Origin of the sequence: Lysobacter defluvii IMMIB APB-9 = DSM 18482 (assembly GCF_000423325.1) — a bacterium.
Taxonomy (GTDB): Bacteria; Pseudomonadota; Gammaproteobacteria; order Xanthomonadales; family Xanthomonadaceae; genus Novilysobacter; species Novilysobacter defluvii.
Genome location: NZ_AUHT01000005.1, coordinates 1 through 226,975, shown reverse-complemented (window position 1 = coordinate 226,975; position 226,975 = coordinate 1). Strand labels below are relative to the sequence as shown.

The 226,975-nt window shown below is 71.2% G+C and carries 198 protein-coding genes, 7 tRNA genes and 2 pseudogenes (1 of these 207 cut by a window edge); 103 read left to right on the top strand and 104 right to left on the bottom strand.

Going from position 1 to position 226,975, the window contains the following annotated elements:
* The 3 genes in view from mutY to ftsY are tightly spaced (at most 15 nt apart) and all read right to left on the bottom strand, a layout consistent with a single transcriptional unit that may run on beyond the window.
* Positions 1-123: the 5' portion of an A/G-specific adenine glycosylase gene (mutY, locus tag G545_RS0103295; protein WP_027069143.1), read on the bottom strand. 918 nt of this gene lie to the left of the window's left edge; only the first 123 of its 1,041 coding nucleotides appear in the window; it begins with the start codon at positions 121-123; its stop codon lies beyond the left edge, outside the window.
* Positions 120-1,394, bottom strand: a complete 1,275-nt coding sequence (locus tag G545_RS0103290) for an AsmA family protein (RefSeq protein WP_027069142.1) — start codon at positions 1,392-1,394, stop codon at positions 120-122. The genes mutY and G545_RS0103290 overlap by 4 nt, the downstream gene beginning before the upstream one ends.
* 15 nt (positions 1,395-1,409) lie before the next feature.
* Positions 1,410-2,801: a signal recognition particle-docking protein FtsY gene (gene ftsY / locus G545_RS0103285; RefSeq protein WP_027069141.1), complete on the bottom strand. Its 1,392-nt coding sequence runs from the start codon at positions 2,799-2,801 to the stop codon at positions 1,410-1,412.
* A 66-nt stretch (positions 2,802-2,867) separates the two neighbouring features.
* Between ftsY and rsmD the strand changes: the two genes are divergently transcribed.
* The 7 genes from rsmD (at position 2,868) to G545_RS0103250 (ending at position 8,357) form a co-directional block, all read left to right on the top strand.
* On the top strand, positions 2,868-3,542 hold the full coding sequence (gene rsmD / locus G545_RS13370; RefSeq protein WP_052347252.1) for a 16S rRNA (guanine(966)-N(2))-methyltransferase RsmD: 675 nt from the start codon (positions 2,868-2,870) through the stop codon (positions 3,540-3,542).
* Positions 3,539-4,042: a pantetheine-phosphate adenylyltransferase gene (coaD, locus tag G545_RS0103275; protein WP_027069140.1), complete on the top strand. Its 504-nt coding sequence runs from the start codon at positions 3,539-3,541 to the stop codon at positions 4,040-4,042. Before rsmD ends, coaD begins: the two co-directional genes overlap by 4 nt.
* A gap of 83 nt (positions 4,043-4,125) precedes the next feature.
* On the top strand, positions 4,126-4,629 hold the full coding sequence (locus tag G545_RS0103270) for a hypothetical protein (protein WP_027069139.1): 504 nt from the start codon (positions 4,126-4,128) through the stop codon (positions 4,627-4,629).
* A 70-nt stretch (positions 4,630-4,699) separates the two neighbouring features.
* Positions 4,700-4,951: a YfhL family 4Fe-4S dicluster ferredoxin gene (locus G545_RS0103265; RefSeq protein WP_027069138.1), complete on the top strand. Its 252-nt coding sequence runs from the start codon at positions 4,700-4,702 to the stop codon at positions 4,949-4,951.
* Between the two features lie 15 nt (positions 4,952-4,966).
* A complete protein-coding gene (ggt, locus tag G545_RS13365; protein WP_036136625.1) occupies positions 4,967-6,751 on the top strand; it encodes a gamma-glutamyltransferase in 1,785 nt (594 codons plus the stop codon).
* A complete protein-coding gene (locus G545_RS0103255; RefSeq protein ID WP_027069137.1) occupies positions 6,748-7,638 on the top strand; it encodes an MBL fold metallo-hydrolase in 891 nt (296 codons plus the stop codon). Before ggt ends, G545_RS0103255 begins: the two co-directional genes overlap by 4 nt.
* Positions 7,635-8,357: a TMEM43 family protein gene (locus G545_RS0103250; RefSeq protein WP_027069136.1), complete on the top strand. Its 723-nt coding sequence runs from the start codon at positions 7,635-7,637 to the stop codon at positions 8,355-8,357. The genes G545_RS0103255 and G545_RS0103250 overlap by 4 nt, the downstream gene beginning before the upstream one ends.
* Before the next feature lie 48 nt (positions 8,358-8,405).
* On the opposite strand, the gene G545_RS0103245 is transcribed toward G545_RS0103250, so the two are convergent.
* The gene (locus G545_RS0103245) at positions 8,406-9,905 is read right to left on the bottom strand and encodes an aminotransferase class III-fold pyridoxal phosphate-dependent enzyme (RefSeq protein WP_027069135.1); all 1,500 of its coding nucleotides are present in this window, start codon (positions 9,903-9,905) and stop codon (positions 8,406-8,408) included.
* A gap of 219 nt (positions 9,906-10,124) precedes the next feature.
* Between G545_RS0103245 and queA the strand changes: the two genes are divergently transcribed.
* The 5 genes from queA (at position 10,125) to secF (ending at position 15,671) form a co-directional block, all read left to right on the top strand.
* On the top strand, positions 10,125-11,177 hold the full coding sequence (queA, locus tag G545_RS0103240) for a tRNA preQ1(34) S-adenosylmethionine ribosyltransferase-isomerase QueA (protein WP_027069134.1): 1,053 nt from the start codon (positions 10,125-10,127) through the stop codon (positions 11,175-11,177).
* A gap of 5 nt (positions 11,178-11,182) precedes the next feature.
* On the top strand, positions 11,183-12,301 hold the full coding sequence (gene tgt, locus G545_RS0103235) for a tRNA guanosine(34) transglycosylase Tgt (protein WP_407059623.1): 1,119 nt from the start codon (positions 11,183-11,185) through the stop codon (positions 12,299-12,301).
* Positions 12,302-12,360: 59 nt separating this feature from the next.
* A complete protein-coding gene (gene yajC, locus G545_RS0103230; RefSeq protein ID WP_027069132.1) occupies positions 12,361-12,696 on the top strand; it encodes a preprotein translocase subunit YajC in 336 nt (111 codons plus the stop codon).
* A 100-nt stretch (positions 12,697-12,796) separates the two neighbouring features.
* A complete protein-coding gene (secD, locus tag G545_RS0103225) occupies positions 12,797-14,665 on the top strand; it encodes a protein translocase subunit SecD (protein ID WP_027069131.1) in 1,869 nt (622 codons plus the stop codon).
* A 16-nt stretch (positions 14,666-14,681) separates the two neighbouring features.
* The gene (secF, locus tag G545_RS0103220) at positions 14,682-15,671 is read left to right on the top strand and encodes a protein translocase subunit SecF (RefSeq protein ID WP_027069130.1); all 990 of its coding nucleotides are present in this window, start codon (positions 14,682-14,684) and stop codon (positions 15,669-15,671) included.
* Between the two features lie 79 nt (positions 15,672-15,750).
* Here the strand turns inward: secF and G545_RS0103215 are convergent, their stop codons facing one another.
* On the bottom strand, positions 15,751-16,581 hold the full coding sequence (locus tag G545_RS0103215; protein WP_027069129.1) for an inositol monophosphatase family protein: 831 nt from the start codon (positions 16,579-16,581) through the stop codon (positions 15,751-15,753).
* Between the two features lie 108 nt (positions 16,582-16,689).
* Here G545_RS0103215 and G545_RS0103210 point away from each other — a divergent pair, with 108 nt between their 5' ends.
* Positions 16,690-17,451 carry an RNA methyltransferase gene (locus G545_RS0103210; RefSeq protein WP_027069128.1) on the top strand — a complete coding sequence of 254 codons (762 nt, stop codon included), beginning with the start codon at positions 16,690-16,692 and terminating at the stop codon, positions 17,449-17,451.
* A 9-nt stretch (positions 17,452-17,460) separates the two neighbouring features.
* On the opposite strand, the gene G545_RS0103205 is transcribed toward G545_RS0103210, so the two are convergent.
* Complete coding sequence (locus G545_RS0103205; protein ID WP_027069127.1) at positions 17,461-18,096, bottom strand: exopolysaccharide biosynthesis protein; 636 nt, start codon at positions 18,094-18,096, stop codon at positions 17,461-17,463.
* Positions 18,080-19,417 carry a hemolysin family protein gene (locus tag G545_RS0103200; protein ID WP_027069126.1) on the bottom strand — a complete coding sequence of 446 codons (1,338 nt, stop codon included), beginning with the start codon at positions 19,415-19,417 and terminating at the stop codon, positions 18,080-18,082. The genes G545_RS0103205 and G545_RS0103200 overlap by 17 nt, the downstream gene beginning before the upstream one ends.
* Before the next feature lie 275 nt (positions 19,418-19,692).
* On the opposite strand from G545_RS0103200, the gene G545_RS0103195 reads away from it, so the two are divergent.
* The 4 genes from G545_RS0103195 (at position 19,693) to G545_RS0103180 (ending at position 22,512) form a co-directional block, all read left to right on the top strand.
* Positions 19,693-20,319, top strand: coding sequence for a DUF47 domain-containing protein (locus G545_RS0103195; RefSeq protein ID WP_027069125.1), 627 nt, complete (start codon positions 19,693-19,695; stop codon positions 20,317-20,319).
* A 10-nt stretch (positions 20,320-20,329) separates the two neighbouring features.
* On the top strand, positions 20,330-21,457 hold the full coding sequence (locus G545_RS0103190) for an inorganic phosphate transporter (protein WP_027069124.1): 1,128 nt from the start codon (positions 20,330-20,332) through the stop codon (positions 21,455-21,457).
* Between the two features lie 3 nt (positions 21,458-21,460).
* Positions 21,461-21,787, top strand: a complete 327-nt coding sequence (locus tag G545_RS0103185) for an MGMT family protein (RefSeq protein WP_081677693.1) — start codon at positions 21,461-21,463, stop codon at positions 21,785-21,787.
* Positions 21,788-21,852: 65 nt separating this feature from the next.
* Entirely contained in the window at positions 21,853-22,512 is a 660-nt protein-coding gene (locus G545_RS0103180; RefSeq protein ID WP_027069122.1) for a rhomboid family intramembrane serine protease, read from the top strand.
* Positions 22,513-22,527: 15 nt separating this feature from the next.
* Here G545_RS0103180 and G545_RS0103175 read toward each other — a convergent pair whose 3' ends face one another.
* Together G545_RS0103175 and G545_RS0103170 are read right to left on the bottom strand one after the other, a co-directional pair.
* Positions 22,528-24,507, bottom strand: coding sequence for a M13 family metallopeptidase (locus G545_RS0103175; protein WP_036137762.1), 1,980 nt, complete (start codon positions 24,505-24,507; stop codon positions 22,528-22,530).
* Positions 24,508-24,632: 125 nt separating this feature from the next.
* Positions 24,633-26,717: a M13 family metallopeptidase gene (locus G545_RS0103170; protein WP_027069120.1), complete on the bottom strand. Its 2,085-nt coding sequence runs from the start codon at positions 26,715-26,717 to the stop codon at positions 24,633-24,635.
* Positions 26,718-27,199: 482 nt separating this feature from the next.
* Between G545_RS0103170 and G545_RS13360 the strand changes: the two genes are divergently transcribed.
* Positions 27,200-28,528 (top strand): DEAD/DEAH box helicase, encoded by a 1,329-nt coding sequence (locus tag G545_RS13360; RefSeq protein WP_052347251.1) that lies wholly within the window; start codon positions 27,200-27,202, stop codon positions 28,526-28,528.
* Between the two features lie 34 nt (positions 28,529-28,562).
* On the opposite strand, the gene G545_RS0103160 is transcribed toward G545_RS13360, so the two are convergent.
* The 6 genes from G545_RS0103160 to G545_RS0103135 form a co-directional block, all read right to left on the bottom strand.
* The gene (locus G545_RS0103160; RefSeq protein ID WP_027069119.1) at positions 28,563-30,077 is read right to left on the bottom strand and encodes an acetyl-CoA hydrolase/transferase family protein; all 1,515 of its coding nucleotides are present in this window, start codon (positions 30,075-30,077) and stop codon (positions 28,563-28,565) included.
* Positions 30,078-30,247: 170 nt separating this feature from the next.
* Entirely contained in the window at positions 30,248-32,068 is a 1,821-nt protein-coding gene (locus tag G545_RS0103155) for a DUF885 domain-containing protein (protein ID WP_027069118.1), read from the bottom strand.
* Positions 32,069-32,168: 100 nt separating this feature from the next.
* Positions 32,169-34,169: a bifunctional serine/threonine-protein kinase/formylglycine-generating enzyme family protein gene (locus G545_RS0103150; protein WP_027069117.1), complete on the bottom strand. Its 2,001-nt coding sequence runs from the start codon at positions 34,167-34,169 to the stop codon at positions 32,169-32,171.
* A gap of 104 nt (positions 34,170-34,273) precedes the next feature.
* Entirely contained in the window at positions 34,274-34,729 is a 456-nt protein-coding gene (locus G545_RS0103145) for a DUF4442 domain-containing protein (protein ID WP_027069116.1), read from the bottom strand.
* A 65-nt stretch (positions 34,730-34,794) separates the two neighbouring features.
* Positions 34,795-35,673: a thioredoxin gene (gene trxA, locus G545_RS0103140; protein ID WP_027069115.1), complete on the bottom strand. Its 879-nt coding sequence runs from the start codon at positions 35,671-35,673 to the stop codon at positions 34,795-34,797.
* Positions 35,674-35,733: 60 nt separating this feature from the next.
* Positions 35,734-37,413, bottom strand: coding sequence for a sensor domain-containing diguanylate cyclase (locus tag G545_RS0103135; RefSeq protein ID WP_052106809.1), 1,680 nt, complete (start codon positions 37,411-37,413; stop codon positions 35,734-35,736).
* 113 nt (positions 37,414-37,526) lie between these two features.
* Here G545_RS0103135 and leuS point away from each other — a divergent pair, with 113 nt between their 5' ends.
* From leuS to rlmH, 6 genes and pseudogenes are all read left to right on the top strand, one after another.
* Positions 37,527-40,289 carry a leucine--tRNA ligase gene (gene leuS, locus G545_RS0103130; protein ID WP_052106810.1) on the top strand — a complete coding sequence of 921 codons (2,763 nt, stop codon included), beginning with the start codon at positions 37,527-37,529 and terminating at the stop codon, positions 40,287-40,289.
* Positions 40,290-40,337: 48 nt separating this feature from the next.
* Positions 40,338-41,033: an LPS-assembly lipoprotein LptE gene (locus G545_RS13355; RefSeq protein WP_081677691.1), complete on the top strand. Its 696-nt coding sequence runs from the start codon at positions 40,338-40,340 to the stop codon at positions 41,031-41,033.
* A 1-nt stretch (position 41,034) separates the two neighbouring features.
* Entirely contained in the window at positions 41,035-42,075 is a 1,041-nt protein-coding gene (gene holA, locus G545_RS0103120; RefSeq protein WP_027069112.1) for a DNA polymerase III subunit delta, read from the top strand.
* Positions 42,038-42,736, top strand: a pseudogene (gene nadD / locus G545_RS0103115) (nicotinate-nucleotide adenylyltransferase); the annotation flags it as partial. The gene holA and the pseudogene nadD, both read left to right, overlap by 38 nt.
* A 41-nt stretch (positions 42,737-42,777) precedes the next feature.
* On the top strand, positions 42,778-43,266 hold the full coding sequence (gene rsfS / locus G545_RS13350) for a ribosome silencing factor (protein WP_081677690.1): 489 nt from the start codon (positions 42,778-42,780) through the stop codon (positions 43,264-43,266).
* A 6-nt stretch (positions 43,267-43,272) separates the two neighbouring features.
* The gene (gene rlmH / locus G545_RS0103105) at positions 43,273-43,743 is read left to right on the top strand and encodes a 23S rRNA (pseudouridine(1915)-N(3))-methyltransferase RlmH (protein WP_027069110.1); all 471 of its coding nucleotides are present in this window, start codon (positions 43,273-43,275) and stop codon (positions 43,741-43,743) included.
* Between the two features lie 15 nt (positions 43,744-43,758).
* On the opposite strand, the gene G545_RS0103100 is transcribed toward rlmH, so the two are convergent.
* Together G545_RS0103100 and G545_RS0103095 are read right to left on the bottom strand one after the other, a co-directional pair.
* The gene (locus G545_RS0103100) at positions 43,759-43,956 is read right to left on the bottom strand and encodes a hypothetical protein (protein ID WP_027069109.1); all 198 of its coding nucleotides are present in this window, start codon (positions 43,954-43,956) and stop codon (positions 43,759-43,761) included.
* A gap of 1 nt (position 43,957) precedes the next feature.
* Complete coding sequence (locus tag G545_RS0103095; protein WP_027069108.1) at positions 43,958-44,707, bottom strand: SIMPL domain-containing protein; 750 nt, start codon at positions 44,705-44,707, stop codon at positions 43,958-43,960.
* A gap of 145 nt (positions 44,708-44,852) precedes the next feature.
* On the opposite strand from G545_RS0103095, the gene G545_RS0103090 reads away from it, so the two are divergent.
* Genes G545_RS0103090 through tldD form a run of 4 tightly spaced genes read left to right on the top strand, consistent with a single transcriptional unit; the run spans position 44,853 to position 52,373 of the window.
* Positions 44,853-45,455, top strand: a complete 603-nt coding sequence (locus G545_RS0103090) for a Maf family protein (RefSeq protein ID WP_027069107.1) — start codon at positions 44,853-44,855, stop codon at positions 45,453-45,455.
* Positions 45,452-46,960 carry a ribonuclease G gene (gene rng, locus G545_RS0103085; protein ID WP_027069106.1) on the top strand — a complete coding sequence of 503 codons (1,509 nt, stop codon included), beginning with the start codon at positions 45,452-45,454 and terminating at the stop codon, positions 46,958-46,960. Before G545_RS0103090 ends, rng begins: the two co-directional genes overlap by 4 nt.
* A gap of 33 nt (positions 46,961-46,993) precedes the next feature.
* On the top strand, positions 46,994-50,878 hold the full coding sequence (locus G545_RS0103080) for a YhdP family protein (protein WP_027069105.1): 3,885 nt from the start codon (positions 46,994-46,996) through the stop codon (positions 50,876-50,878).
* 52 nt (positions 50,879-50,930) lie between these two features.
* Positions 50,931-52,373, top strand: a complete 1,443-nt coding sequence (tldD, locus tag G545_RS0103075; RefSeq protein ID WP_036137673.1) for a metalloprotease TldD — start codon at positions 50,931-50,933, stop codon at positions 52,371-52,373.
* Between the two features lie 202 nt (positions 52,374-52,575).
* Here the strand turns inward: tldD and yjgA are convergent, their stop codons facing one another.
* Positions 52,576-53,100 carry a ribosome biogenesis factor YjgA gene (yjgA, locus tag G545_RS13345; RefSeq protein WP_052106832.1) on the bottom strand — a complete coding sequence of 175 codons (525 nt, stop codon included), beginning with the start codon at positions 53,098-53,100 and terminating at the stop codon, positions 52,576-52,578.
* Between the two features lie 75 nt (positions 53,101-53,175).
* On the opposite strand from yjgA, the gene pmbA reads away from it, so the two are divergent.
* Together pmbA and G545_RS0103060 are read left to right on the top strand one after the other, a co-directional pair.
* Positions 53,176-54,558 carry a metalloprotease PmbA gene (gene pmbA / locus G545_RS0103065; protein ID WP_027069103.1) on the top strand — a complete coding sequence of 461 codons (1,383 nt, stop codon included), beginning with the start codon at positions 53,176-53,178 and terminating at the stop codon, positions 54,556-54,558.
* 123 nt (positions 54,559-54,681) lie between these two features.
* Positions 54,682-55,068, top strand: coding sequence for a DUF4870 domain-containing protein (locus G545_RS0103060; RefSeq protein WP_052106833.1), 387 nt, complete (start codon positions 54,682-54,684; stop codon positions 55,066-55,068).
* A 3-nt stretch (positions 55,069-55,071) separates the two neighbouring features.
* Here the strand turns inward: G545_RS0103060 and G545_RS0103055 are convergent, their stop codons facing one another.
* The 3 genes from G545_RS0103055 to tilS are packed head-to-tail and all read right to left on the bottom strand — an operon-like array spanning position 55,072 to position 57,555.
* Positions 55,072-55,953: a polyprenyl synthetase family protein gene (locus G545_RS0103055; protein WP_027069101.1), complete on the bottom strand. Its 882-nt coding sequence runs from the start codon at positions 55,951-55,953 to the stop codon at positions 55,072-55,074.
* Positions 55,946-56,209 (bottom strand): exodeoxyribonuclease VII small subunit, encoded by a 264-nt coding sequence (locus G545_RS0103050; protein WP_027069100.1) that lies wholly within the window; start codon positions 56,207-56,209, stop codon positions 55,946-55,948. The genes G545_RS0103055 and G545_RS0103050 overlap by 8 nt, the downstream gene beginning before the upstream one ends.
* A gap of 32 nt (positions 56,210-56,241) precedes the next feature.
* Positions 56,242-57,555: a tRNA lysidine(34) synthetase TilS gene (tilS, locus tag G545_RS13340; RefSeq protein ID WP_052347250.1), complete on the bottom strand. Its 1,314-nt coding sequence runs from the start codon at positions 57,553-57,555 to the stop codon at positions 56,242-56,244.
* A gap of 114 nt (positions 57,556-57,669) precedes the next feature.
* Between tilS and G545_RS0103040 the strand changes: the two genes are divergently transcribed.
* Entirely contained in the window at positions 57,670-58,734 is a 1,065-nt protein-coding gene (locus G545_RS0103040; RefSeq protein ID WP_027069099.1) for an NADH:flavin oxidoreductase/NADH oxidase, read from the top strand.
* Positions 58,735-58,749: 15 nt separating this feature from the next.
* On the opposite strand, the gene G545_RS0103035 is transcribed toward G545_RS0103040, so the two are convergent.
* The 16 genes from G545_RS0103035 to pyrH all read right to left on the bottom strand — a co-directional run bounded on the left by G545_RS0103035 (position 58,750) and on the right by pyrH (position 77,070).
* On the bottom strand, positions 58,750-59,709 hold the full coding sequence (locus tag G545_RS0103035) for an acetyl-CoA carboxylase carboxyltransferase subunit alpha (protein ID WP_027069098.1): 960 nt from the start codon (positions 59,707-59,709) through the stop codon (positions 58,750-58,752).
* A 108-nt stretch (positions 59,710-59,817) separates the two neighbouring features.
* The gene (locus tag G545_RS0103030) at positions 59,818-60,639 is read right to left on the bottom strand and encodes a hypothetical protein (protein ID WP_027069097.1); all 822 of its coding nucleotides are present in this window, start codon (positions 60,637-60,639) and stop codon (positions 59,818-59,820) included.
* Positions 60,640-60,724: 85 nt separating this feature from the next.
* Complete coding sequence (locus tag G545_RS0103025; RefSeq protein WP_027069096.1) at positions 60,725-61,078, bottom strand: DMT family protein; 354 nt, start codon at positions 61,076-61,078, stop codon at positions 60,725-60,727.
* An 83-nt stretch (positions 61,079-61,161) separates the two neighbouring features.
* Positions 61,162-64,734, bottom strand: a complete 3,573-nt coding sequence (gene dnaE / locus G545_RS0103020; RefSeq protein WP_027069095.1) for a DNA polymerase III subunit alpha — start codon at positions 64,732-64,734, stop codon at positions 61,162-61,164.
* Between the two features lie 73 nt (positions 64,735-64,807).
* The gene (locus tag G545_RS13335) at positions 64,808-65,419 is read right to left on the bottom strand and encodes a ribonuclease HII (RefSeq protein ID WP_052106778.1); all 612 of its coding nucleotides are present in this window, start codon (positions 65,417-65,419) and stop codon (positions 64,808-64,810) included.
* Between the two features lie 10 nt (positions 65,420-65,429).
* Positions 65,430-66,596 carry a lipid-A-disaccharide synthase gene (lpxB, locus tag G545_RS13330; RefSeq protein WP_043711312.1) on the bottom strand — a complete coding sequence of 389 codons (1,167 nt, stop codon included), beginning with the start codon at positions 66,594-66,596 and terminating at the stop codon, positions 65,430-65,432.
* Positions 66,593-67,378: an acyl-ACP--UDP-N-acetylglucosamine O-acyltransferase gene (gene lpxA / locus G545_RS0103005; RefSeq protein WP_036137834.1), complete on the bottom strand. Its 786-nt coding sequence runs from the start codon at positions 67,376-67,378 to the stop codon at positions 66,593-66,595. The genes lpxB and lpxA overlap by 4 nt, the downstream gene beginning before the upstream one ends.
* Positions 67,375-67,836, bottom strand: a complete 462-nt coding sequence (gene fabZ / locus G545_RS0103000; RefSeq protein WP_027069093.1) for a 3-hydroxyacyl-ACP dehydratase FabZ — start codon at positions 67,834-67,836, stop codon at positions 67,375-67,377. The genes lpxA and fabZ overlap by 4 nt, the downstream gene beginning before the upstream one ends.
* Positions 67,833-68,882 carry a UDP-3-O-(3-hydroxymyristoyl)glucosamine N-acyltransferase gene (lpxD, locus tag G545_RS0102995; RefSeq protein ID WP_052106844.1) on the bottom strand — a complete coding sequence of 350 codons (1,050 nt, stop codon included), beginning with the start codon at positions 68,880-68,882 and terminating at the stop codon, positions 67,833-67,835. The genes fabZ and lpxD overlap by 4 nt, the downstream gene beginning before the upstream one ends.
* A 10-nt stretch (positions 68,883-68,892) precedes the next feature.
* Entirely contained in the window at positions 68,893-71,379 is a 2,487-nt protein-coding gene (gene bamA, locus G545_RS0102990; RefSeq protein ID WP_027069091.1) for an outer membrane protein assembly factor BamA, read from the bottom strand.
* 97 nt (positions 71,380-71,476) lie between these two features.
* Entirely contained in the window at positions 71,477-72,838 is a 1,362-nt protein-coding gene (gene rseP / locus G545_RS0102985; RefSeq protein WP_027069090.1) for an RIP metalloprotease RseP, read from the bottom strand.
* A 24-nt stretch (positions 72,839-72,862) separates the two neighbouring features.
* Complete coding sequence (locus tag G545_RS0102980; protein ID WP_027069089.1) at positions 72,863-74,098, bottom strand: 1-deoxy-D-xylulose-5-phosphate reductoisomerase; 1,236 nt, start codon at positions 74,096-74,098, stop codon at positions 72,863-72,865.
* Entirely contained in the window at positions 74,095-74,931 is an 837-nt protein-coding gene (locus G545_RS0102975) for a phosphatidate cytidylyltransferase (RefSeq protein WP_027069088.1), read from the bottom strand. The genes G545_RS0102980 and G545_RS0102975 overlap by 4 nt, the downstream gene beginning before the upstream one ends.
* Positions 74,928-75,692 (bottom strand): polyprenyl diphosphate synthase, encoded by a 765-nt coding sequence (gene uppS, locus G545_RS0102970; RefSeq protein ID WP_027069087.1) that lies wholly within the window; start codon positions 75,690-75,692, stop codon positions 74,928-74,930. Before uppS ends, G545_RS0102975 begins: the two co-directional genes overlap by 4 nt.
* Positions 75,693-75,714: 22 nt before the next feature.
* On the bottom strand, positions 75,715-76,272 hold the full coding sequence (gene frr / locus G545_RS0102965) for a ribosome recycling factor (protein WP_027069086.1): 558 nt from the start codon (positions 76,270-76,272) through the stop codon (positions 75,715-75,717).
* 72 nt (positions 76,273-76,344) lie between these two features.
* The gene (gene pyrH / locus G545_RS0102960) at positions 76,345-77,070 is read right to left on the bottom strand and encodes a UMP kinase (protein WP_027069085.1); all 726 of its coding nucleotides are present in this window, start codon (positions 77,068-77,070) and stop codon (positions 76,345-76,347) included.
* A gap of 179 nt (positions 77,071-77,249) precedes the next feature.
* Here pyrH and G545_RS0102955 point away from each other — a divergent pair, with 179 nt between their 5' ends.
* On the top strand, positions 77,250-80,282 hold the full coding sequence (locus G545_RS0102955) for a TonB-dependent receptor (RefSeq protein WP_027069084.1): 3,033 nt from the start codon (positions 77,250-77,252) through the stop codon (positions 80,280-80,282).
* A 173-nt stretch (positions 80,283-80,455) separates the two neighbouring features.
* On the opposite strand, the gene tsf is transcribed toward G545_RS0102955, so the two are convergent.
* Together tsf and rpsB are read right to left on the bottom strand one after the other, a co-directional pair.
* Positions 80,456-81,325 carry a translation elongation factor Ts gene (gene tsf, locus G545_RS0102950; protein ID WP_027069083.1) on the bottom strand — a complete coding sequence of 290 codons (870 nt, stop codon included), beginning with the start codon at positions 81,323-81,325 and terminating at the stop codon, positions 80,456-80,458.
* Between the two features lie 63 nt (positions 81,326-81,388).
* The gene (gene rpsB / locus G545_RS0102945; RefSeq protein ID WP_027069082.1) at positions 81,389-82,246 is read right to left on the bottom strand and encodes a 30S ribosomal protein S2; all 858 of its coding nucleotides are present in this window, start codon (positions 82,244-82,246) and stop codon (positions 81,389-81,391) included.
* A gap of 269 nt (positions 82,247-82,515) precedes the next feature.
* Here rpsB and map point away from each other — a divergent pair, with 269 nt between their 5' ends.
* From map to dapE, 5 genes are read left to right on the top strand one after another with little or no spacing between them, the layout of a single operon-like run.
* Entirely contained in the window at positions 82,516-83,292 is a 777-nt protein-coding gene (map, locus tag G545_RS0102940) for a type I methionyl aminopeptidase (RefSeq protein WP_027069081.1), read from the top strand.
* Positions 83,289-85,964: a [protein-PII] uridylyltransferase gene (glnD, locus tag G545_RS13325; RefSeq protein WP_081677688.1), complete on the top strand. Its 2,676-nt coding sequence runs from the start codon at positions 83,289-83,291 to the stop codon at positions 85,962-85,964. Before map ends, glnD begins: the two co-directional genes overlap by 4 nt.
* Positions 85,961-86,824, top strand: coding sequence for a 2,3,4,5-tetrahydropyridine-2,6-dicarboxylate N-succinyltransferase (gene dapD, locus G545_RS0102930; protein ID WP_027069080.1), 864 nt, complete (start codon positions 85,961-85,963; stop codon positions 86,822-86,824). Before glnD ends, dapD begins: the two co-directional genes overlap by 4 nt.
* Complete coding sequence (locus tag G545_RS0102925; protein ID WP_027069079.1) at positions 86,821-87,180, top strand: Spx/MgsR family RNA polymerase-binding regulatory protein; 360 nt, start codon at positions 86,821-86,823, stop codon at positions 87,178-87,180. The genes dapD and G545_RS0102925 overlap by 4 nt, the downstream gene beginning before the upstream one ends.
* Positions 87,180-88,322, top strand: a complete 1,143-nt coding sequence (gene dapE, locus G545_RS0102920; protein WP_027069078.1) for a succinyl-diaminopimelate desuccinylase — start codon at positions 87,180-87,182, stop codon at positions 88,320-88,322. The genes G545_RS0102925 and dapE overlap by 1 nt, the downstream gene beginning before the upstream one ends.
* On the opposite strand, the gene G545_RS13320 is transcribed toward dapE, so the two are convergent.
* Complete coding sequence (locus G545_RS13320) at positions 88,315-90,573, bottom strand: M28 family peptidase (protein ID WP_052347249.1); 2,259 nt, start codon at positions 90,571-90,573, stop codon at positions 88,315-88,317. The two genes, dapE and G545_RS13320, sit on opposite strands and share 8 nt — an antisense overlap.
* 393 nt (positions 90,574-90,966) lie before the next feature.
* Between G545_RS13320 and asnB the strand changes: the two genes are divergently transcribed.
* A complete protein-coding gene (asnB, locus tag G545_RS0102910) occupies positions 90,967-92,685 on the top strand; it encodes an asparagine synthase B (RefSeq protein WP_027069077.1) in 1,719 nt (572 codons plus the stop codon).
* A gap of 65 nt (positions 92,686-92,750) precedes the next feature.
* On the opposite strand, the gene parC is transcribed toward asnB, so the two are convergent.
* The 3 genes from parC to G545_RS0102895 form a co-directional block, all read right to left on the bottom strand.
* On the bottom strand, positions 92,751-94,994 hold the full coding sequence (parC, locus tag G545_RS0102905) for a DNA topoisomerase IV subunit A (RefSeq protein WP_027069076.1): 2,244 nt from the start codon (positions 94,992-94,994) through the stop codon (positions 92,751-92,753).
* Positions 94,995-95,041: 47 nt separating this feature from the next.
* Complete coding sequence (rnk, locus tag G545_RS0102900) at positions 95,042-95,425, bottom strand: nucleoside diphosphate kinase regulator (protein ID WP_027069075.1); 384 nt, start codon at positions 95,423-95,425, stop codon at positions 95,042-95,044.
* 164 nt (positions 95,426-95,589) lie between these two features.
* Positions 95,590-95,674 (bottom strand) — tRNA-Leu (locus G545_RS0102895).
* 145 nt (positions 95,675-95,819) lie between these two features.
* Here G545_RS0102895 and rnr point away from each other — a divergent pair.
* On the top strand, positions 95,820-98,342 hold the full coding sequence (rnr, locus tag G545_RS13315) for a ribonuclease R (RefSeq protein WP_052106661.1): 2,523 nt from the start codon (positions 95,820-95,822) through the stop codon (positions 98,340-98,342).
* A 54-nt stretch (positions 98,343-98,396) separates the two neighbouring features.
* A complete protein-coding gene (rlmB, locus tag G545_RS0102885; RefSeq protein ID WP_027069074.1) occupies positions 98,397-99,155 on the top strand; it encodes a 23S rRNA (guanosine(2251)-2'-O)-methyltransferase RlmB in 759 nt (252 codons plus the stop codon).
* Positions 99,156-99,497: 342 nt separating this feature from the next.
* On the opposite strand, the gene rnt is transcribed toward rlmB, so the two are convergent.
* The 20 genes from rnt to G545_RS0102785 form a co-directional block, all read right to left on the bottom strand.
* Positions 99,498-100,157 (bottom strand): ribonuclease T, encoded by a 660-nt coding sequence (rnt, locus tag G545_RS13310; RefSeq protein ID WP_052106659.1) that lies wholly within the window; start codon positions 100,155-100,157, stop codon positions 99,498-99,500.
* Between the two features lie 66 nt (positions 100,158-100,223).
* Complete coding sequence (gene phoU / locus G545_RS0102875; protein ID WP_027069073.1) at positions 100,224-100,928, bottom strand: phosphate signaling complex protein PhoU; 705 nt, start codon at positions 100,926-100,928, stop codon at positions 100,224-100,226.
* Positions 100,928-101,716 (bottom strand): phosphate ABC transporter ATP-binding protein PstB, encoded by a 789-nt coding sequence (gene pstB / locus G545_RS0102870; RefSeq protein ID WP_027069072.1) that lies wholly within the window; start codon positions 101,714-101,716, stop codon positions 100,928-100,930. The genes phoU and pstB overlap by 1 nt, the downstream gene beginning before the upstream one ends.
* A gap of 85 nt (positions 101,717-101,801) precedes the next feature.
* Positions 101,802-102,677, bottom strand: a complete 876-nt coding sequence (pstA, locus tag G545_RS0102865; protein ID WP_027069071.1) for a phosphate ABC transporter permease PstA — start codon at positions 102,675-102,677, stop codon at positions 101,802-101,804.
* Complete coding sequence (gene pstC / locus G545_RS0102860; RefSeq protein WP_027069070.1) at positions 102,677-103,633, bottom strand: phosphate ABC transporter permease subunit PstC; 957 nt, start codon at positions 103,631-103,633, stop codon at positions 102,677-102,679. The genes pstA and pstC overlap by 1 nt, the downstream gene beginning before the upstream one ends.
* 123 nt (positions 103,634-103,756) lie before the next feature.
* On the bottom strand, positions 103,757-104,830 hold the full coding sequence (pstS, locus tag G545_RS0102855) for a phosphate ABC transporter substrate-binding protein PstS (RefSeq protein WP_027069069.1): 1,074 nt from the start codon (positions 104,828-104,830) through the stop codon (positions 103,757-103,759).
* A 215-nt stretch (positions 104,831-105,045) separates the two neighbouring features.
* Complete coding sequence (locus G545_RS0102850; protein ID WP_027069068.1) at positions 105,046-106,173, bottom strand: OprO/OprP family phosphate-selective porin; 1,128 nt, start codon at positions 106,171-106,173, stop codon at positions 105,046-105,048.
* Positions 106,174-106,277: 104 nt separating this feature from the next.
* Complete coding sequence (gene gspM, locus G545_RS15720; RefSeq protein ID WP_081980997.1) at positions 106,278-106,787, bottom strand: type II secretion system protein GspM; 510 nt, start codon at positions 106,785-106,787, stop codon at positions 106,278-106,280.
* Complete coding sequence (gspL, locus tag G545_RS15715; RefSeq protein WP_161625764.1) at positions 106,784-107,959, bottom strand: type II secretion system protein GspL; 1,176 nt, start codon at positions 107,957-107,959, stop codon at positions 106,784-106,786. The genes gspM and gspL overlap by 4 nt, the downstream gene beginning before the upstream one ends.
* On the bottom strand, positions 107,956-108,942 hold the full coding sequence (gene gspK, locus G545_RS0102835; protein WP_027069065.1) for a type II secretion system minor pseudopilin GspK: 987 nt from the start codon (positions 108,940-108,942) through the stop codon (positions 107,956-107,958). Before gspK ends, gspL begins: the two co-directional genes overlap by 4 nt.
* Positions 108,942-109,574 carry a type II secretion system minor pseudopilin GspJ gene (gene gspJ / locus G545_RS0102830; protein WP_052347248.1) on the bottom strand — a complete coding sequence of 211 codons (633 nt, stop codon included), beginning with the start codon at positions 109,572-109,574 and terminating at the stop codon, positions 108,942-108,944. Before gspJ ends, gspK begins: the two co-directional genes overlap by 1 nt.
* Positions 109,571-109,930 carry a type II secretion system minor pseudopilin GspI gene (gspI, locus tag G545_RS0102825; RefSeq protein ID WP_027069063.1) on the bottom strand — a complete coding sequence of 120 codons (360 nt, stop codon included), beginning with the start codon at positions 109,928-109,930 and terminating at the stop codon, positions 109,571-109,573. The genes gspJ and gspI overlap by 4 nt, the downstream gene beginning before the upstream one ends.
* On the bottom strand, positions 109,927-110,382 hold the full coding sequence (locus G545_RS0102820) for a GspH/FimT family protein (protein ID WP_081677687.1): 456 nt from the start codon (positions 110,380-110,382) through the stop codon (positions 109,927-109,929). Before G545_RS0102820 ends, gspI begins: the two co-directional genes overlap by 4 nt.
* On the bottom strand, positions 110,379-110,840 hold the full coding sequence (gspG, locus tag G545_RS0102815) for a type II secretion system major pseudopilin GspG (protein WP_027069061.1): 462 nt from the start codon (positions 110,838-110,840) through the stop codon (positions 110,379-110,381). The genes G545_RS0102820 and gspG overlap by 4 nt, the downstream gene beginning before the upstream one ends.
* A gap of 10 nt (positions 110,841-110,850) precedes the next feature.
* On the bottom strand, positions 110,851-112,053 hold the full coding sequence (gene gspF, locus G545_RS0102810; protein ID WP_027069060.1) for a type II secretion system inner membrane protein GspF: 1,203 nt from the start codon (positions 112,051-112,053) through the stop codon (positions 110,851-110,853).
* On the bottom strand, positions 112,040-113,542 hold the full coding sequence (locus G545_RS13305) for a GspE/PulE family protein (protein WP_081677686.1): 1,503 nt from the start codon (positions 113,540-113,542) through the stop codon (positions 112,040-112,042). Before G545_RS13305 ends, gspF begins: the two co-directional genes overlap by 14 nt.
* Complete coding sequence (gene gspD / locus G545_RS13300; RefSeq protein WP_036137132.1) at positions 113,539-115,623, bottom strand: type II secretion system secretin GspD; 2,085 nt, start codon at positions 115,621-115,623, stop codon at positions 113,539-113,541. Before gspD ends, G545_RS13305 begins: the two co-directional genes overlap by 4 nt.
* 8 nt (positions 115,624-115,631) lie before the next feature.
* Complete coding sequence (locus tag G545_RS0102795) at positions 115,632-116,441, bottom strand: PDZ domain-containing protein (RefSeq protein ID WP_027069059.1); 810 nt, start codon at positions 116,439-116,441, stop codon at positions 115,632-115,634.
* Positions 116,442-116,569: 128 nt separating this feature from the next.
* On the bottom strand, positions 116,570-119,200 hold the full coding sequence (locus G545_RS0102790; protein ID WP_036137128.1) for a TonB-dependent receptor domain-containing protein: 2,631 nt from the start codon (positions 119,198-119,200) through the stop codon (positions 116,570-116,572).
* A gap of 122 nt (positions 119,201-119,322) precedes the next feature.
* The gene (locus G545_RS0102785; RefSeq protein WP_027069057.1) at positions 119,323-120,801 is read right to left on the bottom strand and encodes a hypothetical protein; all 1,479 of its coding nucleotides are present in this window, start codon (positions 120,799-120,801) and stop codon (positions 119,323-119,325) included.
* A gap of 202 nt (positions 120,802-121,003) precedes the next feature.
* Between G545_RS0102785 and G545_RS0102780 the strand changes: the two genes are divergently transcribed.
* The gene (locus G545_RS0102780) at positions 121,004-121,858 is read left to right on the top strand and encodes a 2OG-Fe(II) oxygenase (RefSeq protein ID WP_027069056.1); all 855 of its coding nucleotides are present in this window, start codon (positions 121,004-121,006) and stop codon (positions 121,856-121,858) included.
* A 67-nt stretch (positions 121,859-121,925) separates the two neighbouring features.
* On the opposite strand, the gene nth is transcribed toward G545_RS0102780, so the two are convergent.
* The 3 genes from nth to G545_RS0102765 all read right to left on the bottom strand — a co-directional run bounded on the left by nth (position 121,926) and on the right by G545_RS0102765 (position 123,855).
* The gene (nth, locus tag G545_RS0102775) at positions 121,926-122,615 is read right to left on the bottom strand and encodes an endonuclease III (protein ID WP_027069055.1); all 690 of its coding nucleotides are present in this window, start codon (positions 122,613-122,615) and stop codon (positions 121,926-121,928) included.
* A gap of 63 nt (positions 122,616-122,678) precedes the next feature.
* Positions 122,679-123,020 (bottom strand): hypothetical protein, encoded by a 342-nt coding sequence (locus G545_RS0102770; protein ID WP_052347247.1) that lies wholly within the window; start codon positions 123,018-123,020, stop codon positions 122,679-122,681.
* Positions 123,021-123,057: 37 nt separating this feature from the next.
* On the bottom strand, positions 123,058-123,855 hold the full coding sequence (locus tag G545_RS0102765) for an enoyl-CoA hydratase/isomerase family protein (RefSeq protein WP_027069053.1): 798 nt from the start codon (positions 123,853-123,855) through the stop codon (positions 123,058-123,060).
* 203 nt (positions 123,856-124,058) lie between these two features.
* Between G545_RS0102765 and G545_RS0102760 the strand changes: the two genes are divergently transcribed.
* Positions 124,059-124,748 carry an FKBP-type peptidyl-prolyl cis-trans isomerase N-terminal domain-containing protein gene (locus G545_RS0102760; protein WP_027069052.1) on the top strand — a complete coding sequence of 230 codons (690 nt, stop codon included), beginning with the start codon at positions 124,059-124,061 and terminating at the stop codon, positions 124,746-124,748.
* Between the two features lie 209 nt (positions 124,749-124,957).
* Here the strand turns inward: G545_RS0102760 and G545_RS0102755 are convergent, their stop codons facing one another.
* From G545_RS0102755 to G545_RS0102740, 4 genes are all read right to left on the bottom strand, one after another.
* Positions 124,958-125,830 (bottom strand): sulfurtransferase, encoded by an 873-nt coding sequence (locus G545_RS0102755; protein WP_027069051.1) that lies wholly within the window; start codon positions 125,828-125,830, stop codon positions 124,958-124,960.
* A 61-nt stretch (positions 125,831-125,891) separates the two neighbouring features.
* Positions 125,892-126,068, bottom strand: coding sequence for a DUF1289 domain-containing protein (locus G545_RS15195; protein ID WP_269429835.1), 177 nt, complete (start codon positions 126,066-126,068; stop codon positions 125,892-125,894).
* 2 nt (positions 126,069-126,070) lie between these two features.
* Positions 126,071-126,829 (bottom strand): enoyl-CoA hydratase/isomerase family protein, encoded by a 759-nt coding sequence (locus G545_RS0102745; RefSeq protein WP_027069050.1) that lies wholly within the window; start codon positions 126,827-126,829, stop codon positions 126,071-126,073.
* Positions 126,826-128,385, bottom strand: coding sequence for a DUF4139 domain-containing protein (locus G545_RS0102740; RefSeq protein WP_161625763.1), 1,560 nt, complete (start codon positions 128,383-128,385; stop codon positions 126,826-126,828). Before G545_RS0102740 ends, G545_RS0102745 begins: the two co-directional genes overlap by 4 nt.
* A gap of 37 nt (positions 128,386-128,422) precedes the next feature.
* Between G545_RS0102740 and G545_RS0102735 the strand changes: the two genes are divergently transcribed.
* Positions 128,423-128,860, top strand: a complete 438-nt coding sequence (locus G545_RS0102735; RefSeq protein WP_052106827.1) for a copper chaperone PCu(A)C — start codon at positions 128,423-128,425, stop codon at positions 128,858-128,860.
* A gap of 96 nt (positions 128,861-128,956) precedes the next feature.
* Here the strand turns inward: G545_RS0102735 and G545_RS0102730 are convergent, their stop codons facing one another.
* Both G545_RS0102730 and uvrA read right to left on the bottom strand, forming a co-directional pair.
* Positions 128,957-129,334 carry an acyl-CoA thioesterase gene (locus G545_RS0102730; protein ID WP_052106828.1) on the bottom strand — a complete coding sequence of 126 codons (378 nt, stop codon included), beginning with the start codon at positions 129,332-129,334 and terminating at the stop codon, positions 128,957-128,959.
* 608 nt (positions 129,335-129,942) lie between these two features.
* Positions 129,943-132,840, bottom strand: coding sequence for an excinuclease ABC subunit UvrA (uvrA, locus tag G545_RS13295; RefSeq protein WP_081677684.1), 2,898 nt, complete (start codon positions 132,838-132,840; stop codon positions 129,943-129,945).
* Between the two features lie 282 nt (positions 132,841-133,122).
* Between uvrA and rplU the strand changes: the two genes are divergently transcribed.
* The 3 genes from rplU (at position 133,123) to cgtA (ending at position 134,992) form a co-directional block, all read left to right on the top strand.
* Positions 133,123-133,443, top strand: a complete 321-nt coding sequence (rplU, locus tag G545_RS0102720; RefSeq protein WP_027069047.1) for a 50S ribosomal protein L21 — start codon at positions 133,123-133,125, stop codon at positions 133,441-133,443.
* Positions 133,444-133,455: 12 nt separating this feature from the next.
* Positions 133,456-133,713 carry a 50S ribosomal protein L27 gene (gene rpmA / locus G545_RS0102715; RefSeq protein ID WP_027069046.1) on the top strand — a complete coding sequence of 86 codons (258 nt, stop codon included), beginning with the start codon at positions 133,456-133,458 and terminating at the stop codon, positions 133,711-133,713.
* A 238-nt stretch (positions 133,714-133,951) separates the two neighbouring features.
* On the top strand, positions 133,952-134,992 hold the full coding sequence (gene cgtA / locus G545_RS0102710; RefSeq protein WP_027069045.1) for an Obg family GTPase CgtA: 1,041 nt from the start codon (positions 133,952-133,954) through the stop codon (positions 134,990-134,992).
* Between the two features lie 239 nt (positions 134,993-135,231).
* Here the strand turns inward: cgtA and rpsT are convergent, their stop codons facing one another.
* The gene (gene rpsT, locus G545_RS0102705) at positions 135,232-135,504 is read right to left on the bottom strand and encodes a 30S ribosomal protein S20 (RefSeq protein WP_027069044.1); all 273 of its coding nucleotides are present in this window, start codon (positions 135,502-135,504) and stop codon (positions 135,232-135,234) included.
* A 140-nt stretch (positions 135,505-135,644) separates the two neighbouring features.
* Here rpsT and murJ point away from each other — a divergent pair, with 140 nt between their 5' ends.
* The 17 genes from murJ (at position 135,645) to G545_RS0102620 (ending at position 153,743) form a co-directional block, all read left to right on the top strand.
* Positions 135,645-137,252, top strand: a complete 1,608-nt coding sequence (gene murJ, locus G545_RS0102700) for a murein biosynthesis integral membrane protein MurJ (RefSeq protein WP_231553211.1) — start codon at positions 135,645-135,647, stop codon at positions 137,250-137,252.
* 92 nt (positions 137,253-137,344) lie between these two features.
* Complete coding sequence (locus G545_RS0102695) at positions 137,345-138,334, top strand: bifunctional riboflavin kinase/FAD synthetase (RefSeq protein ID WP_027069042.1); 990 nt, start codon at positions 137,345-137,347, stop codon at positions 138,332-138,334.
* A 59-nt stretch (positions 138,335-138,393) separates the two neighbouring features.
* Positions 138,394-141,222 carry an isoleucine--tRNA ligase gene (gene ileS, locus G545_RS0102690; protein ID WP_052106841.1) on the top strand — a complete coding sequence of 943 codons (2,829 nt, stop codon included), beginning with the start codon at positions 138,394-138,396 and terminating at the stop codon, positions 141,220-141,222.
* A gap of 165 nt (positions 141,223-141,387) precedes the next feature.
* On the top strand, positions 141,388-141,888 hold the full coding sequence (gene lspA, locus G545_RS0102685) for a signal peptidase II (RefSeq protein WP_027069040.1): 501 nt from the start codon (positions 141,388-141,390) through the stop codon (positions 141,886-141,888).
* 45 nt (positions 141,889-141,933) lie between these two features.
* On the top strand, positions 141,934-142,884 hold the full coding sequence (ispH, locus tag G545_RS0102680) for a 4-hydroxy-3-methylbut-2-enyl diphosphate reductase (protein WP_027069039.1): 951 nt from the start codon (positions 141,934-141,936) through the stop codon (positions 142,882-142,884).
* Positions 142,885-142,921: 37 nt separating this feature from the next.
* Positions 142,922-142,997: transfer RNA gene (locus tag G545_RS0102675), tRNA-Thr, on the top strand.
* Between the two features lie 118 nt (positions 142,998-143,115).
* Positions 143,116-144,393 carry a nucleotide sugar dehydrogenase gene (locus tag G545_RS0102670; protein WP_027069038.1) on the top strand — a complete coding sequence of 426 codons (1,278 nt, stop codon included), beginning with the start codon at positions 143,116-143,118 and terminating at the stop codon, positions 144,391-144,393.
* A 64-nt stretch (positions 144,394-144,457) separates the two neighbouring features.
* Positions 144,458-145,372 (top strand): DUF808 domain-containing protein, encoded by a 915-nt coding sequence (locus G545_RS0102665; protein WP_027069037.1) that lies wholly within the window; start codon positions 144,458-144,460, stop codon positions 145,370-145,372.
* Between the two features lie 127 nt (positions 145,373-145,499).
* Positions 145,500-146,912, top strand: coding sequence for a DNA repair protein RadA (gene radA, locus G545_RS0102660; RefSeq protein ID WP_027069036.1), 1,413 nt, complete (start codon positions 145,500-145,502; stop codon positions 146,910-146,912).
* A 252-nt stretch (positions 146,913-147,164) separates the two neighbouring features.
* Complete coding sequence (locus tag G545_RS0102655; RefSeq protein ID WP_027069035.1) at positions 147,165-147,950, top strand: cytochrome C assembly family protein; 786 nt, start codon at positions 147,165-147,167, stop codon at positions 147,948-147,950.
* A gap of 265 nt (positions 147,951-148,215) precedes the next feature.
* The gene (gene ffh, locus G545_RS0102650; protein ID WP_027069034.1) at positions 148,216-149,586 is read left to right on the top strand and encodes a signal recognition particle protein; all 1,371 of its coding nucleotides are present in this window, start codon (positions 148,216-148,218) and stop codon (positions 149,584-149,586) included.
* Between the two features lie 65 nt (positions 149,587-149,651).
* Positions 149,652-149,927, top strand: a complete 276-nt coding sequence (gene rpsP / locus G545_RS0102645; RefSeq protein WP_027069033.1) for a 30S ribosomal protein S16 — start codon at positions 149,652-149,654, stop codon at positions 149,925-149,927.
* A 37-nt stretch (positions 149,928-149,964) separates the two neighbouring features.
* Complete coding sequence (rimM, locus tag G545_RS0102640) at positions 149,965-150,486, top strand: ribosome maturation factor RimM (RefSeq protein WP_027069032.1); 522 nt, start codon at positions 149,965-149,967, stop codon at positions 150,484-150,486.
* Positions 150,487-150,625: 139 nt separating this feature from the next.
* Positions 150,626-151,366, top strand: a complete 741-nt coding sequence (gene trmD, locus G545_RS0102635) for a tRNA (guanosine(37)-N1)-methyltransferase TrmD (RefSeq protein ID WP_027069031.1) — start codon at positions 150,626-150,628, stop codon at positions 151,364-151,366.
* 198 nt (positions 151,367-151,564) lie between these two features.
* Positions 151,565-152,038, top strand: a complete 474-nt coding sequence (gene rplS, locus G545_RS13290) for a 50S ribosomal protein L19 (protein WP_052106505.1) — start codon at positions 151,565-151,567, stop codon at positions 152,036-152,038.
* A 97-nt stretch (positions 152,039-152,135) separates the two neighbouring features.
* Positions 152,136-152,540 carry an RNA-binding S4 domain-containing protein gene (locus tag G545_RS0102625; RefSeq protein WP_027069030.1) on the top strand — a complete coding sequence of 135 codons (405 nt, stop codon included), beginning with the start codon at positions 152,136-152,138 and terminating at the stop codon, positions 152,538-152,540.
* A 42-nt stretch (positions 152,541-152,582) separates the two neighbouring features.
* Positions 152,583-153,743 carry a trans-sulfuration enzyme family protein gene (locus G545_RS0102620; protein WP_027069029.1) on the top strand — a complete coding sequence of 387 codons (1,161 nt, stop codon included), beginning with the start codon at positions 152,583-152,585 and terminating at the stop codon, positions 153,741-153,743.
* A gap of 177 nt (positions 153,744-153,920) precedes the next feature.
* Here G545_RS0102620 and G545_RS13285 read toward each other — a convergent pair whose 3' ends face one another.
* The 3 genes from G545_RS13285 to G545_RS0102600 form a co-directional block, all read right to left on the bottom strand.
* Complete coding sequence (locus tag G545_RS13285) at positions 153,921-155,450, bottom strand: catalase (RefSeq protein ID WP_052106504.1); 1,530 nt, start codon at positions 155,448-155,450, stop codon at positions 153,921-153,923.
* A gap of 291 nt (positions 155,451-155,741) precedes the next feature.
* The gene (gene mutS, locus G545_RS0102605) at positions 155,742-158,330 is read right to left on the bottom strand and encodes a DNA mismatch repair protein MutS (protein WP_027069028.1); all 2,589 of its coding nucleotides are present in this window, start codon (positions 158,328-158,330) and stop codon (positions 155,742-155,744) included.
* Between the two features lie 48 nt (positions 158,331-158,378).
* Complete coding sequence (locus G545_RS0102600) at positions 158,379-159,821, bottom strand: diguanylate cyclase (RefSeq protein ID WP_027069027.1); 1,443 nt, start codon at positions 159,819-159,821, stop codon at positions 158,379-158,381.
* Positions 159,822-159,902: 81 nt separating this feature from the next.
* Between G545_RS0102600 and G545_RS0102595 the strand changes: the two genes are divergently transcribed.
* The 8 genes from G545_RS0102595 (at position 159,903) to G545_RS0102560 (ending at position 166,346) form a co-directional block, all read left to right on the top strand.
* Positions 159,903-160,403: a CinA family protein gene (locus G545_RS0102595; protein WP_027069026.1), complete on the top strand. Its 501-nt coding sequence runs from the start codon at positions 159,903-159,905 to the stop codon at positions 160,401-160,403.
* A gap of 192 nt (positions 160,404-160,595) precedes the next feature.
* A complete protein-coding gene (lexA, locus tag G545_RS0102590; protein ID WP_027069025.1) occupies positions 160,596-161,234 on the top strand; it encodes a transcriptional repressor LexA in 639 nt (212 codons plus the stop codon).
* 159 nt (positions 161,235-161,393) lie between these two features.
* Positions 161,394-162,428, top strand: coding sequence for a recombinase RecA (recA, locus tag G545_RS0102585; RefSeq protein WP_027069024.1), 1,035 nt, complete (start codon positions 161,394-161,396; stop codon positions 162,426-162,428).
* Positions 162,425-162,895: a recombination regulator RecX gene (gene recX / locus G545_RS0102580; protein ID WP_027069023.1), complete on the top strand. Its 471-nt coding sequence runs from the start codon at positions 162,425-162,427 to the stop codon at positions 162,893-162,895. Before recA ends, recX begins: the two co-directional genes overlap by 4 nt.
* A gap of 150 nt (positions 162,896-163,045) precedes the next feature.
* Positions 163,046-165,700 (top strand): alanine--tRNA ligase, encoded by a 2,655-nt coding sequence (gene alaS / locus G545_RS0102575; RefSeq protein ID WP_027069022.1) that lies wholly within the window; start codon positions 163,046-163,048, stop codon positions 165,698-165,700.
* A gap of 133 nt (positions 165,701-165,833) precedes the next feature.
* The gene (csrA, locus tag G545_RS0102570) at positions 165,834-166,037 is read left to right on the top strand and encodes a carbon storage regulator CsrA (RefSeq protein WP_027069021.1); all 204 of its coding nucleotides are present in this window, start codon (positions 165,834-165,836) and stop codon (positions 166,035-166,037) included.
* A gap of 56 nt (positions 166,038-166,093) precedes the next feature.
* Positions 166,094-166,186, top strand: a tRNA-Ser gene (locus G545_RS0102565).
* 83 nt (positions 166,187-166,269) lie between these two features.
* Positions 166,270-166,346: transfer RNA gene (locus G545_RS0102560), tRNA-Arg, on the top strand.
* 53 nt (positions 166,347-166,399) lie between these two features.
* Here the strand turns inward: G545_RS0102560 and G545_RS0102555 are convergent.
* Positions 166,400-167,233, bottom strand: a complete 834-nt coding sequence (locus tag G545_RS0102555; RefSeq protein WP_052106503.1) for an alpha/beta hydrolase family protein — start codon at positions 167,231-167,233, stop codon at positions 166,400-166,402.
* Positions 167,233-168,048 (bottom strand): bifunctional hydroxymethylpyrimidine kinase/phosphomethylpyrimidine kinase, encoded by an 816-nt coding sequence (gene thiD, locus G545_RS0102550; protein WP_027069019.1) that lies wholly within the window; start codon positions 168,046-168,048, stop codon positions 167,233-167,235. The genes G545_RS0102555 and thiD overlap by 1 nt, the downstream gene beginning before the upstream one ends.
* A gap of 46 nt (positions 168,049-168,094) precedes the next feature.
* Here thiD and G545_RS0102545 point away from each other — a divergent pair, with 46 nt between their 5' ends.
* Entirely contained in the window at positions 168,095-169,759 is a 1,665-nt protein-coding gene (locus tag G545_RS0102545) for a SulP family inorganic anion transporter (RefSeq protein ID WP_027069018.1), read from the top strand.
* A gap of 97 nt (positions 169,760-169,856) precedes the next feature.
* On the opposite strand, the gene G545_RS0102540 is transcribed toward G545_RS0102545, so the two are convergent.
* From G545_RS0102540 to G545_RS0102530, 3 genes are read right to left on the bottom strand one after another with little or no spacing between them, the layout of a single operon-like run.
* Positions 169,857-171,251 (bottom strand): PhoH family protein, encoded by a 1,395-nt coding sequence (locus G545_RS0102540; RefSeq protein ID WP_027069017.1) that lies wholly within the window; start codon positions 171,249-171,251, stop codon positions 169,857-169,859.
* Positions 171,252-171,265: 14 nt separating this feature from the next.
* Complete coding sequence (locus G545_RS0102535; protein WP_027069016.1) at positions 171,266-171,754, bottom strand: peroxiredoxin; 489 nt, start codon at positions 171,752-171,754, stop codon at positions 171,266-171,268.
* An 8-nt stretch (positions 171,755-171,762) separates the two neighbouring features.
* A complete protein-coding gene (locus G545_RS0102530; RefSeq protein ID WP_027069015.1) occupies positions 171,763-172,323 on the bottom strand; it encodes a glycine cleavage system protein R in 561 nt (186 codons plus the stop codon).
* Between the two features lie 154 nt (positions 172,324-172,477).
* Between G545_RS0102530 and dapA the strand changes: the two genes are divergently transcribed.
* Together dapA and G545_RS0102520 are read left to right on the top strand one after the other, a co-directional pair.
* On the top strand, positions 172,478-173,380 hold the full coding sequence (gene dapA / locus G545_RS0102525) for a 4-hydroxy-tetrahydrodipicolinate synthase (RefSeq protein ID WP_027069014.1): 903 nt from the start codon (positions 172,478-172,480) through the stop codon (positions 173,378-173,380).
* 13 nt (positions 173,381-173,393) lie between these two features.
* Entirely contained in the window at positions 173,394-173,915 is a 522-nt protein-coding gene (locus G545_RS0102520; RefSeq protein ID WP_027069013.1) for a hypothetical protein, read from the top strand.
* Between the two features lie 109 nt (positions 173,916-174,024).
* Here the strand turns inward: G545_RS0102520 and fdxA are convergent, their stop codons facing one another.
* Both fdxA and G545_RS0102510 read right to left on the bottom strand, forming a co-directional pair.
* A complete protein-coding gene (fdxA, locus tag G545_RS0102515) occupies positions 174,025-174,348 on the bottom strand; it encodes a ferredoxin FdxA (protein WP_027069012.1) in 324 nt (107 codons plus the stop codon).
* Between the two features lie 109 nt (positions 174,349-174,457).
* A tRNA-Glu gene (locus G545_RS0102510) sits at positions 174,458-174,533 on the bottom strand.
* Between the two features lie 46 nt (positions 174,534-174,579).
* Between G545_RS0102510 and pcnB the strand changes: the two genes are divergently transcribed.
* From pcnB to pgi, 6 genes are all read left to right on the top strand, one after another.
* On the top strand, positions 174,580-176,019 hold the full coding sequence (gene pcnB, locus G545_RS0102505) for a polynucleotide adenylyltransferase PcnB (RefSeq protein ID WP_407059618.1): 1,440 nt from the start codon (positions 174,580-174,582) through the stop codon (positions 176,017-176,019).
* 11 nt (positions 176,020-176,030) lie between these two features.
* Positions 176,031-176,570 carry a 2-amino-4-hydroxy-6-hydroxymethyldihydropteridine diphosphokinase gene (gene folK / locus G545_RS13280; RefSeq protein WP_052106502.1) on the top strand — a complete coding sequence of 180 codons (540 nt, stop codon included), beginning with the start codon at positions 176,031-176,033 and terminating at the stop codon, positions 176,568-176,570.
* Positions 176,571-176,573: 3 nt separating this feature from the next.
* Positions 176,574-177,422 carry a 3-methyl-2-oxobutanoate hydroxymethyltransferase gene (gene panB, locus G545_RS0102495; protein WP_052106501.1) on the top strand — a complete coding sequence of 283 codons (849 nt, stop codon included), beginning with the start codon at positions 176,574-176,576 and terminating at the stop codon, positions 177,420-177,422.
* Between the two features lie 64 nt (positions 177,423-177,486).
* Positions 177,487-178,341 carry a pantoate--beta-alanine ligase gene (panC, locus tag G545_RS0102490; RefSeq protein ID WP_027069009.1) on the top strand — a complete coding sequence of 285 codons (855 nt, stop codon included), beginning with the start codon at positions 177,487-177,489 and terminating at the stop codon, positions 178,339-178,341.
* A 94-nt stretch (positions 178,342-178,435) separates the two neighbouring features.
* Positions 178,436-178,816 carry an aspartate 1-decarboxylase gene (gene panD, locus G545_RS0102485; protein ID WP_027069008.1) on the top strand — a complete coding sequence of 127 codons (381 nt, stop codon included), beginning with the start codon at positions 178,436-178,438 and terminating at the stop codon, positions 178,814-178,816.
* A gap of 1 nt (position 178,817) precedes the next feature.
* The gene (pgi, locus tag G545_RS0102480) at positions 178,818-180,362 is read left to right on the top strand and encodes a glucose-6-phosphate isomerase (RefSeq protein ID WP_043711305.1); all 1,545 of its coding nucleotides are present in this window, start codon (positions 178,818-178,820) and stop codon (positions 180,360-180,362) included.
* Positions 180,363-180,443: 81 nt separating this feature from the next.
* On the opposite strand, the gene queG is transcribed toward pgi, so the two are convergent.
* Positions 180,444-181,583 carry a tRNA epoxyqueuosine(34) reductase QueG gene (queG, locus tag G545_RS0102475; protein WP_081677683.1) on the bottom strand — a complete coding sequence of 380 codons (1,140 nt, stop codon included), beginning with the start codon at positions 181,581-181,583 and terminating at the stop codon, positions 180,444-180,446.
* On the opposite strand from queG, the gene G545_RS0102470 reads away from it, so the two are divergent.
* The 6 genes from G545_RS0102470 to G545_RS13275 all read left to right on the top strand — a co-directional run bounded on the left by G545_RS0102470 (position 181,582) and on the right by G545_RS13275 (position 189,080).
* A complete protein-coding gene (locus G545_RS0102470; protein WP_027069005.1) occupies positions 181,582-183,054 on the top strand; it encodes an NAD(P)H-hydrate dehydratase in 1,473 nt (490 codons plus the stop codon). The genes queG and G545_RS0102470 overlap by 2 nt on opposite strands.
* Positions 183,051-183,539: a tRNA (adenosine(37)-N6)-threonylcarbamoyltransferase complex ATPase subunit type 1 TsaE gene (gene tsaE / locus G545_RS0102465; protein ID WP_027069004.1), complete on the top strand. Its 489-nt coding sequence runs from the start codon at positions 183,051-183,053 to the stop codon at positions 183,537-183,539. Before G545_RS0102470 ends, tsaE begins: the two co-directional genes overlap by 4 nt.
* 88 nt (positions 183,540-183,627) lie before the next feature.
* Entirely contained in the window at positions 183,628-185,100 is a 1,473-nt protein-coding gene (locus G545_RS0102460) for an N-acetylmuramoyl-L-alanine amidase (RefSeq protein ID WP_027069003.1), read from the top strand.
* A gap of 42 nt (positions 185,101-185,142) precedes the next feature.
* Entirely contained in the window at positions 185,143-187,020 is a 1,878-nt protein-coding gene (mutL, locus tag G545_RS0102455; protein WP_407059617.1) for a DNA mismatch repair endonuclease MutL, read from the top strand.
* Between the two features lie 31 nt (positions 187,021-187,051).
* Positions 187,052-187,972, top strand: a complete 921-nt coding sequence (locus tag G545_RS0102450) for a DUF1684 domain-containing protein (RefSeq protein WP_052106784.1) — start codon at positions 187,052-187,054, stop codon at positions 187,970-187,972.
* 1 nt (position 187,973) lies between these two features.
* Positions 187,974-189,080: a TraB/GumN family protein gene (locus tag G545_RS13275; protein ID WP_052106783.1), complete on the top strand. Its 1,107-nt coding sequence runs from the start codon at positions 187,974-187,976 to the stop codon at positions 189,078-189,080.
* On the opposite strand, the gene rnfB is transcribed toward G545_RS13275, so the two are convergent.
* The 3 genes from rnfB to xseA form a co-directional block, all read right to left on the bottom strand.
* On the bottom strand, positions 189,077-189,496 hold the full coding sequence (gene rnfB, locus G545_RS13270) for an Rnf electron transport complex subunit RnfB (protein WP_052106782.1): 420 nt from the start codon (positions 189,494-189,496) through the stop codon (positions 189,077-189,079). The two genes, G545_RS13275 and rnfB, sit on opposite strands and share 4 nt — an antisense overlap.
* A gap of 3 nt (positions 189,497-189,499) precedes the next feature.
* Positions 189,500-191,581, bottom strand: coding sequence for a methionine--tRNA ligase (gene metG / locus G545_RS0102435; RefSeq protein WP_027069000.1), 2,082 nt, complete (start codon positions 191,579-191,581; stop codon positions 189,500-189,502).
* A 137-nt stretch (positions 191,582-191,718) separates the two neighbouring features.
* Entirely contained in the window at positions 191,719-193,068 is a 1,350-nt protein-coding gene (xseA, locus tag G545_RS0102430) for an exodeoxyribonuclease VII large subunit (protein ID WP_027068999.1), read from the bottom strand.
* Positions 193,069-193,167: 99 nt separating this feature from the next.
* Here xseA and ispG point away from each other — a divergent pair, with 99 nt between their 5' ends.
* Together ispG and G545_RS0102420 are read left to right on the top strand one after the other, a co-directional pair.
* Entirely contained in the window at positions 193,168-194,433 is a 1,266-nt protein-coding gene (ispG, locus tag G545_RS0102425) for a flavodoxin-dependent (E)-4-hydroxy-3-methylbut-2-enyl-diphosphate synthase (protein WP_052106867.1), read from the top strand.
* Positions 194,414-195,115: a phosphatase PAP2 family protein gene (locus G545_RS0102420; RefSeq protein WP_027068997.1), complete on the top strand. Its 702-nt coding sequence runs from the start codon at positions 194,414-194,416 to the stop codon at positions 195,113-195,115. The genes ispG and G545_RS0102420 overlap by 20 nt, the downstream gene beginning before the upstream one ends.
* Here G545_RS0102420 and G545_RS0102415 read toward each other — a convergent pair.
* The 8 genes from G545_RS0102415 to rnd form a co-directional block, all read right to left on the bottom strand.
* Positions 195,105-195,995, bottom strand: a complete 891-nt coding sequence (locus tag G545_RS0102415) for a DMT family transporter (protein ID WP_027068996.1) — start codon at positions 195,993-195,995, stop codon at positions 195,105-195,107. The genes G545_RS0102420 and G545_RS0102415 overlap by 11 nt on opposite strands.
* Positions 195,996-196,009: 14 nt before the next feature.
* Positions 196,010-197,038: a UDP-N-acetylmuramate dehydrogenase gene (gene murB, locus G545_RS0102410; protein WP_027068995.1), complete on the bottom strand. Its 1,029-nt coding sequence runs from the start codon at positions 197,036-197,038 to the stop codon at positions 196,010-196,012.
* Positions 197,035-198,093: a quinone-dependent dihydroorotate dehydrogenase gene (locus G545_RS0102405; protein ID WP_027068994.1), complete on the bottom strand. Its 1,059-nt coding sequence runs from the start codon at positions 198,091-198,093 to the stop codon at positions 197,035-197,037. The genes murB and G545_RS0102405 overlap by 4 nt, the downstream gene beginning before the upstream one ends.
* Position 198,094: 1 nt before the next feature.
* Positions 198,095-198,400 (bottom strand): DUF4190 domain-containing protein, encoded by a 306-nt coding sequence (locus G545_RS0102400; RefSeq protein ID WP_027068993.1) that lies wholly within the window; start codon positions 198,398-198,400, stop codon positions 198,095-198,097.
* Positions 198,400-199,932 carry an L-piperidine-6-carboxylate dehydrogenase gene (gene amaB, locus G545_RS0102395; RefSeq protein ID WP_027068992.1) on the bottom strand — a complete coding sequence of 511 codons (1,533 nt, stop codon included), beginning with the start codon at positions 199,930-199,932 and terminating at the stop codon, positions 198,400-198,402. Before amaB ends, G545_RS0102400 begins: the two co-directional genes overlap by 1 nt.
* Before the next feature lie 26 nt (positions 199,933-199,958).
* Positions 199,959-200,035 (bottom strand) — tRNA-Arg (locus tag G545_RS0102390).
* A 130-nt stretch (positions 200,036-200,165) separates the two neighbouring features.
* Positions 200,166-200,241 (bottom strand) — tRNA-Ala (locus G545_RS0102385).
* Between the two features lie 39 nt (positions 200,242-200,280).
* Entirely contained in the window at positions 200,281-201,450 is a 1,170-nt protein-coding gene (gene rnd, locus G545_RS13265) for a ribonuclease D (protein ID WP_052347246.1), read from the bottom strand.
* Positions 201,451-201,614: 164 nt separating this feature from the next.
* Here rnd and G545_RS15820 point away from each other — a divergent pair, with 164 nt between their 5' ends.
* A complete protein-coding gene (locus G545_RS15820; RefSeq protein ID WP_027068991.1) occupies positions 201,615-203,456 on the top strand; it encodes a formylglycine-generating enzyme family protein in 1,842 nt (613 codons plus the stop codon).
* 34 nt (positions 203,457-203,490) lie between these two features.
* The gene (locus tag G545_RS0102370) at positions 203,491-204,411 is read left to right on the top strand and encodes a M48 family metallopeptidase (RefSeq protein ID WP_407059622.1); all 921 of its coding nucleotides are present in this window, start codon (positions 203,491-203,493) and stop codon (positions 204,409-204,411) included.
* Between the two features lie 3 nt (positions 204,412-204,414).
* Here the strand turns inward: G545_RS0102370 and phaR are convergent, their stop codons facing one another.
* Together phaR and gluQRS are read right to left on the bottom strand one after the other, a co-directional pair.
* On the bottom strand, positions 204,415-204,861 hold the full coding sequence (gene phaR / locus G545_RS14890) for a polyhydroxyalkanoate synthesis repressor PhaR (RefSeq protein WP_081677681.1): 447 nt from the start codon (positions 204,859-204,861) through the stop codon (positions 204,415-204,417).
* 78 nt (positions 204,862-204,939) lie between these two features.
* Complete coding sequence (gene gluQRS / locus G545_RS0102360) at positions 204,940-205,815, bottom strand: tRNA glutamyl-Q(34) synthetase GluQRS (protein ID WP_027068989.1); 876 nt, start codon at positions 205,813-205,815, stop codon at positions 204,940-204,942.
* Positions 205,816-205,945: 130 nt separating this feature from the next.
* Here gluQRS and htpX point away from each other — a divergent pair, with 130 nt between their 5' ends.
* On the top strand, positions 205,946-206,845 hold the full coding sequence (gene htpX / locus G545_RS0102355; RefSeq protein ID WP_027068988.1) for a protease HtpX: 900 nt from the start codon (positions 205,946-205,948) through the stop codon (positions 206,843-206,845).
* An 11-nt stretch (positions 206,846-206,856) separates the two neighbouring features.
* Here the strand turns inward: htpX and G545_RS0102350 are convergent, their stop codons facing one another.
* Both G545_RS0102350 and epmB read right to left on the bottom strand, forming a co-directional pair.
* The gene (locus G545_RS0102350; RefSeq protein ID WP_027068987.1) at positions 206,857-208,932 is read right to left on the bottom strand and encodes an EAL domain-containing protein; all 2,076 of its coding nucleotides are present in this window, start codon (positions 208,930-208,932) and stop codon (positions 206,857-206,859) included.
* A 97-nt stretch (positions 208,933-209,029) separates the two neighbouring features.
* Positions 209,030-210,019: an EF-P beta-lysylation protein EpmB gene (gene epmB / locus G545_RS0102345; RefSeq protein ID WP_407059616.1), complete on the bottom strand. Its 990-nt coding sequence runs from the start codon at positions 210,017-210,019 to the stop codon at positions 209,030-209,032.
* Positions 210,020-210,121: 102 nt separating this feature from the next.
* Between epmB and efp the strand changes: the two genes are divergently transcribed.
* From efp to G545_RS0102315, 6 genes are all read left to right on the top strand, one after another.
* Positions 210,122-210,688, top strand: a complete 567-nt coding sequence (efp, locus tag G545_RS0102340) for an elongation factor P (protein ID WP_027068985.1) — start codon at positions 210,122-210,124, stop codon at positions 210,686-210,688.
* Positions 210,688-212,034: a TRZ/ATZ family hydrolase gene (locus G545_RS0102335; protein WP_027068984.1), complete on the top strand. Its 1,347-nt coding sequence runs from the start codon at positions 210,688-210,690 to the stop codon at positions 212,032-212,034. Before efp ends, G545_RS0102335 begins: the two co-directional genes overlap by 1 nt.
* The gene (gene ubiG / locus G545_RS0102330; RefSeq protein WP_027068983.1) at positions 212,031-212,753 is read left to right on the top strand and encodes a bifunctional 2-polyprenyl-6-hydroxyphenol methylase/3-demethylubiquinol 3-O-methyltransferase UbiG; all 723 of its coding nucleotides are present in this window, start codon (positions 212,031-212,033) and stop codon (positions 212,751-212,753) included. The genes G545_RS0102335 and ubiG overlap by 4 nt, the downstream gene beginning before the upstream one ends.
* Positions 212,750-213,424, top strand: coding sequence for a phosphoglycolate phosphatase (gene gph, locus G545_RS0102325; protein ID WP_027069336.1), 675 nt, complete (start codon positions 212,750-212,752; stop codon positions 213,422-213,424). The genes ubiG and gph overlap by 4 nt, the downstream gene beginning before the upstream one ends.
* Positions 213,421-214,173: a phytoene/squalene synthase family protein gene (locus G545_RS0102320; protein WP_154656498.1), complete on the top strand. Its 753-nt coding sequence runs from the start codon at positions 213,421-213,423 to the stop codon at positions 214,171-214,173. The genes gph and G545_RS0102320 overlap by 4 nt, the downstream gene beginning before the upstream one ends.
* 81 nt (positions 214,174-214,254) lie before the next feature.
* Positions 214,255-216,003 carry a GGDEF domain-containing protein gene (locus G545_RS0102315; protein WP_027068981.1) on the top strand — a complete coding sequence of 583 codons (1,749 nt, stop codon included), beginning with the start codon at positions 214,255-214,257 and terminating at the stop codon, positions 216,001-216,003.
* On the opposite strand, the gene G545_RS0102310 is transcribed toward G545_RS0102315, so the two are convergent.
* Genes G545_RS0102310 through yidD form a run of 3 tightly spaced genes read right to left on the bottom strand, consistent with a single transcriptional unit; the run spans position 215,966 to position 218,431 of the window.
* Positions 215,966-216,802 carry a M23 family metallopeptidase gene (locus tag G545_RS0102310; protein ID WP_231553213.1) on the bottom strand — a complete coding sequence of 279 codons (837 nt, stop codon included), beginning with the start codon at positions 216,800-216,802 and terminating at the stop codon, positions 215,966-215,968. The two genes, G545_RS0102315 and G545_RS0102310, sit on opposite strands and share 38 nt — an antisense overlap.
* A 23-nt stretch (positions 216,803-216,825) precedes the next feature.
* The gene (locus tag G545_RS0102305; protein ID WP_027068979.1) at positions 216,826-218,190 is read right to left on the bottom strand and encodes a dihydroorotase; all 1,365 of its coding nucleotides are present in this window, start codon (positions 218,188-218,190) and stop codon (positions 216,826-216,828) included.
* Between the two features lie 19 nt (positions 218,191-218,209).
* Positions 218,210-218,431: a membrane protein insertion efficiency factor YidD gene (gene yidD / locus G545_RS0102300; RefSeq protein WP_027068978.1), complete on the bottom strand. Its 222-nt coding sequence runs from the start codon at positions 218,429-218,431 to the stop codon at positions 218,210-218,212.
* A 221-nt stretch (positions 218,432-218,652) separates the two neighbouring features.
* Here yidD and dksA point away from each other — a divergent pair.
* Positions 218,653-219,411 (top strand): annotated as a pseudogene (gene dksA, locus G545_RS13255) (RNA polymerase-binding protein DksA); the annotation flags it as partial.
* Positions 219,412-219,509: 98 nt separating this feature from the next.
* On the opposite strand, the gene G545_RS0102290 reads toward dksA, so the two are convergent.
* Both G545_RS0102290 and cysS read right to left on the bottom strand, forming a co-directional pair.
* Entirely contained in the window at positions 219,510-219,956 is a 447-nt protein-coding gene (locus G545_RS0102290; RefSeq protein WP_027068977.1) for a SufE family protein, read from the bottom strand.
* Between the two features lie 14 nt (positions 219,957-219,970).
* Entirely contained in the window at positions 219,971-221,344 is a 1,374-nt protein-coding gene (cysS, locus tag G545_RS0102285) for a cysteine--tRNA ligase (RefSeq protein ID WP_027068976.1), read from the bottom strand.
* Between the two features lie 135 nt (positions 221,345-221,479).
* Between cysS and G545_RS0102280 the strand changes: the two genes are divergently transcribed.
* The 5 genes from G545_RS0102280 to G545_RS0102255 all read left to right on the top strand — a co-directional run.
* A complete protein-coding gene (locus G545_RS0102280) occupies positions 221,480-221,938 on the top strand; it encodes a hypothetical protein (protein ID WP_027068975.1) in 459 nt (152 codons plus the stop codon).
* Positions 221,939-222,197: 259 nt separating this feature from the next.
* Positions 222,198-223,205 carry an N-acetylornithine carbamoyltransferase gene (locus tag G545_RS0102270; protein ID WP_027068974.1) on the top strand — a complete coding sequence of 336 codons (1,008 nt, stop codon included), beginning with the start codon at positions 222,198-222,200 and terminating at the stop codon, positions 223,203-223,205.
* Positions 223,206-223,357: 152 nt separating this feature from the next.
* Positions 223,358-224,599: an argininosuccinate synthase gene (locus G545_RS13250; protein WP_052106763.1), complete on the top strand. Its 1,242-nt coding sequence runs from the start codon at positions 223,358-223,360 to the stop codon at positions 224,597-224,599.
* Positions 224,592-225,695: an acetylornithine deacetylase gene (locus G545_RS0102260; protein WP_027068973.1), complete on the top strand. Its 1,104-nt coding sequence runs from the start codon at positions 224,592-224,594 to the stop codon at positions 225,693-225,695. Before G545_RS13250 ends, G545_RS0102260 begins: the two co-directional genes overlap by 8 nt.
* The coding region (locus G545_RS0102255; RefSeq protein WP_027068972.1) for an acetylglutamate kinase at positions 225,692-226,975 on the top strand (1,284 nt) is incomplete at its 3' end. The genes G545_RS0102260 and G545_RS0102255, both read left to right, overlap by 4 nt.

The window sequence follows — 226,975 nt, the reverse complement described above, 5'->3', positions numbered from 1 at the left end:
CTGCTGCAGCATGATCTCCGACAGCCACACGCGATACGGGCTGCGGGGATGCTGCCAGGGCAGGTCGTGGCGGCCGGCGTGGTCGAACCAGGCCAGCAGGCGGGCGGCGAATGCGTCGCTCATGGCGCGTCCGGTTCCGGCGACATCTCCACCTCGACCCCATGCAGCGTCGCGCCGGCCAGTTCCAGGCGCGGCATGGCCAGTCGCCCCTGCAACGGCGGCAGCGGCGTGCCACGGGGCTGGTGGTCCAGCCAGTCCAGGACCTCGGGCAGGCGCAGGCCCGCGTCGAGCCGGGCGGGGCCGTGCTCGAGACGCAGCCTGGCGGGTCCGGACAGGTCCGCCGGCCCGGTGTAGGCGAGCGCGAACGGCAACGGCGTGGAGACGCCGGCGAGCGGTTCCGGGAGCGCGGGCCAGGCCCGTGGCCATTGCTGGAGGGCGCCTTCAAGATCCAGCGCGGCGTCGCCCTTCCAGGCGAACCCGCCACGCGCGCGCAGGTCCGGGACGGTGCCGTCGCCCCGCACGACGAGGGCTGCGGGCGTCACCGCCAGTCGGCCGTCCCGGTAGCGCAGCGGCGCGGCCAGGCCGGCGGTGAAGCGCAGGGCGTCGCGCTCCGGCGCCACGTGGCGGCCGCGCATTCCTAGGCGCATGTCGTCCAGCCCCAGCCCGTCGGTGCCGGCGTGCAGCCGCGCCGACAACACCGGCTGCATCTCCAGGCTCCAGGAGTCCGTCACCAGGGTGGCGTTGCCGGCGAGGCCCACCGCTGCGTCCCGCGCCGGCGCGGCCAGGGTGAGGTGGACATGGAACGGCAGCCGGGTCGTGCCCATCGCCAGCTCGCCAAAGACCCGGCCGCGGACCGGCCGGCCAGGCGCGAGGAAGGGCACGTCGACGCCGATCCGGTCCACGCGCCAGTCGCCTCCCTCTACCGCGCCGCCGGTGACGCGCACCCCGCCGGTAAGCGTCGGGACGCGTGGACCGTCGCCCGGAGGGCGGGTGGCCAGCCAAGCCTGCAGTTCGGCGAGGTCCAGCACGGGCGCGTCCAGCTCGACACGCTCCACGGTGAGGTCGGCCCCGCGGGACCGGAGGGTCGACCACGGCAGCGCGAGGAAGGCCCTGCGCGCCGTGAGCAGGGCGGCATCGGAGCCGGGCCGGCGCACGTCCAGGCCACGGACCATCAGGTGCGGGACTCCGCGCAGCCGGTATTCGGCCGCGCCATCGAAGCCGATCTCCAGCCCCAGCGCAGCACCGGCCTGCCGGAGCACCAGGCCGGCGACCTGCGCAGGCCGCGACAGCCAGGCGGCCAGGGCCACGAGCAGCACGACCAGGAGCAGCAGCGCCGCCCAGGGCCGTGTGCGGCCCCGGCGCGGCGAACGGTCCGGACCGGGCCGGGCGTCCACGACGATCCGGCCGCGTCAGCCGCCCAGCTTCTGCGGCAGCAGGGCGTCGACGAAGGCCTCCGCGTCGAAGACCCGCAGGTCAGCGGGCTGCTCGCCGATGCCGGCGAAGCGGATCGGGATCCCGAACTCGCGCGCCAGCGCGAACACCACGCCGCCCTTGGCGCTGCCATCGAGCTTGGTCACCACCAGTCCGGTGACGCCCACGGCGGCATGGAACTGGCGCAGCTGGCTGAGCGCGTTCTGCCCGGTGGTGCCGTCGATCACCATCAGCACCTCGTGCGGGGCCTCGGGGTCGATCTTGCCCAGCACGCGGCGGATCTTGCCGAGCTCGGCCATCAATCCGGACTGGGTGTGCAGCCGGCCGGCGGTGTCGGCGATGAGCACCTCCGTCCCGCGGGCCCTGGCGGCCTGCAGCGCATCGAAGGCGACCGAGGCCGGATCGGCGTCCTGGCCCTGCGCGATCACGGTGACGCCGTTGCGCTCGCCCCAGGCCTGCAGCTGCGCGACCGCCGCGGCGCGGAAGGTATCGCCGGCGGCGAGCATCAGTGAACGCCCCTCGCCGCGGAACCGGTGCGCGAGCTTGCCGATGGTCGTGGTCTTGCCGACGCCGTTGACGCCCACCGTCAGCAGCACGAAGGGCCGCTTGCCCGGCTCGATGACCAGCGGTTTGGCCACGGGCTCGAGCAGCGCGAGCAGCTCGGCGCGCAACGCGGCCAGCAGCGCGCCGGAGTCGGCGAACTCGCGGGCCTTCATGCGCTTGCGCAGCGAGTCGACCAGCTCGGTGGTGGCGGTCATCCCGACATCGGCGGTGATCAGCGCGGTCTCGATGTCGTCCAGCAGGGAGTCGTCGAGCTTGGGATTGGCATAGAACAGCCCGCTGAAGCCGCGGGCGAACGCGCTTCCACGCAGGCGCTCGCGCCAGCCGGGCTTGCCCGCTGGCGCGGCGGGCGCCGTCGGGGCCGCGCCCGGGATGTCGGCGGGCGCCGGGGCAGGACTGGCAGCCGGGGGTGCGGCTGGAGCCGGCGCGGGGGGCTCGGGCCGCGTCTCGGAGACGGGGGTCGCGGCTGGTACAGGAGCCGGTTCCGCGGCGGGCGTGGGGGTGGCTGCGGGCGCGGGGGGCGTCGCGGGATCACGCCCGCGCCTGGACTCCGGCTCCGGCTTCGGCTCTGCCGCCGGTTCGGGCTCGGGCGCAGCCTCAGGCTCCGCCGGCGCCACTTCCGGTGCGACCGCCTTGGCCTCAGGCCCCGGTGCACCCCGGAGCGGGGCCGGCACGGATTCCGCATCGGCCTCTGCCGGCGCGTCTTCGGCCGGCTTCGCGTCGGGGAAGGCAGCCGCGAGTTCCTCGATGCTGAAACGGCGGCCGCCGGACGCGTCATCCGGCTTTTTTCGGCGGAACAGGCTGGCCATCGACAGGAGCTTTCATGAATGCGCGAGAATGCCGGACATGCTAGCACCGGCAGTGGACCAGACCCGATGAAAAGGCGCCCGCACGGCCCTGCGCGGAAGGCGTCCGCGCCCGCGGCGGGACAGGTGCGCGTGATCGGCGGCCGCTGGCGCGGGACGCGACTGCCGGTACCCGGCGTCGAGGGGCTGCGGCCGACCCCCGACCGGGTCCGCGAGACCCTCTTCAACTGGCTCGCCCCGGTGCTCCCGGGCGCGCGGGTAGTGGACCTGTTCGCCGGCAGCGGCGCGCTAGGGCTGGAGGCGTTGTCGCGTGGGGCGGCCGCGGCGACCCTGGTAGAGCGCGACCCGGGTGCGGTGGCCGGCCTGCGGTCCCTGGTGCAGCGGCTCCAGGGGGGCGAAGCGGCCGGCGTGGTGCAGGCGGACGCGATCCAGTGGCTGCGCGGCGCGGCACCGAGGGCGTTCGACATCGCCTTCGTCGACCCTCCGTTCGCCTCCGGCCTGCTGCAGCCGGCGCTGGATGGAGTGCTGCCGCTGGTGGCGCCCGACGGCTGGCTCTACGTCGAGGGGCCGCCGGAGGCCTCGCTGGACCTGCCCGCGGGCTGGCACCTGCACCGGGAGGGGCGCACCCGGGAAACACGCTTCCTGCTCTACCGCCGCGACGCCGGCGGCGGGATGCCAGGGGCGCCGGTTGCTACACTCCCGGCAGGCCCCGAAGCCACTCCGGCAGCCGATACCGAGACATGACCAAGGCACGCGACCGCATCGCCGTCTACCCCGGCACCTTCGACCCGATCACCTGCGGCCACATCGACCTGGTGGACCGGGCGGCGCCGCTGTTCGACCGCATGGTGGTCGGCGTCGCGGCCAGCCCCAACAAGAAGCCGGCGCTGTCGCTCGAACTGCGCGTCGAGCTCGCCCGGGAGGCGCTGGCGCACCATCCCCACGTGGAGGTGCGGGGGTTCGACTCGCTGCTGGCGCATTTCGTTTCCGAAGTCGGTGGCGGCGTGCTGCTGCGGGGGCTGCGGGCGGTGTCGGACTTCGAGTACGAGTTCCAGCTGGCGAGCATGAACCGCCACCTGATTCCGGACGTCGAGACCCTGTTCCTGACGCCTTCGGAGCAATACAGCTTCATCTCGTCCTCCCTGGTGCGCGAGATCTCGCGGCTGGGCGGGGACGTGTCCAGCTTCGTCACCCCCGCCGTCGCGCAGGCACTGCAGTCGCAGTGGCAGCGCGGGGCGGGCTGACCGGCCGGCGCCCCGGCGGCGCCATCCACCTCACCGCGGCTTCGGCCGGGACACCACAAACAGGACCACAACGGGGAAATCCTATGAACACGACCACACGCCTGATGCTCCTCGCCTGCCTTTCGCTGCCGGTGCTGGCCGCCTGCCAGGACGAGGGCGCCGCCGAACAGGAGCAGGAGACCGTCGAGCAGGCTCCGCTCACCGCGCCGACCACCAACGACGACAACGAGTGGGCCGCCTACCTGTCCGACGTGGTCCGCCGCAACATGGGCGACATCACCAACAGCCCGTACGTCTACTACCTGCCGGGCTCGGAGAGCGAGGGCTACGAGGGCCAGCGCGAGCGCCTGGCCGAAGAGGTCGACCTGGCCATGCAGCGCGGCGTGCTGGAGGGCAACCTCATCGCCTTCGCCTCGCCGGAGTCCGCCGCGATGGCCGACATCGTCGTCGCCGCCTTCGAGAAGGTGGACGAGGGCGCGATGAAGGGCGTCAAGGTGATCTTCATCGGTGCCGCCGAGGACAACGAGCGCGTCCGCGCCGCGGTCGAGCCGGCCGGCGTCAACTACCAGTTCGTCGAGGCCCGCTGAGGCCGTCCCGGTCCGCGCCGCGTGGCGGCGCGGACCACCGCCGGCGCCCGTCGCCGGTTGCAGGTCCCCCATGTCACTGAAGATCAACGAGCTCTGCATCAACTGCGACGTATGCGAGCCGGCATGTCCCAACGAGGCCATCACGCAGGGTGAGGCGATCTACGTCATCGACCCCGCGCGCTGCACCCGGTGCGTCGGCCATTTCGACGAACCGCAGTGCGTCGAGGTGTGCCCCGTCGAGTGCATCGATCCCGACCCGGCCTACCCGGAAACCCACGAGCAGCTGCTGGCCAAGCTCGTAGCACTGGGTGGCGCGGGCTGATACAGGAGCAAGCCCGTGCGTCCACTTTCCCGATCCCTTTTCCTTTCCGTCCTGCTGGCGGGGCTGACCGCCTGCGCCGGACTGGGCGCGCCGGCCACGACCGCTGCACCCGCGCCGGCCGATGCCAAGGCGGGCATCGCGGCGGAGCAGGCACCACCAGGCGCGGCCATTGCCAGCGCCCATTCGCTGGCCACCGACGCCGGCATGGAGGTCCTGGCGGCCGGCGGCAACGCGTTCGATGCCGCGGTCGCGGTGTCGGCGGCGCTGTCCGTGGTGGAGCCGATCAGCTCCGGCATCGGCGGGGGTGGCTTCTTCCTGCTCCATGACGCGGCCACGGGGCGCGACGTGTTCGTCGATGCACGCGAGACCGCCCCGGCGGCGGCCACCCCGGAGGTGTACCTGGACGACGCCGGCGAACTCGACCGCGACACCGCGACCAACGGCCCCTGGGCCGCCGGCATCCCGGGCCTGCCCGCCGCGCTGGTGCACGTCTCGGAGGAGTACGGGCGCCTGCCGCTGGCCACCGCGCTGGCACCTGCGATCCGGCTGGCGCGCGACGGCTTCGAGGTCTACCCGCGGCTGGAGCGCGGATACGCCGCGCGGGCCAAAGTGATGGAGCGCTATCCCGGCACTCGCGAGGTGTTCCTCGCCGACGGCGACCCGCCGAAGGCCGGCGAGATCCTGCGCCAGCCCGACCTGGCGCGTACCCTGGAGCTGCTTGCCGAGCGCGGCCACGACGGCTTCTACCGCGGCGAGGTGGCGGAGAAGCTCGTCGCCGGCGTGGCCGCCGAGGGCGGGCGCTGGGATCCGGCCGAGCTGGCCGCCTACCAGGTGCGCGAGCGCGAGCCGATCGTCTTCGACTACCGCGGCTGGACCATCACCACCGCGCCGCCGCCCTCGTCGGGTGGCGTCGCGCTGGCGCAGATGCTGCAGATCCTGTCGGGCTGGAACCTCGACGAACTGGAAGCCGCGGATCGCATCCACCTGACCGCCGAGGCGATGCGCCGCGCCTACCGCGACCGCACCTTCTACCTGGGCGATCCGGATTTCGTCGACGTGCCGGTCGACATCCTCACCGACCCCGATTACGCACGCGGCCTGCGGGCAACGATCCATCCGGGGAAGGCCACCCCCAGCGAGCTGCTTTCCGGCCAGCCGACCCCGCTGGAGGACGAGGAGACCACGCACTTCTCGATCATCGATGCGGAGGGCAACCGCGCCGCGGTCACCCAGACCGTCAACCTGCTGTTCGGCTCCGGCCTGGTTGCCCCCGGCACCGGGGTGCTGCTCAACAACGAGATGGACGACTTCGCGCTCAAGCCCGGCACGCCGAACGCGTTCGGGGTGATGGGCTTCGAGGCCAATGCGGTGGAGCCGGGCAAGCGCATGCTCAGCTCGATGACCCCGACCTTCATGGAGTCGGGTGAGCGGGTGGCGGTGCTGGGCACCCCCGGAGGCAGCCGCATCATCACCATGGTGCTGCTCGGCATCCTCGGCTACGCCGACGGGCTGGGCGCGCAGGAGGTGGCGGCCCTGCCACGCTTCCACCACCAGTGGATGCCCGACCGCATCCAGGCCGAGCCGGGCGCGGTGCCGGCCGAGGCAGCCAGGAAGCTGGAGGCGATGGGACACGCGCTGGACCTGCCGCCCGACGAGGTCCAGGCCGGCGCTTCCAGTCATTCCTGGGGCAACCTGCAGACGGTGCTGTGGGACCGTGCGAGGGGTACGCTGGAAGGGGGCGCCGACCCCCGCAACCCGGTCGGCAGTGCCGAGGTCCGGCTGGAGGAGGCAACCCGATGAAACTCTGGTCCCTGCAGGGCAACAGCCAGAAGCTCGACGGTGGGGCGATGTTCGGCAACGCACCGCGGGCGCTGTGGAGCCGCTGGCTGCAACCCGACGAGCACAACCGCGTCGACCTGGCCTGCCGCGCCCTCCTGGCCACGCCACTGGCCGGCAAGACCGTGCTGTTCGAAACCGGCATCGGCAGCTTCTTCGAGCCGAAGCTGCGCGAGCGCTACGGCGTGGTGGAGGATCGCCACATCCTGCTGGACTCGCTGGCCGAGGCCGGCTTCGCGCCGGAGGACATCGACGTCATCGTCCTGTCCCACCTGCACTTCGACCATGCCGGCGGGTTGCTGGCCCCCTACGCCGAGGGCGAGCCGCCGCGGCTGGTGTTCCCCAACGCGTCCTACATCGTCGGGCGCGAGCACTGGGAGCGTGCACGCAACCCGCATCCGCGCGACCGCGCCAGCTTCATCCCCGAGCTCCCCGGGCTGCTCGAGGGCACCGGGCGGCTGGAGCTGGTCGACGGCCCGTACTCGGAGCTGCTCGGCAAGTCGGTCCGGTTCCACTACAGCGACGGCCACACCCCGGGGCTGATGCTCGCCGAGATCAGTGGCCCGCTGCGGGAAGACGGCGAGCCGCGCGGCGGCGTGGTGTTCTGCGCCGACCTGGTGCCGGGCCGCCCCTGGGTGCACGTGCCGATCACCATGGGCTACGACCGCAACGCCGAGCTGCTGATCGACGAGAAGAAGGCCTTCCTGGAAGACATGCTCGAGCGGGACGTGCACCTGTTCTTTACCCATGACGCCGGGTGCGCGATGGCGCGCGTGGTGCGCGACGAGCGCGGTCGCTTCGCCACCGACAACGAGGTCGCGTCGCTGCAGGCGAGGGCGCTGGCGGCATGAGCCGCCTGCCGGCGTTGCTGGCCGGGCTGTTGCTGGCCGGGAGCGCGTTGGCCCAGGCCGGGCCGGAGCCGGTGGTGCCGGAGGGCCCCCCGCGTCCCGGCGAGGTGCTGGAGGATCCCGATTTCGGGGTGCGCACCGGACAGTTCGGCCTGGAGCGGACGGTCGAGATGTACCAGTGGTACCGCGATGCGAACGGGGACTTCCAGCGCGTCTGGAAGGCCGGCCTGGTCGATTCCAGTGGCTATCCCGCGACCCACCGCAACCCGGACGCCATGCCGGTGGAGCCGCAGCGCTGGTGGGCGGCCGCGCCGACCCTCGACGGCTACCCGCTGGATCCGTCGGTGCTGCGCGCGCTGGGCAGGTGGGAAACCTTCCGGCCCGCGTTCACGCGGCTGGCCGCCAACCTGGCCGCGACCTTCCAACCGGAGGGGGACGGCCTGTCGAGCGCCGACAACCCGCTCGACCCGCAGGTCGGCGACCTGCGCCTGCGTTGGCGGGAGCTGCAGTTGCCCGAACTCGCAGGGCGGGTGGAACTTGTGGACGGGCGCTGGCAACTGTCGCCGGGCACCGCCAGTGCCGCGCTCAACGCGCGCCCGCTGCCGCCGGTGGACGTGCCCGAGGCCGACGACGAGCCGGATGACCGCCGCCGCTGGTGGCCGCTGCTGGCCGGACTGCTGGTGCTGGCGGGCGGAATGGCCTGGTGGCGCCGCCGCAAATGAAGAAGGCCGGGCAGTGCCCGGCCTTCCCCTGATCCACTCCGCAGGCGGTCAGCCCTGCTTGCGCGGACCCTCGCGCAGGGCGCGGCCGACCATCTCCACCAGCAGGTCGAGCTCTTCGCTGGTCATGGTGAAGGTCGGGGTGAAGCGCAGCGAATTGGTGCCGCCGTGGATCACGCCGATGCCGTGGCGGCGCAGCCACTCCTCGGTGGAGTCGGCGCCGAAGCACTTGAACTGCGGGGCCAGCTCGCAGGAGAACAACAGGCCGGTGCCCTGCACCTTGGTGATCAGCCCGCCCAGCTCGTCCTTCAGCTTCTCCAGCTTCTCGATCGCCTCGCGGCCGCGGGCGCGGATGTTCTCGCGGACCTCGTCGGTGACCAGCGCCAGCACCGCGGAGGCCGTGTCCAGGCCGCGCGGGTTGGCGGTCATGGTGTTGCCGTACAGGCCCTTGCGGTAGCAGCCCGCGGCACGCTCGTTGACCGCCAGCACCGACAGCGGGAACTGGCCGGCGTTGAGCGCCTTGGAGAAGGTCTCCATGTCCGGCGCCTCGACGCCATCGAAGCCGGGGTAGTCCACGATCGACAGGTGGCCGGTCGCGCGCAGGCCGGCCTGGATCGAATCCACCAGCAGCAGCGAGCCGTGCTCGGCGGTCAGCCTGCGGGCCAGCTTGTAGAACTCCACCGGCACGCTGCGGCCCGGGTCGCCCTCGCCCATGACCGGCTCCAGGAACATCGCCTCGATGAACCACTTGTTGGCCTTCGCGTCATCGAAGACCTTCTGCAGCGCGGCCTGGTCGTACGGCTCGATGGCGATGACGCTGTCCTCGCCACGGTAGCTGGCCAGGTACTGCAGGTAGGTCTTGCGGGTCGAGTCCGAGTACAGCGCGGGACGGTCGGTACGGCCGTGGAAACCGCCCTTGACCACGACGCGCTTGATGGTGGAGCCGGCGTGGCGGCCGCCTTCGTCGGTCATGGCCTTGGCATTGGCGTCGGCGATGCGCGCGGCCAGGGTCACCGACTCGGAGCCAGAGTTCAGGCACAGGAAGTTGCTGTACGGGCACTCGCGCCCGATCCCGATCGCCTTGCGGATCGCACGCTCGAAGCGCAGCTGCGACACGCTCGGGGTCATGATGTTGGCCAGCGCCTGCGGCCGGGCCATCGCCTCGATCACGCTGGCCGGGGCGTGGCCGAAGCCGAGCATCCCGTAGCCGCCCGAGTCGTGCAGCACCGCGCCCTTGAGGGTGACGATCCAGGGGCCGCGGGCGGCCAGGGCGACGTACGGGTTGACCGCGTCGTCCGGGTAGAAGTTGACGAACCCGGCCTGCACGCGGGCAACCTGCTCCCGCTCGTCCAGGTCCAGCAGCTCGGCGAACTCGTCCTTGATCCGCCCGTACTGCTCGACGGCGGCCTCCGCGGCCAGCTGCAGGTCGGGATTGCCGGCGAAGCGGGCGAGGGTGGCGTCGTCGAGGCCGGTGGTCAGGCGCTCGCCGCCGAGTTCGCGCAGCGGGCGCAGTTTGGCGACGATCGCGTTGTCGTGGGCGTTGCTGGACATGTATCGGGCTCCTCCGGGGGATGGGTGCCGGCGCCGGGCGCCCCATGGGCCCGGCGAACGAAAACGCGCGGCACGGGCCGCGCGTCGGCAAACGCTTTATGGATCAATCATTTGCGCGATTCTACCACGCTCCGCCAGCGACTATAAAGCCGCGCGCCGCTAGACTGTCGCGCTCCCGCGAAGCCCGCGGTCCCGCCTGGCCGCGTGGCTGCCACGACCTTGAAGAAATCCGACTTCACCTACGAACTCCCTGCGGAACTGATCGCACAGGCGCCGCTGGCCGAGCGTTCCGCCAGCCGCCTGCTGGTGGTGCCGCCCGCTCCCGGCGCGCTGCTCGACCGCCAGGTGCGCGAACTGCCACGGCTGCTCGAGCCGGGCGACCTGCTGGTGTTCAACGACACCCGGGTGATCCCGGCGCGGCTCTTCGGCCACAAGCAGACGGGGGGCAGGGTGGAGATCCTGGTCGAACGCCTGCTCGGCGAGGGCCGGGCGCGCGTGCAGCTGGGGGTGAGCAAGTCGCCGAAGGCCGGCGCCCTGATCGAGCTCGACGCGGGCGGGATCGCGGAAGTGGCCGGCCGCGACGGCGAGTTCTACCTGCTGGACTTCCGGGTCGACGGACCGTTGCAGGAGTACCTGGAGCGCGCCGGGCGCCTGCCGCTGCCGCCCTATATCCAGCGCGAGCCGGGGACGGATGACGCGGAGCGCTACCAGACCGTGTTCGCGCGGGTGGCCGGGGCGGTCGCCGCTCCCACCGCAGGTCTCCATTTCGACGCGCCGCTGCTGGACGAACTCGCCGCCCGCGGGGTGCGTACGGCACACGTGACCCTTCACGTCGGCGCGGGCACTTTCCAGCCCGTGCGCGTGGAGGACCTGTCCGGGCACGTGATGCACGCCGAGCGCATCGAGGTCGGCCAGGCGGTGGTCGACGAGGTCGCGCGCACGCGCGCCGCGGGCGGCCGGGTGATCGCCGTGGGCACCACCGTCGTGCGCGCGCTGGAGACCGCGATGCAGGTCGGCCCCGACAACCCCGACGGCGCGCTGCGCCCGTTTGCCGGCGAGAGCCGCCTGTTCATCCTGCCCGGTTACCGCATCCGCTCGGTCGACGCGATGCTGACCAACTTCCACCTGCCCGAGAGCACCCTGTTGATGATGGTTTCCGCCTTTGCCGGCCGCGAGCGGATCCGGCAGGCCTACCGCCATGCCGTGGAGTCGCGCTACCGCTTCTTCTCCTATGGCGACGCGATGCTGCTGTTCCCGGAGGCCAGTTCGTGAGCCGCATGTCCTTCGAGCTGCTCGGGACCGACGGCGCGGCGCGCCGGGGCCGGCTGTCCTTCCCGCGTGGCACCGTGGAAACGCCGGCCTTCATGCCGGTCGGAACCTACGGCTCGGTCAAGGGCGTGCTGCCGCCGCAGCTGCGCGACATGGGCGCGGAAATCATCCTGGGCAATACCTTCCACCTGTTCCTGCGGCCCGGGCTGGAGGTCATCGAGGCGCACGGCGGCCTGCACGGCTTCGCGCGCTGGGACGGACCGATCCTGACCGACTCGGGCGGCTTCCAGGTCTTCTCGCTGGCGCACAAGCGCAGGATCACCGAGGCCGGCGTGCACTTCGCCGCGCCCACCGACGGCAGCCGGGTGTTCCTGGGCCCGGAGGAGAGCATGCACATCCAGAAAGTGCTGGGCTCGGACATCGTCATGATCTTCGACGAGTGCACGCCGTACCCGGCCACCGAGGAGGTGGCGCGTACCTCGATGGAGCTGAGCCTGCGCTGGGCGGAGCGCTCCCGCCGGGCACACGAGGGCAACGATGCGGCCCTGTTCGGCATCGTCCAGGGCGGGGTACATCCGGACCTGCGCAGCCGGTCGGCGGCGGCGCTCGTCGACATCGGCTTCGACGGCTACGCCGTGGGCGGCCTGGCGGTCGGCGAGCCGGAGCACGAGCGCAACGCCATGCTGGAGCACACCTGCCCGCAGCTGCCCGCCGACCGGCCGCGCTACCTGATGGGCGTCGGCCGGCCCGAGGACCTGGTCGAGGGCGTGGCGCGCGGCATCGACATGTTCGACTGCGTAATGCCGACCCGGAACGGGCGCAATGGCCACTACTTCACCGCCAGCGGCACGGTGCGGGTGCGCAACGCGAAGTACGAACACGACCTTCGCCCGATCGAGGAAGGCTGCGACTGCGTGGCCTGCGCCGGGGGGTTCACGCGTGCCTACCTGCGGCACCTGGACCGCTGCAACGAGATGCTCGGGCCGATGCTGGGCACGCTGCACAACCTGCGCTACTACCAGCGGTTGATGGCGCAGGTGCGTGCGGCGGTCGCCTCGGGAACTTTCCGGGCCTTCCGGGAGTCCTTCTACCAGGCGCGCGGCGCGCAACCGCCACCGCTGGCCTGATTGCCCCCGTGGCCGCCGTGGCATAATCGGCGGCTTGTCTTTCCCGACCCGAGTCCGCCATGAACCTGCTCGACTTCCTGATCGCCCCCGCCTACGCGGCCCCGGCCGCCGCGCCTGGTGGCGGCCTGGGCACGCTGCTGTTCCCGATCGCCCTGATCGCGATCATGTACTTCCTGATGATCCGCCCGCAGATGAAGCGCGCCAAGGAACACAAGGCCATGGTGGAGAAGCTCGCCCGCGGCGACGAGGTCATCACCAGCGGCGGCATCGCGGGGACGATCACCGACATCGGGGACAACTTCGTCACCGTCGAGATTGCCGACAACGTGCGCATCCGCGTGCAGAAGGGGTCGGTCGGCAACGTGCTGCCCAAGGGCACCCTCAAGTCGGCCTGACCGGCCGTTCCCGGCCCCCGGCGCCTGCCGGGCGGCCGCTCCCGTTCCGGGACTCCACGTTTGAATCCGGCGGCCGGCGGGCCGCCTCAGGGGCGTTGCGATGCTGACTTACCCGCGCTGGCAATACGTGCTCATCCTGCTGGTCCTCGTCTTCGGGGTGATCTACGCGTTGCCCAACGCGTACCCGCAGGATCCGTCGGTGCAGGTCACCGCCGACCGCGGTGGCGTCGTCGACGAGACGCTCAAGGCACGGGTGGAACGCACCCTGGCCGAAGCCGGGGTCACGCCGCGGGCGATCGACTTGGAGGACGAGGCACTGCTGGTCCGCCTCGACGATCCGGATGAGCAGGGGCGTGCGGCGGACGCACTGCGCCCGGACCTGGGCGATGACTTCGTCGTCGCGCTGAGCCTGGCGTCCACGGTTCCCGAGTGGCTGCAGTCCCTTGGCGCCGAGGCCATGCCGCTGGGCCTGGACCTGCGTGGTGGCGTGCACTTCACCATGCAGGTCGACCAGCAGGCGGCGCTGGACAAGCGCATGGACGCGACCACCGAGGACCTGCGGGTGCTGCTGCGCGACCAGCGCGTGCGCTACCAGTCGGTGACCCGGCGTCCGGGCAGCAGCGAGGTGACCATCACCCTGGCCGAAGAGGCCGACGCCGACGCGGCGCGCCTGGCGATCCTGGAGTCGGACCCGACCCTGCAGCTGTCCATGTCCGGCAACACCGTGACGGTGCGTGTGTCCGACCAGGAGCTGTCGCAGATCACCGCCGACGCCATCGAGCAGAACATCGGCACCCTGCGCAACCGCATCAACGCGCTCGGCGTGTCCGAGCCGGTGATCCAGCGGCAGGGCAACGACCGGATCGTGGTGCAGCTGCCCGGCGTGCAGGACACCGCCCAGGCCAAGCGCATCATCGGCGCCACCGCGACGCTGGAATACCGCGCCGCGCTGGAAGGGAACGCCTACGACGCCATCGCCACCGGCAACATCCCGCCGGATGCGAAGGTCTACTACCGCAGGGAAATCGGTCCGGACGGAAACCCGATCCCGATCCTGCTCAGCCGCCGGGTGATCGCCACCGGCGACCAGCTGGTGCACGCCGCCTCGCAGCTCGACCCGCAGTCGGGTACGCCCTCGGTGTCGGTCCGCCTGAACAACGCCGGCGGCCAGCGCATGTTCGACTTCACCAGCCAGAGCGTCGGCAAGCCGATGGCGGTGGTGTTCATCGAGCGCATCCCCGAGGTGCGGATGGTCAATGGCGAGGAGGTCCGGACCACCCGCGTGAGCGAGGAGGTGATCTCCGTCGCCAACATCAATGGCGTGTTCGGGAAGGAGTTCCAGACCACCGGGCTGGGCAGCATGAAGGAGGCGGCCGACCTGGCGCTGCTGCTGCGCTCCGGCTCGCTGGCTGCGCCGATGATGTTCATCGAGGAGCGCGTGGTCGGCCCGAGCCTGGGCGCGGAGAACGTCGAGCGCGGCGTGACCGCGGTGAAGTACGCCTTCCTGTTCACCCTGGTGTTCTTCCTCATCTACTACCGCATGTTCGGGATCATCACCTGCATCGCGCTGCTGATGAACCTGCTGGTGCTGGTGGCGATCATGTCGCTGTTCGGCGCCACCCTGACGTTGCCGGGCCTGGCGGGCATCGTGCTGACGGTCGGCATGTCGGTGGACGCCAACGTGCTGATCAACGAACGCATACGCGAGGAACTGCGCGCGGGAATGCCGGCCAAGGCGGCGATCGCCGCAGGGTACGACCGCGCATCGGGCACGATCATGGACGCCAACATCACCACGATCCTGGCGGGCGTGGCGCTGTTCGCCTTCGGCACCGGGCCGATCAAGGGCTTCGCGGTGTCGCTGATCGTGGGCATCGCGGTCTCCGCGTACACCGCGGTTTCGGCCTCGCGCGGCATTGCCACCCTGATCTACGGCAGCCGCCGCAAGCTCAAGACCGTCGCGATCTGACCGGGAGCCAAGCATCATGAAGCCATTCAACGTGTTCCCGTACGGCAGCCGCATCCCGTTCATGCGGATGGGCGGGGTTTCCATCCTGGTATCCGTGCTGCTGGTCCTCGTGTCGCTGGGCGCGATGGCCCTCAACACGGTCCGCGACGGCGCGCCGTTCAACTTCGCCCTGGACTTCACCGGCGGCATGGTCTCGGAGATCCGCTTCGAGCGGCCGGTGGACGTCGACGACGTGCGTGCGCGCCTGGAGCAGGCGGGGCTGGAAGGCGCCCAGGTGCAGACCTTCGGCTCCGGCAACGACCTGCTCATCAGGCTCCGCCCGGACACCGGGCAGGCGAGTGGGGCGGAGCAGTCGGACATCAACGACCGCACGGCGCGCCAGGTCACCGAGGCACTGGCATACCCGGACAACCCGGGGCGGGTGATGCGCACCGAGTTCGTGGGTCCGCAGGTCGGCCGTGAACTCGCCCTCAACGGCATGTGGGCGCTGATCTTCGTGGTGGTCGGCTTCCTGATCTACATCTCGCTGCGGTTCGAGCGGAAGTTCGCGATCGCCGCGGTGCTGACCTCGCTGCACGACGTCATCGTCGTCGCCGGCTGGTTCGCGATCACCGGGCACGAGTTCGACCTGACCGTGCTGGCCGGCCTGCTTTCGGTGCTGGGCTTCTCGATCAACGACACCATCGTGGTGTTCGACCGCATCCGCGAGAACTTCCGCGGCATGCGCGCGAGCCCGACCGAAATCATCAACGCCTCGATCAACCAGACCCTGTCGCGCACCGTGATCACCTCGGTGGTCTCGCTGCTGACCATGCTGGCGCTGTACTTCTACGGCGGCGGCTCGCTGGCGGGCATGGCCGAGGCGATGATCATGGGCGTGATCTTCGGCACCCTGTCGTCGATCTTCGTGGCCGCTCCGCTGCTGGACCGCGGTGCGCTGAGGGTGACCAAGCAGGACCTGATGCCGAAGGCCAGGGACGAGGCGGAGCTCGCGCGCCGTCCCTGACGGCGCCGCAACTCGGCAAACATGAAAAAGGCCGCGGGATCCGCGGCCTCTTTCATGTGTGGGGGAGGCGTACGACGGATCAGTCGAACGTCGCCGCGTACCCGGTGCTGACCAGCCGCTGCTGCAGCAACGGACCGATCTTGACGTTCGCGGCCATCAGCGGACGGGTGTCCGGGCCGGTGGCATCCATGCGCGGGGTGCCCCTGCCGCGGTAGTCGCAGACCATGCCGCCGGCCTCGCGCACCAGCAGCGCGCCGGCGGCGATGTCCCAAGGCTTGAGCCCGGCCTCGAAGTACGCATCGGCGCGCCCGGCGGCGACCCAGGCCAGGTCGAGCGCGGCCGAACCGGTGCGGCGGATCTCCTCGATCTCGCCCATCAGGCTGTCCAGCGCCTTGAGCTGCGCGGAGGTGCGCTTGCGCTCGCGCGGCGGGAAGCCGGTGAGGATCATCGCCCCGTCCAGGTCCTTGCGGTCCCCCACGCGGATGCGCTTGTCGTTGAGGGTGGCGCCGCTGCCCCGGCTGGCGGTGAACAGCTCGTTGCGCAGCGGGTCGAACACGACCCCGTGCAGCGGCTCGCCGTTTTCCACCAGTGCGATGGAAACGCAGAAGTGCGGGATGCCGCGCAGGTAGTTGCTGGTGCCGTCGAGCGGATCGATCACCCAGGTGAAGCGGCTGTTGCCGCCGCGTCCCTTCACCTCGCCACCTTCCTCGCCCAGGATCGCGTAGTCCGGCGTCGCGCGGCGCAGTTCGCGGATGACCTCCTTCTCGGCCATCGCGTCGACCTCGCTGGCGAAGTCCATCCGCGCCTTCTCCACCACGTTCAGGCCCTCGAGGCGGTTCATGTGCCGGAGCAGTACGTTGCCGGCGGAGCGTGCGGCCTTGACCATGAGGGTGACGGCGGGTTTCTGCATGGCGTGGGCCTCTGCCTGGTGGAATGCGGTTGGGGAAAAGAGCAGGGCGGCCCGCGAAGGAGCCGCCGCCGGCACGTCGTGGCCGGTCGCGCAGTTTACCATTGCGCCATGAACCCCGACCCCGCAAACCCCGGCTCCCGGCTGCGCATCGTGCTGGTCGGGACCCAGCATCCCGGCAACATCGGCTCGGCCGCGCGCGCGCTCAAGACCATGGGCCTTGCGCGCCTGGTCCTGGTCGCCCCTGAGAAGGCGCCCAACGCCGAATCCAGCGCGCTGGCCGCCGGCGCGGACGACGTGCTGGACGCCGCGCCGGTGGTGCCCGACCTGGCCACCGCGGTGGCCGACTGCCGGCTGGTGCTGGGCTGCACCGCGCGCAGCCGCCGGGTCCAGCTGGAGCAGTTGCTGCCGCGGGAGGCGGCGGCGCGCGCGGTCCACGAGGCCGCGGATGGCGGCGAAGTGGCACTGGTGTTCGGCCGCGAGCGCACCGGCCTGGAGAATGGTGAGCTGCAGCTGTGCCACGCGGCGGTGCACATCCCCGCGAACCCGGACTACAGCTCGCTCAACCTTGCCGCCGCCGTGCAGGTGCTCGCGTACGAACTGCGCCTGGCCCTGCTCGAGGCCGCGGGTCCACGGGAAGCCGTGGAGCCGCGCGACCCGCCGGCCACCCACGAGAACATGGAAGGCCTGTTCGCCCACTTCGCCGACACCCTGGAGCAGATCGACTTCCACAAGGGCCGCGCCCCGGAGTCGGCGATGCGCAAGCTGCGCCGGTTGCTGCTGCGCGCGCGCCTGGACCAGCGCGAGGTGCGCCTGCTGCACGGCATCCTCGCCGACGCCCAGCGCATGGCGATGCTGGCCGGCCGGCGTTGAGGGCGCCGGTCAGACCAGCAGGTCGAACATCGGGGCAAGCCAGGCCGCGACCTGCCCCGACAACAGCACCGAGGCGGTGACCGCCACCGCGCCCGTCGTCCAGGCGACCGCCATCAGGCGGCCGTCGCGCTCCAGCAGGGCCAGCGCGAACAACAGCAGCAGTACGCCGAACACGTAGTTGGTGAAGGGGATCGGCAGCGACAGCAGCAGCCCCAGCAACAGCAGGAGCAGGCCGGTCCACGACGTCGCCAGCCTGTGGTCGAGAAGTTCGGCATTGCGCGGGCGCACGCGCCGCTCCAGCCGCCCGAGCCATGGCGAGATGCGGTCGCGGAAGCGCTGCAGCGTGCGCCGCCGGGGGCCGCGCCGTGCAATGAACCGGGGCAGCCAGGGGGTACGCCGGCCAACCAGCAGCTGCGCCCCGATCAGCATCACCAATGGACCGCTGGCGGCCCCGGCCAGGCCCGGTACCGGGATGAAGGCGGGCAGGGTGGCGATGAACAGCAACATGCCGAACGAACGCCGCCCCAGCCCGGCGAACACCTGGCCGAGGTCGACGACCTCGTCCGGCGCGCCCCCCTGCGCGAGTGCATCGAGCAGGGCGCGCGTGCCCGCCTCCGCGTGGCCCGGATCAGTCGGCGTCGTCATCGCCGCGCCCGTCCGGGGACTCCACCCGGCTCAGCAGCAGCTTGTCGACGCGCGGGCCGTCCAGGTCCACCACCTCGGCCTTCCAGCCCGGCCACTCGAAGCAGTCGCCGACATTGGGGATGCGCCCGATGTGCGCGATCACCATGCCGGCGGCGGTGTGGAAGTCGTACTCGTCCACGCCCGGTACCGGGCTGCGCAGCAGCTCGCGCAGGTCGTCCAGGTGCAGGGAGCCGTCGATCAACCAGCTGCCGTCCTCGCGCTCCACGACGGGGCCGCGCGTCGGGTCAGGGCGCTCGCCCGGAGCCTGGGCACCCATGCCGGAGTGGGTGCGGCCGATCACCGCGCCCATGACGTCGTTGACCGTCACCACCCCGGTAACGTCGCCGTACTCGTCGACCACCAGCGCCAGCGACTGCTGTTCCTCGCGCAGGATCTCCAGCAGCTTCAGCGCCGGCGTCGACTCGGAGACGAACAGGACCTCGCGCATGTCGCCGAACAGGTCGATCGGCACCCCGGGCTCGAGTGCGCGCAGCAGCGACTTGGCCTCGACCAGGCCGATCACGTCGCGGTCGTCGCCCTTGTAGACCGGGAAGCGCGAGAACGGCGCCTCGCGCATGGTGGCCAGGTTCTCCTCCAGCGGTGCCTCCGCGTCCAGCCAGGTGATCCGCGTGCGCGGGGTCATCAGGCTCTCGGTGCTCCGGTCGCCCAGGTCCAGGACCCGGTTCATCATCTTGCGCTCGTCGGCGTCGATCACGCCCTGCTCGTGGCTTTCGCTCACGAGAAGGCGGATCTCCTCCTCGCTCACCGCGGACGCCTCGGTGCTGTCCAGCCGCAGCAGTTTCAGCAGCCCCCGGATCGAGGCCGTCAGCAGCCACACCGCGGGGCGGGCGATCCAGGCGACCCAGTGCATCGGCACCGCGACGGCGGTGGCCAGGCGTTCGGGCGCCAGCAGCGCCAGGCGCTTGGGCAGCAGCTCGCCCAGCACGATGCTCAGGTAGGTGATCAGGGCGACGGCGAGGACCGTTCCCACCACGCGCGCGTACTCGCCCAGCGCCGGGACCCACTCGGCCAGGTGGGCGCCGAAGATCGCGCCGATGGCGTCGCCGCCGAACATGCCGGTGAGGATCGCGATCAGGGTGATGCCAACCTGCACCGTGGACAGGAACTGCTCGGGGTGCTCGGCCAGCTCCAGCGCGCGCTGCGCCTTCTTCCCGTCCATCTGGCGCAGCCGCGGCTTGCGCGAGGTGACGACCGACATCTCCGACAGTGCGAAGAAGGCGTTGAACGCGATCAGGACCAGGACGATCAGGAACTCGAGCATGCCGCCGGGCTCCTGGACTCAGGTGTGTGGATGGCGCACCTGGCACCGCGGCAAGATCGTGGGTCGTCGTCCATGTGGGGATGCTGGGGAAAGGTGCCCCGGGGGGTGAGGGCGGAGTCTAGCAGCCGACGGTGCCGCCACGCCCGTGAACGCGCGGTACTGGGCGCGGGTGCAACGAAACCGTCATAATCCGCGCCTGTCGTGGCCAGCCGGCCGCCTGGCCGGCCCGGAACGGGCGCGGCCCGCCTCCAGCATCCGCATTCCCCGGGGTTCCCATGTTCTCGCTGCAAACCATCTTCGGCCAAGGCAACCAGTTCTACACGCTGCTCGAGGAGTCGGCCGTCGCCGCCCGCGACAGCGCCCACGCGCTGCACGAGATGCTGAAGGTCGCCGACCGCCAGCCGGCGCTGGACGCCTTCAAGCTCGCGCGCCTTCAGCAGCGCGACGTGTCCTCCAAGATCAGCCAGGAGCTGGTGGACAGCTTCATCACCCCGATCGAGCGCGAGGACATCGAGGCGCTGGGCTCGGCGCTGTACAAGATCCCCAAGCAGATCGAGAAGTTCGCCGACCGCTACGCGCTGGCGCTGCAGCACCTGGAGCACATCGACTTCACCCCGCGCGCGGCGATGCTCGAGCAGGCCGCCGAGGTGGTGGTGGAGATGGTCCGGCTGCTGCCGAAGATGAAGCTGGCGCCGATGAAGGTGCTCAGCGACAAGCTGCGCGCGCTGGAGAACGAAGCCGACCGGCTGATGCTCGAGCTCTACCGCGACATCTACTCCGGCAAGCTCGACCCGCTGCAGATGTTCCTGCTCAAGGAGTTCTTCGAGATCCTCGAGAAGGCCATCGACCGCTGCCGCGAGGCCGGCGTGGTGGCCTACGAGATCGTGCTCAAGAACTCCTGAGGCCGCAACGATGCTGACCCTGGTCATCGTCGTGATCCTGGTGGCACTCACCTTCGAGTACATCAACGGCTTCCACGACACCGCCAACTCCATCGCCACCGTGGTCGCGACCAAGGTGCTCTCGCCGATGCAGGCCGTCTCCCTGGCCGCCGGCATGAACCTGCTGGGCGCGCTGGCCGGCACCGCCGTCGCCAAGACCATCGCCTCGGGCCTGATCGACATGGGCGTGGTGGAGGTCGGCTCGCAGCTGATCCTGTGCGCGCTCATGGGCGGCATCATCTGGAACCTGATCACCTGGTGGTTCGGACTGCCGTCCTCGTCCTCGCACGCGCTGATCGGCGGACTGGTCGGCGCGGCGCTCGCCGCGGCTGGCAACAACTTCGAGGCGATCATCTGGTCCGAGCCGGCCGACCCGGTCTGGCGCAGCGCGGGCGTGCTGTGGAAGGTGATCGTGCCGATGGTCAGTTCGCCCGTGCTCGGCTTCATTGCCGGCTTCCTGCTGATGGGCGTGCTGTTCGCGATCATCTCCGCGATGGCCGCGGCGGGTGGCCTGCTGGCCCGACTGGCCCGACCGCGCTGGGTCAACGGCCTGTTCGGCAAGGCGCAGATCGTCAGTGCAGCGGGCATGGGCTTCGCCCACGGCATGAACGACGCGCAGAAGACCATGGGCATCATCGCCCTGACCCTGGTCAGCGCGGAAGCCACCGGCCTGCTCGCCGATCTGCCCGCCATCCTCGGGTTCCTGCATCCCTCGCCGGGTGCGCTGGCCGACGGCGACATCGACCTGTGGATCAAGGTCACCTGCGCGCTGGTGATGGCCGCCGGCACGGCCGCCGGCGGGTGGCGGATCATCAAGACCCTCGGCCACAAGCTGGTCAAGCTGCACCCCATCCACGGCTTCGCCGCGGAGACCAGTGCCGCTTCGGTCATCCTCGCGGCGTCGTCGCTGGGCATCCCGGTCTCGACGACCCACAACATCTCCTCGGCGATCATGGGCGTGGGCACCGCCAAGCGCTTCAACGCGATCAAGTGGACGGTGGTGGAGCGGATGATCTGGGCGTGGATCCTGACGATCCCCATGGCCGGCGGCTTCGCCTACGTAATGTTCCGGGCGCTGGCCGCGGCCGGGCTGGCGTAGCCGGTGGACGAGGGCGCCCGCCAGCGGATCCTTGCCGCGGTGCGGGCGATCCCGGCCGGGACCGTGGCCGGCTACGGAGAGGTCGCCAGGCGCGCCGGCCTGCCGGGCCGCGCGCGGCTCGCGGCGCGGGTGCTGGCCGGCAACGACGATCCGGGGCTGCCCTGGCACCGGGTGGTGCGTGCCGACGGCAGCATCGCCTTCCCGCCCGGTGACCCCTGGCACGGCGAGCAGTGCCAGCGCCTGCGCGCCGAGGGCGTGGTGGTGCAGGGCGGGCGGGTGCGTGGCCAGCGGGCCGCCGCCAGCCTCGACGAGCAGATCTGGGGCCCCTGAGCGGCGCCATCACGGACCCGGGCGCAGCCGGGCCGCTACCATTGCGCGAGCTGCAAGGAGCCGCGATGTTTTCCAACCTTCCCCCCGTCACCAAGGCGCTGCTGATCGCCAACGCCCTGGTCTTCGTGCTCCAGCTGCTGCTGGGCGACTTCGCACTGGCGATGTTCATGCTTTGGCCGCTCGGCGCGGGCACCGGTGCGCCCGCCCCCTACGAGTTCCTGCCCTGGCAGCTGCTGACCTACGGCTTCATGCACGGCAGCTTCGGGCACCTGGCCTTCAACATGCTGGCCCTGCTGATGTTCGGGGCGCCGCTGGAGCACGTCTGGGGCGAGCGCCGGTTTCTGACCTACTTCCTGACCTGCGTGGCCGGCGCGGCGGTGTGCCAGCTCGCCGTGGGCTGGTGGACCATGTCGAATGGCGGGCCGGCGTATCCGACGGTCGGTGCGTCGGGTGGCGTGTTCGGCCTGCTGCTGGCCTACGGACTGCTGTTCCCGCACCAGCGCGTGATGCTGCTGATCCCTCCGGTGCCGATGAAGGCCCGGACCCTGGTGATCGTTTACGGGCTGATCGAACTGCTGCTGGGCTTCAGTGGCTGGCAACCAGGGGTGGCGCACTTCGCGCACCTGGGCGGGATGCTGTTCGGCTGGCTGCTGATCCGCTACTGGCGCGGCCAGCCGCCCTTCGGCGGCCGCAGGGGGCCGCCGAAGATCCGCATCGTGCGCTGACGCCGGGGGCGGGGCTCAGGGCTGCGGCCACACCTGCAGCTGGTCGGCCGGCGGCAGCCGCATCGGGTCCGATGCCTTGCACCCGAACGCCTCGCCGAAGGCCGCCAGGTTCATCAGCGGCACGTTGGTGCGCCACTTCCCGGGCGCGTGCGGCGAGGTCGCCGCGCGACGGGTCGCCTCGGCCGTGGACAGCTGCTGCGGCCACAGGCCGGCCCAGGCGGTGAAGAACTCACGCCGTGCATCCCCTTCGGATCCAGATGCCGACGCCTGCATCGCCTCCCATGCCAGTTGCACGCCGGCCAGGTCGGCGACGTTCTCGCTGGCGCTGAGGCTGCCGTCCACCTTGCGGCCGTCCAGGCCCGGCCAGTCGTGCCGGCTGTACTGGGTCGCCACCTGGCCGGCGAGGGTCCGCCAGGCCTGGACCTCGGCCGGGTTCCACCACTCGCGCAGCTCGCCGGCGGCATCGACCATCCGGCCGTGGATGTCGAAGCCATGGCTGAGTTCGTGGCCGACCAGGGCGCCGAAGCTGCCGTACCCGGCGGCCAGGCTGCCGGTCGCGTCCAGGATCGGCGACTGCAGGGCGGCGGCGGTCACCACCAGCCGGTTGTGCGCGATGTCGTAGGCCAGCGAGGCCTGTTGAGGCAGGACGTTCCAGCGCCGGTGCGCGTTGGCCTCGCCGATCCGGCGCATCTGTTCGCGGTGGTGCCAGGTCGAGGCGATCAGCATGTTGCCGCCGAAGCTGCCGCGGCCCATCGGCTGCACGGTGTAGTCCAGGTCGCGCGGCGGGGTGCCGATCTCGATGGACAGCCGCGCGAGCTTGGCGGCCGCCTCGGCCTTCGCCTCCGGACCCAGCCGGGTGTCGCGCTGCAGGGCGCGGCCCAGCGCCTCGCGCACCTGCCCGGCGATCTGCTCGGCGCGCTCGCGGGTGGCCGGCTGGACGTAGCGGTTGGCGTACTCGCGCCCGAGCATCGGCCCGGCCGCCAGGTTGATCGCGTCCAGCACCTGCTGCTCGCGCGACGGCGGCGCCTGCCTGCCGGCCAGGACGCGGCCGTGGAAGTCGAAGTGGATGTCGCGCCAGGCCTTCGACAGGTAGGGCGCCATCGCGTCCCCGACGCGCCAGCGCAGGTAGGCACGCCACTGGGCCGGCTTGAGGTCGTCGACCATGCCGTCGAGCGCGGCGAACAGTGCCGGGTTGGCGAGCGACACGACCGTGGAGTCGACCCCCTGCGCCTGAAGGAACTGGTCCAGTTGCAGGTGCGGGTAGCTGCCGGCGAGGCCGTCCACCTGCACCAGCGCGTAGCTGGCCTCCGGGTTGCGGAGCAGGCTGAGCGGCCGCGAGGCGGCGGCGATCCGGCGCTCCAGGTCGATCACCTGGTCGGCCTCGGCGGCGGCGCGGCGCTCGGGGGTGCCGGTCAGCACCAGCACCTGCCGCACGTACTCACGGTAGCGCTCCATGAGCGCCGCGGTGGCGGCGTCATCGCGGGTGTAGAAGGCCGGGTCGGGCAGCCCGAGCCCGCCCTGGGTGAAGTAGCCGATGTGCCGCTGCAGGTCCCGCAGGTCGACGTCGGCGCCGAAGTTGAACACCACCGGGATCCCGACCTGGTGCAGTGCGGCGATCGTCGGCGGGATGTCGCGGGCACGGCGGATCGCGTTGATCCGCTCCAGCAGCGGTCCCAGCGGCTGGGCGCCGTCGCGCTCGACCTGCGCCTCGGACAGCCCGCTGGCCCAGAAGTCGCCGAGCAGCTTCTGGACCTCGTTCTCCGGCGACTGCATCGCCGAGTTGAGCAGCGCCACCTGCTGCCCGCGCACGCGCGATTCCAGCTCGCCCAGCGCGGTGACGGCGTCCACGCCCTCGGGCAGTACGTGGTTGGCCAGCCAGGTCGCGTTGGCGTGCCCGTGGAAGTCCGTGCACGCCTCCACGGCGTGTCCGGGGAGGCTGGCGAGGGTGGCGAGCAGGCCGGCGGCGAGGGCGCTGGCGATCGGTGTACGGGTCATGCGCGGTATCCGGTGGAAGCTGGGCGGAGTCTATTCACACCCCCTGCAACACGCCGTACACGCCACGAAAAAAGCCCGGGGAGCGATCCCCGGGCCCGGTTCGGATGGCTTCCGGTATCAGCCGGTCACCAGATGACCACCTGGTCGTCACCGCTGCGGACCATCGGCTGGCCCGGCTCGCACTCGAACGCCTCCGCGAACGCCGGCAGGTTCGACGGCGCACCGATGGCGCGGAAGTTGGCCGGCGCGTGCGGATCGGTCTGCAGGCGGACGTCCAGCTCCTGGTCGGTGAAGTTCCGGCGCCACACGGTCGCCCAGTTGGCGAAGAAACGCTGGTCGCGGCTCATGCCGTCGGTCATCGGGTCCTCGCTGCCTTCGGTGGCCGCCTTCATCGCGTCATAGGCGACCGCCAGGCCACCCAGGTCGGCGATGTTCTCGCCCAGGGTCAGGCTGCCGTTGACGTTCTTGCCCGGCTTGGCCTCGTAGGCGTTGAACTGCGCGACCAGCCGGTCGGTGAGCGCCTTGAAGCCGGACGCATCCTCCTCGGTCCACCAGTTCTCAAAGTTGCCGGTGGGTCCGAAGCGGCTGCCCTGGTCGTCGTAGCCGTGGATCATCTCGTGGCCGATCACCGCGCCGATGCCGCCGTAGTTCATCTCCGGGGTGGCGTCCGGGTCGAAGAACGGGGGCTGCAGGATGGCGGCCGGGAACACGATCTCGTTGGCCAGCGGGTTGTAGTAGGCGTTGACCGTCTGCGGACTCATCGCCCACTCGGTGTCGTCGACCGGCTCGCCGATCTTGGACAGGTTCCACTTGTAGTTGAACTCGTTGGCCGCCATCACGTTTTCGATGTAGCTGTCGCGGTCGGTGTCCAGGCCGCTCCAGTCACGCCACTTGTCCGGGTAGCCGATCTTTGGCGTGAAGCTGGCCCACTTCTCCATGGCCTTGGCCTTGGTTTCGTCGGTCATCCAGTCCAGGTCCTCGATGCGGGCCTTGAGCGCGTCGCTGAGGTTGCCGACCAGCTCCTCCATCTGCGCCTTGGACTCGGGCGGGAAAGCGACCTGCACGTAGAGCTGGCCCAGCGCCTCGCCGACCTGGCCGTTGATGGCGTCGAGCACGCGCTTGCCGCGCTCCTTCATCTCCGCCTGGCCGCGCAGGGTCGCGCTGTAGAAGTTGAAGTGCTCGCGGGCGAACTCGTCGGCCAGGTAGGGCGAGGCGTTGTCGACGGTGTGGAAGCGCAGGTACGCCTGCCACTGCTCCACCGGCACGTCGGCGATCATCTCGCTGACCTCGGCGTGGAAGTCCGGGATCGCCAGCGAGAACATCTCCGGCGCCTCCACGCCCTGCGACTCGAAGAAGCGCGTCCACGGGAAGTTCGGCGCCAGCGCGTCGGCCTCCTCCAGCGTCACCGGGTTGTAGAACAGCGAGACGTCGCGCGACATCTCCTCGCTGGACTTGGACACTTCCGCCAGGCGGGTCTCGAAGGCGACCACGTCGGCGGCCTGGCGCTCGGCCTCCGCCGCGTCGATGCCGGAAAGCTCAAGCACCTTCGCCACGTGCTGCTGGTAGGCCTCGAGCTTGTCCTTCTTGTCCTCGTCGAAGTAGTAGCCCCTGTCGGGCAGGCCCAGGCCACCCTGCATCGCGTAGGCGATGTTCATGTCCGAGTCCTTGAAGTCGGCCTCGGCGCCGAAGCCGAACAGGAAGTTCCGGCCTTCCGAGGCGCTCTCGCGCAGGTAGCCGGCGATGGCCTCGGGCGAGTCGATCGCGGCGATCTCGTCCAGCTCTTCCTGCAGCGGGGCGATGCCCTGGGCGTTGATCGTCTCCACGTCCATGCCGGTGGCCCAGAAGTCGCCGACGATCTCCGCCACGCCATCGGCGTCCTCGTCGGCGGCGGCCTGCTCGGCCAGCTGGCGCTGCACGGCGGTGGAGCGCTCGTCGAGCATCTCGAAGGCGCCCCAGGAGGTACGGTCGCCGGGGATGTCGTTGGCGGCCAGCCACTTGCCGTTGACGTGACCGGCGAAGTCGACGCAGGCATCGACGGACGGGTCGAGGTCGCTGGCCAGGAAGCGGTTGACGCCCGGGAGGCTGGCCTCGTCGAGCTGCAGTCCGCCGTCGTCCTGCGCCGCCGTGGTGGAGTTGCTGGCGGCCGGCGCTTCGTCCGGCTGGTTCGAGCAGGCCGCGACGGCGGCCGCGATGGCTAGGGACAGCAGCAGTACTCTGGGCTTGGTCAGGTTCATGGCGGCTCCGGCCGGTTGGGCAAGGTGTGCTGGGCTCCGCCGCGGACGGGCGGAATCGCCGCCCACGATAGACCCCGGGGCGGGGCGGCGCAGGGTGCAGGAGGTAATGGCTGGCGCGTCCAGTGCCGCGGGCCAACGTGAACGGCGAGGCCCGCCGCCGCGCGGCGGACTGGCGCGGGCCGGCGCTTTCCCGTAAGGTTCCGCCTGTTCAGCGCACGGCTGCCTTCCCCCGCAAGGGGTACGTTCCCAGGTAGGCCCTCGCACGGGTTGGCCCACACAGGCCAAGACCCCACCCCGAAAGGCGTGGTCCGGTGCGACTCATCCCCGCACGTCTTTCGTCGCGCCGACACGGCCCGGAACCTCCGGTGCCGTCACATCCGTCATTCGCAGCGCGGTTACAGGGAACGCTCCGGATGGCTCCACGGCAGGCGCCGTGGATATCCGCTTTGGAGCATCCGATGTCCTTTGAATCCCTTGGCGTCGCGCCGGCACTGCTGCGCGCGCTTTCCGAACAGGGCTACACCAGCCCGACCCCGATCCAGGCCGAATCCATCCCGCTGGTCCTGGCCGGCCACGACCTGCTGGGCGGCGCCCAGACCGGCACCGGCAAGACCGCCGCGTTCGGCCTGCCGCTGCTGCAGCGCCTGTCCGCCCTCACCCCGGCCAAGGGCCCGCGCAAGCCGCGCGCGCTGGTGCTGGTCCCGACCCGCGAGCTCGCCGTGCAGGTGGAAGAGAACCTGCGTGCCTACGCCCGCCACCTGCCGATCCGCACCGCCACCATGTTCGGCGGCGTGGGCATGAAGCCGCAGGTCGACGCGATGCGCCGCGGCGTAGACGTGCTGGTGGCCTGCCCGGGCCGCCTGATCGACCACATGGGGCAGGGCACCGTGCAGCTGGACGCCGTCGAGGTGCTGGTGCTCGACGAGGCCGACCGCATGCTCGACATGGGCTTCCTGCACGCCATCAAGCGCATCCTCGGCAAGCTGCCGGCGCAGCGCCAGACCCTGCTGTTCTCGGCCACCTTCGAGGCGCAGCTCAAGCAGCTCGCCCTGCAGTTCATGCGCGAGCCGAAGCAGGTGCAGGTGGCCGCCGGCCGCGCCGTCGCCGAGACCATCAGCCACCGCGCCCACCCCGTGGAGGCCTCGCGCAAGCGCGACCTGCTGGTCGAGATCCTGTCCTCGCGCCACACCGACCAGGCGATCGTGTTCGGCCGCACCAAGCATGGCTGTAACCGCCTGGCCGAGCAGCTGGAGAAGTCCGGCCTGAGCGCGGTCGCCATCCACGGCAACAAGAGCCAGGCCCAGCGCCAGAAGGCACTGACGGCGTTCAAGGCGGGCAAGGCCCGCGTGCTGGTGGCCACCGACGTGGCCGCCCGCGGCCTGGACATCCCCGACCTGCCGCTGGTGATCAACTTCGAGCTGCCGATGGTGGCCGAGGACTACGTGCACCGCATCGGCCGCACCGGCCGCAACGGCGCCAGCGGCGAGGCGATCTCGCTGGTCTCCCACGACGAGGGCGGCCTGCTGCGCCAGATCCACAAGGTGCTGGAAGGCAAGGGCGAAGTCGAGGTGGCCGCGTACCCGGGCTACGAGCCGGCGCAGCCGCTGCGCCTGAACGTGCCGTTGCCCAACCCGCGCCAGAAGTCCGGCGACCGCCCGCCGCGCGCGCAGCGTAACCCGACCCCGCGCGGCCACACCCAGCCGCGCTCCGCCGACGCCAAGCCGCACGCGCACGCGGGGCCGGGCCGCCGGCGCCGTGGTGGCCGGCGGACCACCGCCGGCGCCTGAGGCATCCGTCGTCCCCGCGCACGCGGGGACGGCGTCATTCCGGTCGCATCGTGCCGGTCCGGATGAAGCGGTCGTGCCAGGACAGCGCATCGCCCAGCAGGTGCGGCGTGTGCTTGCCGTAGCTCTCGCGGCTGGCGCGGTCGAAGTAGTCCTGCAGCAGGGGCCTGAAATCGGGGTGCGCGCAGCGCTCGATGATCAGCTTCGCACGCTGCTTCGGCGCCAGCCCGCGCAGGTCGGCCAGGCCCTGCTCGGTGACGATCACCATGGTGTCGTGCTCGGTGTGGTCGACGTGGCTGGCCATCGGCACGATGCCGGAGATCTTCCCGCCCTTGGCGATGCTCGGTGACATGAACACCGACAGGTAGCCGTTGCGGGCGAAGTCACCGGAGCCGCCGATGCCGTTCATGATCCGGCTGCCGGCGATGTGGGTGGAGTTGACGTTGCCGTAGATGTCGGCCTCGATCATGCCGTTCATGGCGATGCAGCCCAGGCGGCGGATGATCTCCGGGTGGTTGGAGATCTCCTGCGGCCGCAGCAGGATGCGCTTGCTGTAGAAGTCGACGTTGGCGTTGAACTCCTCGATGCCGGCCGGGCTGAGCGAGAACGAGGTCGCCGAGGCCATCCGCAGGGTGCCGTTCTTCAGCAGTTCCAGCATTCCGTCCTGGATCACTTCGGTGTAGGCGGCCAGGCCCTGGTAGCCGGCGTCGGCCAGGCCCAGCAGGACCGCGTTGGCGATGTTGCCCACGCCCGACTGCAGTGGCAGTAGGCGGTCGGTGAGGCGCCCACGCTTGATCTCATGGGCGAAGAAGTCCATCAGGTGCGCGGCGATCTGCCGCGACGCCTCGTCGGGCGGGCTGAAGGGCGAGTTGCGGTCGGGGGCGTCGGTCTCCACGACCGCGATCACCTTGGCCGGGTCGACGCGCAGGTACGGCTCGCCGATGCGCTCGTCCGGGGCGGTCATCTGGATCGGCTTGCGGTCCGGGGGCAGGGCGGTGCCGTAGTAGATGTCGTGCATTCCGTCCAGCGCCTCGGGCTGCCAGCGGTTGACCTCCACGATCACCTTGTCGGCCAGGTCCAGCCAGGTCTTGTTGTTGCCGACCGAGGAGGAGGGCACCAGGCGCCCGTCCTCGAGGATGCCCGTGGCCTCGACCACTGCCACGTTGATGTCGCCGAAGAAGCCGAACCAGGTGTGCTGGGCGACGTGGCTGAGGTGGATGTCGATGTAGTTCAGGGTGCCGGCGTTGATCCGCTCGCGCACGTTGGGGTCGGACTGGTAGGGCAGGCGGAGTTCCATGCCTTCGACCTTCGCCAGCGCGCCGTCCAGCTCGGGCGCGGTCGAGGCGCCGGTGAGGACCTTGATGCGGAACGGGCTGCCGGCGGCCGCGGCCTTCTCCATGCGGCCGGCCAGTGCCTGCGGGACGGCCTTGGGGTAGCCGGCGCCGGTGAAGCCGCTCATGGCGACGGTCATGCCCGGCTGGATCAGTTCCGCGGCCTGTTCGGCCGACATCAGGCGCTCGGCTAGGCCGGCGTGGCGGATGCGCTCATGCATGGGGGGCAGGCTCCGTGGGGGACTGCCCGATTGTATCTTCCGCCCCGGAACGGACCGTTGCCGGAGGGGAACGGGGCGTTGCGCCCCTTCTTCTTGCAGGAGGGTGCGGTTGCCTGCCCGGGCCATGTACCAGCCGGTGGCCCGGGCAAGCATCCGCGCCGCGCCGGCGGTCAGGCCCCCTGCGCCGCGATCCAGCGGTCGATCTTCGCCTCCAGCACGTCCAGCGGCACCGAGCCGTCCTTCAGCACCTCGGCGTGGAACGCGCGCACGTCGAAGCGGTCGCCCAGCGCCGACTCGGCACGGTCGCGCAGCTCCTGGATCTTCAGCTCGCCGATCTTGTAGGCGAGCGCCTGGCCCGGGATCGCCATGTAGCGCTCGGCCTCGGCGGTGGCCTGGGTCTCGGACTCCGCGGAGTTCTCGAGCATGAAGGTGATCACCTGCTCTCGGGTCCAGCCCTTGCTGTGCAGCCCGGTGTCCACGACCAGCCGGATCGCGCGCCAAAGCTCGTTCTGCAGGTAGCCGAAGTAGCTGTAGGGGTCGGTGTACAGGCCCAGGTCGCGTCCCAGCGACTCGGCGTACAGGCCCCAGCCCTCGATGAAGGCGGTCTGGCCACCGAAGCGGCGGAACGCCGGCAGCCCGGTCAGCTCCTGCTGCAGGGCGATCTGGAAGTGATGGCCCGGGATCGCCTCGTGCAGGAACAGGTCCTCGGCATCCCAGGTCTTGCGGGTCGGCAGGTCATAGGTGTTGACGTAGAAGATGCCGGGACGTGTGCCGTCCTCGCTGGGGCGCATGTAGGATCCGCCGGCCGCGGACTGGGCGCGGAACGGTTCCACCGGGCGGATCTCGAACGGGGCCTTCGGCGTCAGCGAGAACAGCTCGTCGACCCGCTCGTTGACCTTGTCCTCGAGCGAGCGGTAGTACTCCAGCAGCGCCTCCTCGGACTCGAAGGTGAACTGCGGGTCGTTCTGCATGAACTGGAAGAAGTCCTGCAGCGAGCCCTCGAAACCGACCTGGTCCATGACCTTGTGCATCTCGCCGTGGATGCGCTCGACCTCGTCCAGGCCGATCTGGTGGATCTCCGACGGAGACAGGTCGGTGGTGGTCGACATGCGGGCGCGGTAGGCGTACCACTCCTCGCCGTTCGGCAGCGCGTCCAGGCCCGCGGTGTCGCGGGCGTGCGGCAGGTACTCCTCCGCGATGTACGCGCGCAGCTCGCGGTAGGCCGGCATGAGCTGCTGCTCGATCAGCTCGCGGTATTCGCCGGTGATGCGTTCGCGCTCGGCGGCGTCGAAGCCCTCCGGCATCTCCGCCACCGGCCGCCAGAACGGGGTGTCCGCGGCGTCGTCATTGATGAGGGCGTCGAGCTGCGGTAGCACCTTCTCCATCAGCGCGCGCGGCTGCACGACGCCGGCCTCGACGCCCTGCCTCATGTTCTCGATGGCCTGGTCGAACAGCACCGGCACCTGCGAGGCGCGGGCGTGCCAGTTGTCGTAGTCCTCGACGGTCTTGAACGGCTGCGCGCCGGTGCCCGAGCCGAGCTGCACGACGGTGGAGGCGATGTTGTAGAACTGGTTCACCGGCTGCATCCAGCCCGGGAACTTCTCGCCCTCCAGCTCGTTGCGCAGGTCGCTGGTGAAGATCTCGTAGCTCAGCAGGTCCTGCCCCTCCAGGCCTTCGGCACCGACCGACTCGACCTGCCGGAGCCAGCGCTCGGTGAACTCCCTGGAGCGGTCCCGGTAGTCCTGCGAGAGGAAGTTGGGGAGCCGGTCGTTGTAGCGGGGATCGCCCTGGAAGGTGGCGGCCAGCGGGTTGAGCTCGAGCATCTCCTCCCAGTAGGTCGCGTACAGGTTCTCCAGGCGCTCGGCCTTGGCAGTGGCCGTGGCGGCGTTCGCGGCACCGGCGGCGGCCGGCTCGCTGCCGGAGGCACCGCAGCCGGCGAGGGCGGCGCCCAGGGCGAGTGCGAGCAGGGTACGGGAGGCGCGGTTGGACATGGGCGGAGGACTCCTGGAGGCGGAAAAGCGTGATCCGGCCAGCCTCCAACGCGGTGCCCGCCCGCGGCATGGGCCAAAGGTCACCCGGACCGGTGCCGGCTCACAGTTCCCGCACCAGGCGGAAGCCCACGTCGTCGTAGCCGCGCCCGGTGTCGAGCCGCCGCTCCCCCTCGTCGCTGCGCCAGGACGGTCCCGAGACCAGCCGTTCGTGGCAGTCCGCGCCACAATCCAGCAGCCACAGCGAGAGTGGCCGGCCGATGATCTCCGGCGCCAGCGTCCGCGCATCGGTGGCGGTGGGCAGGCGGTAGCGGTGTCCGGTCTGCTCGCTGTACCACTCGCTGTAGGCCTGCGCGTCGGCGAGTGAAACGCAGACCACCGCCGCCTCCTCGTCCTGGTCGAAGCCCGGGTCGCGCCAGTCGCGCGGCGAGAGCACCCGCAGCAGCGAGCCACGCACGCGGCAGCGGCTGGGTTCCCGTCCGGTCTCGGCCACGAACCGGGCGTACTCGGCGCGGCTCACCGGGCGGCGGCTGATGGCGATGCCCGACTCGGCCAGCACCGCGCCCGCCGGATCACCGGGCAGTGCCTGGCCGCGGCGGGGCACGGCCCGTGCGCGTTCGACCAGACCGTCGGCGAGCGCCGGGGGCAGCGGCAGGGCGCGCGCCAGCTCCGCGACGCTGCCCGCGGCGCCCGCATCCGCGGTCGCGGCCGCGCGGTCGATCCGGGACGACAGCCGGTCGGCGACCTGCTGCCACAGGGTCTCTGCTTCCTCCCCCGCGATGCCGGCGAGGCCGTGGAGGTGGTCGATGCGGTTGGCGTAGTCCACGGCGCGCTCCCGGTCGCCGCGACCGATTGCCGCGAGCAGTTCCGGCGCCAGCATGCCGACGAGTCCGGAGGCGGTCTCGACCACCTGCGGGCTGCCCGGCTCGGCCTGCCATGCGCGCAGCACGGCGTCGTAGGCGTTGGCGCCCTCGGGCGTGGTCAGGCGGTGCTCGCGCATGTGGCGCCGGGCGTCCTCGAGCGCGACCTGCAGCGGTGACTCCTGCAGCGGGCGCGACATGGCCTCGGTCAGGTCCACTTGCCCCGCCTGCGGTGCCGGGCTGCCGGCCACCAGCAGGCCGCTGCCGTCGCGGCCGTTCGCCAGCAGCACGCCGCCGACGACCATGGCCGTCACCAGGGCGCCGCCCCAGGCCAGGCGCGGCACGCCCCCGAGCGTGGCGCCGGCCCGTTGCAGGCCGGCGGTCGCCCGCTGCCAGCGCCGGCGGCGCTCCACGCGGGCGACCTTGGCCGCCATCTCGGCCGCGTCCTCGAAGCGGTCGACGGGTACCTTGGCCAACGCCCTGTTCATGAAGCGCTGCCAGTGGCGCAGTTCGGGAGGCAGCTTCGGGATCGGATCCTGGGCGTGCATCACCGCCATCGACAGCGCGTCGGCGGCACGATAGGGCAGCTCGCCGGTGAGCATCTCCCATGCCAGCACGCCCAGGCTGTAGAGGTCGGCGCGCCCGTCCACGTCCTCGCCGCGGGCCTGCTCGGGTGCCATGTACGCGGTGCTGCCGACGGCGAGCCCGGCAGCGGTCACGCGGGGGCCGTAGCCGCGCCGCAGGGCGACGCCGAAGTCCGCCAGGAGCGGGCGCCCGGCCTCGTCGAACAGCACGTTCTCGGCCTTGACGTCGCGGTGCACGACGCCGCGGGAGTGGGCGTACTGCAGGGCCGAGAGCAGCACCCGCAGGACCTCGATCACCCTCGGCTCGTCGACGCTGCCGTCGGGGCGGCGGAAGCTGCGCTGGCCCAGGTGGCCGCGCGGCAGGTACGGCATGGTGTAGTAGGGCAGGCCCTCGGCGGTACGGCCCAGCTCGTGGATGCGCACCACGTGCGGGTGCTCGAGCCGGGCGATGGTGCGCACCTCGTTCTCGAAGCGCCGGCGGCTGACCTCGTCGCTCAGTGCGTACGGCGCCACGACCTTGATCGCGACCTCGCGCGGCGGCGCGACCTGGTCGGCCAGGTACACGGTCGACATCGCCCCATGGTTCAGGGCATGCCGCAGCCGGTAGCCGCGGATCTCCGGCATCGGCGCGTTTGCCGGCTCTGTGTGCACCATCGACATCGCGGCCCCCTTACTCGCGACGACCAAGCATACCCGCCGCCCTCCTTGCCGGGGTCGGGCATTGGTGAAGTCTGTGACAAGGTCGCGTTATGGCCAGGTGAACGTCACGGCCGGCGGTCGCGCTTGAGTCGTACGTACAGTTGCTTGCGGACCCGGGCGACCAGCTCGCCGGAGGCGTCGAGCACCTCGGTGTCGAACCAGCGCAGCACCTTCGAGCCGTCCGCGGCGGCCGCCTTCAGCCCGTCGAGGACGGCCGCCTGCAGGTGGAAGTCGGCATGCACGGTCCCGCGCCCGGGCTTCACGAACTCGATGCTGCCCGCCTGGTCCCAGACCAGGTGGTCGGGACCGATGTTCTGCAGCACCAGCAGCATCCAGAACGGATCCGTCATCGAGAACAGGCTGCCGCCGAAGTGGGTCCCGACGTAGTTGCGGTTCCACGGCCGCATCCGCAGCTCGACGCGCGCCCGCCGGTAGTCGTCCGAGAGGTGGGTGACGTGGATGCCGGCGGCGAGGTATGGCGGCCACAGGTTGATCCCGTGGCGGAACAGGCTGGCTTTCATGCGGCCACGTGGCAGGGCAGGCGGGCCGCCAGCCTGCCATACGGCCGCGTACTGTCAAGCGGTGCTCAGAACAGCAGCGCCGACATCCTCCGGCGGTAGCGCCCGACCAGCGCCGTGTCGTCGATGACGCGGAAGGCGTCGATCAATGCCTTGCGCGGCAGGCCGCCGTCGAAGTCCCGGTCCTGGCGCAGCATCTCAATGAACTGCTCCAGTGCTGCCTCGGAGTTGCCCGAGAGCAGGTGGCGCACGCCCAGCAGGTGGCGGGCGCGCAGGTCGCCTCCATCGTTGGCGACCGCCTGCTCCAGGACCTCGGCGGGAGGGGCGTCCTTCAGCGCGGTGGCGAAGTCCAGGCGGGCGCGGGCATTGCGGGCGCGGTCGTCGGTGGCCAGGTTGGCGGGCAACGCGTCGAGCAGCCGTGCCGCTTCCCCGGCTTCGCCGGTCTGCAGCAGCGCCACGGCGAGGTCGAGCTTCAGGCCGTCGTCCTCGGGGGCCTGCCCAATCGCGGCGCGCAGGCGAGCGACTTCCGCATGCGGGTCCGCCGGGGCGGGCGGCGCGGCTTCGCCCGCTTCGGCCGGCGCCACTTCGAGCGGCTCGATGCCGTTGCGCTGGAGCATCTCGCGGATCGCGCCCTCCGGCACCACGCCTGGGAAGCCGTCCAGCACCTCGCCGCCCTTGAGCAGGAACACGGTGGGGATCGAGCGGACCTGGAAGGCCGCGGCGATCTGCGGCTCGGCGTCCACGTCCACCTTCGCCAGCACGAAGCCGCCGCCGTACTCGGCTGCCAGCTTCTCCAGCACCGGGGCCAGTTGCTTGCAGGGCCCGCACCATCCGGCCCAGAAGTCGACCAGCACCGGCACCTGCAGCGAGCGCTGCAGGACCTCCGCCTCGAAGGCGTCGGTGGTGATGTCGATGATGTGTGGCGACGGGGTGTGTTCCGGGGTCATCGGCCTTTCCGCATTCGGTTTGGTCTCCACATGGAGGCGTGCCCGGCGAATGCAACCGCCTCAGTCGGCGACCACCCGGTTCCTCCCCTGTGCCTTGGCGCGGTAGAGCGCCGCATCGGCATGGTCGAGCAGCGCACGGGGCGTGTCGCCGTGCGCGGGGAAGGTGGACACGCCGATGGACGCGGTGGCGGGTCCGAGCTGCTTCCCCGCATGGGTCACCACGGCGGCGCCGATCTCCGCCCGTATCTGCTCCGCCCGGCTGGCCGCCTGGGCATTGCCGGCTTCGGGCAGCACCACGGTGAATTCTTCGCCGCCGTAGCGGCAGGCGATGTCGCCGCCGCGGGTGAGCGACGCCAGGATGGAACCGACCTTCTGCAGCATCGCGTCGCCCGCGGGATGGCCGTGTTCGTCGTTGAAGCGCTTGAAGTGGTCGATGTCCAGCATCAGCACCGACACCGGCAACCCCTTCCGCTGGCAGCGCGCCAGTTCGCGGTCCAGGCTCTCCTCCAGGTAGCGGCGGTTGAACAGCCCGGTCAGGGGGTCGCGCAGGGACTGCTGGCGCAGTGTCTCGCGCAGTTGCAGGTTGACGATCGCCAGGCCGAGCTGCTCGCCGACGGCCTCCACGAGGGCCGTGGCGTTGTCGCTGCCCGCGTCCTCGGCGGCGTTGACGTGGAGCATGCCGACCAGCGTGCCCTGCGCCCCCAGCGGTACGCAGACCGACCACAACCCTTCGCTGCCGCCCTCCGCCTCCAGGTGCGGGCAGGCGACGTGCGCGTGGCGGGAATCGGACCGGTGCGGCTGGCCCCTCCTGAGGGCCCAGCAGTCCGCCGGCGCGAGCACCTCGGCACTCTCGGCCAGCGGGGTGCCAAAGGACGCCGCGCTCTCCGCCAGGCTCTGCGACGCGCGGACGGTGTAGAAGCGGCCGCCCGCGCCGGGCAGCAGTCGCCTGAGTACGCCCGTTGCCAGCACGAAGGCCTCGTCCAGGCTGTGGCAGCTCTGCAGGAGCCCGGCATACTCGCCCAGCAGCCGCTGTTGCTCGGTGAGCCGGTCGCGTTCGGCCAGGGTCGATTCCATCGCCTGTGCCGCTTGCCTCGCCTCCCGCTCCAGCCGCCTGGAACGCCGGTTTTCCCGGAGCAGGCTTTGCAGCAGCAGGCCCAGCACGATCAGCGGCACGACTATGCCGAGCACCACGAAGGCGGTCAGGCGTACGCTGCCCTGGTCGATCAGGGACCTGCGCTGCAGCAGCAATGCCTGCTCGACTTCGCGGATGCGCGAGGCCTGCTCGACCACCCGGGCGGTGCCCCCGCTGCGCACGTCCTCCAGAAGGGCCTGGTCGGCGCCGCCAGCGATGCCGGGTTCGCCCGAGGCCAGCGCGGTCAGTTCGGCCACGCGTGCCTCCACCAGGTCCTGCCATTGCAGCACCCGCTGCTGTTGCGGCGGGTTGTCGGCGGTGAGCGCGGCCAGGCGCTCCGCGTGCGCCTGGACCTGCGGCACGTGCTCGCGGAACTCGGCGTACATCGACGGCATGCCCGAGCGGCGGTAGCCGCGTGCACTCGACTCGGCGCTGCGCAGGCTCCCCAGTGCCCCGTCCAGTGCCCCCAGCACCTGGTGCGAGTGCTCCAGCCGGTCGACCCCGCCGCGCAGTTCGGCCAGGCCCCAGACCGTGGCGACGCCGACCGCCAGCAGCAGCGCCGTGGCCACGGCGAGGGCGGGATACCGCAGGGGTCGAAGCTGGGGCATCAGGGGTGGCCTCCTGTCTGGTCGCGGGGCAGTGTAGGCGGGAGCGTGCATGCGTGGCGGGGCTGCCTCCGGCTGGGGTAGGCTTTCCGGTCCCCTGTCGCCGTGTGCATGCCGTGTCCAGCCAAGTCCCCACCGCCAGCCCGAACGATCCGCACGGCTACGAGCCGCACGCGCTGGAGGCCGCCGCGCAGCGCTTCTGGGACGGCACCCGCGCCTTCGAGGTGGACGAGGCTTCGGCCAAGCCCAAGTACTACTGCCTGTCGATGTTGCCGTATCCGTCCGGTGCGCTGCACATGGGCCACGTGCGCAACTACACCATCGGCGACGTGATCAGCCGCTACAAGCGCATGACCGGCCACAACGTGCTGCAGCCGATGGGCTGGGACGCGTTCGGCCTGCCGGCCGAGAACGCGGCGATCAAGAACCACACCGCGCCGGCGAAGTGGACCCGCGCCAACATCGCCCACATGCGCGAGCAACTGCGGCAGATGGGCTACGCCATCGACTGGTCGCGCGAGTTCGCCACCTGCGACCCGGACTACTACGTCCACGAGCAGCGCATGTTCGTGCGGCTGATGAAGAAGGGCCTGGCCTACCGCAAGAACTCGGTCGTCAACTGGGACCCCGTGGACCAGACCGTGCTGGCCAACGAGCAGGTGATCGACGGGCGCGGCTGGCGCACCGGCGCGCTGGTGGAAAAGCGCGAGATCCCGCAGTGGTTCCTGAAGATCACCGACTACGCCCAGGAACTGCTGGACGGGCTGGACCGGCTCGACGGCTGGCCCGACGCGGTCAAGACCATGCAGCGCAACTGGATCGGCCGGTCGGAAGGCCTGGAGATCCGCTTCGACGTGCGCGACGCCGACGGCAACGCCGCCGATCCGGTCACCGCCTACACCACGCGTCCGGACACCCTGATGGGGGTGACCTTCCTCTCGGTCGCGGCCGAGCACCCGCTGGCGGCCGCGGCCGCGCGGGCGGACAAGGACGTCGCGGCCTTCGTCGAGGAGCTGCGCAGGGGCGGCGTGAGCGAGGCCGAGCTGGAGACCCAGGAGAAGCGCGGCATGTTCACCGGCCACCATGCGCTGCACCCGATCACCGGCGAGGAGTTGCCGGTGTTCGTCGCCAACTTCGTGCTCATGGCCTACGGGACCGGGGCGGTCATGGCGGTGCCCGCGCACGACGCGCGCGACTGGGAATTCGCCCACGCGCACGGCCTGCCGATGAAGCCCGTCGTCGCCTCACCGGCGGTGCGCGATGCGCTGGAGGAGATGCGCCGCGACGTGGCGGGCAACGCCAACCCGATGACGGCCGCATTGGCCAAGTCGCCGGCGCTGGATGCCTACGACACCCGCGCCGCGGTGCAGGTGGTGGAGGACTTCATCGCCTCGATCCAGGAGCAGGGCGCGTACACCGAGCGCGGCACGCTGTTCAACTCCGGCGAGTTCGACGGGCTCGATTTCGACCAGGCCTTCGAGGCGATCGCCTCGCGCCTGGAAGCGGAGGGCCGCGCCACCCGCAAGGTCAACTTCCGCCTGCGCGACTGGGGCGTCAGCCGCCAGCGCTACTGGGGCTGCCCGATCCCGGTGATCTACTGCGACGCCTGCGGCGCGGTGCCGGTGCCCGAGGACCAGCTGCCGGTGGTGCTGCCCGAGGACGTGGAGTTCAGCGGCGTCGCCTCGCCGATCAAGTCCGACCCGGAGTGGCGCAGGACCAGCTGCCCGCAATGCGGCGGCGCGGCCGAACGCGAGACCGACACCTTCGACACCTTCATGGAGTCCAGCTGGTACTACGCGCGCTACACCTCGCCCGGCGCGGCGGAACAGGTGGACGCGCGCGCCAACCAATGGCTGCCGGTCGACCAGTACATCGGCGGGATCGAGCACGCGATCCTGCACCTGCTGTACTTCCGCTTCTACCACAAGCTCCTGCGCGACGAGGGGCTGGTGGCCAGCGACGAGCCGGCGCGCAACCTGTTCACCCAGGGCATGGTCGTGGCCGAGACCTTCTACCGCGAAGGGCCGAACGGTTCGAAGGAGTGGATCAGCCCGGCCGATGTGGAAGTGAAGCGTGACGAGCGCGGCCGCATCAGCGGCGCGGTGCTGCGCGCGGACGGCCGGCCGGTCCACGTCGGCCACGTCGAGAAGATGTCCAAGTCGAAGAACAACGGCGTCGACCCGCGGGTGATGGTGGAGCGCTACGGCGCCGACACCGTGCGCCTGTTCTCGATGTTCGCCGCGCCGCCGGAGCTCTCGCTGGAGTGGAACGAGTCCGGCGTCGAGGGCATGGCCCGGTTCCTGCGCCGGTTCTGGCGCGAGGTCCACGCCCATGCCGCCGGTGGACCCGTGCCGGCGCTGGACACCGCCGCGCTGGACCCGGCGCAGAAGACCCTGCGCCGCCAGCTGCACCAGGCGATCACCAAGGTCGGCGACGACTACGACCGCCGCCACGCCTTCAACACCGCGATCGCGGCGCTGATGGAGCTGCTGAACCACGTCTCGCGCTTCAATGACGAAAGCGACCAGGGCAGGGCGGTCAAGCGCGAGGCCCTGGAAGCCATGGTGCTGATGCTCAACCCGGTCACCCCCCACACCAGCCATGCCCTGTGGCAGGTGCTCGGCCACCCGGAGACCCTGCTGGAGGACCTGTCGTTCCCGCGTCCGGATCCGGCCGCGCTGGAGAAGGACGCGGTGACGCTGGCGGTCCAGGTCAACGGCAAGCTGCGTGGCACGATCGAGGTGCCCGCCGGCGCCGCCCGCGAGGAAGCCGAGGCGGCCGCCCTGGCCGAGCCGAACGTGTCGAAGTTCCTGGACGGGCTCACCGTGCGCAAGGTGATCGTGGTCCCGGGCAAGATCGTCAACATCGTCGCCGGCTGAGCCATGCCACCCTTGCCGGCCCCGGCATACCGCATCGAGACTGCACGCATGACCCGATCCCCGCTGCGACTCGCCTTCCTGTCCGTCCTGGTGGTGGCGCTGGCCGCCTGCGGCTTCCAGCTGCGCGACGCGCTGGTGCTGCCCCCGGACCTGGACCCGGTGATGGTCAAGTCCCGCGACCGCTACAGCCCGCTGGCCGACTCGCTGGCGCAATCGCTGGTGCGTGCCGGCGCGGAGCCGGCGGCCCCGGACGACCCGGCCCCGGCGGTGCTCGACATCCTCGCCGAGCGCTGGGGCGATACGCCGATCAGCGTCGACTCGCGCGGCCGTGCCCAGGAGTTCAGCCTGCGCTACGCGGTCGTGTTCGAACTGCGCAACGGCGACGGCACCGTCCTGGTGCCACAGCAGTCGGTGGAACTCTCGCGCGACTACATCTCCGTCCCGAGCGATGCGTTCGGCACCGAGGGCGAGCGCGACATCCTGGTGCGCGAGCTGCGGAGGGAAATGGCCGCCGCCGTGCTGCGCCGCCTGGGTGCGGCGGGTCGGGACGGGCGGATGATCGGCCCGGACCCGTTCGACGGGGCTCCCACCGACGCCGCGCAGGCCGCGATGGAAGCGGCTGCCGCGCTTCCGCCGCCGGAAGCCGCGGACGCGTCCGCCGGCGAGGCCGGCGATGCGCCGCCTGCCGACGCCGACGCCGGGGACGAGCCTGCAGCGGAGCCCACGCCCGATCCGGCCGGCTGAGATGGAAACCACGCCCGAGCAGCTCGCCGCAAGGGTCGCCGACGGTCCCTTGCAGGCGGCCTACCTCATTGCCGGGTCGGAGACCCTGAGGGTGCTCGAGGCCGCCGACGCAGTGCGCGCCGCCGCGCGCGCACAGGGCATCGGCGAGCGCGAGGTGTTCGAGTTCGACGGCCGCTCCGGCGAGGAGGACTGGGACCGGCTGGAGGCGAGCTTCGCCGCGCCCGGGCTGTTTTCTAGCCGGCGGCTGCTGGAACTGAAGCTGCCGTCGGGCAAGCCCGGCAAGCGCGGAACCGCGGTACTGGTCGGGTACGCCGCCGCGCCGCCGCCGGACGTGGTGCTGCTGGTGACCTGCAATGAATGGAGCAAGCGCCACGAGGGCAAGTGGAGCGATGCGCTTGCCGGGGCCGGGGTGAAGGCGGTCGCGTGGGAAGTAAAGCCGCATGAGCTGGGCGGCTGGGTGTCGGCACGCCTGCGCGCACGCGGGCTCAAGGCCAGCGGCGAAGCCGTGCAGCAACTCGTGGACCGCATTTCCGGCAACCTGCTCGCCGCCGCGCAGGAGATCGACAAGCTCGCGCTGCTGGCCGGCGAAGGCGAGCTCGACGCGGACCGCATGCAGGAACTGGTCGCGGACGCGGCGCGTTTCGACGTCTTCCGCCTCGCCGAAGCCGCGCTCAACGGCGAGGCGCCGCTGGTGTCGAGGATCCTTGGCGGCCTGCGCGCCGAGGGCGAAGCGATTCCCGCCCTGGTCCCGATCCTGGCCCGCGAGCTGCAGGCCTGCGCGGCCCTCGCCCGCGCCGGACGGGCGAACCTGGCGGCCGAGTTCAAGGCCCGCGGCATCTGGCGGGCGCGCGAGGCGGCCTACCGCCGCGCGCTGGAGCGGCATGCCGCCGGCCACTGGGATGCCTTCGTTTCCCGGCTGGGGGAGGTCGACCGCATGGCCAAGGGTCGGATGGCGGGCGATCCGTGGGTAGCGCTGGAGCGGTTGCTGCTTGCGGTGGCCGAGCGCAGCGCCGGGCGCCTTCTCGCGCGTGCCAATGCCTGACCAGGGTGCTCCGCTGGCGCTGTTCTACGGCGGCACCTTTGACCCGTTCCATTGCGGCCACCTGGCGATCGCCCGCCATGCGCGCGACCGCCTTGGCGCGGCGGTCCGGCTGATGCCGGCCGGCGACCCGCCGCACCGGCCGGCGCCGAGGGCAACGGCGGAGCACCGGGCGCGGATGCTGGAGCTGGCCGTCGCCGGTGAACCCGGCCTGCAGGTCGACCGGCGCGAGCTGGAGCGCGCGACCCCGTCGTGGACCGCGGACACCCTGCGGGGGATCCGCGCCGAACTCGGCCCGGAGCATCCGGTGGCGCTGCTGGTGGGCGCCGACAGCCTGCTCGGGCTGTCCAGTTGGAAGGACTGGCGGGCGGTGCCGGGACTGGCCCATCTGGTCGTCGCCTCGCGCCCGGGACTCCCGCTCGATGGCGAGCTGCCGCCGGCGCTTGCCGGTGTGCTGGAGGGACGCTGGACCGAAGAGGCGGGCGCGCTGCGCCGCGCACCGGCCGGGCGCGTGTTCCGCCTCGACCAGCCCCTGCATCCGGGCTCGGCGACCGAGGTCCGGCAGCGGATCGCGGGGGGAGGGGACTGGCAGTCGCTGGTGCCGGCGCCGGTGGCTGCCCACATCGCCCGTCACGGGCTGTATGCAGGCGGGCGCTCAGGCTGACTCCGGTACAATCCGCGCCCCCGAAGGAAACGGAAACGCCCTTGACCAGCCAAGCCCAAGTCATCAAGACCCGCCTCCCCGAGCCGCCGCCGGCACTGGACGCCCTGCTGGGCACGGTCCGCGAAGCGGTCGAGGAACTGAAGGCGCGCGACGTGGTCGAGATCGACGTGCGCGGCAAGAGCAGCGTCACCGACTTCATGGTGATCGCCTCCGGCACCTCGACCCGGCACGTGAAGTCGATCGCCGACGAGGTGATCCGCTTCTCCAAGCGCCTCGGCGTGGCCCCGCTGGGCGTGGAAGGCGAGCGCGAGGCGGAGTGGGTGCTGGTCGACCTGGGCGACGTGCTGGTCCACGTGATGCTGCCGCGGGTCCGTGAGTTCTACGGCCTGGAGCGCCTGTGGACCGTCGGCGACAACGCGCCGGCCGGCACGGGCGCACAGGACGACGCCGGCGACGGAGCCGATGAAGGCGCCGCCGCCGGCGGTGACGAAATGGACTTCGACGGGGACGACGCCGCCCCGCGCGGCTGAGCGGCGGTGAAGGCACGCCTGGTCGCGGTCGGCGAACGCCCGCCGGCCTGGGTCAGCACGGGCTTCGCGGAGTACCGCAAGCGCCTCGCGCACTGGCTGCCGCTGGAGCTGGTCGAAGTGCCGCCCGGACTCCGCGGGAAGAACCGCGACGTCGCGCGGGCGATGGCGGACGAGGGAGGGCGCGTGCTGGCGGCCCTGCCCAGGTCCGCCACGGTGGTGATGCTGGACGGGGGTGGCCGCGCCTGGTCTTCGGAGGAGTTGGCCCAGCGGCTGGAGCACTGGCGGACGCAGGGCCGCGACCTGGCCTTGCTGGTCGGCGGCCCGGAGGGACACGCTCCCGACGTACGCGCCCGCGCCGACGAGTCCTGGTCACTCGGCCCGCTGACGCTCCCCCACATGCTGGTGCGGCTGCTGGTGGCCGAGCAGCTGTACCGCGCCGCGGCGCTGCTCGCGAACCATCCCTACCACCGCGCCTGAAGGACCGCCGCCGGCTCAGTCATCGGCGGCGCCCGGGCTGTCCTCGCCGCCGCGGCGCGGACCTCCGGTTTCGGGACGCTCGTCGCGCGGCTCCGGGCGCGAGATGTCGGCATCCTCCAGGTCGCGGGGATTGTTGTCCGCGTAGCCGGGGTTTTCCCCGGGACGAGGATCCGGCGCGGGGGGACTGGTCTTCCTGTCGTCGATGGCGGTCATGTCACCTACCCAGTTCGAACACGACTTCGAGGTTGGCCGAGACCACGTTCTCGCCCGGTGATATCGGGGTGTCCGCGCCGCCCATGGCCGACTCCATTCGCGCCATCGCGCAGGGCATGACCGGTCCGCCGGGTCCGGCCTCGCTGATGCTGACGATCCGGCGTACCCGCAGGCCGAGCGCCCCGGCGTACATCTCCGCGCGCGAGCGGGCGTCCTCGAGCGCCGCGCGCCGTGCCTCGTCGCGGGCCTCCCCCGGCTCGCCGATGGAGAACGCGGGCCCGTTGACGTGGTTCGCGCCACTGGCCACCAGCGCATCCATGGTGGGTCCCATCCGCTCGATGTCACGGACGGTGACCTCGACCGTGTTGCTGGCCTGGTAGCCGGTGATCGCCGGGGTGTCTTCCGGGGAATGCCGGTACTGCGGATGCAGGTTCACGCCGGCGGTCCGGATGTCGCGCTCGGCGATGCCGGCCCGGCGCAGTGCCGCCATCACGCCCTCCATCTGCTCGGCGTTGCCCCGCATGGCGGCCTGGGCGTCGGCGGCCTGCGTCACCACCCCGGCGGAGAGCGTGGCCACGTCCGGCACCCGCCTCGCCTCCGCGCTTGCGGAAATGGTGAGCAGGGTGCCGTCGGTGCTTGCGGCCAGTGCGGGTGGGCTCTGGGCGAACGCGGCCGTCGTCGTGGCGGCGGTGGCCGCGATGGCCAGGGACAGGAGCAGGGGGCGCAGGCGGACGGGGGCAACGGGGGGCATGCAGGCATCTCCGGTTGGACCGGCGGAGGGTCCGGGCGGCGCGGTGAATGGGCCGTGAGCCGGCCCGGTGGAACGTGCGCGCGTTCCCGCGCCGCATGCGGGGCTGCGGGTATCCTTGCCGGCGCCGCGGCCTCACAGGACTCCCATGCTCCACCTCGCCTCGAAATCGCCGCGTCGCCGCGAGTTGCTGGCGCGCCTGGGCGTCGCCTTCACTCCGCTGGACGTGGACATTCCGGAACAACGCGCCGCCGGCGAGCCGGCGCATGCCTACGTATGCCGCGTTGCCTCCGACAAGGCCGCCGCCGGCCTGGCGCTGCTGCAGGACGCCGGTCCCGGGGTGCTGGTGCTCGGCTCCGATACCGAGGTGGTCCTGGACGGCGAGGTGTTCGGCAAGCCGGCGGACGACGCGGCCGCCCGCGAGATGCTGCTGCGCCTGTCCGGACGCACCCACGAGGTGGTGTCGGCGGTGAGCCTGCTCGGCCGCGACGGCGTCGCCAGGCAGGCGGTGTCCGTGTCGCGCGTGAGCTTCGCGCCACTGTTGCCGGACACGGTGGAGGCCTACGTGGCCAGCGGCGAGCCCCGCGGCAAGGCCGGGGGCTACGCGATCCAGGGCGTCGCCGAGGCGTTCGTGACCCGGCTGGAGGGAAGCTACTCCGGCGTGATGGGCCTGCCGCTGCACCAGACCGCGATGCTGCTGGCCGAAGCCGGGCTGCCCATTCCCTTCGCCAGCGCCCGGGGGACCGCATGACCGAGGAGATCCTGATCAACGTGACCCCGCGCGAGACCCGGGTGGCGGTGGTCGAGAACGGCATGCTGCAGGAGCTCCACATCGAACGTGGCTGGCGCCGCGGGGTGGTGGGCAACATCTACAAGGGCAAGGTGCAGCGGGTGATGCCCGGCATGCAGGCGGCCTTCGTCGACATCGGCCTGGAGCGCGCGGCCTTCCTGCACGCCGCCGACATCGTGCGGCCGGCCCCGGTCAACGGCGAGACGGGCGAGGCGCCGGTGCCGCCGCTGCCCCCGCGCCCGATCACCGAGCTGCTGCGCGACGGCCAGGAGATCATCGTGCAGGTGGTCAAGGACCCGATCGGCACCAAGGGCGCCCGGCTGACCACCCAGCTGAGCATCCCGTCGCGCTACCTGGTCCTGCTGCCGCGCTCGCGGGTGATCGGGGTCTCCGCGCGGATCGAGGACGAGGCCGAACGCACCCGCCTGAAGTCCATCGTCGGCGAGCTGTCCGGTGCCGGGCCGCAGCACGGGTACATCGTGCGCACCAACGCCGAGGGCCAGTCCGCGGAGGCGCTGGGCGAGGACATCACCTACCTCGGCCGGGCGTGGACGCTGATCGAGGAGAGGTCCGCCAGCTCCCAGGTCGGGGAATGCGTGTACGAGGACCTGACGCTGCCGCTACGGGCGGTGCGCGACCTCATGCGCCGCGACGTGGAGAAGGTCAAGGTCGACTCGCGCGAGACCTTCGAGCGCCTGCAGCGCTTCGCCGCGCAGTACCTGCCGCCCGGCGCCGACCCGGAGAGCCGCGGCCTGGCCGAGCGGATCGAGCACTACACCGGCGCACGCCCGATCTTCGACCTGTACGGGGTCGAGGACGAGATCGGCCGCGCGCTCGAGAAGCAGGTGCCGCTCAAGTCCGGCGGCTACCTGGTCATCGACCAGACCGAGGCGATGACCACCGTGGACATCAACACCGGCTCCTTCCTCGGGCAGCGCAACCTGGAGGAGACGGTCTTCCGCACCAACCTGGAGGCCGCCCAGTCGGTGGCCCGCCAGCTGCGCCTGCGCAACCTGGGCGGGATCGTGATCATCGACTTCATCGACATGGTCGAGCCCGAGCACCGGCGGCAGGTGCTGCGTCAGCTGGAGAAGGCGCTGGCGCGCGACCACGCCAAGACCACCGTCTACGAGTTCTCGCCGCTGGGGCTGGTCGAGATGACCCGCAAGCGCACCACCGAGAGCCTGGAACGGCAGCTGTGCGAGCCCTGCCACGAATGCGGCGGCCGCGGCATGCTCAAGACGCCCGAGACGGTCACCTACGAGATCTTCCGCGAGATCGTGCGCCAGGTGCGCCAGTTCGAGGCCGAGCGGCTGCTGGTGATCGCCTCGCCCAAGGTGGTCGCGCGGATCACCGAGGAGGAGTCGGCCGCGGTGGCGGAGCTGGAGGAGTTCCTCGGCCGCAGCATCCGCCTGCAGGCGGACTCCCAGTACGCGCAGGAGCAGTTCGATGTCGTGCTCTTCTGAGCCCCGGCCGGTGGCGGGGAGCGGGGCCGGCTGATGCCGACCGTCTTCCGCCGCCGCCTGCGGCGGGTGCGCCGCGGAGCCGCCTACACGGTCGCCGTGGGCCTGGTGCTGCTCGCGCTGGTGCTGGGCACGGCGAGCCAGGTCCTGCCGCTGGCCGAGCAGAACCCCGACCGGGTGGCGGCCTGGCTGAGTGCGCGGGCCGGACGGACGATCAGCTTCGACGCGGTCGCGACGGAATGGACGCGGCGGGGGCCACTGCTGCAGTTGCAGGGGCTGCGGGTCGGCGAGGGTGACGAGGCCTTCACCATCGGCGATGCCGAGATGCTGGTGTCGATCTACGCGGGCCTGTTGCCTGGCGTGCCGCTGTCGGAACTGCGCCTGCGCGGGCTGGACCTCGTGCTGGAGCGCGGCGGCGACGGGCGCTGGCAGGTTCGCGGGCTCCCCGGCCCGCGCGGCGGGGGTGGTGACCCGTTCGCGGCGCTGGAGGGGCTCGGCGAACTGCAGGTCGTGGACGGCCGCCTGCGCGTGGTTTCGGCGGCGAGTGGCCTGAATGCCTCGGTGCCGCAGGTGGACCTGCGCTTGCGTGTCGATGACGGGCTGGTGCGCGCGGGGCTTCGCGCCTGGCCGCAGACACCTGGCTCGGATGGCGGCGCTGCCACGCCGATCGACGCCACGTTGCACCTGGAGCGTGGCAGCGGCGACGGCAGGGCCTGGATCTCGGCCTCGCAGGTCGAGGCGGGTCCCTGGGCGCCCCTGCTGGTCTTCGCTGGCGTGCAGTTGGCCGAAGGCACCGGCAGTGCCCGGATCCATGCCGGCATCACCGGCAAACGGGTGTCCGAGGTGGTGGTGGATGCCGACCTGGAGCAGGTCCGGCTGCGGGCCACCGACGGACTGGTGCCGGGGGTCGAACTGGGGACCGTGGAGGGGCTGGTCCGCTGGCGGCGCGAGGCGGGCGGCTGGCGCCTGGAGGCCCCGCGGCTGGGACTGGAGCACGCCGGACGGCGGCATGACTATGACGGCGTGCTGGTGGCCGGCGGTGACCGCCCCGGCGCGGTGGCCGGCCGGGGCGAGGTGGCGCCCCTGCTGCAGGTCGCGGCGCTGAGCAGCCGGCTTGCACCCGGAGTGCGCCAGTGGCTCGCCGCGGCCGCGCCCCGCGCCACGCTGCGCGACGTGGAACTGGCCGCCGCCCCGGACGGGCGGATCCGCGCCCGTGCCGGGGTGGAGGGCCTGGGCTTCGACCCGGTGGGCGACCGGCCGGGACTGCGCGGCCTGGCCGGCACGCTCAGCGGCGATGGCGGTGGGATTGCGCTGGAGCTGGATGCGGGCCGCTCGCTGGAATTCGACTGGCCGTCCGGCTTCGGCGTGGTGCACGCCGTCACCCTGGACGGGACGGTCAGCGGCTGGCGCGACGGCGACGGCTGGTCGGTGGGTACCGGCGGGCTGCGGGTGCAGGGGCAGGACTTCGGGCTCGACGCGCGCGGTCGGCTGCGTTGGGAACGCGGTGGCGGCCGTCCGTGGATCGACATCGCCGCGGACATCGACCCGACGGCCCTGCCGGTCGCGCGCGGATTCCTCGTCCGCCACCTGATGCCCTCGACGCTGCAGCAGTGGCTGGACACCGCCCTGGTGGGCGGCACGCTGGTCGACGGTCGCGCGGTGGTCACAGGCGACCTGGACGACTGGCCCTTCACCGCCGCGGAGGGCCGGTTCGAGGCGCGTGGACGGATCGAAGACGGCGTCGTGCGGTTCCAGCCGGACTGGCCGGCGGCCGAAGGGGTGGAGGCGGAGCTGGCCTTCATCGGCGACGGGTTCGACATCCGCGGCAGCGGCAGCGTGGCCGGTGTCGAGGCCGGGCGGATCCGCGCCGCCATGGACGGATACGAGGGTGGCACGCTCGAAGTCGATGCCTCCGGCAACGGCGACGTCGAGGATCTGCTGCGCCTGCTCGGCCAGAGCCCGCTGCGCGCCGACCAGCCGGAGGTGTTCGACAACCTCGCCGGCCGCGGTCCGGCCGCGGTCGACTTCCGGTTGCGCCTGCCACAGGGCAGCGCGCCGCTGCGGATCGGCGGCTCGGTGGAGCTGGAGGGCGCGCGGCTGTCCGCCCCGAGGTTCGGGCTTGCGCTTGACCAGGTCCGCGGCCGCGCCCGGTATGACCAGGAGGGGTTCGTCGCCGAGGACCTGGATGCGCTGCATGAAGGCCGGCCGGGCCGGCTCACGCTGCGCGCCGGCGAGGGCCACGTTCGCGATGCCGGCAACCTGTTCGAGGGTGCGCTGCACGCACGGGTGGATGCACGCACGCTGCTGGACCAGGCCGACGCACTGGAGTGGCTGCGCCCGCACGTGGCCGGGAGTTCGCAGTGGACCGCCGTCGTAGAGGTGGCGCGTCCGGCCGGTGGCGGCCGCGCACGCCCGCGGCTGCGGCTGCAGTCGGACCTGGTCGGGACCGCGCTGGAGTTGCCGCGACCGTTGCAGAAGGCGGCGCAGGCTCCGTTGCCGGTCAGCATCTACGTGCCGCTGCCGCTCGGGGACGGCGAGGTCGCCGTCACCCTGGGCACGCGCATGGCACTTCGCGCACGCACGCGGGGCGACGACACGGGCGTGCGGATCGCACTGGGCTCGTCGCGGGTCGATGCGCCCCCGCCGCGCGGGCTGGTGGTCGGTGGCAGCACCGGCACGCTGGATGCGCTGGAATGGGTCGGCATGGTGGGCGGAGCCGGCGGGGGCGATGGCGGCCCCGGGCTGGGCCGGATCGACGTGCACGCGGACGCGCTGCACCTGCTCGGCGGCCGCTTCGCCGACACCCGCCTGCTGGTCCTCCCCGGTTCCCGCGGCGCGATGCGGGTGCGGGCCGAGGGGCCGGAACTGGAGGGCGAGCTGCGGATCCCGGCCAGTGAGGGCGCGGCGATCGCTGGACGCTTCCAACGGGCCTGGTGGACGAGGCCCGAGCCCGCTGCCGCGGCCGGGCGGGGCGCGGCCACGCAGCGGCCCGGAGCGCCTGCGGCCGCCCAGGCCGGCGGGGTTGCCGCCGGCGGAGGCGATGCCCCCGGCGAGGCGCTGGACCCTTCGGCCATCCCGCCGCTGGTGATCGTCGTCGAGGACCTGCGCGTGGCCGGCGCGCGGCTGGGACAGGCACGACTGCAGACCCGGCCCACTCCCGCCGGCCTGCAGGTGGAGGAACTCTCCGCGCAGGGGCCAGCGCACAGCATCGACATCGACGGCAGCTGGGTGGGCCGCGGCCCGGAGGCACGCACCCGCCTGCGCGCCAGCGTCACGTCCACCGACCTGGGTGGCCTGCTCGCCGGCACTTCGCTGACCGGGCGGCTGTCCGGTGGCACCGGCGGGATGTCCCTGCGCGCGGAGTGGCAGGGCACGCCGGCCGCGTTCGACGCCGCGCACGCCCGCGGCGAACTGGTGCTCGACGTGCGCGACGGACAGCTGCTGGAGGTCGAGCCCGGCGCCGGGCGCGTGCTCGGGCTGCTGAGCGTGGCCGAGTTGCCGCGCAGGCTGACCCTCGATTTCCGTGACTTCTTCAACCGCGGCCTTGCCTTCAACGAGGCCGGCGGCACGATCCGGTTCGGGGACGGCGTCGCGAGCACGGACGACCTGGACATCACCGGCCCCGCCGCCGACATCCACATCCGCGGCACGGCCGACCTGCGCGCGGAGCGCTACGACCAGACCATCGAGGTGCTGCCCAGCACCGGCAACCTGCTCACCGTCGCCGGGGCGATCGCCGGCGGACCGGTCGGCGCCGCGATCGGTGCGGCTGCCAACGCCGTGCTGCAAAAACCCATGGGCCAGATCGGCGCCCGCACCTACCGCGTCACCGGCCCGTGGTCGGACCCGGAGGTGGAGGTCATCCAGGCCGATGAGGAAGTGCAGGCGCCCGAACCGGACGGCGGGCCCACGGGCGGTTGAAGCACGGGAGCGCGCCCGCATATCGTCGGGTATTGCCTTTCCGGAACACCTGATGACCCTTCCGCTGCAGCTAGCCCAGTCCCGCCTCCTGCAACCCGCAGGCCTCGACACCGCCGGCCTGGAGCGTGCCTTCGGCAGCCTGCTCGGCCCCGGGATCGACTTCGGCGACCTGTATTTCCAGCACGCCCGGCGCGAGAGCTGGACGGTGGAGGACGGGATCGTCCGCGATGGCGCCCACTCCATCGAGCAGGGCGTGGGTGTGCGTGCGATCAGCGGCGAGAAGACCGGGTTCGCCTATTCCGACGAGATCAATGCCCAGGCGCTGATCGAGGCCTCCACCTCCGCGCGCGCCATTGCCCGCGCCGGCGGCACGGTCGCCCCGCACGCGCTGGTCCGCGGGGCCGGCCGGAGCCTGTACGTGCCGCAGGACCCCATCGACGCGATGGCCAACGAGGACAAGGTCGAGGCCCTGCGCCGGATCGACCGCATGCTGCGCGCCGCCGATCCGCGGGTGAAGCAGGTGGTGGTCAGCCTGTCGGGCGGCGTGGACACCATCCTGGTGGCGCGCAGCGACGGTGTCCTGGGCGCCGACGTGCGCCCGCTGGTCCGCTTCAACGTCCAGGTGATCGTCGAGCAGGACGGGCGCCGCGAGTCCGGCTACACCGGCGGCGGCGGGCGCCATGGCTACGACGAACTGCTCGGCGGCGGCAAGCCCGAAGCCTGGGCGCGCGAGGCACTCCGGCAGGCGCTGGTGAACCTGGAGGCGGTCGACGCGCCGGCCGGGGTGATGCCCGTCGTGCTGGGCAGCGGCTGGCCAGGCGTGCTGCTGCACGAGGCGGTCGGCCACGGGCTGGAGGGCGACTTCAACCGCAAGGGCACCTCGACCTACGCCGGGCGCATCGGCGAGCGGGTGGCCGCGCCGGGGGTCACGATCGTCGATGACGGCACCCTGCCGGGGCGCCGCGGCTCGCTCAACATCGACGACGAGGGCCAACCCACCCAGTGCACCACCCTGATCGAGGACGGGGTGCTGGTGGGCTACATGCAGGACAGCCTCAACGCCCGCCTGATGGGCATGGCGCCCACCGGCAACGGCCGCCGCGAGTCCTTCGCCCACCTGGTCATGCCGCGCATGACCAACACCTACATGCTGGCCGGGCAGCACGACCCGCAGGAAATGATCCGCTCGGTGAAGAAGGGCCTGTACGCGGTCAACTTCGGCGGCGGCCAGGTCGACATCACCAGCGGCAAGTACGTGTTCTCGGCCACCGAGGCCTACCTGATCGAGGACGGGAAGGTCACCGCCCCGGTCAAGGGCGCGACGCTGATCGGCAATGGCCCGGAGACCATGCAGAAAGTGCGGATGGTCGGCAACGACCTTGCACTGGACGAAGGCGTGGGCGTCTGCGGCAAGGACGGCCAGAGCGTGCCGGTGGGGGTGGGGCAGCCGTCGCTGCTGGTCGACGGGATCACCGTCGGCGGGACGAGGCCGTGAGCCCCGATTCCCCCTTCTCCCGCTTGCGGGAGAAGGTGCCCGAAGGGCGGATGAGGGTAGCTCTTTGCGAGAAAGCAAAAGCTCCCCTCACCCCAACCCTGCTACGCACCCCGGCCCTCGCGAGGGCGCGAGGGCGTTCCGGGATGCGCGAGCCAGTGGCTCGCAAGCGCATCCCCTCACCCCGCAAGCGGGAGAGGGGGTTTCACTCCTCGGCGGTCAACAGGTCCCGCACCGCCCGGAACAACTCCCGCTGCGCCTTCGGCGGCTTACCCTTCGCGCGCTCGGTGGCAGCGTTCCGCACCAGCTGCCGTAGCGCCTGGCGGTCGGTCTCCGGGTGCGCGGCCAGCAGCTCGGCCAGGGCGGCATCGCCCTCGTCGATCAGCCGCTCGCGCCACGCCTCCGCCCGGTGCAGTACCGCGGTCTCGCGGCGGGCACGCTCGCCGCTCTGGTCCAGCGCATCGCGCAGCGCGTCCAGGACTTCCTCGTCCTCGCGCCGCATCTGCTTGGCCAGGAAGGCGAGCTGGCGCTTGCGGGCGATGTGGGAGGTGATCGCGCGGGCCGCGGTGATGTGCGGCAGCAGGTCCTCCGGCACCGGCAGCCGGGCCAGCTCGGCATCGGTCAGCCCCGCCAGCTGCTCGCCCAGTTCGAGCACGCCCAGTGCCTCGCGGCGGCGCTGGTTGCGGCTGGGGCCGCGGAATTCGCCGGTTTCCTCGTCAATGCCACGCATCGGGACCTTCCCATTCTCGACGGCGCCGCGCGCATGCGCGCCCGCCTGATCCAAACAGCCTGCAAGGATAAGACATTGAACGAGCTCACCCGGGAGAACCCCGTCCACGAAGCGGCCACTGGCGACGACAGCCAGGCGCGGCTCGACCACCTTGCCGACATCGCCGCGCGCCTGCTCGAGCGCGCGCGCGCGGCCGGGGCCGACCAGGCCGAGGTCTCCTGCTCGGAGGAGACCGGGCTCAACGTCGGCGTGCGCATGGGCGAGGTGGAGACGCTGGAGTCCAACCGCGACCGCGGCATCGCACTGACGGTCTACTTCGGCGGCCGCCGCGGAAGCGCCTCCACCGCCGACCTGCGCGAGGAAAGCCTGGCCGCGACAGTCGAGCAGGCGGTCGCGATCGCGCGGCACACCGAGCACGATCCCGCCGCGGGACTGGCGGAGCCGGAGCTGATGGCGACCGACCTGCGCGAGTTCGACGCCTGGCATCCCTGGGCGCTGGAACCCGAGCAGGCGATCGAGCTGGCGCTGGCCTGCGAGCAGGCCGGGCGCGATGCCGATCCCCGGCTGGAAAACTCAGACGGCGCGTCCGTCGGCAGCGGCGGCAGCCTGTCGGTCTACGCGAACTCCCATGGCTTCGTCGGCCGCGAGCGCGACACCCGGCACAGCCTGGGCTGCGCGCTGATCGCCGGGCGCGGCGCGGAGATGCAGCGCGACGGCTGGTACACGATCGGCGTGGCGGCGGAGGACCTGGAAGCCGCGGCCCAGGTCGGGCGCCGTGCGGCGGAGCGCGCGCTGTCGCGCCTGCAGCCACGCAAGGCAGCCACGGGCGAGTACCCGGTGCTGTTCTCGGCCGAGGTCGCCCGCTCCCTGCTCGGGCACCTGATCGGTGCCGTGTCGGGTGGCGCGCTGTACCGCCAGGCCAGCTTCCTGCTCGACAGCGCGGGGACGAAGCTGTTCCCCGACTGGTTCTCGATCCACGAGCTGCCGTTCCTGCCGCGAGGCTTCCGCTCCGCCTCGTTCGACGCCGAGGGCGTCGCCACCCGCGAGTCGCCGCTGGTGGAGGCGGGCGTGCTGCAGCGCTACATCCTCGGCAGCTACTCCGCGCGCCGGCTCGGCCTGCAGACCACCGCCAACTCCGGCGGCGTGCACAACCTGCAGGTCGCCAGCAACGCCGGCGACCAGGCCTCGATCATCGCCGGCATGGGCCGCGGGGTGCTGGTGACCGAGTTGATGGGGCAGGGCGTGAACGCGATCACCGGCGACTACTCGCGCGGCGCGGCCGGGTTCTGGATCGAGGACGGCCGTATCAGCCACCCGGTCGACGGCTTCACCATCGCCGGCAACCTCAAGCAGATGTTCGCCGGCATCGAGGCCGTGGGCAGTGACGTCGATCCCCGCTCGCACCTGCGGACCGGTTCCATCCTGGTGGGGCGGATGACGGTGGCCGGCGACGGCTGAGGGCTGCGTAATGCGAAGGGTTGACGGACGCCGCGCAACCGCCGACAGTCGCAGCCACGAGGGGAGGGACCAATGAACCAGACCGATCACGACGACCACGGCGGAGCGTCGCCGTACGAACCCATGGCCGACGCCGGCACCGGCGCCATTGCCGAGCATGAAAGGCAGTGGGCGATGTTCGCGCACCTGTCCGCGCTCAGCGCGCTGTTCACCGGAGGCCTGGGCGCGATCATCGGCCCACTGATCATCTGGCTGGTGAAGAAGGACACCATGCCGTTCGTGGACGACCAGGGGAAGGAAGCGCTCAACTTCAACATCACCGTCGCCATCGCGATGGCGGTGCTGATCGGCATCGGCACCATCCTGATGATCGTGCTGATCGGCTTCCTGTTCTACCTGGTCGCCTTTGCGCTCGGGGTTGCCTGGCTGGTGGTGGTGGTCATCGCCACGATCAAGGCGAACGAGGGCGTCCGGTACCGCTACCCGATGACGCTGCGGCTGATCAAGTAGGGATCAGCGGTCCCGCCGGATCGCCATCTCGCCCAGCCGGCGCAAGGCCAGGGCCCTGTCACCGAACGGTGCCAGGGCCTTTTCCATTTCCACGGCCAGCTCCGCGAGCCGGGCGCGCGAGGCCTCCATCCCGATCAGGGCCGGGAAGGTGGCCTTGTCCTGCTCCGCGTCCTTGCCGGCGGTCTTGCCCAGGACTTGGCTGTCGCCCTCGACATCGAGGAGGTCGTCGCGAACCTGGAACGCCAGCCCCAGCGCGGCGGCATAGCGGTCGAGCGCCGCGAGCGCGTCGTGGTCGGCGCGCCCGCACAGGGCGCCCATGCGCACGGCGGCGCGGATCAGCGCACCGGTCTTGAGGGCGTGGAGGTGTTCCAGCGCGGCGATGTCCAGCGAACCGCCGTCGCCGGTCGCGGCCAGGTCCAGTGCCTGCCCCCCGCACATCCCGCCCGCCCCGGCCGCGGAGGCGAGGGTGCGCAGCAGCTCGACCCTGGTGCCGTGATCCAGCGGTGCACCCGCCAGCACCTCGAAGGCCAGCGACTGCAGGGCGTCGCCGGCCAGGATCGCGGTCGCCTCGTCGTAGGCGACATGGACCGTCGGCTGCCCGCGGCGCAGGGCGTCGTCGTCCATCGCCGGCAGGTCGTCGTGGACCAGGGAGTAGGCGTGCACCAGTTCGATCGCGACTCCCGCGGCGTCCAGCGCCTCCGGACCGGCACCGCACAGGCTGCCGCTGGCGTGCACCAGCAAGGGACGCATGCGCTTGCCACCGAGCAGCACGGCGTGGCGCATCGCCCGGTGGAGGGGCCGGGGGGAGGCGTCGGGGCCGGGGAGGGCGTGCTCGAGTGCTGCGTCGATGCGGTCGCGCCAGGCCGCCAGCTGCGGCTCAGGCATCGTTGCCGTGCAGGGGCGGGAAGTCCTCACCGCTCGAAGGGTCCTGCGGGTCGCTGAGCAGGCGCACCCGCAGCTCGGCCTGCTCGAGCGCGGTCTGGCAGCGGCGGTACAGGCCCACGCCGCGCTCGTAGGCGGCCAGGGACTCCTCCAGGCTCATCTCGCCATCCTCCATCTTCCCGACCAGTTGCTCGAGCGCGTCGAGCGAGGCCTCGAAATCGGCGACCGGGGACGTTTCCTGGGGAGCTTTCTCGGACATGGCTGCAAGTGTGCGGCCGGGGTGTGGCAGGGTCAATCGGCCGGCCTTGCAGTTCCGGCCGTCTCCCCGCGGTGCCACTGCAGCGAGCGCCCCCGTGCCGCAAGCCACTCGGCGAAGCGGCCGGAGAGCACCTCGTCGCCGGCGGCGAGCAGCTCGCCGTCCGGGGCGGACAGCAGCGGCATGCGGGCGCGCTCCCAGGGCGGGATCCCGGTGTCCTGCAGCACGTGCTTGAGGGCGTGGCGGTGCGCGCGACCGGGCAGCCGGATCCGTTCGCCGCCGCGGCGCGCGTGTACCCGCAGCGACAACGGCGCGTCCGCGGACGGGAGGAGCTCAAGACACCCGCCGTTGGGCAGGCGGCACGGGGCGGCGCCATCCCAGTGGGCCTCCCAGTCCCGCGGCAGCGGGTCGGCAGTACGGCCGGCATGCAGGAGGTGGCGCCAGGCGTGTACCTCGGCGCCGCGCCAGTGGTAGCGCGCGACGGCGTCGGCGGGGGCGGGCAGCAGCTCGTCGCCGATCCGCGCCACCCCGCCGGCGGGTAGTGGTGGCAGCCCGAGCTGGTCGATCCACCGGCGGAGCACCCGTGCGCGTGCCGCCGGGTCCAGCGCTGCCAGACCCGCGCGCGACAGGCGGTCGGGGGCACCGGCCTCGAGCCCGCGCAGCAGCGACCGGTCCTGGGCGAGGAGCAGGCCGGAGGCGTCTTCGCACAGCGCCGCCGACCGGGCGAGCGCAGCCTCCGCATCAGGCCAGCGGGCCGCGAGCAGCGGCAGGACCCTGTTGCGCAGGTAGTTCCGGTCGAAGTCCGCGCCGGCGTTGCTCGGGTCCTCCACCCAGCGCAGTCCGTGGGTGCGTGCATGGGCCTCCACGGCCGCGCGCGGCGTGTTGAGCAGCGGGCGCCACAGCCACCCGGGACCGTACTCGCGCCAGCGGCGCATCGACGCAAGGCCGTCCACGCCCGAGCCACGCAAGGCTCGCAGCAGGAAGGTTTCCGCCTGGTCGTCGCGATGGTGGGCCAGGACCAGTACCTCGCCGGGCCGGAGCCCGGCTCGCAGGGCTTCGTGCCGGACCTGGCGGGCGGCCGCTTCCAGCCCTTGCCCGGCGGGCTGCACCCGTACGGTGCGCACTTCCAGCGGGACGCCGAGGGCGGCGCACTCGCCGCGGCAATGTTCGGCCCACTCGTCCGCACGCGGCTGCAGGCGATGGTTCACGTGCACGGCCCGTACCCGCCCAGGCGCGAGCAGGGCGAGCGCGTGCAGCAACACGGTGGAGTCGAGCCCGCCGCTGTAGCCGACCAGCAGGGGAGTGTCGGGGAGGTCATGGAAGGCGTCGTTCAGGTCGGGCGGCGGCATGCGGCGATGGTGCCACGGGGCAGGGCCCGCGGCCGGCGGCCGCACGTCGCCCACGGGGCGTACACCAGCCGCTGCCTAGCCTCCCCAGCCCACCCTGGCATCCCGGAGCCCCGCTTGAGCCACCTGTTCACGCCCTTGCGCCAGCGCTCGCTGGAGTTGCGCAACCGAGTCGTCCTGTCCCCGATGTGCCAGTACTCGGCGACCGACGGCTTCCCCAACGACTGGCACCTGGTCCACCTCGGGAGCCGCGCGGTGGGCGGCGCCGCGGTGGTGATGGCCGAGGCCAGCGCGGTGTCACCCGAGGGCAGGATTTCCCCAGCCGACACCGGACTGTGGCAGGACGGCCACACCGCCGCCTGGAAGCCGATCACGCGCTTCATCGACGCGCGCGGGGCGGTGCCGGCGGTGCAGCTTGCCCACGCCGGGCGCAAGGCCAGCACCCGGGTCCCCTGGGTGGGCCGCGGCCGGGTTCCACCGGAGGATGGCGGCTGGACACCGGTCGGGCCGTCGCCGCTCCCCTTCGACGACGACCACGCGACGCCGAACGCACTCGATGCGGCCGGGATCCGGAAGGTCGTGGACGATTTCGCCGCGGCCGCCGACCGGGCGCTGGAGGCGGGCTTCAAGCTGGTCGAGATCCACGCCGCCCACGGCTACCTGCTGCACCAGTTCCTGTCGCCGCTGGCCAACCACCGCGACGATGAATATGGCGGCAGCCGCGCCAACCGCATGCGCCTGGTGCGCGAGGTGATGGAGGCGGTGCGCAGGCGCTGGCCCGACGAGTTGCCGGTGTGGCTGCGCATCTCCGCCACGGACTGGGCGGAGGGTGGTTGGGGCGAGGAGGACAGCGTGGAGCTTGCCCGCTTGGCACGCGGCTGCGGCATCGACCTGGTGGACGTGTCCAGCGGCGGACTGGTGCCCCAAGCGGAGATCCCGGTCGGTCCGGGCTACCAGGTGCCGTTCGCCGAGCGGATCCGCCGCGAGGCGGGCATCGCCACCGGCGCGGTCGGCCTGGTGCTGGACGCCGCGCAGGCGGAGCGGCTGGTGGCGGATGGCCGGGCGGACGTGGTGCTGCTGGGCCGCGCGATGCTGCGCGACCCGTACTTCCCCCAGCACGCGGCGCGCGCGCTGGACCGGGAGGAACTGCCGGTGCCGGTGCAGTACGAGCGCGCCTGGTAGGGCGCGCCGGGCCGGTCAGGTGTTCTCGTAGGCGCCGTAGCCGCGCAGGCGCTCGTAACGGCGCTGCACCAGCTGGTCGCCGGGAAGCGCTTCCAGCCGCGCGAGTTCGTTCAGCAGCGCGGCCTTGAGCCGGACCGCCATCTGCCGCGGGTTGCGGTGGGCACCACCGATCGGCTCGCGCACGACCTTGTCGACCAGTCCCAGGCCGTGCAGGCGCTTCGCGGTCAGGCCCAGCTGCTCCGCCGCGTCCTTTGCCTTGGCCGGGTCCTTCCACAGGATCGACGCGCAGCCTTCCGGCGAAATCACCGAATAGGTGCTGTACTCCAGCATCACCGTCGAGTCGCCCACGCCGATCGCCAGCGCCCCGCCGGAGCCGCCCTCGCCGATGACGGTGCACACGATCGGCACCTTGAGCTCGGCCATCTCCATCAGGTTGCGGGCGATCGCCTCGGACTGCCCGCGCTCCTCGGCACCGATGCCCGGGTAGGCACCCGGGGTGTCGATGAAGGTCAGGATCGGCAGGCCGAAGCGCTCGGCCAGCTTCATCAGCCGCAGCGCCTTGCGGTAGCCCTCCGGGCGCGGCATGCCGAAGTTGCGGCGCACCTTGGCCTTGGTGTCGCGGCCCTTCTCGTGGCCGATGACCATCACCGGCCGGCCGTCGATGCGCGCTAGCCCGCCGACGATGGCCGGGTCGTCGCGGTAGGCGCGGTCACCGGCCAGCTCCTGGAACTCGTCGCAGATCACGTCCAGGTAGTCGACCGTGTGCGGGCGCGCCGGGTGCCGGGCCAGCTGCGAGACCTGCCAGGGCGACAGGTCCCGGAAGATCTGCGCGGTGCGCTTGCGCAGCTTGTCGCGCAGCGCCTGGATCTCCGGGTCGGCGTCCAGGGCCGAGCCCTGGCTGGCCTGCCGCAGCTCCTGGATCCTGGTCTCCAGGTCGGCGATGGGCTGTTCGAAGTCGAGGTAGTTGGGGTTCATGCGGACCAGCTTCCGGGGCAGCGTGCTGCCGGGCAAGTCGGACAGTCTAGCCGACGGGCCCCGACATACCGAGCCGTCCGGAATCCCGTCCCCCGAACGCGAGCCGGGTCAGTCCAGCCCTGCCAGGTCCTCGCCGAACGCGGCAACGCGGAAGTTCCCGAACGCCAGCCGGGCACCATGGTCCATCCGCGACGGTGCGACCAGGTAGAAGTGGCGGGACGCGTTGTCACGGAACAGCCGTGCGTCGCTGACCTTGCTGCCGTCCAGGTAAACCTGCATCTGCTCGCCGTCGACCGCGATCGCGACCGGCATGGGACGGTTCGCGTATCCCCGCAGGTCGAAGCGTGACTCGTGGTAGTAGTCGGTCGCCCGGCTGGTCACGAGGAACTTGTCGCTGTTGTAGTACTGCAGGCCCACCTTGTTGATCTCACGGTTGCCCGCCACGCTGCCGTCGTGGGCGAAACCGAACTCGACCGGATACAGGTCGTCGATGCTCTCCACGATGGTAAGCAGGTCGAACTCGATCGTGAATCGTTCCGGAAGGTCGATCGGGGTGGCGAGCTTGTAGATGGCGCTGGCCTGCAGGTCCAGCCATCGTCCGGGGACCTGCCTGATCTGGATGAGCTGGCCGGAGCCGTTGGTCTTCCAGGTCCGCGGCATCGCACCGTCCTCAGTATCGACGAAGCCGTCCTGCATCAGCACGAGGTTGCCGGGGACAAACCCCGAGGAGGCGACCACTTCTAGCCGCCGCGCAGGGCCGGTCCCCGTGGCGGCGGCAGGCTCACCGTCCATGACCCGCTCCACCTGCTCGGTGGCCTTGCGCTCGACCTGGTTCTTGACCGAGTCAAGGAGCCGGCTGAACTGCGCGTGTGCCGGGGCGAAGAAGGCCAACGCCAGCAGGGCGGCAAGGCAAGCGATGCTGCGTGTCATCTGTGGACTCCTTTCCTGGGTTGTACCGGCCGGGATGGCGGGATCGCGGGATTCTTGCACGGGTGCGGGTGGGATCGCGACCGGCTCAGGCCCCCAGCTTCTCGCGGAACATGAAGTAGACCGCGCCCAACATGCACAAGCCTGCCCACAGGTAGTCCAGCTTCAGGGGCTCCTTCATGTAGAGCACGGCGAAGGGAACGAAGACGGTCAGCGTGATGACCTCCTGCAGGATCTTCAGCTGGCCCAGGGACATCACCTGGTAGCCGATGCGGTTGGCCGGCACCTGCAGCATGTACTCGAAGAACGCGACGCCCCAGCTGATCAGCGCCGCCACGATCCACGGCTTGCTGCCCAGTTCCTTGAGATGGGCGTACCAGGCGAAGGTCATGAAGACGTTGCTCAGGGTGAGCAGGCCGATGGTGGTCCAGGTGGCTTGCATGCCGGCGTCTCGGTACGTGGATGCGGTTGGGCGGTACCCGCAGTCGAGGGGTTCGCGCAGTGCGGGGCGGGGGCTGTCGGATCCTAGCCCGCCGCGCCCCCGCCGCCCCATGGGCGGTCCAGCGCCACCTTCACGGCGAGTACGCCGGGCAGGGCCCGCAGCGCCCCGGCCAGTTCCGTGTCCACGCGCACCGAGCTGCCGCCGTTGAGGTCGAGCATGCCGGCGACCCCGGGGCGCAGGATGTCGAGCCGCAGGGGAGTCCGGCCCGGACGGTGCCGGGAGAGCAGTTCGTCCACGCGCTTCAGGGTCCCGGGCCGGCGCAGGTCCAGCCGCAGCGAGAGCCGCCGTGCGTGGTCGGCACACACCTGTGCGAAGTCCCAGCAGCGCTGGGCCTTGAGCGAGAAGCCGCCGCTGAAAGTGTCCTCGCGCAGGCCGCCCTGGATGACCAGGATCCGGCCCGTGGTCAGCAGCGGTCCGTACTCCACCGCCGCCTCGGAGAAGAAGGCGCACTCGATCCGGCCGCGGCCGTCCTCGAGCTGCACGAAGACCTGGCTGTCGCCCTTCTTGCGCATGCCGACGACCTGGCCGGCGACCACCGTCTCAACCTCCGGGCGCCAGCCGCCCCGGCCGGAGTCCGGCCGCGACTCCCAGATCGCGTCCAGCCCGCCCAGGTCGTGGCCGACCAGGCCGAGCAGTTCCTCGCGGTAGGGGTCGAACGGGTGCCCGCTGAGATAGTGGCCCAGGGTCTCGCGCTCGCCGTTGAGCAGCTGGGAGAGCGGGAACTCGTCGGTTTCGCGCAGCTCCAGGGTGAGCGCCGGCGCGGCATCGTCGCCCCCGCCGAACAGCGACACCTGCCCGGCCTCGCGTTCGCGTGCGATCTGCTCGGTGGCGCGCAGCACCTCGGGCAGCTGCAGCATCAGGCTGGCGCGGTTCTTCCCGAGACGGTCGAGCGCGCCGGACATCACCAGTTGCTCCAGGGTCCGGCGGTTCAGGCGCGCGCTGTCGACGCGTTTGCAGAAGTCCAGAAGGTCGGCGAACGGGCCGGCGCGGCGCGCGGCGACGATCGCCTCGCAGGCGCCGTGGCCGACGCCCTTGATCGCGCCCAGGCCGTAGCGGATGACCCCCGGTCCGGTCGCCTCGAACATGTACTTGGAGGCGTCCACGTCCGGCGGCAGCACCTCCAGCCCCATGACCCGGCACTCGTCCAGGAACATGGTGACCTTGTCGGTGTTGTCCATGTCCGAGGACAGCACCGCGGCCATGAACTCGGCCGGGTAGTGCGCCTTCAGCCAGGCGGTCTGGTAGGACACCAGCGCGTAGGCAGCCGCGTGCGACTTGTTGAAGCCGTAGCCGGCGAACTTCTCCAGCAGGTCGAAGATGGGGCCGGAGACCTTCGGCTCGATGCCGTGGGTCTCCAGGGCGCCGGCCTCGAACTTGGCGCGTTCGCGCGCCATCTCCTCGACCTTCTTCTTGCCCATCGCCCGGCGCAGAAGGTCCGCGCCGCCCAGCGAGTAGCCGGCCAGGATCTGCGCGGTCTGCATGACCTGCTCCTGGTACACGACCACGCCGTAGGTCGGCGCCAGCACCGGTTCCAGCAGCGGATGCGGGTACTGCACCTCGGCCCGCCCGTGCTTGCGCTCGATGAAGTCCGGGATCAGGTCCATCGGGCCCGGCCGGTACAGCGACACCAGCGCGATCAGGTCCTCGAACCGGTCCGGCATCGCCCGCTTGAGCAGCTCGCGCATGCCGCGGGATTCGAACTGGAACACGGCGACGGTGTCGCCGCGGGCGAACAGCTCGTAAGTGGCGGCGTCGTCGAGGGGGAGCTTGGAGATGTCGAGCGCCGCAACCTTCCCTTCTCCCGCGAGCGGGAGAAGGGATTCAGCCGGCTCCGCCGCCAGCCGCTTGTTGATCGCCTTCACCGCCCAATCAATGATCGTCAGCGTCCGCAAACCCAGGAAGTCGAACTTCACCAGGCCGACGGACTCCACGTCGTCCTTGTCGAACTGGGTCACCGGCCCCTTGCCGCGGCCGTCGCCGGCGTCTTCGGCGAACAGCGGGCAGAAGTCGCTCAGCGGGCTGGGGGCGATCACCACGCCGCCGGCGTGCTTGCCGGCGTTGCGGGTCAGGTCCTCGAGGCTGCGGGCCAGGTCGATCAGCTCGCGCACCTCCTCCTCGGCGTGGTACCGGGCGATCAGCTCGGAGGAGGCGAGCTCCTTGTCGGCGCGGGCCTTCTCCGATTCGCCCATGGCGTCGGACAGGCTGATGCCGAGGGTGTTGGGGATCAGCTTGGCGAGGCCGTCGACGAAGCCGTAGGGGTGGCCAAGCACGCGCCCGCAGTCGCGCACCACCGCCTTGGCGGCCATGGTGCCGTAGGTGATGATCTGGCTGACCCGGTCGCGGCCGTACTTGCGCGCGACGTACTCGATCACCTCGTCGCGGCGGTCCATGCAGAAGTCGATGTCGAAGTCCGGCATCGACACGCGTTCCGGGTTCAGGAAGCGCTCGAACAGCAGGTCGTAGGGCAGCGGGTCCAGGTCGGTGATGCCCAGCGCCCAGGCCACCAGCGAGCCCGCGCCCGAGCCGCGCCCGGGGCCCACCGGGATGTCGTGGTCCTTCGCCCAGTTGATGAAGTCGGCGACGATGAGGAAGTAGCCGGGGAACCCCATCGAGATGATGACGTCGAGCTCGGCTTCCAGGCGCGCGTCGTAGTCCGCGCGCGTCATCCCCTCGGCGAGCGGGTTCTCCTGCAGCCGCCGTTCCAGTCCGTCGCGCGACTGCGAGCGCAGCCAGGATTCGATGGTGTGGTCGTCCGGCACCGGGAACGCCGGCAGGAAGTAGGTCCCCAGCTGCATCTCGACGTTGCAGCGGGTAGCCAGGGCGACGGTGTTGTCGATCGCGTCCGGCACGTCGGCGAACCGTTCGGCCATCTCCGCCGACGAGCGCAGGTACTGCTCGGCGCTGTACTCCTTCGGGCGGCGAGGGTCATCGAGCACCCGCCCCGAGGCGATGCACACGCGCGCCTCGTGGGCCTCGAAGCCTTCCGCGTCCAGGAAGCGCACGTCGTTGCTGGCGACCACGGGAATACCGCGCTTGCCGGATGCGTGCAGGGCGAAGGCGTTGAAGGCGGCCTCGCCGTCGCGCCCGGTGCGCACCAGCTCCAGGTGCAGGCGCTCGTCGAAGACCTGCTGCCAGTCCGCGACCCAGGCTTCGGCCAGTTCCGGGCGGCTGCCGGCGGCCAGCCGCCCGGCCAGGCTGGAGGGGCCGGCGAGCGCGAAGAGGCCGTTGTTGTCGGCGCGCAGCCAGTCCGGGCGGAGCACCACGCCGTCGTGCCGGTGGCCCTCCAGCCACATCCGGCTGAGCAGCCGCGAGAGCGTGAGGTAGCCGTCGCGGTCCCGGCACAGCAGGGTCATGCGCGAGGCGGCCTCGTTGCCGTCGGCGAGTTTCACGTCCGCGCCCAGGATCGGCTTGATCCCGGCGCCCTCGGCCTTGCGGTAGAACTTCACCGCGGCGAACAGGTTGTTCAGGTCAGTGAGCGCGACCGCCGGCTGGCCGAGCGCGACACAGCGCTCCACCAGCCCGCCGACCCGGATGGTCGAGTCGGCGAGGGAGTATTCGCTGTGGAGATGGAGGTGTACGAAGGGTGGTGCGGACATGCTGCCGTGGGCTACCGGCGAGGGCGGCGGCCAGAGTACCAGTCCGCGCCACGATGATGACCGGGATGCAGCGTCACGCGCTGAGCGCCGCCAGCGCCTCGCGCACCGGCGCGAAGCTGCGCCGGTGCTGCGGACACGGTCCGTGCTCGGCCAGCGCGGCGAGGTGGGCCGGGCAGGAGTAGCCCTTGTGGGAGGCGAAGCCGTACTGCGGCCAGGCCTCGTGCATGTCGACCATGAGCCGGTCGCGGGTCACCTTGGCCAGGATCGAGGCGGCCATGATCGCCCGGTCACGGCCATCGCCGCCGACCCAGGCCTCGGCCGGGCAAGGCAGGCCGCGTGGCAGCGCGTTCCCGTCCACCCGGGCGAGCTCGCAGGCATGCAGCACGCCCTGGATGGCGCGGCGCATGCCCTCCATGGTGGCGTGGTAGATGTTGATGCGGTCGATCTCCTCGACCTCCACGCTCACGACCTTCCAGGCCACCGCGCGGGCGATGATGCGTTCGTAGAGCTCCTCGCGGCGGCGCGCGCACAGCTGCTTGGAATCGGCCAGGCCATTCACCGGCGTGCGTCCGGGACCGAGCACCACCGCGGCCACGACCACCGGCCCGGCGAGCGGTCCCCGGCCCGCCTCGTCCACCCCCGCGACCGCACGCGGCGGCGCGACGGGCGGGAGGCCCAGTGGCATCTGGCCGCCGTCAGCCACGTGGCGGCTCCGCCCGCAACAGCTCGTCCAGCGCCCTCGCTGCGTAGACCGAGGCGTCGCGTTGCAGGCTTTGGTGGATGGCGTCGAAGCGCGGCACCAGCGCCTCGACCGCCGCCGGCTCGCGGAACCAGCGCAACACCGCGTCCGAGAGCAGGGCAGGCGTGCATTGGTCCTGCATCAGCTCGGGCACGAGCTCCTCCCCGGCCAGAACGTTGGGCAGGGCGTAGTGGTCGACCTTGAGCATGCCCAGGCCCTTCACCAGCCGGTAGGTGCTGCCGGCCACCCGGTAGCCGACCACCATCGGGCGCTTGGCGAGCATCGCCTCCAGGGTCGCGGTCCCGGAGGCGAGCAGGACCACGTCGCTGGCCACCATCGCGTGCCGTGCCTGGCCGTCGATCACCCGCGCCCCCGGCAGCGGGTGGGACTGCAGGAGCTGCTCGATGGCGGCCCGGCAGCCGGCGTTCGCGGCGGGGATGACCACCTGCAGGCCGGGCAGCCCCTCGGCGACCAGGCCGGCGGCCTGCAGGAAGTCGGCCCCCAGCCGCGCGATCTCGCCCAGGCGGGAACCGGGCAGGACCGCCAGGACCGGTGCTTCCGCCAGCAGCCCAAGCCGCGCCCGGGCACGCGCGCGGTCCGGCCGCATCGGCATGTCGTCGGCCAGCGGGTGGCCGACGAAGCGCGCGTCCACGCCGTGCCGGGCATAGATCGCCGGCTCCATCGGGAACAGGCACAGCACCATGTCCGCGCTCTTGCCGATCTGCTGTGCACGCTTCTCGCGCCAGGCCCACACCGAAGGGCTGACGTAGTGCACGGTGCGCACGCCGCGCTGCTTGAGCCAGCGCTCCAGGCCCAGGTTGAAGTCCGGTGCGTCGATGCCGACCATCACGTCCGGCTGCCATTCCAGCAGGCGCCGGCGCAGCCCGGAGCGCAGCCGCAGCAGGCGGGGCAGGTGGCGCAGCACCTCCGAAAGCCCCATGACCGCCAGCTCGCCGGCATCGTGCCAGGTGTCCATCCCGGCCTGGCGCATCTGCGGGCCGCCGACGCCGGCGAACTCGGCGTCGGGCCAGCGTTCTCGCAGCTCCTGCACCAGGCCTGCGCCCAGCAGGTCGCCGGAGGCCTCGCCGGCAACCAGCGCGACCCGGCGCACCCTCGCGCTCATCGCAGCAGGGGCCGCTCGCCGGCCTCGATGAAGTCCAGCAGCTCGCGCACGTCGGCGCTCTCGCCGGCCAGGGCGGACAGGCGCTCGCGCGCCTCTTCCTGCGGGCCCTGGGAGACGTACAGCGCCCGGTAGGCGCGCTTGATCGCGGCGATGCGGTGGGCATCGAAGCCGCGCCGCTTCAGGCCCTCGGCGTTGATCCCGCGCGGCCGGCTGTAGCCCTCCTGGGCGACCATCACGAACGGGGGCACGTCGCCATTGACGAAGGCACCCATGCCGATGAATGCATGCGCCCCGATCCGGCAGAACTGGTGCACCCCGGCGAAGCCGCTGAGGATCACGTGGTCGCCCACGGTGACGTGGCCCGCGAGGGTGGCGTTGTTCGAGAACACGCAGTCGTTGCCGACGATGCAGTCGTGCGCGATGTGGGTGTAGGCCAGCAGCCAGTTGCGGTCGCCGATCCGCGTGCAGCCGCCGCCCTCGCCGGTGCCCCGGTTGAGGGTGACGAATTCGCGGAAGGTGTTGCCCTCGCCGATGACCAGCTCGACGCGTTCGCCCCGGTACTTCTTGTCCTGCGGGTCGCCGCCGACGGCGACGTGGCCGACGAAGCGGTTGCGCGGGCCGATCCGGGTCGGTCCCTGCACCGTGCAGTGCGGGCCGAACACCGTCCCTTCGCCAACCTCCACGTCCTCGCCGATCCAGCAGAACGGACCCACGCGCACCCCGTCGCCCAGCCGGGCGCCCGGCTCGACGATCGACGACGGGTGGACCAGGGGCTGGCTCATGCCGGCGCGGCGACCTCCGCGCAGAGGATGTCGGCGCACGCGGCCTGCTCGCCGTCGACCCGGGCGATGCCCTGGTACAGCGCCATGTTGCGGATGGTGCGCTTGAGGGTGACCTCCAGGTCCAGCCGGTCGCCCGGCACCACCATGCGCGAGAACTTCGCGCCGTCGATCTTCACCAGGTAGAACAGCTTGCCGTCGGTGTTGCCCTGCACCGACAGCTGGGTCAGCAGCCCGCCCGCCTGCGCCAGCGCCTCGAGCACCAGCACCCCCGGCATCACCGGCTGGCCGGGGAAGTGCCCGTTGAAGAAGTTCTCGTTGGCGGTGACGTTCTTGTAGGCCAGCACGCGGTGGTTGGGCTCCAGCTCGACCACCCGGTCCACCAGCAGGAACGGGTAGCGGTGCGGCAGCAGGTGCTGGATCGTCGGTACGTCGACCGGCAACTTGAAGGGGGTGCTCATTCGTTGTCCTTTCGGGTGTCTATCGCGCGCAGCCTGCGGGCCATCTCGTCGAGGTGGCGGAACCGGGCGGCGTTGCGGCGCCAGCTGCGATTGTCCATCAAGCCGGTGCCGGAGGAGTACTCGCCGGGTTCGCGGATGGAACCGCTGACCAGGCTCATGGCGGTCACCACCACCCGGTCGCAGATCTCCAGGTGGCCGGCGATGCCGACCGCCCCGCCGATCATGCAGTACCGGCCGATGCGGGTGCTGCCGGCGATGGCCGTGCATCCGGCGATGGCGGTATGGTCGCCGATCCGGACGTTGTGGGCGACCTGGATCAGGTTGTCCAGCCGGACGTCGCGGCCCAGCTCGGTGTCCTCGATCGCGCCGCGGTCGATGCAGGTGTTCGCGCCGATCTCGCAGTCGTCGCCGACCACCACCCCGCCCAGCTGCGGAACCTTGATCCAGTGCGGCTCGGCGTCGCCGCCACGGTCCATCGCCAGGCCGAAGCCGTCCGCGCCCAGCACCGCGCCCGGGTGGATCCGGACCCGACGGCCCAGCCGGACGCGGGTGACCAGGGTGACCCGGGCCACCAGCTCGGAGCCGGCGCCGACCACGCAGTCCTCGCCCACGACGCAACCGGGTCCGAGCACGGCCCCGGCCTCGACGCGGCTGCGCGCGCCGATGCTGGTGAACGCACCGATGCTTGCGCCCGGGTCCACGGTTGCGGAGGGATCCACGTACGCGGCCGGATGTATCCCGGGTTCGCGGGCCTGGCGGGGCTCGAACAGCGCGGCGATCTTCGCGAAAGCGACGTAGGGATCGGGCGATAGCAGCGCGGTGCCCGTGAAGCCCTCCGCGTCCGCCGGGCGCATCACCACGGCGGCCGCGCCGGTCTCCGACAGTTGGCCGCGGTACTTCGGGTTGGCCAGGAACGACAGCTGTCCCGCGCCGGCGCGGGCGAGGGTGCCCACGCCGGTGATCTCCACCGAAGCATCGCCGTGCACCTGCAGGCCGAAGCGCTCGGCCAGCCCTGCTACGACCTGGGGGGACCGGGTGGCGGCCATGGCGCGGCCGTCAGAACGTGCCGCCGAAGGTGAACTGCAGGCGCTCGAGCTCGTCGCCGTCTTCCTTCTTGATCGGGTACGCGTAGCTGATGGAGATCGGACCCATCGGCGAGCGCCACATCATCGCCACGCCGGTGGAGGCCCGCAGCTCCCCGGCATCCCAGCTGTCGAAGTCCTTGTAGACGTTGCCGAAGTCGACGAAGGCCGACACCCGCGCGGCGTTGCTCTCGATCAGCGTCGGGAAGAACATCTCCACCGAGCCGACGGTCTTGAGCGAGCCGCCGATCGGCTGCAGGTAGGCGCTGCCGAAGGCCGCCTCGCGCGGACCCAGCGTGTTGTCGTCGAAACCGCGCACCGAGCGCGTGCCGCCGACGTAGAAGTTCTCGAAGAACGGCAGGCCGTCGGCCTCGATGGTCCGGGCGTAGTCGGGCGAGTCCGGTGTGCAGGGCTCGCTCGGGTCCGGGCCGGGCTGGAACACCGGCGGCGTGCTCGGGTCGTTGTCATGGTCGACGTTGCTTCCGGGGGTGAAGCACACGTCCCGGATGAACTTGTCGCCGTAGCTGTCGCCGTAGCCCAGCTCGGCGCGGGTGTTGAGCACCAGGTGGCGGCTGAGCGGCCAGAATTTCGACCAGTTGTAGTTGATCTTGTAGTACTCGACCGTGGAGCCGGGCAGGGTGGCCTCCAGCCAGATCCGCTGCAGGGTGCCGCGGGTCGGGGTCAGGGCGCTGTTGAGCGTGTTGCGGCCCCAGCCGATCTCGCCACGCCAGGCGTGGAAGGTGCGCTGGCCGACCGCGTCGATGTAGTCGACGATCGAGTCCGGGGTGTAGCCGCGGTAGGCGAAGATCTGGTTGCGGTCGATGCCCAGCAGCGCGGTGATCGAGTCCGTCTCGCTGATCGGGATCCCCATCACCGCCTGCGCCATCCCGCTGGTGTTGGAGTACTGCGCGGTGTTGAAGTCGGAGTTGTCGAACTCGCTCCAGCGCAGGTTGTAGCCCAGCGAAACCCCGTTGTCGGTGAAGTAGGGGTTCATGAACTGGAAGTCGTAGCGCTGCAGGTAATCGTTGCGCTGCGCCTGCACCGCAATGCGGTTGCCGCTGCCCAGGAAGTTGTTCTGCGACAGCTGGATCTGGGTGCTCAGACCGGCCAGCTGCGAGTAGCCGACGCCGAACACGAAGCTGCCCGCGGCGACCTCGTTGACCGTGTAGACCACGTCCACCTGGTCGTTGCTGCCCGGCACCGGGCGGGTCTCCACCTCGACGGTGTCGAAGTAGCCCAGGCCCTGGAGGCGGATCTTGGAACGGTCGATTGCGGCCTGCGAGTACCAGGAGCCCTCGAACTGGCGCATTTCGCGGCGCAGCACCTCGTCGGCGGTGCGCGCGTTGCCCTTGAACTCGACCCGGCGCACGTTGACGCGGGGGCCCGGGATCACCTGCATGTTGATCGCGACGGTGCGGTCTTCGCGGTTGATGTCCGGGATCGGGTTCACCTGCGCGAACGCGTAGCCGATGTTGGCCAGCGCGGCGGTGATGGTGTCCGCGCTCAGCTCCAGCAGGCTGCGCGAGAAGGTCTGGTCGGCGCGCACCAGCAGCATGTTCTCGACCCGCTCGCGCGGCAGCACGGTATCGCCGGTGAGCTCGACCGAGGAGACGGTGTACTGCTCGCCCTCGGTCAGGCCGACGGTGAGGAACATGTCCTGCTTGTCGGGGCTGATCGCGACCTGCTGGGAGTCGATGCTGAAGTCGGCGTAGCCGCGGTCGAGGTAGTAGTTGTTGAGCTTTTCCAGGTCGCCGGCCAGCTTCTCGCGCGAGTACTGGGCGTCGCGGCGGTACCAGCTCAGCCAGTTGTGCTCGCCCGACTCCCACGTGTCGAGGATGTCCTCCTCCTCGAACACCTCGTTGCCGATGAGGTTGATGTGGCGGATGCGCGCGGCGTCGCCCTCGACGATGGCGATGGTGACGTCGACCCGGTTGCGCGGCAGCGGCGACACCGTGGGCGTCACGGTGACGTTGTACTTGCCGCGGTTGTTGTACTGGCGGGTGAGCTCCTGGGTGACCCGGTCCAGGTCGAGGCGATCGAAGGTGTTGCCTTCCGACAGGCCCAGCTCGTTGAGGCCCTTCATCAGGTCCTCGGTCTTGATGTCCTTGTTGCCGGTGATGCTGAGCGTGTTGATCGCGGGCCGCTCGGTCACGGTGACGACCAGGATGTCGCCCTGCCGGCCGACGCTGACGTCCTCGAAGAAGCCGGTGGCATACAGGGCCCGGATCGCCTCGCCGGCCGAGGCCTGGTCGACGGTGTCGCCGCGCTCGATGGGCAGGTAGGTGAACACCGTGCCGGCGGAGATGCGCTGCAGGCCGTCGACGCGGATGTCGCTCACGGTGAAGGGGGCGGTCGCAGTCGCGAACGACGTGTCCTGCGCCACGGCGACCAGCGCCGGGGTGGAGGACAGTGCCGTGGCCAGGGCAACGGCGAGCATGCGGCGGGAAAGGGGTCGCGTCATCATCACGTCCGGTTCGGTCTCACGCGGCGCCAGCAGGGTTGGCGCCACATCGGGGCAGGTCTCGGGGTGGGGGCAGGACCTTGACGGAGGGGCGACATCAGCGCACCAGGTTGTTGATGATGTCGTTGTAGAACGCCAGTCCCATCAGGGCGGCCACCAGTGCCAGGCCGATGTACTGGCCCACCACCATCGCGCGTTCGCTGACCGGGCTGCCCTTGACCAGCTCGATAAGGTAATACAGCAGGTGACCGCCGTCCAAGACCGGGATCGGCAGCAGGTTGAGGATGCCCAGGCTCAGCGAGAGCAGGGCCAGCAGGGACAGGAACCATGCGGCGCCCTGGTCGGCGTAGGCGTTGGCCGCGCGGGCGATGGTGACGGGGCCGGCGACGGTGTTTTCCACCGCGACCCGGCCGGTGAACGCACGGCCGATCATCGCCACCAGTTCGCCGGCCTGGTGCCAGCCCTCGGCAAGCGCGGCCGGGACGGCGTCCAGGGGGCCGTAGCGCAGCAGCGCGTCCTTGTCGGGAAGCTGCGGCCGTGCGGCCGCCACGCCCAGCACCCAGCGCGGGCCGCCGTCGCCGTCCGCGCGCGCGGGTTCGATCTCCAGCGCCAGCCGCTCGCCGTCGCGCTCGACCTCCACCATGGCCTTGCCGCCGCGGCGGCCGAGCGCCTGCACCAGCGGGCCGATGTCGCTCCACTCGTCGACCGCCGTCGCGTCGATCGCGGTGATGCGGTCGCCTTCGGCCAGCACGCCCCACGCGGCACTGCCCGGTTCCACGCGGCCGACCACCGGGGGCACCGACATGTGGCGCGGGGCCAGCCCGATCTCGTCCAGCACCCGGCGCTCGTCGATTTCCGACGGAAGCCGCGACAGCGGCAGCGACACCGAACGCGGGGTGCCGGACTCGCCCGCCTGGAGGGTGAGCGGGACGTCGGCCCGGTCCAGGGCGGCCGGGATCAGCGCCATGTGGACCTCGCTCCAGGTCGGCGTGGCGCGCTCGCCCACCGCCAGTACGGTGTCGCCGCGCTCCAGGCCGGCCTCGGCGGCGATCCCCTGGACCTCCCCGACCACCGGCGCGTAGTCGGGGCGGCCGATCACGAACATCGCCCACAGCAGGCCGACGCACAGCAGCAGGTTGGCGGCGGGTCCCGCGGCCACGATGGCGATGCGCTGCCACACGCTCTTGCGGTTGAACGCCTGGTCCGCCAGTTCGGGCGGGATGTCCTGCTCGCGTTCGTCGAGCATCTTCACGTAGCCGCCCAGCGGCAGCATCGCGATGACGTACTCGGTCCCGTCCCGTCCGGTGCGCTTCCAGAGTGCACGGCCGAAGCCGACCGAGAAGCGCAGCACCTTCACCCCGCAACGGCGCGCGACCCAGAAGTGCCCGAACTCGTGGAAGGTGACCAGCAGGCCGAGCGCGACCACCAGCCACCAGATGGACCCCAGCAGCTCACTCATGGGTGCACTCCCGGGCAGGCGCGGTCACGCCGGCACCGGTGCATCGGCGACCAGCGCGCCGACGTGGCGGCGGGCGGCGGCATCGGCCTCGCGCAGGACCTCGAGCGAGCCGGCGGCGGTGGCGGGAAGGGCGGCAAGGGTCTCCTCGACCAGCGCGGCAATCGACAGGAAACCCACCCGGCGCTGAAGAAAGGCTGAAACGGCGACCTCGTTGGCGGCATTGAGCACGGCCGGCGCGGTCCCGCCCGCCTCCAGTGCGCGGAAGGCGAGGGCGAGGCAGGGGAATGCGGCGGTGTCCGGCGGCTCGAAGTCCAGCCGCCCCCCGCAGGCGAGCAGGTCGAGCCCGCCGACACCGGATCCGATCCGGTCGGGCCAGGCGAAGCCGACCGCCAGCGCGGTGCGCATGTCGGGCAGTCCGAGCTGGGCCATGGTCGAGCCGTCCACGAACTCCACCATCGAGTGCACCAGGCTCTGCGGGTGCACCAGCACGTCGATCCGGCTGCCCGGCAGGCCGAACAGGTGGTGCGCCTCAATGACTTCCAGCCCCTTGTTCATCAGGGTCGCGGAATCCACCGAGATCTTCGGGCCCATCGACCAGTTGGGATGGTCGACCGCCTGCTCCACCGTGACCTGGCGGAGGCTGTCGCGGTTGCGGCCGCGGAACGGCCCGCCCGACGCGGTGAGTACCAGCCGCGCCACCTGCGCCCGCATCGCTTCGTCGGGGAGCCCCGCGTTGCCGTTCCCGGCCGGCTGCGGTGGCAGGCACTGGAAGATGGCGTTGTGCTCGCTGTCGATCGGGATCACCGTGGCGCCGCCCTCGCGCGCGGCGGCCATCAGCAGCTCGCCGGCCAGCACCAGCGACTCCTTGTTGGCGAGCAACAGGCGCTTGCCTGAGCGGGCCGCGGCCAGGGTCGAGGGCAGGCCGGCGGCGCCGACGATCGCGGCCACGACCGTGTCGCACTCGCCACTGGCGGCCAGTTCCTCGATGGCGCCGGCGCCGGCGTGGGCGCGCGTGTCCAGCCCCGCCTCGCGCAGGCCGTCGCGGAGGGCTTCGAAGCAATCCTCGTCGGCGACCACCGCGTGCAGCGGTCGGTGCCGCCTGCATAGCGACAGCAGTGCCTCCACGTTGCAGCCGGCGGCCAGCACCGTGGCACGCAGCCGGTCGGGATGGCGGCCGATCACGTCCAGCGCGGAGGTGCCGATGGAGCCGGTCGCTCCCAGCACCGCGACGCGCTGCGGGTTGGCCGCGAAGGTGTTCACAGCCCCAGCATGGCCTTGCCGACGGCGAAGGCGGGCAGGGCGGCCAGGACGCCGTCGACGCGGTCGAGGACGCCGCCATGGCCCGGGATCAGCCGGCCGGAGTCCTTCACCCCGGCGTGGCGCTTGAGGAGGCTCTCGAACAGGTCGCCCACCACCGAGAACAGTGCGGCGACCACGCACACCAGGGCCAGGCCCGGCAGGCGGGAAGCCGGGATGCCGGTGCTCAGCGCGACCAGCAGGCCGACGCCGACGCCCACCAGCAGTCCCCCGGCGAGTCCTTCCAGGGTCTTGTTGGGGCTCACCCGCGGCGCCAGCTTGCGGCGGCCGAAGCGGCGGCCCACGAAATAGGCGCCCGTGTCCGCGCCCCAGACCACGAACAGCGCCACCAGCAGCCAGCGGTCGCCGTGCGGCTCGCCACCGTGGATATAGCCGACCGCCGCCCAGGCCGGGATCATCGCCAGCGCCCCCGCGGCCAGCTTGATCATGCGCGAGTAGCCGTCGGGCGTGCTGGCGAAGTTGAAGTTGCGCAGCCACATCAGCGAGGCGAGCCACCAGGCCACGCCGAGGAAGCTGGCCAGCAGGAACAGCACCAGGCTCAGGCCCTCGCCGCTGCGCGAGGCCCAGACCAGCCCGACCATCACCGCCAGGTGCGCGGCCAGCAGCGCCGAGCGCGCCAGGCTGTCCTCCACGCCCGACAGCTCCAGCCATTCCCACAGGCCCAGCAGCAGGACCACGGCGGCCAGCGCCATCATCCAGCCCGTGGGCAGCAGCAGGATCGCGGCGATCGCGACGGGCGCCATGACCAGTGACGTGAGGAGGCGGATTCGGGTCATCGGGCGGGCTCCTGGGCGGTGGCGTGTTCCCGGCTCTGGGCCCCGGTCAGCCCGAAACGGCGTTCGCGGCCGGCGTAGTCGTCGAGCGCGGACTGGAGTGTCGCCGCGTCCAGCTCCGGCCACAACACATCGGTGAACCACAGTTCGGTGTAGGCCATCTGCCACAGCAGGAAGTTGCTGGTGCGCATGTCCCCGCCGGTGCGGATGAACAGGTCCGGCGCGGGCAGGTCGGACAGGGACAGGCGCGATCCGAGCATCGCCTCGTCGATGGACGCGGGGTCCAGGCGCCCGGCCGCGGCATCCGCGGCCAGGGAGCGCGCGGCGTTGGTGATGTCCCAGCGTCCCCCGTAGCTCGCGGCAATGGTGAGCACCAGCCGGCCGTTCCCGCGGGTCAGCGCCTCGGCATGCGCCATGCGCTCGCGGATCGCCGCGGAGAAACGTTCGCGTTCGCCGATGAAGCGGACCTGCACGCCGCGCCGGTTGAGCTCGTCCACCTCGCGCTCGAGCGCGTTCATGAACAGCTTCATCAGCGCGCCGACCTCGTCCTGAGGCCGACCCCAGTTCTCGCTGGAGAAGGCGAACAGCGTCAGCGCGGGGATGCCGCGCTCCAGGCAGAAGTCGATGCAGGTGTTGACCGCCCGCGCACCGGCGCGGTGGCCGACGGCGCGCGGCCGGCGGCGGCGCTCGGCCCAGCGCCCGTTGCCGTCCATGATGACGGCGAGGTGGCGGGGCAGTCGCGGGTTGGCTGGGGATCCGGCCATGGCGGCAGCAACGGCGAGGCCGTCAGACCGCCATCAGCTCCTGCTCCTTGGCCCGGACCACCTCGTCGACGTCCTTGATCGCCGCGTCGGTGATCTTCTGCACCTCTTCCTCGCTGCGGCGCACGTCGTCCTCGGAGACTTCCTTCTCCTTCAGCAGCTCGCGGAACTGGTTGTTGGCATCGCGGCGGATGTTGCGGATCGCGACCTTGGCGTTCTCGCCCTCGGCGTGCACGACCTTGGTGAGCTCCTTGCGGCGCTCCTCGGTCAGGGCGGGCAGGTTGATGCGGATCACCGTGCCGGCGGTGTTGGGGGTCAGGCCCAGGTCGGAGTTGATGATGGCCTTCTCGACCGCGGAGACCATCGGCTTTTCCCACGGGGTGATGGTGAGCGAGCGCGAGTCACTGACGGCGACGCTGGCGACCTGGGAGAGCGGCATGTCCGAACCGTAGTAGTTGACCTTGATGTGGTCGACCAGCGCGGTGTTGGCGCGCCCCGTCCGGACCTTGACCAGGGCGTCGCGCAGCGACTCGACGCTCTTGTTCATGCGGGTCTGGGCGTCCTTCTTGATCTCGTTGAGCATCGGGCGGCTCCGGTGGCTGCGATAAGCGCGCCAGTATAGCGCCAGCCCGGCGCGTTGGACGCCGGCCGGGGACTACTGCGTCCGGCCCTGCACCAGGGTGCCGATGTCCTCGCCCTGCAGGATGCGCAGCAGCTCGCCGGGGTGGCCCATGTTGAAGATCCGCAGCGGCAGGTTGCTGTCGCGGGCCAGGGCGAACGCGGCGGTGTCCATCACCTGCAGGTCGCGGGCGAGGACCTCGTCGTAGCTGAGCTGGTCGTAGCGGACCGCATCGTCGTGGCGGGCCGGATCCTTGTCGTAGACCCCGTCCACCTTGGTGGCCTTGAGCAGCAGGTCGGCGCCGATCTCGATCGCCCGCAGGGCCGCGCCCGAGTCGGTGGTGAAGAACGGGTTGCCGGTACCGGCGGCGAAGATCACCAGCCGGCCCTTCTCCAGGTGGCGGATGGCGCGGCGGCGGATGTAGTCCTCGCACACGTCATTGATCTTGATCGCGCTCATCACCCGGGCCTTGCCGCCGAGCTTCTCCAGCGCGTCCTGCATGGCCAGCGCGTTAATCACCGTCGCCAGCATGCCCATGTGGTCGCCGGTGACGCGGTCCATCCCGCCGGCGGCCAGGCCCGCTCCGCGGAAGATGTTTCCCCCGCCGACCACGAGCGCGATCTCCGCGCCGGCCTGCTGGGCCTCCATCACCTCCCGAGCCAGGCGGCCGATGACCTTCGGGTCGATCCCGTAGTCCTCGTCCCCCATCAGCGCCTCCCCGGACAGCTTGAGCAGGATGCGGCGATAGGCGAGGTCGGACATGGGGAGTACCGGTAGTGGAGGGCGCGCGGGATTGTACTGCAGTGGCATGAAGAGCCCCGGGATCATGCGCGCCCGGACAAATGTGACGTGGGTGGGCAAATACGGACATCGGGGGTCGCTTTGCGCCCCCGCACGGTGTACGCAGTACCTGTCTTCATCCACTGTTCAGGAGGTCCGCCTTGTCACGGAAACCCGTCCACCGCCTTCGTCCCGCAGCGCTGAGCGTCGCGCTGCTGGCGTGCATGGCAGCCGGTGCCGCCCACGCGCAGTCCAACACTGCCGGCTCCATCTTCGGCAATGCCGGGGAGCCCGGGACCACCGTGGTGATCCAGAACACGGACACCGGGCTGACCCGCCGGGTGAGCGCGGACGCCGCCGGCCGCTTCTCGGCATCCTCGCTCCCCACGGGCCGCTACACGGTGACCGTCCAGCGCGACGGTCAGGTGCTGGCTACCCGCGAAGACGTGCAGGTGACGATCGGAGGCGGCCAGGAAGTGTCGTTCGCCACGTCGGCGGGTGCGGCCGCCGGCGCCACCGACCTGGACCGCGTCGTGGTCACGGGCGTGTCTTCGGCCTCGTTCATCGATGTCTCCTCCACCGACACCCGGACCGTGTTCACGTCCGAGCAGCTGGAGATGCTTCCGGTCGGCCGCAGCATCGAGTCGGTCGCGCTGCTCGCACCCGGCGTGGTCGAGGCCGACTCGCGCTACCCGAACACCGCCTCCTTCGGCGGCTCCGCCGCGTCCGAGAACGCCTTCTACATCAACGGGTACGCCGTCACCAATCCGCTCACCAACATGGGTTCGAGCACGCTGCCGTTCGACGCGATCAGCCAGATGCAGGTCATCACCGGCGGCTACGGGGCCGAGTTCGGGCGGGCCACCGGCGGCGTGGTCAACATCGTGACCAAGCGGGGCGGGAACGAGTGGGAGTTCGGCGGGCAGGTCACGTACAGGCCCGATGCGCTGCGGGCCGAGTCACGCAACATCTATTACCCGGACAACGGCACAGACAACGACGGGCTGGTCTACCAGAAGCGGAGCGAGCACGAACTCGATTCCTGGACCTACGGCGCCTACGCGAGCGGCCCGCTGGTCCGGGACCGGCTGTTCATGTATGTCTCCGGCGAAATCGAGCAACAGGACCAGACCAGTGTCCTGGGCCGTCCCGGCGGCGCGACCAACGGCTACCGCGAGTACCGCTATGACATACCTCGCTGGGTCGCCAAGATCGACTGGAACATCACCGACGACCACCTGCTCGAACTCACTGCGGTCTCGGACGTCACCAAGAACACGGTCGACTACTACCCGTACGAGTATGTGCCCGGCACGGACGAGACGATCAGGGGAACCGGCAAGACGGGTGGCTACTACTACGAGGACGGAGGCGAGCTCTACATCGGCCGCTATACCGGGTATATCACCGATGACCTGACGCTCACCGCGCTCTACGGCCGCCAGGAGCAGGACCACGTTGCCGATCCGTTCGGTTACGACCCTTCCGTGGTCTACGTCAGCGACAGCCGGCCCGTCGCCGACCCGGTCCAGCGCGGTACCTACGCGCAACTCGCCTTCGCCGACGCGTTCGACGAGACGGAGGGCGGCCGGCTGGACGTGGAGTGGCGCGTTGGCGACCACGCGCTGCGGCTTGGCTACGACCGCCAGGATTCCACGTCCCGTGCCGGCGAGGTGACCTCTGGTCCCGGCTATCGCTGGATCTACAACCGCTGTGCTCCCGGCGTCGAGTTCATCCCCGGTGGCGGCGGTGCAGTCTGCCCGGGAGGCAACGGCGACTACGTCTCGCAGTACAAGTACGCCAATGGCGGAACCTTCTCCGTCGAGCAGGAGGCCTACTACCTCGAGGATCGCTGGCAGGTCACCGACAACTGGCTGCTGACCCTGGGCGTGCGCAACGAGGCGTTCAAGAACTTCAATGCGGACGGGGTCGTGTATGCCGAGCAGGACGACCAGTGGGCGCCCCGCCTCGGCGCCAGCTGGGACGTGTACGGCGACTCCACCTTCAAGGTCTTCGCCAACGCCGGGCGCTACCACCTGGCCATGCCCAACAACGTCGCATTGCGCGGTGCAGCGGGGTCGCTCTACACCAACGAGTACTTCGCCTTCACCGGCATCGACCCGGTCACCGGCGAGCCGCTCGGCCTGACTCCGCTCGGCGACGGACCGTACTCCTCCAACCGCGAGTACGGGCAGGCCCCGCACCCGGATTCGGTGACCGCCAAGGACCTGAAGTCGCATTACCAGGACGAGTTCGTGCTGGGCTTCGAGAAGCAGCTCACCGAATCGATGAACTTCGGCGCGCGCTTCGTGCACCGGGACCTCAAGGCCGCCATCGACGACATGTGCGATTACCGGCCTGCCTACAACTGGGCGATCGCGCAGGGCATGTCGGAGGAGATGGCCGACCAGCTGGGCAACGAGCTCGCCAACTGCCGGCTGTTCAATCCGGGCGAGGGCAATACCTTCATGCTCGATGATGGCAGCGGACAGCTGGTCGAGGTCGCGCTGAGCGCGGAGGAGCTGGGCTTTCCGAAGCTGAAGCGCAAGTACCAGGGCCTCGACCTGTTCCTGGAGCGGCCGTTCGACGGCACCTGGTACGGCCGGCTGGACTACACGCTGTCGCGCAACTACGGCAACGCCGAGGGGCAGTTGAAGTCCGACATCGGCCAGCAGGACGTCTCCCAGACCCAGGACTGGGACCATCCGGAGCTGATGGAGCACGCCGACGGCTACCTGCCCAACGACCGCCGCCACTACCTCAAGGCCTACGGCTTCTACCAGCTGACCCCGGAGTGGCGCCTCTCCGCCACCGCCTCGTTCCACTCCGGGCGCCCGAAGAACTGCATGGGGTACTACCCGCAGACCCCCGAGAACGAGGACTTCAACACCAACTGGGCGTACGGCGGGCCGTACTACTTCTACTGCAACGGCGAGCCGACGCCCCGTGGAAGCCAGGGCCGTCTGGGGTGGACCAACAAGCTCGACCTCGGGGTTGCCTACGCGCCGGCGTTCGCCGGCGGTGCCCTCGAGTTCTCGGTCGACGTGTTCAACGTGTTCGACGAGCAGGAGGCCCAGAATCGCATCGAGTACGGCGAGCTGGGCGGGCCGGGCGGGCCGTACACCCACGCCGGGCGCGTGGTGAGCTACTCGGCACCGCGCAGCGTCCGGTTCGCGATGCGCTACGACTTCTGATGTCCCTGCCGGGGCGCTGGCCCCGGCCTCTCTCTCCGTCGAGGAGTTGGCCGCCGGTGCGAACCGGCGGTTTTTTTGCGGGAAGAAGAAAGGCCGCGGCATTGCCGCGGCCCCTCATCCGCCCCTTCGGGGCACCTTCTCCCGCGAGCGGGAGAAGGGTAGAACGGGGAAGGTCAGGCCAGGCCGGCCTGCTTCATGACCTCGGAGGCGAAGTCGTCTTCCTGCTTCTCGATGCCTTCGCCGACGGCCAGGCGGACGAAGCCCACGACCTCGGCGCCGGCGGCCTTGAGGACCTGCTCGACGGACTGGTTGGTGTCCAGCACGTACGGCTGGCCGGTCAGGCACAGCTCGTTGACGGTCTTGGCGACCTTGCCCGACACCATCTTCTCCAGGATCTCGGCCGGCTTGCCGGTGTCCTTGACCTGGGCCAGGGCGATTTCCTTCTCCTTGGCGACGAAGTCCGCCGGCACGTGGGCCGGGGAGATGTACGGGGGGTTCATCGCGGCGATGTGCATCGCCAGGCCGCGGGCCAGCTCGGCATCGCCGCCCTTGAGCTCGACCAGCACGCCGATGCGGCCGCCGTGGACGTAGGACGACACCGCGTGGGTGCTGTCGATGCGGGCCATGCGGCGGACCTGGATGTTCTCGCCGATCTTGGCGACCAGGGCCGAGCGCGCGTCCTCGACGGTCTCGCCGGTGGGCAGCGCGACGCCCTTGAGGGCCTCGATGTCGCTGGCGCCCAGGGCGGCCTCGGCGACGGCGTCGGTGAAGGCGATGAAGTTGCTGTCCTTGGCGACGAAGTCGGTCTCGGAGTTGACCTCCACCAGGACGGCCTTGCCCTCGGTGCTGGCCGTGGTGATGCGGCCCTCGGCGGCGACGCGGTCGGCCTTCTTGTCCGCCTTGGCCAGGCCCTGCTTGCGCAGCCACTCGGCGGCGGCGTTGACGTCGCCGTTGTTCTCGGTGAGTGCCTTCTTGCACTCCATCATGCCGGCGCCGGTGCGCTCGCGCAGTTCCTTGACCTGGGATGCGGTGATCTGTGCCATGGGGGTTCCTCGAAGTGTTCGGGGTGGCCGTGCCAGGGCTGGCACGGCCACGTGTCACGCGCCTTACTCGGCGGCGGGGGTCTCGGCGGCGGACGCGTCCGCGGCAGGGGCCTCGGTGCCGGCCTTGTCGTCGGCGCCTTCCTTCTTCGCGGCCGACTTCTTGGCCGCGCGGCGCGGCTTGTCCGCACCGGCCTCGGCCTCGGCGAACTCCTCCTCGCGCACGCTGGCGGCCTGCGGGGCGGCGGCCTTGCCCTCGAGCACGGCGTCGGCGGCGGCGCGGGCGTACAGCTGGATCGCGCGGATGGCGTCGTCGTTGCCCGGGATCGCGTAGTCGACCAGCGCCGGGTCGTAGTTGGTGTCGACGACCGCAACCACCGGGATGCCCAGCTTGCGGGCTTCCTTGACGGCGATGTCCTCATGGCCGATGTCGATCACGAACAGCGCGTCGGGCAGGCGGTTCATCTCCTTGATGCCGCCCAGCGAGGCCTCGAGCTTGTCACGCTCGCGGCGCAGGCCCAGCACTTCGTGCTTGACCAGCTTCTCGAAGGTGCCGTCGGTTTCGAAGGACTCCAGCTCCTTCAGGCGGCCGACGGACTTCTTCACGGTGGCGAAGTTGGTCAGGGTGCCGCCCAGCCAGCGCTGGGTCATGTACGGCATGCCGCAGCGCTCGGCCTCTTCCTTGATCGCCTCGCGCGCGCTGCGCTTGGTGCCCAGGAACAGCACGATGCCGCGCTTCTGGGCGATGCCCGAGATGAAGTTCATCGCGTCGTTGAACAGCGGAACCGTCTTCTCGAGGTTGATGATGTGGATCTTGCCGCGGGCACCGAAGATGTACGGGCCCATCTTCGGGTTCCAGTAGCGGGTCTGGTGGCCGAAGTGGACGCCGGCTTCCAGCATCTGGCGCATGGTGATCTGGGGCATTGCTTGACTCCAGGCAGTGGAACCGGCCGCCATATAGGGTGGGGCGGCTGCCGCGGGCGTGGCCGGCGGGCAATGGTTCCGGGGTTGGGCCTCCCCGCTGCCTCCGTGGCCGAACCCCCTCGCGGAGGCACCCCGGCACGGGGTAATGCAGCAGGTGTGTATTCGCCGGTGACGCCCGGCGTGGGCGGCGCGCACTCGCGCAACCGTCGGATTTTACGTCGCCCGCCCGCGGCGTGCAATAGCAGCCCCCGGTGGGCGATAATGCGCGGATGGCTATCACCCTCAAGACCCCCGAAGAGATCGAGAAGATGCGCGTCGCCGGCCGCCTGGCCGCCGAGGTGCTCCAGGTCGTTGCCCCGCACGTGAAGCCGGGCGTGACCACCGAGGAGCTCGACCGCATCTGCCACGACCACATCGTCAACGTGCAGGGCGCGGTTCCGGCGAACGTCGGCTACCGCGGTTTTCCCAAGACGGTGTGCACCTCGGTCAACAACGTCATCTGCCACGGCATCCCCAGCGCGGCGAAGGTCCTGAAGGACGGCGACATCATCAACATCGACGTCACCGTGATCAAGGACGGCTGGCATGGCGACACCAGCCGCATGTACTACGTCGGTGAGCCGTCCGTGCTGGCGCGGCGCCTGGTGGAGGTCACCCGCGAGGCGATGTTCCGCGGGATCCGCGCGGTGAAGCCGGGCGCGACCCTGGGCGATGTGGGCCACGCGATCCAGAGCTACGCCGAATCCGAGCGCTTCAGCGTGGTGCGCGAGTACTGCGGCCACGGGATCGGCAAGGTCTACCACGACGAGCCGCAGGTGCTGCACTACGGGCGCCCGGGCGAGGGCGTCGTGCTGCAGGAAGGCATGACCTTCACCATCGAGCCGATGATCAACGCCGGCAAGCGCCACACGCGGGTCCTGCCCGACGGCTGGACGGTGGTGACCAAGGACCGCTCGCTGTCGGCGCAGTGGGAGCACATGGTCGCGGTGACGGCCGACGGCGTGGAGATCCTCACCCGCCTGCCGGGTGACGACAACGAGCTATGACCCCGCAGGACCCCGCCAGTCCGGAGGGGGAGGCCCCGCAGCCCGGTCCCCCCGGCGCCGGCACGGGCGGCCGGCAGCGACAGGAACAGGACGCCGCCTGGGCATCCGCGGCCCGTGACCAGCTGGGCGTTGCCGACCAGGGGTTCGCGGAACGCTTCGATGCGGGGGAGGACATCGACCGGCTGCTCGCCGAGCGCGCCGCGGAGGTCGATTCACTGGTCCAGGGTGCCTGGCAGCGGGCGATCCCGCCGGACGCGGACCTGGCGCTGTTCGCGGTGGGCGGGTACGGGCGCGGCGAGCTCTTCCCGTACTCCGACATCGACCTGCTGGTCCTGGCCGAACCGGAAGCCTCGCAGCGCCACGCCGAGTCGCTGGCGCGCTTCTTCGCACTGCTGTGGGATTCCGGGCTGCCGGTCGGGCATGCCGTCCGGTCGCTGCAGCAGTGCACCGAGGCCGCGGCGGACGACCTGACCGTCCTCACCTCGCTGCTGGAGGCGCGTCCGCTGGCGGCGAACGAGCATGAGCGTCGGGAGCTGCAGGCGGCCGCCTCGCCGCGGCTGGCGTGGCCGCCGCGGGAGTTCTTCCAGGCCAAGCGCCAGGAGCTGCTGGACCGCCACGAGCGCTTCGACGACACCGCCGACAACCTGGAGCCGCACCTCAAGGAAGGCCCCGGCGGGCTGCGCGACGTGCAGACCCTGAACTGGATGAGCCTGCGCATCATCGGCACCGCCGACCTGGAGTCGCTGGTCGCCTTCGGCCAGCTCGGGGCCGACGAAATGGAAACCCTGGAGCGCGAGCGCCGCGCCCTGGCGCACCTGCGCTACGGCCTGCACCTCGTCGCGGGGCGGCGCGAGGAGCGGCTGCGCTTCGACTACCAGAAGCCGCTGGCCGCACGCCTGGGTTTCGAGGACAAGGGCGGCACGCTGGCGGTCGAGCAGATGATGCAGGGCTTCTACCGCAATGCCTCGCTGGTGCGGCGCATCGGCGAGCGGCTGCTGCAGCGCTTCGAGGAGCAGCTGGAGGGGGAGGCCGAGCCGGAGCCCCTGGACGCGCTGTTCGAGCTGCGCCGGGGCTACCTCGCCGCGCGGGATCCGGAGTGGCCGCGTTCGCCGGCAGAGGTGCTGGCGCTGTTCGCGACCTGGGCCGGGCGAGGCGAGCTCAAGGGCCTGCATTCGCATACCGCGCGGGCCCTGGCGGAAGCGTTGCCGCAGGTCCCGGACTACGCCAGCGCGGACCCGGGCCTGCGCGAGCGCTTCATGGAGCTGCTGCGGGGGCCGCAACCGGTGCGCAGCCTCACCCGCATGGCGCGCCTGGGCGTGCTGGGCCGCTGGATCCCGGCCTTCCAGCGGGTCACCGGGCGGATGCAGTTCGACCTGTTCCACGTCTACACCGTCGACCAGCACACGCTGGCGGTGCTGCGCAACATCGCCTCCTTCGGCCGGGCTGAGCCGGACCCGCGGTTCGCCATGGCGCACCAGGTCTGGCCCCGCCTGCGCAAGCCGGAGCTGCTTTTGCTGGCCGGGCTGTTCCACGACATCGGCAAGGGACGCGGCGGCGACCACTCCGAACTCGGCGCCGCCGAGGCGCGCGACTTCTGCAGCGCGATGGGCCTGGGCGAGCCTGACACCGCCCTGGTGGAGTGGCTGGTGCTTCGCCACCTGCTGATGTCGATGACGGCGCAGAAACAGGACATCGCCGACCCCGAGGTGATCCACCGCTTCGCCACCGAGGTCACCGACCGCGAGCGCCTGGACCACCTCTACCTGCTGACCTGCGCCGACATCGCCGGCACTTCGCCCAAACTGTGGAACGCGTGGAAGGACCGGCTGCTGGCCGACCTCTACACCGCGACCCGGCTGGCCTTGCGGCGCGGCCTGGAGAACCCGATCGCTGCCGGCGAGCGCGCCGACGAGACCCGCGCCGCGGTGACCGCCCTGCTGCGCGAGCGTGGGCTGGGCGATGACGAGATCGGGCCGCTCCTGGCGCGCACCCCGCAGGTTGGCTTCCAGCGCGGGCGGCCGGACCAGCTGGCCTGGCAGGCCGCCGCGCTGCAGGGGCTCGCGGACGGCGCCACCCGCGTGGCCGTGCGCCAGGTGAGCGCCCAGCCGGGTGCGATGGAGGTCTTCGTCCACGGCCCGGATCGTGACGGGCTGTTCGCCGCGATCGTCGCCACCCTCGACCGCTGCGGGCTGGCGATCCAGCAGGCACGCGCACTGGACGGTCCCGGCCGGACCGTATTCGACACGTTCGAGGTGGTGCCGATCGACCCGGCACGCACGCCGCCCGGGCCGGCCGAGGTGGAGGCGCGGCTGGCGCGCGTGCTCGGGGGGCCGCTCGAGCAGGTGCGCCCCGCCCGGCGCGCCCTGCCCCGGCACCTGCGCCACTTCCGCATCGCCCCGCGCATCGGCTTCGACGAGGCCGCCGCCGGCCGGACCCTGCTCAGCCTGGTGACCAACGACCGTCCCGGCCTGCTGGCGGACGTCGCCGACGTGCTGCGCCAGCAGGGGCTACGCGTCCACGATGCGCGCATCGCCACCTTCGGCGAGCGCGCCGAGGATGTGTTCCAGATCACCGCCACCGACGACCAGGGCCGCGACCGGCCGCTGGACGAACAGCAGCGCGAAGCCCTGTCCAACGCGCTGCTCGCCTGCCTTGAAGGAGAAAACCGATGAGTCCGTCCCCCACCACGCCCGCCGGGCCGCTCGAAGAGCTGCGGGTGGTGATCGAGGGTGCGTTCGCGCGCCGCGCCAGCCTGACCAGCGACGAGATCGAAGGCTCCACCCGGCCCGCGGTCGAGCAGGTCATGGAGGGACTGGAGTCCGGCGAGCTGCGCATCGCGGAGCCGGATGGCAACGGCGGCTGGAAGGTCAACGAGTGGCTGAAGAAGGCGGTGCTGCTGTTCTTCCGCACCCAGGAGATGGAATTGATCGAGGCCGACCCGGCGCCGTTCTGGGACAAGGTCCCGGCCCGTTTCGCCGACTTTGACGAACCGGCCTTCCGCGAACTGGGCGCGCGCGTGGTGCCCGGTGCGATCGTCCGCCGCGGCGCCCACATCGGCCGCGACGTGGTGCTGATGCCCAGCTTCACCAACATCGGTGCCTACGTCGGCGAGGGCACGATGGTGGACACCTGGGCGACGGTGGGCTCCTGCGCCCAGGTCGGGACCCACTGCCACATCTCCGGCGGCGCCGGGATCGGTGGCGTGCTCGAGCCGCTGCAGGCGACGCCGACCATCATCGAGGACCACTGCTTCATCGGCGCGCGCTCGGAAGTGGTCGAGGGCGTGGTCGTCGGCCACCACAGCGTGATCGGCATGGGCGTGTTCCTGGGACAGAGCACGCGGATCTACGACCGCGAGACCGGCGAGGTCAGCTACGGGTACGTGCCGCCGTACAGCGTGGTGGTGTCCGGGCAGCTTCCGGCCGCCGACGGGTCGCATTCGCTGTACTGCGCGGTGATCGTGAAGAAGGTGGATGCGCGGACCCGCGAGAAGACTTCGGTCAACGAGCTGTTGCGGGGGCTGGCGGGATGACCACGACCCTCTACGGCCTCAAGAACTGCGACACCTGCCGCAAGGCTCGGAAATGGCTCGATCGGTTTGGCGTCGAGCATGAATTCGTCGACTACCGCGACGATCCCCGCAGTCCGGAAGAGCTGGTGGCCTGGAAGGACAAGCTCGGCGGCTGGGAGGCGATGATCAACAAGTCGTCCACGACCTGGCGGCAGTTGCCGGCGCACCGCAAGGAGCCGGGTTCGGACGCGGAGTGGAAGCTGCTGCTGCGGGAGTATCCGCAGCTGGTCCGGCGTCCGGTCGTCGTGACGGGCGACGGCGAGGTCACGCAGGGGTTCAGCGACAACGGGTTCAAGAAGCGGTTCGGCAAGGCCTGATGGCGGACGTCCTGGAGCTTGCGAAGGAGTTGATCCGGCGGCCTTCGGTGACGCCGGAGGACGCCGGGTGCCAGCAGCTCATCGCGTCGCGCCTGCAGCGGGCGGGGTTCGCCTGCGAGCACATGCGCTTCGGCGCGGTCGGCAACCTGTACGCGACCCGTGGGGCCCCCGGCGGGCCCACGTTGCTGTTGCTGGGGCATACCGACGTGGTGCCGCCTGGACCGCGTAGCGACTGGGCCAGTGACCCGTTCGAGCCGGAGGTCCGCGATGGGGTGCTGTACGGACGCGGGGCGGCGGACATGAAGGGCAGCGTGGCCGCGTTCGTGGTCGCCGCCGAGCGGTTCGTCGCCGAGTACCCGGACCATCCGGGACGGCTTGCGATCCTGCTGACTTCCGACGAGGAGGGCGATGCCATCGACGGCGTGCGCCGGGTCGCCAGGGAGTTCGCCGCCCGTGGCGAGCGCATCGACTGGTGCATCACCGGCGAGCCGTCCTCCACCTCGCGCCTGGGCGACCTGCTGCGTGTGGGCCGCCGGGGCAGCCTGACCGGCACGCTGCGGGTCCGGGGCGTCCAGGGCCACGTCGCCTACCCGGACCAGGCGCGCAACCCGATCCACCAGGCGCTGCCGGCGCTGGACGAGCTGGCCTCCCGGCGCTGGGACGAGGGCTACGAGAGCTTCCCGCCCACCAGCCTGCAGATGAGCAACATCGAGGCCGGGACCGGCGCCAGCAACGTGATCCCGGGCGAACTGCGGGTGGTGTTCAACCTGCGCTACAACCCGCACTGGGATGCGGACCGGCTGGTCGCCGAATGCGAGCGCATGCTCGGGAGCCACGGCCTGGACTTCGAGGTCGGCTGGCACCGCAGCGGGGAGCCGTACTACACCCCCGAGGGCCCGCTCCGCGCGGCCGCACGCGAGGTGCTTGCCTCGCACGCGGGTGCACCGCCGGAGGAAAGCACGGGCGGCGGAACGTCCGATGCCCGGTTCATCGCGCCGCTGGGCACCCAGTGCATCGAGGTGGGACCGGTGAATGCCAGCATCCACAAGGTCGATGAGAACGTGGCGGTGGCGGACCTGGAGCGCCTGCCGGGGCTCTACCTGGAGATGATCCGCAAATTGCTTTCCTTGCCGCCTACCTGATTTCGACGCGCCGGAAGGCGAGGCTGGCGTCGCCGTCACCCACCGGGACGCCGATCGCATCGCGCGAGCGGCGCACCGGATCCAGTTCCGGCGCCAGCCCGGAGTCGCGGTCGAAGGCGTAGAGCGTCGTTTCCCCTACGGGCAGGTCGAACTCGAACAGCACCCCGTCCGGCTCCCGGCCCACCACCCGGACCTGCCTCCAGGCCGGGGCACCCGCGGAGCGGAGGGGCGGATCCAGCGCCATGCCGTTGACCCGCATGCCGGCCGGGTCGACTGAGCCGGGCACCACCAGCACGGTCTCGCGCGCGTCGCGGGCCGACTGGACGCGCAGGCGCACGTGCCTGTGCCCCGGCCCGGCTTCGGCCACCTCGGCATGGACAAGCGGCGAGGGCAGTCGTGGCGCCTCCGGCCCCGGGATCGCGGACGCGCCCCAGGGAAGCATCGGCCCGTACCCCTCCCCCAGACTGGCTTCGTGGCGGAACTCCACCGGCAGCACGGCACGCGGCGAGACGAACACCCGGGCGTCCTCGCCATCGTCCACGTGGAGCAGGTTGACCTGCCGCGGCACGTGGGCATCGAAGGGCGGGCGCGACAGCGCCGCCACGGCGAGCGCGAGGACGGCCACGGCTGCGGCCACGGTGAGCGCGCCGCCCGCGCGCGCGGAGCGTACAAGCGAAGGCAGCAGCGGGAGCAGCGCGACTCCCGCCAGAAGCGGCGTCGCGACCAGGCCCTCGTGGCCGATCGCGTCGTGGCTGCCGACGATGTAGGGCGAGTACAGCAGGACCGCGACGGTGGCGCCCAACCCCGCCGACGCCGTGGCATGGCGTGGCGCCAGCTGCGCCGGCAGCACCGCGGCCAACAGGGGCAGCAGGCCCAAATGTGCGGCGCCCGGCATCCACCCGGTCGCCGCGGTGGCGATCAGCGCGAACGGCAGCACGGCGGCGACTGCCAGCGCAGCCTCGCCGCAGGCCCGACGGATGGCACGCGCCGCCGGCACCAGCGCGGCGACGGCGAGTGCGGCGAAGCAGGCCACCAGCAGGCCGCCCTGGGCAGTCCATGCCGCGGGCATCGCCCCCATGTGGCGCAGCACGGCATGCAGGACCAGGCCCAGCAGCACCAGCGCGCCGAGGGAGACGACCGTGAGCGCCGCCGCACCCAGCAGGCCGGGGACCCGCAGCGCCCCGGCCCGGTGCAGCCGCCATGTCCACGCCAGCCAGCCCAGCAGGCCCACCGCGAGCAGCACCGCGCTCCAGGCCACGGGCCACGCGAGCGTGCGTCCGCCCGGCAGGGCCACGAACACCGCGTCCGTATCGGCACTGGCGGTAGTCCCTGTGTCCGCGAACGCGCGCGCCAGCGCCAGGGCGTGCCCGCCGTGATGTTGCAGCGAACGCGGGTCCAGGTGCGCAAGGTCGTCCAGTGGCGTGTGGTAGCGGGCCGCACCCTCCGCCCAGGCAAAGTTGAGCCCCGCCAGCCCCTCGCGCCGGTAGATGGTGAAGTCGGTGTCGTTGGGGAGGGTCTTGTAGATCTCGTACTCCAGCGACGAGCCCGCCGGGTGCGGGAGCGCGCGGCCGGCCAGCCGGGCCACCGCCTCGTTGCCGGGCTGGGTCTCGATCAGCAAGCTCGGGCCGGTGGTGCCCCGGGCCTCCAGGTTCACCACGTGGGCGATCCGGGCGAACTCCGGCTCCCGGGCAAAGGCCCGGGCGCCCAGCAGGCCGAGCTCCTCGCCATCGTTGAGCAGCAGCCAGGTGTCGCGCGCCAGCGGCGGCCCGGCCAGCAGGGCCCGCGCCGTCTCCAGGATCGCCGCCACGCCGGCCCCGTCGTCGGATGCCCCCGGGCTCGCCGGCACCGAGTCGTAATGCGCCGAGAGCAGCAGCGCACCGTCTGGCCGGGCGCCGGGGATCCTCGCGAGCACGTTGTCGACGGTGGCGCACACCGAGGCGCTGCAACTGAAACGGCTGCGGACCTCGGGTTCCAGGCCCAGCGCCTGCAGCTCGGCGACCATGCGGTCGCGCACCGCGGCATTGGCGGCACTGCCGGTGGGGTGGGGGGCTTCGTCGCCGAGGATGCGCGACAGGGTGTCCATGGCGCGGGCCGCGGAGAACGCCGTGGCCGGCGCATCGTGGCCGGCTGCGGGAGGCGCGCCGGTGCCCACCACGCCCAGCCAGCCGGCCAGCACGAACAACGCCGCGAGCGCGGCCGCGGCCAGCGGGGAGGACGGCGTCGCTTCGCGTGGCGTGGCGTGCTGTCGCATCGGGGAGCCGGTCCGTGCAAGGGGTGTTGCCGATCATAGCGGCGGGCTGGCCGCCGTCGTGGCCGGTCCGGGCAGGCGGCCGCGTTGGGGCAGATGAGGCGGCACGGTGCCGCCGGCCGGGGGAAGCCCGTGAATCGCCGCGTCATCCTGCCGCCAGCCACAGGCATTGGCCCCCGCCGGGGGACGTGGGCCGTTGGCGGCGGGTGCGCGGCGCCTTCCCCGTTACGCCACGGTGCCCGGGTGGCCTTCCCCGACAAACGGAACAACAACGCCAGCCTCCCGCAGGCCGGCGATTAGCGCACCCAACCCGCCAATCGTTTCTCCAGGCCTGCACCGACCAGTGCAGGCTTTTTTGTGTCCACCGGCGCCACCGCCACCACGGAGTCCACCGCAATGTGCTCGATCCTCGGAATCTTCGGACTGCAACCCGGCGACGACCTCGCCGACCTGCGCCGCCAGGCGCTCGAGCTGTCGCGCCGGCAGCGCCATCGCGGCCCGGACTGGAGCGGGGTGCACGCCGACGAGGGCGCGATCCTCGTCCACGAGCGCCTGGCCATCGTCGACCCGGCCGGGGGCGCGCAGCCGCTGGTCTCCGCCGACGGCAACCTGGTGCTGGCGGTCAACGGGGAGATCTACAACCACCGCGAGCTGCGCGCGACCGCGCCGGACGGGTGGGAGTTCCGCACCGCGTCCGATTGCGAGGTGATCAACGCGCTGCACGCCCGGGGCGGCGATCCCGGCGACTGGCTGCGCCGGCTCAACGGCATCTTCGCCTTCGCGCTGTGGGACCGGGCGGCACGCCGCTGGCTGGTGGCGCGCGATCCGGTCGGGGTGGTGCCGCTGTACTGGGGCCGCGACGGCAGCGGGCGCATGTGCGTGGCCTCGGAGATGAAGGCACTGGTCGGGATCTGCCACGACGTTGCCCAGTTCCCGCCCGGGCACTACTACGACAGCGACGGCGATCGGCTGGTGCGGTACTGGGAGCGCCCCTGGCGCGAGCACGGCGCCACCGCCAGCGTGCAGGTCACGCCCGGCGAGCTTCGCGAAGCGTTCGAGGCCGCCGTGCACCGGCAACTGATGAGCGACGTGCCGTACGGCGTGTTGCTCTCGGGCGGGCTCGACTCCTCCCTGGTGGCGGCGTGCGCGGCCCGCTTCGCCCGCCGCCGCATCGAGGAGGACGACCGCGCCGAGGCCTGGTGGCCGCGACTGCACTCGTTCGCGATCGGGCTGGAAGGCTCCCCGGACCTCGCCGCCGCGCAGGTCGCCGCGGACGCGCTGGGCACGGTGCACCACGGCTTCACCTACACCCTGCAGGAGGGCCTGGACGCGCTACCGGAGGTGATCCGCCACATCGAGAGCTACGACGTCACCACCGTGCGCGCCTCCATCCCGATGTACCTGCTGGCCCGGCGGATCCGCGCGATGGGCGTGAAGATGGTGCTCTCCGGCGAGGGCAGCGACGAGATCTTCGGCGGCTACCTGTACTTCCACAAAGCACCCGATGCCCGGCAGTTCCACGACGAGCTGGTGCGCAAGCTCGACGCCCTGCACCAGTACGACTGCCTGCGTGCCAACAAGTCGATGATGGCCTGGGGCGTGGAGGCCCGCGTCCCGTTCCTGGACCTGGAGTTCCTGGAGGTGGCGATGCGGATGGATGCCAGCGCCAAGATGGTGCGCCCCCGTCCTCCGCTACCCGGTGACAGAGGCCGCGTAGAGGGTTGTTCGCGCCCGATCGAGAAGGCCATCCTCCGCGAAGCCTTCGACGGCTACCTGCCGGACTCCATCCTCTGGCGCCAGAAGGAGCAGTTCAGCGATGGCGTCGGCTACGGCTGGATCGACGGCCTCAAGGCGCACGCCGAGTCGCAGGTCGGTGGCCGCGAGTTCGCCTTCGCCGCCAGCCGCTTCCCGGTAAACCCGCCGATGACGAAGGAGGCCTATCTCTACCGCCACATCTTCGAGCGCCACTTCCCCGGCGAGTCCTGCGCCCGCACGGTGCCGGGCGGCAAGTCGATCGCCTGCTCGTCGCCGGCGGCCATCGCGTGGGATGCGGCGTTCGAGGCCGCGGCGGATCCATCCGGGCGGGCGGTGGCGGGGGTGCACGTCGCGTCGTGATGGCATCCCCGTGTGGGTGCCGTCGTCGTGCGGCGCAATACGCCGCCCGTGGCGGCTATTGCGCCCTACGCGACCGCCAGGCCTTCCACCTTCTGCCACCCGCGCGGCAACAGCCCGCCGCGGCTGGCTCGCGCACCCAGGTAATTCTCCAGGTCCTTCCAGGCGAGGGTCATCGTCCGCGCACCGGACTTCACCTGCAGGCTCGCGCCTTCCGGCACCACCGCCACGGCGGCAACGCGCTCGGTGCCCAGCTTGGCCTTGGGGATGTTGATCAGCTTGTTGCCCTTGCCCTTGTCGAGCTCCGGCAGCTCGCCGACGGGGAAGGCCAGCAGGTGGCCGGCGGTGGTGACCACCACGATGCGGTCGCTTTCCAGCGAGGCAACCGGAGCCGGCTGCAGCACCTCGGCACCCGTCGTCAGCGACAGCATCGCCTTGCCGGCCTTGTTGCGGCTGGTGAGGTTGGCGAAGCGGGTCACGAAGCCGTAGCCGTGGCTGGAGGCGAGCACGAAGCGGTCCTCGTCGGTGCCGCTGGCCAGGGTCTCGAAGGAGGCGCCGGCCGCCGGTGAGAAGCGCCCGGTCAGCGGTTCGCCGTTGCCGCGGGCCGAGGGCAGGCTGTGGACGATGGTCGAGTAACTGCGGCCGGTGGAGTCCAGGAACGCCACCTGCTGGTTGCTGCGCGCCGGCGCGGAGGCCAGCAGGGCGTCCCCTTCGCGATAGTTGAGCGCGGAGGCGTCGATGTCGTGGCCCTTGGCCGCGCGTACCCAGCCCTTGCGGCTGAGCACCACGGTCATCGGCTCGCTCGGCGCGAGGTCGGTCTCCGACAGGGCCTGGGCGGCCTCGCGGGCGACCAGCGGGGAGCGGCGGGCGTCGCCGAACTTCTTCGCGTCCGCCAGCAGCTCCTCCTTGATCAGGCGCTTGAGCTTCGCCTTGCTCCCGAGGGTGGCGACGAGGGTCTCGCGCTCGTCCTCCAGCTCGGCCTGCTCGCCGCGGATCTTCATCTCCTCCAGCCGCGCGAGCTGGCGCAGGCGGGTCTCGAGGATGTAGTCGGTCTGTTCTTCCGACAGGTCGAAGCGCTCCATCAGCACCGGCCGTGGCTCGTCCTCGGTGCGGATGATGCGGATCACCTCGTCCAGGTTGAGGAAGGCGACCAGCAGCCCTTCCAGCAGGTGCAGGCGGCGCTCGACCTTCTCCAGGCGGTGGGTCAGCCGGCGGGTGACGGTGTCGGCGCGGAACTGCAGCCATTCGCCCAGCATCGCGCGCAGGCCCTTGACCTGCGGGCGGCCGTCCAGGCCGATGACGTTGAAGTTGGCGCGGTAGCTGCGCTCCAGGTCGGTGGTCGCGAACAGGTGGCCCATCAGCTGCTCGACGTCCACCCGGTTGGAGCGTGGCACCAGCACGACTCGGGTCGGGTTGGCGTGGTCGGACTCGTCGCGGATGTCCTCCAGCCATGGCAGCTTCTTGGCCCGCATCTGGGTGGCGATCTGCTCGATCACCTTGCCCGGCGAGACCTGGTGGGGCAGGGCGGTGATGACGATGTTGTTCGACTCCCGCTCCCAGACCGCGCGTGCACGGATGCTGCCGTGCCCGGTCTCGTACATGCGCACCAGGTCGGCGGTCGGCGTGATGACCTCGGCCTCGGTCGGGTAGTCCGGCCCGCGCACGTGCTCGCACAGGTCGGCCGTGGTGGCCTCCGGATCGTCGAGCAGCCGCACGCAGGCGCTGACCACCTCGGACAGGTTGTGCGGGGGGATGTCGGTGGCCATGCCGACCGCGATGCCGGTGGTGCCGTTGAGCAGCAGGTGCGGCAGCCGCGCGGGCATCCACGAGGGCTCTTCCAGCGAGCCATCGAAGTTGGGCACCCAGTCCACCGTCCCGTGCGCCAGCTCGCCCAGTAGCACCTCGGAAATCGGCGCCAGCCGCGACTCGGTGTAGCGCATCGCCGCGAACGACTTGGGGTCGTCGGAGGAGCCGAAGTTGCCCTGCCCCTCGACCAGCGGGTAGCGGTACGAGAACGGCTGCGCCATCAGCACCATCGCCTCGTACGCGGCACTGTCGCCGTGTGGGTGGTACTTGCCGATCACGTCGCCGATGGTGCGCGCGGACTTCTTGGGCTTGGCGCCGGCGTTGAGGCCGAGCTCGCTCATCGAGTAGATGATCCGCCGCTGCACCGGCTTCAGGCCGTCGCCGATGAAGGGCAGGGCGCGGTCGAGGACCACGTACATCGAATAGTCGAGGTAGGCGCGCTCGGCGTACTCGCGCAGCGGGATCTGCTCGAAACCGTGGAAATCGGGACGTACGGACTCGGTCATGCGGGATCGGTTACCTGGATTGCGGTTGCCCGGGGGCGGGCGCGGAATCAGCGGATCGACAGGACCCGCAGGGTAAGGGTGCGGCCACCCGGCACCGGCCATTCGATGCGGTCGCCCACGCGCAGGCCCAGCAGGGCGCTGCCGACCGGGGCGAGGATCGAGACCTTGTCGCGGCTGCCGTCCATCTCGTGCGGCCAGACCAGGGTGATCTCGTGCTCGGCGCCGGTGTGCTCGTCGACGAAGCGGGCGGTGGAGTTCATGGTGATGACGTCCGCCGGCATGTCGCCCGGTTCGACGACGTCGGCACGTGCCAGCTCGTCGCGCAGCGCATCCACCTGGACCCCCGGCGGCAGCCGCTTTTCGAGCAGCGCCTCCAGCCGGTCGCAGTCGGTCCGGGAGATCACCAGCGCGGGGCGGGGCGAAGCGTTCATGCAAGGGGACTCCGGCCGCGTCGGCGCGGCCAAGGAAAGAAGGGGCGGACCATCATTGAAGTTAGCCGCCAAACCGCGCCCCGGCAATAACCCGCGGGCAACAAAAAACCCGCCTGCCGGCGGGTTTCCTGGCGGCGCGTGGACTACCGCGCCTTCGAATGTGTTGGTGCCCAGGAGAGGACTCGAACCTCCACGGTTTTACCCGCTAGTACCTGAAACTAGTGCGTCTACCAATTCCGCCACCTGGGCCCTGCAAACGCTGCGTGAGCGTTGCGAGGCCGCGCATGATGCGGTGCGCGGGGGCGGCTTGTCAACACCCGCCGGCACCGGAACGGTACCGGCGGGGCGGCGCGGGTGGCACGGCGCTTTGACACCGGCCCTGTACCATCGCCGCATGAACAGAACCCCGAAGAACAAAGGCCCGGACAGCGGCGCCACCAAAAAGAAGAGCGCGGGCCGGACGGCGGCCAGGAAGGCGCCGGCCGCCCCGGCCAAGGCCGGACAGGGCAAGGGCCGCAAGGGCAAGGACGGCGACCTGCCCGCCTGGTTCCCGGAGCCGCACGACACCGGTGACGCCCCGAAGAAGGCCGCTGGTACCGCGAAGGCAGCGAAGTCCTCCAGGGCGTCGAAGGGCACGGGTCGCTCGAAGGGCGCAGAAGGTGCCGGCGGCCCCGCCGACCCGCACGCCGAACGCGAGGCCGCGCGCTACGAAAATCCCATCGCCAGCCGCGAGCTGATCCTGCAGACCCTGGCCGATTCCGATGGTCCGATGGACGCCGCCGACCTGGCCGCGCAGCTGGGCTTGGAGGAAAGCGAACGTTTCAACGCCCTCAACGCGCGCCTGCGGGCGATGCTTCGTGACGGCCAGTTGCACCAGAACCGCCGCGGAGGCCTGGTGCCGGCACGGCGCGTCGACCTGATCCCCGGCAGCGTCATCGCCAACCCGGACGGCTTCGGCTTCCTGCGCCCGGACGAGGGCACCGGCGACGACCTGTTCCTGCCGCCGTTCGAGATGCGCAAGGTCATGCACGGCGATCGCGTGCTGGCCCACGTCACCGGCGTCGACCGCCGCGGCCGCCGCGAGGGCGCCATCGTCGAGGTGCTCGAGCGCCGCATGAGCCGGATGATCGGCCGCTTCGTGCTCGAGGACGGGGTGAGCTATGTCGAACCGGACGATGCCCGCATCCAGCGCAACGTCCTGATCCCGCCCGAGCACCGGGGCGAGGCCCGCGACGGCCAGTTGGTGGTGTGCGAGATCACCCGCGCCCCGGAGCCGCGACGCGCGCCCCTCGGCAGGATCCTGACGGTGCTGGGCGACCGGCTGACCGCGTCGCTGGCGGTGCAGGCGGCGATCCACGGCCACGACATCCCCCACGAGTTCCCGCAGCAGGTGCTCGACCAGGCGACCGCCTTGCCGCACCGCGTGGATGACGAAGAGATCGCCGGCCGCGTCGACCTGCGCGACATGCCGCTGGTGACCATCGACGGCGAGGACGCCAAGGATTTCGACGACGCGGTCTATTGCGAGACCAACCGCGACGGCTTCCGCCTGGTGGTGGCGATCGCCGACGTGTCGCACTACGTGCGTCCCGGCGAGCCGCTGGACGAGGAGGCGCAGAAGCGCGCCACCTCGGTGTATTTCCCCGGTTTCGTCGTGCCGATGCTGCCCGAGACCCTCTCCAACGGCATCTGCTCGCTCAAACCGAAGGTCGACCGCCTCTGCTTCGTGTGCGACATGCAGGTCGACCGCCAGGGCCGGGTGACCGGTTCGAAGTTCTACGAGGCGGTCATGCACTCGCATGCGCGCCTGACCTACACCCAGGTGTGGAACGCGGTCGGCGACGACGTCGCCAACGAGAAGCGCGACGAGGCACTGGAGATCCTCGGGCCGGTCCTGCCCCAGGTCGAGCGCCTGCACCAGCTCTACCAGGTGCTACGCAAGGCGCGGGAGAAGCGCGGCGCGATCGAATTCGAGTCCAGCGAGGTCCGCTTCGTGCTCGGCAACAAGGGCGAGGTCACGCAGGCCGGCATGATCGTGCGCAACGACGCGCACAAGCTGATCGAGGAATGCATGATCGCCGCCAACGTGGAGGCGGCGAAGTACCTGATCGACAAGGAGGTGCCGGCCCCGTTCCGCATCCACGACCGCCCGCCGGAGCAGAAGTACACCGACCTGCTTGAGTTCCTCAAGGAGTTCAAGCTGAAGATGCCGCCGTGGGGCAAGGTGCAGCCGCGCGACTACACCCGCCTGCTGCGCGAGGTCCGCGAGCGCGGCGACGCCACGCTGATCGAGTCGGTCCTGCTGCGCAGCCAATCGCTCGCGGTCTACCAGCCCGAGAACATCGGCCACTTCGGCTTGGCGCTGGAGGCGTACGCCCACTTCACCTCGCCGATCCGCCGCTATGCCGACCTGCTGGTGCACCGGGCGATCAAGCACGCCCTCAGCGGCAAGCGGCCGGAGAAGTTCCGCTACTCCCCCAGCGACATGGCCCAGCTCGCGCTGCAGTGCTCCGAGCGCGCGCGCCGCGCCGAGGAGGCCGAACGCGAGGTCGACGAGCGCTACCGGGCCGCGTGGATGGAGCAGCACGTGGGCGGTGAGTTCGACGGGGTGATCAGCGGGGTGACCAGCTTCGGGCTGTTCATCGAACTGGACGAGTCCAAGGTCAACGGCCTGGTCCACGTGACCCAGCTGCCGCACGACTACTACTCGTTCGACCCGATCCGCAAGACGCTGACCGGTGAGCGGCACGGCCGCGAGTACCGGCTTGGCGACCCGGCCAGGATCATCGTCCTCAAGGCCAGCGTGGAGGACCGCAAGATCGACTTCCGCCTGGTCCGCGAGGACGGCGGGGCGAAGGAGCCGAAGGCGCCGCCCGAGCGCGGCAGACCCGCCAGGCGCCAGAAGAAGAAATACTGACCGTAGGGCGCAATATGCCGCGTGCGGCGGCCATTGCGCCCTACAATTCCCGGCATGAGCCAGAAACAATGGATCGCCGGCATCAACGCCGTCGCCTCCGCCGTCGAGCACGACGCCGCCAATGTCCGCGAGGTGCTGGTCGAGGCCGGCGCGAAGAACCCCCGCCTGGCCGAGATCGAGGCCCAGGCGCGGCGCCGCGACATCGACGTACGCCGGGTCGCGAAGCAGGCGATCGACGGCGTCGCAGGCAACCTGCGCCACCAGGGCGTCGTCGCCCGCTACGCCGCCGCGAGGACCTGGGGCGAGAACGAACTGCAGGGGCTGGTCGAGGGCGCCAACGGGCGCGCCCTGCTGCTCCTGCTCGACGGGGTGCAGGACCCGCACAACCTCGGTGCCTGCCTGCGCAGCGCTGCCGCCGCGGGCGCCACCGCCGTGGTGATCCCCAAGGACAAGGCGGTCCAGGTCAACGCCACCGTGCGCAAGACCTCGGCCGGTGCGGCGGACCGCATTCCGGTCGTGTCCGTCACCAACCTCTCCCGGACCATGCGCGACCTGCAGAAGATGGGCGTGTGGCTACATGGCCTCGCCGGCGAGGCCGAGGCACCGTTCTACGCGCTCGACCTGCGCGGCAACGTGGGCCTGGTGCTGGGCGGCGAGGGCGAGGGGCTGCGGAGGCTGACCCGCGAGAACTGCGACAGCCTCGCCGCCATCCCGATGCCCGGGGCCGGCGACGGGGAGGTCGAGAGCCTCAACGTGTCGGTCACCGCCGGGGTCGCGCTGTTCGAGGCGGTCCGGCAGCGGCAGGCCGGCTGACCGGCGGCCATCCAAGCCCCACGGGCGGTGCGTACCCGATGCCCTCGCTCTCCATAGCGCCGGGGCGGGCGCCCGTGGGACGCTCGCCGCAGACCAGGAGAAGAGCGAGCTGCTGGAGCGCCTGCGCACCCAGGCCGAGGCCTTCGAGCGGCAGGCCTGCGAGGACGCGCTCACCGGGCTTCTCCCGGGCGCTGCCGCCGGTGACGGCGCGGCGCTTTACCGCCGGATCCAGGAACGTTTGGCGGAGGACAACCAGTGGGGTGGAGTGGAAGGCCTGAGGGTCACGGTCAGTGCCGGCGCGACCTCGCTGCAGCCGACCGACACCTCGCCTGAGCGCCACGCTCAGCCGGCGCGCCCCGGCGTCGGCCAGGAATTGACGATCCGGCAGAACAGCTCTGCGGTGCGCTCGGTGTCGTAGACCGCGGAGTGGGCCTCGTTGGGGTCCCACTCGAAGCCCGCCGCCTGCACCGCCCGTGCCAGCACCGTCTGCCCGTAGGCCACGCCTGCCAGCGTCACCGTGTCGAACACGCTGAAGGGGTGGAACGGACTGCGCTTGTGCCCGGTCCGGGCGATCGCCGCGTTGAGGAAGTTCAGGTCGAAGTGGGCGTTGTGCCCGACCAGGATCGCGCGCTGGCAGCCATGCTTGCGGCAGGCCGCCCGCACCGGCGCGAACACATGGTCGAGCGCCGCCTTCTCCGGCTTGGCGAACCGGAACGGGTGGCCCAGGACGATCCCGGTGATCTCCAGCGACTTGGGATCGATCTCCAGCCCGGGCGCCGGCTCCAGGTGCGCGTTGGTGGTCTCGCCCGGCACCAGGCGCCCCTCGTCGTCCAGGTCCAGCGGCAGGACCGCGATCTCCAGCAGCGCGTGCCGGTTCCAGTCGAACCCGCCGGTCTCCACGTCCACCACCACCGGCAGGTAGCCGCGGAAGCGGGTCGCCATCGGGGACACGCCGGCAGGCGTTTCCTGCGGCGCCGGAGGGGTGGGGGCGGGCTGTTCCATGGACCGGGAAGCCTACCAGAGGGGAGCCCGTGGATCCCCGCGTGCGCGGGGATGACGGGGAACTGCCTACGGCGCCAGCGAGGGGCTGTCGTCGCGCTTCTCGCGGGGCGGCAGGTCGTCCTCGCCGCTGACCAGGTAGCACACGTTCTCGGCCACGTTGGTCGCGTGGTCGCCGATGCGCTCGATGTTCTTGGCCATGAACATCAGGTGGGTTGCGCTGGTGATCGAGCGCGGCTCGTTGCCCATGTGCTCGACCAGGTCGCGGTAGAGCTCGCTGTAGTCGGCGTCGATGCGGGCGTCGGCGTCCCGGACCTGGATGGCCAGGTCGGCGTCCTCGTCGCGGTAGGCGTCGGTCGTCTGGCGGATCAGGTCGACGGCCCGGCGGCCGAGCGCCTGCAGTGCCTCCACCTGAGGCAGCGGCGGTGCCATCGAGAGGGCGGCGGAGCGCTTGGCGATGTTGGCGGCGTAGTCGCCCATGCGCTCGATGGCGGCGGCGATGCGCAGGGCGGCGAGGATGAAGCGCAGGTCGCGGGCGAGCGGGCCGCGCAGGGCCAGGCGGACCGCTTCCTGGGTGACCTCCTGCTCCAGTGCGTCGATGGCGTCGTCGTTGGCCACCACGCGCGCGGAGGCGCGGTCGTCCCGGCGGACCACCACGTCCAGGGCCGCCTCCAGTTGCGCGGCGGCCATCTCGCCCATGCGGACGATGCCGTCGTGGACGCGCTGCTGCTCCTCGTCCAGGCCGCGGAAGATGTGGTCGTGCGGAGTGTTCATCAGCCGAACCTCCCGGTGATGTAGTCCTCGGTCTGCTGCACCGAGGGGTTGGAAAAGATGGTCTCGGTGTCGCCGTGCTCGATCAGGTCGCCCAGGTACATGAATGCGGTGTAGTCCGAGACCCGGGCCGCCTGCTGCATGTTGTGGGTGACGATCGCGATGGTGTAGTCGTCCTTCAGGTCGGCGACCAGCTGCTCGATGCGGCTGGTGGAGATCGGGTCCAGCGCCGAGGTCGGCTCGTCGAGCAGCAGCACGTCCGGGCGCAGCGCCACCGCGCGCGCGATGCACAGGCGCTGCTGCTGGCCGCCGGACAGGCCCAGCGCGTTCTGCCCGAGCTTGTCCTTGACCTCGTCCCACAGCGCCCCCTGGCGCAGGGCCAGTTCCACGCGCTCGTCCATCTGCTTGCGCGACAGCTTCTCATGGTGCCGGATCGCGTAGGCGATGTTCTCGTAGATGGTCATCGGGAACGGCACGGGCTTCTGGAACACCATGCCGACCTTGCTGCGCAGCCGGTTCATCGAGTACTTCGGGTCGAGGATGTTCTCCCCGTCCAGCAGCACCTCGCCGCTGGCGCGCATGCCCGGGTACAGGGCATAGATGCGGTTGAAGACGCGCAGCAGGGTCGACTTGCCGCAACCGGAGGGACCGATCAGCGCCGTCACCCGCTTCTCCGGGATCTCCAGGTCGATGCCCTTGAGGGCGTGGAAATCGCCGTAGTGGAAGTCCAGCCCGCGGGCGGCCAGCTTGGCCGGCGGGGTGTCGGGTGCGGTCGCGGTGTTCGGGGTCATGGGCGGGGTCCCAGTGTTGGCGAGGGCACGCGTGGCGGGGGCGCGCGGGGTGGCGGGTGCCGGGGGTGCGAAGGTGGCGACGGCCTCAGTCATGGGTCACCCGGTGGCGGTTGACGACCGCGCGGGCGACGAGGCTCGTCAGCAGCACGAACAGCGTCAGCACCAGCGCACCGCCCCAGGCCAGGTCCTGCCAGGTGACGTACGGGCTGCCGGCGTACTGGTACATCACCAGCGGCACGCTGGCCATCGGTCCGGTGACGTCGGTGCTCCAGTACTGGTTGCCGAAGGCGGTGAACAGCAGGGGCGCGGTCTCACCGCTGATGCGGGCCAGCGCCAGCAGGATGCCGGTGACGATGCCCGGCAGCGCCGAGCGGTACAGCACCTGCATGGTCACCTTCCACTGCGGCACGCCCAGCGACAGCGCCGCCTCGCGCATCTGCGCCGGCACCAGCCGGAGCATCTCGTCGGTGGTGCGCAGGACCACCGGCAGGACGATGAAGGCCAGCGCGATCGAGCCGGCGATGGCGGAGAAGCTGCCGCCGAACTGCATCACCACCAGGGTATAGACGAACAGGCCGAGCACGATCGACGGCGCCGACAACAGGATGTCGTTGACGAAGCGCACCGCGGTGCCCAGGCGGGTATTGCGGCCGTACTCGGCCAGCCAGGTTCCCGCGGCGATGCCCAGCGGGGTGCCGATGCCGATCGCCATCAGGCTCATCACCGCGCTGCCGAAGAAGGCGTTGCGCAGGCCGCCCTCGACCATCGGCGGCGGGGTGTCGTGGGTGAACAGCGTCAGGTTGATCGCACCGATCCCGCGCGAAACCAGCGTCCACAGGATCCAGGCCAGGAACACCAGCCCGAAGACCGCCGCCAGGCAGGAAAGCACCAGGGCGACGACGTTCTTGATCCTGCGGCGCCGGTACAGCGACTCGGCGACGTCACGGGTGGAGGCGGCCATCAGTTGCCCTCCCGGCGCTTGAGCTGCGCGAGCATGAAGCGGGCGGCCGCGAGCACCAGGAAGGTGACGATGAACAGCACGAAGCCCAGCAGCAGCAACGCGGAGCGGTAGGTCTCGGTCGCCTCGCCGAAGTCGTTGGCGATCAGCGCGGCGATGGTGGTTGACGGCTCCAGCAGCGAGGCCGTGAAGCGGGTCGAGTTGCCGATCACGAAGGCCACCGCCATGGTCTCGCCCAGCGCACGCCCGAGCCCGAGGAACACGCCGCCGATCACCGCCGAGCGGGTGTAGGGCAGCACGATGTCCCAGCTGACTTCCCATCGGGTCGAGCCCAGCGCGTAGGCCGACTCCTTGAGCCGGGTCGGTACGGTCAGGAACACCTCGCGCATGGTCGCGGCGATGAAGGGGATCACCATGATCGCCAGCACGATGCCGGCGGTGAGCATGCCGATGCCGATCGGTGGGCCCTGGAACAGCGGACCGATCAGCGGCAGCGTGCCCAGGTGCTCGTTGGCCCAGGGCGTGACGTAGTCGGTCATCACCGGCACCAGCACGAACAGGCCCCACATGCCGTAGATGATCGAGGGGATGCCCGCCAGCAGCTCGATGGCGGTGCCGACCGGGGTGCGCAGCCAGCGCGGCGCCACCTCGGTGAGGAACAGGGCGATGCCGTAGCTGACCGGCACCGCGATGAGCATCGCGATGATCGCGGTGACGATGGTGCCGTAGATCGGCACCAGCGCCCCGTAGCGGTCCTGGACCGGGTTCCAGTCCGCGGTGAAGAAGAAGTCCAGCCCGCTCAACTGCAGGGCCTGGCGGCCGCCCCACAGCATCGAAAGCGCGGCGCCGGCCAGCGCCAGCAACACGAAGACGACCGTGGCGACGAGGAAGTACCGGAAGATCCGGTCGTTGCGCGCATCGCTACGGTCGCGTGGGGCCGGCAGGGCCAACTCGTTCATTGCGGAGGTACCCGGTGGACGTTGTTGCGGGTGTGTCGTTGTTCGCCGCCCGGCGCAATACGCTGCCGGCGGCGGCTATTGCGCCCTACACGCGTAGGGCGCAATGCAATTGCGCCGTAACGATTACTCGGCGATGTTGAACTCGGCTTCCCAGTAGGACTCGATCTGTCCCACCAGCTCCGGGGGCAGCGGCACGTAGTGCAGTTCCTCGGCCTGGGCCTGGCCGTTCTCCAGGGCCCACCTGAAGAAATCCATGGCGTTCGCGGCGCGCTGCGGATCGGCCGGGTCCTTGTGCATCAGGATGAAGTTGGCTGCGGTGATCGGCCAGGCGTCCGGGCCCGGGGCGTTGGTGATCACCAGGTTGAAGTCCTGCGCGCTCGTCCAGTCGGCGGTCGCGGCGGCGGCCTGGAACGACTCCAGGCTGGGGGTCACCCAGTTGCCGGCGGCGTTCTGCAGGCTGGCGTAGGACATGTCGTTCTGGATCGCGTAGGCCAGCTCGACGTAGCCGATGGAGCCGTCGATCTGCTGCACGTAGGAGGCGACGCCCTCGTTGCCCTTGCCGCCGACGCCGTCGACCCACTGGATCTGCTTGCCCTGGCCGATCCGGTCGGCCCAGGCAGGGCTGACCTTGCTCAGGTAGTTGGTGAAGTTGAACGTGGTGCCCGAACCGTCGGAGCGGTGGACCAGGTTGATCTTCGCGTCCGGGAGCGAGAGCTCCGGGTTGAGCGCGGCGATCGCCGGGTCGTTCCAGTTGCTGACGTTGGTCAGGTAGATGTCGGCCAGCAGCTCGCCGCTGAGCTTCAGCGCGCCCGGCTCCACGCCCTGTACGTTGACCACGGGGACCACGCCGCCGATCGCGGACGGGAACTGCCCCAGGCCGGCTTCGGCGAGCTCCTCGCTCGACAGCGGCTCGTCGGAGGAGCCGAAGTCCACGGTGCCGGCCTTGATCTGGGCGATGCCGCCGCCGGAGCCGATCGACTGGTAGTTCACCATGTTGCCGGTCGCGGCGTTGTAGTCCGCCGACCACTTGGAGATCAGCGGGAAGATGAAGGTCGCGCCCGCGCCGGTGATCTGCGCGGTGTTGCCGCCGGCGGTACCGGCCGTCTGGCCAGGCTCCTGCCCGCCACCCGAGCAGGCGGCGAGGGCGACGGCCATCGAAAGGGAGAGGACGGCGAAGCGGATCGGCGTCTTGTTCATGTGGAACTCCGTTGGCGTAAACAGGCCGGTATGCCCGGCGGGCAAGGCAATGGAATGATGTTTTTGTTACGGGTCGATGACACTCGACAAAAAAAGCGCGCCCCGGGGGAGGCGCGCCGTAATCAGGGAATGGAGAGATGCGCCGTGTTGCGCAGGTTCCATTGGACACCCCGAAGATGACGCGCCGGTGACGCTTCCGTTACATCGGTGGGCGCTTACCAGTGCATCTGGCCGCGCAGGGCGATGATCGAGGGGTCGTCGGGCAGTCCGGCGCGCTCGCTGTCGATGCTCGACCAGTTCAGGGCCACCTTGAAGTTGTCGCGGTAGTACCAGTTCACCCCGACGGTGAAGGCGTCCATGCGGCCGCCCTCGATGCCGGCGTCGTCGAAGTCCAGCGTGTCGGCGCGGGCCGCGAGCTGCCACATGCCGCGCGGCCCGGCGGGCGAGGCGGTGCGCGGTACGCCGCCGCGGTAGGACCAGCCCTCGCCGGTGAGGTTGTAGACCGCGCTCAGGTAGCCGCCGCTGGCGGTGAAATCGGGGCCGGCAAGGCGGTCGACGTCGCCCTGCATGTACTCGGCCTGCAGCTTCAGGGGCCCGGCCATCCACAGGCCTTCGATGCCGGTGGTCGCCAGGCGGTCGGCATCGGTGAGGGTCCCGGTGTCGACCAGGCGGTCCCCGGCCATGTCGGCCTGCGGCCGGACCCGCAGGCGCAGGGTGTCGGCGTCGGTGTCGTGGTCGACGTGCGCCAGGCCCAGGTGGAGGGTGCGGCCGCCGTCGTTTACCGGTGCCCAGGTGGCGCGGACGCCGTAGCCGGACCCGTGGGCACCGCCGCTGGTCAGGTTGCGGCCGAACGCGCTGGCGGTCAGGCTCCAGCCGTCGCCGCCATAGCCGTAGCTCGCGCCCAGCCGGCGGCTGGTGGCGAAGGCGTTGGTCGCCGCCGCCTTGGAGACGAAGTCGTTGTTCTTCGACGAGGACAGCTCCTCCAGGCCGATCGGCTGCTTGAACTGGCCGACCCGCACCGCATGGCCCCCGCCCAGGTCGAAGCCGGCGTTGACGTCCAGCCAGCTCTCGCCCTCGGCGTCGTAGCCGACCACCCAGTCGAGGCCACCCGGGCCGTCGCCCTTGAGCACCAGTTCGGCACGGCGGATGCCGTGGTCGCTGTCGTCGCCGTCGCCCGGATCGCCGTCGAGCGGCGCGCGGTCACTGTCGTACCAGTAATGGTCCGACTGCAGCAGCCCTTCGAAGCTGACCGTCGAGCCGGCGAACTCGCCGATTTCGAAACCGTGGGCGGGCAGGGCGCCCAGGAGCAGGGCGGCGGCGAGCGCGGCGGGGGTCTTCTTCATGACGGCCGTGTGTCAACGGTTTGAAAGTTGCGGGCACGGTACGGCGGCCATGTTGCAGGAACATGACATTGCTAAAGCGTGATGACCCCCGTGTTGCGCGTCTGTTACGGATCGCTTCCCGCGTGATCGGGCAAGGCCGGGCGGGCGAATGCGACCTCCGCGTGCAGGTGCCCGTCGCGCTCGCCGATATCGAGTGCCACAGGCGCCACGCCCCGGCGGGCCAGTGCGTCCAGCCAGGCCAGGAGTGCCGGCGCCTGGACCGCGTCGATGCCGGCGATGAGCAGGCCGTCGCGCTCCTGCTGGCGTGACAGCGCGACGCCGGCGGCGGTCGCGCTGCGCGGCAGGAGTTCTTCCAATGCGACCGGCTCCGGTTGCGCGTCGGGCAACGCGGCCTGGAACCGTGCGAGCTCGTCGCGGGCGGCGTGGACTTCCGCGAGCAGTGCCGTTGCGCCGGAGCGCTCCGCGGCCGCGTGCTGCTGCCAGCGGCCGAGCGGGCGCAACAGCGCGAACCAGGCCAGGAACGCGGCGATGGCAAGCAGCATCACGACCAGCATCGCCCGCTCGCGTGGCGCGCGGGAACGCCACCAGTCCAGCAACGTGCCCGTGCGTTTCATTGGCGTGGCTCCAGCGAGATCCGCAGGTGGTCGCCGCCGCCAGCGGAGCGCCCTTCCTCGACCGGTTCGAACCCGCGCGAGGCGAGTTGCGCGCGGAGTGCATCGACGTCGCCCGCGCCACCGTGCCCGACGATGGCCTGTAGCCGGCCGCCCTGCCAGGTGAGCCCGTCCAGGGACGTGCCCGGAACCGCCTGCACCGACGCCATCAGGCCCGCGGTCGCGTTGCTGAAGTCGAGTACGTTGCGGCTGGCCAGCACCCGGGCCCGCAGCGCGGTGAGAGCATCGCCGTCCGGCGTGAGCCCGGGCAGGCCAGCCCGCGCCTCCTCCTGTGCCTGTTGCTCCAGCTTCCCGGCCTGCCATTGGTCGATGCCGGCGCGGAAGGCGGGGGCGAGCACGAGCGTGGCCAGCACGATCGCTGCCAGCACACCGCTTCGGCGCCAGGCAGCGGCCCCGCGAGGTGCGTCGCCTGCCGGGGCGAAGGAGCCCTGCAGCAGGTTGAGCGGAGGGGCGAGGGCGCCTGCGGCGAGCAACTCCACGGCGAGGGGGACGGGGGTCGTCGGGCGTCCCTCCAGGACCGTGTGTGCCAGCCCGGCCTCGACAGTGAAGGCCAGGCCGGCGCCGCGGCAGATCCAGCGCTCCCGGTGCTCCGCGGCGAGGACGAGCGCATCGGCGCCGTCCGCGTCCCCGGCGGTGCCGATGGGTGGCGGCAGCAGCAATGCTGCCGGCACCAGCTGGCGTGGCTCCAGCCCGAGGTTCCGGGCGGCCGCGATCCAGCGCTCCATGTCGTCGACGCTGGCGACCGCGACCAGCCAGCCGCCGCCGGCCTCGGGGGCCACCGCCACGTGCACGCCGTCATCCCCGGCCAGTTCCGCGGCGAGCATGGCCCTTGCCGCCGCGGTGGCCTGCGGCATCGAATGCGCGCGGACCTCCAGCCGGTGCACCGCGCACCCGGCGCCGACGGCGACCACGACCGGCAGCCCCTGGTCGCCTGCCCCGGTAGCGCGGGGCCCCCCTTCGTCGGATCCGGCCTCCCAGGTTCCCCGGTCGACGCATTGCCCGGCGGGATCCAGCCGCCACCAGTCGACCGGCTCCGCGGCATCGTCCGGCAGCAGGACCAGCAGCGTGTCCAACGGCACCGGTGCCGGTGCCTTCCTCGCAAACTTCGGTTTCATTCTTCCGGTGTCCATCGGCGTGCCAGCGACGCGACCGCGCCGCCGCTGTCCTCGAGCAGGGCGCCCATGACGACCTGTACGCCGGCGTGCTCCACCTCCACGTCCAGCACGTACCAGCGCGGACGTGGTGTCAGGTGTTCGGCCAGGGCCTCCCGCAGGCCGGGGGCGGCCAGCAACGGGTGGGCGAGGAAGCGGTCGGTGCCGCCCCAGCCCCCCGGCGGCCGCGCCTGCACCAGGCCGCGCGCGCGCTCCAGCGGCAGTGCGCCCCGGGTGAGCCCGACCAGCAGCACCGCGTCGCGGTCGGCGAGGGTGTCGGGAGTGACCACGCTGGGTGCGTTGGTGGGCACGGCGCACACATGCGGGCGCAGGCGGGCATATACCCGGTCGAAGCCCTCGATGGCGCGCAGCTCGGACGGCTCGGCAAGCAGGTCCCCCGCGGTGCGGTAGGCGGGCCTGCGCAAGGTGTAGGCGAGGTCCTCCGCGCCGGACGGCGAGGTGGCGGCGTCGCTGTCGATCCAGTCCACCAGCGCGTCCGCCAGCGCCTGCGACTGCCCCGCGCCCACGCCCAGCGCCTGCAGCAGGTGGTCGAACTGCTCCGCGGCATGCGCGCGGCGCTGCCACTGCCCGGGCGCGCCCTCGACCACGCTGTTGAGGTTGAAGCAGTTTCCGCCCTCGCGCAGGCGCGCGCTGACGACGCCGTGATCGGTGGGAAAGTGCATCGGCTGGTCCAGCCAGCCGGCGAGGGAGGACGGCGGGGCGGCGGCCAGCGCCGCGAGCTGCCGGCGTGCCAGTTGCTCGGCGCCCAGCGCGTGCCACCGGGCCTGTTCGACCGCCCGGGTGTTGCCGCCGCGGCGGAGGCCGAAGCGGATGTCGTCCAGCACGACGGCCAGCAGCGCGCTCATCACCGCTGCAAGCAGGAGCACGGTGAGCAGGGCGACGCCGCGCCCGCGCCTGCGCCGTGCGACGTGGCGTGGCCGGGCCATCACAGGGTCCTCCCGGTGACCAGGAACAGCTGCTCGATCCGGCCAAGGTCCTGGAGTTCGACCTCCAGGCGCACCGCGGAGGGGAGTTCGGCCGCTCCCCCGGGCCAGCCGTGGTCCCAGGCGCCGTGGTGGTGGTAGCCGATCGCGGCGTCGACGATCCCGTCCAGCAGCACCCGGGAATCGCCTGCGCTGGCGCCGTCCAGCATCGGCCGGGTCGCGCGCTCCAGGCGCCCGTCCACCAGGCGGTACTCCACGTACTGCAGCGAGGCGCGCGAGGCGCCGTCGGGGTTGCTCCAGCCCCGCCGCACGAACGCCAGCAGCGGGCCGGGGCCGCCTTGGCTGGCGCCGCCGCGGTGGGTGGCCCCGGTGAAGGCGTCCGGAGCCTGCCGGCCGTCCGACCCCCGGACCCGGCGCACGGCGGCCTGGCCCAGGTCGTCCTGCAGCACTGCCCGCGCGCGCTGCAGCTGTGCCAGCCGCCCGGAATGGGCGGCGACGGTGCCGCGGTTGTCCGCCGCCCAGGCCAGGACGCCGGTGGCGGCCAGTCCGAGCAGGGCGAACACCACCAGAGCGACGAGCATCTCCACCAGGGTGAAGCCCGCGGCGGCGTGCCGGTGGCCGGCTGCACGATTCATCGCGACTCCCGGAGCAGTCCGGCACTGGCCAGCACCTGGCCACCGCCTGCGGCGCGTACGTCGACCCGCACCCTCACCAGGCCTTCGACCGGCGCCGGCTCGAGGCGGCGTTCCCACTCCCACCCGCGTCCGCCCAACTGCACCCTCCCACCGCCGGCGACCAGCGCCGATTCGTCGAGCAGCGCCGCCTCCACCGCCTGGTTGCCCGCCACCACGTCCGCCAGCCACTGTTCCTGCAAGATCGCGAGGGTGCGGGTGTTCTCTCCCGCGAGCTGCAGCATGGCCAACACCAGCAGTCCGAACACCGCAAGCGCGACCAGCAGTTCCAGCAGCGAGAAGCCCGCGCCGCGGTTCATTCGACGTGGACCTCGCCGTCCGGATCCACCTCCACCCGCATTCGTGCACGCTCGCCGGCCAGCACCAGCGAGCCACTGCCACCGGCGCCGCCCTGGAGGTCGAACACGAAGGAGACGGGTGCGGCGTCCCGATCCAGCACCGGACGCACGCCCGACTCCCAGTGGACCGGCTTGAAGGGGCCATCCGCCAGCGCCTGCCACCGGCCCCAGTCCTGGCGCTCGAACCGGTAGCCATCGGCGTCGACGACGACCCGCACCGGGCGCATGCCCAGCATCGCCTCGTCGCGCGCGTGGACCAGGTGGGCGGCGAAGCGCTCGGTGGCGCGCACGGCACCGCCCCCGTCGGGGAGCGTGAGCACGACGGCGGCGGCAAGCAGTGCGACGAGGAGCAGGACGACCATGGTTTCGACCAGGGTGAAGCCGGTGGAGCGGCGGGCGGGGCCGGGGATCACTCCCAGTTGCCGATGTCCGCGGCGTCGCCTTCGCCGCCCTCGGCACCGTCGGCGGCCAGCGAGAACACTTCGAACGGCAGCCCGTCGCGGCCGGGACGGCGGTACTGGTACGGGTTGCCCCACGGGTCGTCGGGCAGGCGCCGGATGTAGCCGCCGGTGCGGTAGCGCTCCGGCCGCGCCAGGCCGGCCGGTGCCTGGCGGAGCGCGGCCAGGCCCTGCTCTGTGGTCGGGTAGCTGAGGTTCTCCAGGCGGAAGGTCTCGATCGCCTGCTCCAGCACGGAGATGTCGGCCCGGGCCTTCTCCGCCATCGCCCGGTCCTGGCTGGGCATGACGTTGATCGCCACCACGGTGGCCAGCAGGCCGATGATGACGATGACCACCATCAGCTCGACCAGGGTGAAGCCGCGGGCGCGGCGCGACGGGGAGCGGAAACCCGGACGGAAACGGGAAGCATGCATGGCGGGGACCTCAACCAAGGACCAGGGTGTTGAACTGCAGGATCGGGAGCAGGATCGAGAGCACGATGACCGCCACCACGCCGCCGAGCACGACGATGATCGCCGGCTCCAGCAGGCTCATCGCGGCGCGTGTGAAGGTGTTGAACTCGCGTTCCAGGTAATCGGCGGCGCGCTCGAGCATCGGCGCTAGGCGGCCGCTGTCCTCGCCGCTGGCGGCCATGTAGAGCAGGGTGGGCGGGAAGACCCCGGCGCGGCGCATCGCCGCCGACAGGCTGCCGCCCTCGCGGACGGCGCCGGTCATCGACTCGGTCGCCAAGCGCAGGCGCCGGTTGCCGACCGTGCGCGCGGTGATCGCCAGCCCCTCCATCACCGGCAGGCCGCTCTCGAGCATGATCGCCAGCGTGCGTGCCATGCGTGCGGCGTGGACCTCCCGCAGCAGCCGGCCCAGCAAGGGCAGGCGCAGGATCGCGGTGTCCACCCGCAGGCGGACGGCGGGATCGCGCAGCACGCGGGCGGCGGCGATCGCGGCCACCCCCAGCAGCGCCAGAAGCGGCAGGGCCCAGCTGCCCAGGAACCCGGAGACCCCGACCACGAAGCGCGTGAGCCAGGGCAGCTCGCGGCCCATGGAGTCGAACTGCTCGACCACGCGCGGCACTACGAAGGTCATCAGTGCCAGCACGACGCCCACTGCCGTGAGGGCCAGGGCGGCGGGATAGGCAAGGGCGGTCGCGAGCTGGCTGCGCACCTGCTGCTCGCGCTCGAGCAGGTCGGCGAGCCGCTCCAGGATCGCGGGCAGCGCGCCGGTGCCCTCGCCGGCGGCGACCATCGCCCGGTACAGCGCGGGGAACGAACGTGGCTGCCGGCCCATTGCCTCCGAGAGCCGGAAGCCCTCCACCACCTCGGCGTGCACCGCCAGCATCACCTCGCGCAGGTTGCGCCGCGTGGCCTGGCTGCCGACGGTGCGCAGCGCTTCCTCCAGGGTCATCGAGGCGACCAGGCTGGACAGCTGGCGGGTGGCCAGCGACAGCTCGCGGGCGCGGATCCGCGCCGGGCGCGGGCTGGCGGTGCGCCGGCCGGCGGTCGGCTCCACCTGCAGCGGGACCAGCCTGCGCTGCTCCAGGCGGGCCCGTGCGTGTTCGGCCCCCGGAGCATCGACCACGCCGGTGACGGTGCGGCCGGCGCGGTCGAGCGCTGCGTAGTCAAACGACGGCATGGCCCGGCTCCGGCGTGGCGTCGGTGCTTTCCTGGCGGGTGACGCGCAGGACCTCCTCCAGCGTGGTGTCGCCGCGCAGCACCGCCGCGCGTGCCGCAACCGACAGCGGCTCGGCCCGCGCGAAGGCCGCCGTCGCAAGTGCATCCTCGTCGGCGTTGGTGCCGATCAGCCGGCGCAGTTCCCCGTCGACGCGTACGGCCTCATAGAGGCCGATACGCCCGGCATGGCCGGAGTGCTGGCACTGCCCGCATCCCGCCGCCTGGAACGCCGCCGCGGCCGCGTCGCCGAGCAGGCGCTCCGACAGCGCATCCGGCGCGCGGGGCACCCGGCAGTGCGGGCACAGGCGCCGGACCAGCCGCTGGGCCAGCACCAGGCGCACCGTGCTGGCGAGCAGGAACGGTTCGATGCCCATGTCGCGCAGGCGCGTGATCGCGCCCACGGCATCGTTGGTATGCACCGTGGACAGCACCAGGTGGCCGGTGAGGGCGGCCTGCACCGCGATCTGGGCGGTCTCGGCGTCGCGGATCTCGCCGACCATCACCACGTCGGGGTCCTGGCGCAGGATGGCACGCAGGCCTGCGGCGAAGGTCATGCCGACGCGGGCATTGACCTGGGTCTGGCCGACCCCGTCCACGGCGTACTCGACCGGGTCCTCGACGGTGAGGATGTTGCGGCTGCCGTCGTTGAGCAGCCCGAGGCCCGCGTAGAGCGTGGTCGTCTTGCCCGAACCGGTCGGCCCGGTCACCAGCACGATGCCGTTCGGGAGCGACAGGGACCCGGTGAAGGCCTCCCGCACCGCCGGCGGCATGCCGAGCCGGTCCAGCCCCAGCGTGCCCTGGTCCTTGTCCAGCAGGCGCAACACTACGCGCTCGCCACCGCGCGCGGGCAGGGTGGATACGCGCACGTCCAGGCTGCGCGTGCCCATCGCCACGGTGATGCGGCCGTCCTGCGGCACCCGGCGCTCGGCGATGTCCAGCCGCGCCATGACCTTCACCCGCGAGACCAGCAGCGGGGCGATGCGCACCGGCAGGCGGGCGGCCTCGTGCATCACCCCGTCCACCCGCAGGCGGACCCGCAGGCTGGACTCGAACGGCTCGATGTGGATGTCGGACGCGCCGCGGCGGGCGCCCTCGGCGATGATCCCGTTGATCAGCCGGATGACCGGCGCATCGTCGCTGGTGTCCAGCAGGTCGGCCGCGGCGGGGATGTCGCCGGCCAGCTCGCCCAGGTCGACGCTGGCATCCAGCGCGCCTGCGGTGACGTCGCCGGCCAGGCCGGCATCGGCGTAGAGCTCCGACAGGCGCCGGTCGAATTCGCCATGGGCCAGGGACTCCACCTGCAGCGGGCGCCCGGCGGCACGGCGGACCTCCAGCAGCGCGGCCGGGTTCGCCCCCTCGCGCAAACCGACACGTACCGGTGACCCGGAGTCGTCCGGGATCTCCAGCAGCAGTACGCCACGGCGCTTGGCGAAGGGATAGGGCAGGTTCATTGCGCGGGAGCCTGCGGCGGAGTGGTGCGCAGGTAGTCGCGGACCAGGGCGTCGAGCGCGGCCTCGGGGTGGGCGGGGCCGGGAGATGCGGCGCAATACGCCGTGGGGTCGTGCGGGCAGGGGGAGGCCATGTGACGGCTATTGCGCCCTACGTCCTCGTGCAGTTGAAGTTGGGCGCCGCGCATGTACTCGTAGCGGGGCGCGGTCATGCGCTGGGCGTCGCCGGCATCGCGGATGATCGTCGGCCGCAGGAACACCATCAGGTTGGTGCGCTCCGACGAGCTCGCGTCGCTGCGGAACAGCCGGCCGAGCCCGGGGATGTCGCCCAGCACCGGCACCTTGTCCGTGGAGCGCCGGTCCTGCTGGTCCAGCAGCCCGCCCAGCACCACGATCGCGCCATCGTCGACCAGCACCCGGGTCTCGATCTCGCGCTTGTTGAGGATCAGCTCGCTGAAGTCGGCCGCCACCGGCCCGGCGATCGAGGAGACTTCCTGCCGCAGCTCCAGGGTGATGCCACCGCCGGCATTGATCTGCGGAGTGACTTCCAGCTGGATGCCCACGTCCTGGCGGTCGATGGTCCGGAACGGGTTGGTGTTGGAGTCACCCAGCACCTCGCCGGAGGTCACCGGGATCTCCTGGCCCACCAGGATCCGCGCAGGTTCGTTGTCCAGGGTGAGGATCGACGGCGTCGACAGCAGGTTGGAGCCGGTGTTGCTGCGGACCGCGTTGATGATCACGCCGAACAGCAGGTCGCCGGCCTCCCCAGCAATGCCGGCCAGTCCGCCGCTCAGGCCGAGCAGCGACTGCGCGGCGGCGTTGCGGGCCATCCTGGCCAGGTCGGAGTCGTCCTCCCCGTCGACCAGCGCGGCGCCCGCCAGTTCGGTGATGCCCGGTCCGTTGCCGCGGAACTGGGTGGCCATGAACGGCACGTCCCCGTCGCGGCCGGCGGCGGCGATCTGGACCCCCAGCTCGCGCGCGGCGTCGTCGGACAGTTCGACCACGATCGCCTCCACCAGCACCTGCTCGCGCCGGGAGTCGAGCTGGTTGATGACATCGACCAGGGTGCGCTGGACGTCCGGGTCGGCATTGACGATGAGCGCGTTGCGGCCCGGCGCGCGGACGATGGTGGGGCGGCGGCCGGTGCCGGCGCCGATCACCTGCGCTCCCTCCTCTCCGGGGACCGTGGTCGTGCCGGCGGGATCCTGGCCGGACTGGCCGACCAGCTCCTGCAGCACCGGCAGCAGCTGCTCGGCACTGGCGTGGCGCAGCTCGATGACCCGGACGTTGCCACTGCGCTCGGCCCTGCGGTCCAGCTCCAGGATCATCTGGATCACGCGGGCGATGACGGTCGGATCGCCGCGCACGACCACCGAGTTGCTGCCCTCCACCGGCAGGATCGACAGCACCTGCCCGCCACCCTCGCCGCCGACGCCGAACAGCCCGCGCACGGTGGCGGCGACTTCGCGCGCGGAGCTGTTGCGCAGCGTGACCGTGTCGATGGTCGCCCGGTCGCTGTCGATCTGCGCCACCAGCTGGCGGATGCGCGCGAGGTTGTCGCTGTAGTCGGCGACCAGCAGGCTGTTGCCCTGCGGCGAGGCCAGCACCACGCCGCCGCGGCCGACCAGGGGCTTGAGCGTCTCGGCCGCGACCCGGGCGTCGATCCGCGCAAGCGGGATCACGGTGGTGCCGAAGCCTGCACCGCCGGCCGAGCGCGGGTGCTGCGCCCCGGCGTCGTCGGGAATCACGCGGTAGGTCGCGGGGCCGGCGGGCACCGCGATCAGGCCGTTGCCGCGCAGGATGGCCAGCAGCACGCCCAGCAGTTCCTCCCCCTCCGGGGCATGGTCGCTGGTGTACTCGACCGTACCCTGGACCGAGGGGTCGACGATGAAGCTGGTGCCGGTCGCGACGGCGACGTCCTGGATGAAGGCGCGCAGGTCGGCGCCGCGCAGGTCCATGGCCGGGGCGCGCGCGTCGACGGCGGGCGCGACGTCCTGGGCGGCGAGCGGCAGCACCGGCAGGGTGCCCAGGGCAAGGCCCAGGATAAGGTCCGCCAGGCGGCTTCGGGGGGATCGGGGTTGCATGGGCATGGTCACGGCAGGCCGACGGTGGCGGTGTGCATCCGGCCGCCCCGCCGGTAGCGCAGTTCGAAGCGGGTCTGTCCGGCAAGGCGCTCGCGCAGCGCGGCCGGGTCGCCGCCGACGGCCTGGCCGTTGATGCTCAGGATTTCGTCGCCCGGCCTGAGGCCGGCGAGGCGAAGCGGCAGGCGTTCCGCTTCCGATCCGAGCCGGTATCCGGCCGGAGAGGGGCTGGAGGGCGGGGCCGTCGGCGCGGCGGGCGTCCCGGGCTCCGCGGACGCGGTCGGGACTTCCTGCCTGCCCGTGGCTGTCCCGGCTCCCGTCGAGGCCGTCCGCCAGCGTGCCGACGGGTGGAGCAGGGGTGGCGATGATGACGCGCGACGCTCAAGCTGCAGCTGCACGATGGTTCCATCCGCACGACGCAGCGCGACCTGGTCGCGGTCCACGCTGTCGAGCACCACGCCGGGCGCAGGCTCGCTGCCGACCGTCCAGGCGCGTTGCACGCCATCCCTGCCGGCCAGGATCGCCGAGGGGCTGGCGCCGCCACGGATGCCGTGCAGTACGAGCCCCTCCACGCTCCCGGCGTTGGCCACACCCTCGCCGGGGAGGCGGTAGAACAGATCCACTGCCGGGATCGCGGCAGGGCGGGCCGAACCTTCGACGGGTGCGGGCGGAGGACCGGGAAGCGCCGGATTCAATGCGTGCAGCATCACCCGCGCCACCAGCGCCAACAGCACCAGCGACAACGCCAGTTCCACCACGCGGGGGAGCCAGCGCGGCAGGGCCGGCGTCGGATACGGGAAGCGGAAGGGCAGGGCGGTCATCGGACGCGAACGTGTCGGATTGCCGACAAGGGTGCGGCCGTCCAATGACCGTTTCGTGTCACCTGCAACAAAACCGTGATGGATCCGGGAAACAGCCCCGCGGGCGTTGCGCCCGCGGGGCCGGGACCTCAGAACGAGGCCTTGAGCGCGACCGAGAAGCTGCGTCCCAGGTCGTAGCGGTTGACGTCGATGCGGCCGCCGCCGAGCTCCTGGTATTCGTGGTACTCCTCGCCCAGCAGGTTCCGCGCCTCGAAGGTCAGCTGCAGGTCGGCGCCACCCCAGGCCGGCAGCCCCTTGCGCAGCACCAGGTCGACGCTGGTGCCGGGGTCGTGCATCAACGCCGGCTGGCGCTGCGCGCCGTTGGCGTCGAAGGTGCCGCGGGCCGAGATGCGCTCGCTGGCGTGGCCCACCAGCAACGTGGCCTGGTCGCCGTTGCTGCCCTCCAGGCCCAGCTGCAGGTTGGCCAGGTGCTCGGACTGTCCCTGCATGCGGTCGCCGTCGACCACCACCAGGTCCGCCGGCAGGCGGGTGCCGTTGTAGAGGATCACCTGGTCGCCGCTGGAAGACTCGGTTTCGGAATCCGACCAGGTGTAGTTGGCTCCCAGGAACATCCGGCTGTCTCCCAGCCACGACAGCCCGTGGTCGAAGTACTGGCGGTAGTCCAGCTCGACCCCGTACAGCGAGGCGGCGGGGGCGTTGACGAAGCTCTGGCGCAGGAACGAGACGTCGTCGGACACCACGGTCTCGATCGGATTGTCCAGGTCCTTGTAGAACGCGCCGACGCTGAAGTGGCCGCCATCCTCGAAGTACTGCTCGAAGCGCACGTCGAGGTTGGTCAGCTCGCTGTCGACCAGGTACGGGTTGCCGATCGTCAGCCGGTCGAGCTCCAGGTCCATGTACTGCAGCGGCGACAGTTCGCGGAACTGCGGCCGGGCGATCGTCTGCGAAGCGGCGAAGCGCACCTGGCGGTTGTCGTCCAGGATCCAGGTGACCGACAGCGCCGGCAGCAGGTAGTCCTCCTGCAGCTGCGTCCCCGGCAGCGCGGCGCCGCCGTTGAACAGGTCGACCGGGCTGACCCACTGGTCGGCGTCCTCGTGGCGCACGCCGACCGTGGCCCGCAGGCTGTCGGTGAGCGCGGTCTCGGCCTCCAGGTACAGCGCGTCGACCTCCAGGCCGCCGCGGTAGGCGGAGGCGCCGTTGGCGCCGGTGTTCTCGCGCAGCTCCACCCAGCCCTGGCTGATGTTGTAGTCGGAGAACAGGTAGTCCGGGCGCTGGTAGCCGGTGTAGAAGGGCGCGGTGTCGGTGATGATGAAGGTGAAGTCCCGGCTGGTGGCGTCGCGCTCGGTCTCCGACCAGGCATAGCCGGCGCGCAGGGTCAGTTCGCGCTCGGTCGGCAGGCGCCAGCTGCCATCGATGCCGAAGCTGTCGATGCGTTCGTTGACCTCGCCGAACGCGGTCTGGTTGTTGAGGTGGCGCCAGAAGCCGTCCTGGTCCTCGAAGAACCCGATCTCGCGCTCGTACGGGCTGTCGCGGCCGGCGCGGGCGTGCGCGGCCCGCCATTCGATGCCGACGTCGTCGTACTCGCCGAAGCGGTGCTCGCCGGTCAGCTGGGTGTTGACCAGTTCGCGCTCCACCCAGCGCGTGGTGTCGTGGCGGCGCACCTGCCCGGCCTGGTAGCTGTAGCCGTCGCTGCTGCGCGCTTCCTTCTCGGTGTCGTGCACGTACATGGTGCCGATGCCGACCCGGTGCCGGTCCCACTGCAGGTTGGCGGCGACCAGGCCGTTCACCGTGGCCTGGTTGGTCGTGGACAGGTACTGCTGCTCGCCGAGGACCTCGGCGGTGCCGGTGCGTGCCTCCCCGTACTGGCTGAGGCCGTCCTGGGTCTGCCAGCTGTTGGACAGGCCGGCGGTGGCCACGACGCCGAGGCGGGCACCGCCCAGGTCCATCGTGGTCCCCGCGTCGATCCCGTAGCTGTAGTCGGGGTGCATCTCGTCCTTGGTCTGCAGGACGTTGATCGGCGCATTGACCATGCTGCGCCCGACCGCCCGGACCTGCTCGGCGCTGAAGTCCGGGCCGGTGACGATGAGGTTGCCGGTCGCCATGGCCTCCCCGAGCGCGCCGCGCACCTTGCGGGTGCCGTCGTCATAGCCGAAGAAGTCGGAGTCACCGCCCCCGTAGTAGGTCAGTCCGGGCTTGTGGGTGGTCTCGGTGTTTCCGCCGATGCCGACCGACAGTTCCAGGAACGGCTCGTCGGGGACCACCGCGCTGGTGAGGTTGATCACGCCGCCGCCGAACTCGCCGGGGTACCGGGCGGAGTAGGTCTTCTGGACCTCGATGGTGTCCAGCACGTTGGTCGGGAACAGGTCCAGCGGCACCACGCGCTTGAGCGGTTCCGGGCTGGGCAGCGGAGTGCCGTCGAGCAGCGCCTGCGAGTAGCGCTCGTTGAGGCCGCGGACGAACACGTACTTGCCCTGGCTGACGCTCAGGCCGGGCACGCGGTTGAGCGCCTCGGCGGCGGTGCTGGCGCCCTCGCGCTCGATGTCCTCGCGGCTGATGTGCGAGAGCACCTGCGCGCTGGAGAGCATCGGCGCGGGGATGTAGCGCCCGGTGACGCTGACCGCGTCCAGGTCGGTGGCGGAGGGAGCGGAGGACTGGGCCGTCGTGGGGATCGTCGTGCCGGCGTCCTGGGCGCCCGCGGCGGCCGGCGCCAGCAGGGCGGTGATGGCAAGGAACAGTCCCGTGCGGGAGATCGGGTTCATGGAGTGCGTGCCTGTGTCTGGGTGTCGGAAGCGCCAGCGCCGCGGAGGTCCGCGGCGCTGGCGGGGCGGTGTCGCACCGCCCCGGTTGCGTGCGCGCGGGGCGCCGCCTGCATTGCCGTGGCTCAGCAGGACGGGGTGCCCGGCAGGCCGCAGGCCCAGCCGCCCTGCCACCAGGTGTCGTTGGCGTCCTTGACCGCGCCGATGTAGTCGACCTGCTGCAGGAAGCCGCCGACGCGCGCGTTGACGTCCGACAGGTCGGCGGCCGGGACCGCGGACTCGTTGGCGCCGTTCACGAAGACGTCGGTCAGGGTCGAGGTGCCGTCGGCGACGTTGTTGCTGCCGGCATTGAAGAAGCCGGCCGCCACGCCGTCGGCGTCGTCGGCGAATGGCGCGTCGCAGGAGAAGAACACCGACTCGAAGGTGCCGCGGGTGCCCGCGTCATCGATGTCCAGGCACGCCGCCGCGCCGGTCACGACCGCGTTGTAGTACTCGATGTGGGTGCCCGAGTTGGCCACGATGCCGGTGTCGTGCGCCGGCGAGCCGACGAAGGTCACGTTGACCATCTTCGGGTTGGCGGGCAGGGCGGTGGAGCCGGCCGCGCTCTGCTCGGCCATGCGGTCGCCGCGGTCGCCTGACGCGGCCTTCTGGCCACGCTGCACGACCAGGCCGAACTGCACCGCGCCGGTGAAGCCGGTGTCGGTGTCGAAGCTGTCGTCGTCGTTGCCGGTCGCGACCAGGTAACGGCTGTTGACCGTGCCGCCGAACCACTCGAAGCCGTCGTCGGAGCTGTTGTGCACCTGCACGTACTCGACGGTGGTGCCGTCGCCCAGGCCGGCCAGGGTGATGCCGTTGAGCTCGACGTCCGGCAGGACCTCGAAGCCGGAGTGCATCACGCGGACGTAGCGCAGGACGCCGGTGCTGTCGTTGGGGTCGTTGCCGCCGTAGTAGGCGCCGCTGACGCCTTCGACCTCGGCCTCGCAGTCGGCGCTGCCCGGGGCCACCGAGCCGGTGCAGTTGGCGATCGGCGCACGGCCGAGCAGCACCAGGCCACCCCACTGCCCGATGGAGTCGAGGTTGGTCGTGCCTTCCACGCTCTGGCGGCTGGTCAGCACGATCGGACGGTCGGCCTTGCCTTCCGCGACCAGCCTGGAGCCGCGGTTGACCACCAGCGCGTCCTGGCCGCTGGAGCCGAAGACGGTGACGCCCGGCTCGATGGTCAGGGTCGCGCTGCGCTGGGTCGGGTCCGGGCTGGAGGCGTCGCCGCCGACGTCCTCGCCGACGCGGGTGTAGCCGTTGATCGAGTACAGCACGCCCTCCACGTACGGGATGGTCAGGTCCTCGAGGATCGCGCCGGGCACGCGGCAGTTGGTCTGGCCGGCCACGGTGCCGACGTCTGCGAAGCCGTCCGGGCAGTCGCTGGCGGGCGGCGGGTTCGGCGACGGAGCCGGGGAGGGCGCCGGGCCGGGGGCCGGAGCCGGTGCGGGTGGGAACGCGCCTTCGCCAGGCGAGGCGACGCGATCGGCGCCACCGCCGCAGGCGCTGAGCGCGGCCGCGGTACCAAGCGCCAACAGAAGGTTCTTCGCAGTGCTCCGGGAAGCCATGGGCAACTCTCTCTCCGAGTGGTCAGGGTCTGGACGTGGACCGGCCGAAGGGCCCGGTCTTCCCGGGCTGCCTTCGGCCGGCCTTGAATCACGGCGGAGAGTTGTAGGTGTCGGCGATGACGCTTTGCTTACGCGGGCGTGTTCGTTTCATGGCAGCGGCCGCCGCAATCCAGCGGTCACGCTGGAGCGCTAGGCTTGCGGCATGGACAACCAGGCCGCCATTCCCCCGGAACTGACCCGCTGGATCGTCGACCAGGCCGCCGCCGGCGCGCCGGCGGACGCGATCCTGCAACCGTTGCTGGACGCCGGGTGGGACGAGGAGGCGGCGGCGACGGCGATCACCAGCGCGCTCAACGACCTAGTCGCTGACCACGCCCGGGACAACGGCCTGCCGCTGCCCGTCCCGGTCCCCGTGCCGGTGGGGTTCAACGGCAGTTCTCTCCTGGAAGTGGACGGTCGCCAGATCCAGGTGTTGGCGAACCTGCAGTTGCCACGGGTAGTCGTGTTCGGGAACCTGCTGTCGCCGGAGGAGTGCGACGGACTGGTGGAGCTTGCCCGCACCCGGCTGCGGCCATCGGCCACCTTCAACGCCGAGACCGGCCGCGACGAGGTCCACGCCTCGCGCACCAGCCAGGGCATCCACCTGCCGCCGGACGCCGAAGGGCTCGTCGAACGCATCGAGCGCCGCATCGCCGCCCTGCTGGACTGGCCGCTGGAGAACGGCGAGACCCTGCAGGTGCTGCATTACGGCCCCGGCGCCGAGTACCGCCCCCACTACGACTGGTTCGACCCCGACGCGCCTGGCGCCGATGCCGCCCTGTCACGCGGCGGCCAGCGCGTTGCGTCCGTGGTGATGTACCTCAACACCCCGGCCCGCGGCGGCTCCACCAGCTTCCCCGACGCCGGCTTCGAGGTCCCCGCGGTGAAGGGCAACGCGGTCTTCTTCAGCTACGACCGCCCCCACGCCATCACCCGCACCCTGCACGCCGGCTCCCCCGTGCTGGAAGGCGAGAAATGGGTCGCCACCAAGTGGCTTCGGGAGAGGCCGTTCCGGTAGCCGCGGCCTTCCTTCTCCCGCTCCGCGGGAGAAGGTGCCCGAAGGGCGGATGAGGGCCCCCCGCGCCCTACGGCATTGCCGGCGCCTCCCCCGGCGTCTTGTCCCGATACCTGCAAATATCCCGTATCGGACAAGCCGGACACTCCGGCACCCGCGCCTTGCAGGTGTAGCGCCCGTGCAGGATCAGCCAGTGGTGGGCGTCGCGCAGGAACTCGTCGGGCACCACGCGCACCAGCAGGTCCTCCACGGCACGCACGGTCTTGCCGGGCGCGAGGCCGGTGCGATTGGACACGCGGAAGATGTGCGTGTCGACCGCCATGGTCGGCTCGCCGAAGGCGGTGTTGAGCACCACGTTGGCGGTCTTGCGCCCGACGCCCGGCAGCGCTTCCAGCGCCTCGCGGCTGCGTGGCACCTCGCCGTCGTGGTGCTCGAGCAACTGCTCCGCCATCGCCACCACGTTGGCGGCCTTGGTGTTGTACAGCCCGATGGTGGAGATGTAGGGCTTCAGCCCCTCCACGCCGAGCGCGGCGATCTGCCGGGGGGTGTTGGCCACCGGGAACAGCTTGCGCGTGGCCTTGTTGACGCCGACGTCGGTGGACTGCGCCGACAGGGTCACCGCGACCAGGAGCTCATACGGCGACGAATATTCCAGCTCGGTGACCGGGCGCGGGTTGAGCTCGCGCAACCGGGTGAACAACTCGGTGATCTCGGCGCGGGTAAGGCGCGATCGGGGGGCGCGTTTGCGGGGCTTCTTCATGCCGGGGGTGTGTCGCGGTTTGCCATTCGGCGCAATACGCCGCCCGGGGGCGGCTATTGCGCCCTACGGGCGTTGCGCTTTGGCCTTGGCGCGGGCGAGGGCGGCCGCCGCCGCGGGCGGCAGGCCGGTGGGGGCCGGGGGCTTCCGGCGCGCGTTGCGCTCGGCGGCGCGGCGGACCAGGCGCGCCTCGCGCGCACGGTAGCGCTCCAGGGCGGCAAAGGCGGCCCGGCGCTCGTCCGCGGACCGGAGGACGGAGTCGCGGCATGCCGGCGTACACGACGGGCAGGGCGCGACCCCGAGCAGGCCGGCGTCGAGCGCCCGGTCCAGGTCGTCGACCGCGAGGGCGTTCGCCACCGCGTGCACGGCCGGGTCGGCCGCCGTGCAGCCACAGCGGCACGTGTCCATGGGGGCAGGTACCGGGTCCGTCACGCTCCGCTCCCGGTCAGCTGCCGCGGAACTCCGGCTTGCGGCGCTCGAGGAACGCGCTGGTCCCTTCGCGCATGTCATCGGTGGAGAACATCAGGCCGAACTGCGCGGTCTCGTACTGCAGGCCTTCCTCGATCCCGCACTCGCCGCCGGTGTTGACGCAATCCAGGACGCCGCGCAGCGCGAGCGGGGCCGACTCGGCCAGCTGGCCGGCGACCTTCATGACCTCGTCCTCCAGCGATTCCGCCGGGACCACCCGGTTGACAATGCCGAGCGCGAGCGCGCGATGCGCATCGACCGGCGCGCCCAGCAGGCACAGTTCCAGCGTGGCGGCACGGCCGGCAAGGCGCAGCAGGCGCTGGGTGCCACCGAAGCCGGGGATCAGGCCCAGGTTCACTTCCGGCTGGCCCAGCTTCGCGGTCCCGGAGGCGATGCGCAGGTGGCAGCACATGGCCAGTTCCAGCCCGCCGCCCAGGGCGAATCCGTTCACCATCGCCACCACCGGCTTGGGCAGGGTCTCGACCGCACGCATCAGCCGCTGCCCACGAAGCGAGAAGTCGCGGCCCTGGACCGGGGTCAGGGTGTTCATCTCGGCGATGTCGGCGCCCGCCACGAAGGCCTTCGGGCCGGCGCCGGTGAGCACCACGCAGCGCACGGCCTCGTCCGCCGCCGCCGCGGCAAAGGCGTCCGACAGCGCGTCGAGGGTCGCTGCGTTCAGCGCGTTCAGCTTGTCCGGGCGGTTGACGGTGATCACCCGGACGGCGCCGCGATCGGCGACCAGCACCGGGGAGTCGGGCTGCTTGGCTTCGGTCATGGAGGGGAAATTCCTGCTGGAAGATGAAGCCGCCGCGGTGTTGGGCGGCGGCGGGGAACTTTGACGCCACGGCCGTGTCAGAGTCCGGCATGTGGCGGCCTCAAATGGCCCCCGTTATCCTAGCGCGTCCGCCCGGAACCGTCCGCCGGCACGCAGGTGCAGGGACGGCTGCCGCACAACGCACAACCCGGAGGTTCCATCGAATGAAGTTGCGTCTGATCGCGGTCGCCCTGGCGGCCACTACCCTGGCGTCCGCGCCCGCGCTTGCCCAGGACACCTCGACCGAGCGGGGCCAGCTCAGCTATGCGCTGGGATACGACCTCGGCCGGAACGCCGCCGAAACCGGCGAGAGCCTGGACGTGGAGGCCATCGTCAAGGGCCTGCGCGAGGGCTTCGCGCGCCAGGAGCCGACCGTGCCGGTCGAGCAGCTGCGCACCGCGGTGCAGAACATGCAGCAGCGGCAGGCGGCCAAGGCCCGTGCCGACTGGGAGCGTGCTTCGGCCGAGAACAAGACCCGCAGCGACGCGTTCATCGCCGAGAACCGCGGCAAGTCCGGCGTGCAGGTGCTGCCCAGCGGTGGCCAGTACCGCATCCTGGAGACCGGCAACGGCGCCAAGCCGACCGCCGAGAGCACCGTCCAGCTGGAGATCGCCGGTCCGTTCCCGTGGGGCGAGCGCCCGCAGGGCGAGGCCGCCCAGGCACGCCCGACCCCGGCCATGCCGATGTCGCAGATCGAGCTTCCCGCCATGCGCGAGGCGCTGATGCAGATGCCGGCCGGCTCCAAGTGGGAAATCACCCTGGCCCCCGAGCAGGCCTACGGCGCCGACCCGCGCACCGGCTTCCCCCCCAACGTCGCCGTCCAATTCGAAATCAAGCTGGTCAGCGTCCAGTAGGGCGCAATAGCCGCTCCGCGGCGTATTGCGCCGTATGCCAAACATCGGCAGCACGTGACCAACACCCCCGGGTCCCCCCGGGGGTGTTTTCGTTTCGGCGGACGACAAGACGCAAGCGGCGTGTCGGGCATCCCGGTTTGGGGAGGCGTCAAATGCGTGTGTCGTGGTTTGCCATTCGGCGCAATACGCCGCTAGGCGGCTATTGCGCCCTACGGTTCGACGGGTTCGTCACCCGTCGCGACGGGGCGGGAGGGGTCTTCGATCCAGCCGCTCCAGGAGCCGGGGTACAGCTTCGCGCCGTGCAGGCCGGCGTGCTCCATGGCCAGGATCTGGTGGCAGGCGGTGACGCCGGAGCCGCACATGGCGATGGCCTCGCCGGGGTGGCGGCCTGCCAGCAGCTGTTCGAACTCCTCGCGCAGCCGCGCCGGCGGCTTGAAGCGGCCGTCGTCGTCGAGGTTCTCGGAAAACGGGCGGTTTACCGCCCCCGGTACATGTCCGGCGCGGGCATCGAGCGGCTCCACGTCGCCGCGGAAGCGCTCCGGCGCCCGGGCGTCCAGCAGCAGCCCGTCGTCGTCCAGGCGCGCCGCGACCTCGTCGGCGTCGAGCAGGCGTTCCTGGTCGAACGTGCCGGGGTAATCGGCGGCCGCCGCGGTCGGCACATCCGTCGTGGTGGGCAGGCCCAGCGCAGTCCACCTGGCTAGGCCGCCATCGAGAACCGCCACGTCGCGGTGGCCGAGCGCGCGGAGCAGGAACCAGAACCGTGCCGCCGCCAGGCCGCCGTTGCCGGCGTCGTAGGCCACCACCTGGTGCCGCGGGGAGATGCCCCAGCGCCCGAGCTTCGCGGTGAAGGCCTCCGCATCGGGCCAGGGATGGCGGCCACCCACCAGCGCGTGGTCGGACAGGTCTTCTTCCAGGTGGGCGAAGCGGGCACCCGGCAGGTGCCCCAGCTCCCAGGCACGCCGTGCGGAATCGGGGTCCGCCAGCGACGCCCGCGCGTCCACGACCACAAGGTCGTCGCGCCCGAGTGCCTGCGCCAGTTCTTCGGCCTGCACCAGGGTGTTCCACCGCGCCAACGCTCCCATCGCCCACCTCCAAACCTGTTGCGCTTCGGCGCAATACGCCGCCGATGGCGGCTATTGCGCCCTACGGGGCGTCTGCTTCGCGTGTGGGCAGCACCTCGTCCATCAGGTGCTGGCGTCGCGCGTCGTCCATCTGCGACCACGTGGCGATCTCGTCCAGCGTGCGGTGGCAGCCGTCGCACAGCCCCCGGGGGTTCATCGTGCACACGCCGATGCAGGGCGTAAGGAGCGCACCCGCCACCGCTACTTGCCCAGCCTGGCGACCAGCGCCTTCAGCCCGGCCTGGGTGCCGGGCAGGTACCAGGACTCGATGAACCGCTCGAGTTCGATGTGCTCGGGTGCGAGCGCCGCCTCTACGTCGGCGCGCGCGAGCCGGCGCGTCTGCAGCATCGGTTCGCGTGGCAGGGCCAGCAGCGCCTGGATCCGGGCCAGCGCCCGAGCGGTCACGTCCGCCGCCGGCGCCAGTTCGTCGACCAGTCCGATGCGCAATGCCTCGGCCGGAGCCACCATCTCGCCGGCGACCAGCAGGCGCTCGGCCCGCTGCGGCCCGACCACGCGGCGCATCAGCCGCTGGATGCCTTCGGGGGCGACCAGGCCGACCTGGGTTTCGTTGAGGCCGATGCGGAACTCGCCCTCGGCCATTACCCGGTAGTCGCAGCACAGCGCCATGACGCAGCCGCCGGCTGGCGAGTGGCCCCCCAGCGCCGCCGCCACCGGGACCGCGCAGCCGGCGAGTGCCCGGGCCGCGCCGACGAAGGCCAGCCACGCCTCGCTGAGGGCCTGCCGGTCCGCGCCCAGCGAGAGCAGGTACGGCACGTCCAGCCCGGCGGAGAACACCTTCTCTCCGCCCGAGAGCACCAGGCCGCCGGCGCCGTTGGACACTGCCGAGTCGACGGCCGTCCGCAGGTCGCGGCACAGCTCCGGATTGAGCGCGTTGACGGGCGGGCGCGACAGCTTCAGCTCTACGATTTCCCCGTGTTCGATGGACTGCACGAGGCTCATGGCTGCACTCCCTCGGGCCAGGTGTAGCGCACGGTGTATTCCAGTTCCGCCTCGCCCCCGGCCTCCACCGGGACCACGAACTCGACCTCGCGGGCGGCGCTGCGCACCGGCTCGACGGTGGACGAGACCAGCTGCCAGTCGCTCCAGCGCGGCAGCGGTTCGATCACGCGGATCGACGCGTCGCGGTCGCCGCCATTGCCGAGCTTGATCCGGAACGATTCGGTGATGGTCCGGCCGGACCGGTCGACGCGGAACCCGGTCGCCTCGCGCTCGGCCCGGAGGTCGAAGGCGCGCGCCAGCTGCAGCCGCAGTTCGCCGCCCTCGGCGGTGTGGGCGAGCATCGACTCGCCGACCAGGTCGTTGCCCTCGAGCACGCGCACCCGGCCTTCGGGCAGGGCGCGTCCGAGTCCGGCTTCCGCGGTGTTCTGGAAGGTGACCACGGCGGTGACCGGCAGCTGTCCGGTGCGGCCGTTGAAGCCGGGTTCGATGATGGGGCGGGGCGGCTGCCAGTCGTTCGCGCCCGAGTCGACCACGTAGTCACGCTCGCAGGCGACGGCGGACTGCGACGGAAACAGCGGGATCCGCTCGATGGTGCCGCTGGCGACCCGGATCGGTTCCGGCAGCACGTAGGCGTGGTGCTCGCCGGAGCGGCGCTCGGCCGGCATCGCGGCTTCGGCCTTCATCGGCGCCGCCGCGGCGCGCGCGTCCATCGACCGGGCGAACTGCGGGGCGCCGCTCCCGGCGCGGGCAGGCGTGCCGGCCACCAGCGTCAGCTGGGCGTCGGCGAAGCCCACTCCGGAGCGGTTGGCCAGCATCGCCGCGCCATCCAGCGCCAGCTGGCAGGCCTGCTCGCCGGGCTGCAGCCGCGCGGTGTATTCGGCGCGCCAGGCAAGCCCGCCCATCGGGTAGCTGAGCACGAAATCGGCATCGCCCCCGCGCTGCGCCTCGACCGTCCAGCGCAGCTCCGCCTGTTGCGGCAGCAGCCGCGCCCCGTCGACCACGCTGAAGCTGTCGTACTCGCGGATGACCTTGACCCGGCCATCGGCCAAGGCCAGTGCCAGTCCGTCGGTGGCCGAGAGCAGGGTGCCGCTGTCGGTCTGCTTGGCGCCGCCGGAGGTGTGCTCGACCGCGACCCGCCGCCCGATCACCTGGTCGGTGAGCGGGCCGCTCCCCGCAAGTGGCGCCACGTAGCGCTGCGACTCGATCCGGACCCCGTCGGTGACCGCGCGCAACACCGCCGCCTCGACATCCATCGAGGCCGGCACGCCGGTGGCCGAGATCGAGTTCGCGCCCGCCTTGAGCGAGTAGTGCAGCCGGCGCTCAACGAGTGCGTGGCCCGGTCCGCCCAGGCCCACCATCCCGCTGCCGCGCAGTGCCTCGTAGTCGCCGCTGTATACCGTCAACCGGGTCACCCCTGCCGTGGTGTCCTCGCTTGCGTCGCTGGGCTGCGCCGGCGGCGCCTGGGGCGGCGCTTCCGCCTCCCCGGGCTCGTTCGCCCCCTGTGAGCAGCCGGCGAGCAGCGCGGCGAATACGAACAGCGACAGTGGGCGGGTCATCGGCGGCTCCGGCATGGCGTGCCGTTATCATAGGCGGATGAACCGATCACGCCACCTGACCGCCGCGGTGCTTGTCCTGTCGCTGTTGCCGCAGGCCGCGTTCGCTTCCGATGCCCAGTGCAGCCTCCGCCTGGACGAAGGCTGGGCCCGGCTGCCGCCCATGGAGATGCCCGTGCTGGGTGGCTTCGGCATCCTCGTCAACCCGTGCGGGACGGATGCCTCCGTGACCGGCGCCAGCAGCCCGGACTTCGAGGAAGTGCAGGTACACGAAACCCGGCACGAGGACGGGATGATGCGGATGCGGCAGGTGGAATCGCTTGCCGTCCCCGCCACCGGCTCGGCCACGCTGGAGCCGGGCGGCTTGCACCTGATGCTGATGCGCCCGGTACGCGCGCTGGAAAGCGGCGACGAGGTAAAGGTGGTCTTTACCCTGGCGGACGGCGGGACGGTCCCGGCAACCCTCGAGGTTCGTTGATACCGGTACCGGGTAGGGCGCAATAGGCGGTACGCCGTATTGCGCCGCACGTCGGGGTTGTGCCGGGGTTTGCCATCCGGCGCAATACGCCTTCGGCTATTGCGCCCTACAGGCATCCCGGACGGGACGGGGCAACGGCGCGGCCGCCCCTGATTCGCGATCGATCCAGACCATGATGACGTGGCCGTCGCAGTACAGCGCCTGCGGGTCCTTCGCGTCCACGATGCGGTGGCCGACGGTCAGGCTGGTGTTGCCCAGCCGCTCGACGAAGAGCTCGATCACCACCTCCGATGGCCAGGTGATCGGGCGGCGGTAGTTGAGCTGGGCGGCGGCCACCACCGGGGCGACGTGGTCGTCCATGCCCATGCCGGGCACCGTCAGCATCCAGTGCAGCCGCGCCTCCTCCAGGTAGCTGAGGTATTTGGAGTTGTTGACGTGGTTGAAGGCGTCCAAATCGCGCCAGCGGACCGGCATCGGGACGCGGATGAGGCGGCGCGGGCGTGGCTCCGCCTTCCCACCGGCCGGCGCCGGGGCGGGCGAGGGTGCCGGTGACGGTGCAGGGGCAGCCGCCGGGGGTGAGGAAGCCGGGGCCGGAGCCGGAGCCGGAGCTGCGGCTGGGCTGGACGCCGGAGCCTGTGCGGCCGCCTTGTCCTGCTGCTTCCCGGACGGCTTCTTCCGTGCCTGCTTGCGGGCAGCCTGCGGCTTCTTCGCCGCCGGTGGGACGTCCTTTGCCGTGGTGTCGCTTGCCACCGGTGCTTCCTTCCGCGCCTTTGCGGCGCTTGCGTCCGCTTCGGAAGGCGCAGGCGCAGGCGCAGGCGCAGGCGCTCGGGCCGGGGCCGGGGCCGGGGTCCCTGCGGTGGGGGCAGGTGCGGGCGCGGGCGCCGATGTCGGCGTCGGCGTCGGCGTCGCGGCTTGCGGCGCGCCGGCCTTCTCCGGCGCAGCCTTCTTCGCGGCCTTGCGCGGCTTCCGCCTTGCCGTTCCAGCGGCCTTCTTCGCGGTCCCGGCCGCGTCCTTCGCGGCGCTGTTCGCGTCGCCGCTGGCGTCGGCGCCAGGGGCGTCCCGGTCGGGCTTGTCGTTCTGGGTCATTTGGCGCGGCTCTTGCGGCTGGTCTTGCGGGCCGGGGTCGGTGCGGGTGCCGTCGATGCATCGTCGCGCCCGAGGAGCGGGCGCAGGAAGCGCCCGGTCCAGGAGTGCTCCAGCGATGCGACGTGTTCCGGCGTGCCCGTGGCGATGATGGTACCCCCGCGGTGCCCGCCCTCGGGACCCAGGTCGACGATCCAGTCGGCGGTCTTGATGACGTCCAGGTTGTGCTCGATGACCACCACGGTGTTGCCGTCGTCGCGCAGGCGATGGAGCACCACCAGCAGGTTCTCGATGTCGTGGAAGTGCAGCCCGGTGGTCGGCTCGTCGAGGATGTAGAGCGTGCGCCCGGTGTCGCGCCGGCTCAGCTCCTTCGCCAGCTTCACGCGCTGGGCCTCGCCGCCGGACAGGGTGGTCGCGCTCTGCCCCAGTTTCACGTAGCTCAGGCCCACGTCCATCAGCGTCTCGAGCTTGCGCGAGATCGAGGGAATGTTCTCGAACAGCTCCAGCCCCTGCTCGATGGTCATGTCGAGCACGTCGCTGATGTTGTAGCCCTTGTAGGTGATCTCCAGCGTCTCGCGGTTGTAGCGCTTGCCGCCGCACACGTCGCAGGGCACGTACACGTCCGGCAGGAAGTGCATCTCGACCTTGATCAGCCCGTCGCCCTGGCAGGCCTCGCAGCGGCCGCCGCGCACGTTGAAGCTGAAGCGCCCCGGGCCGTAGCCGCGGGCACGGGCCTCGGGCACCTGGGCGAACAGCTCGCGCAGGGGAGTGAATAGGCCGGTGTAGGTCGCGGGGTTGGAGCGCGGGGTGCGGCCGATCGGCGACTGGTCGATGTCGACGACCTTGTCGAACAGGTCGATGTTCTCGATGTCCCGGTACGGCGCGACCTGGCGCGAGGCGCCGTTGAGCTCGTTCGCGGCGATGGGGTAGAGGGTGTCGTTGATGAGCGTCGACTTGCCCGAACCCGACACACCGGTGATGCAGGTGAACAGCCCGGCGGCAATCTCCAGGTCGACGTCCTTGAGGTTGTGGCCGCTGGCGCCGCGAAGGCGCAGGGTCATGTCCGGGTTGGGTGCGCGCCGGGTCTCCGGGACCGCGATCGAGCGGCGCCCGGCCAGGTAGTCGCCGGTGAGCGAACGCGGTGCGTCCAGCACCTCCTGCAAGCTGCCCTGGGCGACCACCTCGCCGCCGTGCACGCCGGCCATGGGGCCGATGTCCACGATGTGGTCGGCCAGCCGGATCGCGTCCTCGTCGTGCTCGACCACGATCACCGTGTTGCCCAGGTCGCGCAGCCGCTCCAGCGTACCCAGCAGGCGCTCGTTGTCGCGCTGGTGCAGCCCGATGGACGGCTCGTCGAGCACGTACATCACGCCCACCAGGCCGGCGCCGATCTGGCTTGCCAGGCGGATGCGCTGGGCTTCGCCCCCCGACAGGGACTCGGCGCGGCGCTCCAGGTTGAGGTAGTCCAGCCCGACGTCCACCAGGAAGCGCAGGCGCTCGGTGATCTCCTTGAGGATCCGCGCGGCCACCTCGCCACGCCAGCCCGGCAGCTCCATGTCGCGGAACAGCGCCAGCGCCTCGCCGACGGGCAGCACAACCACCTCGGGCAGGGCGCGGTCGGCGACGAACACATTGCGTGCGGCCGCGTTCAGGCGGGTGCCGCCGCACTCCACGCAGGGGCGCTCGCTGATGTACTTGCGCAGCTCCTCGCGCACCGCCGGCGACTCGGTTTCGCGGTAGCGGCGCTCCAGGTTCGGCAGCACGCCCTCGAACCGGTGCCTGCGCTGGTGCCGCGTACCGCCCTCGGTGATGTAGGTGAAGGCGATCTTGGTGTCGCCGCTGCCATACAGCACGGCCTCGCGGGCCTTTTCGTCCAGCTGGTTCCAGGGCGTGTCGACGTCGAAGCCGTAGTGCGCGGCCAGCGAGTGGATCAGCTGGAAGTAGTAGGTGTTGCGCCGGTCCCAACCCCGCACCGCACCGGCGGAGAGCGCCAGTTCCGGGTGCACGACCACGCGCGACGGATCGAAGAACTCCGCCATCCCCAGGCCGTCGCAGGCCGGGCAGGCGCCGGAGGGCGCGTTGAACGAGAACAGCCGCGGCTCCAGGTCCGGCAGCGAGTAGTCGCAGACCGGGCAGCTGTAACGGGCCGAGAACAGCAGCGGGGCGGCGTCCGGGTTGTCCATCGACACCACCTGGGCCATCCCGTCGCCCAGCCGCAGCGCGGTCTCGAAGGATTCCGCCAGCCGCTGCTGCATGTCCGGGCGCGGGCGGAAGCGGTCGATCACCGCCTCGATCGTGTGCTTGATGCGCAGCGCCAGCGGCGGCACGTCGTCGATCTCGTACAGCTCGCCATCCACACGCACCCGCACGAAACCCTGGGCCCGCAGTGATTCGAAGACCTGCGCGTGCTCGCCCTTGCGGTCGCGGATGACCGGCGCCAGCAGCATCCAGCGCCCTTCCTCGCCAAGGCCGATGACCTGGTCGACCATCTGGCTGACGGTCTGCGCCTCCAGCGGGTAGCCGTGCTGCGGGCAGCGCGGGATGCCCACGCGCGCGTACAGCAGGCGCAGGTAGTCGTAGATCTCGGTGATGGTGCCGACGGTGGAGCGGGGGTTGTGCGAGGTCGACTTCTGCTCGATCGCGATCGCCGGCGACAGCCCTTCGATGTGGTCCACGTCCGGCTTGTCCATCACGCTCAGGAACTGCCGCGCGTAGGCCGACAGCGACTCCACGTAGCGGCGCTGGCCCTCGGCATAGATGGTGTCGAACGCCAGCGAGGACTTGCCCGAACCGGACAGCCCGGTGACCACGATCAGCTTCTCGCGCGGCAGGTCGAGGTCGATGTTCTTCAGGTTGTGCGTCCGCGCCCCACGGATGCGGATCCAGTCCATCGCCATCTGTAGAATTCCCGCCCAACGGCAAACCCCAAAGCGTACACCCCCGTCCCTTCTCCCGCTTGCGGGAGAAGGTGCCCCGAAGGGGCGGATGAGGGCCGCTGTTCACTGTTGCGTGCACGCGATGTGGTGGCTGCGGGAAGCCCTCACCCCAGCTCTCTCCCGCAAGCGGGAGAGGGGGCCAAGAACCCAGGTTGCGACGCTCCCGCCCCCCGAAGTACAATCCCGCTTCTGTCCGCGCCGCGGGCAGCGAGTCCATAGACCAATAACTACAGAGGAACGGTCATGTACGCAGTGGTAGTCACCGGCGGCAAGCAGTACCGCGTGATGCAGGGCGAGACCCTGCGCGTGGAGAAGCTGGAAGCCGAGGCCGGGAGCGAGGTCACCCTCGACAATGTCCTGATGCTGGGCGACAGCGATGGCGTCAAGCTGGGCGACGAGATCAACGGCGCCAGCGTCGTCGCGAAGGTCGTCGGCCACGGCCGCGCCGACAAGGTCCGCATCATCAAGTTCCGCCGCCGCAAGCACCACATGAAGCGGCAGGGGCACCGTCAGCACTACACCGAAATCGAGATCACCGGCATCAAGGCCGGCGACCAGAAGTAAGGAGAAGCAGGCATGGCACACAAGAAAGCAGGCGGTTCGACCCGCAACGGCCGCGACTCCAACCCGAAGTACCTCGGCGTGAAGATCTACGGCGGCCAGGCCATCGAGGCCGGCAACATCATCGTCCGCCAGCGTGGCACCCAGTTCCACCCGGGTGACGGCGTCGGCCTGGGCCGCGACCACACGCTGTTCGCGCTGGTCGATGGCAAGGTGGAGTTCACCACCAAGGGCCCGAAGAAGCGCCGCACGGTGAACGTCGTCGCCGAATAAGGCGCGCGTCCCCGGTCGATGCTCGAAGCCCCGCCGCTGGCGGGGCTTCTTGTTTCCGGGTGTGCCGTTGTTTGCCATTCGGCGCAATACGACGCCGATGGCGTCTATTGCGCCCTACCCGGATGCGTAGGGCGCAATAGGCGGAACGCCGTATTGCGCCGGATGGCAAACGACGACACGCCCACCACCTCCGTTCCGAATACCCCGGCGATTCATCCCGCCCGCTACCATCCCAGCCATGAAACTCGTAGACGAAGCAGAGATCCAGGTCATCGCCGGCAACGGCGGCAACGGGTGCGTCGGGTTCCGCCGCGAGAAGTTCATCCCCAAGGGCGGCCCGGACGGCGGCGACGGCGGCGCGGGCGGCAACGTCTGGCTGGTCGCCGACGAGAGCCTGAACACCCTGGTCGACTTCCGCCACCAGCGCATCTTCAAGGCCCAGCGAGGCGAGGATGGCCGCGGCCGGCAGATGTACGGCAAGGGCGGCGAGGACATCGTGGTCACCGTCCCGGTCGGGACCGTGGTGACCAACGTCGAGACCGAGGAGGTCATCGGCGACCTGGTCGAGCACGGCCAGCGCCTGCTGGTGGCCCACGGCGGCAAGGGCGGCCTGGGCAACATGCACTTCAAGAGCTCGGTCAACCAGGCCCCGCGCAAGGCGCTGCCCGGGCTGCCCGGCGAGCAGCGCACCCTGCGGCTCGAACTCAAGCTGCTAGCCGACGTGGGCCTGCTCGGCTTCCCCAATGCGGGCAAGAGCACCCTGATCCGCGCCGTGTCCGCCGCCACGCCCAAGGTGGCCGACTACCCGTTCACCACCCTCTACCCGAACCTGGGCGTGGTCAGCGTCGAGCCGCACCGCAGCTTTGTGATCGCCGACATTCCCGGCCTGATCGAGGGCGCCGCCGATGGCGCCGGCCTCGGCGCCCAGTTCCTGCGCCATCTCCAGCGCACCAGCCTGCTGCTGCACGTGGTCGACATGGCCCCGATGGAGATGGAAGGCGTCGAGACCCCCGGTCCGGCCGAGCAGGTCCGCGCGATCGAGAAGGAGCTCGAGCGCCACGACCCCGAACTGCTCGAGCGCCCCCGCTGGCTGGTGCTCAACAAGGCCGACCTTCTGCCTGAAGAGGAGCGCGACGCCGCCGCCCGCGCGATCATCGACGAACTCGGCTGGAAGGACCGCTGGTTCACCACCTCCGCCATTGGCCGCGAGGGCACCTGGCCGATCATGCTGGAGGTGATGGCGTTCTTTGACCGGCAGAAGCAGGACGCCGCGGAATAAGCCCCCTCTCCCGCTCGCAACCCGCGCCCACCCCCTCTCCCGCTTGCGGGAGAGGGTTGGGGTGAGGGGCTTTTGCTTTTGCTTTTGTTCCAGCAAACCAGAAGCAACAGCAAAAGCTGCCCTCATCCGCCCTCCGGGCACCTTCTCCCGCAAGCGGGAGAAGGGAACCGCAAGCGGGAGAAGGGCAAACAAAAAAACCCGGCCGGAGCCGGGTTTTTTCATCGCACCGCGATGGCGCCTCAGGCAGCGGCCTTGGCAGCCTTGATGCGGGCGTTCAGGCGGGCCTTGTGGCGGGCGGCCTTGTTCTTGTGGATCAGGCCGCGCGAGCTGAAGCGGTCGAGGATCGGCTGGGCGACCTTGTAGGCTTCCTCGGCGGCGACCACGTCGTTCTGGTCAAGCGCCTTCAGGACCTTCTTGACGGAGGTGCGGAGCAGCGAGCGCTGGCTGGCGTTGCGGGCATTGCGCACGACAGTCTGCTTTGCGCGCTTCTGGGCGGACTTGATGTTGGCCACGGTGATTCCTGGAAGATTGTGTAGTTCGGGCTGGAAATTTAAGCTGGCGGATCGGCAAACAGCCGCGCCCGGCCGGAAAGACAGGAAATTATGGGGGAATCAATGGCTTCGGTCAACAGGCCCGTCACGGTGCCCGCATCGTGAGCACGCCCCCCGGCGAGGTGCCCGCCGACGGCCCCGGCAAGCGGGCGGGGAAGGGCGGCGGCATGCTCCGCTCGACGCTGGTCTTCAGCGTGATGACCTTCCTGTCGCGCATCGCCGGCTACCTGCGCGACTGGCTCCAGGCCACGCTGTTCGGCGCCGGCCCGGCGGTCAGCGCCTTCGTCGTGGCCTACCGCATCCCCAACTACCTGCGGCGCATCTTCGCCGAGGGTTCGTTTGCCTCCGCCTTCGTGCCGGTGCTGTCGGAGCTGCGGCAGAAGGGCGACAAGGACGCGATGCAGGACTTCATCAACCACGTCGCCGGCGCACTGCTGGCGGCGGTGGTGGTGGTCAGCGCCCTGGGCGTGCTGGCCGCGCCCTGGATCGCCCGGCTGTTCCTGGCGATGGCGCCCCCCGACGCCGAGCGCGTGCCGATGGCCGCGGAGATGCTGCGCATCACCTTCCCGTACCTGACCTTCATCTCGATGACGGCGCTGGCCGGGGCGGTGCTCAACAGCTTCCGCCAGTTCGGTCTGCCGGCGCTGACCCCGGTGCTGCACAACCTGGCGATGATGGCGGCGATGCTGCTGCTGGCCTCGAACCTGCCGATCCCGGAGTACTCGCTGGCCTGGGGCGTGCTGGCCGCCGGCATCCTGCAGGTGCTGGTCCTGTGGCCGGCGATGGGGCGGCTCGGCATCCGCCCGCGCTTCCGCTTCAACTTCCGCCACCCGGGCGTGAAGCGCGTCTTCAACCTGATGCTGCCGACGGTCTTTTCCTCCTCGGTGGCCCAGGTGAACGTGCTGGTCGGCACCGTCGTCGCCTCCGCGCTGGTGCCGGCCGCGCAGGCCTGGCTATACTACTCCGACCGGCTGATCGAGTTGCCGCTGGGCCTGTTCGGCGTCGCCATCGGGACCGTCATCCTCCCGCAGCTGTCGCGCCACCACGCCGACGAGGACGCCGGCGGCTACTCGCGCTCGCTCGACTGGGGCCTGCGCATGGTCATGCTGATCGGCCTGCCGGCCGCGCTGGGCCTGGTCCTTCTCGCCGAGCCGCTGACCGCCGCACTGTTCAACTACGGCGAGTTCACCGACCACGACACCCACATGGTCGGATGGGCCCTGCTGGCGATGGCGACGGGGATCCCCGCCTTCATGCTGACCAAGGTCCTGCTGCCGGCCTTCTACTCCCGCCAGGACACGAAGACGCCGATGCGCGCGGCGATCTGGACGGTCGCCGCCAACGTGGTCCTCACCATCGGCCTGGTGACCCCTCTGTACCTGGCCGGCAATCCCTACGCCCACACCGGCATCGCCCTGGCGACGGCCCTGGCCGGCATGCTCAATGCCGCCCTGCTGTGGCGTTACCTGCAGCGCGAGGGCGTGTTCCGGCCAGCGGCCGGCTGGGGCCGCTGGTTGCTGCGGATCATGGTGGCGCTGGCGATCATGGCCGCGGTGGTGGTGCCGGGGCGCGAATGGGTGGGGGAGTGGAGTGCGCTTCCCGGCATGTGGCGGTGGATCTGGCTGCTGGCGGTGATTGGCGCCGGCGCGGCGGCCTACGGGCTGGCGCTGGTCGCGATGGGGTTGCGGCCGCGGCACCTGCGGGCTTGAGCCTGCGTCCGTGGATCCCCGCGTGCGCGGGGATGACGAGGTGGCGGGAATGACGGCGTACGGGGGCGGAGGACGGCCTATAATCCGGCCCGATGAACAGGCTGTTCCGTGACGTCGAGGGCGGGCCGCGGTGCCCGGACGGCAGCGTGGTCTGCATCGGCGCCTTCGATGGCCTGCACCTGGGGCATCAGACGCTCGTGCGCCACGCGGTCGCGCGTGCCCGTGCGCTGGGCCTCCCGTCCGTCGCCCTGGGCTTCGAACCCCTCCCGCGCGAGCTGTTCGCCCGGGGCGACCCGCCGCCGCGGCTGCTCTCCCCACGGGCGAAGGTGCTCGGGCTGTGCGAACTCGGCGCGGACCACGTCGGACTGCTGCGCTTCCGCAAGGCGATGGCCTCCCTGACGGCTGAGGAGTTCGTGCAGCGGGTCCTGGTCGACCACCTGCGTGCCCGCGAGGTCTGGACCGGTCCGGGCTTCGGCTTCGGCAAGGGGCGGGGCGGCAACCTCGAGCTCCTGCAGCGCATGGGGCGCGAGCTGGAGCCGGCGGGGCAGGGCTTCGCCGCCGGGGAGATCGACACCGTCACGCTGGATGGCGAGCGCATCTCCGCCACCCGCATCCGCGAGCTGCTCCGGGACGGGCAGTTCGGCCACGCGGCACGTCTGCTGGGCCGGCCCTTCGCCATCAGCGGCAGGGTCGTGCGCGGGAAGCAGCTGGGGCGGACGCTGGGCTACCCGACGGCGAACCTGCGGCTGCACGGCCGGCCGCCGCTGGCCGGGATCTTCGCGACGCGGGTGCATGGGCTCGACGGCACCGGGGCGCGCGGCGCGCCTCCAGGCCGCGACGGGTGGCCTTCGGTGGCAAGCCTCGGGACCCGGCCCACCGTGGACGGGGTCGAGCCCCTGCTGGAGGTCCACCTGTTCGATTTCGACGGCGACCTGTACGGTCGCAGGATCGAGGTGGAGTTCGTCGGCAAGCTGCGCGACGAGGTCCGATTCGACTCCCTTCCCGCGCTGGTCGAGCAGATGCACGACGATTCCGACCGGGCGCGCGCCCTCCTACTGAAGCACAGCCAGGTTTCCGCGTGAGCGACAAGAAAGAGACCCCCTACAAGGACACGCTGCACCTGCCGGCGACCGACTTCCCGATGCGCGGCGACCTGCCGCGCCGGGAGCCGAAGACGCTGGAGCGCTGGGAGGCGGAGGATCTGTACGGGCAGATCCGCCAACAGGTGGAGGGCCGCGAGCGCAGCTTCGTGCTCCACGACGGCCCGCCCTACGCCAATGGCGTGATCCACATCGGCCACGCGGTCAACAAGGTGCTCAAGGACGTCGTGGTCAAGTCGCGGCTGCTGTCCGGCTTCGACGCGCCCTACGTGCCGGGCTGGGACTGCCACGGCCTGCCGATCGAGATCGCGGTGGAGAAGAAGTTCGGCAAGGTCGGGACGAAGCTGGACGCCCGCGAATTCCGGCAGAAGTGCCGCGAGTACGCCGCCGAGCAGGTCGAATTGCAGCGCCGCGACTTCAAGCGCCTGGGCGTGCTGGGCGACTGGGGCAACCCGTACCTGTCGATGGACTTCCGCTACGAGGCGGACATGATCCGCTCGCTGGCGAAGATCGTCGGCCGCGGGCACCTGCTGCGCGGCGCCAAGCCGGTCCACTGGTGCTTCGACTGCGGTTCTGCGCTCGCCGAGGCGGAGATCGAGTACGCCGACAAGGTCTCGCCCGCGGTGGACGTGGCCTACGCCGCGGTCGACGGCCAAGCGTTTGCGACGGCGTTCGAACTCGTCCTCCCGGATGCCGTGGAGGTCGCCGTCCCGATCTGGACCACCACGCCCTGGACACTGCCCGCCAGCCTGGCCATCAGCATCGGCCCGGAGCTGGACTACGTGCTGGTGGAAGGCCCCCCGCGCGCCGACGGGGGCCGCCGCTGGCTGGTGATGGCCGAGGCGCTCGCCGCGCAGGCGCTGGCGCGCTATGGTGTCGACGACCTCGTCGTCCATGGTCGAGCCAAGGGCGTGGAACTGGAGAACCTGGTCACCCGCCACCCCTTCTACGCCGAACGCGAGATCCCGCTGCTGCTGGGCGACCACGTCTCCGCCGAGGACGGCACCGGGGCCGTGCACACCGCGCCCGGCCACGGCCAGGAGGACTTCGCCGTGGGCCGGCAGTACGGCCTGGTCGACCGCTACGACGCCGCCCGGCTGAACCCGGTGGATGCCCGCGGCGTATACCTGCCCGGCACCCCGGGCATCGGCGACGCCGAACTCGCCGGCCAGCACATCTGGAAGGCCAACGACGCGATCGTCGACGGCCTGCGGGCCAGCGGCGCGCTGCTGGCCTTCCGCAAGCTCGAGCACAGCTACCCGCACTGCTGGCGGCACAAGACGCCGGTCGCGTTCCGCGCCACGCCGCAATGGTTCGTCTCGATGGAGAAGGCCGGGCTGCGCGACGACGCGCTGCGCGCGATCGACAAGGTCGAGTGGGTGCCCGACTGGGGCCGCGCCCGCATCGCCGGCATGGTCGAGGGCCGTCCGGACTGGTGCATCAGCCGCCAGCGCACCTGGGGCGTGCCGATCGCGCTGTTCGTGCACAAGTCGACCCAGGAGCCGCACCCGCGCTCGGTCGAGCTGATGGAGCAGGTCGCGCAACGGGTGGAGGCCGGCGGCATCGACGCCTGGCATGACCTCGACCCGGCCGAGCTGCTGGGCGACGAAGCCGGTGACTACGAGAAGGTCACCGACATCCTCGACGTCTGGTTCGATTCCGGCGTCAGCCACCAGTGCGTGCTCGCCCAGCGCCCGGGCGACGGCCTGCGCAAGCCGGCCGACCTGTACCTGGAGGGCTCCGACCAACACCGCGGCTGGTTCCAGTCCTCGCTGCTGACCGGCGTGGCGATGGACGGCGCCGCCCCATACCGCCAGGTGCTGACCCACGGCTTCACGGTCGACGCCAAGGGCCGGAAGATGTCCAAGTCGCTGGGGAACGTCATTGCCCCGCAGAAGGTCATCGACCAGTACGGCGCCGATGTGCTGCGGCTGTGGATCGCCGCCGCCGACTACCGGCACGAAATGACCGTGTCCGACGAGATCCTCAAGCGCAGCGCCGACACCTACCGCCGCATCCGCAACACCGCGCGCTTCCTGCTGGGGAACCTGCACGGCTTCGACCCGGCCCGGGACCTGCTTCCGCTGGACGGCGCGGAAGGCGAGGGCATGGTCGCGCTGGACCGCTGGATCGTGCACCGCGCCTGGACCGTGCAGGAGAAGATCATCGCCGCCTACGGGCGCCATGACTTCCCGGCCATCGTCCAGCTGCTGGCCAACTTCTGCAGCGTCGACCTGGGCTCGCTGTACCTGGACGTCACCAAGGACCGCCTGTACACCATGCCCGGGGACTCGCGCGGCCGGCGCAGCGCCCAGAGCGCGATGTACCGGATCGCCGAGGCCTTCGCGCGCTGGATCGCCCCGGTGCTGTCGTTCACCGCCGAGGAGGTCTGGTCGCACCTGCCGCCGGCCACCCCCGAGGGGCCGCGCGCCGACAACGTCCTGTTCGCCACCTGGTATGACGGGCTGGCCCCGATGCCGCAGGGCGCCGTGCTGGGCGACGCCGACTTCGAGCGCCTGCTGGACCTGCGCGAGAAGGTCGCCGCGGTGTTGGAGCCGATGCGCGCCGCCGGCGACATCGGCGCGGCGCTGGAGGCCGAGATCACCCTGGCCGGAAGCGTCGCCGACCAGAACTGGCTCGCCCCGCTGGCCGAGGAGCTGCGGTTCCTGTTCATCAGCGGCGACGTGCAGGTGACGGTCAACGATGACGGCGGCGAGATTGCCGTGGCCGCGGCGCCGACGGAAAAACCGAAGTGCGGCCGCTGCTGGCACCACCAGGCCGACGTCGGTGCCGACGCGGCGCATCCCACGCTGTGCGGCCGCTGCGTGACCAACGTCGAAGGCCCCGGCGAAGACCGCCGCTGGTTCTAGCGCCCCGCTTCAACCCCCTCTCCCGCTGGCGGGAGAGGGCCGGGGTGAGGGCCCCCCCCCCCCCCCCCCCGCCCGCGGGGGGGGGGGGGGGGTGGGCCCCCGCCCCTCATCCGCCCTTCGGGCACCTTCTCCCGCAGGCGGGAGAAGGGAAGAGTATGGACACCCATGACCGCAAAGAAGCCCAACGCTGCCCCCTGGCTCCTCCTCTCCGCCCTGGTCCTCGTCCTGGACCAGCTGACGAAGATCTGGGTGCTGACCTCCCTCCCCGAATACACCCCGATCCCGGTGATCGAGGGGTTCTGGAACTGGTACCGGACCTACAACACCGGGGCGGCCTTCAGCTTCCTCAGCGATGCGGGGGGCTGGCAGAAGTACTTCTTCATCACCCTGGCGATCTTGATCAGCGGACTGCTGGCGTTCTGGCTCACGCGTACGCCGCGCGGGGACTGGAAGACCGCGATGCCGTTCGCGCTGGTGATCGGCGGGGCGATCGGGAACGTCATCGACCGCTTCATCCACGGGCACGTCGTCGACTTCATCCAGTGGTACGTGGGCGATTACTACTGGCCGGCGTTCAACATCGCCGATGCGGCGATCGTCGGCGGGGCGATCGGGATCGCGGTGTTCGGGTTCTTCACGAAGGACGCCACGCCGGCCCGGGAGTGAACGGCCCCGGGTGATGTATCCGCGCCCCGGCGTACAATGGCCGGCATGGATCTAGTGCTTGCCAACCCCCGGGGGTTCTGCGCCGGCGTCGATCGGGCCATCGAGATCGTCAACCGGGCGCTCGAGACGCTCGGGGCGCCGATCTACGTGCGCCACGAGGTGGTGCACAACAAGTTCGTGGTCGATGACCTGAAGGCGCGCGGGGCGATCTTCGTCGAGGAGCTCGACGAGGTGCCCGACGGCAACACGGTCATCTTCAGCGCCCACGGGGTGTCCAAGGCGGTACGCGCCGAGGCCGAGCGGCGCGGGCTGAAGGTCTTCGACGCCACCTGCCCGCTGGTGACCAAGGTCCACATGGAGGTTGCCCGCCATTGCCGGGCCGGGCACGACATGGTGCTGATCGGGCACGCCGGCCATCCGGAGGTCGAGGGCACCATGGGCCAGTGGCAGCGCAACGAGGGCAGCGGCAACATCTACCTGGTCGAGGACCTGGATGACGTCGCCACGCTGGCCCCCTCGCAGCCGGGCAACATCGCCTACACGACGCAGACCACGCTGTCGGTCGACGACACGCTCGAGATCATCGACGCCCTGCGCCAGCGCTTCCCGGCCATTCAGGGGCCGCGCAAGGACGACATCTGCTACGCCACCCAGAACCGCCAGGACGCGGTGCGCGAGCTGGCGACCCGCTGCGACCTGATCCTGGTGGTCGGCTCTGTCAACAGTTCCAACTCCAACCGCCTGCGCGAGCTCGCCGAGCGCGAGGGCGTGGAGTCCTACCTGATCGACGGCGCCGACGAGATCGACCCGGCGTGGGTCGCCGGGCGCAAGCGCATCGGCGTGACCGCGGGCGCCTCGGCGCCGGACATCCTGGTGCGCGGGGTGATCGACCGGCTGCGAGAGCTGGGGGCGGGTGGCCTGACCGAGCTGCAGGGTGAGCCGGAGAACATGGTGTTCGCACTGCCGCGGGAGCTTCGCGTGCAGCTGGTCGATTGACCACGAGTGTCCGGGAAACCTAGAATCCCGCTTCTTTGCCGCAATAGCTCAGTTGGTAGAGCAACTGATTCGTAATCAGTAGGTCGGAGGTTCGACTCCTCTTTGCGGCACCAGGTTCCGACGGGCCCGCCTTGATGGCGGGCCTTGTCGTTTACGGGGCGGCGGTGCCGGGCTGTCCGGGGCGGCCGGCGCCGTTTAGAGTCGTGCCTCCCTACCAGAGCGGGAACCCGGATGCGCCCGATCGAGTCAGTACGCATTGCCGTCGTCGGCCTTGGCTACGTCGGCCTGCCGCTCGCCACCGCGTTCGGCCGGCACTTCGACACCCTCGGCTTCGACATCGATGCGTCGCGGGTCGATGAGCTGCGTGCCGGCCGCGACCGCACCGGCGAAGCAACCCCGGACGCGCTGGCCGGTGCCACCCGCCTGCGGCTGAGCGCCGATCCCGCGGACCTTGCGGGGTGCAATGTCTTCATCGTCACCGTGCCGACGCCGGTCGACGACGCCACGCGACCGGATCTCCGGCCGCTCGAGGCGGCCAGCCGCACCATCGGCGCGCACCTGAAGCCGGGCGACGTGGTGGTCTACGAATCTACCGTGTACCCGGGGACCACGGAGGAGGCCTGCGTCCCGCTGCTGGAGCAGGCTTCCGGGCTCGTCTACAACCGGGATTTCTTCTGCGGCTACAGCCCCGAGCGGATCAACCCGGGCGACCGCGAGCGCCGCCTGGAGACGATCACCAAGGTGACCTCCGGCTCCACGCCCGCGGCCGCGGAGTTCGTGGACGCGCTGTACCGCACGATCATCACCGCCGGCACCCACCTCGCGCCCAGCATCAAGGTCGCCGAGGCGGCCAAGGTCATCGAGAACACCCAGCGCGACGTCAACATCGCGCTGGTCAACGAGTTGGCCATGATCTTCCAGACCATGGGCATCGACACCACGGACGTGCTCGCCGCGGCACGCACGAAGTGGAATTTCCTGCCGTTCACGCCCGGACTGGTGGGCGGGCACTGCATCGGCGTGGACCCGTATTACCTGACCCACAAGGCGACGGTGCTCGGTTACCACCCGGAGCTGATCCTGACCGCGCGGCGCATCAACAGCCGCATGGGCCTGCACGTGGCGCACCAGGTGCTGCGGCTGATGGCCGGCAAGCGGATCAACGTCGTCGACTCGCGGATCCTGGTGCTGGGGCTGACCTTCAAGCCTGACTGCCCGGATCTGCGGAACACCCGCGTGATCGATATCGTGCGCGAGCTGCAAGCGTCGAATGCGCGGGTGGACGTGCACGACCCTTGGGCGGACGCAGCGGAAGCGCGGCGCGAGTTCGGGATCGACCTGGTCGGCCAGCCCGCATCGGACACCTACGACGCGGTGGTCCTTGCTGTCCCGCATGCCCGCCTGCTGGAGCAGGGGCCGGCGGCGCTCCGGGGGTTCGGGAAAGCCGAGTGCGTGGTCTACGACGTGAAGTCCGCGCTGCCCGATGGCTTTGCGGACGGGCGGCTCTGAGGTCGCGGGAAGATCACACCGGCTCCTGCAGACTGCGCGCAAACTCCGGAGACCACGACAGCCCATGGCCGGCGCAAGCCTTTTCACCCTCCTCGACGACATCGCCACCCTCCTGGACGACGTCTCGATCCTGACCAAGGTTGCGGCCAAGAAGACCGCGGGCGTGCTGGGCGACGACCTGGCGCTCAATGCGCAGCAGGTCACCGGCGTGACCGCGGCGCGGGAGCTGCCGGTGGTCTGGGCGGTGGCCAAGGGGGCGCTGCTCAACAAGGTGATCCTGGTGCCGGCGGCGCTGGCGATCAGTGCTTGGCTGCCGTGGCTGATCACGCCGTTGATGATGGCCGGTGGTGCCTTCCTCTGCTACGAGGGCGTGGAGAAGCTGGCGCACCGGTTCCTGCATTCCAGGGAAGAGGACGAGCAGCGCCATGCGGAGCGGGTGCAGGCGCTTGCCGACGAGAGGGTCGACCCGGTCGCGTTCGAGAAGGAGAAGGTGAAGGGCGCGATCCGGACCGACTTCATCCTGTCGGCGGAGATCATCGTGCTGACCTTGGGCGTGGTCGCCGGCGAGGCTTTGATGCAGCAGCTGATCGTGCTCGGCCTGGTGGCGGTGGGCATGGTGATCGTGGTGTACGGCCTCGTCGGCGGCATCGTGAAGCTGGACGACTTCGGCCTGGCCCTGTGCCGGCGCGGCGGGGCGCTGGCGCCGGTGGGCGGCTGGATCGTCACCGCGGCCCCCTGGCTGATGAAGGGGCTCTCGATCGCGGGCACCGCGGCCATGTTCCTGGTCGGCGGCGGCATCCTGGTGCACTCGATCCCGGCGGTGCACCACTTCATCCTCGATGTCGTCCCCGAGGGCGGCGTGGACTGGCTGCTGGAGAACCTGGCCAACGCGGTGTTCGGCATCCTCGCCGGCATCCTGGTGCTCCTGGTGGTGCAGGGCATCGGCAAGCTGCGCGGCAAGACGCCCCAGCACGCCTGACGCAGGGTGCGGTAGCCGCCCGGGCGGCGTATCGCGCCACGCCCGGACGCGGCCCGCCCGCCGTCGGTCGCAACCCCCGCGACGCGCCCGGGCTACATTGGCCACCCGTCCCCGCCACGTGTCGCCCATGTCGATCGCCACCAAGAGTCCCCGCACGTCCAGCAAGGCCAAGGTCGCCTACGTCTGCACCCAGTGCGGGGCCGACCACTCCAAGTGGCAGGGCCAGTGCGCGGAATGCGGGGAGTGGAACACGCTGTCGGAATTCGTCGTCGAGCCGGCGGCGGGCAAGGGCGGGGCCCCGGCCGCGGCGCGCCGCTCGGGCTGGGCCGGCAAGGTCGATCCGCCGAAGGTCACCGCACTCAAGGACGTCACCCGCACCGAGGAGGCGCGGGTCTCCACCGGCATCGGCGAGCTTGACCGCGTGCTGGGCGGCGGCCTGGTGCCTGGGGCGGTGGTGCTGGTGGGCGGCGACCCGGGCATCGGCAAGTCGACGCTGCTGTTGCAGGCGGTCGCTGCCATGGGCGCGCGGTTGCCGTCGCTGTACGTGACCGGCGAGGAGTCGTTGGCCCAGGTCGCCGGCCGCGGCGCGCGCCTTGGCCTGCCGCTGGACGGGGTGAGCGCGCTCGCCGAGACCGGCATCGAGCGGATCCTGGAGCAGGCGGCGTCGATGAAGCCGGGGCTGGTGGTCGCCGACTCGGTGCAGACGCTATGGACCGAATCGCTGACCGCCGCGCCCGGCTCGGTAAGCCAGGTCCGCGAGAGCGCGGCGCGGCTGGTGCGCTACGCGAAGGAAACCGGGACCGCGGTGTTCCTGGTCGGCCACGTGACCAAGGAGGGCGGCATCGCCGGTCCGCGCGTGCTCGAGCACATGGTCGACGCGGTGCTGTACTTCGAGGGCGAGTCGGGAAGCCGGTTCCGGGTGCTGCGCGCGTTCAAGAACCGCTTCGGCGCGGTCAACGAGCTCGGCGTGTTCGCGATGGGCGACAAGGGCCTGCGCGAGGTGGCGAACCCTTCGGCGATTTTCCTGTCCGGCAGCGAAGGCCCGCAGCCCGGCAGCTGCGTGATGGTCACGCGCGAGGGCACCCGGCCGCTGCTGGTGGAGGTCCAGGCGCTGGTGGATTCCTCGCCGCTGAGCAACCCGCGCCGGGTCGCCGTCGGTCTCGAGGGCAACCGCCTGGCGATGCTGCTGGCGGTGCTGCACCGCCACGGCGGCGTGGCCGTCGGCGACCAGGACGTGTTCGTGAACGTGGTCGGCGGCATCCGCGTCCAGGAGACGGCGGCCGACCTCCCCGTGCTGCTGGCCGTCCTGTCCAGCCTGCGCGACCAACCCCTGCCCGAGCGCACCATCGCCTTCGGCGAGGTCGGCCTGTCCGGCGAGATCCGCCCCGTGCCCAACGGCGAGGACCGGCTGAAGGAGGCCGCGACGCATGGGTTCCGCCGGGCAATCGTTCCCAGGGCGAATGCGCCGAAGGGGCGCAGGGTGGGGGAGCTTGAGGTGGTGCCGGCGCGGACGCTGTCCGAGGCGCTCGACGCTTTGTGACGTTCCCTTCTCCCGCCCTGCGGGGTGAGAGGCTGCGTTTGCGAGCCATTGGCTCGCGCAGCCTCGAACGCCCTCGCGCCCTCGCGAGGGCCGGGGCGCGGAGCGAGGTGCCCGAAGGGCGGATGAGGGCAGCTTTTTGCTTTCCTGGTTCCTGAAGAGCAAAAAGCAAAAGCCCCTCACCCTAACCCTCTCCCGCAAGCGGGAGAGGGGACGGATGCTTGGAGAGGGGATAGGAGCCCTACAATCCCCCGGATGACCGGTGCACTGATAAGCGTTCTCCTCTACCTGGCCGCTGCCGCCTGGCTGGCGGCCACCGTGGCCCGTGGCCACGTGGCGGCGCGGGGTTGGGTGGTCCTGGCCGTCGGCGGCATCGCCCTGCACGGGCTGGTCCACGTGATGGACTGGGTCGCCACCGGCGGGGCGGACCTGCACTTCTTCGCCGCGCTGTCGCTGGTGACCCTCGCCATGGGGGTGCTGACCACGGTGGTGGGGGCGCGGGGACGCATGGCGTTGCTGGGGGTGGTGGTCTATCCGCTGGCGGCGCTGGCGCTGGCCGGGCACGAGCTGCGCGGCAACTTGCAGCCGATCCCGCTCGACTGGCGCCTGCAGCTGCATGCCTGGCTGGCCCTGCTGTCCTCGGCAACGCTGGCCGTGGCCGCGTTGCTCGCGGTGATGCTGTGGCTGCAGGAGCGGGCGCTGCGCCGGCACGCACTGCGCGGCTGGCTGCGCGCGCTGCCGCCGCTGGTGGAGCTGGAAACCCTGCTGTTCCGCACCATCAAGGCCGGCTTCGTGCTGCTAAGCGCGACCCTGCTGACCGGCGTGCTGTTCGTCCACGACCTGCTGGCCCAGCACCTGGTCCACAAGACCGTGCTGAGTGCGCTCTCCTGGGTGGTGTTCGGGGCGCTCCTGGCCGGGCGGTGGCGCTATGGCTGGCGGGGGCCGACGGCGGTGCGCTGGACCCTGGTGGCGATGGGGCTGCTGGTGCTGGCGTTCTTCGGGTCGAAGTTCGTGTTGGAGGTGGTGCTGGGGGTGAGGTAAGGCGGGAACCGGGAACGGGGAACAGGGAACGAAAGGGCGCGGCGTCGTCACGTTGCCCGGCTGCGGTTCCTTGCCAGCGGGCACGCCGCCGGCTGACGGCACGCTGCGGCGCCGGCACGACCGGTCCGTGATTACTCGGTAACAGCCCGGGACCCGCGACCGCCACGCCCCCGCGACCTCCCGTTCCCTGTTCCCCGTTCCCGGTTCCCGCCTTCCGCTTCTCCCCTACAATGACCACCCCCGCACCACCCCAGGTCCCCGCACCATGTTCGAGTCCCTCACCCAGCGTCTGTCCGGCACCATCGAGCGCCTGCGCGGCCGTGGCCGGCTGACCGAGGAGAACATCCGCGAGGCCACCCGCGAGGTGCGCATTGCGTTGCTGGAGGCCGACGTCGCGCTGCCGGTGGTGCAGGCGATGGTGGAGCGGATCAAGGTCCGTGCGGTCGGGCAGGAGGTGCTCAAGTCCCTGACGCCAGGCCAGGCGCTGATCAAGATCGTCCGCGACGAGATGGCCGCGGTCATGGGCGCGCAGTCGTCCGAGCTCAACCTGAACGTGCAGCCGCCGGCCGTGGTGCTGGTGGCGGGCCTGCAGGGCGCGGGCAAGACGACCACCGTCGGCAAGCTCGCGAAGCTGCTGCGCGAAAAGCGCAAGAAGAAGGTGATGGTGGTCAGCGCCGACGTCTACCGTCCGGCCGCGATCGACCAGCTGGAGACCCTCGCCGGGCAGGCGCAGGTGGCATTCTTCCCGTCGAGTACCGACCAGCGCCCGGAGGACATCGTCCGCGCGGCGATCGCCGAGGCGAAGAAGACCTACGTCGACGTGCTGCTGGTCGACACCGCCGGCCGCCTGGCCGTCGACGAGCAGATGATGGCCGAGATCAAGGCGCTGCATGCGGCCATCAATCCGGCAGAGACGCTGTTCGTCGTCGACTCGATGACCGGCCAGGACGCGGCCAACACGGCCAAGGCCTTCGGCGAGGCGCTGCCGCTGACCGGCGTGGTGCTCACCAAGACCGACGGTGATGCCCGTGGCGGCGCGGCGCTGAGCGTCCGCTACGTCACCGGCAAGCCGATCAAGTTCATCGGCACCAGCGAGAAGATGGACGGGCTGGACGTGTTCCACCCGGACCGCGTCGCCAACCGCATCCTCGACATGGGCGACGTGCTCAGCCTGGTCGAGCAGGTCGAGCAGCAGGTCGACCAGGACAAGGCGGCCAAGCTCGCGGCGAAGGTGGCGAAGGGGCGCAAGTTCGACCTCAACGACATGCGCGACCAGCTCGAGCAGATGCAGAACATGGGCGGCATCGGCGGGCTGATGGACAAGCTGCCGGGCGTCGGGCAGATCCCCGACCACGTAAAGGAGCAGGTGACCGGCAAGGAAGTGCCGCGCCTGATCGCCATCATCGGCTCCATGACCAAGAAGGAGCGCCGCAACCCGGCGCTGCTGAACGGTTCCCGCCGCAAGCGCATCGCCGCCGGTGCCGGCGTCACCCCCGCCGACGTCAACCGGCTGATGAAGCAGTACCAGCAGATGGAAAAGATGATGGCCAAGATGGGCCGCGGCGGCATGAAGGGGATGATGCGCGGCATGAAGGGATTGATGGGCGCGGGCGGGCGGGGTCTTCCGTTCCGCTGATCCGGGCCGCTATACTTGCCGGCTTACCCCGTCATACCGGCGGCTGGGCAACACAGGAAAACACCATGGTCAAGATCCGACTGGCACGCGGCGGCGCCAAGAAGCGCCCCTTCTACCACATCGTCGTCACCGACAGCCGCAGCGCACGCAACGGCCGCAACATCGAGCGCGTCGGGTACTACAACCCGGTCGCCACCGGCGGCGAGCAGCGCATCGTGATCGAGGACGAGCGCGTGAAGTACTGGGTCTCCAACGGCGCGCAGATGAGCGACAAGGTCGCCGCGCTGTACAAGGACCACCAGAAGGCAGCTGCCGCCGCCCCGGCGGGCGAAGCAGCCTGAGCCGAGTGCCGCGCGCCCGCCGCGCGGCCCTGGACGCATGAACGATCAAGGGCGCCGCATCCTGCTTGGTAGGGTTGCAGGCGCCCTTGGCTTGCGTGGGGAAGTGAAGCTCGAGTCCTTCACCGACCCGCGCGACGCCATCTTCGACTACCAGCCCTGGACCCTCGTGGACGCCCGCGGCGCCGAGCGCACGACGGGCCGCGTGTCGGGCAAGGTCCAGGGCAAGCACATCGTGGCCCGCTTCCCCGGCGTGGATGACCGCGACGCGGCCGAGGCCCTGCGCGGCCTGGAGATCCACGTTCCCCGCGAGCAGCTTCCCAGGGCAGCGCCCGGTGAGTTCTACTGGGCGGACCTGGAAGGCCTGCGCGTGCTGAACACCGAAGGCGTCGAACTCGGCCGGGTCTCCCACCTGTTCTCCACCGGCGCCAACGACGTGGTCGTGGTGCGCGGCGGCGAGGCCGAGCACCTGGTTCCCTTCGTGCGTCCCCAATACGTGGTGGACGTGGACATCGGGGCCGGGACGATGACGGTCGACTGGGACCCCGACTGGTCCACCTGACTTTCCCTTCTCCTGCTTGCGGGAGACAAATCGGCAGGGACTGCCGATTTGGACGGCGAAGCCGCCCGGAGGGCGAGCCACATGGATGTGGCGAGTCAACGTGCCCGAGGGGCGGATAAGGGCGTCCCAAGGACCCAAGATGCGCATCGACGTAATCACCCTGTTCCCCGACCTCATCGCCCAGTGCGCCGCCTTCGGTGTCACCGGCCGCGCCCTTGAGCGCAGCCTGCTGTCCCTCCACGCCTGGAACCCCCGCGACTACGCCGAGGGCAACTACCGCCGCGTCGACGATCGTCCCTTCGGCGGCGGACCGGGCATGGTCATGCTGGTCGACCCATTGCGCCGCGCGATCCAGGCCGCCCGCGAAGCTGCCGAAGGTCCGGTCCGGGTGATCTACATGAGCCCCCAGGGGCGCCGCTTCGACCAGGACAAGGCCCGCGAGCTCGCCGGCCTGGAACGCGTGGTACTGCTGTGCGGCCGCTACGAGGGCGTGGACGAGCGCCTGGTGCAGGCCGAGGTCGACGAGGAGCTGTCGATCGGCGACTACGTGCTGTCTGGCGGCGAACTGGCCGCGGCCGTGGTGGTCGACGCCGTGGCGCGTCTGCAGGACGGCGCCCTGAACGACGCCGAATCCGCAGAGCAGGACAGCTTTCAGGACGGCCTCCTCGACTGCCCCCACTACACCCGCCCCGTGGAGCACGAACTCGGCAAGGTCCCCGACGTCCTGCTCTCCGGCAACCACGCCGAGATCGCCAAATGGCGCCGCGAGCAATCCCTCCGCCGCACCCTGGAACGCCGCCCCGAGCTCCTCGACGAAGCCCCCCTGACCAAGGCCGACCTCAAACTGCTCGACGCGATCCGCAAGGGCAGGGGGCAGTAAGCCCCACCCTTGGGCGCTACTGGGACGTACGGCGAACCACGACACACCCCACGTTCCCGGTTCCCTGTTCCCGGTTCCCGCTCCTACCCGCGCCCCTCCTTGCGCCCGCCCCCTCCAACCCCCCATAATGCCCGGCTTCATGCCATGACGCGGGTCCACGTGCACTCGCGCATACAACCATTCCAACAGGCCACCACCATGAACAAGCCCTCCATCAACACCCTGCTGCAGGAGTTCGAGTCCCAGCAGATCCAGCGCGAGCTGCCCGCCTTCGGCCCCGGTGACACCGTCGTCGTCAACGTGAAGGTCAAGGAAGGCAACCGCGAGCGCGTGCAGGCCTACGAGGGCGTGGTCATCGCGACCAAGAACGCCGGCCTGAACTCGGCGTTCACCGTCCGCAAGATCTCCCACGGCTTCGGCGTGGAGCGCGTGTTCCAGGTCCACAGCGCGACCATCGATTCGGTCGAGGTCAAGCGCCGCGGCAAGGTCCGCGCCGGCAAGCTGTACTACCTGCGTGGCCTGGAAGGCAAGAAGGCGCGCATCAAGGAAGACCTGGCCGGCAATGCCCGCGCCAAGGCCCTGGCGCAGGCCCAGGCCGCGAAGGCCGCCGAGCAGGCCGCCAAGGCCCCGGCCGCCCCGGCCGAAGAGGCCCCGGCTGCCGACGCCGAGTAATACCGACGCAAGTCGTGCACGACGGCCGCCCTTGGGCGGCCGTTGTCGTTTCCGGGTTCAGGCCGTGCCCACCGTGGGCGAGGCATCATGGCGCTGCATGGACCGTCCCGAGCAAAACGAAACCGTCCGCCTGGACCTGTGGCTGTGGGCCGCGCGCTTCTTCAAGACCCGCAGCCTGGCAAAGCAGGCGGTCGAGCACGGAAAGATCGAAGTCGGCGGCCAGCGGCCCAAGCCGTCCCGCGCAGTACGCGTGGGCGACGCGCTGAAGGTCACGCGCGGCGACGAGGTGTTCGAACTGGAAGTGCTCGGGCTTAGCGACACCCGCGGCCCGGCGAAGGTCGCGCAGGCGCTGTACGCAGAATCGGACGCGTCGCGCCAGGCGCGCGAGGAGGCGAGGGCACGCCGCGCCGCCGAGCGCGTCGGGTACAAGCCGCCGGAGGGCAGGCCGGACAAGCGAGCACGCAGGCTGATCCGCGCGCTCGGGGACATCGACGCACTGTGAGGACGCGTTAGCATCCGGTCTCCACAACAGGGGCCCTGATGCATGCGTCGTTTCCAAACCACCGCCGTCCACGCCGGTCGCGAGGATTTCACGGAGCTGGGCGTGCACGCGCCCCCGATGGACCTCTCGACCACCTATCCCGTGCGCGATCTTGCCGAGGGGGGCGAAAGCTTCTCCGCGCTGGTGGGAGGGCAGGCGGAAGCGGCCAACCCGATCTACGCGCGCCTGCACAACCCGACGGTGGCGCGGACGGAGCGGGCGATCGCCGCGCTGGAGGGGACGCAGGCCTGCGTGGCCTACGGCTCGGGCATGGCCACGCTCACCGCGGTGCTGATGGCCCGCCAGGCCCACGGCCGCCACGTGCTGGTGGTGCGCCCGCTGTACGGCACCTCGGACCACCTGTTGGCGAGCGGGATGTGCGGGCTGGAAGCCGAGTTCGTGCATCCGGAGGACATCGCGGCCAGGCGCCGCGACGATACCGCGCTGGTGGTGATCGAAACGCCCGGCAATCCGACGCTGGACCTGGTCGACATCAGGGCGGTGGTGGACGCAGCGGGCGACGTGCCGGTCCTGGTGGATTCGACCTTCGCCACCCCCGTCCTGCAGAACCCCGCGAACCTGGGCGCCCGCTACGTGCTGCACAGCGCGACCAAGTTCCTCGGCGGCCACGGCGATGTGATCGCGGGCGTGGTCTGTTGCGCGGAAGAGGACGCCGCCCCCTTGCGCACCATGCGCGCGGCGACCGGCGCCCTGTTGCACCCGATGGCCGCGTTCCTGCTGCACAGGGGACTTCCGACCCTGCCGCTGCGGGTGGAGCGTGCGCAGGCGAACGCGAAGGAGTTGGCCAGGCGGCTTCAGGGCCATCCGGCCGTTGCCGCGGTGTACTACCCGGGGCTCGGCACAGTCCGCAACGCGGAGCTGGTGGGTACCCAGATGTGCGGCCCGGGGACGCTGATTTCCTTCGAGGCCAGGGGCGGCCACGACGCCGCCGCGGCGCTGATGTCGAAGGTCAAGCTGATGACCCCGGCGGTGAGCCTGGGTTCGGTGGACACGCTGATCCAGCACCCGGCGGGCCTCACCCACCGGATGCTGGACGAGGCAACCAGGAAGTCGACCGGGATCACCGAAGGGCTGCTGCGGCTGTCGGTCGGGATCGAGGACGTCGAGGACCTGTGGGAGGACCTCGACGCCGCGCTGGGTTGACGCTATCCCCTCTCCCGCTAGCGGGAGAGGGTTGGGGTGAGGGGCTTTTGCTCTTGCTTGCGTACGAGCAAAGCTACCCTCATCCGCCCCTACGGCGCACCTTCTCCCGCAAGCGGGAGAAGGGCAGGGCTTCGGACAGCACCTGGTTGAGAACCTGGATCTCCTCCATCACCCGGCTCATGCCGGGAGGCCCTCATCCGCCCTTCGGGCACCTTCTCCCGCGAGCGGGAGAAGGGAATCCGGCGCCGGCAGTAGGGCGAGTGCCGCCGCGACGCCGGCACCGTAGGCGGGATCCGCCTTCGTGCAGTGGTCAATGTGCCGCTGGCGGATGAAGTCGGGCACGCCGGCCATGGCCCGGGCGGTGTTGTCGAACAGGCGCTGCTGCTCGTCGGGGGTCATCAGGCGGAACAGGTCGCCGGGCTGGGTGAAGTAGTCGTCGTCCTCCTCGCGGTAGTCCCAGTTGTCGGCGGGGCCGTCGAGCGCCAGCGCGGGCTGGCGGTACTGAGGTTGTTCGCGCCACTGGCTGAAGCTGTTGGGCTCGTAGCTGACGCTGGTGGCCGGGTTGCCGTCCACGCGCATGGCGCCGTCGCGGTGGTAGCTGTGGAAGGGGCAGCGCGGCTTGTTGACCGGGATCTGGTGGTGGTTCACGCCGAGCCGGTAGCGCTGTGCATCGCCGTAGGAGAACAGCCGGCCCTGCAGCATCCGGTCGGGCGAGAAGCCGATGCCGGGCACCACGTTGGCGGGGGTGAAAGCCGCCTGCTCGACCTCGGCGAAGTAGTTGTCCGGGTTGCGGTTGAGCTCCCACTCGCCGACCTCGATCAGCGGATAGTCCTTCTTCGACCACACCTTGGTCAGGTCGAAGGGATGGAAGCGGTAGGTCGCTGCATCGGCTTCAGGCATGACCTGCACGAACAGCTTCCACTTGGGGAACTCGCCGCGCTCGATCGCATCGAACAGGTCGCGCTGGTGGCTCTCGCGGTCGCTGCCGACCAGCACGCCGGCCTCGGCGTCGGTCAGGTTGCGGATGCCCTGCTGGCTGACGTGGTGGAACTTCACCCAGAAGCGCTCGCCGGCCTCGTTGACCAGGCTGTAGGTGTGGCTGCCAAAGCCGTGCATGTGGCGGTACGAGGCCGGGATTCCGCGGTCGCTCATGACGATGGTGACCTGGTGCAGCGCCTCGGGCAGCAGGGTCCAGAAGTCCCAGTTGGCGACCGGGTCGCGCATGTTGGTGCGCGGGTTGCGCTTCACCACGTGGTTGAGGTCCGGGAACTTCAGCGGGTCGCGGAAGAAGAACACCGGCGTGTTGTTGCCGACGAGGTCCCAGTTGCCCTCCTCGGTGTAGAAGCGGGTAGAGAAGCCGCGGATGTCGCGCTCGGCATCCGCCGCGCCACGCTCGCCGGCCACGGTCGAGAAGCGCACGAACATGTCGGTCTTCTTGCCGATCTCCGAGAACACCTTCGCGCGGGTGTAGCGGGTGATGTCACCGGTCACGGTGAAGGTGCCGTACGCGCCGGAGCCCTTGGCGTGCATGCGGCGCTCGGGGATCACCTCGCGGTCGAAGTGGGCGAGCTTTTCCAGGAACCACACGTCCTGCAGCAGCATCGGGCCGCGGCGGCCGGCGGTCTGGACGTTCTGGTTATCGGCAACGGGAGCGCCGGCGGCGGTGGTCAGCGGCGGCGGGGTCCGGGAGTCGAAAGGCTTGGTCATGGTCGGGTCCTGAATAGGGGTGCCGGACCAAGGTACGCTGCTGTGATAGGGGAGGGAAATCGATTGTTGGGAACTGATTGATAGTCCTGATCTATCAGCCTGGCGCGCATAGTCCCCTCTCCCGCTTGCGGGGCGAGGGCGTGTTGCTTACGCGCCACTGGCGCGGGCCGGGGCGCGGAGCGGGGCTAGGGTGAGGGGAGCTTTTGATCTTTCTCCAAAAAAGCAAAAGCAGCCCTCATCCGCCCTTCGGGCACCTTCTCCCGCAGGCGGGAGAAGGGAGAGGGAAGGGAATCAGGCGAGTCCCTTCAACCGATACAACGCCTCCAACGCCTGCTTCGGCGTCAGCTCGTCCGGATCCAGGGCCGCCAGCGCCTCCAGCGCGGCCGAGGACGGGGCGAACAGCCCCATCTGCGCCGGTGCATCCAGCGCCGGGGCCGCCATCGAGGGCCTCGGTGCATCCCGGCTCTGCGACTCCAGTTCCGCTAGCCGGCTGCGTGCCTGGCTGATCACCGCCTTCGGCAGCCCGGCCAGGGCCGCTACCTGCAATCCGAAGCTGCGGTTCGCGGGGCCGTCCTTGACCGCGTGCATGAACACCAGGCCGTCGCCATGCTCGACCGCGTCCAGGTGCACGTTGGCGATGCCGCTGCCCCCGGTGTTGTTCGGCTCGCCGGCCAGGGTGGTCAGTTCGAAGTAGTGGGTCGCGAACAGGGTCCAGGCGCGGTTGGCGTGGGCAAGGTGGCGGGCGCAGGCCTCGGCCAGGGCCAGGCCGTCGTAGGTGGAGGTGCCGCGGCCGATCTCGTCCATCAGCACCAGCGACTGGTCGGTGGCGTGGTGGAGGATGTAGCTGGTCTCGCTCATCTCGACCATGAAGGTCGACTGGCCGCGGGCGAGGTCGTCGCCGGCGCCGATGCGGGTCAGGATGCGGTCGATCGGGCCGATCACCGCGCGCGAGGCGGGTACGAAGCTGCCGATGTGGGCGAGCAGCACGATCAGCGCGTTCTGGCGCATGTAGGTGCTCTTGCCGCCCATGTTCGGGCCGGTGATGACCAGCATCCGGCGGTCGGGATCGAGCACCAGGTCGTTGGGCTCGAACGGCTCGTCGCGCACCGCCTCGACCACCGGGTGGCGACCGCGCTCGATGCGGATGCCCGGCTCGTCGTCCAGCTCCGGGCGCGACCAGTCCAGTTCGGTCGCGCGCTCGGCCAGGCCCGCCAGCACGTCGAGTTCGGCCAGTGCGCCGGCGCAGCGCTTGAGCGGCTCCAGGTGTCCGCCGAGGACGTCCAGCAGTTGCTCGTACAGCAGGCGCTCGCGGGCGAGGGCACGCTCGCGCGCGGACAGGACCTTGTCCTCGAAGGCCTTGAGCTCCTCGGTGATGTAGCGCTCGGCGTTGGTCAGGGTCTGGCGGCGGGTGTAGTGGGTCGGCGCCTTGCCGGCCTGGGCCTTGCTGATCTCGAGGTAGTAGCCGTGGACCCGGTTGTAGCCGACCTTCAGGGTCGGGATGCCGGTCGCCTCGCGCTCGCGGGTCTCCAGGTCGACCAGGAACTGGTCGGCGCTGGTGGACAGGCGGCGCAGTTCGTCGAGTTCGGCGTCGTACCCTTCCGCGAAGATGCCGCCATCGCGGGCCAGCACCGGCGGCTGTTCGACGATCGCGTTCGCCAGCAGGTGGGCATTGGCCTCGTGCTCGCCCAGTTCCTGCGCGAGCTCCGCCAATCGCGGCGAGTCCAGCGGTGCCAGCACGGCGCGCACGTCCGGCAGCATCCCGAGGCCGTCGCGCAGGGTCGACAGGTCGCGAGGGCGCGCGCTGCGCAGGGCGATCCGGGACAGGATGCGCTCCAGGTCGCCCAGGCCGCGGAAGCGCTCGCGCAGCGCGTCGCCGGCGCCGGATTCGATGAGCGTCTGCACGGCATGGTGGCGCCGGCGCAGGGTGGGGCGATCACGCAATGGCCGGTGCAGCCACCGTCGCAGCAGGCGCCCGCCCATCGGGGTCACGGTGGAGTCGAGGACACCCAGCAGGGTGTGGCGGGTGTCGCCGTCAGTGCGGGTGTCCAGCTCCAGGTGCCGGCGGGTGGCGGCGTTCATCGCAATGGCACCGTCGCCGGACTCCACCGCGATGGAGGTCAGGTGCGGCAGCTGCTGCTTCTGGGTTTCCTCGACGTAGCCCAGCAGGGCGGCGGCCGCGGCGATCGCCTGCGGGCGCTCCTCGATGCCGAAGCCGGACAGGTCATGGGTACCGAAGAAGCGCAGCAGCTGGCGGCGGCCGGAGTCGGCGTCGAACAGCCAGGGCGCACGGCGGCGCACGCCGGTGCGGGAGGTGGCGAACGCCGGCCACCCCTCCTCGTCGGGAAGCAGCACCTCCGCCGGCTCAAGCCGCGCGAGCTCGGCTTCCAGCGCGTCCTCGCCGGCCACCTCATTGACCAGGAAGCGCCCGCCGGCCAGGTCCGCCCAGGCCAGGCCATATCCGTTCTTCCCGCGCGAGACCGCCAGCAGCAGGGTGTCGCGCCGCTCGTTGAGCAGTGCCTCGTCGGTGACCGTGCCCGGGGTTACGATCCGCACCACCTTGCGCTCGACCAGCCCCTTGCTGGTGGCCGGGTCGCCGACCTGCTCGCAGATGGCGACCGACTCGCCCAGTGCCACCAGCCGGGCCAGGTAGCTCTCCGAGGAGTGGTGCGGCACCCCGGCCATCGGAATCGGCTGCCCGGCCGAGGAGCCGCGCTGGGTTAGGGTGATGTCGAGCAGCCGCGCGGCCTTGCGCGCGTCGTCGTAGAACAGCTCGTAGAAGTCGCCCATCCGGAAGAACAGCAGCACGTCCGGATGCTCCGCCTTGGCGGCGAAGAACTGCTTCATCAGGGGGGTGTGCTCGGCGGGCTTCTCGGCGGACATCGGTTCCGGTGCGGGGCGGGTCGGAACCGGTCATTGTGCCCGATCCCCCTACGCCCCCGGCGGATCCGGCAGGTCGTCCACGGCGAGCACCACGCAGTCGCGGCCGCGCTTCTTGGCCTGGTACATCGCCGCATCGGCGCGGGCGAGCAGGCGCTCGTAATCGGGGTGGCCGTCGTGCATGGCGACGCCGATGCTCACCGTCAGCGGCAGGGTGGTGCCGTCGGTCAGCATCGCCGGGGACGTCGCGACGCGCTGTCGCAGGTTCTCGGCGATGGTGAGCGCCTGCTGCTGGTTCACCGAGCCGAGCACGGCCACGAACTCCTCGCCGCCGTACCGGAACAGGTAGTCGCTGCCGCGGGTCGCCTGCGTCAGCACCGTCGCCAGGTGGTGCAGGGCGCGGTCGCCGGCCTCGTGGCCGTGGCGGTCGTTGATCGGCTTGAAGTGGTCCAGGTCCAGCAACAGGACCGCGAAGCCGTTGCCGGAGCGGCGGCAGTGCTCGATCTCGCGCCGCAGCACGGTCGGCAGGAACCGGCGGTTGAGCAGGCTGGTGAGTGCGTCGCGACCGGCCTCCAGGTCGCCGATGTTCTCGAAGATCAGGCCCATCATCGAGCGGATCCGGGCCACGCTGGTGCGCACATCGCCCAGCAGCTCCTGGCGCACCGCGGGGGCGTCGCAGGCGGGCAGCATCTCGCGCAGCTTCGCGTCGATGCCGTCCATCAGCGAGACGATCTCGCGGGTCTCGTCGGTATGGCCGAAGCTCGGCAGCGCCTTGTGGGTGAACCACAGTCCGAACTCGGAGCGCCGCAGCCCGCAATCGTCCGCGCTCGTCGAGGTGCGGCCGGCGATCGCGTAGAGCAGGGCATTCTCCCAGTCCAGCAGCAGGGCGCGCTGGCGCTCGCGCTCGGTACTGATGTTCTGGATCAGCGAGAACAGCCGGTAGGAGGCGTCGATCGCGTTGGAGCGCTCGCGGGCGCTGACGTAGGCCTGGGTCATGATCTCCAGCGCCAGGTCCACCGAGTGGCTGACCAGCACCGAGGCCGACAGGGCCAGCCCGGGATCGTCGGCCAGCTCTTCGATGCGGTGGTACAGGCGGTTCTTGAGCTCGCGCGCACCGCGGCTGACCAGGTCGACCGGGATCCCGATGCGGGCGTGCACGTCACCGACTACCCGTTGCCGGGCGACCAGCGAATCGACGTCGCCCGCGGTGGCCGTGAGCACCTCGCGCAGCCAGTTCTGCATCGAGGGCTTGAGCCGGTCACGGACCTTCTCCACCGACAGGAACCGGCTCGCACGCGGGTCGGACATCATCCCGCCGTAGAAGTGGTCGGCCATGTCCGGCAGCGTGCGCTCGGCCACCCGGGCGAACAGCGGCGGGATCTCCGGCCGCGCGGAACGCAGCAGCGCCCGCCAGGCATTGGCCAGCTGCGGGTCATCCGCGATGGAGGGGCCGGTGGGTTCGTCGTGCTCGGCGCGGGAGGCGGACTGTTCCATTCGTCGGGCGGTGCGGGAGGACCGCGCATTCTCACAGACAGGGCGTCACGGTGACGGCCAGCGCGCCGGTATAGTTCACGGATGAGCAAGCACATCACCGACGAATCCGTGCAGGAACTCGCCACCCGGGTGGGCGCCGCCGCCCAGCGCATGCGCCACCGGGTGGTGGCTGCCGAGAGTTGCACCGGGGGCTGGATCTCCAAGGCGCTGACCGACATCGCCGGCTCCTCGGCGTGGTTCGAGTGCGGGATCGCCGCCTATAGCTACGAGGCCAAGCAGGCCCTGCTCGGCGTGCAGCCGGCGACGCTGGAGGCGCACGGCGCAGTCAGCCGGGAGACCGCGATCGAGATGGTCTCCGGCGCGTTGGTGCACTCCGGAGCCAGCCTCGCGGTGGCGGTGACCGGGATTGCCGGACCGTCCGGCGGGACCGAGGAGAAGCCGGTCGGCACGGTGTGGATCGCCTGGAAGAAGCGCGGCGGCTACCCGACGGCGGTGGTCTTCCATTTCGACGGCGACCGGGAGCAGGTGCGCCGGCAGACCGTGGAAGCCGCCCTGCACGGGCTACTCGAACTGGCCGCCTGACCGGTAGGGCGCAATAGGCACCCCTCGGGTGCCGTATTGCGCCGCATGGTGAACCGCCGCGAACCCCATGTACGCCCTGGCATGTGGTGCCACGCCACCGCGGGCCACGCCGCGAACGTGTAGATACGGTGCAATACGCCGCCGAGAGGCGGCTATTGCACCCTACAGGGTGCGTGGGTAGTATTGCTACCAATGAACCTCACCGACACACAGGCGGCGATCCTCGACTTCATCGCCTCGCGCATTGACGCGGACGGCCTGCCGCCGTCGCAGACGGAAATCGCCCGGGCGATGGGCTTCGCCAGCGTACGCGCGGCGCAGTACCACCTGGAGGCACTGGAGCAGGCCGGTGCGATCGAGCGCATCCCCGGCAAGGCCCGCGGGTTGCGCGTGCTGCACAGGGGCGGCGAAGAGGCAGCAGCCCCTCCGGCAAGCGGTGGCGACGCGCTGCGCCTGCCCGTGCTGGGCCGGGTTGCCGCAGGGTCGCCGATCGGTTCGGCGGCGGGGCCGGAGCCCGACGACTTCGTGCTGCTGGACCGCAACCTGTTCGCGCCGGCGCCCGACTACCTGCTGAAGGTCGAGGGCGACTCCATGCGCGACGAGGGCATCTTCGACGGTGACCTGATCGGGGTCCACCGCACCAATGACGCCCGCTCCGGGCAGATCGTGGTGGCGCGGGTGGACGAGGAGATCACCGTCAAGCTGCTGAAGCTGGGCAAGGACGGCATCCGCCTGCTACCGCGCAACCCGGACTACGCGCCGATCCAGGTCGGGGCCGACCAGGACTTCGCGATCGAGGGCCTGTACTGCGGCCTGGTCCGGCGGGGCTGAGGGCGTGGCGCGGGCTTTTCCCACGCGCAGGGCCACCGCCGGCCGATTCCGTCGCCCCACGAAGGCCTCCAGACTCCCTCCACGCGCAGTCGCAGCCCCTGCGACCGGCCGCGTCCAGACTCCACCACATCCAACCCCCTGATCCGAGGAAACGCCACGATGGACGAGAACAAGAAGCGCGCGCTTGCCGCCGCCCTGGGCCAGATCGAGAAGCAGTTCGGCAAGGGCTCGGTCATGCGCATGGGTGACCGCGTGGTCGAGGCCGCCGAGGTCATCGGCACCGGCTCGCTGATGCTCGACATCGCCCTTGGCATCGGCGGGCTGCCGAAGGGCCGCGTGGTCGAGATCTACGGTCCGGAGTCCTCGGGCAAGACCACCCTGACCCTGCAGGCCATCGCCGAGTGCCAGAAGGCCGGCGGCACGGCCGCCTTCATCGACGCCGAGCATGCGCTCGACCCGGTCTACGCCGCCAAGCTGGGCGTCAACGTCGACGACCTGCTGCTCAGCCAGCCCGATACCGGCGAGCAGGCGCTGGAGATCGCCGACATGCTGGTGCGCTCGGCCGCGGTGGACATCGTGGTGGTCGACTCGGTCGCCGCGCTCACGCCCAAGGCCGAGATCGAGGGCGAGATGGGCGACCAGCTCCCCGGCCTGCAGGCCCGCCTGATGAGCCAGGCGCTGCGCAAGCTCACCGGCAACATCAAGCGCTCCAACACCCTGGTGGTCTTCATCAACCAGCTGCGGCACAAGATCGGGATCATGATGCCGGGCCAGAGCCCGGAGACCACCACCGGCGGCAACGCGCTGAAGTTCTACTCCTCGGTCCGCCTCGACATCCGCCGCATCGGCGCCATCAAGAAGGGCGACGAGATCATCGGCAACCAGACCAAGATCAAGGTCGTCAAGAACAAGATGGCCCCGCCGTTCAAGCAGATCGTCACCGAGATCCTGTACGGCCAAGGCATCTCGCGCGAGGGCGAGCTGATCGACATGGGCGTGGAGGCCAAGCTGGTGCAGAAGGCGGGCGCCTGGTACAGCATCGGCGAGGAGCGCATCGGCCAGGGCAAGGAGAACGCCCGCCAGTACCTCAAGGACAACCCGGAGCTGGCGGTGAAGCTCGAGGCCGAGCTGCGCGAGAAGTTCGTGCCCGCCGAGGCCCGGCCGGGCGACGACGACGCTGCCGCCGAAGAGTGAAGCGAGCGCGGGGCAAGCGGCCGCCCCAGACGCCCGTGCAGCGGGCGCTGGGCCTGCTGGTGCGGCGCGAGCACTCGCGCCGTGAGCTCAGCCGCAAGCTGGTCGCACGCGGGCTCGATGCCGAAGAGGTCGCGGCCGCCGTCGACCGGCTGGCCGAGGCCGGCTGGCAGGACGACGACCGCTTCGCCGAAAGCCTGGTCCGCCAGCGTGCGATGAGCGGCTACGGTCCGTTCCATATCCGGGCCGAGCTGGGTACCCACGGGCTCGACAGCGCCCAGATCGAGGCGGCGATGGACAGCTTCGACGGGGACTGGCTGGAGAACGCCCGCGACCTGGCGCGGCGCCGGCAAGGCGAGGACTTCGCGGCGGACCCGGTGCGGCGGCGCAAGGCCGCCGACCTGCTTGCCCGCCGCGGCTTCCCGGGCGACCTGATCCGCCAGGTCACCCGGCTCGAGGACGAGTGGTAAGCAGGACGCGCCGGGCGGGCTGAACGGAGCTTGCCGGCATGCCTCGGCGCGGTTTCCCGGCGCCCACCGGCCGGGCGCGCCCTGATACGCTAGGTCGATTGCCTCCGCCCCCGACCGGCGGGGCCTCGACCCGTCCAAACCGCCGCCGTGATGAACACACAAGCCGTACGCAGCACCGCCGAGATCCGTCGCGAATTCCTGGAGTTCTTCCGCGAGCGCGGCCACACCGTCGTGCCTTCCGCTCCGCTGGTCCCGGCCAACGACCCGACGCTGCTGTTCACCAACTCCGGGATGGTGCAGTTCAAGAACGTGTTCCTGGGCAGCGAGAAGCCCGGCTACGTGCGCGCCGCCGACGTCCAGCGTTGCCTGCGCGCGGGCGGCAAGCACAACGATCTCGACCAGGTCGGCTACACCGCCCGCCACCACACCTTCTTCGAGATGCTGGGCAACTGGTCGTTCGGCGACTACTTCAAGGAAGACGCGATCCGCTGGGCCTGGGAGCTGCTCACCGGGGTGTGGGGGCTTCCTGCCGAGCGCCTGACGGTCACCGTCTACCAGACCGACGACGAGGCCTACGCCATCTGGCGCGACCAGATCGGCGTGCCGGAGGAGCGGATCATCCGCATCGGTGACAACAAGGGCGCGCCGTACGCCTCGGACAACTTCTGGCAGATGGCCGATACCGGCCCGTGCGGTCCGTGCACCGAGATCTTCTACGACCACGGCGAGCAGTACTTCGGCGGCCCCCCGGGTTCCCCCGACGAGGACGGCGACCGCTTCATCGAGATCTGGAACCTGGTCTTCATGCAGTTCGACCGCCAGCCCGACGGGACCCTGGCGCCGCTGCCGGCCCCGTGCGTGGACACCGGGATGGGCCTGGAGCGCATCGCCGCGGTGCTGCAGGGCAAGCACGGCAACTACGAGATCGACATCTTCCAGCGCCTGATCGCCGCGGCCGCCGAGCTGACCGGCACCGCTGACCTGGACCACAAGTCGCTGCGCGTGATCGCCGACCACATCCGCGCCTGCGCCTTCCTGGTGATCGACGGCGTGCTGCCGTCCAACGAGGGCCGTGGCTACGTCATGCGCCGCATCATCCGCCGGGCGCTGCGCCACGGCTGGATGCTCGGCCAGAAGCAGCCGTTCTTCCACCGCATGCTCGGCCCGCTGATCGAGGTGATGGGCGAGGCCTATCCGGAACTCTCGCACCGGCGCGACTTCATCGAGGCGACGCTGCGCGCCGAGGAGGAGCGCTTCGCCGAAACGCTCGACTCGGGCATGCGCATCTTCGACGACGTGGCGTCCCGTTCACACGGGACCATCCCGGGCGCCGATGCGTTCCGCCTGTACGACACCTACGGCTTCCCGCTGGACCTGACCCAGGACATCGCGCGCGAGCGTGGATTGGAGGTCGACGTGGAAGGCTTCGACGCGGCGATGGAGCAGCAGCGCCAGGCGGCCCGTGCCGCCGGCCGGTTCGGCAATGCCGGTGCGATGCCGGCGGAGCTGGCGGCGCAGTTGCCGGCGACCGATTTCCTCGGCTACGAGGCGCTGGACTCCGACGGGCTGCGCGTGCTCGCGCTGCTGCGCGACGGCCGCGCCGTGGAGTCGGTCGAAGAGGGCCAGGAAGCGGTCGTGTTCCTGGACCGCACCCCGTTCTACGCCGAGGGCGGCGGGCAGGTCGGCGACATCGGCGTGCTCGAAAGCCAGGGCGCCCGCTTCAAGGTCGACGACACCCGCAAGTTCGCCGGCCAGTTCCACGGCCACGTGGGCACGCTGGAGGCCGGCACGCTCCGCGTCGGCGAGTCGCTCGCGGGCCGCGTGCATGGTGACCGCCGCGCCGCGACGGTGCTCAACCACTCCGCCACCCACCTGCTGCACGCCGCGCTGCGCCAGCTGCTGGGCGAGGGCGTGGTGCAGAAGGGTTCGCTGGTGGCCCCGGACCGGTTGCGCTTCGACTTCTCCCACGGCCAGCCGGTGACGCCGGAGCAGCTGGCGGAGATCGAGAAGCGGGTGAACGCCGAGATCCGCGCCAACCACCCCACCGAGGCCCGCCACATGGGCATGCAGGAGGCGCTGGAGTACGGTGCCATCGCCCTGTTCGGCGAGAAGTACGGCGACCAGGTCCGCGTGCTGCGGATGGGCGACGCGTCCACCGAGCTGTGCGGCGGCACCCACGTCACGCGCACCGGCGACATCGGGTTGTTCAAGATCCTGTCCGAAGGCGGCGTGTCCGCGGGCGTGCGCCGCATCGAGGCGGTGACCGGCCAGGGCGCGCTCGACCACGTCGCCGCCGAGCAGGCGCGGCTGGCGAGCGCCGCCCGGCTGCTGGGCGGTACCACTGCCGAGGTCCCCGACAAGCTGCAGGCGCTGCTCGAGCGGCAGAAGAAGCTCGAGCGCGAGCTCGACACGCTCAAGGCGCGCGCCGCCTCCGGCGCGACCGCGGACCTGGGCGCTTCGGCGGTGGACGTGGACGGGATCAAGGTGCTGGCGGCGCGGGTCGAAGGCCTGGACGCCAGGTCGCTCCGCGATGCGCTCGACCGGCTCAAGCAACAGCTGGTCGATGCCGTAATCGTCCTTGCCGGTGTGCGCGATGGAAAGGCGGCACTGGTGGCAGGCGTCAGTGGTTCGGCGCTGGGCCGGGTCAAGGCCGGCGAGCTGCTCTCGCACGTGGCGGGGCAGGTCAATGGCAAGGGCGGTGGCCGCCCGGACATGGCACAGGGCGGCGGCGAGGACAGCCCCGACCTGGTGCCGGCACTGGCCGGGGTCCCTGGCTGGGTTGCCGGCAAACTGGGCAAAGCCTGACCCGTGACTTCCTTCGCTTGTCGCTTGCGACCGGCGAAGGCGACACTTCGCGTTTATATCCGGGAGTTGGCGTGGCTGTCACGCGCCCGGGTGCATATTCCGGCGCCCAGGGCGTCGGCCAAGGAGAACACCAATGCTTATACTGACGCGTCGCGTCGGTGAGACCCTGATGATCGGCGATGCGGTCACGGTGACCGTGCTCGGGGTCAAGGGCAACCAGGTCCGGATCGGCATTACTGCGCCGAAGGACGTAGCGGTCCATCGGGAGGAGATCTACCAGCGCATCCAGCGCGGCGAGGAGCCGGGGCAGGACGCGACGGAAGAAGACGCTCCCTGAGGGTTTACCAGGCAGGGGGGAGCCGTTATGCTTCCCGCCCGCACAAGGTTTCGTGCGGAGAGTTGCCCGAGTGGCTGAAGGGGCTCCCCTGCTAAGGGAGTATAGGGTTTATAGCTCTATCGAGGGTTCGAATCCCTCACTCTCCGCCAGTTGCACACGTCGCTTCCGAGCGGCGGCAGCCTGAAAAAGCTGTTGACGGACGCAGCATCTCCCGTCATAATTTTTCGACTACGCGCCCGTAGCTCAGCTGGATAGAGCACCAGGCTACGAACTTGGGGGTCGGAGGTTCGAATCCTTCCGGGCGCGCCAGAAAGAACAAAAAGCCGACGGCATCCGCCGCCGGCTTTTTTGTTTTTCCCGGCTCAGTCGCCGGCCAGTGCGTCCGCCACGCCAGCAGGCGCCTGCATCCAGGAAAAGTGATCCGGCTCCGCGCCGGCGGCGTCCCGGTCGAGTTCCATGATCGTGGGCCGCGCCTGCGGCATCTTGCCCACGAGGAACAGGAGCGAGCCCCGCGGCGCCATCCAGTCTTCGGCCAGCACCACCGCCCGGACCCTCGGCGCGGCGCGCGCCAGCGCGGCCTCGAGGTCCACGTCCAGTCCGCGCGCTGCGTAGCGCCCGGACAATCCGCTGCGCGCCCAGTCGTGGATGACCCCGCGTGCCTCGTTCCCGCCGAACCCGAGCCTGCGGCCAGGCAGTGCACCCAAGCGGCGGGTAAGCCACGGCAGGAACCGGTACACCAGCGGCAGGCCCCAGCGCAGCGGGGTGGGAAAGGCGCGCCAGTACGGCGCGCCGCTGCCCACCAGCCACAGGCCTGTCGCGCTGGCGGGATGCAGGGCAAGGCTGCACGCGGCCAGCTGTCCGCCCAGGCTGTGCCCGCCCAGGCGCGTGTCAGTGGTATCGGGCAGCGCGTCGCGCATCGCCTGCAGGCTGGCCGGGATGTCCTCGGCCAGCAGCTCGCGATACCCCCAGTCGCAGCCGCGCCCCGCGCGCAGGTTGCTGCTGCCCGCACCACGCCACTCGTGCAGGAACACCGCCACGCCGCGCTCCGCAAGCGCCTCCGCCAGGGGCACGTAGTTGCGGGCCGACACGCCGAGCGCAGGCAGCCACAGCAGCCGCAGGCGCGGCGCGTCCGGAATGCGGGCGATCAGTTCCCACTCGTGCGCACCGGCGTGAACCGGGAGCTGCAGCGCTCGCATCAGCAGCGGGCGGCGCCGAAGTGGTCCAGCACCACCACCTTCCCCTTGCCGGGGCGGTAGCTGCCGCGCAGGGCGCGGTGGACGTAGTCGGAGGCGTCCACGCACGCCTGCCGCATCGGCTTGCCCAGCGCCAGGTTCGCGGCCACGGCCGAAGCGAGCGTGCAGCCGGTGCCGTGCGATTCCAGGTCCAGCCTGGGATGGGTGATCACCTCGGTGGTCGATTCGTCGACGAACAGGTCCGGGACTTCGTTGCCGCCGTCCTCCAGGTGGCCGCCCTTGAGCAGGACGGCGGCCACGCCGGAGGCGCGCAGCTCCCCGGCGGCCTCGTGCATTGCCGCGAGGTCCGGGATCGCGTGGCCGAGCAGCAACTCGGCCTCCGGCAGGTTCGGGGTGACCAGTGACGCAAGCGGCAGCAGCCGATCGCGGACGGCATCGAGCGCGTCGGCTTCCAGCAGGCGGGCGCCGGAGGTGGAGATCATCACCGGGTCCACCACCACGCAGGCGGGGCGGTAGTGCTCCAGCGCGTCGGCGACGGCGTGGATCACCGCGGCGTTGGCCAGCATGCCCAGCTTCACCGCGGGAATGCGGAAGTCGTCGAAGCAGGCATCGAGCTGCGCGCGCAGGAAACCCGGATCGGGCACGTGCACGGCGGTGACCCCGCGGGTGTGCTGCGCGGTGAGCGCGGCAAGTACGCTGAGTCCGTGCACGCCATGGGCGGCGAAGGCCTTGAGGTCGGCCTGGATGCCCGCGCCGCCACCGGAGTCGGAGCCGGCGATGGTCAGCGCGCAGGGCGGGAGGAAGTGATCGGTCTGCATGCGCGCCATTGTCTCCGATCCGTGCGGGCGGTCCTACAATGGCGGGATGATCGCCATCCGCGAGGCCTGGCGCGCCGGCCTGTTCAAGCGCGCGCACTGGGCGCCCAACATCGGCGCCGGACTCATCGTCGGCGTGGTGGCGTTGCCGCTGGCGATGGCGTTCGCGATCGCCTCGGGGGTGAAGCCCGAGCAGGGCCTGTACACCGCGATCATCGCCGGCGCCGCTGTGGCGCTGTTCGGTGGCACCCGGATCCAGATCGCCGGCCCGACCGGCGCCTTCATCGTCATCCTGGCGGGGGTGGTCGCGCAGTTCGGGGTGGAAGGCCTGCTGCTGGCCACGCTGATGGCCGGCGTGATGCTGGTGCTGATGGGGCTGGCCCGCTTCGGTGCGGTGATCCGCTACATCCCCGACCCGGTCATCGTCGGTTTCACCGCGGGCATCGCCGTGATCATCTGGGTGGGGCAGTGGCAGTACTTCTTCGGCCTGCCCGACGTGCCGGGCGAGCGCTTCTACCAGACGGCCTGGAACCTGCTGCGGGCGCTGCCCGGGCTGCACGTGCCGACCACGCTGGTGGGGCTGGGTAGCCTCGCGCTGGTGCTCTGGGGACCGCGGATCCCGGGCCTGGGGAAGGTACCCGGTCCCTTGCTGGCGATGGTGGCGGCGACGGTGTTCATCACCGCGTTCCCGCTCCCCGGCGTGGCGACGATCGAGTCAACTTTCGGCGCGATCCCGCGCGGGCTGCCTTCCTTCGCCTGGCCCGAGATGAGCTTCGACAAGGTGGTGATGCTGCTGCCGGCGGCCTTCACCATCGCCATGCTCGGGGCGATCGAGTCGCTGCTGTCGGCGGTGATCGCCGACGGCATGGCGGGCACCCGCCACGACTCCAACCAGGAGCTGGTGGGGCAGGGGATCGCCAACATCCTCTCGCCGCTGTTCGGGGGCATCGCCGCCACCGGCGCCCTGGCGCGCACCGCCACCAACTTCCGCAACGGCGCCACCGGGCCGCTCGCCGGCGTGGTGCACTCGGTGTTCCTGGTGTTGGTGCTGCTGGTGCTCGCCCCGCTGGCCGGCAGGGTGCCGCTGGCTGCCCTGGCCGCCATCCTGTTCGTGGTGGCCTGGAACATGAGCGAGGCGCGGCGCTTCCTGCGCATGGCCCGCCGCGCGCCCCGGCCGGACATGGCGATCCTGCTGATCACCTTCGCGCTGACCATCGTCACCGACCTGGTGGTGGCGGTGAACATCGGCGTGATCCTGGCGATGTTCGAGTTCCTGCGCCGGATGTCCGCCAGCGTCGAGGTCGTCGAGGAGAAGCCGCAGTCGCTGCGGCGCGAACTGGAAGGGCTCGGCATCGAGTCGCTTCCGCCGGGGGTGATGGTCTACTCGATCAACGGGCCGTTCTTCTACGGCTCGGTGGACTCGCTGCAGCGGGCGCTGTCGTGGGGCAGCGAGCCGCCGCGCTACCTGGTGCTGCGGCTGGAGCGCATGCCGGTGCTCGATGCCACCGGCATCAAGCGCCTGGAATCCACCGTCGAGTCACTGGGAGGGCGCGGCGTGCACGTGGTGCTGGTCGGCGCCAACCAGCGCGTGCTGCGCAAGCTCGTTCGCGCGGAACTGGTGTCGCGCGACGATGAACCGCCGCGGTATTTCGCCGGATTGGCCGAGGCCCTGTCCTGGGTCGCCGCACGGCCGGACACGCGTAGGGTGCAATAGCCGCCCTCGGGGGCGGCGTATTGCACCGGATGGCGAACCATGGCGCCCGCTCCGGCGCTCGGTGCGATACGGCTGCGCCTATCGCACCCTACGGGGGTCACAACACCTCGGATGCGTAGTCCGCCAACCGCGAGCGCTCGCCCCGACGCAGGGTGATGTGCGCGGCGTGCGGCCAGTCCTTGAACCGGTCCACCGCGTAGGTCAGCCCCGAGGTGGTCTCGGTCAGGTACGGGGTGTCGATCTGCTCGACGTTGCCGAGGCAGATGATCTTGGTGCCCGGGCCGGCGCGCGTGACCAGGGTCTTCATCTGCTTGGGCGTGAGGTTCTGGGCCTCGTCCAGGATCAGCCAGCGCGAGAGGAAGGTGCGCCCGCGCATGAAGTTCAGCGAGCGGATCTTGATCCGGCTGGCCAGCAGGTCGTTGGTGGCCTGGCGGCCCCAGCTGCCGCCCTCCTGGTCCTGGGTGAGCACCTCGAGGTTGTCGGTCAACGCGCCCATCCAGGGCGTCATCTTTTCTTCCTCGGTGCCCGGCAGGAAGCCGATGTCCTCGCCAACGCTCACCGTCGCGCGGGTCATGATCACCTCGCGGTAGCGCCGCTCGTCCATCACCTGGGCCAGCCCCGCGGCGAGCGCCAGCAGGGTCTTGCCGGTGCCGGCGGTGCCGAGCAGGGTGACGAAGTCGATGTCCGGGTCCATCAGCGCGTTGAGGGCGAAGTTCTGCTCGCGGTTGCGCGCGCTGATGCCCCACACCGAGTGGCCGCTGCGATAATCCTCCACCAGCCGCAGGCGGACGCGATCGCCGTCGACCTCCATCACCTGCAGCTCGGCCTCCTCCTCGCCGGGCAGGTAGACGAACTGGTTGGGATACCAGTCCTCCCCGTCGGCGGCGGTGAGCTCGTACCAGGTGCGGCCGCGCTCGGTCCAGGACTTCAGGTCGGTGCCGTGGCCGCGCCAGAAGTCGGGCTCCAGCTCGCGCGCGCCGGTGTAGAGCAGGCTGAAATCGTCGAGGGCGCGGTCGTTCTCGTAGTCCTCCGAGTCGATGCCGGCGATCGCCGCCTTGATCCGCAGGTTGATGTCCTTGGAAACGAACACCACCGGCATGTCCGGCTCGGCCTCCTTCAGGGCCAGGATCGCCCCGAGGATGGCGTTGTCGGGCACCACCGCGCCGAAGCGCTTGCCGGCGTCGAAGTTGCCGGTCTGGAAGCGCAGGCAGCCGGCGCTCTGCGCCCCGCGCAACTGCAGCCCCTGGGGGCGTTGCAGCGGGACCCCGGCGGTGACCTGCCCGGTGCCGGCGGCCTCCACCAGCTCGTTGAGGAAGCGGCTGACCTGGCGTGCGTTGCGGCTGGCCTCGGAGGTGCCCTTCTTGCCGTTGTCGAGCTCCTCGATCACCTGCATCGGCAGGTAGACGTCGTGCTCCTCGAACTTGAACAGCGCCGTGGGGTCGTGCATCAACACGTTGGTGTCGAGCACGTAGATCCGCTTGCCTCGGGTCATGTTGGGGCTTCCGGTCAGGGCTGCTGGCGTGCCTTCAATTCGTCGAGCACGGCCTGGGCGTGGCCTGGCACCTTCACCGGCTGCCAGCGGTGGGCGACGACGCCCTCCGGGTCGATCAGGAAGGTGCTGCGCACGATGCCCATCACCTTCCGGCCGTACATGTTCTTCTCCGCGATCACGCCGAAGGCGTTGCAGACGGTTTCTTCCTTGTCGGCCACCAGCTCGAACCGGAAGCCCTGCTTGGCGCGGAAGTTGGAGTGGGTCTTCGCCGAGTCGCGCGAGACGCCGAGGATCTCCGCGCCCAGCGCCTGGAACTCCGGCAGCAGCGCGTCGAAGTCGCGGCCCTCGGTGGTGCAGCCGGGCGTGTGGTCCTTCGGATAGAAATACAGCACCAGCCACTTGCCGGCGTACGCGCCCAGGGTGGTGGTGCTGCCATCGGAGAGCGGCAGTTGCAGGCCTGCCGGAACCCTCGCGCCCGCGTCGGGCGAATCGGTCTTGCTCATTGCGCTCCTCAGAACTTCATCGGGTCCATGATGGCATCGAGGTTGAGGTGGTCGCAGAACTCCAGGAAGTCGTCGCGCAGCGCGGCGATGTGCATGCGCGCCGGCACGCCGATGGTGACCTGGGCCGAGTACATGTCCGCGCCGGTCTGCATCGCCCGGTAGCGGGAGCAGTGCAGGCTCTCGATGCTGATGCCCTGGCGGTCGAAGAAGTCGGCGAGCTGGAAGGTAATGCCCGGCTTGTCGGCGGCGACCACCTCGACGATGTAGGGCAGCAGGTCGGTCTGCACCTGCTTGTCGCCGGTGCGGTACCACATCAGCTTCAGGCCGTCCTCGCGCTCCAGCCGCGACAGCGAGGATTCGAGCTTGGCGATCGCGTCCCACGAACCCACCGCCAGCGCGGTCAGGGTGATGTCGCGCCCCACCGTCGACAGCCGCGCGTCGAGCATGTTGCACCCGCTGTCGGCCACGCGCCGGGTCACCTGCAGCAGTGGGGACTGCGGATGCGTGGTGAACGCATTGATGAGCAGGTGGTTCTCGTTGGTGGTCGGGCGTGGGGTGGGGTCGTTCAAGGCATCGCCTGTGCGGAAGGGGCGGTCGCGCCGGGCCGGCGCCGTGCAAACGGACGCGCCGCCCCAGGGCGGGCGGCGGCTCGGAGCCAGCATACTTGCCGCTGCTTTCGGGCCGCAAGTAACATCCGAAGGCCCCGACACGAGGCCTTCTCCCTTGCGACCTTCCGGCAGCATCACCGCGCTGGCCACCCCGTTCGATGCCAGCGGCGAGGTCGACCTCGAAGCCTGGCGCCGTTTCCTCGAGTTGCAGCTGCAGGCGGGTACCCAGGCGCTGGTGGTGGCCGGCTCGACCGGCGAAGCGGCCGCACTGCTGGACGCCGAGTACGACGCACTGGTGCGCTGCGCGGTGGAGGTGGTCGCGGGAAGGGTTCCGGTGATCGCGGGGACCGGGCTGTCCAACACGTCCAAGACCATCGAGCTGACCCGCCGCGCCGCGGGCCTGGGCGCGGATGCCGCGCTGGTTGTCACCCCGCCGTACGTGCGCCCCACCCAGGAGGGCCTGCTGGCGCACTACCGCGCGGTGGCGGACGACGGCGCGCTGCCGGTGCTGCTCTACAACGTGCCGGGTCGGACCGGGTGCGACATGCTGCCGGAGACGGTCGCGGCGCTGGCGGGGCACGCGCGCATCGTCGGGGTCAAGGAGGCGCGGCCGGAACCGGAACGCATGGAGGCGCTGGTCGCGTTGCGCTCCCGCGACTTCGCCGTGCTCAGTGGCGACGATCCCACCGCCTGCCGTGCGATGCAGTCCGGCGCCGACGGCGTGGTGTCGGTGGCTTCGAACGTGGTTCCCCGCGCCTTCCGCCGCCTGTGCGACCTGGCCCGTGCCGGCGAGGCGGGGCAGGCGAGCGAACTGGACGCCCGGCTGGCGCCGATCGTCGACTTCATGGGCGTTGAGCCCAACCCGGTGCCGGTCAAGGCGCTGCTGCAGCGACAGGGCATCGGCCACGGGCTGCGGCGCCCGCTGCTGCCACTCTCGCAACAACACCAGGACACGGCCGGGCGCATCGCCGCGGCCTGCCACGACATCGAAACCGCCTGCGCCCAGGGCGCGGGTTGAACCGGAGAAACGCATGCACCTCAATCTTTCCGCTCCCCGCCTGGCGCTGGCCGGCCTCGCGCTGGGCACCATGGTGGCGACCTCCGGCTGCGGCTGGTTCCGTCGTGGCGACGAGCTCTACGGCATGGCCCCCGAGGACCGCCCGCTGGAGGTCCCGCCGGAGATGGACGCGGTCGACGCCGCCGCGGGTGCCGCGCCCACCGGGTCGGTGACCGCCTCGGGCGCCGTCGCGGCCGCGCAGCAGGCGCGCGCCGCCGACGCCACCGGGTTCACGGTGACCGGCGGCGACCGCACCGACGTCTACCAGGCGGTCGACGGGATCCTGTCGGGCATGGAAGGCGTCGAGGTCACAAGCCGTGCCGAGCTGCTGGGCGCGTTCGACCTGCAGTACCAGGGCGCGGCGTTCCTGGTGCGCGTGACCGAGGGCGTGGATGGCGTGCGGGTGTCGGCGGTGGATCCGCGCGGGGCGCCGGCGACGGGGCCGGAGGTCGAGGCCCTGATGGCGAGCCTGCGCGCGGGGATCGGCGCCGATTGACGCATGCGGCGCAATACGCCGCCAAGGCGGCTATTGCGCCCTACGTTGCCCGGGTAGGGCGCAATAGGCGGAACGCCGTATTGCGCCGGATGCACGCGGCTCCGCGCCCTTACCGCTCCAACAACGCCAGCTTGCCGGGCTTGCCGTCCCAGTCGGCCGCGTCGTCGAAGGGCTCCTTGCGCGCGGTGATCACCGGCCATTCCTTCGACAGCTCGGCGTTGAGCTCGACGAAGTGCTCCTGCCCGGCGGGGACGTCGTCCTCGGGGTAGATCGCGTTGATCGGGCACTCCGGCTCGCACAGCGTGCAGTCGATGCACTCCTCCGGGTCGATCACCAGGAAATTCGGCCCTTCATGGAAGCAGTCGACCGGGCACACCTCGACGCAGTCGGTGTACTTGCACTTGATGCAGTTCTCGGTGACGACGAAGGGCATTGCAGGGTCCGTGGTTGCGACCCGGCCATTGTACCGGCCGGTCCCCGGCAGCGGGCGGCAGGGGGTGGAATGAAGAAGGCCCGCACATTGCTGTGCGGGCCTCCGGATTTGGCGCTCCCTACGGGACTCGAACCCGTGTTTTAGCCTTGAGAGGGCTACGTCCTAGACCACTAGACGAAGGGAGCAGGTTTTCCGCGCCGCTGCCATCAGGGCTGCGCGGCTTGCTAGTATATGGGGCTGCGTTGCGTTCGGCAACGGTTCCTTCACGATTTTCCAACCTGCGGCGATGCCCGCCTGATGCCACCAAATCACCCCCTACCCGAACCCGTGCTGCGGGTCATCCCGCGCGAGCAGCACAACGTCTCCCGCAAGGACATCAGCCACAACGCGTTGCGCGTGCTCTACCGCCTGCGCGAGGGTGGCTATGGTGCCTACCTGGTCGGGGGCGCGGTACGCGACCTGCTGATCGGTGGACGTCCCAAGGACTTCGACGTGGCGACCGACGCCACGCCCGAGCAGGTCCGCCAGCTGTTCCGCAACTGCCGGCTGATCGGCCGGCGTTTCCGCCTCGCACACGTGGTGTTCGGCCGCGAGATCATCGAGGTCGCGACCTTCCGCGCCAACGACGACGATGGCAGTGGCGCGCGCCATGCCGCGGAGGACGGCCGGCTGGTCCGCGACAACGTCTACGGCACGATCGAGGACGACGCCGTCCGCCGCGACTTCACCGCCAACGCGTTGTACTACGCCATCGAGGACTTCTCGGTGCGCGACTACACCGGCGGCTTCCAGGACGTGCAGGACCGGGTCATGCGCCTGATCGGCGACCCGGAAACCCGCTACCACGAGGACCCCGTGCGCATGCTGCGCGCGGTGCGGCTGGCGGCGAAGCTCGACTTCGACATCGAGCCGGCCACCGCGGCGCCGCTGCCGGTGCTGGCACCGCTGCTGGTGCAGTCCGCGCCTGCGCGCCTGTGGGAGGAGTGCCTGAAGCTGTTCCTGTCCGGCCACGGCGAAAAGAGCTTCCTCGGCCTGGAGAAGCATGGCCTGCTGGAGGTGCTGTTCCCGGAGACCGGCCGCGCGCTGCGGGCCAACCGCAGCGGCGCGCTGCGCCGTGTGGTGCTCGCCGGCCTGCGCGATACCGACCGCCGGGTGGCCGAAGACGAGCCGGTCTCCCCGGCCTTCCTGTTCGCGCTGCTGCTGTGGCCGGCGTACTGCCGCACCCTGGTGCAGCTGGAGCGCGACGGGCTGGCGCCGGCCGATGCCCAGCGCCGCGCCGCCGACCGGGTCACCGTGCGCCAGCTCGACATGGTCGCGCTGCCGCGCCGGTTCTCGGTGCCGATGCAGGAGATCTGGCTGCTGCAGGCGCGCTTCGGCCTGCGCCAGCGCAAGCGGGTGATGCGGATGCTCGCGCACCGGCGGTTCCGGGCCGCGTTCGACTTCCTGGCGATCCGCCTGGCCGGGTCCGACAGCCATGCGGCCGACGTGGAGTACTGGCGCGAGCTGCAGGCATCGGGGGAGGGAGCACAGGCCGTCGCGTCCGGTTCCGGCCCACGCGCGCCGCGGTTCGACGGGGACGGAGACGGCGCGACGGAGGACGATCCGGATTCCCCGGCTCCCCAGCGCCGCCGCCGGCGCCGGCGGCGTCCCGCCACCTCCGGGCAGGGCTAGGGACCACTCCAGTGACCACGACCGTCGACGCGGTGGTCGGCCTGGGCAGCAACCAGGGCGACAGCGTCGCCCGCGTGCGCGCCGCCCTGGGCGCACTCGGCCGGCTGCCCGGTACCCGCGTGGCCAGCGCTTCGCGCCTGTACCGCACGCCGGCCTGGGGCGTGCTCGACCAGCCCGACTTCATCAATGCGGCCGCGCGGCTGCGCACCACGCTGGGCCCGGTGGTGCTGCTGGAAGCGATGCTGGGCATCGAGCGCGAAGCCGGCCGGGTGCGCAGCCCGGACGGAACCGACCGCTGGGGGCCGCGGGTGCTGGACCTCGACCTGCTGCTGTTCGGCGACCAGCGCATCGACGTGCCCGGGCTGACCGTCCCGCATCCGCACCTGCACGAGCGCGCGTTCGCCCTGGTGCCCTTGCTGGAGGCATGGCCGGAGGCAGTGATCCCCGGCCGCGGGCCGGCGCGCGAGGCCCTGGCCGGATTGGCCACCGGCGCGATCGAAGCGCTACCGTATGCCGATGATCCGGCGTCCCCCCACGCGCCGCGGAACTGAGCCATGTCGATCCACGCCACGGGCCCCGCGCCCGCGAATCCCGACCGGGTGACACGCAAGCCCTGGACGGTGCCGATGTTGCGCGCGGCAAAGCAGGACGGCCGCCGCATGGCGATGCTGACCTGCTACGACGCGAGCTTCGCGCGCGCGGTGGACGCCGCCGGCGTGGACCTGGTCCTGGTGGGGGATTCCCTGGGCATGGTGATGCAGGGCCACGACAGCACGCTGCCGGTGACGGTGGAGGACATCGCCTACCACACCGCCTGCGTCGCGCGCTCCCTGCGTTACGCGCTGCTGGTCGCCGACATGCCGTTCCAGGGCGACGCCAGCCCGCAGCGGGCGCTGGATGCGGCCACCGCCTTCCTGCGCGCCGGCGCGGCGATGGTGAAGATCGAGGGCGCCGGACCGAAGCTGGAGGTCATCCGCCACCTGGTCGAGCGCGAGATCCCGGTCTGCTCGCACCTGGGGCTGACGCCGCAGGCGGTGTTGCGCATGGGCGGCTACAAGGTCCAGGGGCGCGACGACGCGACCGCGATGCTGCTGCGCGAGCAGGCGCGGCAGGTGGTCGAGGCCGGTGCCGAGCTTGTCGTGCTGGAAGGCGTGCCCTCGGGATTGGCGGAAGCGATCACCGCGGAGATCGAAGTGGCGACCATCGGCATCGGTGCCGGGCCGCACTGCGACGGCCAGGTGCTGGTGCTGCACGACATGCTGGGGATGGACAGCGGCCACCGGCGGCCGAAGTTCGTCAAGGATTTCCTGGCCGAAGGCGGATCGATCGTCGGGGCGATGCGCGCCTATGCGGAGGCGGTACGCGAGGGCCGGTTCCCGGCGGCGGAGCATTCGTATACCTGAGCGGGGCAGGGCGCGTGCCGGCGACAGTGCCGCATGCCTGCGTGGAGAGGGGAGCGAACGGAAGATGACGGACGTGATCAGGGACCTGGCCAGGCTGCGCGAATGCGTGGCCGCGTGGCGCGCGGAAGGGCTGCGCGTTGCGCTGGTGCCGACCATGGGCAACCTCCACGGCGGGCACTTCTCGCTGGTCGAGCTTGCCCGCCGCCACGCCGACCGGGTGGTGGTGAGCGTGTTCGTCAATCCGACCCAGTTCGGGCCCGGCGAGGACTACGACCGCTACCCGCGCACTCCCGAGGCCGACGTCGAGGGCCTGCGCAGTGCCGGCGCCGACGTGGCCTGGATGCCCGCGGTGGAGGTGGTCTATCCCTATGGGCCGGAAGCCGCGGTGCGGGTGCAGGTCCCCGGCATCACCGAAGTGCTGGAGGGCGCGCACCGGCCCGGGCATTTCGATGGCGTCGCCACGGTGGTCGCGCGACTGTTCAACCAGGTGCAGCCGGACGTCGCGGTGTTCGGGCGCAAGGACTACCAGCAGCTGGCGGTGATCCGCTACATGGTCCGTGACCTGGCCTTCCCCATAGAACTGGTCGCCGCCGACATCCTGCGCGAGGACGACGGCCTGGCGATGAGCTCGCGCAACCAGTACCTGGCGCCGGAACAGCGTCCGGTCGCCGCGGAGATCCGGCGCGTGCTGGAAGGCATGGCCGAGGCGGCACGCGCTGCGCGGCCGCGGCAGCTGGTCGAGCAGGAGGCCTGCGAGCGCCTGGAGGCGGCCGGCTTCGTGGTGGATTACGCGGTCCTGCGCCGCCACGACCTGCTGGAGCCCGAAGCCCCCGGCGTCGACGACGGCGGACGGGTGGCGCTCGTCGCCGCGCGCCTGGGCGACACGCGGCTGATCGACAACCTGGAGTTCAGGCTGTAGCAGGCTGCGCGGGCTGGCGCTCACTGCGCTGTCAGCCGGGTGCTTGCTAGAATTGGCGGCTGTCGACAACCGCCCCCACGCGGCCGGAAACCAAATGCACCTGAACCTGCTCAAGGCCAAGATCCACCGCGCCACCGTCACCCACGCCGAGCTGCACTACGAGGGCTCGTGCGCGATCGACGGGCGCCTGCTCGACATCTCGGGCATCCGCGAGTACGAGCAGATCCACGTCTACAACATCGACAGCGGCCACCGCTTCGTGACCTACGCGATCCGCGCCGAGGAAGGCAGCGGGATCATCTCGGTCAACGGCGCGGCCGCCCACTGCGCGAACGTCGGCGACCTGGTGATCATCTGCGCCTATGGCCACTGCGACGAGGCCGAGGCGGCGAAGTTCAAGCCGACCCTGGTGTACGTCGACGGCGACAACCGCCTGACCCACACCAACGACTCGATCCCCGCACAGGCGGCCTGACATGGGCGGCACCGGCGAAGGAACTCCGGCGCTTTCTTCCCGCATCGCGGCCCTGCGCGCGCACGCGGAGCGGCTGTCCGGGCATCCCATCCGCGCACTGGTGTCGGCCGACCCGGGCCGATCGGCGGCGCTGTCGGTCTCCGCCGGACCGCTGCATGCCAGCTTCGCCCGCCAGCGCTATGACGGGCGGGCGCTGGACGAGCTCTTCGGGCTTGCTTCCAGCGCCGGCCTGGACGCCGCGCTGCGGGCGCTCGCCGGCGGCGAACAGGTGAATCCGACCGAGGGCCGCCCGGCGCTGCATACCGCGCTGCGCGCGCGAGACGCGGCCACTCCGGCCGCCCGGGAGGCGGTGCAACTGGCCCGTGCCGCGCGCGCGCGCATGGCGGAGCTGGTGCGCGGCATCCACCAGGCCGGCATCACCGACGTGGTGAGCGTCGGGATCGGTGGTTCCGACCTGGGCCCGCGCCTGGTGGTCGACGCGCTCGCGCAGCCGGGCACTGGCCTGCCGCGGGTGCACTTCCTGTCCAACGTCGACCCCGCGGCCGCGGCTTCGGTGACCGCGGGGCTGGATCCGGCACGCACCGCGGTGATCCTGGTTTCCAAGAGCTTCGGCACCCAGGAGACCCTGCTCAACGGCCGCATCCTCGCCGACTGGCTGGGCGATGGCTCCCGCCTGTACGCGGTCAGCGCCAACCCCGGCCGGGCGGCGGAGACCTTCGACATCGACCCGTCGCGCGTGCTGCCGATGTGGGACTGGGTCGGCGGCCGGTACTCGATGTGGTCCGCGGTCGGCTTCCCGATCGCGATCGCGCTGGGCATGGAGCGTTTCGAGGCGCTGCTCGGCGGCGCCGCGGAGATGGACGAGCACGTGCTGTCCGCGCCGCTGCGCGAAAACATCGCCGCGTGGCATGCACTGACCGCGGTGTGGAACCGCAACGCACTGGGCCTGCACAGCCATGCCGTGGTCCCGTACGCGGAACGGCTGCGCCTGCTGCCGGCCTACCTGCAGCAACTGGTGATGGAGAGCCTGGGCAAGTCGGTCCGTGCCGACGGCAGCCGCGTCGGGCTCGACACGGTTCCGGTGTGGTGGGGTGGCACCGGTACCGACGTGCAGCACAGCTTCTTCCAGGCCCTGCACCAGGGCACCGGCGTGGCCTCGATGGACTTCATCGGCGTCATCGACCCCGGCATCGCCGGCCACGACGACAACGCCCATGCGCTGCTGGCCAACCTGCTGGCCCAGTCCGAGGCCCTCGCCAACGGCCAGGACAGCGACGATCCGCACCGCGCCTACGCCGGCAACCGCCCCAACACCGTGCTCCTGCTCGACCGCCTGGACGCCCGCTCCCTCGGCGCCTTGGTGGCCATGTACGAACACAGCGTGTACCTGCAGGGCGTGCTGTGGGGGATCAACCCCTTCGACCAGTTCGGCGTCGAACTGGGAAAGCAGGTCGCGAACCGGCTGCTGCCGGCGTTGAAGGGGGACGGGGAGGCCGGGGATCCGGTGACGCACGACCTGATTGCCCGGATCCGCAGGGCGCAATAGCACCGGCGTAGTGCGCCGGGTGCGGGGCGTGGGCCGCGGTTTGCCATCCGGTGCAATACGCCGCGGCGCGGTTACTGCATCCTACGGGGTCGCGGGCTTCGGATGCTGGGACAGCGCCCAAGCGACGTGCTCCCGCACCAGTTCGTCCGCGTCGTCGCGCCTTGACTCCAGCGCCGCCAGCACCCCGGGGGTCGTGGGCGCGTTGCCCAGCGCCACGGCGATATTGCGCAGCCAGCGGCGGTGGCCGCTGCGGCGGATGGCGGAGCCTTCGGTGCGGGTGAGGAATTCGTCCTCCGTCCAGGCGAAGAGTTCGGCCAGGCTGGCCTCGTCCAGGTTGTTGCGGGCGCGGAAGTCGGGCTCGTCGCTGCGGCGCGCGAACTTGTTCCAGGGACACACCAGCTGGCAGTCGTCGCAGCCAAAGATGCGGTTGCCGATCGGGGCGCGGAACTCCTCCGGGATCGGGCCGTCGTGCTCGATGGTGAGGTAGGAGATGCAGCGCCGCGCGTCGAGGCGGTAGGGGGCGACGATGGCGCCGGTCGGGCATACGTCGATGCAGCGCGTGCAGGTGCCGCAGTGGTGCGTGGCCGGCGCGTCGACCGGCAACGGCACGTCGACGTAGATCTCGCCGAGGAAGAACCACGAGCCCCCGTCCTTGTCGATCAGGCAGGTGTGCTTGCCGATCCAGCCCAGTCCCGCGTTGCGGGCCAGGGCGCGCTCGAGCACCGGCGCGGAGTCCACGAACACGCGGTGGCCGAACGGACCGATGAGCTCCGCAATCCGGTCGGCGAGCCGCTGCAGGCGCTGGCGCATCATCTTGTGGTAGTCCCGGCCCAGCGCGTAGCGGGCGACGTAGGCGCGCTCGCCGTCGCCGAGTGTCTCCCAGGCTTCCACGTCGTCGCGGCGGCCGTAGTCCAGCCCGACCGAGATCACCCGCAACGTACCCGGCAGCAGCTCGGCCGGGCGCGCGCGCATGCGGCCGTGGCGGGCCATCCACTCCATCGTCCCGTACAGGCCGCGGCCGAGCCAGTCGGCCAGGTGCGCCTCGTCCTCGGCCAGGTCGATGCCGGTGATGCCGCAGCGCTGGAAGCCGCCCTCGCGGGCGAGCTCGCGGATCCGGGAGGCGAGGGCGGCCGGATCGGACGCGCCGGCAGCGGGGCCGGGCGCGGTGGCGGGGGCGGAGGACGGGTCCACGATGCGTCCAAGTATAGAATCCGCGGGCATGCCGGCCCCTGACCGCCTTTACTCGACCCACGCCCTGCGCGAACTGGAAGCGCGCGGGATCGCCGACGCCGGCGACCCGCGGGCGCTCATGGTGCGCGCGGGCCAGGCCGCGTGGCGCGCCGTGCTCGAACACTGGCCCGGGGCACGCCGGCTCCTGGTCGCCTGCGGTCCGGGGGACAACGGCGGGGACGGCTACGAGCTGGCGCTCAACGCGCTGCGCTCGGGCCGCGAGGTCCAGGTCGTCCAGCTCGGCGACGCGGGCGGCAGCCGCGCCGCCCGTGCGGCGCGCGAGGCCTGGGCGGAAGCAGGCGGGACCGTCGTGCCGGCCGGGGAGAAGCTTCCGGCGGCCGACGTCATCGTCGACGCGCTGTTCGGCATTGGCCTGTCGCGGCCGCTGGAAGGCGCCGCCGCCGCGCTCGTGCGGGCGATCAACGGACACCCGGCGCCCGTTCTGGCGCTGGATGTGCCCAGTGGCGTCGACGCGGATACCGGCCATGCCACCGGCATCGCGATCGACGCCGACCACACGCTGGAGTTCCTTGCCCCCAAGGCCGGCCTGCGGACAGGCGCGGCGCGCGATCTTGCCGGCACGCTCTCGCTGGCGGACCTGCAGGTACCGTCGGCCGGGGTCGACGCCAGCGCGGAGCGGCTCAATGCAGACGATCTCGCTCGCTGGCTGCTGCCGCGACGGCGCGACAGCCACAAGGGCCTGCACGGGCGCGTGCTGTGCATCGGCGGCGACCACGGCTTGGGCGGCGCGGTCATGCTCGCCGCGGAGGCGGCGCTGCGCACCGGCGCCGGGCTGGTGGACGTGCTCACCCGGCCGCTGCACGTGGCGCCGCTGCTGGCCCGCCTTCCCGAGGCGATGGCGCGCGGCTTCGACGGGAGCCGTCCCGATCCTGGCGTGTTTGCGCGGGCCAACATCATCGCGATCGGTCCCGGGCTCGGCCGGGACGACTGGGGTTCGGCGCTGTTCGAAGCTGCCGCGGCCGCCGGGCGGCCGCTGGTCCTCGACGCGGACGGGCTGAACCTCCTCGCCGAGGGTGCGGTCGCGCTCCCCGCCGGCAGCGTGGTCACGCCGCATCCCGGGGAGGCCGCGCGCCTGCTCGGGTGCACCACGGCGCAGGTCCAGGCGGACCGGTTCGCCGCAGCCAAGGCCCTGGCGGAGCGCCATGGGGTTGCCGTGGTGCTCAAGGGCGCCGGTTCGCTGGTGGCCACGCCCGGATGCTTGCCGCGGCTGGTGGACGCAGGCAACCCGGGCATGGCCGTGGGGGGCATGGGCGACGTGCTGACCGGCGTGGTGGCTGCCCTGCTGGCGCAGGGACTGGACGTCTTCGATGCGGCGTCATGCGGGGCGTTGCTGCACGCCTGCGCCGGCGACTTGGCCGCCGCCGAAGGCGAGCGCGGGCTGCTGCCGCGTGACCTGATGCCCGAACTGCGGCGGCTCGCCAACCCGGGAGGCGGCCCGTGACGGCGCGCCTGCTCGCGGATGCGGCGGCGACCGACGCGCTCGGCGAGGCGCTCGCCCGCACCCGGCCGCCGAGCGCGGTGGTGTTGCTGCATGGCGACCTCGGGGCCGGCAAGTCCAGCCTCGCACGGGCCATGCTGCGCGCGCTGGGGGTGCGGGGACCGATCCGCAGCCCGACCTACACGCTGGTCGAGCGGTATCCGTTGCCGGAGGGTGGGGAGGCTTGGCACATGGACCTGTACCGGATTGGCGACCCCGGCGAGCTCGAGTTCCTCGGGCTGGACGGCGGCGAGGCGGTGCTGTGGCTGGTGGAATGGCCGCAGCGCGGGGCCGGGGCGCTGCCGACGGCGGACCTGGAAGTGTGGCTCGATCACGCCGGAAACGGACGCAGCGCACGCCTTGAAGCACGCAGCGACGCGGGATCCGCTTGGCTCCGGCGGCTCAATGGTGCTCTGCCGGCGGAGGGTGCGCTTGCGTCACACTCCTGAACGATTCCCAAAGGATGTGGCCACAGGTGTCGGATTCCAAAGGGAAAAATACTTGCATTCAGCTGCGGGCAATGCTTGACTTCGCCCCATGCGAGTGCAATCGGCCACCATCCAGAAGGTCCTGCTCGGCCTGGCGCTGCTCGCGGGGTTGCTGTGGAACCTCGCGTATGGCTCTGAAATCAAGAGCTTGCGCCTGATCGAAGGCGCCACCGGCACCCGTGCCGAGATCAGCCTGGACGGCGCCGGGCAGTACAAGGTGATCCGCCTCGACAATCCGGCGCGCCTCGTAGTCGATCTCCCGTCCGCGTCGCTGGCGAAGGGCGTGTCCCTCCCCGAGGGGGCCGGCGTGGTCAAGTCGGTGCGCACCGGGCAACCCGAAGCCGGCGTCACCCGCATCGTGTTCGACCTTGCGCACCCGGTCGTGGCGCCCGATCCGTGGATCGAGCAGGCCGGTGACGGACCCCGGCTGGTGGTCGAATGGCCGGGCGACGGCCCGGTGCAGCGGTTCGCGGCGCAGGGTGGTTCCACGGCCGCTGCGCAGCCCGCGGGCGGGACCGCGGCGGCAGCCGTCTCCACCGATGCGGCCGTGGCAGGAAAGGAAGTATCGCCGATCGACGTCGCCGCCTCCGCCGCCGCGACCAGCCGCCTGATTTCCGAGCTGGCCGCCAAGGCCGCCGCGCGCGACGTGGAGACCCGCCAGGCCTCCGTACCCGCACAGCCGGCGCCGGAGCCGGCGGCTGTACCTCCCGCCACTGCGCCGGCTACCCAGCCCGCGCCCCGGCCCACGCTGCCGCGCGAGGTCGGGATGCGCCCGCTGGTGATCGCGATCGACCCCGGACATGGCGGCCAGGATCCCGGCGCCATCGGCAAAAGCGGCACCCGCGAGAAGGACGTGGTGCTCGCGATCAGCAAGGAGCTGGCGCGGCAGATCGACGCCACCCCGGGGTTGAAGGCGTTCCTGACCCGCGACAACGACGTGTTCATCCCGCTCAACCAGCGTGCACGGCTGGCGCGCAAGGCGGGGGCGGACATGTTCATCTCCATCCACGCCGACGCGGCGGAGAACCGCAGCGCCGACGGATCCTCGGTCTACGTGCTCTCGCTGCGCGGCGCCTCCTCCCAGCGCGCCCGCTGGCTCGCGGACAAGGAGAACTCCGCCGACCTGATCGGCGGCGTGCGCCTGGACGACCCCAACGACACCCTGGCCTCGGTGCTGCTCGACCTCACCCAGAGCGGGCACATGAAGGCGTCCGAGGACGCGGCCCGCGACATCCTCAGCGGCCTGCAGCAGGTCGGCAACGTGCACAAGCGCAACGTGGAGAAGGCCAACTTCGCCGTGCTGCGTACCTCCGACATGCCGGCGATGCTGGTGGAGACCGCCTTCATCTCCAACCCGGAGGAGGAGCGGCGGCTGCGTGATCCCGCGTTCCAGCGCAAGATCGCCGGCGCGGTGCTGGACGGGGTGAACGGCTACTTCAGCCGCCAGCCGCCCCCGGGCACCCTGTACGCGGCGCGGGCCGCGGCGCAGCAGGTCGCCGGCGCCGCGGGCGGCAGCCCCTGAGGGCCGGCGCGGTCATCGTTGTGACCGCTGCGTGAGGCTATGATGGACGGCCGCTCCGATGGCCGCTCCCGAGTGCAGATCCGCCCGCTCCCCGACACCCTGATCAACCAGATCGCCGCCGGCGAGGTGGTCGAGCGCCCGGCGTCGGTGGTCAAGGAGCTGGTCGAAAACGCGCTGGATGCCGGTGCCGGGCGGGTGGACATCGACCTGGAGGAGGGCGGCACCCGCCTGATCCGCATCCGCGACGACGGGCGCGGCATCGCGCGGGACGAACTGGCGCTGGCGGTGTCGCGCCACGCCACCAGCAAGATCGCCTCGCTGGAGGACCTGGAGGGCGTCGGCACCCTGGGCTTCCGCGGCGAGGCGCTGCCGTCGATCGCTTCGGTGAGCCGCTTCCGCATCACGTCGCGGCGGGAGGAGGACGAGCACGCCCACGCCATCGAGGTCGACGGTGGCCGGGTGGCGCCACCGGTGCCGCGGCCGCACCCGCGCGGGACCACCGTCGAGGTCCGCGACCTGTTCTACAACGTCCCGGCGAGGCGCAAGTTCCTGCGCGCCGAGCGCACCGAGTTCGGGCACATCGAGGAATGGCTGCGCCAGCTCGCACTGGCCCGGCCCCAGGTGGAGCTGCGGGTCACGCACAACGGCAAGCCGTCGCGGCGCTGGAAGGGCGAGGCCGACCTGCTGTCGGATGTGCGCCTGCACGAGACCCTGGGCCCGGAGTTCGCCCGCCACGCGATGCGCGTCGACCACGAGGGCGCCGGGCTGCGCCTGCACGGCTGGATCGCGCGGCCCGCGTACAACCGCGCCAGTGCCGACCAGCAGTACCTGTACTGCAACAGCCGCGCGATCCGCGACCGCTCGGTGGCGCACGCGGTCAAGCTGGCCTACTCGGACGTCATGTACCACGGCCGGCAGCCGGCCTACGTGCTGTTCCTGGAGCTGGACCCGCGCCGGGTCGACGTGAACGTACATCCGGCCAAGCACGAGGTCCGCTTCCGCGACTCGCGGCTCGTCCATGACTTCGTCTACCGCACGCTGCAGTCCGCGCTGGCTGAGACCCGCGCCGGAGCCGATGGGCAGGCAGGGCAGGCCGGCGGGCCACACGTGGCACACCCGGCGGCCGCGCCTGGCTGGCAGCCACAGTCGCAGTCGCACCTGTCGCTGCGCGAGATCGCCGAGGCGCGCGGAAGCTATGCCGCCCTGTATGCCGGGGGGGGCGAGGCCGCGATGGCGGACGGGTCCGGCCAGGTCAGCCAGGAGCACGCCTGGCAGGAGGCGACGGTCCCCGCCATGCCGATGCACGGCGGCGATGCCGTCGCGGCCGAGGCCGGCATTCCGCCGCTCGGCTACGCCATCGCCCAACTGCACGGCATCTACATCCTGGCCGAGAGCCGCGAGGGGCTGGTCGTGGTCGACATGCACGCCGCACACGAGCGGATCGGCTACGAGCGGCTCAAGGCAGCGCACGACAGCGAGGGCCTGCGCAGCCAGCCGCTGCTGGTGCCGGCGACCATCGCCGTGTCCGCGCGCGAGGCCGAGGTGGCCGAACGGGAGGCCGCCACGCTGGCCGAACTCGGTTTCGAGGTCACCCGCGCCGGTCCGCAGTCGGTGGCGCTGCGCGCGGTCCCCGCGCTGCTGGCCCAAGGCGACGTGGAGGCGCTGTTGCGTGACGTGCTCGCCGACCTGCTCGAGCACGGCGCCTCGCGCCGGGTGGCAGGCGCGCGCGATGAGCTGCTGTCGACCATGGCCTGCCACGGCGCGGTGCGTGCCAACCGAAGGCTCACCATTCCGGAGATGAACGCCCTGCTGCGGGACATGGAAGCCACCGAGCGTTCCGGCCAGTGCAACCACGGCCGGCCGACCTGGACGCGGTTCGGCCTGGCCGAGATCGACCGCTGGTTCCTGCGGGGGCGCTGAGATGCGGCCGGCGGCGCTGCTCGCACCCGTGATGATCGCCGCCTTGGCGCTGGCCGCGTGCCAGCCGGGCGGCCTGTTCGACTTCACCCAAGAGGAAACGATGACCCCCGAGCAGATCGCCTTCAAGCAGCGCGAACAGCAGTGGCGCGAGCAGCGCCGCGCGGACCTGTTGGCGGAGGAGGGCTGGGCCAGCCTGGTCGGCCTGCACTGGATCACGCCGGGTCCCTCCTTCATGGGCAGCGACACCGACAACGGCTTGCAGCTGTCGGTCGGCCCCGAGCACCTGGGCATGCTGGACCTGCGCCCCGACGGGCGCCTGCGCTTCGTGCCCGAGCGCGGGGTGCGGGTTGCGGTCGACGGGGCACCGGTGCGGGGGGAAGCCTGGTTGCGCACCGATGCCGAGGAGGGCGGGCCGAGCCGGCTTGAGTTCGATGGTGGCCGCGGCGTCGCCACCGTGATCATCCGCAACGGCCGCCACGCCCTGCGCGTGCGCCACCATGACGCCCCCGCCCGCACCGGGTTCGCCGGCCTGGCCTACTGGCCGGCGGAAGCCGACTGGGTCGTCCCGGCACGCTTCGAGCCGCATCCGGAGCCGCGCACCCTGGAGGTCGCGAATATCATCGGCGGCTTCGACGCCACCCCCAATCCCGGCGTAGTGGTCTTCGAACGCGACGGCCAGGAATACCGGCTGGAGGCACTGGACGGCGGCGACGGGAAGCTGTTCCTGGTCTTCGCCGACGCAACCAACGGCCACGGCAGCTATGGCGCCGGCCGCTTCCTGTATGCGCCGCCGCCGGATGCGGAGGGACGAGTGGAGCTCAACTTCAACCGCGCCTACAACCCGCCCTGTGCGTTCACGCCGTATGCAACCTGCCCGCTGCCGCCGGACGAGAACCGCCTGACGCTGCCGGTCACCGCCGGCGAGAAGGCCTACCAGCCGCGGGGTAGCTGAGGTGGCCGCGATCCGCTGGTGGCGCCGCGGTGCGCGCCGCGCCGGGCTGGGCTTCGGGCTGGTCGCGGCGCTCGCGCTGGTGGGGGCCGTTCCGGCGTCGGCCCAGTCACCCGTGGACGGAGACGTGCCGGACCGGGGCGCGATCATCCCGATGGACCTTCCGCCGGGGCTGGCGGACACCTACGAGGACGGGTACCGCCCGCCGGTGCCGCTGCTGTGGAAGGTCTCCGATGCCGACACGACGCTGTGGCTGCTCGGCGCGTTCCACCTGCTCAAGCCGGGCGACTATCCACTTTCCGTGGACGTGGCCCGGGCCTTCCACCAGGCCGACAAGCTGGTGTTCGAACTGGCCCCGGACGAGATCGACGGCCCGGACACGCAGGCGCGATTCATCGCCGCCGCGCTGTTCCCCGACGACCGCAGGCTCGGCGACGTGCTGCCGGCGGTCACCCGCGAGAAGCTCGCCCGCCTGCTGGCGCGACAGGGTGGCTCGATCGACCACGTGGACGGCTACCAGCCCTGGTTCATCAACCTGTCGCTGGTGCTCGGGCTGGCGCACTCGATGGGGTTCCAGCCGGAGCTGGGGATCGACCGCTTCCTGATGGAGCAGGCCGCGCTTGCGGGCACGCCGGTGGGCGGGCTGGAAACGCTGGAGGCGCAGCTGCAGGCCCTTGCGGGCGCGCCACTCGACGAGCAGGTGCGCGCGCTGCAGGAGTACCTGGCAAGTCCCGAGCAGATGCCCGCACGCCTGGAGGACCTGCACGCTGCGTGGCGCGACGGTGATGTCGACCGGCTCGAGGAGCTGACCCGGCTGGAAATGATGGAGCGGACTCCGGAGACCTACCGACTGGTCAACCTGGATCGCAACGAGGCCTGGCTGGAGCGGCTGGACGCGATGCTCCGGCACGATGCCGGTGACGCCCTGGTGGTGGTCGGCGCGCTGCACCTGCTGGGCGGGGATGGCTTGGTGGAGCGGCTAGCCGGACTGGGCTATGCCGTCGAGCGCGTCTGCAGCCTGTGCCAGGCGGCCGATGCCACGTCACTGCCCGGCGCCGTGGCGCCGGATGCATTGGAAACCGAAGGGGAGGCGCCGCCGCCCGGCGGCTAGGGAGCGGCCGCGCTTGCCGGCGGCAGCATCACGATGCAGTCGACCGGGCAGGCCGGGACGCAGAGCCGGCACCCGGTGCACAGCGGCTCCACCACCGTGTGCATGTGCTTCGCGGCGCCAATGATGGCGTCGACCGGGCAGGCCTGGATGCACTTGGTGCAACCGATGCAGTCCTCCTCGACGACCAGCGCCAGTTCACCGGGGCGGTGCTCGCCCAGGCTGCGGTCGTAGGGCACCGGAGCAATCCCCAGCACCCGGGCCAGCGCACGCGCCCCGGCGTCGCCACCGGGAGGACAGCGGTCCGGCCCGGCCTCGCCATTGGCCATCGCCTCGGCGTAGGGGCGGCAGCCGGGGTACCCGCACTGGCCACACTGGGTCTGCGGGAGCAGGCGGTCGATCCGGTCCGCCAGGCGCATGGCTCAGCGCACCGGCATCCCGGGCTCGGCGGCGGCGTCGGCGTCCAGCAGGGCGAGGGCGCCGGCATCGAAGCCGGCCGACAGGATCATCCCCTCGCTCAGGCCGAAGCGCATCTTGCGCGGCGCCAGGTTGGCGATGAACACCACGTTGCGGCCGACCAGCGTCTCCGGTTCCGGATAGGAGACGCGGATGCCCGAGAAGATCTGCCGGGTGCCCAGTGCGCCGGCGTCCAGTTCGAAGCGCAGCAGCTTGTCCGAGCCTTCGACCAGCTCGCAGGCAACGACCTTGCCGATTCGCAGGTCGAGCTTCGCGAAGTCGTCGATGCCGATGGTATCCGCCACGCCGTCTCCGGCTGCGGGTGCGGCTCCGCCGGACGGCTTGCCGGCCTTCTTCGCACCGTCGACGGTGCCCGCCGCCATATCAGGGGTGGTCTTCATGGAGTCGGTGCTGGCCTCGGTCATGGCGGCGATCTTCTTCGGGTCGATGCGGGTGAAAAGCGGGGTGTAGGGCTGCACGACATTATCGAGCAGGGGTCGCGACACGGCGTCCCAGTGCAGCACCGGCGCGTCCAGGAAGGCCTCGGCGCGGGCGCAGGTGTCCGGAAGCACCGGCCGCAGCGCGGTGTTGAGCACGCGGAACAGGTTCAGGCCCTGGGTGCAGACCGCCTGCAGCTCGGCCTCGCGGCCCTCTTCCTTCGCGATCACCCACGGCTTGTGCTCGTCGATGTAGCGGTTGGCCTCGTCGGCGAGCGCCATGGTCATGCGCAGCGCGGTGGCGGCCTCGTTGCGGCGGTAGGCGGCGTAGATCGGCTCCAGCTGCGCGGCGAAGCGCGAATACATGGCCGGGTCCGGCAGCGCGCCGGCCAGGCGGCCGTCGAAGCGCTTGCTGATGAAGCCGGCGCAGCGGCTGGCCAGGTTGACGAACTTGCCGACCAGATCGGAGTTCACCTTCGCCACGAAGTCGCCCAGGTTGAGGTCCACGTCCTCGACGCCGCCGGAGGTCTTGCCGGCGAAGTAGTAGCGCAGCGCCTCGGGCTCCAGGCCCACGTCCAGGTAGGTGCGGGCCATGACGAAGGTGCCGCGGGACTTGGACATCTTCGCTCCGTCGACGGTCAGGTAGCCGTTGACGTGCAACCGGGTCGGCGCGCGGTGGCCGGCCCCGTGCAGCATCGCCGGCCAGAACAGGCCGTGGAAATTGACGATGTCCTTGCCGATGAAGTGGTGCATCTGCGTGTCGGTGCCCGGCTCCAGGAACGACCAGAAGTCCAGGCCCTCGCGCTCGCATAGCTCGTGGAAGCTCGCCAGGTAGCCGATCGGCGCGTCGATCCACACGTACAGGTACTTGCCCGGGTGGCCCGGGATCTCGAAGCCGAAGTACGGCGCGTCGCGGGAGATGTCCCAGGCGCGCAGGCCACCCTCCGCGTCCAGCCACTCCATCAGCTTGGCCTTGACCCCGGCCGGGGCCACGTCGCCGGCCAGCCACTCGCGCAGGAAGGCCTCGAAACGGGACAGCTCGAAGAAGAAGTGCTCGGACTGGCGCAGCTCCGGCGTCGCCCCGCTGACCACCGAGCGCGGTTCGATCAGTTCGGTGGGCGCGTAGGTCGCCCCGCAGTGTTCGCAGTTGTCGCCGTACTGGTCCGGCGTGCGGCACCGCGGACAGGTGCCCTTGACGAACCGGTCGGGCAGGAACATCCCCTTTTCCGGATCGTAGAGCTGCTCGACCGAGCGCCGGCTGATGTGCCCGGCTTCGTCGAGCCTGCGGTAGAACGTTTCGGTCAGCTGGCGGTTGGTAGGCGAGTGGGTCGAGGAGTAGTTGTCGAAGGCGACGCCGAAGTCGGCGAAGTCGCGCTCGTGGCTGGCCTGGATGCCGGCGATGTACTCCTCGGGCGTCTTCCCGGCCTTCTCGGCGGCCAGCATGATCGGCGTGCCGTGGGTGTCGTCCGCGCACACGAAGTGCGCGGTGTTGCCCGACAGCCGCTGGGCGCGGACGAACACGTCGCCCTGGATGTAGCCCACCAGGTGCCCCAGGTGCAGGGGGCCGTTGGCATAGGGCAGGGCGCAGGAAACCAGGAGCTGGCGGGACATGGCACTCGACGGGAGGGAAACCGCCCGATTATCGCATCCCCGGTGTGCCGTAGGGCGCAATAGCCGACGGCGTATTGCGCCGCACCGCCACGGCATGCCGCCGTTCGCCATCCGGCGCAATACGCCGCCGGCGGCGGCTATTGCGCCCTACGGGCGCCGGTGACGCGGGCGGGGAGGGTGCCGTCGGCGACGCGTACCTGGATCCCGTCGCCGGGCCGGACGTCGTCGACGCTGCGTACCACGCGTCCGTCCGCATGGGTGGTGATCGAGTAGCCGCGGGCGATGGTGGCCAGCGGGCTGGTCGCCTCCAGTGAACGGGCCAGGCCGCGCAGGTGCAGGGCGTGGTTTTCCAGCCTGCGCACCACGGCGGCCTGGGGCCGCTGGGACAGCGCGGCCAGGCGCTCGCGCAGGCGGCCCAGCCGGCGCTGGGGATGGCCGGCCTGCAGCACCGCGCCGGCGTGGCGCAGGCGGGCGCGGTCGCGCTCGAGCTGCCGCTGCCAGGCCGCGCGCAGCCGGCGCAGGGCGTCGGCCTGGCGGCGGCACAGCAACTCCACCCGCGCCTGGGGCCGGCAGGCGTTGAGGCGCAGCGCGGCGCGGTCGGCGCGCTGCATCGCGCGCTGCAGGTGGTGGCGCTGGGCGGCGGCCAGGCGCCGGGCGAGCAGGGCGACCCGGCGCTCCAGGTCGTCGCGACTGGGGACCAGCAGTTCCGCGGCGACCGACGGGGTGGGCGCGCGCACGTCGGCGGCGAAGTCGGCCAGGCTGAAGTCGGTCTCGTGCCCGACCGCGGACACCACCGGCACCGGACTGGCGGCGATGGCGCGCGCCAGCGCCTCGTCGTTGAAGGCCCACAGGTCCTCCAGCGAGCCGCCGCCGCGTGCCAGCACCAGCACGTCGTAGCGCCCGCAGCGGCCGCAGGCCTGCAGCATGGCGGTGATCCGCGCCGCCGCGCCCTCGCCCTGGACGGGCACCGGCAGCACCTCGGCATGGACCAGCGGGAAGCGGCGGCCCAGCACGCTCAGCACGTCGCGCACCGCGGCGCCGGTCGCCGAGGTGATGACGCCGATCCTGCGCGCGTAGGCCGGCAGCGGCCGCTTGCGGCGCTCGTCGAACAGCCCCTCGGCCTGCAGCCTTGCGCGCAGTTCCTCGAAGGCGCGCCGCAGTGCGCCTTCGCCGGCTTCCTCCATGTGGTCCAGGACCATCTGGAACTCGCCGCGGGCCTCGTACAGGGTGACCCGCCCGCGCGCCAGCACCCGGGTGCCCTGGCGGGGCTGGAACCGCAGCCGCGCGGCCTGGGTCCGGAACATCGCCGCGCGGACCTGGGCGCGCTCGTCCTTCAGGGTCAGGTACAGGTGCCCGGACGCCGGCCTGGCGACGTTGCCCAGCTCGGCCTCGATCCACACCGACGGGAAGCCGCCCTCCAGCATGTCCCGGGCCAGGGTGTTGAGCTGGCTGGGAGTCAACACGTCGGGGCGGTCGTCGGTATGCATCGGGCACCTGCGCGAACGGCCCGCCAAGATACCCCACCGCCGCCGGATCCGCCGCGGCCGGGACGCCGCCGCGACGGCCGCGGCCGGTAGAATGACGGGATGAACCACGAAGCCTCCCGTTCCTGCATGCCGCCCCTGTTCGGTCCCGAGGCGCGCCGCGCGACACGCGCGGTACGGATCGGCGGCGTGACCGTCGGCGGCGGCGCCCCGGTGGTGGTGCAGTCGATGACCAACACCGACACCACCGACGTGGAGTCGACGTCGCGCCAGATCGCCGAGCTGTGGCGGGCCGGGTCGGAGATGGTGCGCATCACCGTCAACACCCCCGAAGCCGCCGCCGCGGTTCCGCGGATCGTCGACCGGCTGGCGATGCAGGGCGTGGAGGTGCCGGTGATCGGCGACTTCCACTACAACGGCCACCAGCTGCTCGCCGACGAGCCGGCCTGCGCCGAGGCGCTCGCCAAGTACCGGATCAACCCGGGCAACGTCGGCTTCGGCAAGAAGAAGGACAGCCAGTTCGCCACCCTCATCGAGCTGGCCGCGCGGTACGACAAGCCGGTCCGGATCGGCGCCAACTGGGGCTCGCTCGACCAGGCACTGGCCAAGCAGCTGATGGACGAGAACGCCACCCGGGCCGAGCCCTGGGACGCCGGGCGCGTGCTGCGCGAGGCCCTGATCCGCTCGGCGGTGGACTCGGCCGACCGCGCCGTGGAGATCGGCCTGCCCGCCGAGCGCATCGTCCTGAGCGCCAAGGTGTCCGGGGTGCAGGAGCTGGTGGCGGTGTACCGCGAGCTGGCCACCCGCAGCGACTACGCGCTGCACCTGGGCCTGACCGAGGCCGGGATCGGGAGCAAGGGCATCGTCGCCTCCAGCGCCGCGCTGGCGATCCTGCTGCAGGAGGGCATCGGCGACACCATCCGGATCTCGCTCACCCCCGAGCCGGGGCAGCCGCGGACGCAGGAGGTGGTGGTCGCGCAGGAGCTGCTGCAGACCATGGGCCTGCGTGCGTTCACGCCGATGGTCACCGCCTGCCCGGGCTGCGGCCGCACCACCAGCACCTTCTTCCAGGAGCTGGCCAAGCGCGTGCAGGAGCACGTGCGGGCCAGGATGCCGGAGTGGAAGATCACCCACCCGGGCGCGGAGAACCTGACCCTGGCGGTGATGGGCTGCGTGGTCAACGGGCCGGGCGAGTCGCGCCACGCGAACATCGGCATCTCGCTGCCGGGCACGGGCGAGGCCCCCGCCGCCCCGGTGTTCGAGGATGGCCGGAAGACGGTCACGCTGCGCGGGGAGAACATCGCCAGCGAGTTCGTCGGCCTGATCGACGCCTACGTCGAGCGCCACTATGGCGCCGCCGCCCGCTAACCGGCCCGATCCGTCCCGGGAGCCGACCGGGGGTTGGCTCCGGCGCCATGGCTGGCGCGTGCTGCTGGTGTTCGTCGGCCTGCTGCTGCCGATGTGGGCCTTCGCGGAGCTCGCCGACGAAGTGCTCGAGGGCGAGCCGTTCGCGTTCGACGAGCCGCTGTTGGAGCTTGCGCGCAGCTTCTCCAGCGAACGGCTGGACACGTTCTTCGTGTGGGTCAGCCGCTTCGGCTACGAGTACGGGCTGGTGCCGTTCGACATCGGCCTGGTACTGGTGCTCGCCTGGCGGCGCTACCGGCGCGAGGCCCTGTTCGCCGCGCTGGCCCTGGGCGGCGCGGCGCTGCTGAACATGGGGACCAAGCTGCTTTTCGCCCGCGACCGGCCGTCACTGTGGGACTCGATCGCCCCCGAGGAGACCTTCAGCTTCCCCAGCGGCCATGCCATGGGCACCGCGACGCTGGCCTGGGTGCTGGTGTTGCTGAGCTGGCGCACGCGGTGGCGCTGGCCGGTGCTGGGCGCGGCCATCATCGGGACCCTGCTGGTCGGGACCTCGCGCGTGTACCTGGGCGTGCACTATCCGTCCGACATCCTCGCCGGCTGGGCGGCGGCCAGTATCTGGACCGCGGCCTGCTTCCTGCTGCTGTACGGGGTGCACCGGCGCCCGTGGCGGGCGTCTACTCGGTAGGTTTGTTCGCCGCCGGGGTCGCCCCGGTGACCGGCCGCTGGCGCGCAAGCTTCGCCTCGCGATGGGCGATGTAGCCGTTGGCGGCCAGGATGATCGCCGCCCCGGCGACGGTCCACGCGTCCAGTGCCTCGGCGAACAGCAGCCAGCCGAGCAGGGCGACGATCGGCAGCTGCAGGAAGCTGATCGGCGACAGCGCGCTGACGTCGCCCAGCTTCAGTGCGCGGGTCCAGAACATGTGCCCGGCGGTGCCGAGCACGCCGGCCGCGACCACCCACAGCCAGGTCATGCCCTGCGGCCACTCCCACACGGCCAGTGCCGGCAGGAACGACATCGGCACCCACAGGATGGTCGTCCACAGCACCACCCGGTCGGCCGGCTCGGTCCGGGTGAGCTGCTTGATCTGGATGGCCACCACCGCGCTGATCACGGCCGCGGTGACCGCCACCATGCTGCCCCAGCTGAAGCCCTCGGTGCCCGGCCGCACGATGACCAGCACGCCAATGAAGCCCGCCACCACCGCGCTCCAGCGGCGGGCGCGGACCTGCTCGCCCAGCCACAGCGCGGCGGCGATGGTCACGAACAGCGGCGAGGAGTACGACAGCGACACCGCGTGCGCCAGCGGCAGGTTGGCGATGGCCCAGAAGCCGCAGAACATGGCCGCGGTGCCCAGGATGCAGCGCACGATGTAGCGGGGCAGCTGCTGCGTCTTCAACAGGCCGATGCCGTGGCGGTGCAGCAGCGGCAGCGCGGCCAGCATGCCGAAGAAGGAGCGGAAGAACGCCACCTCGAACGAGTGCAACTGCTCGGAGGCGAGCCGGATCGCCAGCACCATGAAGGCGAAGAACACCGTGCTGGCGAACATCAGCAGGGCGGCGCGCATGGGGACGGATCGACTCACCACTGGTCCCCGACCACGCGCGGTTCGGGTTCGAGCGCCACTCCGAAGCGCTCCTGCACCGAGCCGGCAATGCGCCGGGCCAGCGCCAGCAACTGCGCGCCGGTGGCCTGGCCGTGGTTGACCAGCACCAGCGCGTGGCCGGGCGAAACCCCCGCGTCTCCATCGCGGTGCCCCTTCCAGCCGCAGGCCTCGATCAGCCACGCCGCCGAGAGTTTGCGCAAGGGCCCGTCGCCATAGCACGGCAGTCCCGGGTTCGACTCCACCAGCGCGCCCGCCCGGGCGGCGGGTACCAGCGGGTTCTTGAAGAAGCTCCCCGCGTTGCCGAGCACGGCGGGGTCGGGCAGCTTGCGCCGGCGGATGGCGATGACTGCATCGGCGACATCGCGGGCTGTGGGGCGGTCGATGCCGGCGCGCGCCAGTTCCTCCGCCAGGCCCGCATACGACAGCCGCGGCGCCGCCTCGCGGGGAAGGGCGAACTCCACGGCGGTGACCACGAAGCGGTCCGGGTGCTGCTTGAAGAGGCTGTCGCGGTAGGCGAACGCGCAGTCGGCACGGCTGAAGTCGTGCCAGCGCCCGGTGGCGGGCTCGTAGGCACGCACGGCGTGCACGAATTCGCCGACCTCAACGCCGTAGGCGCCGATGTTCTGGATCGGGGCGGCGCCGACGGTCCCGGGGATCAGCGCCAGGTTCTCCAGCCCGCACAGGCCGAGCTCCAGGGTATGCAGCACGAAGCGGTGCCAGTGGGTGCCCGCCTCGACGCGTACCCGCGTGGCCGGGCCCTGTTCACCCAGGACCTCGACGCGCTGGCCGGTCAAGGCGACCAGGGGCTGCTGCGGGTCGCCGGCGAGCAGCAGGTTGCTCCCGCCACCCAGCACCATCGCCCGTCCGAACTCCGGCCGGGCCAGCAGCCCGGGGAGCGATTCGGGGTCGTCGACCTCGGCGAGCAGGCCTGCGGTCGCGGCCACGCCGAAGCTGTTGCGCCCCTGCAGGGGCACATCCCGGAGGATGCGGAAGGGCAGGCTCATGCGTCCGGTGGCAGTGCGCCGCGGCTGGGCGCGAAGCGGCGGCGGCGGATCGCTTCCACGCATTCGCCGACCAGGATGGGGCCGCGGTAGACCAGGCCCGAGTAGCACTGCACCAGGCTGGCCCCGGCCGCCACCTTGGCCACCGCGTCCGCACCCGACAGGATGCCGCCCACGCCCACCAGCGGGATCGACTCGGGCAGGCGCGTGCGCATCATCCGCAGCACCGTGGTCGAGCGTGCCATCAGCGGGGCGCCGGACAGCCCGCCGGCCTCCGCGGCGTGGCGCTCGCCTTCCACGCCCTCGCGCGAGGTGGTCGTGTTGGTGGCGATCACCCCGTCCACCGCCAATTCGCCCAGGACCCGGGCGCACGCCTCGATATCGCGCTCGCTCAGGTCGGGCGAGACCTTGACCAGCATCGGAACGCGGCGCCCGTGCTTGGCGCCGAGCCGCTCCTGTTCCTCGCGCAGGGTGCCGACCAGGCGCCGCAGCTGCTGTTCTTCCTGCAGCTCGCGCAGCCCGGCAGTGTTGGGCGAGGAGATGTTGACGGTCACGTAGTCGGCGAACTCGTAGACGCGCGACAGCCCGTACATGTAGTCGCCCTCGGCGATCCGGTTCGGGGTGTCCTTGTTCTTGCCGATGTTGATGCCCAGCAGGCCCGGCCCGTCGCGCCGTGCCCGGCCGACGTTGCGCACCAGCGCGTCGACGCCGGCGTTGTTGAAGCCCATCCGGTTCACCACCGCCTTGCTGCCGCGCAGGCGGAACAGCCTCGGCGCCGGGTTGCCCGGCTGCGGGCGCGGGGTGACGGTCCCGATCTCGACGAAGCCGAAGCCGAGCGCGAACAGCGCGTCGATGTGGGCGCCGTCCTTGTCCAGCCCGGCGGCCAGCCCGACGGGGTTGGGGAACTCCAGCCCGAAGGCGCGGGTCGGCAGGGGCTCGGGCGGCTTGCCCAGCAGCGACGGCGCGCGCGCGTGGGCGCGGTCCAGCGCGGCGAGCGTCAGGCCATGGGCGCGCTCGGCGTCGAGGCCGAACAGCAGGGGCCGCACCAGCGAATACACCTCAGCCCCACCCCGCACCGAGCGCGGCCAGGCCCACCAGGCCGCCGAAGAACAGCACCGCCATCAGCACCACGAGCGCGGCCAGCGCCAGGTTGGCATAGCCGAGCACCAGGCCGGCGACGGCCAGGCCGTCCCCGTCCAGGCGCTCCGGCTCGCGCCGGATCTCCGAGCGCGCCAGGTGCCCGCAGACCACCGCGACCAGCGCGGCGACGACGGGCGCCGCCACCCAGCCGAGGATGCCGGCGACCAGGCTGATGATCGCCAGGGCGCTGGTCGACCGGCCGGCCGGGTGGGGCGCGGGTTCCATCAGAGGTCGAACTTGATGCCCTGGGCCAGCGGCAGCGCGTCGGACCAGTTGATGGTGTTGGTCTGGCGGCGCATGTAGGCGCGCCAGGCGTCGGAGCCGGACTCGCGGCCGCCGCCGGTTTCCTTCTCGCCGCCGAACGCGCCGCCGATCTCCGCACCCGAGGTGCCGATGTTGACGTTGGCGATGCCGCAATCCGAACCGGCCGCGGACAGGAACTTCTCCGACGCCTTCAGGCTCTCGGTGAAGATCGCCGAGGACAGGCCCTGCGGGACGTCGTTCTGCATTGCGATCGCCTCGTCCAGGTCACTGAACTTCATCACGTACAGGATCGGCGCGAAGGTCTCGGTCTGGACGATCTCGGCGTCGTTGGTCAGGCCGGTGATGATGGTCGGCAGGACGAAGTTGCCCTTGCGGTCCAGCTTCTCGCCGCCAGTGGCCACGGTGCCGCCGGCCGCCTTGGCCTTTTCGATCGCATCGAGGTAGCCCTGCACGCCCTCGGGGCTGTTGAGCGGGCCCATCATGTTGGCCGGGTCGGTCGGGTCGCCGATCTTCTTCTCGACCTGCTTGTAGGCGGCCACCAGCTTTTCCAGCACGTCGTCGTAGATCGACTCGTGGATGAAGACGCGGCGGGTGGTGGTGCAGCGCTGGCCGGCGGTGCCGACCGCGCCGAACACGATCGCCGGGATCGCCAGCTTCAGGTCCGCGGTCTGGTCCACGATCATCGCGTTGTTGCCGCCCAGCTCCAGCAGCGACTTGCCCATGCGACGGGCGACGCGCTCGCCGACCTGGCGGCCGACCTTGGTGGAGCCGGTGAAGCTGATCAGCGCGATGCGCTTGTCATCGACGAACTTCTCGGCCAGCTCGGTGCCGGCGTCGTTGATCAGGAAGAAGATGTCCGGGAAGCCGCCCTTCTTCAGCGCCTCGTTGCAGATGCGCATGGAGGCGATGGCCGACAGCGGGGTCTTGCCCGACGGCTTCCAGATGCAGATGTCGCCGCAGGCGGCCGCGACGAAGGCATTCCACGCCCAGACCGCGACCGGGAAGTTGAACGCCGAGATGATCCCGACCAGGCCCAGCGGGTGCCACTGCTCGTACATGCGGTGGCCGGGGCGCTCGGAATGCATGGTCAGGCCGTAGAGCTGGCGCGACAGGCCGACGGCGAAGTCGCCGATGTCGATCATCTCCTGGACCTCGCCGTCGCCCTCGGGCTTGGACTTGCCCATCTCCAGCGCGACCAGCGAACCCAGCGCATCCTTGTGCTCGCGCAGGGCGTTGGCGCACAGGCGCACGGCCTCGCCACGCTGCGGGGCCGGGGTGGTGCGCCAGACCTTGAAGGCGGCCTGGGCGCGCTCGATGACCTTCTCGTAGTCCTCCGCCGTGGTGGCGCTGACGCGCGCGAGCACCTCGCCATCGGTCGGGTTCATCGGCTCCAGCACGCCGGCGCCGGTCCCCCGGGCCCATTCGCCGTTGCCGAGGTAGGTGCCCGATTCGGTGTCGTTGAGGCCGAGCGCGGTGAGGACGGGATGGGTCATTGGGTGCTCCTGCAGTTCACGGTGTCTGGCGACCCCGGCACGATTCGAACGTGCGACCTTCCCCTTAGGAGGGGGACGCTCTATCCAGCTGAGCTACGGGGCCGTGAGGCCGGGCATTCTCGCATGAACGCCACCCGCGCCGAAACGCGTTCGGGCGAGGCGGGCACCCTTGGCAAGGCGCTGCGCGGAGCGCGCACAAAAAAACGCCGGCCAGTGGCCGGCGCTTCGAAAGATGGTGGAGCGGAGGAGGATCGAACTCCCGACCTTCGCATTGCGAACGCGACGCTCTCCCAGCTGAGCTACCGCCCCATCGAAGGCGGCAATTCTAGCGGTGCGCCGGGCGTCGCGCTAGCCCCCCGTGCCGCTTCCGGCGAGGATCGGCGCCAGCACCGGTTCCAGCTGTTCGCGGCGCCAGCCCTCCAGCGCGGCCGGCCAGTGGCCCGGGTCCAGCAGCAGGGCCTCCAGGTGCTTGCGCGAGGCCAGCACGCCCTCCGGCACGCCGAGCTCGGCGGCGCGGGCGGCGACGGCCGTCTTCAGCGCCTTCAGGCGCTGCTTGTCGAGCCGTTCCAGGCGGGAGGCATCGGGGAGCTCGGCCTCGTCGGAAAGCGGCTCGTTGAGCACCCGCCAGACCACGCCTGCGAGCTTGCGCGGCGCCTTGGGATGGGCGTCCAGGCGCGACTGCAGCTCGGCCTCGTCGCGCGGTGGCTGGCGGGCGAGGGCGTTGGCCAGCTCGTTGTCGAGGATCCAGGTGCGGGGGCGGTCGGTCTCGCGCGCACGCGCCTCGCGCCAGCGCAGCAGCCGCAGCAGCCGCTGCTGTGCGGCGGGCTCGAGGAACTGCGCGGCGCGCAGGGAAAGGTGGGGCCAGCGCTCGGCGTCGGTGCCGGCCGCGCGCTCGAGCGTCCGTGCGGCATCGTCGGCGAGCCAGTCCAGCCGCCCGAGTTCGCGCAGGCGCGTTTCAAGCTCGTCGTGGAGGGCGAACAGGTGGCGCACGTCGTCGGCGGCGTAGCCCAGCTGCGCCGGCGACAGCGGGCGGCGCATCCAGTCCGAGCGGGTCTCGCCCTTGGGCAGCAGCACGCCGGTGACCTGTTCGACCAGGCGCTGGTAGCCCATGCCGGCATCCATCCCGGCCAGCGCGGCGGCGGCCTGGGTGTCGAACAACGGATCGGGCAGCGCGCCGCAATGATGGGAGAACGCCACCAGGTCCTCGCTGGGGCTGTGCATCACCTTGAGCACGGCGCGGTCGTGCAGCAGTGCCGCAAGGGCGGCGTCCATCCCCGGCACCAGGGCGTCGACCAGCAGGATCCGGGTGGCGCCCTCGGCCTCCAGCGCGATTTGCACCAGCGCCAGCTTCGGCCAGTACGTGCGCTCGCGGATGAACTCGGTGTCCAGGCCGACCCGCGCGGGGCGCGTCGCAAGGGCTGCCTCGAGGGCGGCGGGGGTATCGACCCAGACCGGATCGACGGGGGCGCGGACGCCGGGGGAGGCGTTGTCGGCGGATGTGTTGCTCGAATCGGGCACGTGCGGATGCGCGGGTGCGAAGTTGCCGGGGCAGGCGACAATAGCCTACTTTCCAGTGCAGCCTCAGGGGCGCGCCCCGCTTGGGGTCGCTGCGGGGCAGGGAGGATGATCGCCGGATGCCATCGCCAGCCAACCCCCGCCGACCGGCCCCACCCAGGGCCCGGATGCTGCTCGCCGCAGCCCTGCTCGCGCTCGTCGCCGGGTGCGGGCGTGGCGACGACGCGGCCTCGCCGGTGGAGGAGGGCGGCGATGGCGCGCCGCGACAGACGGCCGGCGACCTGCTGCCCGCCGGTGCCGGCCAGGAGCCCGCGCCACCGCCACAATGGGAACGCCCGGAACTGGACCTCGATGCCGGACAGGCCGAAGAACTGCGCACCCGCGCCGCCGAGGCGCTGGAGGCCGGCGAACTGCTGGATCCGGAGGGCGGCGCGGTCGCGCTGTACCTGGCGCTGGCCGAGCTGTTCCCGGACGACGAGGAGGTCGCCGCGGGACTGGACCAGGCGCTCGACGCGCTGGCGGCGCGCCTGGACGGCTCGCTGCAGGCGCTTGACCACGACCCGTCCGCACTCGGGCCGGCACAGCAGGCCGGCGCGGTGCTGGACGAGCTGCGCCCGGACGACGAAGGCACGCGCGCGCTGCTGGAGCGCCTGGAGCAGGCCCGCCGCTCCCATCACCAGAGCGCGCTCGGCGAGCGTGCGCTGGCCAACGGGGGCGTGTCGCTGGAGGGCGAGATCCCGGCCGAGGCCCACTTCCGCGAAGCGCTGGAGCTGCGCGCGCAGGATGCCCGCGCACTGCAGGGACTGGCGGCCGTGGAGAGCGCGCTGATCCGCCAGGCCGAGCAGGCGGCCGATGACGACGACTATCCGCTGGCACGGCGGTGGCTGGACCGGGCGGCACGGGTGCGGCCGGAGGCCAGCGCCGTCGAGGACGCGCGCCAGCGGCTCGTCGCCGGACGCAGTGCCAAGATCCGCGCGCTGCGCGCGTCCGGCATCGCCGCACTGTCGGAGCCGGACGGCATCGCCGAAGCGCAGCGCCAGCTGGAAGCCATGCTGCGCATCGCGCCGCCGGGCGAGCCTGCTGCCACCGAATTGCGCGAGCGCATCGAGCTGGCCACGCACTACGGCCTGTTCCGCCCCGGCCAGGCGTTCACCGAGGCGTTGTCCAGCGGCGGGCGCGGGCCGGAGATGGTGGTCATCCCGCACGGCGCGTTCCGCATGGGCGCCCCGGTTGGGGAGCCCGGTTCGACCGATGCCGAGCGCCCGGTCCGCGAGGTGCGCTTCGACCGCGGCCTCGCCGTGTCGCGCACCGAAGTGACCGTCGGCGAGTTCCGCCGCTTCATCAGTGCAACCGGCTACCGCACGCGGGCGGTGCGGCGCGGCTACTCGGTCGTGTACGACGAGCGCAGCGGCAACATGGTCCGCCGCAGCGGCGTGGACTGGAGCAGCGACTACGTGGGCGAGCCCGCGGACGACGACCAGCCGGTGATCCACGTCAGCGCCCAGGACGCGGTCGCCTACGCCGAGTGGCTGGCCGAGCAGACCGGACGCAACTACCGGCTGCCAAGCGAGGCGGAGTTCGAGTACATGCTCCGCGCCGGCAGTCAGTCGCCCTATCCGTGGGGCGAGGGGGCGCCGCCGGCGGGCAGTGGCAACTTCACCGGCGGCGGGGACCGCTCGCCGGGCGGGCGCGAATGGCGCAATGCCTTCGACGGGTATTCCGACGATGCCTGGGGCCCGGCGCCGGTGGGCAGCTACGCACCCAATGCATTCGGCCTTCACGATGTCGCCGGCAACGTCAGCGAGTGGGTCGCCGACTGCTGGCACGACAGCTACCGGCGCGCCCCCGCCGACGGTCGGGCGTGGATCAATCCCGGCTGCCGGGACAAGGTGGTGCGTGGTGGCTCGTGGGCCAACTCGCCGGCGCAGACACGCTCGGCCTGGCGCCTGGGCAGCCCGTCCACCACGACCAACGCGCGCGTCGGCTTCCGGGTCGTCCGCGAGATCTGACGCCCGGCCCGCCGGGCCGGGAGTTGCCATGAAAATCCGATTGGGGCGGACCGGAAGGCATCCGCAGGGGCAGGCCCGCCGCCGCGGCGGTGGCATCAAGTGGTGGGTGCTGGTTGCGTTCGCCGCCTTCGCGGCGTGGCGCTGGTTCGGGAGCGCGGAAACCGACCCCTACACCGGGGAGACGGCGCATTACGCCGCCACGCCGGCGGAGGAGGTCCAGCTGGGCGCGCAGGCCTACCAGCAGGTGCTGGGCGATGCGAGCGCCCAGGGTGCGCTGGTAAGTCCGGACGACCCCGTCACCCGGCAGGTGCGGGATATCGCCGCGCGGCTGGTGGACCGCGTGCCGCAGGTCAGCGCCGACCTTGCACGCAGGAACCAGCAGGAGGTTCCCGACAGCTGGCGCGGCTTCCAGTGGGACGTGAGCGTCATCGACTCCCCGCAGGCCAACGCGTTCTGCCTGCCGGGCGGGAAGATGGCGGTCTACACCGGGCTGCTCCCGGTGACGCAGAACGAGGACGCGCTCGCCGTGGTGATGGGCCACGAGATCGCCCACGCGCTCCTGCGCCACGGCTCCCAACGGCTGGCCCAGCAGGAGCTGGTCCAGCTCGGCCAGGTCGCCGCGGCGGTGGCGGTCAGCGACGCGGATCCCCAGCAGCAGCGGATGGTGCTCGGCGCGCTTGGCGCCGGGGCGCAGTACGGCCTCATCCTGCCGTACGGACGCAACCACGAGAGCCAGGCCGACGAGGTCGGGCTGATGCTCGCTGCCGCGGCCTGCTACGACCCGCGCGAGGCGATCGGACTGTGGGAGCGGATGTCCGCCAGCGGAGGCGGTGGGGTGCCGGAGTTCGCCTCGACCCACCCCGACCCCGCCAACCGGATCGCGCGGCTGCAGCAGCTGATGCCCGAGGCGCTCGAGTTCCACGCCCGCTACTGCACGCCCGGCGCCGGGGGCTGAGGGTCAGCGGCCCCGGCGGCGGGGCGGAAGCTGGCCGAAGGTGCCGGTCAGGTTGCCGGCCCCCGGCGCGGGCGCGGGCGGTCGTGGCGTGCCCGCCCGCGCGGTGGCCATGGCCGGGAGTGGTTCGCCGGAACCGGACGGCGCCGGCGGCACTCCCAGCCGGTCCAGCGCCTGCTCCAGGCAGGGGGCGATCTCCACCTGGCGGGGGTCGCCGTACAGGCGCACCAGCCGCATCAGCAGCGGCGGGGTAAGCAGCGCTTCGTCGCCCTGTTCGTGCTCGGCGATCACCTGCAACAGCACCTGCCGGGTCAGGTCCTCGCCGGTGCGGGCATCGCAGACCTGGAATCCCTCGCCGTCGAGGATGAGTTGCCGCACGTCCTCCAGCGTGATGTAGCTGGAAATGCCGGTGCAGTACAGCCGGCGGTTCGGGTACTTCTTGATCAAACGCATGCAACGTTCCGGCGGGCGTCCTGGACCCCGAGGATGGACGATGCGCGTGCGGCGAGGCAAACGTTCCCGCCGGCCGGCTCAGCCGTCGACCGGCGGCAGGGAGCGCGGGATGCGCCTGGCGTCGAAGTGCGCGGCCGCGGCGTCCAGGAACGCTTCCGGGCCGGCACCGGACGGAAGCGCCAGCGCGGCCTGCCCGAGCCGCTGCCAGGCCAGCTGGAGCGAAGGCAACGGGTCGCCCGGATCCAGGGGGAGATCGGCTTCCGACTTGGAGAGCTTCCTGCCGTCGCGGCCACGGAGCAGGGGCAGGTGCAGGTATGCGGGCGTGGGCAGGCCGAGCGCGCGCTGCAGCAGCATCTGGCGCGGAGTGGAGTCGAGCAGGTCGGCGCCGCGCACCACCTCGGTGACGCCCTGCGCGGCGTCGTCGACCACCACCGCCAGCTGGTACGCCCAGCAGCCGTCGGCGCGCAACAGCACGAAGTCACCGACCTCGCGCGAGACGTCCTGTTCGAACCAGCCCTGCACCCGGTCCTGGAAGCCGATCCGGGTCCGGGGCCGGACCCGGAACCGGACGGCCGGATCCGGTCGCCGCCGGTGCGCCACGCAGTGCAGGTGGACGCCGCCGGTCGCCGCCAGGTCGGCACGGCTGCAGTGGCAGTGGAACGCATCGCCCTGCGCGAGCAGGCGATCGAGCGCGGCGCGGTACGCATTGCCGCGGCCGGACTGGCGCAGCACCGGTCCGTCCGGGACCAGTCCGCAGGCGTGGAGGGTGGCCAGCTGCCGCTCGGCCGCGCCCGGCACCTCGCGCGGGCGGTCCACGTCCTCGATCCGCACCAGCCACTCGCCCCCGGCGCTGCGCGCGCACAGCCAGCTGCCCAGTGCCGCGAGCAGCGAGCCGGCGTGCAGGTCGCCGGTCGGCGAGGGCGCGAAGCGACCGCGGTGGGGTGGCGGGGAGATGGCGGGTGCAGGGTCGGGCACGGTGAACGGAAGTCGGGACGGGAGCCCGCCTCAATGTTGAAAACCGCGCCAAACTGCCACACTTCCAGGCCAACGAGAACGCGCATCCCGGCGCGGAGAGGAAGACCCGATGTTCAAGCGCGTGGCGCTATTCATTGCAACCAACCTGGCGGTGATCGTGCTGCTGGGGATCGTCCTGAGCATCCTGCAGGGCGTGTTCGGCATCAGCCTGGGCAACAACGGCGGCCTGCTGGTGATGGCCCTGGTGTTCGGCTTCGGCGGCTCGTTCATCTCGTTGATGATGTCCAAGTGGGTGGCCAAGCGCGGTACCGGCGCGCAGGTCATCGAACAGCCGCGCAACGAGGCCGAGCAGTGGCTGGTGTCGACCGTGCGCCGGCAGGCCGAGGCGGCCGGCATCGCAATGCCCGAGGTGGCCATCTACGACGCGCCGGAGATCAACGCCTTCGCCACCGGCCCGAGCCGCAACAACTCGCTGGTGGCGGTGTCCACCGGGCTGCTGCGGGCGATGAGCCGCGACGAGGCCGAGGCGGTCCTGGCCCACGAGGTCAGCCACGTGGCCAACGGCGACATGGTGACCATGGCGCTGATCCAGGGCGTGCTCAACACCTTCGTGATCGTGCTCTCGCGCGTGGTCGGCCGGGTCATCGACGGCTACCTCAGCGGCAACCGCGACGGCGGCGTCGGCATCGGCTACTTCGCCACCGTGTTTGTGCTGGACATGATCTTCGGGCTGTTCGCGAGCATGATCGCGATGTGGTTCTCGCGCCAGCGCGAGTTCCGTGCCGATGCGGGCGGCGCCCGGCTCGCCGGCCGCGACAAGATGGTCGGTGCGCTGCAGCGGCTGTCGCGGACCTACGGCGAGAACACGCTGCCGCGCCAGGTACAGGCCTTCGGCATCAGCGGCGCCGTGGGCGCAGGCATGCGCCGGCTGTTCATGAGCCACCCGCCGCTGGAGGAGCGCATCGCCGCCCTGCAGCGCATGGACGGCCGGGTGCGTACCGCGGCCTGAGCCGCCCGCGCTCAGCCGAAGTCGTAGTCCATCTCGGGACCCGCGGGGGCAAGGAAGTCCCCCTGGGCGTAGCTGATGCCGCCACTGAACAGTGCGGTCATCGTGGAGGCGTCGCCTACCGAATCGACGATGACTTCCTTGCCCAGCGCCTGGGCCTGTGACGCCAGCGCGCGCAGCCGCTCCTGGCTGTCGGGGCTGGTGGCGAGGTCCTCGCTGAAGGAGTGGTCGATGCGGACCATGTCGGCATCGAAGTGGCCGAGCAGCTGGACCGAGTTGAGCCCGCTGCCGAACTGCTCGAGCACCATCCGCACGCCCATGTCGGCGAGCCGGACCCGGAACTCCTGGGCCGCCCGCAGCTGGGTCGACACCCTGGGCTCGGCCAGCTGCAGGATCAGTTGCCGGCCGTCCACGCCGTGGCGCGACAACTGCTCGCGGACCAGGTTGACCAGGCTGTCGTCCTGCAGCGAGGCATCGGAAACGCGCACCATCAGGATCACCTGGCGACCGGCGACGCGCAGCCCGCCCAGGCGGGCAATGGCCTCGCGCACCAGCCAGCGGTCGATCTCCCACAGCAGGCCGTGTTCCTCGGCGATCGGCAGGAAGTCCATCGGCTGGGTCAGCGCGCCGTCCTCGTCGCGCAGGCGCAGGAAGGTGTCGTAGCACTCGCCCGGCTGCCCGTGCAGGGCGATCAGCGGCTGGTAGTGCAGGACGAAGCCGTCCGCGTCGAGCGCGCCACGGATGCGGTCGACCCAGGCGGCGATGCGCTCCTCCTCGGCACGGTCCACGGCACCCGGATCGAACACCTGGGCCCGGTTGCCGCCGACGCTGCTGGCGTTCTGGATGGTCTGCTGCGCCTTGGCCAGCACCTCGTTGAGGCTGGCGATCTTCTCGCCCACCTGCACCCCGCCGACGCTGACGGTGACATTGAGGGTGCTCTCGCCCGCCTCCAGTACCGCGTCGGCGAAGCAGGTGCGGATCTTCTCGGCCAGCTGCACGGTGGCGTGGTAGTCGCTGCCGCGCCGGAGCACGCCGAACTGGTGCTCGCCCAGGCGCCCGCACTGGTCGCCGTCGCCGAGCGCCGTCTCCAGGCGCCGCGCGAACGCCGCCAGCAGGGAGTCGGCCGCGTCGAGCCCGATCTCCTCGAGCAGCCGCGCGTAGTGGTCCGGCTCGACCATGAGCACCGCGTGCGAGCCGCCCTGGGCGGCGTCCTTGACCAGTTCCTCCAGCGAGCGCAGGAAGGTCGGCCGGTTGAGCAGGCCCGTCACTACGTCGCGGTGGCGAAGCTCCTCGACCTCCCGCGCCAGCCCGGGATCGACCTCCTGCCGGCGCAGTACCACCTGCAGGCAGCTTTCGCCTTCCCAGGTGGCGGGGGTGAACTCCATGACCGCCGGGAAGCTCTCGCCCTCCAGGGTGCGCGCCTCCACCTCGTAGCGCGGCGGCGGCGGCTCGCCCCGACCCAGGTCGCGCAGCAGCTGCCGGAACCCGTCGACGTGCTGTGGTGCGACCAGGTCGAGCAGCGACATGCCCTCGATGTCCTCGAACGTCTCGAACCCGAACATCTCCAGGTAGGCCTCGTTGGCCCGGATGTGCATGCCCTCGTGGACGTAGGCGATCGGGTCGCGCGAGGACTCGATCAGCGCATCGCAGCGGCGTTCGGTCTCGCGCAGCTGCGACTCCAGCCGGCGCAGCGCCCGGCGCGCGTTGCGGTCGGCGAAGGCGTCGCGCACCACGCTGGCGACCTGCTCGCGGTCGCCGCGCAGGACCACGCCGCGGACCCCGAGCTCCATCGCCCGGCGCGCCACCGCGTCGTCGATGCTGTCGACCACCAGCAGCACCGGCAGGTCCTTGCCGCTGTCGGAGATCTGCGCGACCACCTGCTCCGGCGGGATCAGGGTGGCGTCCAGCGCCACCAGCGCCAGGTCGGCGGGCGGGCCGGACAGCAACTCGCCAAGCCCGTCGGCATCCTCGGGCCGGCTGGGGCGGGCCGCCAGGCCACTGTTGCGCAGCCCGCTGACGATCGCCTCGGCAGCCTCCACGCTGTCGTCGATCACCAGCAGGCGGAGGGTCGTTTCCTCAACGGGTGGCATGCGGCGGGCTCCTCCGGGGAAAGGCGCGGCCAAGGGTTATGACAGATGCGCCGGGCAGCGTCCATTCCCCGCCGCCCGGTCCGCGACCGGCGTCCGGTCACAGCGGCCGCTTGCCCGGATCTCCGGCGACCTCGCGGACCAGCTTCGGGACCAGGTAGCCCGACAGCCGGGCCGCCAGCGCCGCGTGCAGCGCGCGGGCGCGGGCGTCGTCGACCTCGAAATGCGCGGCACCCTGGACCCGGTCCAGCTGGTGCAGGTAGTACGGAACCACGCCGGCATCGAAGCCCCGCGTACTGAGCGCGGCCAGCGCCTCGACCGAGTCGTTGACCCCGCGCAGCAGCACCGCCTGGTTGAGCAGCGTCGCCCCGGTCCCGCGCAGGCGGGCGAGGGCGGCATCGACGGACCCGTCGAACTCGTTGGCATGGTTGGCGTGCAGCACCACCGCCACCGGCCAGGGCAGCGACTCCAGCCAGCCGAGGAGGCCGTCGTCGACGCGCTCGGGCAGGACCACCGGAAGGCGGCTGTGGATGCGCAGCCGCCGCACGTGTGGCATCCCGCGCAGGCCATCGGTCAGCGCCGCGAGCTTGGCGTCGGACAGCGAAAGCGGGTCGCCGCCGGAGAGGATGACCTCCTCGATCCCGGTGTCGGCACCGATGCGCTCCAGCGCCGCCTCCCATCCGGAGGCCGAAGCGGTCTGCTCGGCATAGGGGAAGTGGCGGCGGAAGCAGTAGCGGCAATTGATCGCGCAGCTGCCGGTGGCGACCAGCAGCGCCCGGCCGTTGTACTTGCGGATCACGCCGTCGCCGGCGGTGGCGGCACCGTCGCCCACCGCGTCCAGGCTGAAGCCGGGGACGGGCTGCATCTCTGCATCGACCGGCAGCACCTGCCTGAGCAGCGGGTCGTCCGGATCGCCACGGCGCATCCGGGAAACGAAGCCCCGCGGCACCCGCAGCGGGAACTGCCGCGCCGCTTCCGCGGACAGCCCCAGCGCCGCCGGTTCCAGGCCCAGCAGCCCCAGCAGCTCGCCCGCGTCGCGCACCGCCTCGCGCCACAGGCGCTGCCAGCGGGGCGCCTGCGGCGACTGCATCGGGGGAAGGGCTGCGGGTATCATTCCGGACCTGTATTGCCGCCGCGACGGCCGTGCGCGGCAGCCCGGCATTCTATCCGCCTTCACTACCAGGAGCTCCAGATGGCCACCTTCGGCATGAACGACGTCAAGAACGGGATGAAGATCCTGGTCAACAACGACCCGTGCATCATCACCGACACCGAGTACGTCAAGCCGGGCAAGGGCCAGGCCTTCACCCGCGTCAAGTACCGCAACATCAAGACCGGCCGGGTGCAGGAAATCACCATGAAGTCGACCGACTCGGTCGAGGGCGCCGACGTCGTCGACACCGACATGCAGTACCTCTACAGCGACGGCGAGCACTGGCACTTCATGGATCCGTCCACCTTCGAGCAGGTGCAGGCCGACGAAGCCGGCATGGGCGATGCCGCCAAATGGCTCAAGGGCGAGGAGGAGTGCGTGGTGACGCTGTGGAACGGCACGCCGATCATGGTCCAGCCGCCGAACTTCGTGGAGCTGAAGATCACCGAGACCGATCCCGGCTTGCGCGGCGACACCTCCGGCGGCGGCGGCAAGCCGGCCACCCTGGAGACCGGCGCGGTCGTGCGCGTGCCGCTGTTCGTCAACCAGGACGAGGTGATCAAGGTCGACACCCGCTCCGGCGAGTACGTCAGCAGGGTCAAGTAATGACGCAAGCCCCCCAGCCCTGCGACCTCCTCATCGAAGCCGGGTGGGTGGTGCCCATCGAGCCGCACGGCGTGGTCCTGGAAGACCACGCCGTCGCCGTGCGCGGAGGCGAAATCGTCGCGCTCCTGCCCACCGCCGAGGCGCGCGCGCGCTTCCGGGCCGCCGAGACCGTATCGCGCCCCGGCTCGGTGCTGATCCCGGGCCTGGTGAACGCGCACACCCACAACCCGATGAACCTGCTGCGCGGCATCGCCGACGACCTGCCGCTGATGACCTGGCTGCAGGAGCACATCTGGCCCGTCGAGGGCGCGGTCGTCGGTCCGCAGTTCATCGCCGACGGCGTGGCCCTCGCCGTGGCCGAGATGCTGCGCGGCGGCACCACCTGTGCCAACGAGAACTACTTCTTTCCCGACGTGGAGGCCGCCACCTACAAGCGGCTGGGCTTCCGCGCCGTGGTCGGCCTGCCGGTGGCGCAGTTCGCCAACGCCTGGGCCGCCAGCGAGGACGAGTACTTCGACAAGGCCATCCAGGTCCATGACCAGTGGCGCGATGACGACCTGGTCTCGCTGGCCTTCGTCCCGCACGCGCCGTACACCGTGTCCGACGCGGCCTTCGGCCGGATCCGCACCCTGGCCGACCAGCTCGACCTGCAGGTCCACCTGCACACCCACGAGACCGCCCAGGAAGTCGTCGATTCCCAGCGCGAGCACGGGCAGCGCCCGCTGGCCCGGCTCGACCGCCTGGGCCTGGTCAACGAGCGGCTGGTGGCGGTGCACATGACCGCCCTGGACGACGGCGAGATCGCCCTGTGCGCCGAGCGCGGCGTGAGCGTCGTCCACTGCCCGGAATCCAACCTCAAGCTGGCCTCGGGCTTCTGCCCGGTGGCGAAGCTCGAGCAGGCCGGTGTCAACCTGGCGATCGGCACCGACGGCGCGGCCAGCAACAACGACCTGGACATGTTCGGCGAGATGCGCACCGCCGCGCAGCTGGCGAAGGCCGTGGCCGGCGACGCCGCGGCCTTCAGCGCTCCCAGCGCGTTGCGCGCGGCCACCCTGGGCGGGGCGAAGGCGGTCGGCCTGGGCGATCGGATCGGCTCGATCGAGCCCGGCAAGCAGGCCGACCTGGTGCTGGTCGACATGGATCCGCTGGAGACCCGGCCCCTGTTCAACGTCATCTCGCAGCTGGTCTACGCGACCGGGCGCCACCAGGTAAGCGACGTCTGGATCGCGGGTGCGCGCCGGCTGCGCGGGCGCGAGCTGGTCGACTTCGACATGGAAGCGCTGCTCGCCAGCACCCGCCAGTGGCACGGGCGGATCTCCGCGATCCTGGAGCAGAAGCAGTCATGAGCACCGCCGCCGCCGACAACAACTTCAGCCAGGCCGAACTGGACAAGTTCGGCGCCCTGGCCCAGCGCTGGTGGGACCCGGAAGGCCCCCAGAAGCCGCTGCACGCACTGAACCCGGCGCGGCTGGGCTATGTCACCGCGCGCATGCCCCTGGCTGGCGCGCGCGTGCTCGACGTGGGTTGCGGCGGCGGGCTGCTGAGCGAGGCAATGGCCGGAGCCGGCGCGGAAGTCACCGCGCTCGACCTGTCGCCGGCGCTGGTGCGGGTGGCCCGGCTGCACGCGAAGGAGTCCGGCGTGCAGGTCGACTACCGCGAGCAGTCGGTCGAGTCCCTCGCCGCGGAGGCGCCCGGCAGCTTCGATGCCGTCACCTGCATGGAGATGCTCGAGCACGTGCCCGATCCCGCTTCGGTGGTGGACGCCTGCGCGCGGCTGCTGCGGCCGGGCGGGCGGCTGTTCCTGTCCACGCTCAACCGCACCCCGGCCGCGTTCGCGCTGGCGATCCTGGGTGCCGAGTACATCGCCCGCCTGCTGCCGCGGGGCACCCACCAGTACCGCGACTTCATCCGCCCCTCCGAGCTGGGCGCGATGCTGCGCGCGGCCGGGATGGAGCTGGAGGACGTCAGCGGGTTGGCATACGAGCCCTGGCGCAACGCCGCGCGGGTGATCCGGCGCCCGGACGTCAACTACCTGGCCTGCGCCCGCAAGCCGGGCGCGTCCTGATGGCGGCCCGGCTGCCCGACGCGGTGCTGTTCGACCTGGACGGCACCCTGCTCGACAGCGCGCCGGACATGCTGGTGGCCGCCAACGCAATGCGTGCGCGGCGCGGCACCGGGCCGATGCTGCTGGCCGAGCTGCGCCCGCACGTGTCCAAGGGCGCGCGGGCGATGATCTCCGCCGCGTTCCCCGGCATCGACGAGGCGACCCGCGAGGCCTGGGTGCCCGAGTTCCTGGAGTCCTACCAGGCCGAGCTGGGGCGCCACTGTTCCGCATTCGACGGCATCGAGCGCCTGCTTTCCACGCTCGAGGCGGCCGGGCGGCCCTGGGGGATCGTCACCAACAAGCCGGAGTTCCTGGCCATCCCGTTGCTGCCGATGCTCGGATGGCAGGAACGCTGCGCCGTGCTGGTCGGTGGCGACACGCTGCCGGTGCGCAAGCCCGATCCGGCGCCACTGCTGCACGCGGCCGGGGTGCTGGGCATCGAACCGCGCCGGATCGCCTACGTGGGCGATGACGAGCGCGACATCGTCGCCGCGCGCGCCGCCGGCATGCCCTCGGTGGTCGCGCTGTGGGGCTACCGGTTGGGCGAGGACGATCCTTTCTCCTGGCGGGGCGACGTGATGGTCGAGGACCCCGCGGACCTGTGCGAGGCCTCGGCATGGCCGGTGGCATGAGCGACCCGGACCTGGAGGTCCCGGACGCGCGCGCGGACGGCACCGGCACGCTGCAGGCGTTCCTGGACAAATGGCAGGCGCGCTGGCCGGAGTGGAGCGTTGCCGGGGTGTTCGTGCCGGATGCGGTGCGCGCGCGGGCGGTGGCGTGGGCGTCGTTGCTGCAGGAGTTGTCCGACGCGGCCTGGGGCGGCAGCGACCCGCGGCCGGGCCTGGCCAAGCTGGCCTGGTGGCAGGAGGAGCTGCGGGGCTGGGAGCGTGGCGTGCGGCGGCATCCGCTGGGCATCGAACTGCAGCGCCTGCCGGCACCCTGGGGCGGGCTCGCCGGTGCATTGGACAGCCTCCCGGCCTCGCGCGAGCGCGCCGGGGATCCGGGGGAGGCGGTGGAACTGGTCCGCCCTTTCGCCCATGCCGCCGCGGCCGTCGAAGCGGCGCTGTTCGATGGCCGTGGCGAGGGCGCTTCCGGGGAAGAGGAGGCGGAGCTGGTGGCCGCGTGGCTGCTGTTCTCGCGTTTCTCCCACGACCAGGACGCCCATGTGCCGCTCAGCGTGATGGCGGCGGCGGGTGACGGTGATGCCACGCTGGCCTGGGCCGCCGAACTCCGGCGCCGGTGGCCGGACGCGGTGTCGCGCCACCGGCCACGCCGGATCTGGACCGCGCTGGCGCGGGGCCGCCTGGGTGCCCGCGATCCGCGCCGGCCGGCATCCGGCTGGAGTACCTTGTGGCGGGCGTGGAGGGCTGCCAGGGGCTGAGGCTCCGGGCAGGACGCGCTGCCGTTTCCAAAACTTGCAGGGGGGTGGATGGAGCGGTCGTGGGGATCATCGCGCCTTCGATTGCCGGCGGCGGGGCCGCTGGCCCGGCTTGCCGCGCCCTGGCTGCTGCTGCTGGCCGGCTGCGGCCTCGTGGTGGGCATCGCCGCCCTGCTGACCGAGGAGCCTCCGCTGGCCGAGGTCTCGCTGGCGTACCTGGAGGGTGATCCGCTGCCGGTGCACGTGATCCGGGGCACCCTCGACGACCGGTTCGAGCCGGTGCGCGGCAACGTGATCCACCAGCTGCCGCCCGGGCAGGGCTGGTGGCGGATCCGCGTCCACGGCGACGTGCCCGCGGAGGCCCGCCCGCAACTGCAACTGCTGTCCGCCCGCGCCGCCCACGCCCTCGCATGGCTGGCGGCGCGGCCCGGCGAGCCGGGCGACGGCTTCGGCCGCCGCGTCACCGGCACGCCTTCGCCGCGCGCGCTGGTGCTCGCGCTGGACTCCGGCGTGCAGGACGGGGACACCGTGTACCTGCAGGTGCGCTCCCCGCCGGGCAATCCAATGCGGGTGCGCGTCGATCCGCTCGCGGCGGTACACCAGGCGGACCTGGTCCACGTCGGCTGGCGCAGCGCCGGACTGGCGGGCCTGGTGATGCTGTCGGTGCTCGCGCTGGGCATGTGGGGCGCGGTCGGGGAGATGCGGTTCGGGCTGCTCGCCCTGGCGCTCGCCTCGCAGGCGCTGTACTTCGCCGCCAGCGGCGGCGAGGCGCACCTCTGGAGCGCGACCGCCTGGCTGTCGCGCGACATGCGCCTGGTGCACCTCACCGGCGTGCTGGCGCTGCTGGCCAACATCGGCTTCGCGAGCCGTTACCTCCGGCTGGAGGCGCGCCGGCCCAGGGTCACCCTGGTGCTGCGCGTGCTCGCCACGTCCGCCGCCGTGCTGGCCGTGGCGATGCTGCTCGCGCCAAGGGGATGGATGATCGCCGCCACCAGCGCGCTGGCCGCGCTGATGATCCTGGTCGTGCTGTCCGGGGCGGTCGTCGATGGCATGCGTGGCCGCCAGGCAGCACTGTTCCTGCTGGCGGGCTGGGTGCCGATGACCCTGCTCCTGCTGGGGCACCTCGCGGAGCTGAGTGGCTCCTGGCTGGGTCCACCGTGGATGGGCCACGCGCTGCCCGCGAGCTGCGCGCTGTCCGGCCTGGTGGTCACCGTCGGCCTGGGCGGCATCGTGCGTACGCTGCGGCGCGAGCGCGACGACGCCAGCCACCGCGCGTCCTACGACGCGCTGACCGGCGCGCTGTCGCGCTCGGCGATCGAGGCACGGCTCGCGCACGCGGTGCGTTCGGCGCACGTGTCGGGATCGTCCCTGTCGGTGGTGTTCTTCGACATCGACCACTTCAAGCGGGTCAACGACCAGTACGGCCACCTGGTGGGCGACGAGTGCATCCGCATCGTCGCCCTGCGCACCCGCAACCGGCTGCGCACCTACGACCTGTTCGGGCGCTGGGGCGGCGACGAGATCCTGGTGCTGCTGCCCGACACCCCGCTGGACGAGGCCGTCGGCGTCGCCGAGAACCTGCGTTCGGCGGTGAACAGCCGCGCGCTGGAGATCGACGGGCGGATGCTCGCCGCCACCGTCAGCCTGGGCGTGGCGCAGCTGGCGTACGGCGAGCAGGCGAATGAACTGGTCCGCCGCGCGGACGCCGCGCTCTATGCGAGCAAGCAGGACGGGCGCGACCGGGTCAGCATCAGCCGCTGGGCCACGCTGCAGGACCCCTCGCCCTCGCGCGGGCCTACGGTCGTTCCAGCACCAGCAGCGGATCGATCCTGACGTCGAACCAGTTCATGCCCCAGTGCAGGTGCGGCCCCGTGGCCCGCCCGGTCGCGCCGACGGCGCCGATCACCTCGCCCTGGCGCACCACGTCGCCGGGCGCCACGTCCATGCGCGACAGGTGCAGGAAGTTGGAGCTGATGCCGTGGCCATGGTCGAGCACCAGCGTGCCGCCGGTCAGGTAGAGGTCGTCGGCGAAGGTGACCACGCCGGAGGCGGGCGCCTTGACCGGGGTGCCGCTGGCCGCGGCGATGTCCATGCCCGAGTGCGGTGCCCCCGGGGTGCCATTGTAGACCCGATGGTTGCCGAAGCGGCCGCTGATGCGCCCCTGGACCGGCCACTGGAAACGCTCGGCGAATCCGGTGTGGTCGCCGTCCAGGGTGCGGGCCTCGGCGACCCGGGCCTGCTCGCGGGCGATCCGCTCGGCGATCTCCTTCGGTGGCGAAACGGTCTTCGGCGGCACGCCGGACACCCGCTCGACCGGCCAGTCGCGCGCGGTCACCCGGATCGAGGCTTCGTGCCGGCTGCCGTCCGGTCGGCGGACCTGCACGGTCACCGGGCCGGACTGGTCCCGTGCCACGCCGAACGCGACGGTGCCGTAGCCGGTGACCCGCAGCTCGCGGCCAGCATGCGTGACGTTGCTGCCCGCCGGCACCTTGCCGATGACCAGCGCCCCCTGCTGCACCGACTCGGGGAACACGATCCGCGTATCGGCCGCGGTCGCGGGTGCGTCCCCGGACCCTCCGGCGGCCTGCGCGGCGGCCGGGCTGGGCGGGGCCGCCAGAATGCACGCGAGCAAGGCCGCGAGCCCCAGGCGCACACTCAACGGTCGAACTCCAGGCGCTGTCCTGCCGCGCCGCCCACCAGCCGCTCGCCATCCCAGGCCAGCTGGCCGTTGACCCAGGTCGAGGCGATCCGGCTGTGGAAGGTCCGGCCCTCGAACGGCGACCAGCCGCACCGGGACAGCACGTCCTCGCGGCGCACGGTGAACGGCGTGTCATCGACGAGCACCAGGTCGGCGGCGTAGCCCTCGCGCAGGAAGCCCCGTTCCTTGACGTCGAACAGCTGCGCGGGCGCATGGGCGAACTTCTGCACCACCTGGGCGGTGGACAGGCGCCGCTCGTGGACCAGTTCCAACGCGGCGACCAGCGCGTACTGCACCAGCGGCAGCCCGCTCGGGGCCCTGGTGTAGGGGTTCTGCTTCTCCTCCAGCAGGTGCGGGGCGTGGTCGGTGGCCAGCACGTCGATCACGTCGTCGGCCAGCGCCTGGATCAGCGCCTCGCGATCGGACGGGTCCTTGATCGCCGGGTTGCACTTGATCAGGTGGCCGAGCGCCTCGTAGTCGCTGCGGTCGAAGCGCAGGAAGTGGATGCAGGTCTCGGCGGTGATCTGCTTGCGGCTGCCGTCGGCGCGCACCAGCGGGCCACGCTCGAACAGCGCCAGCTCGTCGGCGGTGGAGATGTGCAGCACGTGCAGCCGGGTGCCGTGCCGCCGGGCCAGCTCCAGCGCCAGCCGGGTCGACTTGATGCAGGCCTCGCGCGAGCGGATGTCCGGGTGGCACGCCGCGGGGATGTCGTCGCCGTACTTCGCCCGGTAGCGGGCGGTCTCGGCCTCGATCATCGGGGTGTCTTCGCAATGGGTGATGACCGGGGTCGGGACATCGCGGAACACCGCGTCCAGTACCTCCGGGTCGTCCACCAGCATGTTGCCGGTGGAGGCGCCCATGAACACCTTCACCCCCGGTGCGCTGCGCGGGTCCAGGCGCTGGATGGCCTCCAGGTTGGTGGTGCTGGTGCCCATGTAGAAACCGTAGTTGGCCCGGACCCGGCCGGCGGCGCGGCGGTACTTGTCCTCCAGTGCGTCCGCGTCGAGCGTCGGCGGGCTGGTGTTGGGCATGTCCATGAAGCTGGTGAGCCCGCCGGCGACGGCGGCGCCGGACTCCACCTCCATGTCGGCCTTGTACTCCAGGCCGGGTTCGCGGAAGTGCACCTGGTCGTCGATCATCCCGGGCAGCAGCCGGCGGCCGGCGGCGTCGACCACCACCTCGTCGCCGCGCGTGGACAGGCCGCTGCCGAGTTCGGCGATGCGCCCGTCGCGGATGCGCAGGTCGCCGTCGAACTCGCGGCCTTCGTTCACCAGGCGGGCGTTGACGATGAGGGTTGCGGGCGGCGTCGCGGGTTGGTTCATGTCGGTCTACTCGGCGGGTTCACTTGGCGGGCGGAACGGGATCGTTGCCGCCGGGATGGAGGGGATGGCACCTGGCGATGCGCTTGGCCGCGAGCCAGCCGCCACGCACGGCACCGAACCGGGCGATGGCCTGCATCGCATAGGTCGAACAACTGGGATGGAAGCGGCAGCGCGGTCCCAGCAGCGGGCTGACGGCGCGCTTGTAGCCTTTCAGAAGGGCGATGAGGACGCGGTCGATCACGGCGGATCCGGGGCCGGGCACGCGTTGGCGCGGCGGGTTAGGATGGGGCCTTGACCATCCGGTGGCGCGTGGCCGCGCAAGCTTGCGGCAGGCACCATGAAACGTGGCCGGGGAAGCAGTGGAGCCGGCGTCGGCGCGCCCGCGGTGGCGCGGTTGCCGCCGCCTGCGGGGCAGGGTATAACAGCCCGCTTTCCCGTCACAAGGGACTGAAGGAAGGACACCCGAAAGTGGCAGAGAAGAAGACCGTCAAGAAGGCCGCCAAGGCCACCAGCAGCGCGACCACGGCGGCCAAGAAGGCGCCGGCCGTGAAGAAGGCGGCCGCAGCGAAGAAGGCCGCCACCAAGGCGGTCAAGGCACCCGCGAAGAAGGCCGCGAAGGCACCGGCGAAGACCGCCGCCAGGGCCGACAAGGCACCTGCGAAGGCCAGCACCGCGCCGGCGTCCGGCAACGGCGGCACCGCGCCGCGTCGTCCGGCCAAGGTCGCGGTCGCGGTCGCGGCCAAGCCGCAGGCCCCCACCCCGCGGAGCAAGTACAAGATCGTGCAATACAAGACCGATTCGAACACCGGCCGTCCGATCCTGCCCAAGGGCTACCGCCCGGACCCGGAAGAGGAGTACATGAGCCCGTTGCAGCTCGAGTACTTCCGCCAGCAGCTCCTGCAGTGGCGCGAGGACCTGGTCGAGGAGTCCAAGCAGACCATCGAGAACCTCAAGGACGAAGTGCGCGACGTCGGTGACGAGGCCGAGCGCGCCACCCGCGAGACCGAGAACTCGCTGGAGCTGCGCACCCGCGACCGCTACCGCAAGCTGATCAGCAAGATCGACAGTACGCTCAAGCGCGTCGACTCCGGTGACTACGGCTACTGCGTGGACACCGGCGAGGAGATCGGCCTGGACCGCCTGTCGGCCCGCCTGACCGCCGAGCGCACCCTGGACGCCCAGGAGCGCTGGGAGCACCTGCAGAAGCAGATGGGCGACTGAGCCTGCGGCATTGCGTGAACGAGGAGGCCCCGCCTGTAGCGGGGCCTTCGCTTTTCCGGAGGTCTGGATTCCCGCATTCGCGGGAATGACGTTTGCGGCTACGCCCGCCGCTCCGCCTCGTTGCGGATGAAGGCGAGCAGGGCGGCCAGCCCGTTGCTGCGCGTGGGCGAGAGCTGCCGGGACAGGCCGATGTCGCCGACGTAGTCGGGATCGGTCGCCAGGATCTCCGCCGGCGTGCGCCCGGAGTACACGCGCAGCGCGAGGTAGATCAGGCCCGACACGATCGTCGAGTCGCTGACCGCGTGGAAGCGCAGCCGCTCGCGGTCGGCCTCGGGCACGATCCAGACCATCGACTGGCAACCGTGCAGGCGATGTTCCTCGGTCTTCCACGCCTCCGGGAACTCCGGCAGCTTGCGGCCCAGGTCGATCAGGTACTGGTAGCGCTCGGACCAGTCGCTGAAGAAGCCGAACTCCTCGCGGATCGCGTCCTGCGCGGCCTGCGGGGTGGGTTCGAGCGGGAAGGGGGATGCGGGGGTGTCGGTCACGGCTACCTCTTGTCTCAGCCCCGGCGCCAGCGCACGCCGGCGGGGGTGTCTTCCAGCAGCACGCCCTCGGCGGCCAGCTGGTCGCGGATCGCGTCGGCGCGGGCGAAGTCGCGCGCCTTCTTGGCGGCGGCGCGCTCGTCGACCAGCGCCTGGACGCGGGCATCGTCCCCGTCGTCGCCGCCACCGCCGAACCACTGCGCGGGGTCCTGCTGCAGCAGGCCCAGCGCGAGTCCTGCGCCCAGCAGCTCGCCCTTGGCGCGGGCGCGCGCCTCGTCGTCGCCGGTCCGGCGCGCCTCGCCGGCGATGCGCGCCAGTTCCGCGAGCGCCTGCGGGGTGTTCAGGTCGTCGTCCAGCGCGGTCTCGATGCTGGCCGGGATCACCGGCGTGGCGTCGACGCCGGACAGGTCGCGCAGGGTGCCGTAGAGCCGGTCGAGGGTGCGCCGGCTCTGCTCGATCAGCGCATCGGACCAGTCCAGCGGCTGCCGGTAATGCGCGCTCAGCAGTGCGTAGCGCAGGGCCTCGGGCGGGTGCTCGCGGACCAGGTCGTGGACCTTCTCGATGTTGCCCACCGACTTGCTCATCTTCGCGCCGCCGAAGGTCAGCATGCCGTTGTGCAGCCAGAAGCGGGCGAAGGTGCGGCCGCCATGGGCGCATTCGCTCTGGGCGATCTCGTTCTCGTGGTGGGGGAACTGCAGGTCGACCCCGCCGGCGTGGATGTCGATGGTCTCGCCCAGGTGCGCGGCGGCCATCGCCGAGCACTCGATGTGCCAGCCGGGGCGGCCCACGCCCCACGGCGATTCCCAGCCGGGCAGGTCGGGCGTGGACGGCTTCCACAGCACGAAGTCGCCCGGATCGCGCTTGTAGGGTGCGACCTCGACGCGGGCGCCGGCCAGCATCTCGCGAAGGTCCCGGCGCGCGAGCTTGCCGTAGCCGTCGAAGCTGCCCACTGCGAACAGCACGTGGCCTTCCGCCTCGTAGGCGTGCCCGCGTTCGATGAGACGCTCCACCATCGCGATGATCTCGGCGACGTGGGCGGTCGCCTCCGGCTCGATGTCCGGGGGGGCGACGCCCAGCGCGGCCATGTCCTCGCGGTAGGCGGCGGCGAAGCGGTCGGTGATCGCGGAAATCGGCACGCCCTGCTCGCGGGCGGCGGCGTTGATCTTGTCGTCGATGTCGGTGATGTTGCGGGCGTAGGCGAGTCCGCCATGGCGGCGCCGCAACAGGTCGGCGAGCACGCCGAACACCACCGGCCCGCGCGCGTTGCCGATGTGGACGTAGTTGTAGACAGTCGGCCCGCACACGTACATGGTGGGGCGGGCGGGGTCGAGCGGCTGGAATGCTTCGACGCGGCGCGTCAGGCTGTTGTAGAGGTGCAGGCTCATGGGCAGGTCAAGCGGGTTTGCGACATTCTACCCGGCGCAGTGCACCGGCCGGCCGCGGACCTGTCGGCAGGTGCGGGTTCAGCGCAGGGCCTGCCGCGCCCGCCTACACTCCCACGGTTGCCTGAAGGGGTCCGCCCACCGATGAAGTCCAGCCTTGCGTTGCCCACGTTGCTGCTCGCGGTCGCGACGTCGCCCGCGTGGGGGCAGGAGACGCGCACGGTGATCCAGGCGGAGAACGTCCGCTTCGCCTACGCGCAGGTGCTGCAGGTCACCCCGGTGTACCAGACCCTGAACGCGACCGCGGTCGAGGAGCGCTGCGACCCGGTGGAGGAGGGCGCGCAGGAGGGCTCGCGCCTGCAGCGCGTGGTCGGCCGGGTGCGCGACGCACTGGGCGGGCAGGACGAGGCAGGCGGTGCCGCGGCGGCGGAGGACTGCCGGATGGTCCCGGTCGAGCGTGAGTTCCGCCGCCCGATCGCCTATGACGTCGACTACGACTACAAGGGCCTGAAGTTCCGCTCGCGGCTGCCGGACGATCCGGGCAACCGGCTGCGGATCCGCATCGGCGTCACGCCGGTGGTGACGGAAGGCAGCACGCAATGAGCTTGCCGACGTCCCACGCCCGTGCGAAGATCCGCCTCCTGATGAATGCGCCCCGCGCCAACGCCGAGATCCTGACCTCCGCCCGCATGGCGGCAGGGATGACCTCGCGCGCGCGCCGACGCCAGCCTGACCTCACGGCCGGGTAGCCGCTCGCACGCATTCGTTCCACGCCTGCACGCAAAAGCCCAGCCACCGCGCTGGGCTTTGTCGTTTTCATCGCCCGGCGAACGGTTTCCCCGTATCCCTCCCGGAGCCCGCGATGACCCCCCGCCACTTCCTCAACACCCAGGACTGGTCCCGCCCCGACCTGGACGCGCTGCTTGAAAGCGCGGCGCGCTTCAAGCGCACCCCATTGGGCGACCAGCTGCGCGGGCGCTCGATCGCCCTGGTGTTCTTCAACCCCTCCATGCGCACCCGCACCAGCTTCGAGCTGGGCGCCTTCCAGCTGGGCGGCCACGCGGTGGTGCTGCAGCCCGGCAAGGACGCCTGGCCGATCGAGTTCGACACCGGCGTGGTGATGGACGGCGAGGCCGAGGAGCACATCGCCGAGGTCGCCCGCGTGCTCGGCCGCTACGCCGACCTGATCGGCGTGCGCGCGTTCCCGAAGTTCACCGACTGGTCGGTCGATCGCGAGGACCGCGTCCTGAAGGCGTTCGCCAAGTACAGCCCGGTGCCGGTCATCAACATGGAGACCATCACCCACCCGTGCCAGGAGCTGGCGCACGCGATGGCGCTGCAGGAGCACTTCGGCACCACCGACCTGCGCGGCCGGAAGTACGTCCTGACCTGGACCTACCACCCGAAGCCGCTCAACACCGCCGTGGCCAACTCCGCTCTGACCATCGCCACCCGCATGGGCATGGACGTGACCCTGCTGTGCCCCACGCCCGAGTACGTGCTCGACGAGCGCTACATGGGCTGGGCCCGCGACAACGTCGCCGCCCACGGCGGCTCGCTGAGCGTCAGCCACGACATCGACAGCGCCTACGCGGGCGCCGACGTCGTGTACGCCAAGAGCTGGGGCGCGATCCCGTACTTCGGCAACTGGGAAGCCGAGAAAGCGATCCGCGACCGGTACGCCCACTTCATCGTCGACGAGCGGAAGATGGCCCTGACCAACAATGCCGCCTTCAGCCACTGCCTGCCCCTGCGCCGCAACGTCAAGGCCACCGATGCGGTGATGGACTCGCCGTCGTGCATCGCGGTCGAGGAGGCGGAGAACCGGTTGCATGTGCAGAAGGCGGTGATGGCCGCCCTCGCCAGCTGACGCAGTGACACCCTTCTCCCGCTCGCGGGAGAAGGTGCCCCGAAGGGGCGGATGAGGGCAGCTCCCGCCCCCACGAAAATCAAAAACTCCCCTCACCCCAACCCTCTCCCGCAAGCGGGAGAGGGGGCTTAGAAACCAGGATCCCCCTCCCCGTGACCAGCAAAGACATCGTCCTCGCCTTCTCCGGCGGCCTCGACACCAGCTTCTGCGTTCCCTGGCTCGCCGAGCGCGGCTGGCGGGTGCATACGGTTTTCGCCGATACCGGCGGCGTCGATGCGGAGGAGCGTGCCTACATCGAGCAGCGTGCCCACGAGCTGGGCGTCGCCAGCCATGTCACCGTCGATGGGGGGCCGGCGATCTGGGACGGGTTCGTCAAGCCGTTCGTGTGGGCGGGGGAGGGCTACCAGGGGCAGTACCCGCTGCTGGTGTCCGACCGTTACCTGATCGTGGACGCTGCGCTCCGGCGCGCGACTGAGCTGGGGACGCGGGCGATCGCCCACGGCTGCACCGGGATGGGCAACGACCAGGTGCGCTTCGACCTGGCGGTCAAGGCACGCGGCGACTACGAGATCGTCGCGCCGATCCGCGAAATCCAGAAGGAGCACACCCAGGTCCGCGCCTACGAGCAGGCCTACCTGGAAGAGCGCGGCTTCGGGGTGCGCAGCAAGCAGCAGGCCTACACCATCAACGAGAACCTGCTGGGGGTGACCCTGTCGGGCGGCGAGATCGACCAGTGGCAGGCGCCGGGCGAGGGCGCGGGCGGCTGGTGCCTGCCGCGTGCACAGTGGCCCGCCGAAGCGCTCGAAGTCAGGATCGGTTTCGAGCACGGCGAGGCGGTGAGCCTCGACGGCGAACGCCTGCCCGGGCACGAGTTGCTGGCCCGGCTCAACCCGGCCTTCGCCCGGTACGGCGTGGGCCGTGGCCTCTACACCGGCGACACGACGATCGGACTGAAGGGCCGGATCGTCTACGAGGCCCCCGGCCTGGTCGCCTTGCTGACCGCGCACCGGGCGCTGGAGGAGGCCGTGCTGAGCAAGCACCAGAACCGCTTCAAGCCCGAGGTCGCGCGCAAGTGGGTGGAACTGGTCTACGAGGGCTTCTTCTCCGATCCGCTCAAGGCCGACCTGGAGGCGTTCCTTGCCTCCAGCCAGGCGAAGGTCAACGGCGAGGTGGTCCTGCGCACCGAGGGCGGGCGCGTGGACGCGGTGGCGGTGGAATCTCCGCACATCCTCGCGGCGGCCGGGGCGACCTATGCCCAGGCCGCGGACTGGGGCGTTGCGGAGGCGGAGGGGTTCATCAAGTTGTTTGGGATGAGCAGCACGTTGTGGGCGCAGGTGAACAAGGGCGGGAACGGGGAACAGGGAACAGGGAACGGGGGTGGCGGCCGTGCTTGAGGTCGTGCTGGGCCATCTGGAGGCGCTGGTGGGGTTTGATACTCGGAATCCGCCGCGTGCGATGGATACCGGCGGGATCTTTGATTACCTGCGGGCGCAGTTGCCCGGGTTCCGGATCGAGGTGACGGACCACGGTGCAGGGGCGGTGTCGATGCTGGCGGTGCGGGGCACTCCGCGGCGGGTGTTCAACGTGCACCTGGACACGGTGCCGGACTCGCCGGCGTGGAGCGCCGATCCGCACCGGCTGCGGGTGGAGGGCGGCCGGGCGATCGGGCTGGGCGCCTGCGACATCAAGGGCGCGGCGGCGGGCCTGCTTGCCGCGGCCGCGCGCACGACGGGCGATGCCGCCTTCCTGTTCTCGACCGACGAGGAGGCCAACGATGCGCGCTGCATCAACGCCTTCCTGGCTGGCGACCATGGCTTCAGCGAGGCGGTCATCGCCGAGCCGACCGGCTGTGAGGCGGTGCTCGCCCACCGTGGGATCAGCTCGGTGCTGATGCGCTTCAAGGGCAGCGCGGGGCACGCGTCCGGAGCGGATGCGATCGAGGCCAGTGCGTTGCACCAGGCGATGCGCTGGGGCAGCCGAGCGCTGGAGCTGGTCGAGGGCGAGGCCCACCAGCGCTTCGGCGGGCTGTCCGGGCTGCGCTTCAACATCGGCCGGGTCGAAGGCGGCATCAAGGCGAACATGATCGCGCCGTCGGCGGAAGTCCGCTTCGGCTTCCGGCCGCTGCCTTCGATGTCGATCGACGCGCTGCACGGGCGCCTGCGCGGCCTGGCGCCCGATACCGCCCTTGGCCACTACGAAGAGACCTTCCGCGGCCCGCCGCTGCCGGCGGGCGACATCGCCGACGCCGAGGACCGGCGCCTCGCGGCCCGTGACCTGGCCGACGCGCTCGGCCTGCCGATCGGCAACGCGGTCGACTTCTGGACCGAGGCCTCGCTGTTCTCCGCGGCCGGTCTGACCGCACTGGTCTACGGCCCCGGCGACATCGCCCAGGCCCACGCCGCGGACGAGTGGGTCACTATCGACCAGCTGCAACGCTACGCCGAATCGATCACCCGCATCCTTCGCGGGCATGACGGTGGACAGCAATGACCATCCCCCCTTCCCAGCACGACCTGCAGACCCGCCAGACCATCGTCCGGCTGCTCTCGTCCATGGCCAGCACGCGCGAGGTCAGCCAGTACCTCAAGCGGTTCTCGCAGCTCGACGCCGCGCGCTTCGCGGTGGTCAAGGTTGGCGGGGCGGTGCTGCGCGACGACCTCGACGCGCTGGCGTCCTCGCTGGCCTTCCTGCAGGACGTCGGCCTGACCCCGATCGTGGTCCACGGCGCTGGTCCGCAGCTCGACGAGGAGCTGGCTGCCGCCGGGATCGAGAAGCAGACCGTCGACGGCCTGCGCATCACCTCGCCACAGGCACTGGCGGTGGTGCGCAAGGTATTCCATGCCCAGAACCTGCGGCTGGTGGAAGCCCTCCAGCGGCATGACGCGCGCGCCACGTCGATCGTGTCGGGCGTGTTCGAGGCCCGGGTGATCGATCCGGTCCGGCTTGGCCTGGTGGGCGAGGTGTCCGGGGTGGAGCGCGCCCCGATCCGCTCCGCCCTGGCCGCCGGCTCGATCCCGGTGATCGCCAGCCTGGGCGAGACCGCCGGCGGGCAGATCGTCAACATCAACGCCGACTTCGCCGCAAACGCACTGGTGCGTCTGCTGCAGCCCTACAAGATCATCTTCCTGACCGGTACCGGCGGGCTGCTGGACGAGGAGGGCAGGGTGATCGACTCGATCAACCTGTCCACCGAGTACGACGCGCTCATGGAGGCGCCCTGGGTCAACGGCGGCATGCGGCTGAAGCTGGCCCAGATCCGCGAGCTGCTGGACGACCTGCCGCCGTCATCCTCGGTCTCCATCACCCGCCCGGCCGAGCTGGCCAGCGAGCTGTTCACCCACAAGGGCTCGGGCACCCTGGTGCGGCGGGGCGAGAAGGTGTTGCAGGCGACCCGCTGGGACGAGCTGGACCTGCCACGCCTGCGCGCGCTGATCGAGTCGGCCTTCGGGCGGACCCTGGTGGACGACTACTTCGAGCGCACGCCGCTGCAGCGCGCCTACGTCAGCGAGAACTACCGCGCCGCGGTGATCCTGGCCGACGTGGACGGCGAGGCCTACCTGGACAAGTTCGCCGTGCTCGACGAAGCCCAGGGCGAGGGCCTGGGCCGCGCGGTGTGGCAGGTGATGCGCGAGCAGACGCCGCGGCTGTTCTGGCGCTCGCGCCACGGCAATCCGGTCAACGCGTTCTACCAGGCCGAGGCCGACGGTTTCCTGCGGCAGGAGGAGTGGAAGGTGTTCTGGTACGGGATCGAGGATCTCGCGGCGGTTGGC

Excerpts from the sequence above, each read along its gene's own strand:
- ftsY (WP_027069141.1), bottom strand. The coding sequence starts at position 2,801 with ATGGCCAGCCTGTTCCGCCGAAAAAAGCCGGATGACGCGTCCGGCGGC.
- rsmD (WP_052347252.1), top strand. The coding sequence starts at position 2,868 with ATGAAAAGGCGCCCGCACGGCCCTGCGCGGAAGGCGTCCGCGCCCGCG.
- coaD (WP_027069140.1), top strand. The coding sequence starts at position 3,539 with ATGACCAAGGCACGCGACCGCATCGCCGTCTACCCCGGCACCTTCGAC.
- G545_RS0103270 (WP_027069139.1), top strand. The coding sequence starts at position 4,126 with ATGAACACGACCACACGCCTGATGCTCCTCGCCTGCCTTTCGCTGCCG.
- G545_RS0103265 (WP_027069138.1), top strand. The coding sequence starts at position 4,700 with ATGTCACTGAAGATCAACGAGCTCTGCATCAACTGCGACGTATGCGAG.
- G545_RS0103255 (WP_027069137.1), top strand. The coding sequence starts at position 6,748 with ATGAAACTCTGGTCCCTGCAGGGCAACAGCCAGAAGCTCGACGGTGGG.
- G545_RS0103250 (WP_027069136.1), top strand. The coding sequence starts at position 7,635 with ATGAGCCGCCTGCCGGCGTTGCTGGCCGGGCTGTTGCTGGCCGGGAGC.
- G545_RS0103245 (WP_027069135.1), bottom strand. The coding sequence starts at position 9,905 with ATGTCCAGCAACGCCCACGACAACGCGATCGTCGCCAAACTGCGCCCG.
- tgt (WP_407059623.1), top strand. The coding sequence starts at position 11,183 with ATGTCCTTCGAGCTGCTCGGGACCGACGGCGCGGCGCGCCGGGGCCGG.
- yajC (WP_027069132.1), top strand. The coding sequence starts at position 12,361 with ATGAACCTGCTCGACTTCCTGATCGCCCCCGCCTACGCGGCCCCGGCC.
- secD (WP_027069131.1), top strand. The coding sequence starts at position 12,797 with ATGCTGACTTACCCGCGCTGGCAATACGTGCTCATCCTGCTGGTCCTC.
- secF (WP_027069130.1), top strand. The coding sequence starts at position 14,682 with ATGAAGCCATTCAACGTGTTCCCGTACGGCAGCCGCATCCCGTTCATG.
- G545_RS0103215 (WP_027069129.1), bottom strand. The coding sequence starts at position 16,581 with ATGCAGAAACCCGCCGTCACCCTCATGGTCAAGGCCGCACGCTCCGCC.
- G545_RS0103210 (WP_027069128.1), top strand. The coding sequence starts at position 16,690 with ATGAACCCCGACCCCGCAAACCCCGGCTCCCGGCTGCGCATCGTGCTG.
- G545_RS0103205 (WP_027069127.1), bottom strand. The coding sequence starts at position 18,096 with ATGACGACGCCGACTGATCCGGGCCACGCGGAGGCGGGCACGCGCGCC.
- G545_RS0103200 (WP_027069126.1), bottom strand. The coding sequence starts at position 19,417 with ATGCTCGAGTTCCTGATCGTCCTGGTCCTGATCGCGTTCAACGCCTTC.
- G545_RS0103195 (WP_027069125.1), top strand. The coding sequence starts at position 19,693 with ATGTTCTCGCTGCAAACCATCTTCGGCCAAGGCAACCAGTTCTACACG.
- G545_RS0103190 (WP_027069124.1), top strand. The coding sequence starts at position 20,330 with ATGCTGACCCTGGTCATCGTCGTGATCCTGGTGGCACTCACCTTCGAG.
- G545_RS0103180 (WP_027069122.1), top strand. The coding sequence starts at position 21,853 with ATGTTTTCCAACCTTCCCCCCGTCACCAAGGCGCTGCTGATCGCCAAC.
- G545_RS0103175 (WP_036137762.1), bottom strand. The coding sequence starts at position 24,507 with ATGACCCGTACACCGATCGCCAGCGCCCTCGCCGCCGGCCTGCTCGCC.
- G545_RS13360 (WP_052347251.1), top strand. The coding sequence starts at position 27,200 with ATGTCCTTTGAATCCCTTGGCGTCGCGCCGGCACTGCTGCGCGCGCTT.
- G545_RS0103160 (WP_027069119.1), bottom strand. The coding sequence starts at position 30,077 with ATGCATGAGCGCATCCGCCACGCCGGCCTAGCCGAGCGCCTGATGTCG.
- G545_RS0103155 (WP_027069118.1), bottom strand. The coding sequence starts at position 32,068 with ATGTCCAACCGCGCCTCCCGTACCCTGCTCGCACTCGCCCTGGGCGCC.
- G545_RS0103150 (WP_027069117.1), bottom strand. The coding sequence starts at position 34,169 with ATGTCGATGGTGCACACAGAGCCGGCAAACGCGCCGATGCCGGAGATC.
- G545_RS0103145 (WP_027069116.1), bottom strand. The coding sequence starts at position 34,729 with ATGAAAGCCAGCCTGTTCCGCCACGGGATCAACCTGTGGCCGCCATAC.
- trxA (WP_027069115.1), bottom strand. The coding sequence starts at position 35,673 with ATGACCCCGGAACACACCCCGTCGCCACACATCATCGACATCACCACC.
- G545_RS0103135 (WP_052106809.1), bottom strand. The coding sequence starts at position 37,413 with ATGCCCCAGCTTCGACCCCTGCGGTATCCCGCCCTCGCCGTGGCCACG.
- G545_RS13355 (WP_081677691.1), top strand. The coding sequence starts at position 40,338 with ATGACCCGATCCCCGCTGCGACTCGCCTTCCTGTCCGTCCTGGTGGTG.
- holA (WP_027069112.1), top strand. The coding sequence starts at position 41,035 with ATGGAAACCACGCCCGAGCAGCTCGCCGCAAGGGTCGCCGACGGTCCC.
- G545_RS0103100 (WP_027069109.1), bottom strand. The coding sequence starts at position 43,956 with ATGACCGCCATCGACGACAGGAAGACCAGTCCCCCCGCGCCGGATCCT.
- G545_RS0103095 (WP_027069108.1), bottom strand. The coding sequence starts at position 44,707 with ATGCCCCCCGTTGCCCCCGTCCGCCTGCGCCCCCTGCTCCTGTCCCTG.
- G545_RS0103090 (WP_027069107.1), top strand. The coding sequence starts at position 44,853 with ATGCTCCACCTCGCCTCGAAATCGCCGCGTCGCCGCGAGTTGCTGGCG.
- rng (WP_027069106.1), top strand. The coding sequence starts at position 45,452 with ATGACCGAGGAGATCCTGATCAACGTGACCCCGCGCGAGACCCGGGTG.
- G545_RS0103080 (WP_027069105.1), top strand. The coding sequence starts at position 46,994 with ATGCCGACCGTCTTCCGCCGCCGCCTGCGGCGGGTGCGCCGCGGAGCC.
- tldD (WP_036137673.1), top strand. The coding sequence starts at position 50,931 with ATGACCCTTCCGCTGCAGCTAGCCCAGTCCCGCCTCCTGCAACCCGCA.
- yjgA (WP_052106832.1), bottom strand. The coding sequence starts at position 53,100 with ATGCGTGGCATTGACGAGGAAACCGGCGAATTCCGCGGCCCCAGCCGC.
- G545_RS0103060 (WP_052106833.1), top strand. The coding sequence starts at position 54,682 with ATGGCCGACGCCGGCACCGGCGCCATTGCCGAGCATGAAAGGCAGTGG.
- G545_RS0103055 (WP_027069101.1), bottom strand. The coding sequence starts at position 55,953 with ATGCCTGAGCCGCAGCTGGCGGCCTGGCGCGACCGCATCGACGCAGCA.
- G545_RS0103050 (WP_027069100.1), bottom strand. The coding sequence starts at position 56,209 with ATGTCCGAGAAAGCTCCCCAGGAAACGTCCCCGGTCGCCGATTTCGAG.
- tilS (WP_052347250.1), bottom strand. The coding sequence starts at position 57,555 with ATGCCGCCGCCCGACCTGAACGACGCCTTCCATGACCTCCCCGACACT.
- G545_RS0103035 (WP_027069098.1), bottom strand. The coding sequence starts at position 59,709 with ATGAACCCCAACTACCTCGACTTCGAACAGCCCATCGCCGACCTGGAG.
- G545_RS0103030 (WP_027069097.1), bottom strand. The coding sequence starts at position 60,639 with ATGACACGCAGCATCGCTTGCCTTGCCGCCCTGCTGGCGTTGGCCTTC.
- G545_RS0103025 (WP_027069096.1), bottom strand. The coding sequence starts at position 61,078 with ATGCAAGCCACCTGGACCACCATCGGCCTGCTCACCCTGAGCAACGTC.
- dnaE (WP_027069095.1), bottom strand. The coding sequence starts at position 64,734 with ATGTCCGCACCACCCTTCGTACACCTCCATCTCCACAGCGAATACTCC.
- G545_RS13335 (WP_052106778.1), bottom strand. The coding sequence starts at position 65,419 with ATGCCACTGGGCCTCCCGCCCGTCGCGCCGCCGCGTGCGGTCGCGGGG.
- lpxB (WP_043711312.1), bottom strand. The coding sequence starts at position 66,596 with ATGAGCGCGAGGGTGCGCCGGGTCGCGCTGGTTGCCGGCGAGGCCTCC.
- lpxA (WP_036137834.1), bottom strand. The coding sequence starts at position 67,378 with ATGAGCCAGCCCCTGGTCCACCCGTCGTCGATCGTCGAGCCGGGCGCC.
- fabZ (WP_027069093.1), bottom strand. The coding sequence starts at position 67,836 with ATGAGCACCCCCTTCAAGTTGCCGGTCGACGTACCGACGATCCAGCAC.
- lpxD (WP_052106844.1), bottom strand. The coding sequence starts at position 68,882 with ATGGCCGCCACCCGGTCCCCCCAGGTCGTAGCAGGGCTGGCCGAGCGC.
- bamA (WP_027069091.1), bottom strand. The coding sequence starts at position 71,379 with ATGACGCGACCCCTTTCCCGCCGCATGCTCGCCGTTGCCCTGGCCACG.
- rseP (WP_027069090.1), bottom strand. The coding sequence starts at position 72,838 with ATGAGTGAGCTGCTGGGGTCCATCTGGTGGCTGGTGGTCGCGCTCGGC.
- G545_RS0102975 (WP_027069088.1), bottom strand. The coding sequence starts at position 74,931 with ATGACCCGAATCCGCCTCCTCACGTCACTGGTCATGGCGCCCGTCGCG.
- uppS (WP_027069087.1), bottom strand. The coding sequence starts at position 75,692 with ATGGCCGGATCCCCAGCCAACCCGCGACTGCCCCGCCACCTCGCCGTC.
- frr (WP_027069086.1), bottom strand. The coding sequence starts at position 76,272 with ATGCTCAACGAGATCAAGAAGGACGCCCAGACCCGCATGAACAAGAGC.
- pyrH (WP_027069085.1), bottom strand. The coding sequence starts at position 77,070 with ATGTCCGACCTCGCCTATCGCCGCATCCTGCTCAAGCTGTCCGGGGAG.
- tsf (WP_027069083.1), bottom strand. The coding sequence starts at position 81,325 with ATGGCACAGATCACCGCATCCCAGGTCAAGGAACTGCGCGAGCGCACC.
- rpsB (WP_027069082.1), bottom strand. The coding sequence starts at position 82,246 with ATGCCCCAGATCACCATGCGCCAGATGCTGGAAGCCGGCGTCCACTTC.
- map (WP_027069081.1), top strand. The coding sequence starts at position 82,516 with ATGGCTATCACCCTCAAGACCCCCGAAGAGATCGAGAAGATGCGCGTC.
- glnD (WP_081677688.1), top strand. The coding sequence starts at position 83,289 with ATGACCCCGCAGGACCCCGCCAGTCCGGAGGGGGAGGCCCCGCAGCCC.
- dapD (WP_027069080.1), top strand. The coding sequence starts at position 85,961 with ATGAGTCCGTCCCCCACCACGCCCGCCGGGCCGCTCGAAGAGCTGCGG.
- G545_RS0102925 (WP_027069079.1), top strand. The coding sequence starts at position 86,821 with ATGACCACGACCCTCTACGGCCTCAAGAACTGCGACACCTGCCGCAAG.
- dapE (WP_027069078.1), top strand. The coding sequence starts at position 87,180 with ATGGCGGACGTCCTGGAGCTTGCGAAGGAGTTGATCCGGCGGCCTTCG.
- G545_RS13320 (WP_052347249.1), bottom strand. The coding sequence starts at position 90,573 with ATGCGACAGCACGCCACGCCACGCGAAGCGACGCCGTCCTCCCCGCTG.
- asnB (WP_027069077.1), top strand. The coding sequence starts at position 90,967 with ATGTGCTCGATCCTCGGAATCTTCGGACTGCAACCCGGCGACGACCTC.
- parC (WP_027069076.1), bottom strand. The coding sequence starts at position 94,994 with ATGACCGAGTCCGTACGTCCCGATTTCCACGGTTTCGAGCAGATCCCG.
- rnk (WP_027069075.1), bottom strand. The coding sequence starts at position 95,425 with ATGAACGCTTCGCCCCGCCCCGCGCTGGTGATCTCCCGGACCGACTGC.
- rnr (WP_052106661.1), top strand. The coding sequence starts at position 95,820 with ATGAACAGAACCCCGAAGAACAAAGGCCCGGACAGCGGCGCCACCAAA.
- rlmB (WP_027069074.1), top strand. The coding sequence starts at position 98,397 with ATGAGCCAGAAACAATGGATCGCCGGCATCAACGCCGTCGCCTCCGCC.
- rnt (WP_052106659.1), bottom strand. The coding sequence starts at position 100,157 with ATGGAACAGCCCGCCCCCACCCCTCCGGCGCCGCAGGAAACGCCTGCC.
- phoU (WP_027069073.1), bottom strand. The coding sequence starts at position 100,928 with ATGAACACTCCGCACGACCACATCTTCCGCGGCCTGGACGAGGAGCAG.
- pstB (WP_027069072.1), bottom strand. The coding sequence starts at position 101,716 with ATGACCCCGAACACCGCGACCGCACCCGACACCCCGCCGGCCAAGCTG.
- pstA (WP_027069071.1), bottom strand. The coding sequence starts at position 102,677 with ATGGCCGCCTCCACCCGTGACGTCGCCGAGTCGCTGTACCGGCGCCGC.
- pstC (WP_027069070.1), bottom strand. The coding sequence starts at position 103,633 with ATGAACGAGTTGGCCCTGCCGGCCCCACGCGACCGTAGCGATGCGCGC.
- pstS (WP_027069069.1), bottom strand. The coding sequence starts at position 104,830 with ATGAACAAGACGCCGATCCGCTTCGCCGTCCTCTCCCTTTCGATGGCC.
- G545_RS0102850 (WP_027069068.1), bottom strand. The coding sequence starts at position 106,173 with ATGAAGAAGACCCCCGCCGCGCTCGCCGCCGCCCTGCTCCTGGGCGCC.
- gspM (WP_081980997.1), bottom strand. The coding sequence starts at position 106,787 with ATGAAACGCACGGGCACGTTGCTGGACTGGTGGCGTTCCCGCGCGCCA.
- gspL (WP_161625764.1), bottom strand. The coding sequence starts at position 107,959 with ATGAAACCGAAGTTTGCGAGGAAGGCACCGGCACCGGTGCCGTTGGAC.
- gspK (WP_027069065.1), bottom strand. The coding sequence starts at position 108,942 with ATGGCCCGGCCACGCCACGTCGCACGGCGCAGGCGCGGGCGCGGCGTC.
- gspJ (WP_052347248.1), bottom strand. The coding sequence starts at position 109,574 with ATGAATCGTGCAGCCGGCCACCGGCACGCCGCCGCGGGCTTCACCCTG.
- gspI (WP_027069063.1), bottom strand. The coding sequence starts at position 109,930 with ATGAACCGCGGCGCGGGCTTCTCGCTGCTGGAACTGCTGGTCGCGCTT.
- gspG (WP_027069061.1), bottom strand. The coding sequence starts at position 110,840 with ATGCATGCTTCCCGTTTCCGTCCGGGTTTCCGCTCCCCGTCGCGCCGC.
- gspF (WP_027069060.1), bottom strand. The coding sequence starts at position 112,053 with ATGCCGTCGTTTGACTACGCAGCGCTCGACCGCGCCGGCCGCACCGTC.
- G545_RS13305 (WP_081677686.1), bottom strand. The coding sequence starts at position 113,542 with ATGAACCTGCCCTATCCCTTCGCCAAGCGCCGTGGCGTACTGCTGCTG.
- gspD (WP_036137132.1), bottom strand. The coding sequence starts at position 115,623 with ATGCAACCCCGATCCCCCCGAAGCCGCCTGGCGGACCTTATCCTGGGC.
- G545_RS0102795 (WP_027069059.1), bottom strand. The coding sequence starts at position 116,441 with ATGACCGCCCTGCCCTTCCGCTTCCCGTATCCGACGCCGGCCCTGCCG.
- G545_RS0102790 (WP_036137128.1), bottom strand. The coding sequence starts at position 119,200 with ATGAACCCGATCTCCCGCACGGGACTGTTCCTTGCCATCACCGCCCTG.
- G545_RS0102785 (WP_027069057.1), bottom strand. The coding sequence starts at position 120,801 with ATGGCTTCCCGGAGCACTGCGAAGAACCTTCTGTTGGCGCTTGGTACC.
- G545_RS0102780 (WP_027069056.1), top strand. The coding sequence starts at position 121,004 with ATGGACAACCAGGCCGCCATTCCCCCGGAACTGACCCGCTGGATCGTC.
- nth (WP_027069055.1), bottom strand. The coding sequence starts at position 122,615 with ATGAAGAAGCCCCGCAAACGCGCCCCCCGATCGCGCCTTACCCGCGCC.
- G545_RS0102770 (WP_052347247.1), bottom strand. The coding sequence starts at position 123,020 with ATGGACACGTGCCGCTGTGGCTGCACGGCGGCCGACCCGGCCGTGCAC.
- G545_RS0102765 (WP_027069053.1), bottom strand. The coding sequence starts at position 123,855 with ATGACCGAAGCCAAGCAGCCCGACTCCCCGGTGCTGGTCGCCGATCGC.
- G545_RS0102760 (WP_027069052.1), top strand. The coding sequence starts at position 124,059 with ATGAAGTTGCGTCTGATCGCGGTCGCCCTGGCGGCCACTACCCTGGCG.
- G545_RS0102755 (WP_027069051.1), bottom strand. The coding sequence starts at position 125,830 with ATGGGAGCGTTGGCGCGGTGGAACACCCTGGTGCAGGCCGAAGAACTG.
- G545_RS0102745 (WP_027069050.1), bottom strand. The coding sequence starts at position 126,829 with ATGAGCCTCGTGCAGTCCATCGAACACGGGGAAATCGTAGAGCTGAAG.
- G545_RS0102740 (WP_161625763.1), bottom strand. The coding sequence starts at position 128,385 with ATGACCCGCCCACTGTCGCTGTTCGTATTCGCCGCGCTGCTCGCCGGC.
- G545_RS0102735 (WP_052106827.1), top strand. The coding sequence starts at position 128,423 with ATGAACCGATCACGCCACCTGACCGCCGCGGTGCTTGTCCTGTCGCTG.
- G545_RS0102730 (WP_052106828.1), bottom strand. The coding sequence starts at position 129,334 with ATGCCGGTCCGCTGGCGCGATTTGGACGCCTTCAACCACGTCAACAAC.
- uvrA (WP_081677684.1), bottom strand. The coding sequence starts at position 132,840 with ATGGCGATGGACTGGATCCGCATCCGTGGGGCGCGGACGCACAACCTG.
- rplU (WP_027069047.1), top strand. The coding sequence starts at position 133,123 with ATGTACGCAGTGGTAGTCACCGGCGGCAAGCAGTACCGCGTGATGCAG.
- rpmA (WP_027069046.1), top strand. The coding sequence starts at position 133,456 with ATGGCACACAAGAAAGCAGGCGGTTCGACCCGCAACGGCCGCGACTCC.
- cgtA (WP_027069045.1), top strand. The coding sequence starts at position 133,952 with ATGAAACTCGTAGACGAAGCAGAGATCCAGGTCATCGCCGGCAACGGC.
- G545_RS0102695 (WP_027069042.1), top strand. The coding sequence starts at position 137,345 with ATGAACAGGCTGTTCCGTGACGTCGAGGGCGGGCCGCGGTGCCCGGAC.
- ileS (WP_052106841.1), top strand. The coding sequence starts at position 138,394 with ATGCGCGGCGACCTGCCGCGCCGGGAGCCGAAGACGCTGGAGCGCTGG.
- lspA (WP_027069040.1), top strand. The coding sequence starts at position 141,388 with ATGACCGCAAAGAAGCCCAACGCTGCCCCCTGGCTCCTCCTCTCCGCC.
- ispH (WP_027069039.1), top strand. The coding sequence starts at position 141,934 with ATGGATCTAGTGCTTGCCAACCCCCGGGGGTTCTGCGCCGGCGTCGAT.
- G545_RS0102670 (WP_027069038.1), top strand. The coding sequence starts at position 143,116 with ATGCGCCCGATCGAGTCAGTACGCATTGCCGTCGTCGGCCTTGGCTAC.
- G545_RS0102665 (WP_027069037.1), top strand. The coding sequence starts at position 144,458 with ATGGCCGGCGCAAGCCTTTTCACCCTCCTCGACGACATCGCCACCCTC.
- radA (WP_027069036.1), top strand. The coding sequence starts at position 145,500 with ATGTCGATCGCCACCAAGAGTCCCCGCACGTCCAGCAAGGCCAAGGTC.
- G545_RS0102655 (WP_027069035.1), top strand. The coding sequence starts at position 147,165 with ATGACCGGTGCACTGATAAGCGTTCTCCTCTACCTGGCCGCTGCCGCC.
- ffh (WP_027069034.1), top strand. The coding sequence starts at position 148,216 with ATGTTCGAGTCCCTCACCCAGCGTCTGTCCGGCACCATCGAGCGCCTG.
- rpsP (WP_027069033.1), top strand. The coding sequence starts at position 149,652 with ATGGTCAAGATCCGACTGGCACGCGGCGGCGCCAAGAAGCGCCCCTTC.
- rimM (WP_027069032.1), top strand. The coding sequence starts at position 149,965 with ATGAACGATCAAGGGCGCCGCATCCTGCTTGGTAGGGTTGCAGGCGCC.
- trmD (WP_027069031.1), top strand. The coding sequence starts at position 150,626 with ATGCGCATCGACGTAATCACCCTGTTCCCCGACCTCATCGCCCAGTGC.
- rplS (WP_052106505.1), top strand. The coding sequence starts at position 151,565 with ATGAACAAGCCCTCCATCAACACCCTGCTGCAGGAGTTCGAGTCCCAG.
- G545_RS0102625 (WP_027069030.1), top strand. The coding sequence starts at position 152,136 with ATGGACCGTCCCGAGCAAAACGAAACCGTCCGCCTGGACCTGTGGCTG.
- G545_RS0102620 (WP_027069029.1), top strand. The coding sequence starts at position 152,583 with ATGCGTCGTTTCCAAACCACCGCCGTCCACGCCGGTCGCGAGGATTTC.
- G545_RS13285 (WP_052106504.1), bottom strand. The coding sequence starts at position 155,450 with ATGACCAAGCCTTTCGACTCCCGGACCCCGCCGCCGCTGACCACCGCC.
- mutS (WP_027069028.1), bottom strand. The coding sequence starts at position 158,330 with ATGTCCGCCGAGAAGCCCGCCGAGCACACCCCCCTGATGAAGCAGTTC.
- G545_RS0102600 (WP_027069027.1), bottom strand. The coding sequence starts at position 159,821 with ATGGAACAGTCCGCCTCCCGCGCCGAGCACGACGAACCCACCGGCCCC.
- G545_RS0102595 (WP_027069026.1), top strand. The coding sequence starts at position 159,903 with ATGAGCAAGCACATCACCGACGAATCCGTGCAGGAACTCGCCACCCGG.
- lexA (WP_027069025.1), top strand. The coding sequence starts at position 160,596 with ATGAACCTCACCGACACACAGGCGGCGATCCTCGACTTCATCGCCTCG.
- recA (WP_027069024.1), top strand. The coding sequence starts at position 161,394 with ATGGACGAGAACAAGAAGCGCGCGCTTGCCGCCGCCCTGGGCCAGATC.
- alaS (WP_027069022.1), top strand. The coding sequence starts at position 163,046 with ATGAACACACAAGCCGTACGCAGCACCGCCGAGATCCGTCGCGAATTC.
- csrA (WP_027069021.1), top strand. The coding sequence starts at position 165,834 with ATGCTTATACTGACGCGTCGCGTCGGTGAGACCCTGATGATCGGCGAT.
- G545_RS0102555 (WP_052106503.1), bottom strand. The coding sequence starts at position 167,233 with ATGCGAGCGCTGCAGCTCCCGGTTCACGCCGGTGCGCACGAGTGGGAA.
- thiD (WP_027069019.1), bottom strand. The coding sequence starts at position 168,048 with ATGCAGACCGATCACTTCCTCCCGCCCTGCGCGCTGACCATCGCCGGC.
- G545_RS0102545 (WP_027069018.1), top strand. The coding sequence starts at position 168,095 with ATGATCGCCATCCGCGAGGCCTGGCGCGCCGGCCTGTTCAAGCGCGCG.
- G545_RS0102540 (WP_027069017.1), bottom strand. The coding sequence starts at position 171,251 with ATGACCCGAGGCAAGCGGATCTACGTGCTCGACACCAACGTGTTGATG.
- G545_RS0102535 (WP_027069016.1), bottom strand. The coding sequence starts at position 171,754 with ATGAGCAAGACCGATTCGCCCGACGCGGGCGCGAGGGTTCCGGCAGGC.
- G545_RS0102520 (WP_027069013.1), top strand. The coding sequence starts at position 173,394 with ATGCACCTCAATCTTTCCGCTCCCCGCCTGGCGCTGGCCGGCCTCGCG.
- fdxA (WP_027069012.1), bottom strand. The coding sequence starts at position 174,348 with ATGCCCTTCGTCGTCACCGAGAACTGCATCAAGTGCAAGTACACCGAC.
- pcnB (WP_407059618.1), top strand. The coding sequence starts at position 174,580 with ATGGGGCTGCGTTGCGTTCGGCAACGGTTCCTTCACGATTTTCCAACC.
- panB (WP_052106501.1), top strand. The coding sequence starts at position 176,574 with ATGTCGATCCACGCCACGGGCCCCGCGCCCGCGAATCCCGACCGGGTG.
- panC (WP_027069009.1), top strand. The coding sequence starts at position 177,487 with ATGACGGACGTGATCAGGGACCTGGCCAGGCTGCGCGAATGCGTGGCC.
- panD (WP_027069008.1), top strand. The coding sequence starts at position 178,436 with ATGCACCTGAACCTGCTCAAGGCCAAGATCCACCGCGCCACCGTCACC.
- pgi (WP_043711305.1), top strand. The coding sequence starts at position 178,818 with ATGGGCGGCACCGGCGAAGGAACTCCGGCGCTTTCTTCCCGCATCGCG.
- G545_RS0102470 (WP_027069005.1), top strand. The coding sequence starts at position 181,582 with ATGCCGGCCCCTGACCGCCTTTACTCGACCCACGCCCTGCGCGAACTG.
- queG (WP_081677683.1), bottom strand. The coding sequence starts at position 181,583 with ATGCCCGCGGATTCTATACTTGGACGCATCGTGGACCCGTCCTCCGCC.
- G545_RS0102460 (WP_027069003.1), top strand. The coding sequence starts at position 183,628 with ATGCGAGTGCAATCGGCCACCATCCAGAAGGTCCTGCTCGGCCTGGCG.
- mutL (WP_407059617.1), top strand. The coding sequence starts at position 185,143 with ATGGACGGCCGCTCCGATGGCCGCTCCCGAGTGCAGATCCGCCCGCTC.
- G545_RS0102450 (WP_052106784.1), top strand. The coding sequence starts at position 187,052 with ATGATCGCCGCCTTGGCGCTGGCCGCGTGCCAGCCGGGCGGCCTGTTC.
- rnfB (WP_052106782.1), bottom strand. The coding sequence starts at position 189,496 with ATGCGCCTGGCGGACCGGATCGACCGCCTGCTCCCGCAGACCCAGTGT.
- metG (WP_027069000.1), bottom strand. The coding sequence starts at position 191,581 with ATGTCCCGCCAGCTCCTGGTTTCCTGCGCCCTGCCCTATGCCAACGGC.
- xseA (WP_027068999.1), bottom strand. The coding sequence starts at position 193,068 with ATGCATACCGACGACCGCCCCGACGTGTTGACTCCCAGCCAGCTCAAC.
- ispG (WP_052106867.1), top strand. The coding sequence starts at position 193,168 with ATGAACCACGAAGCCTCCCGTTCCTGCATGCCGCCCCTGTTCGGTCCC.
- G545_RS0102420 (WP_027068997.1), top strand. The coding sequence starts at position 194,414 with ATGGCGCCGCCGCCCGCTAACCGGCCCGATCCGTCCCGGGAGCCGACC.
- G545_RS0102415 (WP_027068996.1), bottom strand. The coding sequence starts at position 195,995 with ATGCGCGCCGCCCTGCTGATGTTCGCCAGCACGGTGTTCTTCGCCTTC.
- murB (WP_027068995.1), bottom strand. The coding sequence starts at position 197,038 with ATGAGCCTGCCCTTCCGCATCCTCCGGGATGTGCCCCTGCAGGGGCGC.
- G545_RS0102400 (WP_027068993.1), bottom strand. The coding sequence starts at position 198,400 with ATGGAACCCGCGCCCCACCCGGCCGGCCGGTCGACCAGCGCCCTGGCG.
- amaB (WP_027068992.1), bottom strand. The coding sequence starts at position 199,932 with ATGACCCATCCCGTCCTCACCGCGCTCGGCCTCAACGACACCGAATCG.
- G545_RS15820 (WP_027068991.1), top strand. The coding sequence starts at position 201,615 with ATGCTGCTCGCCGCAGCCCTGCTCGCGCTCGTCGCCGGGTGCGGGCGT.
- phaR (WP_081677681.1), bottom strand. The coding sequence starts at position 204,861 with ATGCGTTTGATCAAGAAGTACCCGAACCGCCGGCTGTACTGCACCGGC.
- htpX (WP_027068988.1), top strand. The coding sequence starts at position 205,946 with ATGTTCAAGCGCGTGGCGCTATTCATTGCAACCAACCTGGCGGTGATC.
- G545_RS0102350 (WP_027068987.1), bottom strand. The coding sequence starts at position 208,932 with ATGCCACCCGTTGAGGAAACGACCCTCCGCCTGCTGGTGATCGACGAC.
- epmB (WP_407059616.1), bottom strand. The coding sequence starts at position 210,019 with ATGCAGTCGCCGCAGGCGCCCCGCTGGCAGCGCCTGTGGCGCGAGGCG.
- efp (WP_027068985.1), top strand. The coding sequence starts at position 210,122 with ATGGCCACCTTCGGCATGAACGACGTCAAGAACGGGATGAAGATCCTG.
- G545_RS0102335 (WP_027068984.1), top strand. The coding sequence starts at position 210,688 with ATGACGCAAGCCCCCCAGCCCTGCGACCTCCTCATCGAAGCCGGGTGG.
- ubiG (WP_027068983.1), top strand. The coding sequence starts at position 212,031 with ATGAGCACCGCCGCCGCCGACAACAACTTCAGCCAGGCCGAACTGGAC.
- G545_RS0102320 (WP_154656498.1), top strand. The coding sequence starts at position 213,421 with ATGAGCGACCCGGACCTGGAGGTCCCGGACGCGCGCGCGGACGGCACC.
- G545_RS0102305 (WP_027068979.1), bottom strand. The coding sequence starts at position 218,190 with ATGAACCAACCCGCGACGCCGCCCGCAACCCTCATCGTCAACGCCCGC.
- G545_RS0102280 (WP_027068975.1), top strand. The coding sequence starts at position 221,480 with ATGAAGTCCAGCCTTGCGTTGCCCACGTTGCTGCTCGCGGTCGCGACG.
- G545_RS0102270 (WP_027068974.1), top strand. The coding sequence starts at position 222,198 with ATGACCCCCCGCCACTTCCTCAACACCCAGGACTGGTCCCGCCCCGAC.